163 protein-coding genes and 3 tRNA genes (1 of these 166 running past the window's edge) are annotated in these 178,036 nt (G+C 41.7%); 69 read left to right on the plus strand and 97 right to left on the minus strand.

Annotated features, from left to right (window positions below; all coding sequences use genetic code 11):
- The 4 genes from GUA46_RS06270 to GUA46_RS06285 form a co-directional block, all read left to right on the plus strand.
- Positions 1 to 2,240: the 3' portion of an efflux RND transporter permease subunit gene (locus tag GUA46_RS06270; protein ID WP_176619760.1), read on the plus strand. The gene continues 160 nt to the left of window position 1, outside the view; only the last 2,240 of its 2,400 coding nucleotides appear in the window; its start codon lies beyond the left edge, outside the window; the stop codon is at positions 2,238 to 2,240.
- A 90-nt stretch (positions 2,241 to 2,330) separates the two neighbouring features.
- Complete coding sequence (gene asnS, locus GUA46_RS06275) at positions 2,331 to 3,764, plus strand: asparagine--tRNA ligase (protein WP_176619761.1); 1,434 nt, start codon at positions 2,331 to 2,333, stop codon at positions 3,762 to 3,764.
- A 48-nt stretch (positions 3,765 to 3,812) separates the two neighbouring features.
- Entirely contained in the window at positions 3,813 to 5,270 is a 1,458-nt protein-coding gene (rpoN, locus tag GUA46_RS06280) for an RNA polymerase factor sigma-54 (protein WP_176619762.1), read from the plus strand.
- Complete coding sequence (locus tag GUA46_RS06285; protein WP_108246350.1) at positions 5,270 to 5,872, plus strand: hypothetical protein; 603 nt, start codon at positions 5,270 to 5,272, stop codon at positions 5,870 to 5,872. Before rpoN ends, GUA46_RS06285 begins: the two co-directional genes overlap by 1 nt.
- Here GUA46_RS06285 and GUA46_RS06290 read toward each other — a convergent pair.
- The 9 genes from GUA46_RS06290 to GUA46_RS06330 form a co-directional block, all read right to left on the minus strand.
- A complete protein-coding gene (locus GUA46_RS06290) occupies positions 5,867 to 6,574 on the minus strand; it encodes a porin family protein (RefSeq protein ID WP_176619763.1) in 708 nt (235 codons plus the stop codon). The genes GUA46_RS06285 and GUA46_RS06290 overlap by 6 nt on opposite strands.
- A gap of 70 nt (positions 6,575 to 6,644) precedes the next feature.
- Positions 6,645 to 7,127, minus strand: coding sequence for an ExbD/TolR family protein (locus tag GUA46_RS06295; protein ID WP_108246352.1), 483 nt, complete (start codon positions 7,125 to 7,127; stop codon positions 6,645 to 6,647).
- 14 nt (positions 7,128 to 7,141) lie between these two features.
- Positions 7,142 to 7,747: an ExbD/TolR family protein gene (locus tag GUA46_RS06300; protein ID WP_108246353.1), complete on the minus strand. Its 606-nt coding sequence runs from the start codon at positions 7,745 to 7,747 to the stop codon at positions 7,142 to 7,144.
- 10 nt (positions 7,748 to 7,757) lie between these two features.
- Positions 7,758 to 8,195 (minus strand): hypothetical protein, encoded by a 438-nt coding sequence (locus GUA46_RS06305; protein ID WP_176619764.1) that lies wholly within the window; start codon positions 8,193 to 8,195, stop codon positions 7,758 to 7,760.
- A gap of 26 nt (positions 8,196 to 8,221) precedes the next feature.
- Positions 8,222 to 8,950 (minus strand): MotA/TolQ/ExbB proton channel family protein, encoded by a 729-nt coding sequence (locus tag GUA46_RS06310; protein WP_108246355.1) that lies wholly within the window; start codon positions 8,948 to 8,950, stop codon positions 8,222 to 8,224.
- Between the two features lie 77 nt (positions 8,951 to 9,027).
- Positions 9,028 to 9,115: transfer RNA gene (locus tag GUA46_RS06315), tRNA-Ser, on the minus strand.
- A 66-nt stretch (positions 9,116 to 9,181) separates the two neighbouring features.
- Positions 9,182 to 10,213, minus strand: coding sequence for an asparaginase (locus GUA46_RS06320; protein ID WP_176619765.1), 1,032 nt, complete (start codon positions 10,211 to 10,213; stop codon positions 9,182 to 9,184).
- Between the two features lie 3 nt (positions 10,214 to 10,216).
- Positions 10,217 to 10,984: a TatD family hydrolase gene (locus tag GUA46_RS06325; RefSeq protein ID WP_176619766.1), complete on the minus strand. Its 768-nt coding sequence runs from the start codon at positions 10,982 to 10,984 to the stop codon at positions 10,217 to 10,219.
- The gene (locus GUA46_RS06330) at positions 10,981 to 11,472 is read right to left on the minus strand and encodes a hypothetical protein (protein WP_176619767.1); all 492 of its coding nucleotides are present in this window, start codon (positions 11,470 to 11,472) and stop codon (positions 10,981 to 10,983) included. The genes GUA46_RS06325 and GUA46_RS06330 overlap by 4 nt, the downstream gene beginning before the upstream one ends.
- 212 nt (positions 11,473 to 11,684) lie before the next feature.
- Here GUA46_RS06330 and GUA46_RS06335 point away from each other — a divergent pair, with 212 nt between their 5' ends.
- The gene (locus GUA46_RS06335; RefSeq protein ID WP_176619768.1) at positions 11,685 to 12,125 is read left to right on the plus strand and encodes a retropepsin-like aspartic protease; all 441 of its coding nucleotides are present in this window, start codon (positions 11,685 to 11,687) and stop codon (positions 12,123 to 12,125) included.
- A gap of 70 nt (positions 12,126 to 12,195) precedes the next feature.
- Here the strand turns inward: GUA46_RS06335 and odhB are convergent, their stop codons facing one another.
- A complete protein-coding gene (odhB, locus tag GUA46_RS06340; RefSeq protein WP_176619769.1) occupies positions 12,196 to 13,416 on the minus strand; it encodes a 2-oxoglutarate dehydrogenase complex dihydrolipoyllysine-residue succinyltransferase in 1,221 nt (406 codons plus the stop codon).
- Between the two features lie 22 nt (positions 13,417 to 13,438).
- The gene (locus GUA46_RS06345) at positions 13,439 to 16,243 is read right to left on the minus strand and encodes a 2-oxoglutarate dehydrogenase E1 component (RefSeq protein ID WP_176619770.1); all 2,805 of its coding nucleotides are present in this window, start codon (positions 16,241 to 16,243) and stop codon (positions 13,439 to 13,441) included.
- Between the two features lie 209 nt (positions 16,244 to 16,452).
- On the opposite strand from GUA46_RS06345, the gene GUA46_RS06350 reads away from it, so the two are divergent.
- A complete protein-coding gene (locus GUA46_RS06350; RefSeq protein ID WP_176619771.1) occupies positions 16,453 to 17,553 on the plus strand; it encodes an acyltransferase family protein in 1,101 nt (366 codons plus the stop codon).
- An 8-nt stretch (positions 17,554 to 17,561) separates the two neighbouring features.
- Here the strand turns inward: GUA46_RS06350 and GUA46_RS06355 are convergent, their stop codons facing one another.
- From GUA46_RS06355 to GUA46_RS06365, 3 genes are read right to left on the minus strand one after another with little or no spacing between them, the layout of a single operon-like run.
- Complete coding sequence (locus GUA46_RS06355; RefSeq protein WP_108246363.1) at positions 17,562 to 17,918, minus strand: hypothetical protein; 357 nt, start codon at positions 17,916 to 17,918, stop codon at positions 17,562 to 17,564.
- A 41-nt stretch (positions 17,919 to 17,959) separates the two neighbouring features.
- Positions 17,960 to 18,976 (minus strand): UDP-glucose 4-epimerase GalE, encoded by a 1,017-nt coding sequence (galE, locus tag GUA46_RS06360; protein ID WP_176619772.1) that lies wholly within the window; start codon positions 18,974 to 18,976, stop codon positions 17,960 to 17,962.
- A gap of 2 nt (positions 18,977 to 18,978) precedes the next feature.
- On the minus strand, positions 18,979 to 20,133 hold the full coding sequence (locus GUA46_RS06365; protein WP_176619773.1) for a DegT/DnrJ/EryC1/StrS family aminotransferase: 1,155 nt from the start codon (positions 20,131 to 20,133) through the stop codon (positions 18,979 to 18,981).
- Positions 20,134 to 20,221: 88 nt separating this feature from the next.
- Here GUA46_RS06365 and GUA46_RS06370 point away from each other — a divergent pair, with 88 nt between their 5' ends.
- From GUA46_RS06370 to GUA46_RS06380, 3 genes are all read left to right on the plus strand, one after another.
- Complete coding sequence (locus tag GUA46_RS06370; protein ID WP_176619774.1) at positions 20,222 to 21,457, plus strand: 3-deoxy-D-manno-octulosonic acid transferase; 1,236 nt, start codon at positions 20,222 to 20,224, stop codon at positions 21,455 to 21,457.
- A 32-nt stretch (positions 21,458 to 21,489) separates the two neighbouring features.
- Positions 21,490 to 22,881 (plus strand): sugar porter family MFS transporter, encoded by a 1,392-nt coding sequence (locus GUA46_RS06375; RefSeq protein ID WP_176619775.1) that lies wholly within the window; start codon positions 21,490 to 21,492, stop codon positions 22,879 to 22,881.
- Between the two features lie 106 nt (positions 22,882 to 22,987).
- Positions 22,988 to 23,137 carry a hypothetical protein gene (locus GUA46_RS06380; protein ID WP_159075823.1) on the plus strand — a complete coding sequence of 50 codons (150 nt, stop codon included), beginning with the start codon at positions 22,988 to 22,990 and terminating at the stop codon, positions 23,135 to 23,137.
- Here GUA46_RS06380 and GUA46_RS06385 read toward each other — a convergent pair.
- The 5 genes from GUA46_RS06385 to GUA46_RS06405 form a co-directional block, all read right to left on the minus strand.
- Positions 23,130 to 23,765 carry a hypothetical protein gene (locus GUA46_RS06385; protein WP_176619776.1) on the minus strand — a complete coding sequence of 212 codons (636 nt, stop codon included), beginning with the start codon at positions 23,763 to 23,765 and terminating at the stop codon, positions 23,130 to 23,132. The two genes, GUA46_RS06380 and GUA46_RS06385, sit on opposite strands and share 8 nt — an antisense overlap.
- Before the next feature lie 43 nt (positions 23,766 to 23,808).
- A complete protein-coding gene (locus GUA46_RS06390; protein ID WP_108246369.1) occupies positions 23,809 to 24,108 on the minus strand; it encodes an HPF/RaiA family ribosome-associated protein in 300 nt (99 codons plus the stop codon).
- A gap of 79 nt (positions 24,109 to 24,187) precedes the next feature.
- Positions 24,188 to 25,507 (minus strand): ATP-dependent 6-phosphofructokinase, encoded by a 1,320-nt coding sequence (locus GUA46_RS06395; RefSeq protein ID WP_176619777.1) that lies wholly within the window; start codon positions 25,505 to 25,507, stop codon positions 24,188 to 24,190.
- An 11-nt stretch (positions 25,508 to 25,518) separates the two neighbouring features.
- A complete protein-coding gene (locus GUA46_RS06400; protein ID WP_229418454.1) occupies positions 25,519 to 25,680 on the minus strand; it encodes a hypothetical protein in 162 nt (53 codons plus the stop codon).
- 264 nt (positions 25,681 to 25,944) lie between these two features.
- Entirely contained in the window at positions 25,945 to 26,736 is a 792-nt protein-coding gene (locus GUA46_RS06405) for a universal stress protein (RefSeq protein WP_108246371.1), read from the minus strand.
- Positions 26,737 to 26,933: 197 nt separating this feature from the next.
- On the opposite strand from GUA46_RS06405, the gene GUA46_RS06410 reads away from it, so the two are divergent.
- The 4 genes from GUA46_RS06410 to GUA46_RS06425 all read left to right on the plus strand — a co-directional run bounded on the left by GUA46_RS06410 (position 26,934) and on the right by GUA46_RS06425 (position 31,195).
- Positions 26,934 to 27,902 (plus strand): ROK family protein, encoded by a 969-nt coding sequence (locus tag GUA46_RS06410; protein ID WP_108246372.1) that lies wholly within the window; start codon positions 26,934 to 26,936, stop codon positions 27,900 to 27,902.
- 186 nt (positions 27,903 to 28,088) lie between these two features.
- Positions 28,089 to 28,817, plus strand: a complete 729-nt coding sequence (locus GUA46_RS06415; RefSeq protein WP_176619778.1) for an energy transducer TonB — start codon at positions 28,089 to 28,091, stop codon at positions 28,815 to 28,817.
- A gap of 177 nt (positions 28,818 to 28,994) precedes the next feature.
- Complete coding sequence (gene hemN / locus GUA46_RS06420) at positions 28,995 to 30,353, plus strand: oxygen-independent coproporphyrinogen III oxidase (RefSeq protein WP_176619779.1); 1,359 nt, start codon at positions 28,995 to 28,997, stop codon at positions 30,351 to 30,353.
- A 17-nt stretch (positions 30,354 to 30,370) separates the two neighbouring features.
- Positions 30,371 to 31,195 carry a universal stress protein gene (locus tag GUA46_RS06425; protein ID WP_176619780.1) on the plus strand — a complete coding sequence of 275 codons (825 nt, stop codon included), beginning with the start codon at positions 30,371 to 30,373 and terminating at the stop codon, positions 31,193 to 31,195.
- A gap of 90 nt (positions 31,196 to 31,285) precedes the next feature.
- On the opposite strand, the gene GUA46_RS06430 is transcribed toward GUA46_RS06425, so the two are convergent.
- From GUA46_RS06430 to GUA46_RS06470, 9 genes are read right to left on the minus strand one after another with little or no spacing between them, the layout of a single operon-like run.
- Positions 31,286 to 32,554, minus strand: coding sequence for an acetyl-CoA hydrolase/transferase family protein (locus GUA46_RS06430; protein ID WP_176619781.1), 1,269 nt, complete (start codon positions 32,552 to 32,554; stop codon positions 31,286 to 31,288).
- A 14-nt stretch (positions 32,555 to 32,568) separates the two neighbouring features.
- On the minus strand, positions 32,569 to 33,279 hold the full coding sequence (locus GUA46_RS06435) for a sulfite exporter TauE/SafE family protein (protein WP_176619782.1): 711 nt from the start codon (positions 33,277 to 33,279) through the stop codon (positions 32,569 to 32,571).
- A 2-nt stretch (positions 33,280 to 33,281) separates the two neighbouring features.
- Positions 33,282 to 33,728 carry a FixH family protein gene (locus tag GUA46_RS06440; protein WP_176619783.1) on the minus strand — a complete coding sequence of 149 codons (447 nt, stop codon included), beginning with the start codon at positions 33,726 to 33,728 and terminating at the stop codon, positions 33,282 to 33,284.
- A gap of 11 nt (positions 33,729 to 33,739) precedes the next feature.
- Positions 33,740 to 35,149 (minus strand): cytochrome c oxidase accessory protein CcoG, encoded by a 1,410-nt coding sequence (gene ccoG, locus GUA46_RS06445; RefSeq protein WP_176619784.1) that lies wholly within the window; start codon positions 35,147 to 35,149, stop codon positions 33,740 to 33,742.
- A gap of 50 nt (positions 35,150 to 35,199) precedes the next feature.
- Positions 35,200 to 36,174 (minus strand): cbb3-type cytochrome c oxidase N-terminal domain-containing protein, encoded by a 975-nt coding sequence (locus tag GUA46_RS06450; RefSeq protein WP_176619785.1) that lies wholly within the window; start codon positions 36,172 to 36,174, stop codon positions 35,200 to 35,202.
- Between the two features lie 4 nt (positions 36,175 to 36,178).
- Positions 36,179 to 36,367, minus strand: a complete 189-nt coding sequence (locus GUA46_RS06455; protein WP_067037876.1) for a cytochrome C oxidase subunit IV — start codon at positions 36,365 to 36,367, stop codon at positions 36,179 to 36,181.
- A 2-nt stretch (positions 36,368 to 36,369) separates the two neighbouring features.
- Positions 36,370 to 38,571 carry a cytochrome-c oxidase, cbb3-type subunit I gene (gene ccoN, locus GUA46_RS06460; protein WP_176619786.1) on the minus strand — a complete coding sequence of 734 codons (2,202 nt, stop codon included), beginning with the start codon at positions 38,569 to 38,571 and terminating at the stop codon, positions 36,370 to 36,372.
- A gap of 2 nt (positions 38,572 to 38,573) precedes the next feature.
- Positions 38,574 to 38,783, minus strand: a complete 210-nt coding sequence (gene ccoS, locus GUA46_RS06465) for a cbb3-type cytochrome oxidase assembly protein CcoS (RefSeq protein ID WP_176619787.1) — start codon at positions 38,781 to 38,783, stop codon at positions 38,574 to 38,576.
- Between the two features lie 59 nt (positions 38,784 to 38,842).
- A complete protein-coding gene (locus GUA46_RS06470) occupies positions 38,843 to 41,227 on the minus strand; it encodes a heavy metal translocating P-type ATPase (RefSeq protein ID WP_176619788.1) in 2,385 nt (794 codons plus the stop codon).
- A gap of 173 nt (positions 41,228 to 41,400) precedes the next feature.
- Between GUA46_RS06470 and GUA46_RS06475 the strand changes: the two genes are divergently transcribed.
- The 3 genes from GUA46_RS06475 to GUA46_RS06485 all read left to right on the plus strand — a co-directional run bounded on the left by GUA46_RS06475 (position 41,401) and on the right by GUA46_RS06485 (position 44,010).
- Positions 41,401 to 42,036, plus strand: coding sequence for a Crp/Fnr family transcriptional regulator (locus GUA46_RS06475; protein ID WP_229418455.1), 636 nt, complete (start codon positions 41,401 to 41,403; stop codon positions 42,034 to 42,036).
- A gap of 81 nt (positions 42,037 to 42,117) precedes the next feature.
- Positions 42,118 to 43,023 (plus strand): universal stress protein, encoded by a 906-nt coding sequence (locus GUA46_RS06480; protein WP_176619790.1) that lies wholly within the window; start codon positions 42,118 to 42,120, stop codon positions 43,021 to 43,023.
- A 48-nt stretch (positions 43,024 to 43,071) separates the two neighbouring features.
- Positions 43,072 to 44,010 carry a pyridoxal-phosphate dependent enzyme gene (locus GUA46_RS06485; protein ID WP_176619791.1) on the plus strand — a complete coding sequence of 313 codons (939 nt, stop codon included), beginning with the start codon at positions 43,072 to 43,074 and terminating at the stop codon, positions 44,008 to 44,010.
- Here the strand turns inward: GUA46_RS06485 and GUA46_RS06490 are convergent.
- A complete protein-coding gene (locus GUA46_RS06490; RefSeq protein ID WP_176619792.1) occupies positions 44,003 to 45,466 on the minus strand; it encodes a sensor histidine kinase in 1,464 nt (487 codons plus the stop codon). The two genes, GUA46_RS06485 and GUA46_RS06490, sit on opposite strands and share 8 nt — an antisense overlap.
- Positions 45,467 to 45,547: 81 nt before the next feature.
- Positions 45,548 to 45,937, minus strand: coding sequence for a response regulator (locus GUA46_RS06495; RefSeq protein WP_108246386.1), 390 nt, complete (start codon positions 45,935 to 45,937; stop codon positions 45,548 to 45,550).
- Between the two features lie 664 nt (positions 45,938 to 46,601).
- Here GUA46_RS06495 and GUA46_RS06500 point away from each other — a divergent pair.
- The 8 genes from GUA46_RS06500 (at position 46,602) to GUA46_RS06535 (ending at position 56,749) form a co-directional block, all read left to right on the plus strand.
- The gene (locus GUA46_RS06500) at positions 46,602 to 47,267 is read left to right on the plus strand and encodes a hypothetical protein (protein ID WP_176619793.1); all 666 of its coding nucleotides are present in this window, start codon (positions 46,602 to 46,604) and stop codon (positions 47,265 to 47,267) included.
- On the plus strand, positions 47,264 to 50,035 hold the full coding sequence (locus tag GUA46_RS06505) for a carboxypeptidase-like regulatory domain-containing protein (protein ID WP_176619794.1): 2,772 nt from the start codon (positions 47,264 to 47,266) through the stop codon (positions 50,033 to 50,035). The genes GUA46_RS06500 and GUA46_RS06505 overlap by 4 nt, the downstream gene beginning before the upstream one ends.
- A gap of 6 nt (positions 50,036 to 50,041) precedes the next feature.
- Entirely contained in the window at positions 50,042 to 51,265 is a 1,224-nt protein-coding gene (locus GUA46_RS06510; protein WP_176619795.1) for a DUF4249 domain-containing protein, read from the plus strand.
- Positions 51,266 to 51,275: 10 nt separating this feature from the next.
- The gene (locus GUA46_RS06515) at positions 51,276 to 53,024 is read left to right on the plus strand and encodes a hypothetical protein (protein WP_176619796.1); all 1,749 of its coding nucleotides are present in this window, start codon (positions 51,276 to 51,278) and stop codon (positions 53,022 to 53,024) included.
- A gap of 197 nt (positions 53,025 to 53,221) precedes the next feature.
- On the plus strand, positions 53,222 to 53,917 hold the full coding sequence (locus GUA46_RS06520) for a hypothetical protein (RefSeq protein WP_176619797.1): 696 nt from the start codon (positions 53,222 to 53,224) through the stop codon (positions 53,915 to 53,917).
- Positions 53,918 to 53,951: 34 nt separating this feature from the next.
- Positions 53,952 to 54,653 (plus strand): hypothetical protein, encoded by a 702-nt coding sequence (locus tag GUA46_RS06525; protein WP_176619798.1) that lies wholly within the window; start codon positions 53,952 to 53,954, stop codon positions 54,651 to 54,653.
- A 21-nt stretch (positions 54,654 to 54,674) separates the two neighbouring features.
- Positions 54,675 to 55,616 carry a hypothetical protein gene (locus tag GUA46_RS06530; RefSeq protein ID WP_159075828.1) on the plus strand — a complete coding sequence of 314 codons (942 nt, stop codon included), beginning with the start codon at positions 54,675 to 54,677 and terminating at the stop codon, positions 55,614 to 55,616.
- A 2-nt stretch (positions 55,617 to 55,618) separates the two neighbouring features.
- Positions 55,619 to 56,749: a gliding motility-associated C-terminal domain-containing protein gene (locus GUA46_RS06535; RefSeq protein WP_108246394.1), complete on the plus strand. Its 1,131-nt coding sequence runs from the start codon at positions 55,619 to 55,621 to the stop codon at positions 56,747 to 56,749.
- A gap of 38 nt (positions 56,750 to 56,787) precedes the next feature.
- On the opposite strand, the gene GUA46_RS06540 is transcribed toward GUA46_RS06535, so the two are convergent.
- Positions 56,788 to 56,869: transfer RNA gene (locus GUA46_RS06540), tRNA-Leu, on the minus strand.
- Between the two features lie 97 nt (positions 56,870 to 56,966).
- On the opposite strand from GUA46_RS06540, the gene GUA46_RS06545 reads away from it, so the two are divergent.
- Positions 56,967 to 58,355 (plus strand): dipeptidase, encoded by a 1,389-nt coding sequence (locus tag GUA46_RS06545; protein ID WP_176619799.1) that lies wholly within the window; start codon positions 56,967 to 56,969, stop codon positions 58,353 to 58,355.
- Here GUA46_RS06545 and GUA46_RS06550 read toward each other — a convergent pair.
- Entirely contained in the window at positions 58,352 to 58,930 is a 579-nt protein-coding gene (locus GUA46_RS06550) for a PhnA domain-containing protein (protein ID WP_176619800.1), read from the minus strand. The genes GUA46_RS06545 and GUA46_RS06550 overlap by 4 nt on opposite strands.
- A 135-nt stretch (positions 58,931 to 59,065) precedes the next feature.
- Between GUA46_RS06550 and GUA46_RS06555 the strand changes: the two genes are divergently transcribed.
- The 5 genes from GUA46_RS06555 to tamL all read left to right on the plus strand — a co-directional run bounded on the left by GUA46_RS06555 (position 59,066) and on the right by tamL (position 70,466).
- Positions 59,066 to 59,431: a BlaI/MecI/CopY family transcriptional regulator gene (locus GUA46_RS06555; protein WP_176619801.1), complete on the plus strand. Its 366-nt coding sequence runs from the start codon at positions 59,066 to 59,068 to the stop codon at positions 59,429 to 59,431.
- 2 nt (positions 59,432 to 59,433) lie between these two features.
- A complete protein-coding gene (locus GUA46_RS06560) occupies positions 59,434 to 61,785 on the plus strand; it encodes a M56 family metallopeptidase (RefSeq protein WP_176619802.1) in 2,352 nt (783 codons plus the stop codon).
- 106 nt (positions 61,786 to 61,891) lie between these two features.
- Positions 61,892 to 62,992 (plus strand): DUF4407 domain-containing protein, encoded by a 1,101-nt coding sequence (locus tag GUA46_RS06565; RefSeq protein ID WP_176619803.1) that lies wholly within the window; start codon positions 61,892 to 61,894, stop codon positions 62,990 to 62,992.
- A gap of 142 nt (positions 62,993 to 63,134) precedes the next feature.
- Positions 63,135 to 68,126, plus strand: coding sequence for a translocation/assembly module TamB domain-containing protein (locus GUA46_RS06570; RefSeq protein WP_176619804.1), 4,992 nt, complete (start codon positions 63,135 to 63,137; stop codon positions 68,124 to 68,126).
- 15 nt (positions 68,127 to 68,141) lie between these two features.
- The gene (tamL, locus tag GUA46_RS06575) at positions 68,142 to 70,466 is read left to right on the plus strand and encodes a translocation and assembly module lipoprotein TamL (RefSeq protein ID WP_313790860.1); all 2,325 of its coding nucleotides are present in this window, start codon (positions 68,142 to 68,144) and stop codon (positions 70,464 to 70,466) included.
- Here the strand turns inward: tamL and GUA46_RS06580 are convergent.
- The 12 genes from GUA46_RS06580 to GUA46_RS06640 all read right to left on the minus strand — a co-directional run bounded on the left by GUA46_RS06580 (position 70,463) and on the right by GUA46_RS06640 (position 80,374).
- Positions 70,463 to 72,235, minus strand: coding sequence for a MutS-related protein (locus GUA46_RS06580; RefSeq protein ID WP_176619805.1), 1,773 nt, complete (start codon positions 72,233 to 72,235; stop codon positions 70,463 to 70,465). The two genes, tamL and GUA46_RS06580, sit on opposite strands and share 4 nt — an antisense overlap.
- 6 nt (positions 72,236 to 72,241) lie before the next feature.
- Positions 72,242 to 72,601 carry an MmcQ/YjbR family DNA-binding protein gene (locus GUA46_RS06585; RefSeq protein ID WP_176619806.1) on the minus strand — a complete coding sequence of 120 codons (360 nt, stop codon included), beginning with the start codon at positions 72,599 to 72,601 and terminating at the stop codon, positions 72,242 to 72,244.
- Positions 72,598 to 73,002: a Dabb family protein gene (locus GUA46_RS06590; RefSeq protein WP_176619807.1), complete on the minus strand. Its 405-nt coding sequence runs from the start codon at positions 73,000 to 73,002 to the stop codon at positions 72,598 to 72,600. The genes GUA46_RS06585 and GUA46_RS06590 overlap by 4 nt, the downstream gene beginning before the upstream one ends.
- A gap of 1 nt (position 73,003) precedes the next feature.
- Positions 73,004 to 73,627 (minus strand): DUF4230 domain-containing protein, encoded by a 624-nt coding sequence (locus GUA46_RS06595; protein WP_176619808.1) that lies wholly within the window; start codon positions 73,625 to 73,627, stop codon positions 73,004 to 73,006.
- 1 nt (position 73,628) lies between these two features.
- Entirely contained in the window at positions 73,629 to 73,979 is a 351-nt protein-coding gene (locus GUA46_RS06600) for a DUF4260 domain-containing protein (RefSeq protein ID WP_176619809.1), read from the minus strand.
- A complete protein-coding gene (locus tag GUA46_RS06605) occupies positions 73,980 to 74,732 on the minus strand; it encodes a cyclase family protein (protein ID WP_176619810.1) in 753 nt (250 codons plus the stop codon).
- Positions 74,733 to 74,817: 85 nt separating this feature from the next.
- Positions 74,818 to 75,966 (minus strand): radical SAM family heme chaperone HemW, encoded by a 1,149-nt coding sequence (gene hemW, locus GUA46_RS06610; protein WP_176619811.1) that lies wholly within the window; start codon positions 75,964 to 75,966, stop codon positions 74,818 to 74,820.
- 7 nt (positions 75,967 to 75,973) lie between these two features.
- The gene (gene ruvC, locus GUA46_RS06615) at positions 75,974 to 76,525 is read right to left on the minus strand and encodes a crossover junction endodeoxyribonuclease RuvC (RefSeq protein WP_108246410.1); all 552 of its coding nucleotides are present in this window, start codon (positions 76,523 to 76,525) and stop codon (positions 75,974 to 75,976) included.
- A gap of 1 nt (position 76,526) precedes the next feature.
- Positions 76,527 to 77,006: a hypothetical protein gene (locus GUA46_RS06620; RefSeq protein WP_176619812.1), complete on the minus strand. Its 480-nt coding sequence runs from the start codon at positions 77,004 to 77,006 to the stop codon at positions 76,527 to 76,529.
- Positions 77,007 to 77,050: 44 nt separating this feature from the next.
- The gene (locus GUA46_RS06625; RefSeq protein WP_176619813.1) at positions 77,051 to 78,187 is read right to left on the minus strand and encodes a tetratricopeptide repeat protein; all 1,137 of its coding nucleotides are present in this window, start codon (positions 78,185 to 78,187) and stop codon (positions 77,051 to 77,053) included.
- Positions 78,188 to 78,197: 10 nt separating this feature from the next.
- Complete coding sequence (locus GUA46_RS16820) at positions 78,198 to 80,015, minus strand: M56 family metallopeptidase (protein WP_229418456.1); 1,818 nt, start codon at positions 80,013 to 80,015, stop codon at positions 78,198 to 78,200.
- Positions 80,012 to 80,374: a BlaI/MecI/CopY family transcriptional regulator gene (locus GUA46_RS06640; RefSeq protein ID WP_176619814.1), complete on the minus strand. Its 363-nt coding sequence runs from the start codon at positions 80,372 to 80,374 to the stop codon at positions 80,012 to 80,014. Before GUA46_RS06640 ends, GUA46_RS16820 begins: the two co-directional genes overlap by 4 nt.
- Before the next feature lie 133 nt (positions 80,375 to 80,507).
- Here GUA46_RS06640 and GUA46_RS06645 point away from each other — a divergent pair, with 133 nt between their 5' ends.
- Positions 80,508 to 81,020, plus strand: a complete 513-nt coding sequence (locus GUA46_RS06645; protein WP_176619815.1) for a DUF456 domain-containing protein — start codon at positions 80,508 to 80,510, stop codon at positions 81,018 to 81,020.
- Here the strand turns inward: GUA46_RS06645 and GUA46_RS06650 are convergent.
- Positions 81,017 to 81,571 carry a nitroreductase family protein gene (locus tag GUA46_RS06650; protein WP_176619816.1) on the minus strand — a complete coding sequence of 185 codons (555 nt, stop codon included), beginning with the start codon at positions 81,569 to 81,571 and terminating at the stop codon, positions 81,017 to 81,019. The two genes, GUA46_RS06645 and GUA46_RS06650, sit on opposite strands and share 4 nt — an antisense overlap.
- 47 nt (positions 81,572 to 81,618) lie before the next feature.
- Positions 81,619 to 82,506: a LysR family transcriptional regulator gene (locus GUA46_RS06655; protein WP_176619817.1), complete on the minus strand. Its 888-nt coding sequence runs from the start codon at positions 82,504 to 82,506 to the stop codon at positions 81,619 to 81,621.
- Between the two features lie 218 nt (positions 82,507 to 82,724).
- On the opposite strand from GUA46_RS06655, the gene hutH reads away from it, so the two are divergent.
- The 4 genes from hutH to hutG are packed head-to-tail and all read left to right on the plus strand — an operon-like array spanning position 82,725 to position 88,521.
- Positions 82,725 to 84,302 (plus strand): histidine ammonia-lyase, encoded by a 1,578-nt coding sequence (gene hutH / locus GUA46_RS06660; protein WP_176619818.1) that lies wholly within the window; start codon positions 82,725 to 82,727, stop codon positions 84,300 to 84,302.
- Between the two features lies 1 nt (position 84,303).
- Positions 84,304 to 85,530: an imidazolonepropionase gene (gene hutI / locus GUA46_RS06665; RefSeq protein WP_176619819.1), complete on the plus strand. Its 1,227-nt coding sequence runs from the start codon at positions 84,304 to 84,306 to the stop codon at positions 85,528 to 85,530.
- A gap of 11 nt (positions 85,531 to 85,541) precedes the next feature.
- Complete coding sequence (locus tag GUA46_RS06670) at positions 85,542 to 87,545, plus strand: urocanate hydratase (RefSeq protein ID WP_176619820.1); 2,004 nt, start codon at positions 85,542 to 85,544, stop codon at positions 87,543 to 87,545.
- A gap of 4 nt (positions 87,546 to 87,549) precedes the next feature.
- The gene (gene hutG, locus GUA46_RS06675) at positions 87,550 to 88,521 is read left to right on the plus strand and encodes a formimidoylglutamase (RefSeq protein WP_176619821.1); all 972 of its coding nucleotides are present in this window, start codon (positions 87,550 to 87,552) and stop codon (positions 88,519 to 88,521) included.
- Between the two features lie 439 nt (positions 88,522 to 88,960).
- Here the strand turns inward: hutG and GUA46_RS06680 are convergent, their stop codons facing one another.
- Together GUA46_RS06680 and GUA46_RS06685 are read right to left on the minus strand one after the other, a co-directional pair.
- Positions 88,961 to 89,410 (minus strand): LexA family protein, encoded by a 450-nt coding sequence (locus GUA46_RS06680; RefSeq protein ID WP_108246422.1) that lies wholly within the window; start codon positions 89,408 to 89,410, stop codon positions 88,961 to 88,963.
- A complete protein-coding gene (locus tag GUA46_RS06685) occupies positions 89,407 to 90,666 on the minus strand; it encodes a Y-family DNA polymerase (protein ID WP_176619822.1) in 1,260 nt (419 codons plus the stop codon). Before GUA46_RS06685 ends, GUA46_RS06680 begins: the two co-directional genes overlap by 4 nt.
- A gap of 146 nt (positions 90,667 to 90,812) precedes the next feature.
- Here GUA46_RS06685 and GUA46_RS06690 point away from each other — a divergent pair, with 146 nt between their 5' ends.
- Positions 90,813 to 93,113 (plus strand): FdhF/YdeP family oxidoreductase, encoded by a 2,301-nt coding sequence (locus tag GUA46_RS06690; RefSeq protein ID WP_176619823.1) that lies wholly within the window; start codon positions 90,813 to 90,815, stop codon positions 93,111 to 93,113.
- 4 nt (positions 93,114 to 93,117) lie between these two features.
- On the opposite strand, the gene GUA46_RS06695 is transcribed toward GUA46_RS06690, so the two are convergent.
- Both GUA46_RS06695 and GUA46_RS06700 read right to left on the minus strand, forming a co-directional pair.
- Positions 93,118 to 94,296 carry an acyl-CoA dehydrogenase family protein gene (locus GUA46_RS06695; RefSeq protein WP_176619824.1) on the minus strand — a complete coding sequence of 393 codons (1,179 nt, stop codon included), beginning with the start codon at positions 94,294 to 94,296 and terminating at the stop codon, positions 93,118 to 93,120.
- 43 nt (positions 94,297 to 94,339) lie between these two features.
- On the minus strand, positions 94,340 to 95,050 hold the full coding sequence (locus tag GUA46_RS06700) for a tRNA1(Val) (adenine(37)-N6)-methyltransferase (RefSeq protein WP_229418457.1): 711 nt from the start codon (positions 95,048 to 95,050) through the stop codon (positions 94,340 to 94,342).
- A gap of 191 nt (positions 95,051 to 95,241) precedes the next feature.
- Between GUA46_RS06700 and GUA46_RS06705 the strand changes: the two genes are divergently transcribed.
- Positions 95,242 to 95,817, plus strand: a complete 576-nt coding sequence (locus tag GUA46_RS06705; protein ID WP_108246427.1) for an outer membrane beta-barrel protein — start codon at positions 95,242 to 95,244, stop codon at positions 95,815 to 95,817.
- 54 nt (positions 95,818 to 95,871) lie between these two features.
- On the opposite strand, the gene rimM is transcribed toward GUA46_RS06705, so the two are convergent.
- Entirely contained in the window at positions 95,872 to 96,399 is a 528-nt protein-coding gene (gene rimM / locus GUA46_RS06710) for a ribosome maturation factor RimM (protein WP_108246428.1), read from the minus strand.
- A gap of 12 nt (positions 96,400 to 96,411) precedes the next feature.
- Positions 96,412 to 96,984, minus strand: coding sequence for a 30S ribosomal protein S16 (locus GUA46_RS06715; protein ID WP_108246429.1), 573 nt, complete (start codon positions 96,982 to 96,984; stop codon positions 96,412 to 96,414).
- 264 nt (positions 96,985 to 97,248) lie between these two features.
- Here GUA46_RS06715 and GUA46_RS06720 point away from each other — a divergent pair, with 264 nt between their 5' ends.
- The 5 genes from GUA46_RS06720 to GUA46_RS06740 all read left to right on the plus strand — a co-directional run bounded on the left by GUA46_RS06720 (position 97,249) and on the right by GUA46_RS06740 (position 103,872).
- Complete coding sequence (locus GUA46_RS06720; RefSeq protein ID WP_176619826.1) at positions 97,249 to 97,704, plus strand: ferritin-like domain-containing protein; 456 nt, start codon at positions 97,249 to 97,251, stop codon at positions 97,702 to 97,704.
- A 149-nt stretch (positions 97,705 to 97,853) separates the two neighbouring features.
- Positions 97,854 to 102,239, plus strand: a complete 4,386-nt coding sequence (gene dnaE, locus GUA46_RS06725; protein ID WP_176619827.1) for a DNA polymerase III subunit alpha — start codon at positions 97,854 to 97,856, stop codon at positions 102,237 to 102,239.
- 102 nt (positions 102,240 to 102,341) lie between these two features.
- Positions 102,342 to 102,659 carry a thioredoxin gene (gene trxA, locus GUA46_RS06730; RefSeq protein ID WP_108246432.1) on the plus strand — a complete coding sequence of 106 codons (318 nt, stop codon included), beginning with the start codon at positions 102,342 to 102,344 and terminating at the stop codon, positions 102,657 to 102,659.
- Between the two features lie 84 nt (positions 102,660 to 102,743).
- On the plus strand, positions 102,744 to 103,673 hold the full coding sequence (locus tag GUA46_RS06735) for a DUF58 domain-containing protein (RefSeq protein ID WP_176619828.1): 930 nt from the start codon (positions 102,744 to 102,746) through the stop codon (positions 103,671 to 103,673).
- 125 nt (positions 103,674 to 103,798) lie between these two features.
- A tRNA-Asp gene (locus GUA46_RS06740) sits at positions 103,799 to 103,872 on the plus strand.
- A 292-nt stretch (positions 103,873 to 104,164) separates the two neighbouring features.
- Here the strand turns inward: GUA46_RS06740 and GUA46_RS06745 are convergent.
- From GUA46_RS06745 to GUA46_RS06790, 10 genes are all read right to left on the minus strand, one after another.
- Entirely contained in the window at positions 104,165 to 105,271 is a 1,107-nt protein-coding gene (locus GUA46_RS06745) for a hypothetical protein (RefSeq protein WP_176619689.1), read from the minus strand.
- The gene (locus GUA46_RS06750) at positions 105,261 to 106,232 is read right to left on the minus strand and encodes a DUF4407 domain-containing protein (RefSeq protein ID WP_176619829.1); all 972 of its coding nucleotides are present in this window, start codon (positions 106,230 to 106,232) and stop codon (positions 105,261 to 105,263) included. The genes GUA46_RS06745 and GUA46_RS06750 overlap by 11 nt, the downstream gene beginning before the upstream one ends.
- The gene (locus GUA46_RS06755) at positions 106,229 to 107,452 is read right to left on the minus strand and encodes a DUF4407 domain-containing protein (protein ID WP_229418458.1); all 1,224 of its coding nucleotides are present in this window, start codon (positions 107,450 to 107,452) and stop codon (positions 106,229 to 106,231) included. The genes GUA46_RS06750 and GUA46_RS06755 overlap by 4 nt, the downstream gene beginning before the upstream one ends.
- Before the next feature lie 616 nt (positions 107,453 to 108,068).
- Complete coding sequence (locus GUA46_RS06760) at positions 108,069 to 109,121, minus strand: type I restriction endonuclease (protein ID WP_176619830.1); 1,053 nt, start codon at positions 109,119 to 109,121, stop codon at positions 108,069 to 108,071.
- A gap of 5 nt (positions 109,122 to 109,126) precedes the next feature.
- The gene (gene yidD, locus GUA46_RS06765; protein ID WP_176619831.1) at positions 109,127 to 109,414 is read right to left on the minus strand and encodes a membrane protein insertion efficiency factor YidD; all 288 of its coding nucleotides are present in this window, start codon (positions 109,412 to 109,414) and stop codon (positions 109,127 to 109,129) included.
- Positions 109,415 to 109,648 carry a hypothetical protein gene (locus GUA46_RS06770; protein ID WP_176619832.1) on the minus strand — a complete coding sequence of 78 codons (234 nt, stop codon included), beginning with the start codon at positions 109,646 to 109,648 and terminating at the stop codon, positions 109,415 to 109,417. It abuts the gene before it with no gap.
- A 3-nt stretch (positions 109,649 to 109,651) separates the two neighbouring features.
- On the minus strand, positions 109,652 to 109,804 hold the full coding sequence (locus GUA46_RS16955) for a YegP family protein (RefSeq protein ID WP_176619833.1): 153 nt from the start codon (positions 109,802 to 109,804) through the stop codon (positions 109,652 to 109,654).
- 209 nt (positions 109,805 to 110,013) lie between these two features.
- Entirely contained in the window at positions 110,014 to 110,682 is a 669-nt protein-coding gene (locus GUA46_RS06780; protein ID WP_176619834.1) for a response regulator transcription factor, read from the minus strand.
- A gap of 9 nt (positions 110,683 to 110,691) precedes the next feature.
- Positions 110,692 to 112,101 carry a tetratricopeptide repeat-containing sensor histidine kinase gene (locus GUA46_RS06785; RefSeq protein WP_176619835.1) on the minus strand — a complete coding sequence of 470 codons (1,410 nt, stop codon included), beginning with the start codon at positions 112,099 to 112,101 and terminating at the stop codon, positions 110,692 to 110,694.
- A 287-nt stretch (positions 112,102 to 112,388) separates the two neighbouring features.
- The gene (locus GUA46_RS06790) at positions 112,389 to 112,544 is read right to left on the minus strand and encodes a hypothetical protein (RefSeq protein WP_176619690.1); all 156 of its coding nucleotides are present in this window, start codon (positions 112,542 to 112,544) and stop codon (positions 112,389 to 112,391) included.
- A gap of 349 nt (positions 112,545 to 112,893) precedes the next feature.
- Here GUA46_RS06790 and GUA46_RS06795 point away from each other — a divergent pair, with 349 nt between their 5' ends.
- From GUA46_RS06795 to GUA46_RS06815, 5 genes are all read left to right on the plus strand, one after another.
- A complete protein-coding gene (locus GUA46_RS06795; RefSeq protein WP_176619836.1) occupies positions 112,894 to 113,634 on the plus strand; it encodes a hypothetical protein in 741 nt (246 codons plus the stop codon).
- A 564-nt stretch (positions 113,635 to 114,198) separates the two neighbouring features.
- Positions 114,199 to 115,191 carry a CBASS cGAMP-activated phospholipase gene (locus GUA46_RS06800; RefSeq protein WP_176619837.1) on the plus strand — a complete coding sequence of 331 codons (993 nt, stop codon included), beginning with the start codon at positions 114,199 to 114,201 and terminating at the stop codon, positions 115,189 to 115,191.
- Positions 115,192 to 115,197: 6 nt separating this feature from the next.
- Positions 115,198 to 116,193, plus strand: a complete 996-nt coding sequence (locus GUA46_RS06805) for a CBASS cGAMP synthase (RefSeq protein WP_176619838.1) — start codon at positions 115,198 to 115,200, stop codon at positions 116,191 to 116,193.
- 2 nt (positions 116,194 to 116,195) lie between these two features.
- Positions 116,196 to 117,938 (plus strand): ThiF family adenylyltransferase, encoded by a 1,743-nt coding sequence (locus tag GUA46_RS06810; RefSeq protein WP_176619839.1) that lies wholly within the window; start codon positions 116,196 to 116,198, stop codon positions 117,936 to 117,938.
- Entirely contained in the window at positions 117,935 to 118,423 is a 489-nt protein-coding gene (locus tag GUA46_RS06815; protein WP_176619840.1) for a Mov34/MPN/PAD-1 family protein, read from the plus strand. Before GUA46_RS06810 ends, GUA46_RS06815 begins: the two co-directional genes overlap by 4 nt.
- A 168-nt stretch (positions 118,424 to 118,591) precedes the next feature.
- Here the strand turns inward: GUA46_RS06815 and GUA46_RS06820 are convergent, their stop codons facing one another.
- The 4 genes from GUA46_RS06820 to GUA46_RS06835 all read right to left on the minus strand — a co-directional run bounded on the left by GUA46_RS06820 (position 118,592) and on the right by GUA46_RS06835 (position 120,588).
- Positions 118,592 to 118,870: a tyrosine-type recombinase/integrase gene (locus GUA46_RS06820; RefSeq protein WP_229418459.1), complete on the minus strand. Its 279-nt coding sequence runs from the start codon at positions 118,868 to 118,870 to the stop codon at positions 118,592 to 118,594.
- Positions 118,871 to 119,146: 276 nt separating this feature from the next.
- On the minus strand, positions 119,147 to 119,749 hold the full coding sequence (locus tag GUA46_RS06825; RefSeq protein ID WP_176619841.1) for a DUF6088 family protein: 603 nt from the start codon (positions 119,747 to 119,749) through the stop codon (positions 119,147 to 119,149).
- A gap of 121 nt (positions 119,750 to 119,870) precedes the next feature.
- Positions 119,871 to 120,050, minus strand: a complete 180-nt coding sequence (locus GUA46_RS06830; protein WP_176619842.1) for a hypothetical protein — start codon at positions 120,048 to 120,050, stop codon at positions 119,871 to 119,873.
- A 298-nt stretch (positions 120,051 to 120,348) separates the two neighbouring features.
- Positions 120,349 to 120,588: a hypothetical protein gene (locus tag GUA46_RS06835; protein ID WP_176619843.1), complete on the minus strand. Its 240-nt coding sequence runs from the start codon at positions 120,586 to 120,588 to the stop codon at positions 120,349 to 120,351.
- Between the two features lie 53 nt (positions 120,589 to 120,641).
- Between GUA46_RS06835 and GUA46_RS06840 the strand changes: the two genes are divergently transcribed.
- Positions 120,642 to 120,971 (plus strand): hypothetical protein, encoded by a 330-nt coding sequence (locus tag GUA46_RS06840; protein ID WP_176619844.1) that lies wholly within the window; start codon positions 120,642 to 120,644, stop codon positions 120,969 to 120,971.
- 91 nt (positions 120,972 to 121,062) lie between these two features.
- Here the strand turns inward: GUA46_RS06840 and GUA46_RS06845 are convergent, their stop codons facing one another.
- The 3 genes from GUA46_RS06845 to GUA46_RS06855 are packed head-to-tail and all read right to left on the minus strand — an operon-like array spanning position 121,063 to position 126,632.
- Positions 121,063 to 122,805 (minus strand): OmpA family protein, encoded by a 1,743-nt coding sequence (locus tag GUA46_RS06845; RefSeq protein ID WP_176619845.1) that lies wholly within the window; start codon positions 122,803 to 122,805, stop codon positions 121,063 to 121,065.
- A gap of 4 nt (positions 122,806 to 122,809) precedes the next feature.
- Positions 122,810 to 123,745: a PorP/SprF family type IX secretion system membrane protein gene (locus tag GUA46_RS06850; RefSeq protein WP_176619846.1), complete on the minus strand. Its 936-nt coding sequence runs from the start codon at positions 123,743 to 123,745 to the stop codon at positions 122,810 to 122,812.
- Between the two features lie 4 nt (positions 123,746 to 123,749).
- The gene (locus tag GUA46_RS06855) at positions 123,750 to 126,632 is read right to left on the minus strand and encodes a gliding motility-associated C-terminal domain-containing protein (protein WP_176619847.1); all 2,883 of its coding nucleotides are present in this window, start codon (positions 126,630 to 126,632) and stop codon (positions 123,750 to 123,752) included.
- A gap of 664 nt (positions 126,633 to 127,296) precedes the next feature.
- Between GUA46_RS06855 and GUA46_RS06860 the strand changes: the two genes are divergently transcribed.
- Positions 127,297 to 127,758, plus strand: coding sequence for a hypothetical protein (locus GUA46_RS06860; protein WP_176619848.1), 462 nt, complete (start codon positions 127,297 to 127,299; stop codon positions 127,756 to 127,758).
- A gap of 62 nt (positions 127,759 to 127,820) precedes the next feature.
- Here the strand turns inward: GUA46_RS06860 and GUA46_RS06865 are convergent, their stop codons facing one another.
- From GUA46_RS06865 to GUA46_RS06890, 6 genes are read right to left on the minus strand one after another with little or no spacing between them, the layout of a single operon-like run.
- Positions 127,821 to 128,099 carry an RHS repeat-associated core domain-containing protein gene (locus GUA46_RS06865; RefSeq protein ID WP_176619849.1) on the minus strand — a complete coding sequence of 93 codons (279 nt, stop codon included), beginning with the start codon at positions 128,097 to 128,099 and terminating at the stop codon, positions 127,821 to 127,823.
- A complete protein-coding gene (locus GUA46_RS16960; protein ID WP_176619850.1) occupies positions 128,096 to 128,488 on the minus strand; it encodes an RDD family protein in 393 nt (130 codons plus the stop codon). The genes GUA46_RS06865 and GUA46_RS16960 overlap by 4 nt, the downstream gene beginning before the upstream one ends.
- A gap of 32 nt (positions 128,489 to 128,520) precedes the next feature.
- Positions 128,521 to 129,408, minus strand: a complete 888-nt coding sequence (locus tag GUA46_RS06875; RefSeq protein ID WP_176619851.1) for an RHS repeat-associated core domain-containing protein — start codon at positions 129,406 to 129,408, stop codon at positions 128,521 to 128,523.
- Positions 129,409 to 129,415: 7 nt separating this feature from the next.
- Complete coding sequence (locus GUA46_RS06880; RefSeq protein WP_176619852.1) at positions 129,416 to 129,655, minus strand: hypothetical protein; 240 nt, start codon at positions 129,653 to 129,655, stop codon at positions 129,416 to 129,418.
- Positions 129,655 to 130,599, minus strand: a complete 945-nt coding sequence (locus tag GUA46_RS06885) for an RHS repeat-associated core domain-containing protein (protein ID WP_176619853.1) — start codon at positions 130,597 to 130,599, stop codon at positions 129,655 to 129,657. Before GUA46_RS06885 ends, GUA46_RS06880 begins: the two co-directional genes overlap by 1 nt.
- Positions 130,565 to 130,903, minus strand: coding sequence for a hypothetical protein (locus GUA46_RS06890; RefSeq protein WP_176619854.1), 339 nt, complete (start codon positions 130,901 to 130,903; stop codon positions 130,565 to 130,567). The genes GUA46_RS06885 and GUA46_RS06890 overlap by 35 nt, the downstream gene beginning before the upstream one ends.
- Positions 130,904 to 131,019: 116 nt before the next feature.
- Here GUA46_RS06890 and GUA46_RS06895 point away from each other — a divergent pair, with 116 nt between their 5' ends.
- Positions 131,020 to 131,202 (plus strand): hypothetical protein, encoded by a 183-nt coding sequence (locus GUA46_RS06895; RefSeq protein WP_176619855.1) that lies wholly within the window; start codon positions 131,020 to 131,022, stop codon positions 131,200 to 131,202.
- A gap of 88 nt (positions 131,203 to 131,290) precedes the next feature.
- Here the strand turns inward: GUA46_RS06895 and GUA46_RS06900 are convergent, their stop codons facing one another.
- From GUA46_RS06900 to GUA46_RS06935, 8 genes are all read right to left on the minus strand, one after another.
- Positions 131,291 to 132,160 carry a toxin-antitoxin system YwqK family antitoxin gene (locus GUA46_RS06900; RefSeq protein WP_176619856.1) on the minus strand — a complete coding sequence of 290 codons (870 nt, stop codon included), beginning with the start codon at positions 132,158 to 132,160 and terminating at the stop codon, positions 131,291 to 131,293.
- Positions 132,161 to 133,180, minus strand: a complete 1,020-nt coding sequence (locus GUA46_RS06905; protein ID WP_176619857.1) for an RHS repeat-associated core domain-containing protein — start codon at positions 133,178 to 133,180, stop codon at positions 132,161 to 132,163.
- A 256-nt stretch (positions 133,181 to 133,436) separates the two neighbouring features.
- Complete coding sequence (locus GUA46_RS06910; protein ID WP_176619858.1) at positions 133,437 to 133,880, minus strand: hypothetical protein; 444 nt, start codon at positions 133,878 to 133,880, stop codon at positions 133,437 to 133,439.
- Positions 133,881 to 133,886: 6 nt separating this feature from the next.
- Positions 133,887 to 138,287: an RHS repeat-associated core domain-containing protein gene (locus tag GUA46_RS06915; RefSeq protein ID WP_176619859.1), complete on the minus strand. Its 4,401-nt coding sequence runs from the start codon at positions 138,285 to 138,287 to the stop codon at positions 133,887 to 133,889.
- Positions 138,288 to 138,332: 45 nt separating this feature from the next.
- A complete protein-coding gene (locus tag GUA46_RS06920) occupies positions 138,333 to 143,732 on the minus strand; it encodes an RHS repeat domain-containing protein (RefSeq protein ID WP_176619860.1) in 5,400 nt (1,799 codons plus the stop codon).
- A gap of 22 nt (positions 143,733 to 143,754) precedes the next feature.
- Positions 143,755 to 144,357, minus strand: a complete 603-nt coding sequence (locus GUA46_RS06925; protein ID WP_176619861.1) for a hypothetical protein — start codon at positions 144,355 to 144,357, stop codon at positions 143,755 to 143,757.
- Between the two features lie 2 nt (positions 144,358 to 144,359).
- The gene (locus GUA46_RS06930; protein WP_176619862.1) at positions 144,360 to 144,974 is read right to left on the minus strand and encodes a hypothetical protein; all 615 of its coding nucleotides are present in this window, start codon (positions 144,972 to 144,974) and stop codon (positions 144,360 to 144,362) included.
- A complete protein-coding gene (locus GUA46_RS06935; RefSeq protein WP_176619863.1) occupies positions 144,964 to 145,539 on the minus strand; it encodes an OmpH/Skp family outer membrane protein in 576 nt (191 codons plus the stop codon). Before GUA46_RS06935 ends, GUA46_RS06930 begins: the two co-directional genes overlap by 11 nt.
- Positions 145,540 to 146,101: 562 nt before the next feature.
- Between GUA46_RS06935 and GUA46_RS06940 the strand changes: the two genes are divergently transcribed.
- The 6 genes from GUA46_RS06940 to GUA46_RS06965 are packed head-to-tail and all read left to right on the plus strand — an operon-like array spanning position 146,102 to position 152,286.
- The gene (locus GUA46_RS06940; protein WP_176619864.1) at positions 146,102 to 146,509 is read left to right on the plus strand and encodes a general secretion pathway protein GspG; all 408 of its coding nucleotides are present in this window, start codon (positions 146,102 to 146,104) and stop codon (positions 146,507 to 146,509) included.
- Complete coding sequence (locus tag GUA46_RS06945; protein WP_176619865.1) at positions 146,509 to 146,991, plus strand: hypothetical protein; 483 nt, start codon at positions 146,509 to 146,511, stop codon at positions 146,989 to 146,991. The genes GUA46_RS06940 and GUA46_RS06945 overlap by 1 nt, the downstream gene beginning before the upstream one ends.
- Positions 146,992 to 148,404, plus strand: a complete 1,413-nt coding sequence (locus tag GUA46_RS06950) for a GspE/PulE family protein (protein ID WP_176619866.1) — start codon at positions 146,992 to 146,994, stop codon at positions 148,402 to 148,404.
- Positions 148,405 to 148,407: 3 nt separating this feature from the next.
- A complete protein-coding gene (locus GUA46_RS06955; protein WP_176619867.1) occupies positions 148,408 to 150,585 on the plus strand; it encodes a type II secretion system protein GspD in 2,178 nt (725 codons plus the stop codon).
- Between the two features lie 2 nt (positions 150,586 to 150,587).
- Positions 150,588 to 151,796: a hypothetical protein gene (locus GUA46_RS06960; protein ID WP_176619868.1), complete on the plus strand. Its 1,209-nt coding sequence runs from the start codon at positions 150,588 to 150,590 to the stop codon at positions 151,794 to 151,796.
- Positions 151,774 to 152,286: a hypothetical protein gene (locus GUA46_RS06965; RefSeq protein WP_176619869.1), complete on the plus strand. Its 513-nt coding sequence runs from the start codon at positions 151,774 to 151,776 to the stop codon at positions 152,284 to 152,286. Before GUA46_RS06960 ends, GUA46_RS06965 begins: the two co-directional genes overlap by 23 nt.
- Positions 152,287 to 152,520: 234 nt before the next feature.
- Here GUA46_RS06965 and GUA46_RS06970 read toward each other — a convergent pair whose 3' ends face one another.
- From GUA46_RS06970 to GUA46_RS07000, 7 genes are read right to left on the minus strand one after another with little or no spacing between them, the layout of a single operon-like run.
- Positions 152,521 to 153,660 (minus strand): type II secretion system F family protein, encoded by a 1,140-nt coding sequence (locus GUA46_RS06970; RefSeq protein ID WP_176619870.1) that lies wholly within the window; start codon positions 153,658 to 153,660, stop codon positions 152,521 to 152,523.
- A 3-nt stretch (positions 153,661 to 153,663) separates the two neighbouring features.
- Positions 153,664 to 154,131 (minus strand): PulJ/GspJ family protein, encoded by a 468-nt coding sequence (locus tag GUA46_RS06975; protein WP_176619871.1) that lies wholly within the window; start codon positions 154,129 to 154,131, stop codon positions 153,664 to 153,666.
- Positions 154,124 to 154,420 carry a hypothetical protein gene (locus GUA46_RS06980; protein WP_176619872.1) on the minus strand — a complete coding sequence of 99 codons (297 nt, stop codon included), beginning with the start codon at positions 154,418 to 154,420 and terminating at the stop codon, positions 154,124 to 154,126. The genes GUA46_RS06975 and GUA46_RS06980 overlap by 8 nt, the downstream gene beginning before the upstream one ends.
- A gap of 23 nt (positions 154,421 to 154,443) precedes the next feature.
- Entirely contained in the window at positions 154,444 to 155,715 is a 1,272-nt protein-coding gene (locus tag GUA46_RS06985) for a hypothetical protein (RefSeq protein ID WP_176619873.1), read from the minus strand.
- A complete protein-coding gene (locus tag GUA46_RS06990; RefSeq protein ID WP_176619874.1) occupies positions 155,712 to 156,167 on the minus strand; it encodes a hypothetical protein in 456 nt (151 codons plus the stop codon). Before GUA46_RS06990 ends, GUA46_RS06985 begins: the two co-directional genes overlap by 4 nt.
- A complete protein-coding gene (locus GUA46_RS06995; RefSeq protein WP_176619875.1) occupies positions 156,164 to 156,862 on the minus strand; it encodes a hypothetical protein in 699 nt (232 codons plus the stop codon). Before GUA46_RS06995 ends, GUA46_RS06990 begins: the two co-directional genes overlap by 4 nt.
- Complete coding sequence (locus tag GUA46_RS07000) at positions 156,859 to 157,581, minus strand: hypothetical protein (protein WP_176619876.1); 723 nt, start codon at positions 157,579 to 157,581, stop codon at positions 156,859 to 156,861. Before GUA46_RS07000 ends, GUA46_RS06995 begins: the two co-directional genes overlap by 4 nt.
- A 322-nt stretch (positions 157,582 to 157,903) precedes the next feature.
- On the opposite strand from GUA46_RS07000, the gene GUA46_RS16905 reads away from it, so the two are divergent.
- Positions 157,904 to 158,032 carry a hypothetical protein gene (locus tag GUA46_RS16905; protein ID WP_262889418.1) on the plus strand — a complete coding sequence of 43 codons (129 nt, stop codon included), beginning with the start codon at positions 157,904 to 157,906 and terminating at the stop codon, positions 158,030 to 158,032.
- A 230-nt stretch (positions 158,033 to 158,262) separates the two neighbouring features.
- Here the strand turns inward: GUA46_RS16905 and GUA46_RS07005 are convergent, their stop codons facing one another.
- Positions 158,263 to 158,541: a hypothetical protein gene (locus GUA46_RS07005; protein WP_176619877.1), complete on the minus strand. Its 279-nt coding sequence runs from the start codon at positions 158,539 to 158,541 to the stop codon at positions 158,263 to 158,265.
- A 109-nt stretch (positions 158,542 to 158,650) separates the two neighbouring features.
- Between GUA46_RS07005 and GUA46_RS07010 the strand changes: the two genes are divergently transcribed.
- On the plus strand, positions 158,651 to 158,881 hold the full coding sequence (locus GUA46_RS07010; protein WP_036382112.1) for a helix-turn-helix domain-containing protein: 231 nt from the start codon (positions 158,651 to 158,653) through the stop codon (positions 158,879 to 158,881).
- A gap of 42 nt (positions 158,882 to 158,923) precedes the next feature.
- A complete protein-coding gene (locus GUA46_RS07015; protein ID WP_176619878.1) occupies positions 158,924 to 159,223 on the plus strand; it encodes a nucleotidyltransferase family protein in 300 nt (99 codons plus the stop codon).
- A 193-nt stretch (positions 159,224 to 159,416) separates the two neighbouring features.
- Here the strand turns inward: GUA46_RS07015 and GUA46_RS07020 are convergent, their stop codons facing one another.
- The 3 genes from GUA46_RS07020 to GUA46_RS07030 all read right to left on the minus strand — a co-directional run bounded on the left by GUA46_RS07020 (position 159,417) and on the right by GUA46_RS07030 (position 161,229).
- Positions 159,417 to 160,463 (minus strand): relaxase/mobilization nuclease domain-containing protein, encoded by a 1,047-nt coding sequence (locus GUA46_RS07020; RefSeq protein ID WP_176619879.1) that lies wholly within the window; start codon positions 160,461 to 160,463, stop codon positions 159,417 to 159,419.
- Positions 160,444 to 160,800: a plasmid mobilization protein gene (locus GUA46_RS07025; protein WP_036382084.1), complete on the minus strand. Its 357-nt coding sequence runs from the start codon at positions 160,798 to 160,800 to the stop codon at positions 160,444 to 160,446. Before GUA46_RS07025 ends, GUA46_RS07020 begins: the two co-directional genes overlap by 20 nt.
- Positions 160,801 to 160,938: 138 nt before the next feature.
- Entirely contained in the window at positions 160,939 to 161,229 is a 291-nt protein-coding gene (locus GUA46_RS07030; protein WP_176619880.1) for a helix-turn-helix domain-containing protein, read from the minus strand.
- A 573-nt stretch (positions 161,230 to 161,802) separates the two neighbouring features.
- On the opposite strand from GUA46_RS07030, the gene GUA46_RS07035 reads away from it, so the two are divergent.
- The gene (locus GUA46_RS07035) at positions 161,803 to 162,930 is read left to right on the plus strand and encodes a Fic family protein (RefSeq protein WP_176619881.1); all 1,128 of its coding nucleotides are present in this window, start codon (positions 161,803 to 161,805) and stop codon (positions 162,928 to 162,930) included.
- 30 nt (positions 162,931 to 162,960) lie between these two features.
- Here the strand turns inward: GUA46_RS07035 and GUA46_RS07040 are convergent, their stop codons facing one another.
- From GUA46_RS07040 to GUA46_RS07050, 3 genes are all read right to left on the minus strand, one after another.
- Positions 162,961 to 164,223: a site-specific integrase gene (locus GUA46_RS07040; RefSeq protein WP_176619882.1), complete on the minus strand. Its 1,263-nt coding sequence runs from the start codon at positions 164,221 to 164,223 to the stop codon at positions 162,961 to 162,963.
- A gap of 240 nt (positions 164,224 to 164,463) precedes the next feature.
- Positions 164,464 to 165,294, minus strand: coding sequence for a ferritin-like domain-containing protein (locus GUA46_RS07045; RefSeq protein ID WP_108246433.1), 831 nt, complete (start codon positions 165,292 to 165,294; stop codon positions 164,464 to 164,466).
- Positions 165,295 to 165,315: 21 nt separating this feature from the next.
- Positions 165,316 to 166,059 carry a ferritin-like domain-containing protein gene (locus GUA46_RS07050; protein ID WP_176619883.1) on the minus strand — a complete coding sequence of 248 codons (744 nt, stop codon included), beginning with the start codon at positions 166,057 to 166,059 and terminating at the stop codon, positions 165,316 to 165,318.
- A 640-nt stretch (positions 166,060 to 166,699) separates the two neighbouring features.
- Here GUA46_RS07050 and GUA46_RS07055 point away from each other — a divergent pair.
- From GUA46_RS07055 to GUA46_RS07095, 9 genes are all read left to right on the plus strand, one after another.
- Positions 166,700 to 167,143 (plus strand): GNAT family N-acetyltransferase, encoded by a 444-nt coding sequence (locus GUA46_RS07055; RefSeq protein WP_108246436.1) that lies wholly within the window; start codon positions 166,700 to 166,702, stop codon positions 167,141 to 167,143.
- A gap of 8 nt (positions 167,144 to 167,151) precedes the next feature.
- Positions 167,152 to 167,349, plus strand: coding sequence for a 30S ribosomal protein S21 (gene rpsU, locus GUA46_RS07060; protein WP_014033016.1), 198 nt, complete (start codon positions 167,152 to 167,154; stop codon positions 167,347 to 167,349).
- A 31-nt stretch (positions 167,350 to 167,380) separates the two neighbouring features.
- Positions 167,381 to 167,572: a hypothetical protein gene (locus tag GUA46_RS07065; RefSeq protein ID WP_108246437.1), complete on the plus strand. Its 192-nt coding sequence runs from the start codon at positions 167,381 to 167,383 to the stop codon at positions 167,570 to 167,572.
- A 42-nt stretch (positions 167,573 to 167,614) separates the two neighbouring features.
- Positions 167,615 to 168,421, plus strand: coding sequence for a pyrroline-5-carboxylate reductase (gene proC, locus GUA46_RS07070; RefSeq protein ID WP_176619884.1), 807 nt, complete (start codon positions 167,615 to 167,617; stop codon positions 168,419 to 168,421).
- 3 nt (positions 168,422 to 168,424) lie between these two features.
- Positions 168,425 to 169,195: a glutamate 5-kinase gene (gene proB, locus GUA46_RS07075; RefSeq protein ID WP_176619885.1), complete on the plus strand. Its 771-nt coding sequence runs from the start codon at positions 168,425 to 168,427 to the stop codon at positions 169,193 to 169,195.
- Between the two features lie 5 nt (positions 169,196 to 169,200).
- Positions 169,201 to 170,400, plus strand: a complete 1,200-nt coding sequence (locus GUA46_RS07080) for a glutamate-5-semialdehyde dehydrogenase (protein WP_176619886.1) — start codon at positions 169,201 to 169,203, stop codon at positions 170,398 to 170,400.
- A gap of 160 nt (positions 170,401 to 170,560) precedes the next feature.
- Entirely contained in the window at positions 170,561 to 170,890 is a 330-nt protein-coding gene (locus GUA46_RS07085; protein ID WP_108246441.1) for a YegP family protein, read from the plus strand.
- Between the two features lie 579 nt (positions 170,891 to 171,469).
- Complete coding sequence (locus tag GUA46_RS07090) at positions 171,470 to 173,617, plus strand: DUF5723 family protein (protein ID WP_176619887.1); 2,148 nt, start codon at positions 171,470 to 171,472, stop codon at positions 173,615 to 173,617.
- A 319-nt stretch (positions 173,618 to 173,936) separates the two neighbouring features.
- A partial coding sequence (locus tag GUA46_RS07095) for a DUF8202 domain-containing protein (protein ID WP_176619888.1) occupies positions 173,937 to 178,036 on the plus strand: 4,100 nt, incomplete at its 3' end.

Consider the following 178,036-nt stretch of genomic DNA (forward strand, 5'->3'; position numbering starts at 1 on the left):
ACGACCATCCAGCTAGTATTCAATACAATGCATTTACCAAAATATTCGGTGAAGAAGGCAATGCCATTGTTCTCGCCATAAGGGATTCAGCCCTATTTACACCAAAAAACTTTAACCGTTGGAACACATTGAGCAAACAGCTCGATGCATTTCCCGAGGTTGATTATGTGATTTCCTTAGAGAACTTAAAGGAGCTCATGAAAGACAATGAGACCCAAACCTTCTCCATGGAACCTTTGATTTCAAAGCCTCCGAAGACAAAGCAGGAAATCGACTCCCTTACCAACCACCTGTTCAAAGAACTCCCATTTTACGATAACTTGGTGTACAATCCAGAGAGCGGAACTATACAGACGGTAGTTTATCTGGACAAGGACATTATGAACACCGCAGTAAGAAACGAGTTTATCCTGAACGATCTTGCTGAACTCGTAGAAGACTTTGAACAAGAGACCCAGATGGATGTTCGCATTTCCGGGATGCCTTATATCCGTACTTGGAACACCAAATCGATTGTTGATGAAATCGGACTGTTTATCGTAGGTGCACTCTTGGTCACATCCATTATATTTTTCTTTTTCTTTAGGAGTTTCAGGGCAACCTTTATCTCCATGTGCGTGGTTATTATCGGTGTGATGTGGGCCTTTGGAATTCTTGGACTCTTAAGATATGAGATTACCATCCTAACAGCACTTATTCCACCTTTGATCATTGTAATCGGTATCCCAAACTGTATTTTCTTGATCAACAAGTACCAGCAAGAGGTCAAAAAACATGGCAATCAAGCTCTTTCCCTTCAGCGGGTGATTTCCAAAATCGGTAATGCCACATTAATGACGAACATTACCACAGCATCGGGTTTTGCCACCTTCATTATTTTGGATAGTGATCTGCTTAAAGAGTTTGGTATCGTTGCCTCCATCAATATTATCGGGATTTTTATTCTTTCCCTATTGATCATCCCTATCATTTATAGCTTTATGCCGCTTCCCAAAACCAAGCACCTAAAGCACCTGAACAAAAAGTGGATGGACTTTTTTGTGAATTGGATGGAAAACATTGTTAGAAATCATAGGATTGCCGTTTACATTACCACGGTTGCCGTACTGGTGCTGAGCATCATTGGTATCTATCAGATGCGAATTACCGGTAGCCGGATCGAGGATTTGCCCAAAAACAGCCATTTTTATAAAGACATCCAATTTTTCGAAGCCGAGTTTGATGGCATCATGCCCATGGAAATTGTGGTGGATACCAAACGTAAAAATGGAGTTGTAAAACCTGCAACCCTTAAGCGAATGGACCGCTTGGGAGCCGTTATTGATGAAATCCCGGAACTGTCAAGACCAATTTCCATCGTTGATTTGGTGAAATATTCCAAACAGGCCTATTACAACGGTATTCCAAAATACTATCAACTGCCCACCAGTCAAGAGAACACCTTCATCATGAACGCGGTTCAAAAGTCATCCACCGGCGGGGCCGACCTCTTACAAAGTTTTGTGGACAGTACAGGGCAAACTGCCCGTTTGACCACCTACATGCGCGATGTAAAAATCGACCGTATGGAGGAAATCGAAAAAGATGTTCAAGAGGCCATCACCAAGGAATTTCCTTCAGATCGGTACAATGTTTTTATGACGGGAAAGGCCTTATTATTTCTGAAAGGCACCAAATACCTCGTAAAAAACCTCTTATTGTCCCTCGCCTTGGCCATTGGACTAATTTCACTTTTTATGGCCTACCTGTTCCGATCCTTTAGAATGGTCATCATATCGTTGGTGCCCAATCTATTGCCGCTGGTGATAACAGCGGGCGTCATGGGATATTTGGGAGTGCCCATAAAACCATCCACCATTTTGGTATTTAGCATTGCCTTTGGGATTTCCGTGGACGACACGATACATTTCCTGGCCAAATACCGGCAGGAACTCACAGCAAATCGTTGGCATATTAAACGGTCGGTGTATGCGGCCTTGCGTGAGACGGGAGTGAGCATGTTCTACACCTCAATTGTATTGTTCTTTGGGTTTTCGGTATTTATCATCTCCAGTTTTGGGGGCACCAAAGCGTTGGGAGGGCTTGTATCGGCAACATTGCTCTTTGCCATGTTATCCAATTTGATTCTGTTACCTTCCTTATTATTGTCTTTGGAACGAAGCATTGCCAACAAACAGGTACTCAAAAAACCACAAATCGACATTTTACCACAGGAAGAGGACAACCTCAAGGACAAATAGTACTCACCTCTGGCATAAATAAGGCCAATCCATTGCCATCATTTTTTATCAAAAAGCTATCTTTACCAACTAAATCACGATAGTTTTAGAATGATGTCTTATTCCATAAAAGAATTGCTAGAAAAGCAACCCGTAGGAGATTCCGTTGAAGTAAATGGATGGGTAAAAACCTTTAGAAGTAACCGATTTATTGCCCTGAACGATGGTTCTACCATACATAATATTCAGTGCGTCGTGGATTTTGAAAATTTGGACGAGGCATTGCTCAAAAAGATTTCGACCGGGGCCGCCCTAAAAATTACAGGAACTTTAGAGGAAAGCCAAGGTCGAGGACAAAGTGTGGAAATCCAGGCCACAGATATATTCGTGCACGGAACCGCTGACCCGGAGACCTACCCCATTCAACCTAAAAAACACTCATTGGAATTTTTAAGGGAAAAAGCGCATCTTAGGGTTCGTACCAACACTTTTTCTGCCGTAATGCGAGTAAGGTCGGTACTTTCGTTTGCCGTTCACAGCTATTTTCAGCAGAATGGATTTTATTATATGCACGCCCCAATCATTACAGGTTCAGATGCAGAAGGTGCCGGTGAAATGTTCCGAGTGTCAACTTTGGATGCCAAAAAACCTCCATTAAATGATTCCGGCGAAGTGGATTACTCCGAGGACTTTTTTGGAAAGGAGACCAACCTCACCGTATCAGGACAGTTGGAGGCTGAAACCTATGCCATGGGATTGGGCAAAGTATATACCTTTGGACCTACGTTTAGAGCTGAAAACTCAAATACTTCACGCCATTTGGCAGAATTCTGGATGATAGAGCCCGAGATGGCCTTTTATGATCTGGATGCCAATATGGACTTAGCTGAAGACTTCATTAAATATATAATTCAATACGTTCTGGACCATTGCCAGGATGATCTTGAATTCTTGGAAAAACGTCTTTTGGACGAAGAAAAAGGCAAGCCCCAGAACGAACGTTCAGAAATGTCGTTAATAGAAAAATTAAAGTTCGTGGTAGAGAACAACTTTAAAAGGGTATCCTACACCGAAGCAATCGACATCCTTAAGAACAGCAAACCCAATAAAAAGAAAAAATTCCAATTCCCTATTGATGAATGGGGTGCGGATCTGCAAAGTGAGCACGAGCGTTTCTTGGTAGAAAAGCACTTTAAATGCCCCGTAATTCTTTTTGATTACCCTGCGAACATCAAAGCGTTTTATATGCGCTTGAACGAGGATGGCAAAACCGTTCGTGCCATGGATGTACTTTTTCCTGGTATTGGCGAGATTGTAGGTGGATCACAAAGAGAAGAGCGTCTCGAGGTATTGGAACAAAAAATTAAGGAATTGGATATTGATGCCAAAGAGCTTTGGTGGTACCTTGACCTTAGAAAATTCGGTACCGCCGTCCATAGTGGTTTTGGACTAGGTTTTGAGCGCATGGTGCAATTTACCACCGGAATGGGCAACATTAGGGACGTAATCCCCTACCCTAGAACGCCGCAGAACGCCGAGTTTTAATTTGATTTTATTATTTTAAGAAGGTAAGATTGTAAATCATCAATCCGTATGCTGAAACAACATCTACAGTTTAAACTTTCCCAAAAACTGTCTCCACAGCAGATTCAGCTCATGAAGCTTATTCAATTGCCGACCCAGGCCTTTGAACAAAGGCTGAAGCAAGAGCTGGAAGAAAATCCTGCATTGGAGAGCGGTAAAGAGGAAACAGACGTGCTGGATGACATGTATGAGGATACTTATGATGAATCGGACGATAACGAAAGTATAGACACGGAGGAAATCAATATTGACGATTATCTGAGTGATGATGAAATACCCGATTACCGGACCCAGGCCAATAATTACAGTGCAGATGACGAGGAGAAAAGCGTGCCGTATGCCGCTGGCATCTCTTTTACACAGTATTTGCTGAATCAGCTCAACACCGTTTATCTAGACGATGAAGAATGGGCCATTGCCGAATTTTTGGTAGGCAGTGTGGACGAAAGTGGTTACATACGCAGACCTCTTGCGGACATTATGGATGATCTTGCCTTCACCCAAAATATTTATGCCGAAGAGGATAAGATCAAACATGTTTTAAAAATTGTTCAGGACCTAGACCCCCCAGGGGTGGGTGCCCGCTCGCTGGACGAGTGCCTCATCATACAATTAAAGCGCAAGGAACAAAAGCCTTCCATAGAACTCGCCATCAATATACTGGAACGTTCTTTTGAACATTTTACCAAAAAACATTACTCCAAACTCATACAAAAACATCATGTTTCAGAACAGGAGCTCAAAGATGCCATTTCTGAAATAGAGAAATTAAATCCGAAGCCAGGAGGATCGTATTCTGGAAGTACTCGGATGATAGAGCATATCGTCCCTGACTTTTCCATTAAAATCGTGGACGGTGAACTGGAACTGAGCCTCAACGGAAGAAACGCTCCTGAGCTGCATGTTTCCAAAGAGTACAGCAATATGCTGGAAGGCTATAAAAATGCCAAGGAAAAGTCCAAGTCCCAGAAGGACACCGTCATGTTCATCAAACAGAAATTGGATGCCGCCAAATGGTTCATAGATGCCATCAGGCAGCGCCAACAGACGTTGTTCATTACCATGAGTACGATCATGGAATATCAAAAAGAATATTTTATGACCGGGGACGAACGCAAGTTGCGCCCTATGATCCTAAAAGATATTGCCGATAAGATAGATATGGACGTGTCCACCGTATCAAGGGTCGCGAACAGCAAATATGTGGACACTCCCTATGGCACCAAGCTGATTAAGGATTTCTTTTCCGAAGCCATGAAGAACGAACAGGGTGAGGATGTGTCCACAAGGGAGATCAAAAAGATTTTGGAAACGGTTATCCGTGATGAGGAGAAGAAAAAACCCCTTACGGATGCAAAATTGGCCAAAATTCTTAAAGAAAAAGGGTATCCGATTGCCCGACGAACCGTGGCCAAATACCGGGAACAATTAGATATCCCAGTGGCAAGGCTACGAAAAGAAATTTGATGCGCCACGTATACAACATTATATCTTACCTGTTCCATCCTTTGTTCATACCGATTGGAGGGACTATAGTGTATTTTTTGGTGGCTCCTTACAGCACTTTAGAGACCCAAAGTGGGAACATACTCCCCATTTTTATACTAACGGTGATTATTCCGATTATTTTTTTCCTGATCTTGAAAAATCTCGGTGTAATCAATTCCATATTTTTACCGACCATTCAAGAACGCAAATATCCGCTCTATATTAGCTGTATTATCTTTTTGATGATATTGTATAAGGTAATACCCAATAATTACGTACACGAGCTCTTTTATTACTTTACCGGGCTCTTAACGGCTACCACGGCTACCATTGTCCTGTTGTTTTTTCGATTCAAGACCAGTATGCACCTTTTGGGGATGGGAAGTATTCTGACCTTCATGGTTGCGTTGAGTATTCATTTTGAGATCAACATCACCATCGCCATTAGTTTGTTTACCCTATTTACCGGAATGGTAGCTACATCCAGATTATACCTAAAAGCCCATACAAAAAATGAGCTATTGATTGGTTTTATGCTAGGATGCTGCTCCCAGCTCATAATTCTCAAATACTGGCTATAGAATATAAAAAGTGAGCCCGACCCTTAGAACTCTCAAATCGATGGATTCACCTGCAATTGAAGCCCGTTCTTTCAACAAAGGATTTAAACTATAATATGCGTGGATGTTCCATGTATTGTATCCAAAATTCAGCATAAGACCGTACTGCAGAGCATCAATGTCATCATTTGAAAAAGAAACATTACCTTCATCGGTAACCAATTTAGATCTTCCAGAAAACACGTACCCCAATTTGGCTCCTGCATATATTCTCCAAAACCTATATTCTGTCGCTGTAGATGTACGCCACCTAACCTCTAAAGGGAATTCTATTGCATGTGTTTCCAATTTACTGCGGTTGAAGTTCTCATCATCTAAAATCTGGTAAGCCCTTACATCACCATCTTCCGTGACACCCATATTGGAATAATACGAATTAGCGGCATAGCCCAAACCAACACCAAGTCCAAAGTTCCTTCTTTTGTTGAGCGGAATATCTTTAATAAAACCAAGTTGAAGATTATAGGAAAGGTTGCGTTGATCTAGTGCATCCGGACTATTCAACAACACGTTATATCCCACACCTACATAAAACTGGTCTTCCAGGTAATAACTATCCACAGGTTGTGCTTGTATGCTATCTGTACCTGATTGGCCCAAAACAAAACAAGAGCACAGCATACTTAATGAAAAAATCGAAATCTTATAAAACAACTGAATCATGTGACAATTTAAAACAAAAAACGCCCCAAATTAAAATTTGGAGCGTTTCCCACTAAATCTAAGCTATTGCCTACTGTAGATTGTTAAAAGCATCTCCCTCGTAAGTGGTATAATTCACTTTAAGGGCATTAACTTCTCTCAATTGTTGCTTAATGTCGGTAATAAGACCCATATTGGCCTCTTTATCGACCTTCAAAGCAGTAGTCAATACATTTTGAAGTTCTTGCGGTTTCTTTGCACGTTCTGCCAAAATAAATGAACCTACTTCGTCCACATTGGCAAATTTATCATTCAATTGGATCTTTGGCTCTGTTCCAAAAACCTTTTGATATTCTTGAGTAGGTGTCCCTACATAAATGTAAATAACGCGATCCTTCTTTTCCAACTTCTTAATTTCCGAAGCGTTTGGAAGGGTGTTGGCAACCATTAAAGAACTATCCTTCATCGTGGTCACTGTCATAAAGAAGAAAAGCAGCATGAAAACGATGTCTGGCAACGAAGCTGTTGACACCGCTGGTAAATCTCCTTCCTTCTTTTTGGTAAACTTAGCCATATTAAATATAGTTTTTAATCGGTTGTTGTTTCTGCTTCTGAAAGCTTTTGCGGAAACATATCTTGGATACGCTTTACTTTATCTTTCAGTTCATCTCTTACGTTTGATGGTGTCTCTGGGTCCAAATATTTGGATTCCATCGTTGTAAAGTCTGAACCATACAAACGCTGAGCTTCACGGTTACGCAAGTCATTATATGCACCTACTAACTCGTTCTGAACAGTAATATAAGTGCTATACTTGGTTTCCCTATCGTTCTTCAACGAAATGATCGCTTTTGTTGGGTTATCTGATGAAGAGGGATCCTTCTTACCTTTACAATAAGTGCAAGATCCATCGGCGCCGTTTTCCAAAAAGGCGGTGGCCGCTTCTCTCAAATCCTTAATTTCCATCAAATTATCCTCAACCAAAAGTTGTCCATTTCTGTTGATGTTCACAGTAAAAATGTTTTTCTGCTTAATCACAACATCTTGCTCTGGCGGCTCTATTGGCGGTAGCATACGGTCCAAACCTGCATCTGTTTCAATGGTGGTGGTCACCAAGAAAAAGATCAGCAGAAGGAATGCAATATCCGCCATGGAACCGGCATTTACTTCCGGTGCTCCTTTTCTTCTAGGCATAATTAACTTTTTACTTTACAAACATTCTTTTCAAACCTGGTACTATCATTAGAATTACCGCAATAAGGGTAAGGATGAAGAATACGTTCAATCCCATTCCAATGTTTTTCACAGTTCCTTCCGTGGTCTCAATACCCCTATCGGACATTGTTTCTACCACAGCCATATTATCTGAAGAAATACCGTAAGATATCGCTACGATAATAGCCAATCCACCTATGGCGAACAGGGCTTTCTTAATACTTCCTTTGGTGGTGAACAATTTTGCCAACCCGAATACTACTGAAGTGATAACAGCAATAGCCAAAAGGATATACATTATAATGAACATGAAGTTCATCGCACCACTATTAATGGCATCTGGATCATCGGCAGACGGAAGAGAGAACCAAAGTACGGCTGCTACCAATCCGATGACGATGAGCAATATTTTTACTATTTTATTCATGATTCTCGATAGATTTTAATTCGTAATTATTTCTTGTGGGCAGCCAACATATCAATCAAAGCGATTGAGCTGTCTTCCATATCGTTTACGATACTATCGATTTTTGCAATAATATAGTTGTAGAAAATCTGAAGGATAATCGCTGTGATCAAACCGAATACGGTTGTCAATAACGCTACCTGGATATCTCCTGCAATCAAAGATGCACTCAAGTTACCTACTGCTGCAATTTTCTGGAAGGCCGCAATCATACCGATTACCGTACCCATGAACCCAAGCATAGGAGCAATAGCGATAAACAAAGACAACCAAGAAACGTTTTTCTCCAATTGTCCCATTTGTACACCACCGTAAGCCACTACAGCTTTCTCAGCAGACTCAAGTCCTTCATCAACTCTATCCAAACCTTGGTAATAGATAGAAGCAACAGGTCCTTTTGTGTTTCTACAAACTTCTTTGGCTGCTTCAACACCACCAGAAGCCAAAGCGTCCTCAACTTGTTGCTTCAATTTGGTAGAGTTGGTAGTTGCCAAATTCAAATAAATAATTCTTTCGATGGCAACGGCCAATCCCAAGATCAAACAAAGCAATACAATTCCCATGAAGGCAGGACCTCCTTGGATAAATTGCTCTTTCAATACTTGGGTGAAGCTAGCGCTGGCTTCAGCTTCTTCTTGTAACATTGCTGCAGATGCAGTTGTTGTTCCCATCACAAACATTCCAGCAGCAGCCAGAGTAAAGGATATTTTTTTCATTTTACTTAAACTTAAATTTAGTTAGTTAATAATATAAAGATATAAAAATTTTACAATTGAAAAATTAAAATACCTAGCAGAGAGGAAGGGATTCGAACCCTCGATACACTTTTGGTGTATACACACTTTCCAGGCGTGCGCCTTCGACCACTCGGCCACCTCTCTATTGTTCCATTTAGGCCGACCAATAAACGAAAAATTTATTAGTTATAGAAATTTGATGCGTTAATTTTACACCATCTCACCACGAAGGGGCGTCTCAAAAATTGTCTTGAACAATTTGTCGGGAACCCCCGTCCCCAATAGGTACATCGCTTTTGTTATGGCGGCCTCGGTTGTAATATCCTTTCCGTTAACCAGTTGCATCTCCCTGAGTTTTTCACTCGTTTCATAATGCCCCATAAAAACACTTCCTCCCGAGCATTGGGTAACGTTAATTATGTGCAATCCATTTTCTACGGCTTTTTTTATCGCATTTAAAAACCATTCGTCCATTGGAGCGTTTCCAGCCCCATAGGTTTCCAAGATAAGCGCCTTTAAATCGGGAATATTCAGCACCGATCGCAGCACATTTTGATTGATTCCCGGGAAAAGTTTCAAAATCGCGACCCCATCATCCATCTTTTTATGGACTTGAAGCGACTTGTGCTTGGTCACTTTTTTAATCAAAAAGTTATCGTGGACCTTTAAATGGACACCAGATTCCACCAAAGGCGGGTAGTTTAACGAATTGAAAGCCTCAAAGTGTTCCGCATTTATCTTAGTGGTCCTATTACCACGATAGAGTTTATATTCAAAATACAGCCCTACTTCCTGTAATACAGGCTTTCCTTTTTTACGAAGGGCTGCAATCTCTATAGAGGTAATCAAGTTCTCTTTGGCGTCGGTTCGCAAATCTCCAATGGGCAACTGCGATCCTGTAAAAATCACGGGCTTCGTCAAATTTTCCAGCATAAAGCTCAATGCGGATGCGGAATAACTCATAGTATCACTACCGTGCAGTACCACAAAACCATCATTTTCCTCATAATGCTCTTCAATTATCGAAGCAATTTGCTCCCAATACTCAGGATTCATATTGGAGGAATCGATGGGATCTTCGAAGGACACACCACTGAGATTACAATCCAATTGCTTCAGCTCCGGTATATTTTTTACCAGTTCATCAAAATTGAAGGCTTTGAGCGCTCCGGTTTTATAATCCTTTACCATACCTATGGTACCCCCGGTATAAATCAGTAATATGTTGCTTTTCTTTTTCATAAATCAAACTCCAAAGATGTTTTTTGAGTTTTCCGTGGTAATCTTGGCAATTTCCTCCTCGGGCATACTATATATGGAAGACAGTTTTTCCAACACTTTTATTATATAGGAGCTCTCGTTCCGTTTTCCACGATATGGTGTCGGCGCCAAATACGGAGCATCGGTTTCCAACACAATATGTTTGAGGTCGATTTCATTCAAGAATTGGTCTATTTTACCGTTTTTGAAGGTAGCTACCCCACCAATACCTAACTTCATGTTGTAGGATATGGCTTGATGCGCCTGTTCCAGAGTTCCAGTAAAACAGTGAAAAATCCCAAAAAGGTCATCCCCTTTCTCCTGTTCCAAAACCTCAAACACCTCATCAAAGGCATCTCGACAATGAATCACTATGGGCAACTGATGTTTTTTTGCCAATTGAATCTGATAGGCAAAAGCTTCCTGCTGCTCCTTTAAAAAGGTTTTGTCCCAATACAGGTCCACCCCTATTTCCCCGACAGCGTAGAATTTCTTCTTGGCCAACCACTCTTCCAAGTGAGCCAATTCGTCCTTATAGTTTTCCTTGACGTGTGTGGGATGTAAACCCATCATCAAAAACACATTATCCGGATAATCGGATTCCAAATCCAACATGGATTGGGTATAAGTTGAATCAATGGCAGGGATAAAAAAGCGCTCCACCCCAGCATCTAGGGCACGCTGCATCATTTCATTCCTATCCTCATCAAAGGCCTCACTATATAAATGCGTATGCGTATCGGTTATAATCATTGATTTGAATTGTTTTCTTTAACGGAAACCGAATCCTTTCTGTTCTTAAAAAGATCTATGGCTTTTTTGTATTTCATAGCCCCCTCTTTGGTTTGATCATAAATAAATCCATCCAATTCAGGATGATGTTCTGCAATCCAAGACACCAAATTTTCCCGTTTGGCAGTCCACAAAGAATCCTTGAAATCGACATATTCCACAACATCGATTTGGTGGATGGCATCTTCCTCTATTTTAAAAACTTCGTTCGTAAAAAACGGCCCTTCATGCAGAAAGTTGATTCGCTCACATTCCTTAGAAACCAACAAATGTAACTCGTCTCCTTTTTCTTCTAGCTCCAAAATCTCATATTTGGGATGAAACACAGAATCCCATGCAAACAACTGATGATATTCCGACTTGGAAAAAGTTCGTTTATAACTCATTTCATTAAATCGGATGCTATCCTGAAAAAAACCAATCACCTTGGCGTAATCGGAATCGTTCATCGCTTGATAATATTCGTGGACCAGAGCCTTTTTATCAACTCTTTTTGAAGTAGGGCCGCAACCCCATAGGATGCCAAAAAAAAGGAGAGTGATAATTATATTCGTTAATCGGGAAGTTATCATACCACAAAAATAGGCTTATCTTAGATGCCCCAAAAACTTTGTTTCTGATATTACATTCCTAAAGTCCTCTCCAGAGGACATTCCATATTATGGCATCACTTAAAAGATTTCTTAAATCCAAAGACTACATCAAAATACCTTTGGTACTTACTGAAACCAATCATTTTGAACTTGCAGCCTCCATCAATGGAATAACGGGCAAGTTTATTCTGGATACGGGAGCCTCCAACACCTGCGTAGGAATGGATAAAATCAAATTTTTCGAAATGGCTTCGGAAGCTACGGACATTAAAGCCGCTGGGGCAGGTGCCACGGAAATGGAAACTTTGATCTCCATCAAAAACAAAATCCAAATCGGTGATTGGAAAAAGAAAAAGCAGAAAGTCGTACTCTTTGACCTTACCCATGTGAACCAAGCGTTAACCTCGCACAATGCATTGCCCGTTGATGGCATTATTGGTGCCGATGTACTTAAAAAGGGAAAGGCCGTAATCGACTACAATAAAAAATGCCTCTACTTAAAAAAGTAAAGGCATTTGTTTATAGATTTCGCGATATCGCTTCGACTTCGCTCAGCGACCATTCTAATTAATATTCAGATTATAATTCCAACGCTTTTTTCACGTTGCCGTCCATCAACAATTCTTCTGGACTTTCCAATGCTTCTTTTACAGCGACCAAGAAACCAACGGATTCTTTACCATCAATAATACGGTGGTCGTAAGAAAGTGCTACGTACATTACAGGCGCAATGGCAATGGCACCATCTCTAACAATGGCACGCTCTACAATGTTGTGCATCCCCAAAATACCACTTTGCGGTGGGTTGATAATTGGAGTGGACAGCATGGAACCAAATACACCTCCGTTGGTAATGGTGAAGGTACCTCCCGTCATTTCATCCACAGTGATCTCACCTTCCCTAGCACGGATAGCCAAACGTTTTACCTCGGATTCGATTCCTCTGAACGTCAAGTTTTCTGCATTTCTGATTACAGGAACCATCAAACCTTTAGGTCCTGAAACTGCAATACTGATATCGCAAAATTCGTAGGTGATCATTTCCTTGCCATCGATCATGGAATTGACCGCCGGATACATTTCCAACGCCCGGATTACTGCTTTGGTAAAGAAGGACATAAATCCTAGACTTACGCCATGCTTATTTTTGAACTCTTCCTTGTATTGATTTCTCAACTCGAAAATAGCGGACATATCCACTTCGTTGAAGGTGGTCAACATCGCGGTCTCGTTCTTGGCAGAGACCAGTCTTTCGGCCACTTTTCTTCTTAACATGGACAATTTAGAACGGCTTTCACCTCGGTTACCTCCTGTTGGGGTCCCCATGGATGGAACAGCTTTTACAGCATCGTCCTTGGTGATACGTCCATCTTTGCCACTACCGGATACGGAAGAAGAATCGATTCCTTTTTCGTCCAATATCTTCTTGGCTGCCGGAGATGGTGTACCCGAAGCATAGGTTTCCTTTTTAGGCTCCTCTTTCTTTGGCGCTTCTTTTTTAGGCTCTTCCTTTTTGGGCTCCTCTTTATTATCGGATGCACCGGATGAACCTTCAGGTTTTTCCGCACTGGTATCGATGAGGCAAACTACCTCGCCAACGGCTACGGCATCTCCCACTTCGGCCTTAAGAGTAATAATTCCGCTCTCCTCTGCAGGAAGCTCCAATGTTGCCTTGTCCGAATCTACTTCGGCTATGGCCTGGTCCTTCTCCACATAGTCTCCATCTTCTACCAACCACTCGGCGATTTCTACCTCTGTAATGGATTCCCCTGGTGAGGGAACTTTCATTTCTAAAACCATTCTATTATAGTTTATACTTGAATTATCTTATTTGCATGTTATCCTTACTCTTGTCAAAAACGTAGTCCAATACTTGGGCATGACGTCTTTTTGAGCGCACCGCACTACCCGCAGCAGGGGCTCCGTAGAACCTACGGGAAGCCACCCTGAACTGCTTGGCCTCGTCCAAATGCATCAACATGTGGCTCCATGCCCCCATGTTGCGCGGTTCTTCTTGGGCCCAAACAATATCGTCGGCGTTTTTGTATTTTTTGATAATGCTTCGCATTTCTTCTGCAGGCAAAGGGAACAATTGTTCCACACGTACCAATGCTACATCATCTCTTTCCAACTCTTCACGCTTGTCCAAAAGATCGTAATAGAATTTACCGGTACAGAAAACCAATGTTTTTACCTTGGATGCTTTTGCATCGGCATCATCTATAACCATTTGGAAACTACCGTTGGCCATTTCCTCTTTAGTGGACACCACTTTAGGGTGTCTCAACAAACTTTTTGGGGTAAATACCACCAAAGGCTTACGGAATTTGGCCTTAGTCTGTCTACGGAAGAGATGAAACAGGTTTGCCGGCGTAGTCACATCCGCAACGAACATATTGTCCTTGGCACACAATTGTAGGTATCTTTCCATACGCGCTGATGAGTGCTCCGCCCCCTGACCTTCATAACCGTGCGGCAACAACAGCACCAATCCGTTCTGAAGCTTCCATTTGTCCTCTGCCGATGACAAATATTGATCTATAATGATCTGGGCACCGTTACTGAAATCACCGAACTGGGCTTCCCATATGGTCAATGTTTTCGGACTTGCCATGGCATAACCATAATCAAATCCCATAACGGCATATTCCGAAAGTAATGAGTTATAGATATGGAATTTCCCGTTTTGGTTATCTCCCATATCGTTCAACAGCACCACTTCTTCTTCATGCATCTCTGTTTTGATGACCGCGTGCCTGTGCGAGAAAGTTCCTCGCTCCACATCTTGACCAGTCATCCTAACATCGTAGCCTTCCTCTATCAACGAACCATAGGCCAACAATTCGCCCATCGCCCAATCGAGTTTGTTATCCTCAAAATACATGGAATGGCGACCATCCACCAACTTGACCAATTTTCTCAAGAACTTTTTGTCCTCTGGCAATTTAGTAATGCTCTTGGCAATCTCATCCAATTTCTTGAGGTCGTAAGTGGTATCCATAGGTTTTAACATCACCTCTTCGGTAACTTGCTCAAAACCTTCCCATTCATCTTGCATGAAAGGGGTTATTCTGGTCTTCTCGATTTTTCTGGAATCCAACAGATTCTCTTCGAGATCGTTCTTGTATTTTTCTTCCAGCTCTTTTACGTAGTTCTCATCGATTATCCCTTCGGCTATCAATTTGGCTGCATAAATATCCCTTGGGTTATCATGCTTGGAAATTGATTTGTACAAAAGTGGCTGGGTAAACTTGGGCTCATCGCCCTCGTTATGCCCATACTTTCTGTACCCCAATAAATCCAAGAAAATATCACGCTTGTAACGCATTCTATATTCCAAGGCAAAGGTAGTGGCATGCACCACGGCCTCAGCATCATCCGCATTTACGTGAAGTACCGGTGAAAGGGTCACTTTCCCAACATCTGTACAATAGGTCGATGACCTTGCATCCAAATAGTTGGTAGTAAACCCGATTTGGTTATTTATAACAATATGAATGGTTCCTCCTGTGGAATATCCATCCAAACGTGCCATCTGGATTGTTTCATAAACAATTCCCTGAGCTGCAAAGGCAGCATCACCATGAATCAAAATTGGTAATACTTCCGAGACATTATCGCTATGGTCGCGATCTTGTTTGGCTCTTGAAATCCCCTCCACAATAGAATTTACGGTTTCCAAGTGCGATGGGTTCGGGGCAATGTTCATATTGACCATTTTCCCTGAATCGGTTTCACGCTTTGAGGTCCATCCCAAGTGATATTTTACGTCACCATCAAAAATGGTCTCTTCGTAATCCTTGCCGTCAAACTCACTGAAGATATCCTTTGGCGACTTCCCAAATATATTGGTAAGCACGTTCAATCGTCCACGGTGGGCCATACCCACTACAAATTGCTTAACCCCTTTGTCTGCAGCTTTTTCTATAATCACATCCAAAGCGGGAATCAAAGATTCTCCTCCTTCGAGCGAGAAACGCTTTTGACCTACGTACTTGGTATGTAGAAAGCTTTCAAAAGAAACGGCCTCGTTCAACTTCCTGAGGATGTTCTTCTTCTCTTCTGCAGTGTAATTCGGATGATTATCGTTTTTATTCAGCCAATCCTGTATCCATTGGATACGTTCCGGGGTACGGATATACATGTATTCCACGCCAATCGCATCGCAATAAATACTTTCAAGGTGGCGAACAATCTCCTTTAATGATGCCGGGCCAATACCCAGTATTTTTCCTGCATCAAAAGTGGCATCCAGATCTTCTTGGCTCAGACCAAAGTTCTCTATGTCCAAGGTAGGGACATACTTTCTTCTTTCCCTTACCGGATTGGTTTTGGTAAACAGGTGTCCACGGGAACGGTAACCATCAATCAAGCGGATTACCTGAAACTCTTTCTGCAAGGCTTCGGGCATCTCTACTTTCCTACCATTGGAAAGCACGACCATGCCGCCATCACCCTTATCAGATTCGATTCCCAAATCTTCGAGGGAACCTTCCAAACCAAAATCAAATCCTTGAAAAAAAGCCCTCCAACTGGGCTCAATAGTATCGGGATTCGTTAGATATTTTTCGTATTGCTCCGCAAAAAATGAAGTGTGCGCAGCATTTAAAAATGAATATTTGTCCATTCTTTCTGTTTCTCCAAAACTTTATGGAAAATTTTGTCAAAAATACGGGTTTTAGCATTTATATACTTGTATTCCCGTGAATTTCTTACTCAAATTTACAACTATATCACAGAATAAACAGTAAAGCAATAAAAATGAAATTTTTAACTGAAATTAACAGTGGAAACTAAAAATAATTTAACTTGACCGACCAGCTAAACCAACCTAATATGTCCAAACTTAAAAACAGATACCTTTCCCTCGATGTTTTCAGAGGACTGGACGTTGCCTTAATGATCATAGTCAACTCCCCAGGGAATGGTTCTACCACCTTTTCTCCTTTATTACATGCCGAATGGAACGGTTTTACATTGACCGACCTTGTTTTTCCAACTTTTTTGTTCGTGGTGGGAAATGCTATGAGCTTTAGCATGAAAAAGTATGAAAATATGGGTACACCTGCGTTTTTCAAAAAAGTTTTGAAACGGACGGCGATTATTTTTCTACTGGGCTTTTTAATGTATTGGTATCCCTTTTTTGATGATGGACAATTAAAACCATTTTCGGAGACGCGTATCTTTGGGGTTTTGCAACGTATTGCGCTATGTTATATGTTCGCCTCCATCATCCTTTATTTTGTAAAGACAAAAACGGCCATTTGGCTGAGCTTGGCATTTTTGCTTGGCTACCATCTCATCCTAATCGGTTTTGGAGACCTTACATTGACAGGAAATGCCGTACTTAAATTGGACAAATGGCTTATTGGACCAAACCACATGTACCACGGGGAAGGCATCGCTTTTGACCCGGAAGGATTGCTGAGCACACTCCCAGCTATTGTAAATGTGATCATTGGTTATTTGGCGGGTAGATTTATCCAGAACAACGGACAGAATTATGAAACAGTAGCCAAATTGATGATGTTTGGGTTTGCACTGATCTTTGCTGGTTTGGCGTGGGACCTAGTTTTACCCATCAACAAAAAACTCTGGACAAGCTCTTTTGTATTGCTTACCTGTGGAATCGATTTGATGGCTATTGCTATTCTTATCTACGTTTTGGACATGAAAAAAGCCAAAAGTTGGAGCTACTTTTTTGAAGTTTTCGGCAAAAACACCTTATTTATTTATTTACTATCGGAAATATTTATCATCACACTTTTTGCCATAGACATGAATGGGGAATCTCTCTACAGATGGATTGCCGACAACATATTTATCTCTTGGTCCGGTGGCTATATGGGTTCGCTCTTATTTGCCCTTTGGGTAATGCTCACTTGCTGGGCAGTTGGCTATTTTATGGACAAGAGGGGAATTTATGTGAAGGTGTGACCAAAAGTTCAGTGGCTATATTTGGCCTTGTACCACACTTTTTGCCATTCCCTTTTTAATAATAAAAAGGATACCTCCGCCGAAATGTCAACAACATCGGATGGAGCTATCTTTTTAATTTCTTTTTCCGAGATATCCACTACATATAATAGGTTGAGATATTCCGGGAACTTTTCCACTATTAAAAAGTAGATTTTTTCGTGAATGATACTTTTCAGTTCCTCGGGAGCTATATCCAAAGGAAGGTTAATAGGCACATTGGCCAATTCAAAATCCTTTTTGAGCTGCAGCAAAAGTTTTTGGTAGAGCTGCTCTTGCTGGACACTTTCCAGCAACTCCAAACTGTTATTGTAGTTGGGAAGCATACTCTATGTACGTACAAATCAAGATTTGGGATTACAACAACCTAACTTCTTACTATTTTTTCCCACTCCCAAGCGGACTTCATGGCATCATCCAGACTGGATTTTGCTTTCCACCCAAGTACTTCATTGGCTCTTTTGGTATCGGCATAAGCTTGGATTATATCTCCTGACCTTCTATCCACAATTTTGTAATTGAGTTTTTCCCCAGAAACACGTTCAAAGCTTTGTATCACCTCCAATACAGAACTTCCTGTTCCTGTGCCCAAATTGAAGACCTCGTAATTAGTTTCATTTTTATCCTTCAAAAGACGTTGCAATGCCGCTACGTGGGCTTTGGCCAAATCAACCACATGGATGTAATCCCTGATACAGGTGCCATCTTCAGTTGGGTAATCATCGCCAAAAACAGAAAGCTGCTCGCGAAGTCCAATACCTGTTTGGGTAATAAAAGGGACCAAGTTTTGAGGAACACCAATTGGCAATTCTCCAATTTTTCCTGATGGGTGCGCTCCGATCGGATTGAAATATCGCAATGCAATGGCTTTAAGGTCTGGATTCACCTTGCAGGTATCCCTAATAATTTCCTCTCCCACTTGCTTGGTATTACCGTATGGGGATTCAGCAGGTTTAACCGGGGCCGACTCAGTTATCGGCATTTCGTCAGCTTGACCATAAACTGTACAGGAACTACTAAAGATGAAACTCGCACCGCCCTTTTTCTTCAACTCCTGAAGAATATAGACTAGTACACCAAGGTTGTTCTCGTAGTACAGAAGTGGTTCTTCCACGCTTTCTCCCACAGCCTTTGATGCCGCAAAGTGAATTACTCCGGCAACATCACTGTGTTTTTGGAAGAAATCTTGGACCTTGGGTTTATCACGAAGATCAAATTCTTCGAACAGGGGTTTCTTCCCTGTAATGGCCTCAATACCATCCAAAACATTAATGGATGAGTTGGAAAGGTTATCCACGATGACCACTTCAAAACCTTCATTCTGTAGTTCAACAACGGTATGGGAGCCTATAAACCCCAAACCACCTGTTACGAGTATCTTCATTTTTATTTGTTTACGTAGTCGATTACCAGACCGGTTATATATTCAATCTGTTCATCATCCAGTTCGGTATGCATTGGAAGGGAAATCACTTCGTTCACCAATTGATTGGTCACCGGAAAATCATCTTCATTATATCGGTCATCAGCATAAGCCTTCTGTTTGTGCAACGGAACTGGATAATACACACCACAAGGAACGTCTTTATCATTTAAATGTTGCACAAGTTCATCCCTTTTACCATTTGTAATCCTAAGGGTGTATTGATGGAACACATGGCAATCACAAACACTTTTTTCCGTATCGCAGCCACAAGATATTTTTGGAACCACAATATGTTCCTGTCCTTTAAAGGCCTGAGAATATTTCGATGCAGCTTCCCAACGCTTTTGGTTATAATAGTCCAGTTTAGGCAACTTCGCCCTTAAAACTGCCGCCTGAATGGAATCTAAACGCGAGTTGACGCCCACAACATCGTGATAATACCTTTTGTACATTCCATGGTTTACGATACCACGGATTATATGTGCCAAATCATCATCGTTGGTAAAAATAGCGCCGCCATCACCATAACAACCCAAATTCTTGGATGGGAAAAACGATGTGGCCCCAACATGACCAATGGTTCCAGCCTTTTGTTTGGAACCATCTTTTGAATAATAGGCCCCACCAATGGCTTGGGCATTATCCTCTACAACATACAAATCGTGTTTTTTGGCCAACTCCATGATCTCGTCCATATTGGAACATTGACCAAATAGATGAACGGGGACTATTGCCTTTGTTTTGGGTGTAATCGCCTTTTCGATGGCTTTCACATCTATATTAAAGGTATCGGGCTCTACATCTACCAAAACAGGCGTTAACTGCAAAAGACCGATTACTTCCACGGTTGCCGCAAAGGTAAAGTCAGCCGTAATTACCTCATCACCTGGTTTCAACCCAAGGCCCATCATACATATTTGGAGCGCATCCGTCCCATTGGCACATGGAATCACATGTTTAACGCCCAAATACTCCTGTAGCTCATTTTGAAAAGCTTGTACATGGGGACCGTTTATAAATGCAGAAGAATCCAAGATTTCCGCAATAGCTTCGTTGACCTCGGTCTTTATACCTTCATATTGACCTTTTAGGTCAACCATTTGAATTTTTTTCATCCGAATAAATTAATACGTCAAAATTAAGAAATTAAGATGCCATAATAGTCTCTGACCGAAAGAATGTATTTTAGCGAAAAAGATATTCTTGCGTTTTCTGTACAACATACTTATCAATATTGCTTGGCTAGTTCTTAAGGTGATTGCTCTTTTCAATGCCAAGATCAAATTATTCGTTCAAGGAAGGAAGAGAACTTTTCCATTATTGGAAGAAAAACTGAACCCAGGGGACAAAACCATTTGGATGCACGTGGCCTCTTTGGGCGAGTTTGAACAAGGACTTCCTATTCTGGAACGGTTACGCTCCAAGTATCCCGAACATAAGTTGGTTCTCAGCTTTTTTTCGCCCTCGGGCTACGAGGTCAAAAAGAATACCTCCGTTGCCGACGTGGTGGTCTACCTGCCCATGGACAGCCATCATAAAGTGAAGCGATTTTTAAATATAGTAAATCCCCAATTGGCCATTTTTGTCAAGTACGAGGTCTGGCCCAATTATCTATATCAACTCAAAAAAAGAAATATTCCTACCATTTTGGTATCGGCCATTTTCACAGAAAGACAGATATATTTTAAATCCTATGGTGGTTTTATGCGACAGAGCCTAGGAAAGTTTGACCATTATTTTGTGCAGAATGAGAAATCGAAAAATCTGTTGGAATCCATCAGGATAAAGAATTCCAGTATTGGCGGCGATACTCGGTTGGACCGAGTTTCGGAAATCCTGAAACGGAACAACCAATTGGACTTTATGGACCGTTTTAAGAACAATCAGCTGTGTTTGGTGGCAGGCAGCACATGGCCCGAAGATGAAAAAATATTGGTCAATTACATCAACAAAACCACCGAAAAAGTAAAGTTTGTCATCGCGCCTCATGAAATCAAGCCTTCACATATTGACAAAATAACTTCTTCACTTGAAAAAACCGTATTCCGTTACTCGGAATTGGGCAGCCAAAACCTCAAAGAGGTCGATGTCCTCATTATTGACACCATCGGTTTGCTGACCAAAATTTATAGTTACGCCAATATGGCCTATGTTGGCGGTGGCTTTGCCACGGGGCTCCACAATACTATGGAGCCCGCTGTTTTCGGCATCCCAATTATCATCGGACCACAATTTGGAGGTTTCAAAGAAGCTGAAGACTTAGTCAACGAAGGAGGAATCATTCCCATTTCCAGCCAGAATAGCTTTGATAATTTAATGGGAGACCTGTTGAACAATCCTATTTCCATCAAAAATATTGGAGATATCAATGCCAATTATATCAACACCAATAAAGGTGCTTCGGAATTGATAATGAAATACATTTCCAAGATTTTATAAATTTTGGTTAGCTTTAGCAAAATTCATCCTCCATGGACAAACGTATTTTTAGAATTTCCTTGACGGCGGCCCTAGCGGGCTTTTTGTTTGGGTTCGACACTGTAGTAATCTCCGGGGCCAACCAACCCATAAAAGAGATTTGGGACACCAACTGGTTTTTGGGCGATTCCATTTTTACGTTCCACGGTATCTTTATCATGTCCATAGCGCTTTGGGGAACGGTTTTAGGCTCACTTTTCGGAGGCATTCCCACGGACCGTTTGGGAAGAAAGAAAACCTTGTTCTGGATAGGCATTCTGTATTTCGCATCGGCACTTGGCTCGGCCTTTGCCCCGGAAGCTTACAGTTTTTCGTTTTTTAGGTTTATAGGCGGTGTTGGGGTAGGAGCATCATCGGTAGCCGCTCCTGTTTACATTTCAGAGATATCTACTGCACAGACCCGAGGAAGGCTCACGGCCATGTACCAGTTCAATATCGTTTTTGGGATTCTATTGGCTTTTATCTCCAACTATCTCATCGGAATACTATTTGAAGAAAGCATAGCTTGGCGCTGGATGTTGGGCATTGAGGGCCTCCCCGCTCTGATCTATACCCTTATGGTGTTCAAAATTCCAAACAGCCCCAGATGGCTTTTAATGAAGGATAAGGCCGATGCCGTGGTCATCGAGTCCATTACGCTCTTGGGAATTGCAAAGGACAAGGCCTCACTTCATCTGGAACAAATCAAAATTGCCATAGTGGAGACCAAGGAAAAAACCAGTGAAGGTTTGTTTTCCGGGAAGTACAATAAACCTTTGGTGTTAGCTTTTTTAATTGCCTTTTTCAATCAACTATCTGGGATAAATTTTGTGCTGTACTACGCACCGGAAATTTTGGAGCGGGCAGGTCTTGCTTCAGGTGAATCGCTCTTTAGCTCCATATCCATTGGGGTAATTAATTTGATTTTCACCTTTGTGGGCATATCCCTTATCGATAAACTGGGTAGAAAACAGCTCATGTACATGGGGTCCATCGGATACATTGTGAGTTTGGCCATGGTGGGATGGTGTTTCTATTCAGGGGCCAGCTCGATATTATTGCTGACTTTCATCTTGATTTTTATTGCTTCACATGCAGTAGGGCAGGGCGCGGTTATTTGGGTGTTTATTTCTGAAATATTTCCTAACAAGGTTCGCTCCTACGGGCAATCATGGGGTACTGGGACACATTGGGTCTTTGCTGCATTGATTACCTTGCTCACCCCTACCTTTTTGGATGCGGAGATAGGCATCTTCAAGGAGAATCCATGGCCTATTTTTATCTTTTTTGCAGTTATGATGGTGCTTCAATTACTTTGGGTGATTTTTATGATGCCGGAAACCAAAGGAATTACCTTGGAGGAACTTGGAAAACTGCTCAGTAAAAAAAGAGGTGATACCGAATAACGTTTCCAACAACACATACCTATAAATTATCCGTTAATCGAATAGTGGAAACAACACTTAAGGAAATGTGCAAATATTTTCTTAAATTGTTATAAATTACACTATTATGGCAGATGAAATTAGCATAGGAAACAAACTCATGGTCGGATTTTTACGGATCATGGTTTTTATATTGATTGTTATCCTAGTAGCAATCCCAGTGTTGATTGCATTGGATTTTCTAGGTGTTTTGGAGGCTATCGGCCTTTCTAATTAAAGATTACATCTTGCTCACCCATTGATCTTGTAATCAATTTAATATAAGAATCAATAGTCTTGTTAACATTTTCGGGCTCGGTAACATCCACATCACCCCTCCAGATAAGCTCTATTTCCTTACCTACACATATACAGTAGAGAGATGTTTCTGCATGGTACACATTAAAGCTGTCATAATATTCGGAATTGTAGTAGATATCCTGATGCTCTAAATAATCGTTACTGAACCTGAGCATCATTTTATCAATATTATTGATGCGTTCCCGAAAAGTCCTTCTATTTTCTGCACCCACCACCTTGGTAAACAGAATGGCATCAAAGCCCTTGTCCAGTAGTTGTTCTTCTACCTCTTTCAATTCTTGCTCAGACCTTTCAGCTAAAGTAAATTCCACATCGAACAGGTCAATGCTGCGCATGGCCTCTACCCCTTGCTCTTTCAAGGCATGGACAAATCTATCCTCAAATTCCATTCTGGCCGCATCATCTTTTACCATACCCACGACCAGGACTTGATAGGCATCAAAAACCACATTGTCAGGGTTCTTCCAAGTACTCACCAACTTGGTTGAAGAACAGCTTGCAAGTAGAAGTAGTAGTAGACCTATGCCTATTAATTTGAGTTTCATCACTATTGTTTTAAAGAGTCATGCGCAGCAAATGCCTAATTTATTAATGCGAGGCAAAAGTTGCCTGCCGCTTTTCAAGTTGTCTTCTTAAATCCTCAACAGTTTTGGACATGGATTTCTCAAAATCGTCGGTATTGGACTTTGCAAAAATTCTTGGTCCGGGAGCGCTCAATTCAATTTCACAGATCTTGCCTTCTCCCGTTTTATCGTTCTCTGTTTTGAATAACACATTGGCCTTGATCAACCAGTTATATTTTGTTTCCAAACCTTCCAGTTTTTTCATTAATAATTGGGTCAATGATTCACTGGTCATCATCTTTTGATATTGAACATGTACTTCCATGATTATTGTTTTGATTATATTCAAATCTAAGCCTAGTAAAGATACTATTTAATGACAATTGTCAGCTTAAATCCTAATTTTAACCCAAGAAAAAAGGCTGCCCTGTACTCTGTAATACGGAGAACCAAAATTCGCCCTCCAAATCAATTTTCTTGCGCTTTTTGGTTACTTCACTAATGGGAATATACACATACCTGTTGTTCACACGACTGGCCACAAATTTGGTTTTTCCAGCCATGGCCCCGTGCACCGCATGATAGGCCAATCCACTACAGTATACGCTATCGCTGGAGTTGGCAGGTGCACAACGTACTATGTAACTGGGGTCGATATATTTGATGGTCACAGGGCTCTTTCCTTTGAAGTATTCCGATATTTTTTCCTTTAGGAAAACCCCGATATCTTCATGCTGAACATTTCCTGATGCATCGGTCACAATTTGTCTATCCTTGAAAAGTTGCTGCCCTGCTCCCTCGGCCACTACAATTACCGCATGCTTTTTCTGAAGCAGCCTTTGTTCCAGAGCGGCAAAAAATCCATTTTCCCCCTCCAATGAAAAATCCATTTCCGGAACCAACACAAAGTTGACCACAGGCATGGCCAAAGCGGCCGATGCTGCTATAAAACCGCTATCCCTCCCCATTAATTTAATGATAGAAATACCATTGTAGGCTCCAGTAGCTTCGTTATGGGCATCCCTAAGAATGGGACTGGCCACATCAAAAGCAGTTTGGAAACCGAAGGATTCATCGATTAGGTCAATATCATTGTCAATGGTCTTTGGAATCCCTACAACGCTGATTTTTGCATCTCTTTTGGTGATTTCGTTCCCTATGGCATTCACACCTTTCAAAGTTCCATCCCCTCCGATGGCAAAGAGCATGTCTATTTTGTTATTTTCAAGGGTATCTACCATTACCGATACATCTTGACCGCCACGGGACGAACCTAAAAATGTACCTCCAAATTGATGAATATCCTTGACCTTATCGGGCGTCAACTCTATCAACTCATGTCCTTTTTCAGGGTTGAGCCCTTCATAGCCGTAAGGAATACCAACAATTTTTTTTACTCCGTAGAAGTAATGCAAGGCCATCACTAAACCCCGGATTACATTGTTGATGCCGGGACAGAGCCCTCCGCATGTTACGATTGCTGCGGTAGTGTTTTTTGCATCAAAAAATATGTTCTGCCTTGGCCCTGCTTTTTCCATGCAAATGGGTGACTCTCCATCATTCAAGCATTGATTATAGTAGTCCATGGAAATGTCGAAGACCAGTCTATCGGACTCGCTTACAAAATTGAAAATACGGTCTCCCTTTACGGTACTAAGCTGAAGGGGCGACCTATATTTAGGTGGCCCTAAGTTTTCTATATTAAAGATGCTCTTATCACTCACTGTATTGCTTCTTAAAAATGTTCTGTCAAGCTGTGGTGCGAATCGATGAGCGGTCCACCATTCATGGTCCCACCTGAGGCTTGAATGGCAAATTTATCAAAATTGATATGGAAAGAGTGTGCCAATTGAATGGCTTTACTCACATACGCTCCTTTTTGTAACCACGTTTTCATTATGTCCAGATATTTTCCAATCCACACTTACTTTGGTTTTTTGGCTGTACTCATGCCTATGTTTAAATAAATCGAAGCTCCACATCTACTGAACCGATAACAATGGTGCCATAAGGATTATGAATCGCCTCTCTTTTACTTAATCGCTGAATTCATAAACCTCGCTCATATTACCATGAAGAAGGTTATCACAGCATTGATTGTGGTATGACCTAAAAACAAGAAAATTTGTGAAAAAATGGGCGCATGCTATCAATATATGATTTAGTCCAAAGCCAAAACCGGTATCTCGGAGTGCAAGGTCAACAGTTTAGTTAGCCTGCCCTCCGATGGAGTACTTTTTTCGGTATGGTTTCTTGGCAATATAGTTAACAGGTCAATGCTTTTCTCTACGATATAATCCAAAATGCCTTGCTCTATGTCTTCATTTTTAGTGAATGTATGATCCGCATAAAAATGCTCCAAGTAGTATTCCAATAAATTCTCGTTGGATTCCTTTACAGCCTCTTCATCGTATATCGAATCTTTATAAATGGTAAGCACGTGGATCCTGGCGTCAAAAATTCTAGCTACATCCAAGAGGGTGCTCAAAACTTCTTTATCATCAATGCGTTCCCCGCCCATTACCAAAGCAATGTTCTTAGGGTCCTTGATTTCGGTTCCATAGGGGATGGAAATCACAGGACAGTTGGCTTCCAACACTAATTTTGAGGTATTGGTTATGGCTTCATCAGTGATTTTATCGCCCATGGTACCCATCATAATCAAATCGGCGTTATTCTCTTCTTGTGCCAACAGGATAGTTCCAATCACTTCTCCTGTATCTGTAATGAACTCAGGGGCAACTTTTAATCGTACCCCGAAAGAGTCCAACACTTTGAAAAAATCCTTTCCCAGTTTTTCATTGTCAGATGCACTTATGGGCATCGCACCCACATACAGACCAAGGATACCAATGGGTTTTTCGGTGCCTACAAAATTGACCACATATTCCAAAGCGTTGACTGATGCTTCGGAAAAATCAAAAGGAATTAATATTTTATTCAAACTGCTCATACCTATTATATTTATTGATTTCAATTCTCATTTCAAAAGTAGAATCGACCTGTGACCTAAAACATGACAGATATCAGTAACTTCTATTTTTATCCCTGATTTTCCCAAAAAAAAGAGTCACTATAAAATTCTAACGAGCTATTTTATTGCTACCATATTGGTTATATTTAGGGACCAAACCACAACGTAATATTAAAATGGATTTAGTAATAGGAATTGATATAGGGGGAACCAAAACCAAGATAGGTTTGGTAAATGAACATGGCGAGTGCTACGAAAAAACATTTTTTAGGACCAAAGAATATCCCAACTTGGATAATTACTTGGATAAGATAAAATCTACCGTTGATGAGCTTTTAGATAATTTCGGAAAAGATGCCAACATAATCGGCTGCGGTATTGGGGCACCAAATGCATCAAGCAAAAATGGCACCATTGAAAGTGCCAGTAATCTGGCATGGAAAGGAAGCGTTCCCTTGGTAAAACTACTCAAACAGCGATTGGATATGCCCATCCGTATAATGAACGATGCCAGTGCGGCCGCTTTGGGGGAAATGCTGTTTGGAGGTGCCAAGAATATGACAGATTTTATAGTAATTACTCTGGGCACCGGTTTTGGAGCAGGAATTGTTGCCAACGGTCAACTTATTGACGGTTTTGATGGTTTCGCTGGAGAATTGGGTCATGTAGACATGACCATAGGCGATGGTAGACTTACCGGACTCGGTGTAAAAGGCGGACTGGAAGCCTATGTTTCAGCCACTGGGTTAAAACGCACTGTAATGTATATGCAGAGCAAATATCTAGTGGATAGCAGGTTCAGGGATATTGCCTATAACGACCTTCACGGCGAGGACATTACCCAAGCCGCCGAAGAAGGCGACGAAATTGCCCTCAAGGCATTCGACTACACTGCCCGAATTATGGCACAGGCCTTGGCCAACTTTACGGCCTTCACCCAACCCGAAGCATTCATTTTAATGGGTGGCCTTACCAATAGTGGCAAATGGATCATGACACCTTTGGAAAAATACTTTAACGGTTTCTTGTTGGACGTTTATAAAGGGAAGGTAAAACTCCTCCATTCTGCCATGGAAGGAAAAACCGCCGCCATTTGTGGAGCTGCCGCCCTAATTTGGGAAAACGAAAAGAAAAAACAGGTTTAAATATTATTTATATAAGAGATACATTTGGGACTGCTGCCATATTTTAGTGGAAGCCATTGTATTCCAATAATCAAGAACCGCGGAATATAGAGTTTACAGAGTATTGTTCAGTACCGAAGCATGACGTTTATCATATTTTCTGATTTGGAAGAAAACTACCTTTAACTTAGTTAAATAGTAGAAGTCATGAAACCAAAAAAGAACCCAAACGTAGAAATCGGACGCAACAGCAGTCTATATTTTATGATAGGACTTACTTCGGTATTGTTCATGACATGGCAATCTTTTGAAGTAAAGTTCTATGAAGAGGAATCCAAAGTTTCTGAAGTTGTACAACTAACCGACGAGCTTAAGGAAGATGTACCTATTACCGAAATGATACGTACCGCTCCGCCGCCACCGCCACCTTCTGCTCCAGCTGTTATTGAGATAGTGGATGATGTGGAAGATGTAAAAGAGACCATAATAGAAAGTACCGAGAGTAGCCAAGAAACTTATATTGAGGATGCTGTAGTCCGAATTGAGGATGTTGATGTGGAAGAAGTTGAGGAGGAAGTCATAGTGCCTTTCGCCGTTATTGAACACGTACCTGTTTTTCCAGGATGTGAGGACTTACAGACCCAAGCGGAACGCAAAGCCTGTTTTAACGAAAAGGTTCAGGAACACATTAAGGCAAATTTCAGCTACCCTTCATCCGCTTTAGAGATGGGAATTACAGGTAGAGTTTACGTACAGTTCGTGATTGATACCAACGGAAGGGTCGTAGGTATAGAAAAAAGAGGGCCGGACAAATTATTGGAACAAGAGGCCGGACGAATTATCGCTGCATTGCCCAAAGTGAAACCAGGTGAGCAAAGAGGTAAGCCCGTAAGTGTTAAATACAGCATACCCATTAACTTTATAATGCAAAATTAAATCACCAAACATAACCCAGAAAAGGGTCCAGATTAACTTGTCTGGGCCTTTTTTATGACGGATGTTCTACAATCATTTATGCAGTAGTGATACCTGGGATGGCAATACTGACAATTATCATGTTTTTTGCAAACCATCAAAAGTACTTTTGACCTATAATGTAAAGGTATGCAGATTATGTGCGAATTAGTTCAAAAATATAATGTTCCCGGCCCTCGATATACGAGTTATCCTACTGTTCCCTATTGGGACATGGAGAGTTTTTCAGGAAAAAAATGGAGATCAAGCGTGATACAAGCTTTCGAGGAAAATCCCGATGAGGGAATCAGCATTTATATACACCTACCCTTTTGCGAAAGCATGTGCACCTTTTGTGGTTGCCACAAGCGCATCACTAAAAGGCACGACGTGGAAAGTCCATATATATCAGCAGTTTTAAAGGAATGGGAATTGTACGTGGAACTGATGGGGTTTAGGCCTGTAATCAAAGAGCTTCACCTTGGCGGAGGAACACCCACCTTCTTTTCACCTGAAAATTTAAGGATGCTAATCAATGGAATTGTTCGTCTGGGCAAAAAGGCAGACGACATGGAGTTCAGTTTTGAAGGTCACCCCAACAATACCACCAAAGAGCATTTACAAGCACTTTACGATGTCGGTTTTAGAAGGGTATGTTTTGGCGTACAGGATTACAACCTCACCGTACAACGTGCCATAAACAGGATCCAACCGTTTGAAAACGTAAAAAATGTTACTGAATGGGCCCGTGAGATAGGGTACACTTCTGTAGGTCACGATATAATATATGGACTTCCTTTTCAAAATTGTTCCGATGTGGAACAAACGATAATGAAGACCAATGCCATAAAACCGGATCGCATAGCCTTCTACAGCTATGCCCATGTGCCATGGCTCAAGGGCAATGGTCAGCGCGGGTACAAAGAAGAGGACCTCCCATCTTCCATAGAAAAAAAGGCTCAGTACGAGATGGGCAAGAGAATGCTTTCGGGCTTCGGTTATAAGGATGTTGGCATGGACCATTTCGCCCTTCCCACAGACAGCCTCAAACAAGCCATGGAAAATGGAACCTTGCACCGAAATTTTATGGGCTACACCGCTTCTAAAACTAATCTAATGATAGGTCTGGGTGCCTCCAGCATCAGTGATAGTTGGTACGGATTTGCCCAAAATGTGAAAAATGTGGAAGAATATCAGAATTTGGTTTCACATGGAGTTATCCCTATTTTTAGAGGACACATATTAAATGAGGAAGACCAGATACTAAGAAAACACATCCTCAATATTATGTGTCGATTTGAGACAAATTGGAAACCTGAAGAAAGAGAAGTCGTTGATTTTGAAAACATACTGGCCAACCTATCCGAACTGGAGGCAGATGGCCTTGTTGAAATAGAAGACAAAACCATAAAGGTGACAGCCAAAGGCAGGCCTTTTGTCAGAAACGTCAGTATGGCCTTTGACCTAAAGATGCATCGAGAAAAACCAAATACCCGAATATTTTCCATGACCGTTTAACCTAAAAAAGCAATAAAATGAAAAGTATAATCGTACCCGTTGATTTTTCAAATCAATCAGAAAAGGCACTGAAAGTGGCTGCCTCGTTGGCCAAGGAACAAAATGCCGAACTATTTGTTCTCCATATGTTGGAGCTTTCTCCAGCCATTATGGGAGAATCTGGATATATTTCCCAAGAACAGGTGGTACACCTTATTAAACTTGGCGAGAAACGTTTTTCCGATTTTTTGGACAAGCCTTATCTAAAGGATATCACGGTTACCCCTGTGATCAAACACTACAAAGTATTCAGCGAAGTAGCAGAGGTAGCCGAAAAGCATAAGGCAGACCTGATTGTTATGGGCTCCAACGGAGCAGATGGCTTGCAAGAAATCTTTATTGGCTCCAACACCGAAAGGGTGGTGAGAACCTCTGATGTTCCCGTATTGGTCATCAAAGGGAACGAAGCGGACAATTTTAATCCAAAAAACTTTGTCTTCGCGAGCGATTTCGAACATGAAAGTGTACCCGCTCTGAAAAAAGCAATAGAAATGGCCAAGCTTTTGGAATCTAAATTACATTTGGTATACATCAACACACCGGGAGACGAATTTATGAGTACCAACGACGCCTATTCTAAAATCTCCAAGTTTTTGAACGAGGCCAATGTAGGCATGGAAGTTGAAATCTTTAACGACTACACCGTTGAAAAAGGTGTGATAAACTACAGCAAAAAAATCGGCGCCGACCTTATTGGCATCCCAACCCATGGAAGAAGAGGATTATCCCATTTCTTTATGGGAAGTATCGGGGAGGATATCGCCAACCATTCTGAGGCACCGGTAATCACCTTTAAAATTTGATGGATTACATTTTAATTGGTTTCATGTAATTCAATAAAAGAGGGGGCAATCCTAGGATTGCCCCCTCTTTTGGTTAGGTTTAATTGCTTATTAACCATGAAATCTTTCATAGGCTGCCTTTTCCAATGCCTCTCTATGGTCTGGGTGTGCAATGGAAATCAATGCTTCGGCACGTTGGTGCAGATTCTTTCCGAATAAATTTACCACTCCATACTCGGTGGCCACATAATGCATGTGCGCACGTGTGGTGGTCACCCCTGCACCTTGTTTTAAAAACGGAGTTATTTTGGAAACCCCTTTTTTGGTGGTGGAGGACATGGCTATAATGGGCTTACCCCCTTTTGACAGGGATGCACCTCTCATAAAATCCATCTGGCCACCTACACCGGAAAACTGATAACCTCCAATGGTATCTGCACAGACCTGCCCTGTAAGATCAATCTCAATGGCACTATTGATCGCTGTCGCTTTTGGGTTTCTTCGGATTCTCGCCGTATCGTTGGTATAACCGGAATCCCTAAAGTCGCATATCGGGTTATCGTCTATAAAGTCGTACAGTTTTTGGGAGCCTACGGCAAAGCAGCTCACTATTTTACCTCTTTTCACCGCCTTTTCTTTACCGTTGATGACACCACTTTGCAATAATGGAAGAACTCCATCCGAGAACATCTCTGTATGGATTCCAAGGTTTTTGTGGTTGCCCAAGTTGGAAAGCACGGCATTTGGTATGTTTCCTATTCCCATTTGCAAGGTAGCCCCGTCATCAATCAAAGATGCTACATGCCTGCCAATCTCCTGTTCCACTTCCGATGGCTGTGTCGGGTCATGCTGATGGATGGGACGGTCAACCTCTATCGCGAACTCTATTTCGTCAATATGGACAATCCCTGTACCATGGGTACGTGGCACCTTAGGATTTATCTGGGCCACTATCTTTTTTGCGGTCCTTACTGCTGGCAAAGCAACATCTACTGAGACTCCCAACGAGCAATACCCATGCTTGTCTGGCGGTGACACCTGCACGAAGGCCACATCCAAAGGCAAATATTCGTCGGCAAACAACCAAGGAATCTCACTTAAAAAAACAGGGATATAGTCTCCCATATAAGTGTTTACAAATGGCCTTACATTGCCGCCTACAAAACAGGCATTTAGGGTAAACGCTTCGCAATAAGGTGCCCTGGTATATTTTGCATCGCCTTCAGTGTGGATGGAAATTATCTCAACTTCCTTTAACTCCTTGTGACGTTCGCACAGTGCATCTATCAATTCATTTGGGGTCATTGCCGCGCCCTGGAAAAAGACCCGGTCACCTGATTTTACAATTCCTACCGCTTCTTCCGCTGATGTTATTTTCATTCTGGATTCGATTTTTAGGGTTGATGGCATTCTATGGTCGCCGAAACGGTGTCGGCCGGAGCTGCTTTTGGGGAAACATAGGGTATTCCCAATCCAAGCCCACGCACAATAAACAAAACACCAATGATGACCACAAATACCGGTATCAATTTCTGTATTCTAGACTTTATGGCTGTACTGAACATTCCTTTGGAATAGACCACCAGGGACATTAAAGGTACGGTGCCCAAACCAAAAACCATCATGTAGAGCCCACCTTCCAAAGGGTTTCCCATGGCCATGGCTCCCAAAAGCGCCATATACACCAATCCGCAGGGAAGGAAGCCATTCAAAAACCCTATGGTCAAAAAAGTATCCGGTGTTCTTTTTTTGAGCTCTGTCCCAAGTTTGTATTTCACCTTGGCGATTATGGAGTAAATGGGCGATAATAATTTATGTCCGTTCAGATGTTTTGCTGGAATAAGTACAAGGACGATCATGAGTACTCCAATGCCAATGGAAAGCTTCTGTTGTATTCCGAACAGGGACAATCCCTTGCCCAAAAGTCCGAAAAGCACTCCGATGATTCCGTATGCCAACAGTCTTCCAAAATGATAAATGGACAACTGAGCTGTCTTTTTAACCTGATTGGCATGGTCCAAAGGTAGCATAAAGGCTATCGGCCCACACATGCCCAAGCAGTGCAAGCTTCCCAAAAGTCCCAGAACCAAAGCAGAGGTCAACATGATCAGTACACTAATTTTTCTTTATGCAAAAAGGAATTACTTTCGTATTCCCAGCTTATGGAAATGTCCCAGCGACCGTCCACCAAGCGATTGTCAGGTATGAGCAAATGTGTATTGGACAAACTTATAGGAAAGTCTGTGTCCAAGTGCTTGTTAGACGGTCTGTATAGGGACACTGTTCCACTTATTTTTTTGGGGTCGAAACGTTCCGGAAACGCAATCACCAGCCCCTCTGCCGTTTTTTCAACCTTGAGGTTGGCATTCATTTCCTTCGCGGTTTTTGAGGCATCAATATCCTGTTGATAGGACAATTCCTTTTTATAATATTCCTCTGTCACCAAATCGTGGTTGGCGCTATCATCGGTACTCATCCGTATCACAAAGTATAGGATAAACCCAATGAAGCCGATAAAAGCCAATACGATTCCTGTTCCCCAATTAATTTTCATCTCTATATTTTTTAATTATAACTCCTTGGTGCCAAAAACTGTGTCACCGTGGTTTCTATGAGTTTATCCCCACTATAAACCCCAATCTTCAGTTTATCCTTGTCACCGTTCAATGCTGAGGCATTTATTTCGATGAACAAAGTTCCTTCCGAAAGTTGCTCCGCAGGAATGGTAAACTTATCCTGTGATACCATTTTGATTTCTCCGTTATGTGACATCAATTCAAACGATACATTTTCGATATCCTTTGCAGTCTTGTTCACCAATTTATAGGTGTACACGTTACTGATGATATTGTTCTCCTTGCGCTCGTACAATTGTCCCGGCAATCTCAAAACATTGGCTTCCACTTCGTTCCGCATAAATAACATTCCGACCAACACACCTATCAAAACGAAAAGTACTGCGGTATACCCCTTCATACGAGGGGTTAACTTGAACTTGTTCTTATTGGTTATCTCGTCTTCGCTAGCATACCTGATTAACCCTTTAGGTTTATTGATGCTGTCCATAATGTGGTCACACTCGTCAATACAAGCCGTACAGTTTACGCACTCCAACTGCGTTCCATTCCGAATATCTATTCCGGTAGGACAGACATTTACGCATTGAAGACAGTCAATACAATCACCATGTCCCAGTGCCTCCCTATCCTCATTTTTCCTGAACTTTTTGCGGCCGTTTTCACCTTCGCCACGTTTATGGTCGTAAGCCACCACAATGGATTTATCATCCAAAAGCACCCCTTGCAATCTACCATATGGACAGGCAATAATGCATACTTGCTCCCTGAACCACGCGAAGATGAAATAGAACACCCCGGTGAAAATCAATAACGGAACCATAGTATCCAAATGAGCCATAGGTCCATCGGTGATGTAGGCCAAAAGTTGGTCGCTACCGATTAAATAAGCCAAAAAAACATTGGCGATAAAAAAGGAGATAATGAAGAAAACGGTCCACTTCAATACTCTTTTTCGAATCTTTTTTCCTGTCCATGGTGCCTTGGCCAAACGCATTTGCGCACCTCTGTCTCCATCTATCCAATATTCGATACGACGGAACACCATTTCCAAAAAAATGGTTTGGGGACACATCCATCCGCAAAAAATACGACCATAAGCGACCGTAAACAGTGCGATGAAAATTACTCCAATAATCATGGATATCACCACAAGATGAAAATCCTGGGGCCAAAATGGAACTCCAAATATGTTGAAGCGCCTATCCAGCACATTGAACATTAAGAACTGGTGCCCTCCTATTTTAATGAAGGGAGCTGCTATCAAAAAAATCAGCAGAAAATAACTTACATACTTTCGGTAATCGTAATACCTTCCGCTAGGTTTCTTTGGAAAAATCCAGTTCCTTTTACCTTCTTGTGTGATTGTGCCTATGGAATCCCTAAAATTTTCTTCCATCGCATTTGTGGTTTATGGCTAAAATATTACTGCCAGATGGTCCAAATGGACTAATTCATGGCAACTTCTGTTGAATCGGTGGCCTGCTCCATTTCTTCCGGTGCGATTTCCTCCGTTTCAGATTCTGTTCCGTTGGCTTCTTCAGGAGCATTGGGATCTATCCAGATTTCTCCTTCAGGTTCCTTTGGATTGGCAGGAGTGGTTCCCCCCAATGAAATGACATAACTGGCCACCTGAGCTATTTCCGCAGGTTTTAAGCTTTGCTTCCACGCAATCATCCCTTTACCGTCACGACCTCCTTCTGAAATTGTGGTGAACACATTTTTGATACCTCCGCCCAAAATCCAATATTTATCGGTTAGGTTAGGTCCAATGGACCCGCCTCCATCTTGTGTATGACATGCAACACAGTTGGTCTGGAAAATTTTCTCACCAGCGGCCAAATCGGATTCATCCGAAAGGAACTCCACGGTACTGGCGTCCACCAAATCCTTTGCGGTTCTTTTATATTCTTCTATGGCCTGCTGTGCAGCAGCAACCTCTTGTTCGTATTCCTGCGCTTGGTCATATTCTCCAATAACATGGAATCGCACCAAATACACCACTGCGAATACAATGGTGGCATAGAACATATATACCCACCAAGGCGGCAAAACATTGTCCAACTCACGTATACCATCGTAATTGTGGTCCAGCACAATTTCACCTTCACGCTCAATGGAGCGGCTCTTGGTCAACTTTTTCATTAAGTTCTTGGCCCATGACCAGTCGTACTTTTTGCTTTTGGCCGCCAAGTAACGCTCCTTACCTTCTTCGGAAAGGGTTTGGAACATTATGTTCTCAATAGAACCTAAAATCAATTCTATGGCAATAAGAATCATCAATACCAACAGCATAAAAAACTGCGTGATGGGATATTCAATTATTGCAGGTTTATCACCGGAGTCTATAAAGAATTCCATCAATCCGAAGATCAAAAAGAATAAAACCGGGACTCGTATCCACCAAGGTGTTTTTGTGCTCATAATGTTATAGTTTGTTTTGTTGATCATCGTTATCCAAAGGCAGTTCGGACATCTCCCTTATGTGTTCCTTGGTGGCGGTGAAAACCCACCAAAACAATAACACAAAAAACACAAAGAAGATAAGCAAGGAAACCATGGGATAGTTTGCTATCCCGTCGATGGTTTCCATATGTTCTTTTACAAATTTCAACATGGTTATTTGTTTTGAAATATAGTTTCTTCTGTTCCTTCAATTTTGATATCGGTACCCAGTCGCTGTAAGTAAGCGATCAAGGCTACGATTTCACGATCTTGCATTTCCACAAAATCCAATCCATTTTCCTGTGCGTACTTTTTGTCCGCTTCGTAGGTTCTCTCAAATTCCGGGTCTGCGTAAAGACTCTTTTCAATTGCCGCAGCCTGCTCTGCCATGGACTGTGGAGCGTTTGCAATATCCTCCTCGGTATAGGGCACTCCCAATTTTACCATTGTCTCCATCTTGGCCTGAACATCGCTACGATCGTGCTCATCGGTCACCAACCATTCGTAAGATGGCATGATGGAACCTGCCGATGTACTTTGTGGATCGTACATGTGGTTCAAGTGCCAGCTATCGGAATATTTTCCACCAACTCGAAGCAAGTCTGGACCTGTACGTTTACTACCCCACAAGAACGGGTGGTCGTACACAAATTCCCCTGCTTTGGCATATTCGCCATAACGCTCGACCTCACTACGGAAGGGACGTATCATTTGGGAGTGACAGCTTACACATCCTTCTCTGATATAAAGGTCCCGGCCTTCCAATTCCAATGGTGTATAGGGTTTAACACTGGTAATGGTAGGTATGTTGGATTTCACCAAGATGGTCGGTACAATCTGGATGACACCACCAATCAATATGGCAATGGTGGCCAAAATGGTCAACTGAACAGGTTTTCTTTCCAACCAGTTGTGAAAGGTCTCCCCAGCCACTCTTCTTTTGGCTACGCGTTCCAATGCAGGAGCTTCTGCCGTCTCATCCTCTACCTTGCTACCGGAACGAACCGTCATCACAACATTATAGAGCAATACGAACATTCCCAAGATATAGAGTGACCCTCCGATGGCCCTCATCCAGTACATGGGAATAATCTGGGTAACTGTTTCCAAGAAGTTACCGTACACCAAAGTACCATCCGGGTTAAATTCCTTCCACATTAAAGCTTGGGTAAACCCGGCTACGTACATCGGCAGGGCATACAATACAATACCCAAAGTTCCTATCCAGAAGTGGAAATTGGCTAATCCTTTGGAGTGCAATTCCGTTTTGAACATTCGTGGCACCAACCAGTAGATCATACCAAAGGTCATAAATCCGTTCCAGGCCAAAGCTCCTACGTGCACGTGAGCAATGATCCAGTCGCTAAAGTGTGCAATCGCATTAACGTTTTTCAAGGAAAGCATTGGTCCTTCGAACGTAGCCATACCATAACCTGTGATGGCTACCACCATAAATTTCAAAGTAGCATCGGTACGAACCTTATCCCACACTCCACGAAGTGTCAACAGACCGTTGATCATACCACCCCACGATGGAGCAATCAGCATGATGGAAAATACAACCCCAAGGTTCTGTGCCCAATCCGGCAACGCAGAATACAATAAGTGGTGGGGACCAGCCCAGATATAAATGAATATCAACGACCAAAAGTGGACAATGGACAGCCTGTAGGAATAAATTGGACGGTTAGCCGCTTTTGGGACAAAGTAGTACATTAATCCTAAGAAAGGAGTGGTCAAAAAGAATGCCACCGCATTGTGACCGTACCACCATTGCACCAAGGCATCTTGCACACCAGCGTAAACGGAGTAGCTCTTCAATGCCGTTACTGGCAACTCCAAGCTATTAAATATGTGCAGCACAGCTACGGTTACAAATGTGGCCAGATAGAACCAAATCGCTACATATAGGTGTCTTTGTCTTCTTTTTAAAATGGTACCGATCATGTTCCAACCAAAAATTACCCAAACCACCGCAATGGCCAAATCTATCGGCCACTCCAATTCGGCGTATTCCTTGGATGTGGTGTATCCCAAGGGCAAAGTCAAGGCTGCAGCAACAATGATTAATTGCCAGCCCCAAAAGTTGATGTTGCTCAGGACATCACTGAACATCCTTGCCTTCAGCAAGCGTTGCAGCGAGTAATACACCCCTGCAAAAATGGCGTTCCCCACAAATGCGAAGATCACGGCATTGGTGTGCAATGGACGCAAACGCCCAAAACTCAACCATGAGATTCCTTCGGTAACATTGGGGAACAAAAACATAAAGGCCAACAAAAGACCTACTGCCATACCCACCACGCCCCATAAAATGGTAGCGTATAAGAACTTTTGTACGATTTTGTTATCGTAACGGAACTGTTGTATTTCCATATTTATTGGTTTGTACTTTTAGTTTGTTTGATTTCCTTTTTATTTGAGTTTGATTTATCCTTATCCTTGATCACCTCATCCTCGAACAACATTCTTACCGATGGGGTATAGGTATCGTCGTATTGTCCGCTTTTTACCGAAAAAACAAATGCTATAAAAAAGACAACGGCCACCGTTATGCTTATGGCCAACAACACATAAATAACACTCATACCTACCTGAATTTAGGTGTAAAACTACTTTGATGGTATTCCGTAAAAAATGACATATATCAGCTTTCTAAATTTTTTAATTCTTTACCCAAATAATTTGTTGCCAGGGTGGTGAACACCACTATACTAATGGAACTCAACGGCATCAAAATGGCCGCAATTACAGGCTGTAACTGTCCGGTTACCGCAAAATATAGACCCACAACATTGTAGCAGAGCGATAACAAAAAGCTCATCTTTATAATGCGCATCGAACGTCTGGACAGTTTTATGAATTTTGGCAGCATTTTTAACTTGGTTGCATCCAAGATTCCATCACAAGCAGGCGAAAACACATTAATGTTCTCCGAAACTGCCAATCCCACATCGCTTTGGGCCAAGGCTCCTGCATCGTTCAATCCATCGCCCACCATTAAAACCTTATGTTTGTCCTGTAGCTGTTTGATGTAGCCCAACTTATCCTCAGGCTTCTGGTCAAATAGCATCTTTGTCTTCTTTGGAAGTACTTTTTGCAATTGCTGCTTTTCCCCATCGTTATCGCCCGAAAGAATGCCGAGTTCCAAATCATTTGATAATTCATTGAAAATTTGGCTCATTCCGTCCCGGTAGGTGTTCTTGAACACAAACCGTCCTTTTACATCTTCATCGGCACTTATATAGACCGCCGTATTGGTACTTGTACCAGACTTGTTCTCGCCAACGTAGGAGGCCGAGCCTACTTTTATGGAATGTTGGTTATATTTTCCCTCGATGCCTTTTCCTGTATGCTCCTGGAATTCTTCTAGGGTCATTATGGAGTTGGATTTTAAAATATCGTAAAGCGACCGGCTCAAAGGGTGGTTGGAAGCCCGCAAAGTTGTTTTTAAAAGTGCGGTTTCCTCTGCTGTGAGCTCCATTCCTTCATAATGGATAGTGTCTTTTTGATTGGTGGTAAGCGTTCCGGTTTTATCAAATATCGCAGTGTCTATTTTTGATAGACGTTCGATTACGCTGGTGTTTTTGAGATAAAATTTATACTTCCCGAAAATGCGGAGCATATTGCCCAATGTAAATGGGGCGGCCAATGCTATGGCGCATGGACAGGCAATGATCAATACCGAGGTGAACACATTCATTGCCAAGCTTGCATCAAAAACAAGCCAAAAAATTGTAGCTAGTGTAGCAATGCTCAAAACAGCAATGGTAAATCGTTTGCCGATGCTATCGGTTATGGTCTGGAACTGGCTCGCCTTATCCTTTGAAAATACGGAGTTCCCCCAGAGTTGGGTCAGGTAACTTTGGGATACGGACTTTAAGACCTCAACCTCCAACACCCCTGATAATTGTTTGCCGCCTGCGAACAATTTTTCTCCAGATTTCTTTACAACAGGGTCGGACTCACCGGTTACAAAACTATAATCGATTTCAGCGTTTCCTTTGATGAGGATACAATCCACAGGTATAATCTCGTGACTACGGATGAGCACCCTGTCCCCAACTTCAATATTGTAAATCTGGATGTTCTCCTCTTCCCCGGTTTTTTTCAAACGGGTAACGGCTATGGGAAAGTAGGATTTATAATCACGCTCAAACGATAGGTAGGCGTAGGTTTTTTGCTGAAAGAATTTGCCCAGCAAAAGAAAGAAGACCAAGCCGGTAAGGCTATCAAAAAAGCCAGAGCCCAAATCAAATATGATATCGACACTGCTTCTTAAAAATAGGACCAAAATCCCCAAAGCTATGGGCACATCAATATTCAACAGTTTAGAGCGGATGCCCTTATAGGCCGATATAAAATAATCTTGTGCCGCATAGCATACCACGGGTAGGGAAAAGGCGAACATCAACCACCGAAAAACGTGTTTGTATTGGTCTAACCAAAATTCCTCAACCTCAAAATATTCCGGAAATGAAAACAGCATCACATTGCCAAAGGCAAAACCTGCAACGCCCAATTTGTATATCAAGGAACGGTCTACCTTTTTCCCTTTTTTGTTGTATTCTTCCAAAGAGATATAGGGCTCGTAACCGATGCTTCCCAACAAAAGCACCAAGGCTTTAAGCGAGAAATCTTCGGTTTTGTAGGTGACCCGTATGGTTTTTTTAGGAAAATCCACCTGTGAAACGCTAACGGCCGAATGCAACTTGTTCAGGTTTTCCAAGACCCAGATACAGGAACTGCAATGAATGGTAGGAATACTCAAACTGACCACTTGCACGCCATCTTCATTGAATTCCAAGAGTTGCTGTGCGATTTCTTGGTTGTCCAAAAAATCGTATTTCTGACGAATTTCGTTCGGCGTGGTCCCGGCCTTGCCCTCTATCTCATAATAAGTGGACAGGCCGTTCGATGTAAAAATCTCGTACACGGTCTTGCAACCATTGCAACAAAAATCCTTATCATCAAATTGAATGCTGCGGTTACCACATTCGTCTCCACAATGATAACAGGTTGAATCTGCCATTTCACATTTGCTTTACCTAGTGCAAATTTGTAATACTCTTCTTGCTAAAAACATGATATTTATCAGTTAACACTAATTCCTTGTATCTTAAATTTGTCATCTCAGGTAAACTAATCATTATGGAAAGCAGGTGTGAAAATTGTATTATCAGGCAGTTTAACTCCCTTCGTGCAATGAGCAAGGAAGAATTAAAACAAGTCTCCGACTCCAAAACCACACGCACCGTTAAAAAAGGTGAGCCCATTTTTGAAGAAGGGGATAAACTCAACGGTGTCTACTGTGTACGAAACGGAGTATCCAAGCTTTCCAAGCTTAGTGCCAATGGCAAAGACCAAATCGTGAAATTGGCAAGTAAGGGCGAAGTTTTAGGACAACGTTCTGTAATATCCCAAGAAAGCACTAACCTTTCCGCCATTGCGGTGAACGATATGGAGGTGTGCTTTATTCCAAAGGAAAGCATCAACAATACACTTCAAAAAAATCCAAATTTTACTTTGGAGGTGTTGCGGCATATGGCCCATGATTTAAAGGAAGCCGATGATGTAATCGTCAATATTTCCCAAAAGACCGTAAAGCAAAGAATGGCAGAGGCCTTCTTGTACCTTCAAAACAATTTCGGAGAGGATGCCGAAGGCTACTTGGCTCTTACACTCTCCAGAGAAGATATTTCGAATGTGGTGGGAACTGCTACGGAATCCGCCATTCGAATTATTTCCGAATTTAAAAAGAAGGGATTGATCCGTACTTCGGGCAAGCGAATAGGCATAAAGGACGAGCGCAAACTCCTTGAAATGGTGGAAGGCTTTTAGTCTATTTTCCAAAACCTGACATTTGTCATAGTATCCCCTACCCCTTGGTTCTAATTTTATCGCATCGTAAATCTTAGTCCGATGCAAAAGATATTAATACCTACGGATTTTTCGGAAAACGCATGGAATGCCATTGATTATGCCATGCAATTGTTCCGCAACAGGCGTTGCACATTTTACTTGCTCAACACCTATACCCCGGTTATCCCGAGCAGCCGATTTATGGCCAAAATGATTGATGGAGTCCGCATTGTGGATGCGGTAAGAGAGAATTCTGAACAGGGACTGAACAAGACCGTCAAGCGTATCCAGTCCAAATACGGCAATCCCAATCACAGCTTTGAAACCATTTCTTCCTTTAATCTTTTGGTGGAGGAGGTCAAGGATATTGTTGAAACTTTCGGCATCAACCTTGTGGTAACGGGCACTAAAGGGGCTTCTGGCGTGGATGAGGTATTTATGGGAAGTAATACCGTACGCATTATCAAAAGTGTGAGAAAATGTCCTGTTTTGGCCATTCCTTATCATTTTGAATATATTACACCCACTGAAATTGCCTTTGCCACCGATTTCAACCGCTTTTATACCACTTCAGAATTGGAACCTCTCTTGGATATGGCCAAAATGTTCAAGGCAACCATTCGGATTGTCCATGTGCAATATGGCATCAAAGCATTGACCGAGCTTCAGCAATTCAATTTGAACATGTTGCGCCGTTACTTGAACGATGTAGAGCATTATGTCCATACCGTTTCCGAGCTCAATTCAGTTTCCCATACTTTGGAAACTTTCTCCAAAGAACTAGGCATCCACTTATTGGCCATGCTGAACTATCAGCACAGCTACATGGAAAAAATGACCCGCGAACCGATAATAAAGCGAACCGCTTTCCACACCCAAATACCTTTATTGGTGATTCCAGAATTGGGGATGGAGGGAGTTTCCATAAAATCCAAAGAAGAACAAAAGGTAGAGGCTGAAGGTTGATAATCCCGTATTATCTTTATACCATATATAAAATTGGTACAAAGATTCATGGACAAGCAAAGCCTTATCGATTGCCACAATCGGATAAAACCCTTTATCCACAACACCCCTGTTCTTACTTCCCGCCTTATAGACGAGGTGGTGGGTGCTCAGTTATATTTTAAATGTGAAAACTTTCAGCGAATGGGCGCCTTTAAAATGCGTGGAGCTGCCAATGCCATTATGCAACTTACTGATGAGCAAAAACAGAATGGTGTGGTTACGCATTCATCCGGAAACTTTGCTCAAGCGCTGTCTCTTTCTGCCAAAAGTTTGAGTGTCAAAGCCTATATTGTAATGCCCAGCACGGCTCCTGAGGTCAAAAAAGATGCCGTTAAGGGATATGGAGGAATTTTGGTTGAATGTGAACCCAATCTAGCCGCCAGGGAATCTGCATCGCAAGAAATTGTTGAAAAGTACAGCGCTACTTTTATACATCCATCAAATGATGACCACGTGATTTTAGGACAGGGCACAGCTTGCAAGGAACTGTTGGAGGAACAACCAAACCTTGAATACGTCTTTACTCCTGTTGGCGGCGGTGGTTTAATTGCCGGCACGGCTCTCTCTACCCATTATTTTGGATCTAATTGTAGGACCATCGGAGGCGAACCTTTTGAAGTCGATGATGCTTATAGGTCTCTGAAAAGTGGAAAATTAGAGACCAATACTACTACAAACACCATTGCCGATGGATTAAAAACCCAATTAGGTGACAGGAACTTTCCCATCATTCAAAAACATGTGGAAGAAATTGTAAGGGTGACCGAAGCGGATATCGTTGCGGCCATGCGCCTTATTTGGGAGCGTCTTAAAATTGTTTGCGAACCATCCAGTGCTGTGGCTTTGGCAGCCGTATTTAAGAAAAAGAACGATTTGAACGAAAAAAAAATAGGGGTCATAGTTTCTGGAGGAAACGTTGATTTTGGTAACCTACCCTTTAAGTGATATGGTTTTTGGGAAAAATCAGAGTAAAGGTGGTTCCTACATCCTTTTCACTTTGTACTTCTATTTTTCCATCCATGGCCTCCACTTGGGTTTTCACCAAATAAAGCCCAAATCCCTTGCCCTCCGTGGCACCACTCAATCTACCGTACATATCAAAGATCTTACGTTCTTTTTCGGGTGTCAGCTCCATACCTATTCCATTATCTGTGAACCTTATTAGAATTGAATCGACCAGTTCCTCTGTGTTTATGGAAATGATAGCAGGTATACCTTCTTTGGCATAATTGATTGCATTTAAAATAAGGTTGTAAAAGATGTTGACCACATAGCTCTTGGCACCAAAAACCAAATCCATCTTGGTGAAATCTGTACGAATCGTAGCCTTATATTTTGTGATTTCTTCGGATAAAAGTCCATCAACATCCTTCATGACATCCTTTAGGTGAACTTCTCTGAATTTCTCCCTGTCCGCGGATTTTAACGATAAGGAAAGGTGTAAATCCTTTATTGTTTGATCTAAGGCCTCGGTTGTGTGCTCTATTTTCTTTACAATATCGTCGTTCATGGGGTCCTTCCCCCATTCATATATTTTGGACAACATTAAAACATTGGAAATAGGTCCGCGTAGATTATGCGATATGATCCGAACAAAGTTCTGGAGCTCATGGTTCTGTTCTACGATTTGTTGATTGGCCAGTACATCTTTGGTAACATCTTGGGTGGTACCTGCCATCCGGTACGGTTTTCCGTTCTCGTCATAAAACGGCCTCCCTTTTTGATGAACATACCGTATGTTTCCGTTGTCCAGAACAATCCTATGAATCACATCGTGCATCCTGTTTTTCTTGATGCTATCCTGAACGTCCTCAACGAATCCATCCCTATCTTCAGGGTGAATAATCTTCATCAAGGCATCAAAGGTTGCGTCAAATTTTCCGGGCTCTTGCTCAAAAATTCTGAACAATTGGTTGCTCCAACTAATTTTATCCTCTCGGATGTCCCAGTTCCAATGCCCAAAGACGGTTATTTCCTGAGCTTCTCTATACCTTCGTTCGCTTTCTTGCAGCCTATGTGTATTTTTTACAACTTGGGAAATATCTTTTTGCCAAATACAGCACCCTATAACTTCACCGAAGTTGTTCATAAAAGGTTGAAAAGAGAACTCGTGCACCGTCAATTCCCCATTTTCCTCAAAGGTATGTTTGGATGTTGTTGGATAACGATCAAGTGCCTGCGCACAACCCTTACTACAGGGATTAAAGAAGTACGCGGACTGATAAACGGGATGTAAATCCATACCTCGTTCAGGCTTTCCCCAACCGGCTTTGCTTAGACGGTCCCCAAAAGATGTATTAAAAGCAGTCAACTTATAATCTACATCCATGGCCCATACCGCATCATACCTATCCTCAACGATTTCAACCTTGTTATCAATTAAGATATGTTTATGCTTCACGGTTAAAATTTAATTTAAGAATAAAACAATGTCACCTATAGGGGGAACAATCAAAGGTTTTACTACTAAATATACGAACTATTATTTATTAGCTCCTTGCAAATAATCCTCCAAGTGCTCGATACGCAATGGTTTAGTGATAAACTTCTTTACAAATTTACCGTACTTCTCAGCCTCGGCTTTATCCGCCTCTGCCTCAGAAGAGGTTACCAAGAGGACTTCATTGGTTTCTGGAAAGTCTTCAAGCATCATGAATTCCAAAAATTCAAATCCGCTCATTTCCGGCATATTTATATCCAATAAAATAAGTGTTTTTATCCCGGGGTTATCTCTATACCTCAAATCGTCTAGGGCCAATTCGGGATTAGTAAAACTCTTCACCCTATCTTCCATTCCCATTCTTCTAAAGTGAATAGCATTTACAGTATTCACCAGGTCTTCGTCATCGACCAAGTATATTTCCTTGTACATAGCTTCTGGCCTATTTAGTTGGTTTCAGTTTGGTTTTATTGTGAAAAAAATTGACAAATATCAATAATTTCCATCTAATAAAACTCCAATAATAATGTTTTATTACAAATAAAAGTAACCCTTTGTGTATTGAATCAAGAAATTAAAAGATTCTTATAAATCCCATTAGACCCAATACCTTTCCAAACACCTGATTGTCTTAAATTTACAATTATTCTTGTATTTTAACAAAAACTCACCTAGAATTTTAAGTCCCTTTATTTATTCAAACCTTTATATTCTTATCTCCTATATTGTTTAGAAGATATCAACCAATGTTTAAGTCCGGTATGGCTCACTTAATAGATGAATTACAAAGTAGTTTTATGTAATTTCAAAATAGCAGTGAATAGAATACGTGCCCTTAATGTCCATACATTTTTATTTGCAAGCACCTATCCTATTTATAAAATGCCAACATTAGAGTTGAGAATTAACTTGATGCATAATTCTACACATAGAATTCTATTCAATCCACAAATTTTTCCTTCTTATGGTATAAATAATTTCATTTTCAACTCTTTTTTCTATTTTTAGTGGGAATACCAACCTCATGAAAACCAAAACAATAGTTCTTTCCTTATGGGCAACTATTATTTGTTCTGGCTCTTTAATTAGTCAAAACATGCCCAGCGAACCCGCCTATTATAATTGGTTCGACAGTAAAGTCCAGCGCTACAACACAGGACTTTTCAATGGCATCCGATATACAGAACAGTATAGGACCATTAACGAAAAGCATAAGTTTTTTGAGAAAAGTGAATTTCAGTTGGGATCAGTCGTATACAATGGCCAATTTTACGACCAAACTCCCCTAAAATATGATCTGGACACCGACCAATTACTTCTAAACATTGGATACAATTATAAATTCCCAACATTGATTCTTCTTAAATCCAAGGTAGAAGGTTTTAGAATTGGAGATAGCCATTTTGTTCATATTGAAAATAAATCAGATGAAACCGATATGGAAGGTTTTTATCAAGTGTTGGTAGCCAATGATTCTATAAGACTTCTTAAGAAGAATAGTAAAAAGAGGTTCAAGAGGATTAAGGGAAGTACCATTTACTACGAATTTTTACCGGAAAACAATTATGTAATCGACTATGGTGATTCCTATTATAACATCGCCAAAAAAAAGGATGTCATTAGAATATGGCCCAACAAAAGGGATTTCATTAATGAGAATTATAACCCGGCGTTAAGGAAAATCAATGAGGATGATTTTTGGACAAGCTTCTTTTCTAAGTTATCCGATTCTTTTAATACACAAAACATCGGGAAAGAATGATCAAAAAACCTCTAATCTTATTGGTTCTGCTCTTCGGAACCATGCTAATCGCCCAAGAAAAAAATCCAAAATTTAGTTTTGATTTTGATAATGTAAGTTTGACCGAAGCTCTGAACACCATTGAATCCGATGCCAATGTTCTTTTCTATTATGATGAGAATTGGCTTTTAGGAGCAACCATTTCGGTCTCGTTCGTCAACAAACCTTTGTCGGAGATCCTCACCTCTATTTTGGAAGAAACCAACATCAACTTTTTTAGGTTAAGCGATGATAAAATCATTTTGACCCAAAACAGTATTGTATATGATAGTTTGCCCGAAGGTTTTTTCGGAAAAGAACAAACGGATTCGATAGAAGAAAGAACCGATATTAAAGTGTACAGCAATCCTGTTTTTTCAAATATCGAGGCAACAAAGGCAAATACAGTAACACGAACTGTAAGAATAGGCAAGGAAAACGTATCGGACAATAGAACCACTTTCAAAATAAGTGGTTATGCGACCACGGTAGAGCAAAACCAGCCCATTCCCGACCTTTCCATTGTGCTCAATGGCAAGAGTACAGGTACCGCAACAAATACTGAAGGATACTATGAACTGGAAGTGCCGGCAGGCACCAGCATTATCAAAACCAGTTCTTTGGGCATAGAGCCCAGCACCACTAGAGTAATCGTATTCAATGATGGCGAACTCAACTTTCAACTTAATGAAAGTGTAGAATTTCTGGATGAAGTCATTGTAGAGGCAGATGCATCCAAAAATGTCGAGGAAGCTATATCTGGAAGTACAGAGCTTGTAGTGGAAGAGACCAAAAACATTCCTCTGGTACTCGGTGAAAGAGATGTCCTGAAAGTTGCCGCTACGCTACCCGGAATATCCACCGCTGGTGAAGGAGCCGCAGGTTTTAACGTAAGGGGAGGTAGTACCGACCAAAACCTGATGTTGTTGGACAATGCGGTAATCTATAATCCCTCCCACTTTTTTGGAATTTTTCAGGCACTGAACCCTTTTACCACGAAAGATGTAAAGATTCTTAAAGGGGGGATTCCTGCAGAATATGGAGGACGTCTATCTTCCGTATTCGATATAACCTCAAAAGATGCCAATACCGAAAAAATAGCAGGTGAGGCTGCCATTGGCCCAGTTACCAGTAATGTTGCCTTAGAAATTCCTGTAATAAAAGGAAAATCCGGACTACTTGTTGGTGGCAGGGGTACGTATTCCGGTTGGATTCTTCGGTCGTTGGAGGAAGAATCATTGCAAAACAGTGAAGCTTCTTTTTATGATGCCATAGCCAAATACACCCATAAGTTCAACGAAAAAAATACCGTAAAGGTTATGGGCTATTACAGCAACGACGCCTTTAGTATTACCTCAGATTCTATTTATGGATACAACAACAGGCTGTTTTCGTTGCAATGGGACCATCAATTCAATGAAAAAAATACCGGTAGCCTTGTACTTGCGAACAGCAATTACAAATTCAACATCGCATATGAAGGCAACTCGGACAACAATTTTGACCTTGGCTTTGTGGTGGATGAAACTGAAGCCAAATTCAAGTTCACCTACCTTTATAGCAAAGCACACAAATTTGATTATGGGCTATCCGCAAAATTGTACAACGTTCAACCCGGAAATTTTGAGCCCAAAGGGAGCAACTCTATAGTTACCCCCATAAATATACCAAAGGAAAAGGCACTCGAGGGTGCGGTTTATCTATCCGATAATTTTACGGTAAACGACAAACTTTTAATCGATGCCGGTATTAGATACTCTGTATTTGCCGCCTTGGGCAGTACCGAAGCCAGAATTTACGAGGAAAATATGCCAAAGAACGAGGAAACCTTGGTAGAGACCGTTTCCTATGATAACAACGAAATTGTGGAAACCTATGGCGGGCCCGAAATTCGCTTGTCAGCAAGGTACTTTCTTGGGCCTGACTTTTCGGTAAAAGCGAGTTTTAACACCACCTATCAATACATTCATAGATTGTCCAACACCACCACAATTAGTCCTATTGATACTTGGAAACTTTCGGATAATAACATAAAACCTCAAATGGGAAGACAGGTAGGATTGGGCTTCTACAAAAATTTAGAGGGCAACCTTTACGAGCTTAGCTTGGAAGGATATTACAAGGAATCCGATAATCTATTGGATTTTAAAGTGGGGTCCGACCTTTTGCTCAACGAGACCATTGAAACCGAAACCTTACAAGGTGATGGCCAAGCCTATGGTCTCGAGTTTTTGATACGCAAAAACTATGGAAAACTCAATGGATGGCTAGGTTACACCTATTCAAGGTCCTTTTTAAAACTGGATAGCGAATTTGCCGAGGAACGCGTGAACAATGGCGATTTTTTTCCCACCAATTACGACAAACCGCACGATTTCAGCGCCGTTTTAAACTACAAATTGACCAAAAGATTCAGTTTATCGGCAAACTTGGTCTATCAAACAGGAAGGCCCGTGACCTATCCGGTGGCCCGTTACAATTTTAACAACTCAGAATATGTAGTCTACAGTAACCGAAATGAGTTCAGGATTCCGGATTATTATCGATTGGACTTGGGCTTTAATATAGAAGGTAATCACAAACTGAAAAAATTCGCCCATAGCTTTTGGAACATTTCCATCTATAATGTTTTAGGAAGAAACAACCCTTACTCTGTATTCTTTGCGACCGAAAATGGAGAGCTGAAAGCTTATCAAAGTTCAATTTTTTCGATACCCGTGCCTACCATAACGTATAATTTTAAATTCTAACCCAAGATGCAGATTAAAACCATAGCTAGATACTTTTTCTATTGCAGTTGTTTGCTATTGGCCATTAACTGCGTGGACCCATTCGAAATACAAACGGATGAATTCGAGAGGTCCGTAGTAATCGAAGGCACCATTACCAATCAAAATAAAACCCAGAAAATATTGATTTCGCAAACCTTTCCATTAGATACGGTCTTGATGTCGGGTCTGAGCAACGCTCAAGTATCTGTATCCGACAGTAACGGTTCCGTATACTCCTTTACAGAAGCAAATGTGGGCGAATACACTTCAACTTCACCGTTTGCAGCAGAAGCCGGATTGACATACACCCTACGTGTCGAAACCTCGGATGGAAGGACCTATATTTCGGAGGACACTCCTGTTCCCTCAACATCCTCGATAGAAAATATCTATGCCGAAAGGGATTTTAAGGACGATGCAGAGGAAGGCATGTTCATCTACGTGGATAGTTACGACCCCTCCGGGGAATCCAAGTACTATCGTTTTGAATATGAAGAAACCTATAAGATCATAGCTCCATTTTGGAATGCCGGTGATGTAAATGTAATTGCTGGATATCCCAATCCTCAATTTTCCATTGTACCGCGTTCCCAGGAAGAGCAGATTTGTTACAATACCATAAAATCCAACACTATTATTCAGGAAAACACTACCAACTTTAACGAAGACCGTATCAGTAAGTTTCCGGTTAGGTTTATAAACAGGGACAATTATATTCTAACTCACCGGTACAGTATTTTGATCAAACAGTACGTGCAGAGTCGGGCAGCGTTTGCCTATTACGAAACGTTGGGAAAATTATCAGGCTCGGAAAGTCTGTTTTCACAATTGCAGACCGGATTCGTGGAAGGGAATATCTATTCCGAAGCAAACAGCGATGAAAAGGTCATCGGTTTTTTTCAAGTAAGTACGGTATCAGAAGAAAGGATTTTCTTTAATTATGACGATTTTTTCCCAGGGGAAAGATTGCCGGATTTTGTAAGTGACTGTCCCCTACTTTCGCCTCCGGTTATGACAGAAGGCGGGATTTCACCTTTGTTGGATGCAGTGGAACAAGACCTTATAACCTATTACGAAGATTATTCCCCACCCGATAATGGACTTATTCAAACAGAACCACACGGTCCATACTATATGGTATACAGGGTATGTGGCGACTGTACAGCACTGGGAGATAACACAGTACCAGATTTTTGGGTAGAAGACTAAAAAATATGGCATGAAAACTATAGCACTATACCTCTTCCTCTTCATTCATGTAGGGATTTTTACAATGAACGCACAGAACAGCGCTGAAGACTTAACAATGAACAATATACGCGTTCCGCATCAGGAACAAGTATATCTGCATACAAATGCGACCATGATGTTTGTGGGAGAATATATGTACTACACGCTGTATTGTTTAAAAGAAAACACGGGGCAATTGAGCAATGTAAGCAAAATAGCCTATGTAAAATTGGTCAACCAGGATAAAGAAGTGGTCCTCAACTTTAAAATCAAACTCGAAAACGGCATAGGCGACAGTAATTTTTTTATTCCTTCAAGCATACCTTCGGGGAACTATAAATTGTTGGCATACACGCAATGGATGTTGAACAACGGAAGAAACTACTTTTACTCCAAAGATATAACCATACTTAATCCTTATACCAGTAATCAAGCTGTTTTTCGCTCACAGACAACAGACACGGCCCCCGAAATAGTACGGCAAGATCTCAATGAACCCACCGTCCGACCATCTTTGTCCATATCCTTAAACCGTCGCCAATTTGGAACTCGCGAGCAGGTTTCTTTGAACATTACGCCTTATCCTGGACAAGAAAGTTCAGGAAACTATTCCATCTCCATTAATAAAGTAGATGAGTTGGAAGTAAAGGTGAATAAAACTGCTTTGGATTTTCGTAAATCCTATCCAAAAAAGCAATCCCTTAAACAGCAGATATTGCCAGAACTTAGGGGTGAATTGTTAAAAGGAAAACTCTCGGTACCCGATAGCGTTGAATTGGGCAACGGTCCAACGATTATAGGAGCTTCTTTTCCGGGAGAAAACTACCTTTTTAAAACTGCAACTCCAGATAACAATGGTGTTTTCTACATCAATGTGGATGAAGATTATAGTTCGGATGATTTATTTCTTCAGGTCATTTCGAAAAATAATGCAGATTATGACATTGTCATAGAGAGCGAGGAAGATATTGATTTGAACCCATTACAATTCAAAAGTTTTGAACTCGACAAGGAGATGGAAGCCATCATAAAAGAACGAAGTATCTACAATCAAATCGAAAACGCTTATTACAGCAGTAAACCGGACACCATCCTCATTGAAAATAGAAATGCCCGCTTTTATGGTCCGGCCACGATGACTTATCCTTTGGATGACTATACTAGGTTTTCCACCATTAAAGAAACTTTCGTGGAAGTAGTGGAACATGTCTGGATACAAAAAAACTCGAATGATGAGCAAGAGTTCCATGTGAGACCTTTACCTCCAAACTTGGATTCCGGAGAACTGCCATTGATTTTTATTGATGGAATATTGGTGCAGGATGCTCAAAGACTGTTGGACCTACCAGCAGCAAGGGTGGAATCCATCTCCATTTCCCGGAACCAACATTTTTATGGCAACAAAACCTTCCAAGGTGTGGTGGATGTGTCCACCTTTAAATCAGACTATTACACTTACTATTATTCGCCATACATAAAAACACATAAGCTTTTTAAACCCAACGGAGGTAAACAATATTACCAACAATCATACGAAGGCGATTTAAAAGAAAAATATCAGCGACTCCCTGATTTTAGATATCAACTACTTTGGTTGCCAAAATTTGAATTCAAGGGTATAGAGGAAAACGTATCCTTTTACAGCTCCGACATTAGTGGAACTTTCGAGATATCCCTGGAAGGATTTACAAAAAATGGTGTTCCAGTATCGCTAAAGAAACAATTTACGGTAGAATAATACTTTTTTTGCCAAAACAGCTGGAAGTACATCCATCTCCCAAACTTGTTAAAAAAAAGCCTTACCGAAACAGGTAAATGCTTATTATTTAGGTGTTTACCAACTGTTTTAACTCAATACACAACAAAAAAAACCTTTGTGCCTAAACTTTTTTTATTTTCATACATGTAATATTTTACTTACATATTTTGTAGATAATGAAGTTCATTTATACCATTACATTGACTGCTTTTCTTTTGATAGCCCTAAAGGGCAATGCCCAGGTCAAGATTGGGGATAACCTACAATTGATCGACGCATCATCCCTTTTAGAACTGGAAAGCAGCTCTCGTGTATTTGTACTCACAAGAGTCACGGAAAGTCAAATGAACGCCATAACCCCATTAAATGGCGCATTGGTCTATAATACGGATGCACAATGCATATTTATGTATTCAGGTGACTCATGGAGAAATCTATGTACTAACAATAGCGACATAAACGCACTGGGAAATAATGGGCTTTCGGTAGTCAATGGAAATACCGTACAATTGGGCGGGTCCCTCATACGGCCTACCACTGTACAGACCGATGCCATCAACACCTTGACCATTACCGGTCTTGAAGAAAACAATGATCTTTCAAACGCAACAATGGTCCTCTTGGACGACACAGGAGCGCTTACCAAAACTTCTTTGGATGCTTTGGTCCAAAAGCAAGAGAGTGTAATAGCTGCATCGGAAGGGCAAAACCAGTTCACTACCCCACAAACCATTACGGACACCGACAAGATAGATGTTTACAGGAACGGTATAAAAATCAGTTTTTCTGCTGTCGGACCTAACTTGATAGAGCTTCAATCGGATATTATCTGCTTTGACAACGATGAAATCCGAATCGTACAAATTCAATGATCAACATAAATCGCATTAACTAAACACTTTTTACATGAAAACTTCAATCCTTTTTAAAACTATGAACTTTGCTTTCCTTGTAATAGGAATGCTGTCCTTTGGGACAATGAATGCCCAACAAACTACTGGCGATATCACCAAAGCATCTGATATTGTTCCTGGAACTACAACTACGGGCGGGGCCATCCGGGTAATCGACAACAGAGGTACCATTAAGTATATCCAAACACAGAATGGTATTACCATGCTATCCAATACTACAGACGATGTGACAACCACAACCCTTCAACTAGGAGGAACCTTGACCAACGATACTTTTATTGATGTAGACGGAAACGTGTTCGGCTTGGATGGAATTGAATTGATCTCAACCGAAACAGCCTCCACCGATGCCACCACAGCGTCCGATCATGGAACTGGTACCGGATACACCATTCTTGTACGGGATGAAGCAACAGGTGCCGTAAAAAAACTCTTGACATCCGACCTTAGCTTAATTCAAAGTGGACAGGAAAGTTTTACAGCTTCAGCGGGACAAACAGCCTATCCTCTGACTGGAAGCCCAGAGTTACCCGCCTATAGCCAAGTTTGGGTTTATAGAAATGGAGTCAAGCTAATTGCCAATGTGGATTATACCATTGCATCATCAACAGTAACCTTGGTGCCGAGTGCCGTAGCTCCAAATGATTGGGCCGTATATGCCGGTGATGTAATCGAAGTACAGTATGTGAGGTAGATTAACTTCTAAACACCGTAAATGCTTCCGTACCGCTTAAAATCCATTATTTTATCGATACTCCTCATGGGGTTGGGGCAATTTATCTCATCACAGGAAGTAAGAGTAGTGGATAACAAGGGTACCACTACGATTGTACGGAATACGTCGGTTACTGCGGGAACCGTGGCGCCTTCCTCACCCATATTGAACGATATTTGGTTCGACACCTCAAATAGCGAGCAACAAATCGTTAACATTTGGAACGGTTCCACTTGGCAGGAGATTACATTTACCGGTGCTCCAGGCTCTATCTTTTTTGCTGGTTCCGATGGCACTCCAGAACAAGAAAACGACCGATTGTTCTGGGATGAGGTCAACAATAGGCTCGGAATCGGGACTGCATTGCCCACACAATCCATTGATGTAAATGGGAGCGTTAGAGTGCGGACCATGACCCAAGCAGCCAACTCCGATGCTATTCTAAAAGCCGACACAGGTGGAGTTTTACACCTTTCCAAAGTGAATTATGGAGGACGGTGGACAAACACGGATACCTCAACCAACCTAAACGTCAACGATACACAAGTACCAATTTTTGGAACAGCCGATTATGTTGATGATGGCACCAGTTTATATGAAGTAAGTGGAAATACTTTAATCGTAAAAGAAGCCGGCCGATATGATATCAGGGCCAATATTGCCTTAGTTGGTTACGATGGTGGTGCATTGTACACCACAAAATTTGATACGAACGTCAATATTAGAATCGCAGTTAATGGCACCCCTGTTGGTGCCTATGGGGCCAGTGGATATATCAGCTTCGAATTAGGTCATAATCATTCCAGTGTACATACCAGCGAAATTTTAGAACTGGATACCAATGATGTGATTTCCATACTATCCTACAGAGATGCAAATTCAGGTTCTGTTCTGATGGATGGTAGTGGCAACTCCAGTTTTATCATCAATAAATTAAGATAGCCATGAAAGCAATTTATGGTATTCTTCTTTTTGTATCACTAAACCTAACTGCCCAGGAAGGCACCCGGAATTTGGGAATGATCAAAGTTCATGACCAAGGAAATTTGGGCTTCCACGGAAATTTGGTGAACGATGGGATTTTTAACGATAACCAAGGGCTTGTGGGCTTTTATAGCGAACAGTCCATTATAGTTTCAGGTCTATTCCCGACCATATTCAATGATAGTGAATTCATTACCGAACAAGGAATACAATTAGCGATTTCCATGGAAGTGCAAAACAATGCTAATTTTGTTCAAGGTGATATAAGAACCCCGAAAACCGATTCATTCACCTCACTTCAATTTTTATCTGAATCCTTTTACACCGGAACGACCGATATAGCGAAAGTGGATGGCTACGCGAGTATCCAAAACAAACAACAGTTCACATTTCCGGTAGGGGATATACAACAATTGCGACCGCTGGTCCTACTTTCGGAATCAGAGAACCCAGTAGCCCATTGCGCGTATTTTTTCTCAAATCCGGATGAGTTTCCATCATTGAACAGCTTAAACAGAGAAAACACCCTCCAACAAATAAGTAGACACGAATTTTGGAGATTGGAAGGCAGCGTACCTTCTACGATTCAAATTTCGTGGAACCAACGTAGTCAAATGCCGAACATGGCCGACACGATTGATGAAATAACAGTGGTTGGATGGAACAAGATCAATCATCAATGGGAAAATTTGGGGGCTGGGGCTGTGGGAACTTTATCCGATGGAGTTGCTGTTTCGACTTTATTTGTTCCCGATGCTTATGAAGCAATTACTTTTGGCACGTTGGATATGCTCGAAACTATACCGGATTTGGCTAATTATTTGCTCACCCCGAATGGCGATGGCATCAACGATTTTTTACATATTGATGAACTGGCACTTTCAAACGACAATTGGGTGAGAATTTTTGACCGAAACGGGATGCTGGTCTTTGAAAAATACAATTATACCAACCAGTTTAGAGGTTATGCCAACAAGGGAGATGTGGTACTTAACCGAAACAACGGTCTGCCACAAGGGGTTTATTTTTACATGGTTGTTATGGAAGACCTTGGTTTGGAGTACCAAGGCTATTTGTACTTGGCCAGATAAAATAAAAAAAGCTCCTCAGTTTTTGAGAAGCTTTTTTGTGCGGGTGAAGGGAGTCGAACCCCCACGCCTTGCGGCACTAGATCCTAAGTCTAGCGTGTCTACCAATTCCACCACACCCGCGAATTGGAGTGCAAATATAAATCAATTTTCCGATTTGCAAATGCCCACCCTTTAAAAACTTGTTTTTTGTACTTTTAGGGTCCTTTTTAAATCATTTATGAAAGACATCAATAATTACATTAATTCCAACAAAGACAGATTTATCAACGAGTTGATCGACCTCCTTAAAATCCCCTCCATTAGTGCGGACAAAGCGTACGCCAAGGATGTACTTGAAGCGGCAAAAGCTGTAAAGAAATCTTTGGACGATGCTGGTTGCGATAACACAGAGATTTGTGAGACCAAAGGTTATCCGGTAGTGTACGGCGATAAGATCATCGACCCTAATTTACCAACGGTCTTGGTATACGGTCATTACGATGTGCAACCACCGGACCCGATGAACCTGTGGACCTCCCCTCCATTTGAGCCGGTCATCAAAAAAACGGAACTCCATCCCGATGGGGCCATTTTTGCCCGTGGTGCGTGTGATGACAAAGGCCAGTTCTTTATGCACGTAAAAGCTGTGGAATACATGATCCAGAACGATGAACTGCCCTGCAACGTCAAGTTTATGATCGAGGGCGAGGAAGAAGTGGGAAGCGATAGTTTGGAGGATTTTCTAAAGGAAAACAGCGAAAAACTCAAAAACGATATTATCCTCATTTCCGACACGGGAATGATTGCCAATGATACGCCATCCATTACCACAGGATTGCGTGGATTGAGCTATGTGGAGGTGGAAGTAACTGGAGCAAACCGTGATCTTCACTCTGGGATATATGGTGGTGCTGCACCAAACCCAATCAACGTGTTGGCAAAAATGATTGCACAACTGCATGATGAAGATAACCATATCACCATTCCAGGGTTTTACGATAAAGTCCAAGTTATCCCGGACGATGAGCGCGCTGAAATGGCCAAGGCCCCTTTTAATCTGGAAGCCTATAAAAAATCATTGGACATTGGCGACGTGCACGGAGAAAAAGGCTATTCTACTCCTGAACGATTTGGTATCCGTCCGACCTTGGATGTGAACGGAATTTGGGGCGGCTATACCGGTGAAGGTGCAAAAACAGTAATTGCTAGCAAGGCATACGCCAAAATTTCAATGCGATTGGTGCCGAACCAAGATTGGCACGAGATTACAGACCTGTTCACCAAACATTTTGAATCGCTGGCACCAAAAAGCGTTAAGGTGAAGGTTTCTCCGCACCATGGCGGACAGGCTTACGTTACCCCCATTGATAGCGACGGGTACCAAGCCGCTTCAAAAGCCATGGAAACCACCTTTGGAAAAAACCCGGTTCCACAAAGGACTGGGGGCAGTATTCCCATCGTAGCACTTTTTGAAAATGTATTCGATAGCAAAACCATTCTGTTAGGTTTTGGATTGGATAGCGATGCCATCCACTCCCCCAACGAACACTTTGGTGTTTGGAACTTTTTAAAGGGCATTGAAACGATACCCTATTTTTATAAATATTATACAGAGATGAAGGCCTAAGTCTTTTTAACGTATTTGGTCACGATAACAATTTGTTGGCCATCTACCTTGCCTTCAATATACTCGGCATTTTCGTGATCCAGGGAAATCCGTCTAACGGCGGTTCCCTGTTTTGCGACCATGCTGGAACCTTTCACCTTCAAATCCTTTATCAAAACAACATTATCTCCATTTTCGAGGATGTTGCCATTTACATCCCGATGGATAATTTTTTCGCTCTCATCCTTTCCTTCACCGGTAGCTTTGGCCCATTCCAAGGCTCCGTCTTCCAAGTACATCATACCGAGCAGGTCTTGTGGCCACCCTTCAGACTTTAAACGATTGAGCATTCGCCATGCCACCACCTTTACCGCATCATACTCGCTCCACATACTATCGTTCAAGCATCTCCAATGGTTGCTGTCCATCTCTTCCTGTTTCTCAATTTGATCAATACAGGTTTTGCAGGCAAGAATGCTTCCATCCAGACCGCCAGTGGACACGGGAGGCACCTCATAAACCTGTAAATTTTCGGTTGACCCACAGAGTTCGCAGACACCTCCGCTCCTTTCCAGCAAATCTTCGAGTAATCCCATTGGCTATCAATTGAACGGCAAACTTAACATTTTACCGCATTAAACTGATAGCTTTCAAATTTATTATAACTCTACAGTTGTAGAATTAAAATATTTATTCTATGTTTGTATAGCAACAGTTAAAATCATTAAAAGATGCAATTGTCAAAATCCGAAGAAGAGCTAATGAACATTGTTTGGAAATTAAAGAAGGCCTTTATGAAAGACCTATTGGAAGCCTATCCCGAACCCAAACCGGCCACCACCACCGTGGCCACGCTTTTAAAACGGATTGCAGATAAGGGCTTTATTGGATACAACAATATAGGAAGAAGTAGGGAATACTATCCCTTGGTAATGAAGAAGGATTATTTTTCGAAGCAGGTGAACGGCCTTATCAAAAACTTTTTTAATGACAGCGCTACCCAATTCGCTTCGTTCTTTGCACAAGAGACCAATTTGAGCAAGGAAGAATTGGAGGATTTGAAAAAATTGATTGACAACGAAATCAAAAAGAAGTAATTATGCTGATCTATCTTTTAAAATCCACGGCGTGCCTTGCCATTTTTTGGGCCTTCTACAAACTGATGCTGGAAAAGGAAAGCATACACCATTTTAAGCGCTACTTTCTTTTGGGGGCCCTTATCGCCTCCTTCATAATTCCCAACTTGGTGTTTATTGAATATATCGATGTGGTTGAGCCCACCACCACTTCAATTGCTCCGATAACAACACCTATTTCCAATACCGTAATTGAACAACCTATTCCAGAAACTTCGGTTTTTGATTGGCAACTTTTGTTGTGGATGGTTTATGGATTGGGTGTTATTGGATTCGGACTGCGTTTTATGGCAAATCTTTTACGAATATGTTTAAGAATTAAGAAGAATCCCAAGTTCAAGGAAAATTTTATGACCAAGGTGCTTTTACCACAGGCATTGCTCCCACACACCTTTTTGAACTACATCTTTCTAAATCAAAAACAGTACAGGGAAAATAGTATTCCCCAAGAAGTGCTCTTGCACGAAGAGACCCACGCAAAACAAAGACACAGTCTGGATATTCTATTTATAGAACTTGCCCAAGTCGTTTTTTGGTTCAACCCTTTGATTTACCTTTTTAAATCGTCCATTAAACTGAACCATGAGTTTTTGGCGGACAAAGCGGTGATCAAAAAGAGCCATGATCATTCACAATATCAAAATACACTCTTGTCGTACTTATCAAACGGCATTGAAAATCATCAGTCGGTCGGCATCGCAAATGCCATTAATTATTCATCAATCAAAAAACGTTTTACAGTCATGAAAACAAACACATCAAAAAAATCATTTGTACTCAGGAGCTTTTTGCTTCTGCCCCTTACTGCCCTTCTATTATTTGGGTTTAGTGAGACGAAAACAATAACTCGTACCACACCTGTCGAGTTTACCGAAACATCGTTGTATCCAGAAAGCAAAAGTTTTGAGACCACAGATGGGATTTCCTCAAGATCTATACAATTAGCAGGTCTTATATTAGATTCAGAAACCTTAATGCCTCTGGAAAAGGCTATTATTACGGATTCCGAAGGAAGTACGCTTGCCAAAACCGACGTCAACGGATATTACAATATTGAATTTCAAATTTCTAATTCCGGTGAAATATTTTTTGATTTCAATGTGGCAAAAGAGGGGTATGTTTCCACAACTCAAATACAGCATTGGGGAAATTTACAAGGTAAAATCAGCTCTGCTATTTACATTGGTTTACGACAAGACGAATCAGGTTCAAGGCAGCTATCGTCCCTAGTTCCAAATCTAAAAAATCTTGATTATGAAACTATACGAACCAATTATCCCGAGGTTAAAAAAGACTTTGTTTTGGCCAAAAAAATAGAAGCATCTAAAAAGGGCAATCAAAATGTTTTCATGCAAATAGATAAAGACTTCTACCTATTGAGCGACAGTTGGATAAAACTAAATTCCAAGAATGATTTGGTCCTCGTTGACGATGAAACCATTGTGCCTGCCAACACATTAAACAACCTTATCAAGAGAAACCAAATAATTGGTATGACCCCGTTGGGTCCTGGGAATAAAGCCAATTATGCGGTTTATACTTCAAAACAGAATCAAAATAACACCAACAAAACCATTAACCCGGTTGAAATCCACATCAATAAAAATGGCAAGCTGTTGTTTCAAAATAAGTTGGTCCCGTTGGAGGACTTGAAGAATGAGCTTTCAAAAATCAATGACCATCTCTCTTTTGATGAACGAGAAAAAACTATTCGTTCAATCATTAATGTGGAAGCGACTACCCCAAAAGACATCATCCAAAAAGTGGATATGATCTTTGAAGAATATGGTACCGCGACCATCAATATTGTGGGACCAAAAATGCAACAGCAAGGAAGCGCCACTCGCGCAGAAATGAAAGAGTACAACACCTTGGCCAAAAAGTACAATGAAATGGACCGTAACCACATGATGATTAAAAAGAGTGAGGTGATACGCTTAAAAGAAATCTATGGTAAAATGTCCGAGAAACAACGTAAAGATGCCGAACCGTTTCCGGATTTTCCACCAGCCCCACCTGTACCAAGCTCGCCGGAACCACCCATGTCTCCTATGAGCGAAGCGGGGGCGAAAGCCACTAAAGCCCACAGTCCAGTTCAACCTCCGGCACCTCCTGCACCGCCAAAACCAATCGAGCACATTAAAAAAATGGTCGCTCAAGGAGCAACCTTTACCTTGAACGGCAAAGAAATTTCTGGGGAAAAAGCCATTGAGGTGGTCCAAAAGAACAAACGCATAAATATTGACTCGAGGGAATCCAATGGTGCCAACCCTGTCGTTAAACTATCAACCGACCCCATCGTCATAGAAAATTAAGTTTTTGATACTTAAAAATTGTTAAAAGCCCCGATTATGGGGCTTTTTATGTAACAAATCACCCAAAATCACGTTCTAATATCCTATCAATCAAAGAGAACACACTATGTTACAACGCTTTTTTATTTTCTGCTCGGGAGCGGACACCCAAATTTTAGAGACTTGTTCCAACGGGGAACGCAACAAATACGCTGGTATCGGTGCCACGGTATTTTTTACGGCCGTTATGGCATTTATAGCTTCGGGCTATGCGCTTTACACTGTTTTTGACAACGTTTATATAGCCACATTCTTTGGTTTGATATGGGGCCTTCTCATCTTCAATTTGGATAGATATATTGTTTCCACCATCAAAAAACGGGACAATTTCAAGGGCGAATTATTACAAGCGGCCCCTCGAATTGTTTTGGCGCTGATCATTGCCGTTGTGATTTCCAAACCGTTGGAGATGAAGATTTTTGAAAAAGAAATCAATCAAGTACTATTGGAAGAAAAAAATGCCATGACCTTGGACAACAAGGAACAATTGGCGCTCCAATACACCCCAAAAATTGAAAACCTCAACCAAGATATTGCCAACCTGAAGAGTGAAGTTGCCACAAAAGAAGCAGAGACCAACGCGCTTTATGACACCTACATTTCCGAAGCCGAAGGCAGAGCGGGAACCGGTCTTTTGGGCAAAGGTCCTGTATACAAAGAAAAACGCGAAAAGCACGATGCGGCTCTGGCGGAACTGAATACCTTGAAAGAAACCAATACAGGAAAAATTGCTGCCATTGAAACAGAAATAGCAGCTCTACAAACCGACTATGATACGGCAGTGGCCAACTCCCAACCCATAATCGATGGTTTTGACGGGTTGATGGCTCGAATCGACGCGTTGGGCAAATTGCCTTGGTTTCCTTCTTTCTTTATCTTTTTGCTGTTCTTGGCCATCGAAACCGCGCCCATCATCGCAAAATTAATGTCTCCGAAAGGAGAATACGACTTCAAATTCGAAGAGCAAGAAAGTGTAGTGGCTACTTGGATTACCCAAAAAGTGGAGCAACGCAAACTTTTGTTGGCCACCGATGGGGAGCTCAACCAGCAAATCTACGCGGACATTAAAAACGAGGAGGAGCTCTATCGCTACAAAAAGGAAAAAGCAGAAGAATTGTTACGTTTGCAGGCGGACAGCTTCCACAAGCTTCAGGTTAAAAATCTTTAAATTTTTAAATACACCGTTGATTCAATCGAGATATTCTTTATCCCGTTTCAGCATCCTTCTTACATAGCACTGCCCTATCTTTACACTGTGTTTTTAAGCGATTTGAAAATAATAGTGACTAAAGCGCTTCGATTTAACGTGTATGAAGGATAATAAATGGAACCGGAAACGAATCCTGAGATTAATCGGGAAAAGCATTCTTGTTTTGTTGACATTGTTCATCATTTTGGTGGTGATCATCCGAACTCCTTGGGCACAAAATATTATTGTTTCAAAACTTACGGATTATGTATCCGGTAAAACAAATACCAAGGTCGAGGTAGAAAGAGTCTTCATCACCTTTTCCGGGAACATCATGGCAGAGGGAATATACCTTGAAGATAAACAGGGGGATACCCTTCTCTACTCCCAAGAAATTCAAATGGACCTCCCCATTTATCCTTTGCTCGTTAAAAATGAACTTTCCATTGACGATGTAGACTCCAAAAACTTAGTGGCCAATATACGACGGGGCACGGACGCTGAAAGTTTCAATTTTGCCTTTTTGATAGATGCCTTTGCCACTTCGGATACCACTTCGGTTTCCGAGCCCATGTCCATTTCGCTGGGTGACTTTCAATTTACCGATTGGAAAGTGCGGTATGATGACACCTATCTGGGAACCAAAATCAATTTGAACCTCGGTGAAATGCAAATTGAGGTAACCGAATTCGACCTTGACGAAATGAATTTCGGAATAGATGATTTTGTTTTAAAGGACAGTCAACTTTCCTATGAGCAAACCCGTACCCCTCCAACTTCTGATGATACTTCAACCTCGACCCCACCCAAAATCTCAATCGATGGCATTCAGTTGGAAAAGGTAGAGCTTGTATACAATTCAGACCCTGATGACATTCAGACCAGGTTGCAATTATCCGAATTTGATTTGACCGAGCTTGCCATTGATGTAGCCAACAACAGTTACAAAACGGATGAAATAGCGCTAAAGAACTCCAATATTGTATTGAATCTAAATCAAGCCAAGGACACCATTAAAAGTCAACAGGAAAGCAGTCCTTTCCAGTGGCCGGAAATGGAATTACAGGCCAATCAACTGGATTTGGAATCAAACACCTTACGTTTTTCAAAAAATGGTGCAAAGCAAAACGATTCTATTTTTAACCCTGATGCCTTTACCATCAATGAACTTACTTTCAAAGCGGATGATTTGAACTACGCTCCTTCGGACTTGGCTATTGAACTTGAAGCGTTCAGTTTTCGTGAAAGTTCTGGTATAGCCCTACAACAATTAGGCTTCGGAGCATCCATCACGGATACCAAAGCGGTTATTTCCAATTTGGCCTTACGGCTAAACGAGAGTTCTCTCAATGCCAATGCCGACATACGCTACGAATCCTTGGATTCGGCAATGAACAATCCGGAAAATAGCAGTCTTCAGTTGATATTGTCCCAATTGAGCCTGAATCCTTCGGATTTTCTGCGCTTTTCTCCCGAATTACAAAAAAACACCTACCTGAATACATTGTCCACTAATCCCATAACAGGATACGTTCGGGCTATCGGAAGTCTGCAAAAAGTAGATGATTTTGAGTCTGAGCTGCAATGGGGACCATCCACATCTTTGAAATTGGAAGGAAGCCTTTCCAACGTTACACAAATGGAAACCCTTTCCTACGATTTGGACAACTTGAACGTTTGGTCATCGAAAGAAAGCCTTCAACCATTTTTACCTTCGGATAGTTTGTCCATCAATATTCCTGAAACCATTGCATTGACCGGTACGCTAAAAGGTGACCTTGAATCATTCCGAACCAATACCATTTTAAAAACTCCTGAGGGACAAATAGCATTGGATGCTTCTGCACAACTTGGAGAAACCAAAAAATTTAATGGAACCATTTCCACAGATAGTCTTCAATTGGGAGCAATACTTCAAAATAATCAACTTGGGACCATTTCCCTACAACTCAAGGGTTCCGGTTCGGGAACGGAACTGTCCAATATGGATGCCCAATTGGAAGGAGTCATTGGTCAATTTAAATTCCAGGAATACAATTACAAGGATATAACCATTAGGGGGAAACTCTCCAACGGGAGTGGTGATATTTCACTTGCGTTAAAGGATGAAAACCTCAATTTGTCAGCCAACACCCTCATCGATTTCACCTCAGAAAGCAACAATATAACCTTTACGTCCAACATCATCGGTGCCTACCTCCAAAAATTGGGCTTCACAAGAGATAATATTAAGATAGCAGGGGATATCGAAGGGTCATATAGAGGACTTTCCAGTAACTACGCCATTGAAGCTTCCATAAAAAATGGAATCGCAGTGACCGATGATAGGCAATATCAAATTGAGCCTATACTACTGAATGCACGCGTAGAAGATTCCATTACCGACGCCACCGTAAAGAGTGGTTTTCTAAATGGCGGTCTGTATTCGAATGCATCCTTGAACAGAATAAACACTGCTTTAAAACGGCAACTGGAAAATTATTTTTCCCCGGATAGCCTTTCACACAATCTGGATGATGTAGAGGCAAGATTGGATTTGGCCCTAAAACCAACGCCCATCATCTCCAAAGTATTCTTGGACGGTTTCGAAGACTTGGATTCACTGAACATTGATGTCAAGTTTAATGCATTGACCAAAAAACTGGACGGGAAAGTATCCGTTCCAAAGTTTTCGTACGCCGGAAGTATTGTAGATAGTCTTGAAGTGGATTTGCAAGGCGATTCGACCAATCTGAATTTCTATGCAGGTCTCAAAAATTTTGAATACGACCCCATCAACCTTAAAAGAACCTTCATCGAAGGGAATTTAAAGAACAAAGAACTGGAACTGGACTTTAATTCCATTAGTGACACCACAGAGATTATGCATATTTCTTCAGAGTTGGTCTTTAAAAAGGATACCCTGAGCTTACATATTTCCCCCGAGAACCTATTGTTGAACAAAAAAGCGTGGGAAATTCCGGATGACAATAAAATCACGATGACCGAGGCTTACACCCAATTTCAAAACGTAGTGTTGTCAAGGAACAATCAAAAACTGGAAGTTTCCACCACAGTGCCCAAAATGGACAAAGAGCATATTGGCATCATTTTCGAAAACTTCCAAATACAGACCTTTTTAAGCCTTTTAAACCCTGATGAAGCATTGGCAAAAGGAACAGTGCAGGGTAATTTTGTGGTGTTAAACCCATATGGTGCTTCAGGGCTGGTGTCCAAATTGGACATCAACGATTTCAGCGTGATGCAAAATCCGTTGGGCACCCTTAGTTTAAATGCCTCATCAAAATCGCTCTCCGATTATGATTTTGATTTGGCGTTGCAAAACGGAGGCGCGGATTTAAATCTGACAGGTGATTATGTGGCAAACGAAAACGGTGCACAATTAAATTTAGATCTGGATATTCAAAAATTTGAAACAAAGATTGTTCAAGCGTTTTTAAATGAAGAACTATCCAATCCGTCCGGGTACCTTTCTGGGAACATGGAAGTGAACGGAACACTAAGTGACCCAAATTATTCAGGAAGATTAAACTTTAACGATGTTGGCATTACCTTATCCGCCTTCAAAACCAACTTGGGCATAGATAATCAAACATTAAACCTGAATGAGGAAGAAATCACATTCGACAGTTTTAGCATTACCGATGCCGATAAGGGCACATTGGTTTTGGATGGTTCTATAATAACCGGAGACCTTCTGAACCCAGATTTTGAATTATCGATTACTGCTGACAACTTTAAGGCGCTTGACTCCAAAAAGGGCGATAACGAACTGGTTTATGGTACAGCGGTAATTGATGCAGATGTAGAGGTGACCGGCAATTTAGAGATTCCTATAATCAACGGAAGTTTCACGATTGGTGACGCCACCAACCTCACCTATGTGGTTCCACAAGCCCAGTATGAAATTCAAGGAAGGGAAGGCGTGGTGATATTTGTCAACAGAGAAAATCCTGATGCCATATTGACAAGGGATTCCAATGAAGCTCCCGATTCTGTTTTTGCCGGAATGGATATCAGTACAAATCTAGAAATTTCGGACGAAGCGGTCTTTAAGGTGATATTGGATGAAAAAACAGGGGATATGCTACAGGCTTCCGGTAATGCCAATTTAAAATTGGATATCAATCCAAATCAGGATATTGGACTGTCGGGCAGATTGGAGCTTAGTTCGGGATTTTATAAAACGAGTCTTTACAATTTGGTGAGCCGAGAGTTTACGATAAATAAAGGCAGCAGTGTTACTTGGTCCGGAGACCCGTACAACGCGAAATTGGATGTAACCGCCACCTACGAAATCGAAACTTCTGCAGCTCCGCTGATGTCTTCCATTAGCTATGGTCAAGATAGCGGAGTTTCCAATCAGTACCAACGGTCTTCCACCTTTTTGGTGTATTTGAATATCGGGGGTGAAATTACAGGGCCGGAAATTTCATTTGCCCTTGATATGCCAGAAAATGCCCAAGGAAGTTATGGTGGCGGTGTGTATGGGCGCATCCAACAGTTGAACCAACAGGAATCCGAACTCAACAAACAAGTGTTTTCACTGTTGGCTTTGAACCGTTTTTATCCTACCTCAGGAAGTGATGGAAGTGCCGGAGGCGCCGTTGCCCTCGCACGTAATAACGTGAACAAAGTACTATCCGGCGAACTTAATACCATCTCCAACAGATTATTGGGCAATACTGGACTAGAACTGGATTTTGACTTGGACAGCTTCCAAGAAACGCAAGGAGATGGGCTACAAAATAGAACACAGTTGAACATCAGCGCACAAAAGAAATTATTTAATGACCGTGTCATCGTTTCGGCCGGTAGCGCCGTTGATGTAGAAGGTACACCATCCAGTTCCGAGACCGCCACACCCGTGATCGGTAATGTAACATTGGAGTATCTTTTGAACGAACAAGGCAATTATCGGTTGAAGGGCTTTAGGCGACAGGAATACCAAAATATTATTGATGGCCAATTGATCGTAACCGGACTGGCCTTTATTTTTGACAGGGAATTCAACAAGTTCAGTCAATTGTTCAGTCCCATCAAACCAAAGGCCAAAGAAGAAGAGGATGAGCAGGACGAAGAAACCAAGAACAAGCAAGAAAATAACCCATAACCCAAACATTAGTTTTTGAAAAATCAACTTATAAAATATCTGTTCTTTGGTTTGATGGCAATCACCTTGCTGCACTCCTGTAGTATCCAAAAATTTATTCCAGAGGGTGAGCGACTGTACACCGGTGCCGAGTTAAATTTGGAAAAAGAGGGGGATGTTGGTCAAGTAAAAGATGTAAAAGTCGAATTGACCAGTTTGATTGAACCCAATCCAAACACCACATTTCTTGGAATGAAACCCGGTTTGTTCTTTCATTATAAAGCACAGCGAGAAAAGCCCGGTTTTATATATCGATTTCTGAACAAATCCTTTGGAGAGGAACCTGTGTATTTTTCCGAAGTAAATCCTGAGCGAGTAGAGGAACTTATTCTGAACCGTTTGGACAACAATGGATTTTTCTACAGCAAGGCCAGCTCGGAGACCATTCTTAAGAAAAAGCGTGCTTCCGTAAATTACACAGCAACAGTTGAAGTACCCTACACGCTGGAAAATTATCAAGTTGATAAAGATTCCCTCCCTATATACGAGGAGCTGACCGACATTGCCAAGGAGTCCCCATTATCCAAAGACGACCGATTTGACCTCGACCTGCTAAAAGCGGAACGAGAAAGACTTGATTTTAACCTGAAACAACGAGGCTACTACAACAGTAATGCAAACCTTTTCATTTTTGAAGCGGACACCAATCAATATAAAAACCGAAAATTTGATCTATTCCTTCGATTAAAAAAGAAAGCACCCAAAAAAACAGCGATACCCTACACCATCGATTCCATAACGGTATATCCTAATTATTCCATCGAGGGGGACACCCTGCCACTTTCCAAACAGAATATAACTACCATAAATGGCACGGATTTTATTCAGAACGAATACTATTTTAAACCTGAGTTACTGGAGACCTATATGCTCTTTAAAGAAGGTGACCTTTACAACGCCAACACCTCCAAAATCACAAGTAACCGGTTGTCCTCATTAGGCAGTTATAAGTATGTAAATATTCAATATCGGGAACTGGACACCACTATGGCCAATGGCAAGGGAGGCTCACTAGCAGCTGATATCTATCTGGCACCTTTAACGAAACGCTCTCTACGGGCAGAAATTCAGGCTGTGACCAAATCAAACGGGTTCACCGGGCCTGGTCTACTGTTGACTTACAGTAACAGAAACCTCTTTCACGGCGGAGAAACCTTAAGCCTGTCCACACATTTCTCCTATGAGTCACAATTAAGTTCTGGCGATAATTCAAACTTGAGCAGCATTGCTTGGGGTGTAAAAGGTGATTTGATTTTTCCCAGATCCATTCCGTTTTCACCAAGAAATTTTAGATATTCAGTACCTAAGACCAAGATTTCAGCAGGTGTCGATTATCTAAGACGAAGCCAATTGTTCACCTTAAGCTCCATAAACGGCTCTTTTGGATACACCTGGAAGGAAAATAGGTATGTCTATCACCAATTGGACCCGATAAGCTTAAATTACTCCAGACTGTCCAATGTAACGGATGAATTTCAACAAATATTGGACGACAATCCTTTTCTACAAAGAAGTTTTGAGCAACGTTTTATTGCCGGACTTTTGTATGGATTCACTTATGATGAAGTCTCGGATATAGATAAGGAATATCCTATTTTCTTCTCCACCAACATTGATTTGGCAGGCAACCTTTTCAGTTTGATTGACGGCGGTTCTGGCACAATTCTAGGCTCCGAATATGCCCAATATGCAAAAATGGATGTTGATTTTCGTTTCTATTTAAGATGGGACAGAGAGCAAACATTGGTTTCAAGAGTCTACGCCGGGTGGGGTGTACCCTACGGAAACAGTGAAACCTTACCCTTTGTAAAGCAATTCTTCTCCGGGGGTCCCTACAGTGTTAGGGCATTTGATATCCGTTCTTTGGGACCGGGCAACTTCAATGCGGTTGCAGACGATTCCTCCACCGACTATTTTGATCGCTCTGGTAACCTAAAACTGGAAGCTAACCTTGAGTATCGCTTTCCCATATTTTCTTATTTAAAAGGTGCCTTTTTTGTGGATGCGGGGAACGTTTGGCTTACCGGAAACTATGACGAATTGGAAAATGACCAACAAAACAGTACCTCTTCCAACTCCCTTTTTACCGATGGTAAATTTGAATCGGATTGGTTAAACGAAGTTGCAGCGGGATTTGGTTTTGGTCTTCGAGTGGATATTCAAAATTTTGTGATTCGGTTTGACCTGGCCTCTCCGTTCAGGGTGCCGTCCCGACCTGAAAATGACCGATGGAATGTGCCCTTCTTTGGTAATAAGGGAAACAATGCCACTCTAAACTTTGCTATTGGTTACCCTTTTTAATCTTTAATGATATCCATCTTTCGCAACAGAAAGGAGGCATTCATATTTTGGCAGACACCCTCTTTAAACTTATAATCAAAAAAGAGCTCACCATCCACAATTTGTGCATCAAAATAGCGGTTTTCCACTTCTGGAAGTTCATCGGCTAAGGTACACAGGCTCAAATCGTGCGTAGCGACCATCCCCGTGGACCCGTTTTTTACCAATCGCTCTACAAACTTTTTGGAGCCTTCGGCCTTATCCACGCTGTTGGTGCCTTTTAATATTTCATCCAGGATTACAAAGCAGTCGTCCTTTTCCAACTCATCCACGATATATTTTAAGCGTTTGAGCTCGGCATAAAAATAAGAGGTTTCGTCCGTCAAGGAATCCGAAGAACGCATACTGGTCAACAAACGTACAGGATTATAATGTACCTCTTTCCCCTTTACTGGCAGGCCCATGTTCGCCATAACTATCTGCAGGCCAATGGCACGTAAAAATGTACTTTTCCCGGCCATATTGGCCCCGGTAACAATACAGAAGCGGCCTTTTCCTATTTCAAAATCGTTCAGAATATTTTTTTGAGGATCCACAAGAGGATGCCCCACTTCCTTGCCACTTAGTACAGCATCATTCTGCACCAATGTTGGATAGGTATGATCGGGATGATTAAAGGCATATGTACCCAAGCTGATGTATGCATCAAACTGGGCAATGGCCGAAAACCAACCTTCCACCTCTTCTCCGTAGGTTGAAATCCACTTTTCAACACTAAAAGCATAATAGACACTATAGAGTCCCAGACCTTGGGCAAACATTGAAATCAAAAGGTTGTATTGCTGTTCCAGCATCGTGGTGCTTTGGGAAAACCGCTTCAATATTTTTGAGGTCTTCTCTCCTTTTACCTCTAATTTCTTCTGAAGTTCTTGTAATACTTCTGAAGAAAATGTCCGCTCTTCAAGTTCCGAGATCAGCCGTTGATGTTGTTGAATGGTTTCTTGTGCCTCGGAGACTTTTCCCGTAAATGAAAGAATTTTTTTAGCGAAACGGCCAACCATTCCAGCACCGAGTACATACCAGAACAAAATCAAACTCTCTGGAACATACCCTAAGAATGCCAATGCAATCAAGACCAAGGATAAAAATGTAAAAATGAGTGGTAGGGTTCCCGCCCACTTGGGCATAAACGGTTTGTGGTTTTTCATCCAATCGGAAACCACATCAGGAGCGATTTTAGGTTTTGTCTCTCCAGCCAATGCTGAAAAATGTTGACGCCATTCGGGCAACTGGGCCAATTCTTGAATTGCAGCCTGCTTTAGGGCAATATCCTTTGGATATCCATCCAACAACAGGTTTGAAAATACTTCCCTGCCCTGCACCAAAGTGGTACGGTTCGCGTACTGATAAAAGGAGCCACGTCCAAAAATGTCCAAATCCTGTGCATAAGGATGGTCCGGTTCCAGAAACTCCTTGCCTTCCGGTAGATAGTGAAATCGGCGGGCCAAAATATCCAGTTCAGTGTCATTGATCTCAATAAGCCTTTGCAGATATTCCTTATATCTTTTTACGTTGCTGAACCGAGTGACCAAATACAAAAACAGGATGAAGCCAACAGGCAACAACACAAATAACAACGAGTTGCCCCAAAGAAAATAGACACCTAATGCCATAGCCACAAAAACAGATAGTCGCAATGTAGCCAATAGGCCCAATCGTTTTTTGACTTGTTGAAGTTCTTGCTGATGTTTTTCTCGTTGGGAGGTATAAAAGCCCTTTAAATCTTCCATGTACTATCAACCTAAATTGTTGAGCTCTTGTTGAAGCTTTTTGGTTAATCCGGATACGACCAAATCATAGGAATGGTCAACTAAATCATTAATCAATTCAGGTGGGAGTTGTTCCATAAACAATGTGTTCCAATGCTTTTTACTCATGTGGTAACCCGGTATAATGGCACCATCGTGTTCCTCTCGGAGCTCCTCGCTTCTTTCGGGGTCGCACTTTAAATTACATTGGGACGGGAGCCGTTCCAAAGGGACCAGGGCAAACATTTTCCCCATTACCTTAAATACCAAAGTATGGGCATCAAAAGGCAATTCCTCTGCCACTCCCTTTTTGCTCAGGCAAAGTTCCCTAAGCTCCTCTACATTCATTGTTGTATTCCCTCGGAGTCGTAAACAATGACCTTTTCCCACAGGTCTTCACACTCTTCTATAAACACCATGTGTGGTGGTTCCTCTTGATATGCTGCTTGGTCTTCGGCGGATTCAAACGATAGGATCAAGGAGTAGGTAAACGAATCATCGACCACATCGCGGGTCGCCCTTGGTGGTTTGCCTATGAATTTGGTCTTGGCATACTCGGAATTGTTCAAAAACTTGGTCAACGAGGCTTCAAAGGTATCCCTGGCCTCTTGGCTATCGGGATTCTTGAACCAAAAGAACACGGTATGTGTAAAAGTGTGGTCAAAATTAGTCTTCATTTCGCTTTTGGTTTGTTCACAACTGGAGGCCAAAACGCCTACCAAGAGCAAGGTTATTATTTTTGTTTTCATACTATTCTTCTAAAGATTGTTTTTCCCTGTTCGATATTTCAAGGGCGGAATAATCCAATGTCCACCCAATGGTCTCTACTATTTTCTCCACCACCAAAACGGCTTGCAAGGCTTCCATTCTTGCTGTTTCCATAAGTCCGCTCTCAGGTATCTTTTGTTTGATGTGCTCCTTGGCCTCTTGGTTGAGATTGGTCAGATCTGTGGGCGAAAAGCTGTTGAAGATACCATTTTTAATGTCATAAAACTGAAGGTCGGGCTCAATGGACAATACTTCCGGTTCCGGAAAATGGCTCAGCACTATCTTCTTGTTCTGGTTTTCGGCCTTCATGTTGAGCTTGTTCAGATCATAGCCGATGTGTGCTTTGGCCTTGATGACTATCAATGCTTTCTTCTTACTACGGAACAGGCTCATAAAGCTGTCCTTGGTATTCTCATAGTGATATATCTCTGCAAAATCACCTTCCACTGATACCAATTTGCAAACGCTTCGGATTTTATTGAGAATTACGGTGGACTGCTCCTCCGTAATTTCCCTGTCCTTCTTTTTTCTAAATAGGGAATAGACCCAATACATCAATATTGCACCCAGAATCAACCCTAAAACTATATCTACAATGTCTCCCATGTTACTTGCCTATTTCACCCAAATGGGTAAACCTGAATCCCTTGTCAAATTTTAATCCGTAGCCAAAAATTCGGTCCAACGCAGAGTGCGAAAACAGAATTATCCCTATCAATTGGCATAAAGGTATGGAAAAGTAGATGCCCGTTAAATAGAATATAATGGCAACCCCCTTATGATGGAACAGGTTATAACAAAAGGCGCCGGCCTTATCTCCGAAAAGGTAGCCTACCATACCGATATCGGGGGTCAAAATCAACACTATAAACCACCACCAAGCATAGTCCAATAGACTGAACAGATAAATGCCAAAAGCAAACATCATGGCTTCTTCCAGTTTTAGGGTCGTCTTCATTTAGTTGTCTTCAATTTTAAAAAGTACCGGCCTGCAAGGACTTGCATCGTTCTCAAAAGGCGCTACTTGCAAGTTTAAGAAATAGGTGCCGTCCTCCACAGGGTTAGGAACATAAATAAATTCCGTAATGGTCGCTTTCGTCCTTGGCTTGCCAGCCATGTTCCAAAAAGCTTTGTGCGACAACAATTCCCCTCCATCCCTTTCCTTATCCACCGATGGAAGGTCGACCAGTAAGTGTTCCACTCCTTTTTTCACCAGATACTTGGCTGCATTCTCCATGAGGTAAGGTGGATTTGAATCTGAGTATCTTTTGGACTTTTTGTCCCCTAAATTCGGCAGGGTGCGTATCACTACGGCTTGTCGTTTTTTGTTTCCCAAGGCATATTTCAATTGCTTTTCGGAGATAATAAAATCACCGTTCAATTGTTCGGGTGCCACTGTGATCACTTCCGCCAAAAAGAAGAATTTCTTTAACCTTTTATTGATGGAATTGAACTCTTCTGATATATGTCCCAAACATTCGGTATGTGTTACATGCGAATGAGGGTTGAACCAAATATCGTTGAAATTGGTGGATGCTCCCTCGGTTACCTTGCCCACAAATCCATCCTCTTCGTGCGGTGTGATTTTTGGCGGGTCCAAATACCACGCATTTACGTTTTTGTCGCCACCTTTGAGAGGAATGGAGATATCAAGCGGTTTGGCCAGGTCTATTTTATAGTTTCGGGAATTGTGTTTTATGGTGGCAATCAAATTAGGTTTCTTTTAAACTTTCCTTATGTTCCGGGAATTAATTCTACTTTATTTCTTCCTGCTCGTATGCAGGACCGACAATTTACTACTTTATGTTAAGCATAAAAAGGTCCGATGCAATTCCATCCGCCAAAAACTTACCTTTTTTGGTGGTGAGCAATTTTCCATCTCTGATTAGCAGTAGTTGCTGTTCCAGAAATTTGGATGATTGTTGGTTGATGTACCTCAGATAATTTTCTCCAAATTCACTTTCTATTCTAGCCAAATCCACGCCCCAAATGGTCCGTAGGCCCGTCATTACATATTCGTTGTACCTATCTGTCATGGAAAGTGTCTCAATTTCCATGGGCAATTTGTCCTCTTCGATTTTTTTGATGTAGGTCGGGTTGTTCCGTATGTTACAGCTGCGATGTGTTCCATCAAAAGAATGAGCCGATGGCCCAACGCCCAAATAAGTTTTGCCCAACCAATAGGCAGTGTTGTTTCTGGAGAAATAATCAGGCTTGCCAAAGTTGGAAATTTCATAATTGACAAATCCTTCAGCTTCCAACATATCCACCAGAATATGAAACTGTTCTTGAGCCTGCTCATCGTCCACATCGGGAACGACACCTTTTTCTATAAATGTTTTTAGGGCGGTTCGGGGTTCGACCGTTAGTGCATAGCTGGAAATATGGGGCAGGCCAAAATCCAACGCTTTTTGGATGTTGGCCTTCCAACGGTCATTATCCATCCCTGGGATTCCATAAATCAAATCGATGGTAATGTTGTCGAAATATTGTGTTGCCTTTTTGATGCATTGCTCCGCTTCACCGGCATTGTGGGCACGGTTCATCAATTTTAAGTCTTCATCAAAAAAAGATTGGACACCGATACTTAAGCGGTTAATTCCTGCCTTTTTATATTCCGAAAAGCAATCTCTCGACTGCGCTCGAGATGACACCAAATCATCCGGGTTAGCTTCCAAAGTGATTTCTGGACTGTCAATTACTTTATAATTGTCGTAGACTGCCTGAATCAAAAATTCAATTTCATCATTGGATAAAACCGACGGCGTTCCACCACCAAAATAAATGGTCTCGACCTCATCAATGACCTCCGATTTCCGTAAAACCAGTTCTTTGGCAATGGCATTGACCATGACTTCCTTTTTACCCAACTGTGTGGAAAAATGAAAATCACAATAGTGGCACGCTTGTTTGCAAAAAGGGATGTGAATGTAAATACCGCTCATTCAATCGTCACTTAATCTTATCAGGATTTTGTTTGATAAAAGCCTCCCAACCTGTATAACTTTTACCGACCTCTACCCTGCCCTCATTGTAGAAATGACAAACGGCGGCGGCCAGACCATCGGTACTGTCGAGATTTTTAGGCAAACTTTTCAGTTTTAAGACACTTTGGAGCATCCGGGCCACTTGTTCTTTACTGGCATTTCCATTGCCCGTGATGGCCATTTTAATCTTTTTGGGCATATACTCTGTGATTGGTATCTCTCTGGATAATCCTGCCGCCATTGCCACACCTTGGGCACGTCCCAATTTGAGCATGGACTGTACATTTTTTCCATAAAACGGGGCTTCGATGGCGATTTCATCGGGGTGATAGGTGTCGATGAGTTCCAACGTGCGTTCAAAAATAAGTTTGAGCTTGGTATAGGGGTCATCATACTTTTTCAGCATCAACTCGTTCATCTGCACAAAGTGTATTTGTTTGTTGATGACCTTAATGATACCGAAACCCATAATCGTGGTTCCCGGGTCTATACCCAATATGATTTTTTCTGTTGCCAAATTAGTTGGTGTTTAATACCAGCGGAAGCCTAAACCGCAAACCTACGGGGTTTCCTCTTTTCAATGCAGGGGCTACGGTAGTCAAATCGTTCAAACGTTCAGAGATTTTGGTGTTGAAATCCGATATTTCATTGAGTACCGATGTTTTTTCTTCCACGTTCAACACCGAAATAAAACCGTGCTCATCAATCAGAAAATCAATATAAACGGTATCGTTCATATCGTTTCGAGCTTGAAACTTGAGTCCGGCCAAAGCTTCGGAAAAATATTCGGTGATCACATTTTGGAAACACTCCTGTTGAGCATCTTTGGGAGCGGTTTCGTCACAATCATCGAAAAGTGGATATTGATCCACATCGTTCCAATCGATGGCCATAAGTTCCTCGTTCACCAATTTTTGGGTCTTGTCCTCCTTAGACTCGAACAGCTCGCAGGACACGAGCAACCCCATAAAAATGATTAACAAAACAAACTTCTGCATGACAGCCCCTAGAATTTGGCTGAAATTACGACATTTTGAAGAAATCAGTTGCCGGCAAAATGGATTTCCTCCTTTATTTCGGAAATACGGTTTTGTGCCCGTTCCTTGAGCCAAGGAACTATATCTGGATACATATCCAATAACTTTTCGTAATAGTTTAAACTAGTTTTAGGGTCTTTGTAGTATTCATCTGCCAAAATACAGATTTGGTAATAGTTGTAATAATTGTCCTTGTTCTCTTTCCAAGCTTTTACATAGTAATCCATGGATTTTTTGGTATGTCCTTTTAATCGGGCTATGCGGCCAAGGTCGGCATATTCCTGTGGAAATGTAGCCATTCGCTCCTCAATGGATCTTTCGATATAGTATTGGGCACTGTCCAGTTGTTTTTCTTCAAAAAATACATCCCCCAAACCAATGTACGCTGCTGCAACTTTACCTGGAAAGCCGCTTAATTTGTGATAGGCCTCCAATGCCTTTTCGGGTTCCCAGTTTCGGAAATAACTAAAGGCCAATTTTTCATAAACAAAAGGCTTTTGCTCCCCCAATTCCAATAATCGTTCGAAATGGGGAATGGCTAATTGAAACTGTCCGTTATTAAAAAAAGCCAATGCCTTTAAATTGATCATGGCCACATCGCTCTCGTAAAAGCGAAGTCCCTTATCAATATAGACCAAGGCTGAATCCTTTATTTCTTGACCTACATAATACTTGCCCAACGCATAAAGACTCCGTAAATGGGCACTGTCCATTTCCACGGCAGCCTTGAATGCCCTATTAGCTCTATCAGCTTTATCCAAGGATTCGTAGGTTCTTCCCAAGTAATAGAAATACTCAGGATTCTGTTGTTCCGATGATGTCAAAACCTGAAACATTTCCATGGCGGACAAATAGTTTTTGGTTTTCAACAACAGTTTGCCCAATTCAAAGCGTGCCAATTCCAATGAAGGGTTATTGTCCAAAATAGCTGTATACTGCGCAATGGACTTATCATAATTCCCTATGGCATTGTAGGCCCTAGCAATCTGAAAGTTTGCCTTTTCACCCCCTTCCTTTGCATATGCATTGATGGCCGATGTATAGTTGCCCAAAGCAAACAAACTATCCGCTACCGACAAAGCCGATGTTTGTGCACCGGCTTTAAAAAGTATAAACAGAAAGAGAACAAATGTCTTTTTCAAATTGAGTTCCTTATTTTAATTTAAATGTGATGGGAATGGAGAAAATAACATCGGCAGGTTTTCCATCCTGTCTGGCAGGTACCATTTTTGGCAATCTGGAAATGATTCTATGTGATTCTTGTTCTAAAATAGGACTTGGCCCCTTGGATTTGATATCCACGATATCTCCATCCGCATTTATACCGAACATAATGGCCACTCTCCCCTGTATTCCTTGTTCTTGAGCCTCTTTCGGATAATTAAAGTGCTTACGGATATGGTTTTGGACATTCTCCAAGAAGCAGGCCCTTTTGTCCGCAGCACTTTCACAGCCAGGAAAAATGGGTGCCTCATCGATGGCAGTGAATGGTACCCAACCATCTACGCGCTCACCAAATTTTTGAATCTCTTTGTTCAATTCATCGTCATTATTACCTTGTAGCCTGAATGTTATTGGAATCGAAAAAGGAACCTTGACCGTCTTACCTTCGTGTTTGCCCGGTTGCATTTGTGGCAACTTGGATAAGATACGTTCGGTTTCTTTCTCTAGAAGTTCATGAGGTCCCCTCATATTGATATCGACCACATTCCCCTGCTCATCCATTATGAAAATAGTACTTACCCTGCCTTGAATACCTAAAGCTTGTGCTTCATCAGGATAATTAAAATGTTTACGGATGTGTGCTTGAATTTTTTCTTGGAAACAATCCCTTTTATCTACGGCATTTTCACAGCCTGGAAAAACAGGCACTTCATCAATAACCGCAAAGGGAACTCCCACACCTCCAGAAGTTTGGACACCAGCTTTCACGGTCCATCCATCAACTTCTTTAGCAGACCTGTTCATACGATCAAGCATAGTTTGGGCCATTTTAGCAATTTGATTTCGTTCCTTCTCGCTAAGGGAATCCTTTTCCTCGATTTCATTATTCAACTCCACCAAACGCTCCTCTAGAGAAAGTTCAACATTGGAATCGGCTTCTGAACTCGAATCTTTTTCGCAAGAAGAATAAACCAGCATTCCTAAAACAAGAGGCAAGAGCAATACATATTTTAACTGCCATACGGCCTTGGATTTGTTTTTTTGTAACATGACTATTCGTTTTTTGATTAGTGATTTATTAAAAAATTGATTGACAAAACTGATATTCTGTGTTTGGAATGCTTCGGACAATAGCATCTCGAAATGTGCGGCCTTGTTTTGTTTTACGGCCTTTTCATCTGCAATAAATTCATGAAGCTCGGCAAGTCTACTTTGGTAGATATACACTAACGGATTGAACCAGAAGACGATTCGGGCCAGCTCAAAAAAGAGCAAATCCAAGGTGTGCCATTGTTTTACATGCACCAACTCGTGAGCCAAGATGTTGACTTCCTTGTCCTTTTTGATTTCCTCGCCCATAAAAATGTTTCGGAAAAAAGAAAAAGCAGAAGTACTCTTGGGAACGGTGACCTTGGTAAACTCTTTAAAATTCTCCACAACACTTTTATTTCTAAGCCTTACAAGTTGAATTAACTTGTACGCAAACCAAATGGCAGCCAAAATGCTTCCAGCCCCCAAAACCAAATACGGCCATGGAATACGTTCCAGAAAATTTGTTTGTTCAGCACCGGGACCCAACACCACACCGTTCAATTGGGATAGAAATACTGTTGTGGTTTCTAATTCCTCTGGCATAATGGTCTGTAGGGCCTGAATCTTTACCCAAGGCAATATTAGGGACAGCGCAAACGTACCCAAGAGGTATACACGGTTCCATTGAAAAAAGGTCTCTTTCTTTAGAAAAAGGTCGTAAGTCAATAAAAAGACCAGCTGAAACGCCAAGGATTCCAAGATATAGGTAATCATTTCTCGTTGTCTTTAATGTTCTTCATAATGTCTTCGAGTTCCTTCAAGCTGATATCGTTCTTCTTCATAAAAAAGGATACCATACTCGTAAATGACCCTTGGAAATACCCATCCATCAGGGTATTCAAACGTTGATTGCTGTACTCTTCCTTTTTCATCAAAGGAAAGTACACATGTCCCTTCCCTACCTTCTCATGGGACACGAATCCTTTGTCCTCTAAAATTCTAATAATGGTTGACACGGTATTATATGCCGGTTTGGGTTCTGGGAGTTCGTCCAAAATTGCGGCTACATTTCCTTTTTCAATTTTCCAAAGGAGCTGCATTACCTCTTCTTCTGCCTTGGTGAGTTGTTTCATTTTCAACTAATTTTTTAGTTCAATACAAAACAAATATAACTAAATATTTAGTTTAAACTAATTTTTTAGTTCAAAAAATAGATTTTGTTTGTAACAATAGTCCGCTACATTTGTCTAACAGTAAAACACTTCCATGGATATTGCATTGCTCATTTTGGGGTTTCTTCTGATGCTGGTCGGTATACTGGGCAGTTTTTTGCCCGTTTTACCCGGGCCGCCCATTAGTTGGGTCGGACTACTTTTGCTCTACTTGACCAAGGCGGTACCAGATAATTGGTGGATTGTTGGAATCACGTTTGTACTCGCAATTACCATAACCATTCTGGATTATATAATACCAGCCATGGGCACCAAACAGTTCGGTGGCACCAAAGGAGGCATGTGGGGTACTATGATAGGGCTTTTAGTGGCCATCTTTGTACCTATTTTTGGTCCGTTCGGCATCATCATATGGCCATTTATTGGTGCATTGGTGGGAGAATTATTGAACAAGGCCAATAAAAAAACCGCCCTTAAGGCGGCTTTTGGTTCGTTTTTAGGTTTTTTGACGGGCACTTTTATGAAGTTTGTGCTTACGGTTGCTTATGCCGTTTTTTACGTTTACATAGCCATCAAATACGCGGGAGAACTTTTCACGTTTAGTTAGTCAAACCACTCCACTTTATCGGCAATCGGGGTTCTTGCGGATGGTATTACATCACCCTCGAAATATCCTATGTAGAAGAAGCCCAAACATTTTTCTCCCTCATTCAAATCAAAGAATTCGTCCATAAACTTGATGAGACCGGGTGAAGACCAGTAACTTCCTATGCCAAGTTCGGTGCAGCACAACCACATATTTTGTACCGCCATGGCCGTAGATGCGATTTCCTCCCACTCGGGCAAACTCTCTTTTGGGTCTCGTTGCATACAAATGGCAATTACAGCTCCCGAGCTGGACGGATTGAACTGTAATTTTTTAATGGTCATCTGTTTTGGGTTCGGGTCCACTTCTTCATATTTGTTCGAGAGGAAAATACCCAATTCCTGTTTCTTCTCGCCAGTGAGGACTTTAAAGCGCCAAGGTTCTGTTTTCTTGTGCGTAGGAGCCCAATTGGCTGCTTCCAAAATCTTTTCCAAGGTTTCCTTGGCGATGGGCTTGTCTATATACTGCTGAGGAAAAATACTTCTTCGCTCCTTGATCAAATCAAATATCATACTACTTATTTATGTTGAATCCAAAGTTACACTCCAAAAGGTTCACATCATAATTTCATGAGCAAGTCCATACATTTTTGAAGCGCGGGGTTTCTATTATCCGTCTTCCATACCATGCTTAGCACCGCCCGTTGTTTAATACTTTTCATTTCGATGAACTTGACCTTCATCTGGAACCCATATTGAAGCGTCGTTGGTACAATGGCAATGCCCAATCTGTTCTCCACCAATTTGAAAATGGTCTGTGCATGCACCGATTTGTGCGACACATTGGGAACAAATCCACTGTCCTCACAAATACTGAGCACCGTATCGTAGTACATCGGGCTGTAATCCTGGGAAAAGAGGATAAAATCTTCATTCGCCACTTGATCGATGTTCTTAAAATCGGCTTCATCCAAAGGATGTCCTACTGGCAGTACCAAAGAAAAAGTGTCCTCAAAAACCGGTTTCACATCCAATCCTTTCGGTACCCGTGACAGTCGCACAAAGCCCAAGTCCAAACGGTCCGCCAATATCGCACTGATTTGGGCACGGTTGGAAAGTTCCTCCAAAGTGGTATGGACTGTTGGGTATTTTTCCTTCAATCCCAGCAATAAATTGGGCACCACATTTTGCATGGCCGAACCCAAAAAACCGATTCGCACCTCCCCCAATTGCCCTTCTCCTATAAGTTTTATCTGTTTTTTGGTCTGCTCCAGATGATTTAAGATAAACTCGACCTCCTTTTTTAAAAACTCCCCCGCAGGAGTCAGGCTAACCTTTTTCTTGTCCCGAACAAACAATTGAGTATCCAAAATCTCCTCCATTTGTTTGATTTGGGTACTCAAGCCGGGTTGGGAAATAAACAATTTTTCAGCCGCCTTTCTATAATGGAGTTCTTCGGCCACGGCCAAAAAATAGATGAAATGTCGAAGTTCTATTTGATAATTCATACTTATTGATTGTTACAAAAATAAGTATTGGTAATTATTAAACCTAATTGATACTTTTGAATAACCGTGATTAATCATCTAAACAAAAAGCTGTCAGGTCGAGCGCAGTCGAGACCTTATTTTTAAACTTTGAGTCGCTTAACTTCTCGACTGCGCTCGAAGTGACAGCCAAACACCATTGATTTCAATTAATCCTTGGGTAATTTAATTTCAACAACATGGCGATAGACCGAACATTTCAATTTGGTGAAGACCATTTAACCGCAAGCATAGCTTTGGGTATGGCCCATGGTTCCATAAAAGGTATTCTTACCGATGAATGCCTGCAACATGTAAATGCCAGTCATCAACGTGTACAGCGTATCGTTGAAAAAGGCGATACCGTGTACGGCATTAATACAGGTTTTGGCCCGTTGTGCAGCACTAGAATATCCAAGGAAGACACCAAAATCCTTCAATCCAATATATTAAAAAGTCATAGTGTGGGAGTGGGCGACCCTATTTCCACGGAATTGGCAAAAATCATGTTGATTCTAAAAATCCATGCCTTAGCAAAAGGGTTTTCGGGGATTGCCGAAACCACCTTGCAACGCATGCTTTGGCATTTGGAAAACGATGCCATTCCCGTGGTTCCCTCTCAAGGTTCGGTAGGGGCTTCTGGCGATTTGGCCCCACTTTCACATCTGTTTTTACCATTGATAGGTTTGGGAAAAGTAGCATACAACGGAAAGATCATCCCAACCGAGGAATTATTCCAAAAAACGGGATTACAACCTTTGGAACTGGGACCAAAAGAAGGACTTGCCTTAATCAATGGCACCCAATTTATCGCTGCACATGGAGTGATGGTGGTTCATAAACTGCAATATTGTTTACGGCATGCGGACATTATCGGCGCTATGATGTTGGAAGGACTTCAAGGTTCCATGAAACCCTTTTTTGAGGAGCTCCATCAACTCCGTCCTTTTAAAGGAAACCAACACGTAGCGGGCAGAATCCGTACCCTGCTTCAAGGTTCTGAAATTCTAGAAGACCATATCGATTGTGAACGGGTGCAGGACCCCTACTCCCTGCGTTGTATGCCTCAGGTACATGGAGCTTCTCGCAATGCTTGGTTACACTTGAAAGAATTATTGGAAATCGAGCTCAACTCGGTGACAGACAATCCTGTCATCATAAATGATGAATTGACCATCAGCGGTGGAAATTTCCACGGACAGCCCTTGGCCATGGCATTGGATTATGCTGCTTTAGCCGCTTCGGAAATTGGAAACATCTCCGACCGACGCATCTATCTGGCGCTGGAAGGCAACAGCCCCGGTGTCCCCAAATTATTGATGAACGACACGGGCATCAATTCGGGTTATATGATCTTGCAATATACCTCTGCGGCATTGGCCAGCGAAAACAAGAGCCTTTGTTTTCCCGCTAGTGCGGACAGCATTCCCACCTCGTTGGGACAGGAAGACCATGTGAGCATGGGGTCCATCAGCGGTAGAAAAGCGCTCAACATTATTGAAAATGTAGAGAAAATCCTCGCTATTGAACTATTGACCTCAGCCCAGGCATTCGAATACAGGAAACCTTTAAAATCGGGTGTTCTATTGGATGAAATCCATACATTCTTGAGAACCAAGGTTGCCTTTGCCGAGAACGACCGTGTTTTTGCGGACGATATTGAAAAAGGAATCGAAATCATTCAAAACAGGGAAATCATTGATTTGGTAGACCGTGTGATGGACGAAAAACAACTGAAGTGGAACGCACCACATCTTGATGAATTTGAAACATACTAAAATGAACAGACCACTTTTAATAGGACCTTTTACCCAATTGATACCCATGACGAACCTCCCCTTAAAAGGAGCACTGAAAGATGAACAATTGACCATCATCGAAAACGGGGGCATTTTGGTTTCCGAAGGAAAAATTCTCAAAGTCGGTGTTTTTGATGATTTAAAATCCGAAGATGTCGATGTGCACAATATCGAAGGCCAACATGTTTGCCTGCCCGGATTTATAGACTCGCACACCCATATATGTTTTGGCGGAACGCGTGCCCGTGACTACGCTTATCGAAATGCCGGAAAAACCTATTTGGAGATTGCAAAAGCAGGTGGCGGTATTTGGGATACCGTGACCCAGACCCGAAAGGCATCACAACAAGAATTGGTTGAAGGTATTGTTTCCAGAAGCCAAAAACATCTCAAAAATGGGGTCACTACTATCGAAGTGAAAAGCGGTTATGGCCTTTCTGTGGATGAAGAACTTAAAATGCTTCGCGCCATCAAACAGGCCAACGAAACCTCAAACGCAACCTTGGTCCCGACCTGTTTGGCAGCCCACATGAAGCCGAAAGATTGGGATCAGGACAAGAATTATTTGGACGTCATCATAAATGAATTGTTCCCGATCATCAAAACCGAAAACTTGGCCAAGCGCGTGGATGCTTTTGTGGAAGAAAGTGCTTTTTCACCGGAGGAAATCAAACCGTATTTTCAAAAAGCAAAGGAAATGGGATTCGATATTACCGTACATGCCGACCAATTTACCACGGGAGGCAGCCAAGTAGCCGTAGATTTTGACGCGGTGAGTGCCGACCATTTGGAAGCCAGTACCGAAAAAGAAATCCAACTGTTGGCCAAAAGCAACACCATTGCAACGGCGTTGCCCGGGGCATCCATCGGTTTGGGTTGTGCCTACACCCCTGCCCGTAAAATTTTGGATGCAGGCGGTGCTTTGTCCATTGCCAGCGACCACAATCCAGGGTCTGCGCCCATGGGCGACCTGTTGACCCAGGCCAGTATTTTGGGAACTTTTGAAAAACTCTCCAACACCGAAGTACTTTCAGGAATTACGTTTAGAGCCGCTGCCGCTTTGCGTTTGGCAGACCGGGGAAAACTGGAATCAGGGTCACAGGCAGATTTTGTGGTTTTTCCAACAGATAATTATCAGGAGATTACCTATCACCAAGGGCAATTAAAGCCAAGCCAAGTTTGGAAAAAAGGAACGCCCATCCACTAATACATTGCATCATGACCGAATTTCAGCAACAAATAGTACAAGGCATACCCGATCAGCTTCCCACAAAAAAAGCCTATCCCAAAAATGGGAATCCAGCTCCAAAGCGTAAAGACATTCTTTCCAAAGAGGAGAAAAAACTGGCCGTACAAAATGCGCTTCGTTATTTTCCCGAAGCTTGGCACAAAGAACTTGCTCCTGAATTTACGAAGGAACTCAAAACCTATGGCCGCATTTATATGCATCGGTTTAAGCCCGATTATGAAATGTATGCCCGACCTATTTCGGAATATCCTGCTAAAACGCATCAGGCAGCAGCCATCATGCTGATGATTCAGAACAATTTGGATCCTGCCGTGGCACAACACCCCGAAGAATTGATTACCTACGGAGGCAATGGGGCGGTTTTCCAAAACTGGGCACAGTACCTGCTCACGATGGAATATTTGGCAGAAATGACAGAGGAACAGACCTTGAACATGCATTCTGGGCATCCAATGGGTCTTTTCCCATCATCCAAAGAAGCACCAAGAGTAGTGATTACCAACGGGATGATGATTCCCAACTACTCCAAACCCGACGATTGGGAACGTTTCAATGCCCTTGGCGTTACCCAATACGGACAAATGACCGCAGGTTCCTACATGTACATTGGACCACAGGGCATTGTGCACGGAACCGCCATTACGGTCATGAATGCGTTCCGAAAAGTGTTGGAGAAAAACGAATCCCCCGAAGGCAAGATTTTCTTGACAGCTGGACTCGGCGGCATGAGCGGTGCCCAACCCAAGGCTGGGAATATTGCAGGAGGCATTACTATTTGTGCGGAAGTCAACCCCGAAGCTGCCAAAAAACGCCACGACCAAGGTTGGGTGGATGAACTTTTGGTGGATTTGGACCTGTTGGTCGTTCGTACGAAAGAAGCCATTGAAAACAAAGAAGTGGTTTCCTTGGCGTACATCGGCAATGTGGTGGATGTTTGGGAACGTTTTTACGAAGAGGATATTTTTATCCATTTAGGTTCCGACCAAACCTCGTTACACAATCCTTGGGCGGGCGGTTATTATCCCGTTGGACTTTCTTTTGAAGAATCCAACGCTTTGATGGTGGAAAATCCAGATACATTCAAGGAAAAAGTACAGGAATCATTGCGAAGACAAATCAATGCCATCAACAAACACACCGCAAAGGGTACCTATTTTTTTGATTATGGCAATGCCTTTTTATTAGAAGTTTCTCGAGCGGGCGGCGATGTGATGGCTGAAAATAATATCGATTTCAGGTACCCCTCCTACGTACAGGATATTTTGGGACCCATGTGCTTTGACTACGGATTTGGACCCTTCCGATGGGTCTGTACATCTGGTGACCCAAAGGACCTTCAAAAAACGGATGCCATAGCCCTTGAAGTCATGAAAAAGATAAAATCCGAAGCTCCCGAAGAAATCCAACAGCAGATGCAGGACAACATCAAATGGATTTCGGAAGCGGAACAGAACAAATTGGTGGTGGGCTCACAAGCTCGAATCCTTTATGCCGATGCCGAGGGACGCAGTAAAATTGCGGATGCCTTCAACACAGCTATTGCCAAGGGGGAAATCAGTGCTCCCGTGGTGTTGGGACGCGACCATCACGACGTAAGCGGAACGGATTCGCCTTTTAGAGAAACCAGCAATATTTACGATGGTAGCAAGTTCACCGCCGATATGGCCATTCAAAATGTGATTGGCGATAGTTTTAGAGGTGCGACTTGGGTCTCCATCCACAACGGTGGCGGCGTTGGCTGGGGCGAAGTTATCAATGGTGGGTTTGGTATGGTGCTCGACGGTTCCGAAGAAGCTTCTAACCGTTTGAAGAAAATGTTGTTTTTTGATGTGAACAATGGTATTTCCCGCAGAAGCTGGGCGAGGAATAAAGAAGCGCGCTTTGCCATTGAACGAGAAATGGAACGCTCCCCTGATTTAAAGGTAACTTTGCCGTATCTTGTAGATTCCGATATTTTGGACCATCTTTTTTAATGTGATGAAACACTACGAACCCCCGAAAAAAGACCTTTGGACCGGCAGAGTCTCCAATAAATGGCTGTATTTGCACGAAAAAGTGCATTGTACGCCTTTGGACGAACTTCCCGAAGCACAGAAAAAATCCATTGCCCTTTTGGGATATGCCTGTGATGCTGGAGTGCACCGTAACCAAGGACGTGTAGGTGCCGTGGAAGGTCCAGATGTCATCAAAAGTAGTTTTGGAAAGATGCCCAACCATTTGGGAAGCAATGTTTTGTTGCACGATGTGGGTTCCATTACCTGCACCAATAGCGATATGGAAGCTGCCCAAGGACAACTTGCGGAATCGGTGACGACCCTTTTGAAGAAAAAACAGTTCCCAATTGTTTTGGGTGGCGGGCATGATATGGCTTACGGCCACTATAACGGCATCAAATCCTATTTGGATGCCAAGAAAGAAGGACAGACCATCGGTATCATCAATTTTGATGCACATTTTGATTTGCGGAAAAATACGGAGCAGAGCAATTCGGGCACTCCGTTTTATCAGATAGCGAAAGACTGCGAAAAAAAGGGCATCGATTTTAACTATCTCTGTCTCGGCATCCGTAAAGATGCCAACGACCGAAATCTATTTCAAACGGCAAGGGACCTTGATGTCATCTATGTGATGAACGATACGTTCCAAATTCCTCTACTGGAAGAAATCACAACCTGGATCAATGCCTTCGCCAAAAATGTGGACCACATTTATGTGACCATCGACTTGGATGGGTTCTCTTCGGCCTACGCGCCTGGGGTCAGTGCTGCTTCGCCCATGGGTTTTAGCCCATATATGGTTTTGGAATGTTTAAAAACGATTATCGGCTCTGGAAAACTCATCAGTATGGATATTGCCGAAATGAATCCGAAGTACGACATTGACGGACAAACGGCAAAATTGGCCGCTTCGCTAGTGCATCATGTAGCGCATAGTGTTTCTGGAAGTTGATAGTGCTTTGATTTGTCATTCTGAGCACTGCGAAGAATCTTTTGCATATATATAAGAGCTGTTTGACTCGTATTGCTCGAATTTTCACTAATGTAATATCATCTGTCACCTCTCGACTGCGCTCGAGGTGACATCCGCACTCATTCTTTCACTCCCACTACAAACAAAAAAAGCCTTCCAAAAGGAAAGCCTTTCATTGGCGAGCATCGGTTTGATGCTTCAACCTGATTCCAATCATCGCGACTGGAATCCAACACAACGGAACAAAGATAACAAAGGATTTTGAACTTGCCGTCTTTTCAATAAAAATCAGGTTAAAATCATCCCCAGAAAACAAATTTCTTATTCTACTCGGAACATAGCCAATGGTTTGAAACGCCTGCCTGTCCGCCCTACAGGCTGGCGCTCGGAGATGAGACTGTTCGTTTTTGACAAATCATCAAACTGCTTTGATCACATAGGTAACCACTCCCCAAATAATCAAGTCGCTTTCGCTAAGCACCTTTATGGGTTTAAAACTCTCATTTGCGGGCATTAGGGTAATAGTATTCTTTTCTATGTGCAACCGTTTTACGGTAAACTCACCATCCAAATAACAAACGGCAATCTTGCCATGTTCCGGGTCCAAACTGCGGTCTATGACCAAAAGATCTCCATCATCCAGTCCTGCGCCTATCATGGATTCTCCACTCACTCTCGCATAAAAAGTCGCTTCTTTGTTTTTGATCAAGGTTTTGTCCAAACTGATGCGTTTTTCCTTAAAATCGTCTGCAGGTGAAGGAAACCCTGCGGATACGGTATTTTTGGACAAAGGCGCACCCTCACTTTGTTCTTCGCTTGGCACATAAAAAGTAAGTGATTCTGTTTCTGGCAATTTTTTGGAAGTCATTTTACTTTGATGATGTCATTAATGTTTGTGGTGTATTTAGGCGAAAGATGTTTTTGACGCATCTTCCATGTTCTTTCCAAATCTTGATTCGCTATTTTTATTTTGTGAGTGCCGTATTTATCATTGATACCGTCCATAACTTGCATGAGCTTATGGTGTTTTGGGTTTTCGGACAGGAACAGATCCAATTGTCTCTCATTGGTGGGCACCAGTCCCGACACTATCACCCCTGCCTTTTTATACTTGATTCCTGGTTTGAAGAGTGCCACAGCTGCCCTAACCGCATAATTGCTGATAGTGAGGCTTGAATCCGTAGCATAAGGCATCGTAATGACAAGACTGCTCCTATCTTGTGGCTCATCCTTTTTGTGCCTGTCACTTCTTAAAAGCACAACCAAATAGTTACAACTGCTTCCTTGGCTCCTCAATTTTTCGGCACAACTGGTCGCAAAAGTGGATATCCTCTCTTTGATATTTTCAATATCGGAATAGGTACTTTCAAAACTTCTGGTAGTGGCTATGGCCTTTTTGTCACGGGTGTCATCGTCCAAATCCAATGTCGGGATGCCCTCCAAATCTTTCTTCAGCCTAAGACCAATGATGGCCATTTGTTTTTTTACCCATTCATCCGACAGTTGGGTAAAATCATAGGCTGTTTTTATATTTTTGGTCTGGAGCCGCTTCTGGTTTCCCCGCCCTATCCCCCAAACGCTTTCAATCTTGGTCCATTTTAAGGCCTTGATTCTTCTTTCATCAGAATCGATAACGTACACGCCACCTGTTCTGGACTTTAGTTTTTTGGCAATCTTATTGGCTACTTTGGCCAATCCTTTTGTGGGCGCTATACCAATACTGATAGGGATTCCTGTACATTTTTGGACCATTCGTTGGATTTCCCTTCCGTAAACATCAAAGTCATAACTTTTGAAACCATCAAACTTTAAAAAAGCTTCATCCACACTGTACACTTCCATATTGGGGGTGAATGTCCCTAGAATATTCATTACTCTACTGCTCATATCGCCATAGAGGGGGTAATTGGATGAAAACACTTTGATGCCATTTTCCTTACAAAATTGTCTGTACTTAAACTCCGGGGCGCCCATGGGCAATCCGAGTTCCTTTGCTTCATCGCTTCGCGAGATAAAACAGCCATCGTTGTTGGACAGGATACCCACAGGAACATTATTGAACTGGGGCTGAAACGCCCGTTCACATGAGGCATAAAAGTTATTGCAATCTACAAGGGCGAACATGCTTTTTAAAATACTCGATTTTTGCTAAATTACATAGTAAATATATTGCGATACAAATTCAATTTAAAGGTAATTCCATTCAGTGGACAAGGTTATCCAAAGTTGCAAGAAATAGCTATCCAACCTCAAAAACCCTATATTAAGGCATGCAAGAACAATTTACCAGAAACGTTTCCCTTACCGGCAACATCAAATTCACAGGCCTACAAATTAAAGAACCCATGCAAACCGCAGCAGGTTTTTTAGGAGTTAAAGAAGCATTGAGACATAGCTTTAAAGAAATGGGGATTGTCAATTCCATGCGGAGCCTGTTGGAAATGAACCAAGAGGATGGATTCCGTTGCCCAAGCTGTGCCTGGCCCGTACCAGAACATCCGTCTAAAATTGCAGAATATTGTGAAAATGGTGCAAAAGCCTTGGCCGACGAAGCAACTAGAAATCATATTGGAGCAGATTTTTTTTCAGAACACTCGGTGGAGGAACTGTCCAGATTAAGTGATTTTGAACTGAATAAACTAGGACGCATTGTAGAACCGATGGTTCTAAGGTCAAACAGTATTCACTATGAACCCATCACTTGGCAAGATGCGTTTGAGTTGATCTCGGATGAACTGCACCAATTACAAGACCCTAACGAAGCTATTTTTTACACTTCGGGGCGATCGAGCAACGAAGCCGCTTACCTCTATGGTATGTTTGCCCGTGCCTTTGGCACCAACAATATGCCGGATTGCTCCAATATGTGCCATGAATCATCAGGAGTAGCGCTTTCTGAAACCTTGGGAATCGGGAAAGGTTCCGTAAAACTGGATGATTTATATGGTGCAGAAGTCATTCTTGTAGTGGGGCAAAATCCGGGTACAAATCACCCAAGAATGCTATCTGCCTTGGAAAAGTGTAAAAAGAACGGCGGTAAAATCATCAGTATAAATCCATTGGCAGAAACAGGATTGGTCAATTTTAAAAATCCACAAAGTTTAACTGCTATGTTTGGCAACGCTGAACCGCTAGCAGATATTCATCTACCCGTAAAAATCAATGAAGATGTTGCCTTGGCCAAACTAATTCTGAAAAAATTAGTGGCACTTGACGCCAAAAACTCCAATGTCATCGACCATGAATTTATTGTTGAATATGTTGATGGATATGATGCCTTATTGAAAGATTTGGGCCGATATGACACGGAAAGCCTTCAGCAAAGAACCGGGGTCTATATGCGAAAAATAGACAAGGTGGTCGAATTATTGGCCAAAAATTCCAAGATTGTGGTGTGCTGGGCCATGGGAATCACCCAACACAAAAATGCAGTGGATTGCATCAAGGAATACGTGAATATTTTGTTGCTAAAAGGCGCAGTCGGCAAACCATTTGCCGGCACCTGTCCTGTTCGGGGACACAGTAACGTACAAGGTGACCGCTCTGTTGGCATTATGCATTATGTCAACAAAACCCTTAATTCCAAAATACAGGAACATCTCAATTTTGACCCTCCTACCAAAAAAGGTTACGATACGGTAGAGGCCATAAAAGCGATGTATGAGAAAAAGGCCAAGGTCTTTGTCTGCTTGGGAGGAAATTTTGTAATGGCAGCCTCGGATACGCAATACACGGCCGAAGCCATTCAAAATTGTGACCTGACTGTACAAATCAGCACCAAACTGAACCGTAGCCATTTGGTGACCGGCAAAACTGCCTTATTGTTGCCCACATTTGGTCGCTCCGAAAAAGATGAAAAGAACGGAGAGCTCCAATTTTTGACCATGGAGAGCAGTACTGGAAAGGTAAGACAGAGCAAAGGATTATTAAGACCTGCTTCTGAGCACATCAAAAGTGAGCCAGAGATTATTTCTTTATTGGCCCACACTTATTTTCGGGGAAACCATTCCATGAACTGGTACGAGCTTGGACAAGATTACAACTTGATTCGGGAATTGATAGACAAAACCGTAAAGGGATTTGAAAACACAAGTGAACAATCGAAAGGTTTTGGATATTACTTACCCAACAATGTTCGCAATCGTGATTTTAGAATGTTGCCGAATGGAATGGCACAATTGTCCATTACCCCATTGCCCGACCATCAATTGAAGCCAGATGAACTATTGTTGATGACCATTAGATCCCACGATCAGTTCAATACTACCATCTACGGATTGGATGATCGTTACCGTGGCATCCATAACGAACGCCGTGTGGTTTTTATGAACGAAGAGGACATGAAGGAAAGGGGGTTAGAGCAAGCTGATATTGTGCATCTTCATAGCAATTATGATGGTATACAGCGTACGGCCGAAAAATTCCTCGTAATCAAATATCAAATTCCAAAGGGGAACATGGCCGCCTATTTTCCTGAAACCAATATGCTGGTGCCCTATAATCATTTTGCCGACAAGAGCCAAACGCCCATCAGCAAATCAATTAAAGTTACCGTAGAAAAGGCTTCGTAATGTTTTATTTGAAGGCCTGAATACCTGTAATATCGGCCCCAGTAATCAATAGGTGAATATCGTGCGTACCTTCATAGGTGATTACACTTTCGAGGTTCATCATGTGACGCATTATGCTGTACTCTCCGGTGATTCCCATACCTCCAAGCATCTGCCTTGCTTCTCTGGCGATTTTTATAGCCATTTCCACATTGTTGCGTTTGGCCATGGAAATTTGAGCCGTTGTGGCTTTACCATCATTCTTTAATTGCCCCAAACGAAAAGCCAATAGCTGTGCCTTGGTAATTTCTGTAATCATTTCGGCCAATTTCTTTTGCTGAAGTTGATAGGCCGCAATGGGCTTCCCGAATTGCACCCGCTCTTTTGCGTAACGGAGCGCGGTATCATAGCAATCCATGGCAGCTCCGATAGCCCCCCATGCAATCCCATACCGAGCTGAATCCAAACAGCCCAAGGGTGCACCCAATCCATTTTTGCCGGGTAAAAGATTTTCTTTGGGCACTTTTACGTTATCAAAAATAAGTTCTCCGGTGGCGGAGGCTCTTAACGACCATTTATTGTGGGTCTCTGGCGTGGAAAAACCTTCCATGCCCCGTTCCACGATAAGCCCGTGTATTCTTCCTTCCTCGTTTTTGGCCCATACCACCGCAACATCGGCAAATGGCGAGTTGGATATCCAGAGTTTGGCTCCGTTCAGTAGGTAGTGGTCACCTGCATCCTTGAACTTAGTTTCCATCCCTCCCGGGTTGGAACCGTGATTGGGCTCGGTGAGTCCAAAACAGCCCATCCACTCTCCTGTGGCCAACTTTGGAAGATATTTTTTACGCTGTTCTTCGTTACCGTATGCAAAAATCGGATACATAACCAAGGAAGACTGAACGGACGCAGTTGAACGAACCCCACTATCGCCACGCTCTATTTCTTGCATGATCAAACCATAACTGATTTGGTCCAGCCCGGCACCGCCATACTCTTCGGGAATGTAGGGCCCAAAAGCACCAATTTCGGCAAGGCCCCCGATAATCTGTTTGGGAAACTCTGCTTTCTGGGCAAATTCTTCTATTATGGGCGATACATCGCGCTTTACCCATTGACGGGCCGCATCTCGAACCAGTTTATGCTCCTCGGAAAGCAAATCATCCAAGTTATAGTAATCTGGGGCTTCAAATAAGTCGGGTTTCATGTTAGATAAATTTTAGTAAATATAACATTTCATTCAGGTATTGTTACATTTTTAAATAAAATGCTTGCGTTAATTTGATGTATTCCTCGGTGTATTGATGTCTTGCTGTCTCAATAACCAAATCATCAATGACGGGCTCCTTTTTATTGAAGTTGAACTCCATCAAACTCCGTTTAAAATCCGAATCAGGATTACCTTTTACCCTTGTGATTCTCATCGGAAACAATCCTACCTTATTGGCCAAGGCGATAAATGAATCCTCTTCCTTAAAAGGAATGATAACCGAAAAAATGCCATTCTCAGTCAAAAACCGGGATACTCCTTGAACCAACTCCTCAAAGGGAAGTGAACTATTTTGCCTAGCACTGTCCCGTGATTGGCTGCCACTGGCAACTTCTTCGGTATAAAATGGTGGATTAGAAACAATCAAGTCATATTTATCATCCATTTCATCCACAAATTCATCAAAACCAGCGTGATAACAGAATAGCCTATCCCCCCATGGCGATGCTTCAAAATTGGACACACATTGTTCGTAAGCATCGTCATCGAGCTCAATGGCGTCTATAGTTTCAGCTATTGAGCGTTGGGCCAATTGCAAAGCAATGAGCCCAGTTCCAGCACCAATATCCAAAATGGATTCAGGATAATTGTGCAAAGATGCCCAAGCGCCCAACAATACCCCATCGGTACCGACCTTCATGGCACATTGGTCTTGATGGATAGTAAATTCTTTGAATTTGAATGGTTTCATTGCATCAAAGATAAAGCAATACATGTACCTGATTTACAAATATCAATTGAAACAGGGCATTCGTTAGTTCAAACAGGGCATTCGTTAATTCTACCGTTTGCAAATCAAATGAATATGGTTAATTAGCCTACAACTAAAGGGGATAGTCCCCGATAAAATCATTACCAAATTATTTAAACTTTTTTATGATTATGAAGAAAATCTTATTTTCACTACTACTTATGTTTGCCGTAGCACAAGTTTCACAGGCACAAGAAGAAGGTAAATTCCGTGTTGGGTTAGACTTGGGTTACACAATGCCAGATGGTGGAGGCGGAGTATTGATAGCTATTGAACCAAAGTACAATATCGCCGACAACATGAACATTGGTCTTCGATTTGAATCTGCTGCCATGGCCAAAAATGTAACTTCTGATGGAGTATCTTTAGAGGCTAGTTTGGCCGCAAGCGGAACCTATTCAGGTACTTTTGACTATTATTTTACCTCTGGAAGCTCTTCCTTTGCCCCATTTATGGGTGCTGGAATTGGATATAGCTCCATAGCCAATATAGATTTTGATGAATCAGGCCCTGACAGTGAAGAAATTGAGTTGGATGGAAAGTTTGGAGGGCTTATCCGTGCAGGTTTTGAGCTTGGTAAACTACGTTTAGCTGCAAGTTATAACCTTATCGGCAAGTCTGATCTAGGAGAAGGCATTGAAGTAAAAAACTCCTACTTGGGCATATCTCTAGGATTCTACCTAGGTGGTGGCAAGTGGAAAAAATAAAATTTCGTCGAGTTTTGTTAAGTGAAGAGGGGGCTATTTTGCCTCCTTTTTATTTTATCCCAAATATAAATCTACCAAACCTTCGGGAGTTTTAACATGGATGGTTTTATTTTCCCTATCCACTTTGATAATAATGTCATCACTAACGGGAATCAATAACTCCTTATCCCCTTTCTTGATTTCAAATAAATCTTGAGAAGCACTATCGTTCACGGATTCTATGATACCAATATCACCGTGGACCTCATCCATAACGGTAAAACCGATTACTTCATGGAAATAAAACTTGTTTCCCTTTAGCGGCGGCAGCATGGTAAGTGGTAGATAAAGTTCCGAACCGACAATATTATCGGCACTGGATTCGTCCTTAACCTCTTCAAAATCGATGCGGAGCAAATTGGATTTGTGCAATCGGCATCTATCAATAAAAAATGGAATCAGGTTGTTTCCAAAAGAAACAAGCACTGATTCCATATTTTCGTAGATATCGGGCTCATCGGTGTCCAATTTAACCAACACCTCGCCCTTAAAACTATATTTTGAAACGACTTTGCCCAGGTAGAAACAGTCTTCCTTGCGCATCGCCTAACGTTTCTATTCTTCTTTTTTGTCAGCTTCTTCAGCGGCAGGAGCTTCCTCAGCAGGTGCTTCTGCAGTAGTTTCCTCGGTTGAAGCTTCAGCAGCTGTTTCTTCAGCAGCCTCCTCTGCTACTTCCTCTTCAGGTAGTGCAGCGGCAGCTCTCTTCTCGTTAACCTCTTTTTCAGCTTCCAAGGCTTTTGCTCTAGCCTCTGCATCGGCCTTGCTCAATCCATCTTTCTTATCTTGGATTTTTTGCTCTTTCTCTTCCAACCAAGCGTTGAATTTTTCTTCAGCTTGCTCTTCGGTCAATGCTCCTTTGCGAACACCGCCCAACAAGTGATGCTTCAACAAAACACCTTTATAAGAAAGGATTGCTCTTGCAGTATCTGTAGGTTGCGCACCGTTTTGCAACCATTTTACGGAACCATCAACATCTAGATTGATTGTAGCTGGATTGGTATTTGGGTTGTATGTACCCAATTTTTCCAAAAACTTACCGTCTCTTTTTGCTCTAACATCGGCAGCAACTACCCAATAGAATGGTTTACCTTTTTTACCGTGTCTCTGAAGTCTAATTTTTACTGGCATATCACATTAATTTGTAGGGTGCCCGACCCTGATTATTAATTCTTTTTTATTCGCTTATCCGTTAAGCGGGTGCAAATATACACTTATTTGTTTATAGCACAGTAATTAAACCAAAAAAAGTTAAATGGCTTTAACAACTGACGGTCCTTCCGTTAAACCTATTTTAAACCCTCCTCTATTTTTGGTTTTGAGCATGTTAACCCTTAGTTTAAATATAGAAGTCATCGAAAAACGATGACCATTAACCTAAAATGAAGAGAGATTATGAAGTATACAGTAGAAATGTCGAACAAATTAAATGAACTTTTGGAAAGAACCTATGATGCTGAAAAAGGATTTAAACAAGCAGCTGATAAGGTAGATAATAAAACTATCAAGCAATTTTTCTTGGATAGCCACAATCAACGTGAAAATTTTGGAAAAGAGCTCAAAGCTGAGATTATGTCGTTTGGAGAACAACCAGAAGATAGTGGAAGCACTAAAGGCAGTATCCACAGATCATGGATCAATTTTAAATCCGTTTTCTCTTCCAACAATGAAGAAGCAATGTTAGAAGAAGTACATCGCGGAGAAAAAGAAGCGATAGAAACTTACAACGATATTCTTCAGGATAAAGATTTTGTGTTGCCACCAACCACGGAAAGTTTGTTGATGAAGCATAGAAATGCCATCAGAAACACCTTGGAAACGGCAAACATTTTTGAAACAGCAGTATCATAATTCCAAAAGTTAATAGATACAATCAGCGGAAAAAAGTCGGGATATATTCCCGGCTTTTTTTAGTTGATAACTCCTAAAAACTCTATTTCTCCAAATCTATCTTCTTCCGTAATTTTATCTATTCTTTTTTTGACAGATACAGATAGCCTATGTACTTGATTTTTGACACGGAAACCACTGGTTTGCCCAAACGCTGGGACGCCCCGATTACCGATACTGACAACTGGCCCAGATGCGTTCAGATAGCTTGGCAGTTGCACGACGAACTTGGTAATTTGATAGAGCACCAAGACTTCTTGGTAAAACCGGAAGGATTCAACATTCCCTATGAAGCGGAACAGATACATGGCATATCCACCGCATTGGCTGAAGAAAAAGGGGTGCCTTTAAGCGAAGTATTGGAAGCCTTCAACAAAGCCTTGCAACAAACCAAATTTGTGGTCGGTCAAAATGTGGGATTTGATATCAACATTATGGGGTGCGAGTTCCACCGGGAAAGTGTGGAAAGTCCGTTGACCGAACTCCCAGTACTCGATACCTGTACGGAACATACCGCCGAACTTTGCAAAATTCCAGGAGGACGTGGCGGTAAATTCAAGTTGCCTACCCTTACCGAACTGCATGAATTTTTGTTCGGCGAGCCCTTTGCCGAAGCACACAATGCCACGGCGGATGTGGAAGCCACCACACGCTGTTTTTTGGAACTAGTCCGCAAAAAACAATATTCCTATCAAGAACTGGATGTTCAACCCGATTATTTTGAGCGTTTCTCGGAAGCCAATCCACAAGAGATAGAGCTCATTGGGCTAAAACACATCAACCTAAAGGCAGCATCAAAAAAAATTGCCGATGCCCTTTGGGCCGAAGACACCGGTGGGGTTTCCGACGAGGAAATCAAAGAGAATGTGGAAACTTTGGAGGACGAACCCTTTGTTCACCTGCACAATCACTCTCAGTTTTCCGTACTTCAGTCCACCATCAACATAAAAGATTTGGTAAAGGCCACTGCCAATCATGGCATGCCTGCCGTTGCCCTTACCGACCACGCAAACATGATGGGCGCTTTTCACTTTGTAAAAGAAGTGATGGGACACAACAAAGCGGCAAAGGCCAAAAATGAAGAACTTATAGCCAATGGCGAAGAACCTACCGAGAAAGAAATTACCCCCATCGTTGGTTGTGAATTCTTCGTTTGCGAAGACCACACCAATAAAAACGTAAAGGACTACGGACATCAAATTGTGCTATTGGCCAAAAACAAAAAAGGCTACCACAACTTGGCCAAAATGTCCTCCATTGCGTATACGAATGGTTTCTACTACGTGCCCAGAATCGATAAAAAGGTGATCGAGCAATACAAGGAAGATGTAATTGCCCTGACCGGAAACCTATATGGTGAAGTGCCCAACAAAATCCTGAACGTTGGAGAAAACCAAGCTGAGGAAGCACTTCTGTGGTGGAAAGAACAGTTCGGTGACGATTTCTACATTGAGATCATGCGCCACGGTCAAGAGGATGAAGATCGGGTCAACCAAGTTTTGGTACGAATGGCGAAAGACCATAACGTAAAACTTGTTGCCACCAACAACACCTATTATTGCGATAAAAAAGATGCCGAAGCACACGATATTCTACTGTGTGTAAAAGATGGCGAAAAACAATCCACACCCATTGGTCGCGGACGAGGTTATCGTTACGGACTGCCTAACCAAGAGTACTATTTTAAGTCTTCGGACGAAATGAAGGAACTCTTCAAAGATTTGCCCGAAGCCATATTGAACATCAAGGAAATCGTGGACAAAATCGAGCCGTACGACCTTGCCAGTGATATTTTGCTGCCCAAATTCAGTATTCCCGAGGAATTCAAGGACCCACAAGACGATGTAGATGGAGGCAACCGTGGTGAGAACGCCTACTTAAGGCACATTACCTATAAAGGTGCCGAAAAACGGTATGGAGAACTGACCGATGAAATTCGGGAGCGGATAGACTTTGAGCTGGAAATCATTAAAAACTCCGGATATCCAGGTTACTTTTTGATTGTGGAAGACTTTATCCGTGAAGCAAGGAACATGGATGTTTCCGTAGGTCCGGGAAGGGGTTCTGCCGCTGGGTCTGTAGTTGCATATTGCTTGACGATTACCAATATCGACCCCATGAAGTATGACCTACTTTTTGAGCGGTTCCTAAATCCGGACAGGGTATCCATGCCCGATATCGATATTGATTTTGATGATGAGGGCCGTAGCCGAGTAATGGACTACGTGATCAATAAATATGGTGCAAACCAAGTGGCGCAAATCATTACTTACGGTACCATGGCCGCCAAATCATCCATTCGAGATACGGCCCGTGTCCTAGATTTGCCCTTGGGTGATGCCGACCGTATTGCCAAGTTGATTCCCAACATGTCCAAGCTCAACAAGATATTTGGCGTTGAGGAGAACGAACTTAAAAAGAAGTTCCGTTCCGAGGAACTCGAAAAAGTATACGAGCTTCTCAATATAGCCGAAACCGATGATCTAGAAGGACAAACCTTAAAAATGGCTCGTGTTCTCGAGGGTTCGCTGCGAAATACAGGAATCCATGCCTGCGGGGTCATCATCACCCCGGACGATATTACCAACTTCGTACCCGTTTCTGTCGCCAAGGATTCCGACCTGTACGTTACCCAGTTCGACAACTCTGTAGTGGAGAGTGCCGGACTACTAAAGATGGATTTCTTGGGATTGAAAACCTTGACACTGATCAAGGACACCGTCAAAATTGTAAAGGCTAGAACGGGAACAGAGTTGGTGCCCGATGATTTTCCGTTAGATGATGAAAAAACATACGAGCTTTTCCAACGAGGCGAAACCGTAGGGGTGTTCCAATACGAATCTCCAGGGATGCAGAAGCACATGAAAAACCTGAAGCCTACGGTTTTTGATGACCTTATCGCCATGAACGCCCTGTACCGCCCAGGTCCCATGGAATACATTCCCAGTTTTATTGCACGTAAACATGGTGATGAAGAAATAACCTATGACCTTCCGGACATGGAAGAGTACCTACAAGAAACCTACGGGATCACGGTATACCAAGAGCAGGTGATGTTGCTATCACAAAAATTGGCCGGTTTCTCCAAAGGTGATGCGGATGTACTCAGAAAAGCCATGGGTAAAAAGATTTTTGCCCTGCTGGAAAAGCTAAAACCACAGTTCTTGGATGGTGGAGAGAAAAACGGACACCCAAGGGATGTTTTGGAGAAAATATGGAAGGACTGGGAAGCATTTGCATCCTACGCCTTCAACAAAAGTCACTCCACGTGTTATGCCTACATCGCATACCAAACAGCTTACTTAAAGGCGCACTACCCTGCCGAATATATGGCCGCCGTGCTGTCCAACAATATGAACGACATCAAACAGGTAACCTTTTTTATGGAGGAATGTAAACGGATGGGGCTTGAAGTATTGGGGCCGGACGTCAACGAATCCTACTATAAATTTGCTGTAAACAAGGACAATGCGGTACGTTTTGGTATGGGGGCCATAAAAGGCGTGGGACGCTCTGCTGTGGAAACCATAGTTGAAAACCGCAAAGACGGGGGAGCATATAGATCCATCTTTGACATGGCAAAAAGGGTCGACCTGCGTGCGGCCAATAAAAAAGCATTCGAGAACTTGGCGCTGGCTGGAGGTTTTGACTCTTTTGGAGATACGCATCGCGCACAATACTTTCATGATGAAGGAGACGGCATTACTTTTTTAGAAAAAGCGGTAAAATACGGTTCCAAGTTCCAAGAGAACCAAAATTCGTCACAAGTAAGCCTTTTTGGCGAAGCGAGCGATGTACAGATTCCAGAGCCCATTGTTCCTCCTTGTGAGGAATGGGGCACCATGGAAAAGCTCCGTCGCGAAAAGGAAGTGGTCGGTATTTATATTTCAGGCCACCCATTGGACGATTTCAAAAAAGAAATCAAGGCTTTCTGTAAAAATACCGTTAGCGATTTCGCCCGATTGGAAGAGCATGTAAATCGTGAACTCACAGTCGCCGGGGTCATTACCGATGTTCAGCACCGCGTTTCCAAGAACGGTAAAGGCTGGGGCCTCTTTACATTGGAAGATTATAATGAATCCTACGAATTACGGATTTTTGGAGAGGAGTATTTAAAGTTCCGTCACTTTTTAATGATCAATTCTTTCGTACATGTGCGAGCGTTCGTTCGTGAAGGCTGGGTAAACCGGGATACGGGCAAAAAAGGTGACCCAAGGCTTCAGTTCAACGATTTTAAACAGCTTCAGGATGTAATGGATGCCTTCGCCAAAAAACTCACCATCAAACTGAATATAGATCGCCTGCAAGAGCAACGCATCAAAACACTTAAGGACACTTTAACATTGCATAAGGGGGACCATCCGATAAGTTTTGTAATTTATGAGATGCAAGAGGAAATCAAACTCAAACTATCGAGCCGAAAACAAAAGGTAAAGATAAACAGCGAGTTACTTTCCGAACTGGAAGCACATGAGATTCATTACAAGTTGAATTAGACCATAATTATTGTCAATAGCGCAATAATTAAAACGAATACGCCCTATGTAAGTTAGATGGGCATTATTTGACTAACTTTGCATAATATTAAAACAAATAAGATGGCACTAGAAATAACAGATGCAACTTTTGATGAAGTTGTTTTAAAAAGTGACAAGCCTGTCCTAGTCGATTTTTGGGCAGCATGGTGCGGACCTTGTAGAATGGTAGGCCCGATCATTGAAGAAGTAGGACAAGAATACGATGGCAAAGCTGTTGTTGGTAAAGTTGATGTTGACGCAAACCAACAGTTTGCTGCTAAATACGGTGTACGTAATATCCCTACTGTTTTGGTTTTTAAAGATGGTGAAGTTGTAAACCGTCAAGTAGGTGTATCTCCTAAAAAAACCTATACAGATGCTATTGATGCAGCACTGTAAAACAAAACTTGGAATTAGATTTTAAAAAAGGTTTGGCAAATGCCAAGCCTTTTTTATTTTATCTTGTCTTTCAGAAATCAGTTTATGGACGTACGATCGGAACTTAGTAACGCAACGCTTTTCCAAAACTTGGAGCTTTTGGCCCATCAAATTGTGGAAGGGTTTATCAGTGGCATCCATAAAAGTCCGTTCCATGGATTCTCGGCAGAGTTCGCGGAACACAAAATTTACAACGCAGGGCAAAGCACCAAACATATCGATTGGAAACTTTTTGCTCGCACGGACCGCTTGTATACCAAACGCTTTGAGGATGAAACGAACTTGCGTTGCCATATGATCTTGGATAACTCAACCTCGATGTACTACCCTGAGGTAAAGGAATATGCTTTGGACAACCTAAACAAAATTGGTTTTGGCGTACTTTCCATTGCCGCTTTGATGCAGGTTTTGAAAAAACAACGGGATGCCGTGGGACTCAGTATTTATGCTGACACGTATGATTTTCATGCTTCGGAAAAAAACAGTGAACGCCATTTTCAGATGCTGTATTCCAAACTAAATGAGGTAGCAGCGCATAAAACAAATACCAAAGAGACCAAAACCTATACGTTTTTGCATCAAATTGCCGAAAAAATCCATCGAAGGAGCTTAATTTTTCTTTTTACCGATATGTTTCAGACAGAAACCGAGGAGGAAAAACTTTTTGAGGCCTTGCGCCATCTCAAATACAACAAACATTCAGTCGTTCTCTTTCATCTATTGGATAATGCACATGAGCTCCATTTTGATTTTGACAATACGCCCAAACGTTTTGTAGATGTGGAAACAGGCGAACAGATAGATCTGTATGCCGATTCCATTAAAAAAGCATATTCAGAAAAAGTAGCACAGTACCAAAAGGACCTCAAATTGAAATGCGCACAATATCAAATAAAGTATGTGGGCATTGATGTTCGGTCCGGCTTCTCCCAAGTACTGAACTCGTTTATGATAGAGCGGCAAAAATTTGCTTAGCCATTTTTTTAAAAAAATGTTTTGTCATATCCGAAATGAGAATGTATATTTGCACTCGCTTTAAAAAAGCAAATGAACAAGATTTGAATCCGACTGTTGTCGGAGTCTAAAAAGATAAAATCATTGGTCTGGTAGTTCAGTTGGTTAGAATACCTGCCTGTCACGCAGGGGGTCGCGGGTTCGAGTCCCGTCCAGACCGCAAAAAGCTCCGAGAAATCGGAGCTTTTTTGATTTTATACATTTGATTTTCAGTTATTTATACTTGAGCCTGAAAATCAAATTTCTTCCAGCGTGCCGCATTCGTGCCGCATTTTTGAACTTATTTTACTCCTTCGTAGCATTTTACAATATTTTTCATTCCGAAAAATTACTCCTTATAAAGTAGGGTAAAATAATCTTGCCATTAAAATGTATTTTGCAACAAACTACAATTTTGTATTGATTTGGGATTATTTTTTACCACTGTGAGCCAATTAGAGGTATTATTCGCCTCAATCCTCCCAACCACACAAGGTTCTTCCCATATTTCTCGCTTCATCTACTGATACACTTGAAACGGATGCCTTGCAGTTTGAAAGACCTCTACAATAAGGTGTTAAATGATACCGTTTTGAATATCTGCCATTACAGATATACACAGATTGTGTTTTTAAAGTAGGTTTTGGCGTTGCGGGAATAGGATTAGCCTTACTTTCTCTTAGTTTTTTCTTTTCATTTTTTCCATCGAGTGGAACAGTCGTCTGTCTTGGATAAGATAAGGGGGGCGAGGGACTTGATTCGATTTTATTTAAACTTCTGTTTCTAGTCGAACCAGAACAATCATCAATGATTGCGAAAAAAACAGCAAGTAAAAATATCCCTAGACCAACATATGCCAACCATGAAAATATTTTAGAAAGAATATTTGAATTGCCAATCAGGTATAAAAGGCCTATGAGTAACAAGAAAAACAAACCGGGAAGCCCAAAAGCCAGTAAAATAATAAGAGCAGCAAGTATTCCAAATACAGTTAAGCAACCGGATGTGGAATCATAAGGTTGTCTGTAGGGCAGCCTAGGAAAAAAAGTTTTTTTTCGGGGCAGTTTGGTAACATCAAAGGGTTTAGGACAAATACACTTTTCTATTCGGTTTTTACAGCTATCACATATTTCAATCTCAATTTCTTCTACTTCTGTTTTATAATCCAAAAGATAGCCGCTGACCTTGCAAAAAAGGGTGCCAAAGGTTTGATTTCCTTCCTTGACCACATCCTTTATTTTCACATCTTCTAGTTTCGGAGCGTTGATGCTTAATTTATAACCATTAAAACTAGATGAACTCTTATTGGGAAAGCAAGCTACTTCTTCAAAGCTTTTTTGCTCAATCTGTATATCCGACTGGATACCATTATAAATTGATTCATTGATTCTGTTCGAATCTTCTATTTCATTTTCTACATTGAAAATCTTCCCTTCATAAATTGATATGTCATAGACTTTGGAAATTGAAAATGGGTCTTGCTCTTTGCTTAAGCGTCCAAAATATTTACCTATAAAATCTCCTCGGATATAGGTTTTTCTGGGAACCTTTTTCTCAACTTTTATGGTCTTAAAGCCCATGGATTTGGTTTAAGAAATCACTCTCCTTGCCCAACTGTATGTTATTGGGCTTTCTCTGTGTATTAAAGGGAGAGTCTTCATAATTTTCTTCCCATACAACTTGGGATTTACTGAAGTTTCCAAAAACCTCGGGATACAATAATTTGAACTTACCATACTCCTCAAGAATCATTTGTTTCTGCAGAGCTATTCTATCCTGAACATATTTACCTCTGGGCGAAACGGAAAATTTTAAAAATAGAGGTAAGAGAAAAATCACCAAAAAGCTTAAAGTGAAAAACCAAATCCACGGATTCTCTTTATTGAAGACCAGAAGCCCAATAAAAAACAAATTGGAGGGGTTGAAAAGGTTATGAGTCTCGGATAATGTTCTACCCTTTTCCTCCAACAACATTTGTTTTTTTTCATTTAGAAAGTTGAATTTTTCATTTCCTATTGAAATTCGCCCTTCATTGGTCTGCCGACTTAATTGAGATAGTTCTTCGTTCACGCTGGCTATCTCAACGTCAAAATACATATTGGATTTTCTGCTGTTATTTTCAATCTTTTTAGTTATTACTTCTGAAAGTCCTTTTGACAATGAATTGTTGAAGATGAATGCTTCCAGTGGTTTGATCAATGTAATACCAATCAAAACCATAAAAACAATTCTGATGAACAATGAGATTACATATCCAGCACTGTACTTTGGTTTATTGGCAGAAAGTGTGGAAAGGTTCAGCTTATAAATATTGAAAATGATAATAGTCCATATCAATGCCAAAAGCCATGAAATGGTCGGGATTTTAAAAATTCCATTGAAAACATAGCGGTAGGACAAAATTCCCATCAAGGATAACAATAAAAATAGTAAACCACTGATTGCAAAAACTGCCTGGGTTCTCTTTCCGCAGTTGTACAATATCTGTTCATCTTCGCCAACCACTTTCCACAAAAATCGATATGTGCTGTTCGGTCTCATTTTGATTCTGAGATATAGGCATCTACATTTTCATTGATGTTCTTTTTCTCTCTTTCCTTCCACTTTTCGATTATGTAATCACTCAGTTCGGTCTGTGCAGCCATTAAAGCGATTTTCTCATCTATTCTGCGTTTGACTTGATGATTGATTACCAAATTTCGTTCCTGACCCTTTTTATCGTTATAGTACTCATATTTAATCTGAATCCCCTCCTCTGCTCTTATAAGCTCCTTTATATTATCACTCATAAAATCATAAGGACTTTTGATAAGCATCATTTTGAAAAAAATGGGGGTCAACTCTATGACCACAAAAAGAAGTGTAATAAAAAAAGTAATCCAAGCTCCTGCAATCTCATGAGCCAATTTTATCCGTTCCAACAGACCATCCAGACCACCGGCCACTTCTTGGTTCTTTGCAAGCTCCCTATCAAGTTCTTGAGTTAGTTTAAGTCTTTCGGATGTCAATCTATCTAATTCGTTTTTTTTATCTCCGTCATAGTTTCCTAATTCAATTTCCAGTTTATCCATTTGTTGTTTAAGAGCTTTAGACAATGGGCCGTTTCCTGCACCAGCACCTGCCCTTCCTTGTAACTGGTCATAATATTCTTTTTCGGCTTTCTTTATTCTTTGGATCAATGCCTCGCGTCCTTCTTCAATTTTTGCTACTTGGACATCAATCGCATCAAACCTAGTTTCGTAATTCGCCTTAGTCGCGATTTCATATGCCTTACGTTTTTCCAATTGTTCTTGGTGCAACTCAGCATCAATCTCCGATTTAAACATCCTTATTTCCATCGGCTTGGAAATGGTAATGGCAATGACCAACCCCATAACAATCCGAGGTAGAGAGTTGGTGAACTCTTGCCAAGTAATGGCCTCCGTCCCATCACCTTTACCGGTCGCCGCTACTATGAACCTATCAATATTAAAAATGATCAGCCCCCATATTACCCCAAAAATGCAAGACATAATAGCTGTGGAAGTATGCACACCACCGTCTAAAGCTGAGCCTTTGGGCTCAAATATGGTATAAATAGCGTAGCCTCCTGCCATGGCGGCCATAAAACCAGTGGCCACTACAATCCCACCCAAGCAAGCATATTTCACTTGATCGGAATAGGTACTCTTTTTAAGTATATAACCATCTGAACCTGCAGCTTTCCAGAGCCACTGCATAATTTTCCCTGGCTTGGGACTTTCATAATACTCTCGTTTCATTTTTTATGATTGATTGGTTATTGTTTTTCCCAGTTCTATAATCTTTTGTTCGGAATTCATTTTGTACAATTGGCCAAGTTGTTGGTTCAACTCTGTATGTTCCATACTTTTCAATTCTCGATTTCTTATGTTAAACTGAACTTTTGTGAGTATGGGCTTGAAAGGATTATATCTTACCTTGATTCTACACGGAACAAGATCTATCTCATTGTATTCCTTGATTTGATTTTGCTTTCTTAAGCTTACTTCGTTAAAGTCATTTACCTTCATTCGCACTACCCTTATTGAGGTAGTTGCCCTAATTTTATTACCCACTCCATAACAAGTGATATTAAATTTTGTTCTTTCGTGGTCTACCTTAAATATGTGTTCGTTGGACCCAAAGAATAGCTTTGACGAGTTTTCAAGAATTATGAAAGTTGCATTTTCTACTTTCCACGTTAGTTGGTTTAATGTACCATGTACACAATAGCGGGTATCGGCTTTGAAGAAATGGAGCTTAAGGCGTTTTCTTATTATGAGAAGTACTATAAATCGTAAAAGAATTTTAGGTGAAAACAATAGGATTTTCAAGGATAGTAAAACCTTAATGTAAAGTGAATCAAGATAACTACCATTATTCTTCATAAAAGCCAACAGTTGCCAATAGCTCCCTTTCGTATTGGTAAATATCCTCTAATGCTTGTAGCGATTTTCGCGATTCCTTTTTCATGGCATCAAAGAGTCCGATATACTTGATTGACCCATTAAAGTGCAAACGACATAAAGGCTTTCGGTTGTTATCGTCCAGTAAAACCCCGAAGTAGGATTGCGTATCCCGATGTACAATCCGCGAAACTGGAAGTACTCTTCTTAAAATAGCAACTATGATTCGATAACCTTCCAATTCCTCCTCGGTCGTTTCTATTTTGCTTTTTTCTTCAATGACATCGGATGCTTCTTCTTGTTGCTTTTCTGCTTCCTTATTTAATGCTGCGTTTAACCGATCATTTACCCTCTCACTAATAGTTTGATTTAGGGCTTTATGAACCAAATCATTGAATTCGGTCATTACTTTTTCCGTTAACCTACCGGAATAAACTTTATTGGCGAATAACTTCACAAAACTAAAGGAAGGTTCCTGGAGCTCTTCATGAATCAGTTTTTTTATTTCTTTGGTGTATTTCAAAGAACTTGCATTGTCCACAATCTTGTCTATGTCAAAATTAGACTTGTGGAACTTTGCGATTTCCTGGACGGCGCTCTCTTTAAGTTGATCAATTTGAAATTCCAAAAATGGTTTTTCATCCATTTTGTTGGGCTCTTCCAAATCGGTATAAAATCGGTACTCTATACCATTGGTCAATAGCGCAAAACGGGTTTTTGTAGTATGAAAATAACGGAACAATTGGGAATTGTGGCAGTTTAGACTTTCTTTCCAATTCTTACATTCAATAATCAAAATTGGCTGCCCATTTTGGAAAATAGCATAGTCTACTTTTTCGCCTTTCTTTAAACCAATATCCGCAGTAAATTCTGGAACTACTTCCAATGGGTTATAGGTGTCATATCCTAACAGCGAAATAAAGGGCAACACGAAAGCATGTTTGGTCGACTCTTCGGTCTCTATTTGTTCTTTAAATTGTGGCACTTTTTCCGAAAGGGCCTTGAGTTGGTTTTGGAGTTCCATGAATTCTATATTGGTTTTAATAATCTCTTTGCAATTTGATTTTCACTTAGCACTTCTCCATTTGGTAAAATCAATTGGGTTTCTTGAGTTATTGGGTTGGTAAAGATCCCGCAGCCACCTCTACAATTACTATAGCGAAAACGGAACGCTTTTAACCCATGGACAAAACCATTTTTCGAAGTGATTCTGTAAACGTATTGGGAACAGGATTCTCGAAAGATGCAGCATCTGCGTTTGGATTTTGGAATAAAATACCAATACAGCCTAATCCCTATTAAAAGAACAAGGCGCATTTAATCTTTCTTAAATACTACCATTTGTCTGGTCGTAGTGTGTCCTGGAGCTGCACCAATTCCAAAACATCCATTGTTTGGTTGTACAAAAGTGGAAACACTTTCCAAGCGCACATAATTCCAGCCTAAATCGGAGTGATGTTTTATGATTCCCTCAAGTTGTTCGGCAACATGATTGGAATTACCTTTTTTTGAATCAATTGAGGCTACAAATGGGACTATTTTGTATTTCATAACCTAAAATTTACAACCATTTCTTTCTGCGTTCGCCACGCAATCAGCTTTGTATTTATAACTTTCTGTAGAAGCACCGACGATTTTACCATTTGGCGCTTTCTTCCTCCACCTCCATTCCTTTTTTGAATCTTGATAAACTTCACATTTGTCCATAATTCTTGTGTTTTTTTGTTAATACGGCAATAAAATTAGTTTCATCAAAACACAATCCCTTGCACTTTTCCGCAATGGCACCATTTTAAATACCATCAATTGAGTGACGCCAAGCCTCCCCTTGGTCAAGACATCACTGCATGAAGGGTCATGACCAAACATAGGGGTATCGTAAAAATTTTGCTTGCGGATTTATGCAGAAGACAGAGTTAAATAAATCCTCGCTCCATCGCTTGGGCTACCAAATGTACGGGTGTTTTTGCTCCAAAAATTGTTTTAAGCTTACCAAGACGGTCTTGAATGCTACGGAGACTGCTTGCATGGTAATTTCTTTCTTGAAAATATTGGGCTATTTCTTCTTGCTTTAGCCCCTTCGCCAATAATTGGAGTAAAAGAATATCGTACTCATCCAGTTCCAAATGGTTTTCGGAACTTCTTAGCGCGTGTTTCAAAGATTCGGAAAAATAGATTTTACCTTCAAGGACTTGTTGAATCGCTTTAGTTATTTCATTAATATCCCTCCGTTCTTTCCCGACAAAGGCATCTATCTCCAAGGTATCATATAAAGTTTTAATCTTTCCAACCCTATTTTCAACAGAATAGACCACTGTTTTAATATCAGGTTGTATTTTTTTCACCTCGGCTATCAGTTCCTCCCCCGAAACCAAATTTCGGTTCTTATAATCAGCTTTAAAAGATAAATCAGTGATTAAAATTTCAAAAGGCTTATCATGCTGTAAAGCGGCTTTTATCTTTAGAAGGGCATCATCACAATAATGTACAACTATGATTTCCGGAATCGATAAGGCTGCTAAACTTTCTCTCAAGCCGGAACCAGTTAGGCCATGGTCTTCTGCAATAAGTACTTTTTGAAACATGGAATACAATTAAAAAAGAAGGCTTGCTTTAAAACCTTTGCCCTCATCCGATTCAAAACTAAAACTTCCTTCTATCTCTGTCATGCGTGTTTCCACATTATTCAGGCCTCCCAATACTATATTGTCGACATCAAATCCAATACCGTTATCTGAATAAACAATCTCATTTTTCTTTCCTTTTCCATTAAAAGCAATACTGATCAATGTTGCTTTTGAATGTTTTTTAGAATTTACCAATAATTCTTGGAGACATTTATACAACTGTATTTTCTTATGTTCGGGAACATCATCCCAATTGATATTTGAATATCGAGAAGTAATAACATTAACTCCTTTGGGATGATATTGAGCCACTAAGCTCTTCAGTGCAGCAGGAAAGTCACTTACATCCACACCAGCATTCGCTACAGAAATATCTCGCGCCCTTAAATAGATATCATTCAAAAAATTCAGAAGGTTTTCCTTGATATTGGTGGATTCGTTCAATTTGTTCTCTACAAAAGTCATTACACCTGATACATCATTGGCTAAATCGTCATGGACTCTTTTTGAAATTCGTGCTTCTGTCTTTTGAGTTGTTTGAACCAGTTCCTTTTTACGTTGCTGGTTTTTTCGGTATACAATGAATACAGCACCCATGACAGCTAACAAAAAGGCCGATAGAAATATTATCTTATACCCTTTCTCTCTTTCATTTTGCAATTGTGCCATCTGAGTTTTTTGTCGCTCTTTTTCGACATTGTATTTGATGACTGCATATTTATTCTCCTGAATCTGCTTTGCGGATGATATACTATCGGTCAATTTTCTATACGAAATCACTTTTGGATCATCACTTAAATCGAGTAATAAGGATAAGGCATTTTCCAAGTACGATGCACTGTTCAATTGTTTAGCCAAATCATAAGCTTGTTCTGCATGTTCGATTGCTTTTGGTCGATTACCTTGGTTCAAGAAATACTCGGAAAAATGATGATGACTGGTATACATGCCTGATAAATCATGTTTTCGTTGCCTAATATTCAAAGCTTTTCCCATATTGGTCAATGCTTCGGTTATTTTCAATTTTGATTGAACAAAACCTACATTATCAAGAGCTCTGGCAATTCCCAATGAATCATTTTGCTTTAAACGTTTTTCAAGCACCAGCATAGAGATTTTCAAAGCCAATTCATTTTTGTTCTGATCAAGGTATAAATAGGACATATTGTTTAGAGTGGGGATACTATCCGAGGAATCCAATGCCAAACCCAGAGCTGCTTCGTAATAGTAAATCGCTTTATCATAAGACTTAATTTGCTTATAAACTATTCCCAAATGATTTAAAATACCGCTCCTAGCTTCTTGGATAATAGCATTACTATTTTGGCCTTCCAATAATTTTAGCGCTTTTACAGCAGTAGCTTCACTTTCATACAAAAATCCCAGTTCATATTGGCCAATGGCAATCCTTCTCAAATTCTGAATCGCAGGTACTGTGTCCCCTTTTTCCAACTGTCTCTGTATTTCTCTCTCAAAAAAACGGAATGCAGAATTAAGCTCTGTACTATTTTCTGGTTTAACAATAACATTGTGGTAGTGTCTCAGACTATCAGAAGAATCTTGGGAGTGGGCAAAATGGAACCTTGTCCCCATTAGACCAAAAACAAAAAAGAGGAATAAAAAGCCTAGCTTGTTCATTCCTCTAAATTAAAATTTAATTCCTGTTAATTATCACCAGGTGGAGGTGGTGGAGGTGGATTATGTTCTTCTTCCCCACAACAGGCTTGAGTTTCAATCAAATCTTCTGCAAGATCTGGCTTTGCACACGAAACAACTTCTGCACAGAGCAACAATAAAAGTGCTATATAAACTTTATTCATGATTTTTAAATTTTTAATTACACAAAAGGGTCCCTGTCAGGCTTTCACCTGAATTCACCACGGGGTTCAGAGACCCGTTCATTTTTTTTGCGTACGCTATGGTTTAGGAAGTGGAAGAGAATCCAGTAACTTTAGGCAACTTCCCCAAGCCTTTTGCCCTGAACTGCGTCTTCCTGCAAGAACCATCACTTGCATTTTGCTATTTTAGCTGCATGTAGCATGAACTGTTCGATGCAAATGAAAAGTAGATTTCGAAGTTTTGATCAGACATCGGTTCGACATCTTTTCCCCATTTGTTCATCACCAATTTGACATTCATATAAACATCTAAATATCAACCACCTAAGTAATGTCTTTAGAAAAAGGAAAGGGTTTTAAAAAAGAAGAACCGATTCAAGAATTAATGGAGCTAGTATTTGAAAAAGCCCAAAAGGAATCAAAGAAGAAGTCAATCCATGGACTTGCCAAATACCTCTCCGATAGGTTTGAAGAAAGCTTTCAGTTCAATATCGATATCAACACATTTACGAGATACTATAAAGGTTACATTTCGAAGGAAAAGGAAAAACAATCTCCAACTGATGATGTCCTAAATGCTCTTTGTCAATATCTGGGTCATAAAGATTTCAAGGATTTTGAAATCAAAAGTGAGTGTGAGATAGTAAAAAGAAAATTGCGAAAAGAAATAACTCGGCAAGAAGAAAAATACAAGAAAATGATCTCCATGAGTTTGGTGGTTGGAGTCTTGTTATTGGGTACACTATCATTTTTTATTTCCAAGTACTACAAAAAAAATTGTATGATTTGGGTTGAGGATCACTATGAAAAAATAAGATGTTCTGGATTGGAAAATGAAAGAAAGTTAAATGAAGTGGAGTTACAAAAGATGCGGAAAATAATCCCAGAAAGATGTGAGCACGAACTATGGTACAATAAAACGGATAACAAGGTTACTTTTTTTACATATTATGGCAAACACCCCACTAACGGCAAGACCCTCAAACGTGTTACTGAGCATATTTGTGAAATATATATTTTGAAACCAAGAGATTCTTCTGAGGCAAATTCTTCCTTGGATTCTATTGAGTAACATAAGGAAGGGAAATTGAATTAATTTGAGCGATGTGGTTTTACGCAAGGTTATTGAAAATGATGATTTGAACTTGCAAATTCCAAGGAGTCATAACTCTATTTCCAATATTGAACTAATAAAAAACACTAACAATTACTATAAATGAATACAGTTATAAAAACCAAAGCAATCAAACCTGGTCCAAAACCAAAAAAGCCAGATGGAACCCCAGATAAAAGAAGAAGGGTTACTGCTCCGAATAAACCAAAACACCCAGGACTAAAACCGCATAGACATAAACCTGGGGATTAAATTATGGACAATTACAAAGATGATGTACCTAAGTGTAGGTATCTCAATCTTTCTGCCCTAATTTTTGGGATATCTACAATAGAAAACAACAAGTAATTATACTAGTAAATTTTATATGTTTTTAGTTCCAGAGTTGATTAACAAAAATTATGACAGACCTAAAATCTCAATCAGACAAAATGACATTTCTGGTTAAACTCATCGCTTTAAAATTAAAATGAAAAGCATAAGGCATGAAGTTTGATATATATAATTGATAACCAGATTATTATGGAAAAACCATTTAAAATACTCTCCATAGATGGAGGTGGTATTAAGGGATTGTACAGCTCAAAGATTCTAGAGCATTTTGAAGAGGAATTTCAGTGCAATCTTGTAGACTACTTTGACATGATTTGCGGGACCTCTACAGGGGGAATACTGGGCCTTGCTCTTTCATTAAAACTTAAAGCAGCAGAAATCTCCAAGCTATATGAAGAAAAAGGAGATCTGATTTTTCCTCCACAGTCAAAAATTAGGGGAATTTTCAAGCAGACTTTCAGAGGGGGCAAATATGGTGACGAGGCCTTGAAGGAGGCTCTTGAAGCCACTTTTGGAGAGCACAAGATTGGTGATAGCAATTGTCTACTGTGTATTCCCAGTTACTCATTAACCGATGCTAGGCCTTTTGTCTTCAAATATGATCACAAGGAAGGCAATCTAAGCCGCGACAACATGGCGAGATATGTAGATGTGGCACTCGCCACGTCCGCAGCCCCCACCTATTTTCCATTGGCTGAAATCAAGGACTATGACAACAAACAGTTTGTTGATGGAGGTCTTTATGCTAACAATCCTAGTATCGTTGGTTTCATAGAGGCACTGACTTATTTCGTTGGTGAGGACAAGGAGTATGACGAGGTCCAGATTCTTTCCATCAGCAGCTTGACAAATACGGTTGGAAAAAACACAGGATTGGCAAGAGACCGCGCATTTATTGATTGGAGAGACGAACTCTTTGACACCATGCTTACGGGACAAGCAAAATTTATTGAGTACTTCATGTCCAAAGTCCATGAAATCAATGCGATTCCTGTAAAGCACATACGTGTACCGAGCGAAATCCTATCCCCGGAGCAGCAAAGCATGGTTAAGTTGGACAAAGCCACTAAGCAATCCATTGACCTGTTAAAGGGAAAGGGCAACGACATGGGCATCATCTGGCGGAAAAAGGATGAAATAAAACAGTTTTTCGAAACCGAGAAAACATACAAAACAAACTAATGTGATATGGCAAACTTACATGACACTTTTATGGAATTCAATGATATTATCTATCTGAGTCCGCAGAAAAAATCGGAGCTGAGAACATCCAGAAACTCTATCAGGGATGACATTACCAAATACTTCAATGAAAAAAGGGACAAGCATACCGTAAAATATAAAGGTCAAGGGTCATTTTCGACTAATACTTGTATCTTACCGATAAGTGGAGAGTATGATGTGGATGATGGAGTCTATATTTTTGGGAAGGAGGAAGACCGGCCTACACCACAAACCGCGCACAATTGGATTTATGAGGCGGTAAAGGACAGGACCAACCAAGATACAATCGACAAGAACACGTGTGTCCGGGTGCAGTATGCCAGAAACTATCATGTTGATCTACCCATCTATTATAAGACCACCGACACCAAGGACGAATATTTTTTTGATTCCGAGGATATACCTGAATTGGCCCACAAAGACAAGGGATGGATTGAAAGTGACCCCTACGCATTTAGGAAATGGTTTATCAATGAGGCCAGAGGCAAGGACCAACTGAAACGAATAATCCGGTACCTGAAAGCCTGGACGGACAACAAATCCTACTTAAATTTACCTAGTGGCATGGTGTTTACAATTCTTGCCGTAGAACATTTCACATCTATGGATAGGGATGACGAAGCACTTTTGAAGACCCTAGAAAACATTCAGGAAGCTATTGATGATGTCAAGTTTTGGTCCGCTTCTTACAGCTGTTACAGGCCGACTGTGAATACAACCGAAAACCTGATGGACAAATATGCTTCGGAAACTAGAAAGAAGAACTTTTTGGAAGCACTGGACAATTTTATCATTTCTGGGAAACAGGCCCTTGAATTGAAAAGCAGAAAAGATGCCTGTGCTAAATGGCAACGGCATTTAGGAAGTCGATTCCCCTGTGCCAACATTGTGGAAGATGATGAGCAATTGGCCAAATCGTTCGTCGTACCGGACGTAATCAGGGATAATAAATCGGCCTAACCTTGGAATTGGAAGACCTTTTTGAACATCTAAGCAAAACAGAGAAATGCCGAATCGTTGATGCTGGGGAATACGAAGGTTTAGAGTATCCATTTACCAAAGAGGGACAGGTATGGGAAATCACTTCAGAGATTACCTTTAAAGGCAATTTTTTAGAATTGGTGCTCTATTTGGATTTTCCGCCGGAGTTTCCATACAAACTTCCAAAGCTATACATTGAAAGGAACATTTACGAGTCCCTGAAATTTATTCCCCATGTTAATGAGGACTGTTCCATTTGCATTTTTGATGACGGGCTGAATACTGTGATTCCGAAGGATAGCCTTCCGGACTTCGTTGAGTTCATTTTGCATCGGGGCAAGAAAATTATCAAGGATGGAGATGACAAAAGTTATAAGGAAACCGAATTCAAAAAAGAGTTCAAGGCCTATTGGGATTTGAAATACTCTGATAAAGATGAGATTTTTTCAATCGGCATACATTCCATATCAGATCATACTAAGGAAATAAAGGCGGTTGCCTTTCAAGGCAAATCACTGGCACAGTACCACTACTATCTCTATACGGATGAAGAAGACCTAAAGAAGATTGAGGCGTATGCCCAAGCAAAAAAATGCAACACTATCGAGATGGCAGTACTTGAAATTGAGTTTACCAAAGCAGTACCTCCATTTCAGATGACTTACGAGGAATCTTTGGACCACATAAGAAACAATCAAGAAAAATATCGGACATTCAAGCAGTTGTGCAAAACCAAATCGCTAGGTGAAATATTAGTGGTTTTTCGAAATCGTGGAGTGGACAGCGTTGAGTTATATGGATGGAATTACGAACAATTGCCGATCTTACCGAGAAAAATAAGTGGCATGCGGAGAAGGCCCTCCAATTTTGAAATCCTATCGGCACCAGGTTTGGGAAAATCAAAACTTGTTCGACGTTTAACGTTTGATAACCTAAGCATGGAACGTCTATACATAAGGACCTCCGGCATTGTTGAAGAAGAATCGAGCGTTCTCTGTACAGGTATGGGAAGCGTAGGTTCCAATCTCATCTATTTTCTAAAAAATCTACCAATCAATAAATTTGGCCTCATAGATCCACAAAAATTGGGTGCTGAAAACATTAAAAGAAACCTATTAGGATTCAGCGGAGTGAATGAATTCAAGGTAGACGTACTGGCCAGTTTCCTATTGGATCATAACCCAATGAACGAAGTTCAAAAACGTCGGGAACATGTGGCCTCTGTGATTCAGATTCAACCTGATTTCATCAACTCCTTTGATATCCATATTGTAGCTGTGGGAAAAACCATGGTTGAGGAATATATATTGACAGCATTGGAATCTGGTATATTGACCAAGCCAACAGTTCTGCTTTGGGTAGAACCTTATTTGGCCTCCGGCCAAGTATTGTTGATAAATCCCGCAGATGCCAAAACCACAAAGGATTTGGTCCGTGATTTTAAATATGCCGTGGTTTCGAGTGAGGATACTTCTATGAATTCAGTTTATTTGGTCGAAGGAAGCTGCCAGTCTGGGTACTTTCCCTATTCATCCACTTACCTAACCCAATTTTTGGCAGCAGTGTTTCCATTTATAAAAGAAGCGGTTCTTAAAGGCATTGATAAATCGGAGGTGTATACATGGGTAGGAGACAAGGATTTTCTGTTAAGTAGGGGCTTGGTGCTCTCCGATTTTGGTAAGGCGCAATCGTCCTTTTCATTAATCAAAAACGATATACTATGACCATATGTCTTGGAAATACCAACCTTAAAATTTTCCCGAAATCTTTCCATAAGATGCAAGCTTACATTCAGGACAACGATTCCAAGGAGGAAGCAGGGGGTATTATGTTGGGATATTGCATGGATGAGAACAATTTTAGTATTATTGAGGTTACCATGCCCGATAAAGAAGATAAGCAGAGTAGGTATGGTTTTTGGCGCGCCAGTGTGCTGCACCAACGCTTTTTGAATAGGCTCTTTAAAAAGAGTAAAGGAAAAAGCATCTATTTAGGGGAATGGCATACTCATCCAGAGGATATTCCAACCCCATCCTGTTTGGACCGGAAATCTATTGTTGATCAAATACGAAAGAGTAAGTTGAATTCAGATAGGATATTTTCCCTTATCATGGGACGCAAGGGGCTGCATTTGAGTTTGGTCAAAAAGGAGGGTGTTGTTTTTGAAAGACAAATAAAATTTGAAGAGCTATCTAGCCCTTTGGACTAAATTAACCTGAATGTTACACCAAATGCCCATGCGGCTCAATCCATCATAATTAAGATCAGTTAAGAAAATAAGAATAATGAGGAACTCTTGGAAAGAAATTTTAGGCTAAGAAAGGAGCTATTATTTTTAAGGAATTGACCACTATTTATGATTAATCATTGATAGTATTCATGAATTTTGAGTTTTTTCTATTTTCACTCTATTCAGAATTATCTTCAAAACAGCCATATCCTCACTCACTTTTCTATCAATGATCTTGGCATAATGTTGAGTGATCCGAAGATTTTCGTGTCCCAGCATTTGTCCCACAATTTCAATGGGAATACCATTGGAAAGCGCTACAATAGTGGGAAAAGTGTGCCTGGCCAAATGAGTAATCAGATACTTTTTGATGCCACAAAGGTGAGCGATTTCTTCAAGATAGACATTGGACTTCTGATTGCTCAATACAGGCAACACACTATCACCATTGACACTTTCTGGGTGGTTAGGATTGTTTTCAAGGACATTACAGGTAATTTTCTACAGATTGAGTTAAAATTCCCCTTTTTATTTCCTTCAAATTACTTTAAAATAGGGAGATTACCCTAAAAATTTGAACTACTTTGTTTTTGAAATCATACTCAATCCCGTCGGGCAACAACATCTATTTTATGGATTTTTTCGTTTCCAATTCCTTTTGTTTGGTTTTTCTACTCTTAGGAGATATGGTAAAATGTCGCTTTATTCATTATCTAAGCTCCTTTCCATAATCTTTTGTATCCATACCGGTGCCAGTTCTATATCGTGGAGCAGGTTCTTTTGGTCTTCTTTTTTCAAAAGGGCCATGATTTTTGATTCCTCCTCTTCCGTTAATCTATCCTTTCCAATCTCACGGAGTGCCTGTATCACCAATCTGCTTATCCCACCCTTGGCCATCAGGTTCTTGGGAGTGGTCTTCTTCAGTTTTATGCTTCGTTTGCCCAGTTTTATTTCCCTAGGGGCTCCATCGGTCAGAAAGACAAGTTTCATGGGCACTTGTGTACTGAGCCCCAACGCACTTAGGGCATATGCCCCGGTGGGCACCAACCTTATCTTGTCCCTTTTGGCTATGGCCATTGCAATTTCCTCTGCCGTTGGCAATACCTCCCCTGCATATTTGCTTATTTTGGGACGTGCATAGATCCCCTGGGTCACCCTTTGCACATAACCTTCCTTTTCCAATCTATGGAGGGCCAAACGTACCGCTTCTGATGAACCCAGCCCCCGAAAGTCGTTAGGGAACAATAACTCTCCCCTTTTTTTCCTGGAAATTCTTTTCTTTATTTTGGACTCGATACTCTCCACGAACTTATTTTATAACAAATTTAGAAAATATTTGTTACAATAATTTTTCCAATGAAAGCTTTTTTACCATTTGGTATTGTACCCAAGGGTATAAAATTGCAACCCTGGCCTTGGCAACGGTTCATAAAGATCGGCCCGTTCCTACATCCGAGGACTCCGTATGGGAGATTACCGGCCTTTCCGGTTCTTTTTCCTTATCCGCAATATCCACATTGAACTTTTTATCCCGTTTCTCGTTGATCTGTTCCATTCTTGTCTCCATCTTCTTGAGCTCGTCCAATTTATCAAAATCAAGATCCAATATTTTTTTTGGTTAGAGGGGACATGAAGTTCATGGTCAAGCGCCAGTTCCTTTTGGTCCTTGATCGATTGGGGAATCATGGAAAGGGCATTGTACATATAATCGGCAACACTTTTGGTGTTGGTAACAATCCGTCTGGCCCAATGTCCATAGGTCGAATTGTCCGTCTGGACAAATAAAGGAATGGGTTTCACATCCTCTATCCTAATGCACAGGCTTGTACCATCTATATTTAGTACCTGGCGTGCCGAGACCTCCCCTTGTGCTTTTCAATATTCTTCATCACCCTTTCCTTCTCTCAAGAATGAAACCGGATATTGTTCTCCGCTTCAAGCCTGTTCCGCTTGGAGATTGATTGTTCCAGTTGCAGTTCTTCCAGCCTTTTATCCAATTGTTCCTTTTTTAGGAAAAGCAGATCGTTCTTTGCCACAGCAAACAAGGTCTTGCAATCGATGAAACCATTGTCGCCCACTGGGCATATGTCCAGTTTGTTGAACTGGCAAGGCACTATTTTGAAGACAAAAAAATAGAATACCATCTAACAAAAAACATATTGTCTTAATTTTGATATAATAAGATAAAATGATTTTAATGACTGTAAACGAATTTATTGCAAATCATGACAAACAAGATTTTATCTTGGCGGTAAAAATATTGGGTGAAGAGAATATTCTTTTTGAGAACCAATTTTCCTTTTTAAATGATGCCAGCATGCGCAGGAGTCGAAGGCTTATAAGAGCCTTTAAACATTTTGGTTTGGAAAAGGATGTTCATTGTGTCTCATGGAACATTGACAAAGAAGGTTTTATGCATTGCGCATTCTTTGTGGGTGATAGATTTTCAACCCTACAGGATGTTAAAAGGGCACATTTAAATTATTTTTGCAATGTTCCAAAAAATAAAATCTGTCCTAAAAAATAGCATCCCAACAACTCTCTTTGATATGATTTGGTTAGTTTGGTCGCCCCCCGCGGATGGCAAAAAGCTGACATCAAAGCTCAAGGGTACGCAGTTATTTCCACTCAAGAATGATAAACTCACACCGTCTATTTTGTTCGTGATCTTGTTCGGTACAATCGTTTTCGGCTGGGCACTGCACAAGTGGTTTGGATTCGCCATAACCCACAGCAATGACCCTATCTTCTGAAATGCCATTTTCGACCAAGAATTCTTTTACGGAGTCGGCCCGTTTTTGTGAGAGTTCCAAATTGTACCTGTCGTTGCCTCTATTATCGGTATGGGTTCCAACTTCAACCTTCATGATCGGGTATTTGTTCATTGTGCGGATAACTATGTCCAATCTGTTTCGAACATCTTTTCTTAGGTACCATAGGTTGTAATCAAAATGAATTTGTTCTGTCTTGATGAAGGTTTTGTCGTCTTTTCGGACAATTGCTTCATCTTCTTTTTCGTTTGATGGAGCCGTGCCTTCATCGGTCTTATCGGGAATATTGGATGCCAGTTGCGTGGTTTCCTCCTCTGTTTTAATAACCAGAGGTTTGGTTTCCCTAAAAGAATAGATATCATCACTACCTTTTCCCGTGGGACGGTTGGATGAAAAATAACCTTCTTTTGACGAGTGGAAGGAAATCGCAAAATCATCATAGCCACTATTTACCGGTAGCCCTAAGTTGTCCGGTTTTTTGTAGTCGCCAAATTCAAGCTTTGAAATAAAAATATCCAAAAGTCCAAATCCAGGATGACCGTTGGAGGCAAAGTAAAGATTGTTCTGCTCGTCCAAGAACGGAAATTGCTCTTTCCTTGGCGTATTGATGGATGCCCCAAGATTGACTGGTGAACTATAAGTGTCTTTGGAAAGTATGTTTACGCTGTATAGATCAAAAGAGCCGAACCCACCTGGGCGATCAGAAGCAAAATAAAGCTTGGTTTCATCCTCGGTCAATGCAGGATGCTCGGTGGAATATTTGTCGCTATTGAAGGGAAGTTCGGTGATGTTGTCCCACCTATTGTCAATCCATTCTGCTTTGTAGATTTTAAGATTGGAGACTTTTTTTTCATCTGTTTTTTTCCTGCCCCTTAAGTAATTGTTCCGAGTAAAGTAAATGGTTTTTCTGTCTTTGGTAATGGCATAGGTGCCCTCGTGCATTTTGGTATTTATTTTGCCCGGTAAACTTTTGCTAAAAGCATCATGCTGGTTGATTTTAACAATCGGATGGGCATAAATGTCCAAATAGTTTTGATTGTTCCAGCGGTATCTCTTTTTTAATGAAGTATTCCTTTTGCTGGCTGCGGTATAAATTAGATTGGAGTCAATTTGTATCGCTGCAAATTCCGAACCCGGGGTGTTCAATGGAAGATTTTGAATGATAAATCTATCACCAATGGCATTAACGGCATTAAGATATTGGTTGTCTTTTCTGGCTTTGTCAATCGATACCGAATCACCCAAATTTTGATAATACTTTTGCAATGCATTTTCTGCCTCTTCATATTTGCCGGTTGCTTTTAGCGATTGATTGAGTTTAAAAAAGTATTCGGGATCAACGGTTTTTCCCGTTCTTGAGGTAAGGGTCTTGTACCACCGTGCCGCTGAATGCATATCGTAGGTTCGGTAATAGGCATCTGCTAGGTTTTGTAGAACGTGCTGACTCTTGTTGGTCGATAAAACTTGTTCGTACAAGGGAATGGCATCGCTGTAAAATGCACGTTCAAAATAGGTGTTGGCACGTTCCAATTCTTGTTGTGCGAACACGGGTTGTGAACCGATCAGTATGATAAAAAGTAATTTTTTCATTGCTCTAATAGAATCTAGGAGATTTATCATATCCTTTTTTAAGGCCCAGCAAATCAAGATCAAAAAGCGCAAAGATCTCATGGGACCCCGAACTGAAGCTTCCCAAGTTGGACAAGGTGTAATCGTATGCATAGCCTATTCTAACCGAAGGCATTACATAAACATTGAACATCGCACTTACGGCATCGCCCCATCGATAGGAAAGCCCTGTTTCAAATTTATTGTTGAACAACATATTGATGGAGGTGTCCAGAGCTATTGGCGACCCCTCCACCATTTTGGTCATTAGGGAAGGCTTTAGTTTTAGGTCGGGATTTATGTTGTATACGTATCCTGTTGTAAAAAAAAGATGTATTTCCTCGGAACCTATTCTTTTTATCCCATCCTGATTGTCGATATGTTTGGAGGTGAGTAAGTTCGGAGCGGAGACTCCTGCATAAAAATTGGCCCTGTTATAGAAGACACCGACCCCTACGCTGGGAAATACACTGTTTATATTCTCGTTGAATGCGTCATCATCTTGGTACTCTGGAAGCGTAAGGTCATTGAAATTGGTTTTAAACGTGGTGATGCCTCCCTTTAGACCCAAAGCCAGATTACTTTGTGCATCCAATTGTAACTTGTAGGCAAAATCGGCGTTGATATTGTTTTCCGAAAGTACGCCGTCTCCAATCTCATCCTTTATTATGGATAATCCCGTTTCTACTTTGTTGCTCAAGGTGGCGTGCGCAAAAAATGTCAATGTTTCTGGAGCTCCCTCTACATTTTGCCATTGGGAGCGATATAATGACCCAAAATTCACAAGCCCCCTTTCATTGGTGGTGTACGCTGGGTTGATGATACTCAGGTTGTACATATATTGGGTATATTGAGGGTCTTGTTGTGATTTTGCCGTTAAGGAGCATAGCAAAACCAAAATGCTTACCAGTATTCTTTTCATTTACTTATTGGTTTAGGTACAATCTTCCCTGTTTTGGGGCGTGACCTTCTTTGTTGAAATTGATGATGTAGAAATAGACGCCATTGGGCACAGTTTTCCCGCCTGGACCAGAGCCGTCCCAAGCTGGGTTGGAAACATCTCCCTTGAACAAAGAGTTTCCATATCGATTAAGGATTTCCAAAGTGAAATGGGGGAAGATTATTTCAATATTTGGAATATAGTAAGTGTCGTTCCTTCCATCGTTGTTGGGTGAAAATGCATCAGGAATAAAGAAGCCATATTTTTCGGGATCACAGTTGTTGAGGTCGACCGCCACGGGAACCCTGTTTGTATTGATGCATCCGGTGTCCCCGTCATAACTTTGGGCATAGTAAATGGTGTCGTCCTCCAAAAGCTCATAGCTTGGCAAGGCCGTACCTCCTTCGGCCACATTGAACCATTCCACTTCTGCCTCAATGAAGTTTTCAAGATTTTCCAGTTCTGCAACGGTAGGATTGTCCAAGGCGCAGACCAAGAGTTCATCAGATATTAAATCGGGCAAGGGTGGTTGAACCACTGTTGGCTTTATTGTCAATCGGGTATCGCTCTCACAGAATCCGGCCAGTTGTTCGGCTGCAAAGTAGGATTGTCCATCCACAACCGGGTCGGTCGGGTCCAACATGGTTCCTCCTTCGTCGGCATCATACCAAACAATAGTTCCTCCATTAGGGGTTGCTATGTCCAAATCTGCAAGGGTTATTTCATCAGAAGCACAATAAACCGGGGTGGAATTGATGGTCGTTGGTACCTCGGCCATAAAAAAGGAAACTTGAACCCTTGTACGTTCTTCACTAACACAGTTGTTGTTTTGGTCCGTACTGGATACATAATAATCCTCGCCATCTTCCAGTAGTGTAGCCATGGGCAATGCTTCCTGACTTTCGGCAGTGGGGTAAAAGGCAATGGCACCACTTGTACTTACGGTAATATCCTCCAAGGTCGGTGTGCCTTCGTTAAGGCAAAAGGATTGCTGTTCTTCCGCCTCCACTACAATGGGTTCCCCTCCAATGGAAAATCCTTCTTGAAGCTCAAATTCAAACTGCAATCTACAGGGAGTGGAATCGTTTTGGGTGCTTTTCAGTAGCACGATATAATCCCCATCAGGCAAATTGGCGATGTCGATGCCATACACGGCCACTCCTCCCATAAAGTTGATGGTGTTGTCCGTTAAGGTGGATTGGGTGTTTTGTTCAATAACCTCATAGTCGATCGTATAGCTTCCATCAGGCAAGGTCGGGGCATCCACAAGAACATCAATGGAAGTGGCATCACAGTTGTTGTCCACCGCTATCTCCAAATCAATTTCTTCAGGAATGGGCAGAACCTGGATTCCAGTGTTTATGGTACAACCGATTTCATAGCTGTCCTCGACAGTTATCTCCAAAGTGTATGATCCAGAAAGCTGAAATTGTTCTGCTTCAATATTGAATGAGGCAGAACCATCAGTAAAAACAACATCTGGTTTGGAGAGGTTTACCACGGAGTTGTCGGGAAGCGTTAAGGTAAAGTTTACATTGTGTGATTCGTTGGTAGGGTTCGCCATAAGGTCCAAAATGTTCTGCAAATTGATATCAACAGGATTGTTGGGACATATATTTTCTGTAGAAGCAATTGGGGTGGAAACCAGGAATTCGGTGGGTGGTACATTAATGTCATTACAAACGATTCTTTCAGGAACAATTCCAATAATTCCCAGAATATTAATTTGAACCAATTCGTTAATGGGAACAAGGGATTCGGGTACAATAAAATTACCTGTCCCGTTGGTCAACGTTATCTCAGTTAGCGAATCTTGCTCTCCTTGGGTGCTTGTCACACTAAATCCTAGTTCGTATTGGCCCGAGGGCAATAAGGAAGCATCATATTCCAAGATAATCTCATATTCTGTCCCGGAACAATAGTTTTCGGCTTCCATGGACCCATTTAATGTGGGAAGTATAATGATAAAAACTTCTGATGATTTAACTGGGCAAACAGGATGTGGTGGTTCAACCGAATAGGCAAAACTGTAATTTCCATATCCATGATTGGCATTAATTGCCTCCACATTTACAAAGTGATCCTGGAGATTGTCAAGTTGATTCGTCCCAACTTCTGACCATACCCCATTAGGGTCTTCATTAGTCAACAAATCATTAAGATCCAAATTGGTCAGGCCGGACAGATCATCCGTTGTGCACACAATAAGATTTGATGGGATTCCTGGGTTGGGCGCCTTGTGCACTTCCAAATTTACTGTTGATTGCATGCCCGGACAGCTATCAAAGTCTGGAACAGTATACGTAAATATATACTCGCCAGGTCCTGCAGATTCGGCATTGAAGAGATTACCGTTCAAAAAACCCGTTACCGTATTGGGGTCTTCTTCCCAAACACCGTTAAAGTCCGGGATTACCTCATCTACATTACTGCCCAGAAAAGAGAACAGGTTCACGGCAGGATGATCACTGCATGCATTGGCACTACCATCAATGTTATCCTCTCCGGCATATCCGCCCAAAAAAAGTGTAATTGTGGCCGATTGGTTGCAGTTATCATTAGTATATGTAAACTCATGTTCGCCGAAACGATTGATTCTCCATAGGTTGACAATTCCGGTGTTTATATCCAAGGCATTTAAATCAGCGGCATTTGGCGTGGACCAAGTTCCCCCAGGGGTTGGCATCCCGTTCAGGTTTGCAAACAAATCAAAAGTTTTGTTGGAAATGTCACCGTACTTGTCGCAAACTGTAATGGTATTGTCTGCTCCGGCACATTGGGAATATACCGAATGGGCAAAAGTCAAGAATAGCAAAATGGCCGCCCCAAAAGCACGATGCCCCGAATGGGCAAGCTTGTTTTTTCTCATTTTAAGTAGGTCAAAAGAGTGTTTGTCAATCTGGGGGGACAGGATTGAAAACAACATTATCAAAAACAATTAAAAATCGGTTGTGGGGTTACAACACGATATGCTGCTGAGGTTAGAAGCCGCTAAACTAATAAAAAAGTTTTCAACATCAACAGTATTTACTAAAAACCAAATTATTAAGGAATTCATCTGATAGGATGTTCCAGCATTTGCTTAGTACAAGATTAGATCAAGAGAAAAAACAACGGTCAAATATTTGTACTTCCTTATCAAATTTTGTTCCCTTGCATGGGTCGTGCATTCTGAACTTATAGTTGACACTCAATCCTTCGCCCTTGAGTTTGTTGTCCTTCTCCTGTCCACTTCGGCTCCACTCAGTGCAGGCCTAGAAGCCGTACCTATACTCCTCTGAGTCAAAATTACGCCCCGGTTGCGGCATCCCGAAGGGGTAGTAATTATTGTAGGCAATTACATGAGCGTTTAATTCATCTGTATCCGTATTTAGGTTTTTCCTGTCTCCCACAAATAATCTTACGTTTTATTTGCCTATTTTTCATTAACATGGCACGAGCAACATGCTAGCGCCAGCGGGAAAAGAAGAAGTTGAAAGAGACGCTTTCGACCGTTCTAAATGATATAAAGTAACCCTAAAAACCTTGGATTAATGCCCAAAATGGAGGTTCCGTTCAATGAAGAGTTCAGAGAACTTGTTCTGGATATGGATTTCGAGTATTTTCTCAATGAAGACCTAACGGCCAATAAGGTTTCTGATTCGGACAGGACAACTGCTGAACAAGCGTATCTTAAAACTACACTGGAGGTTCAAGAACGCTACAGGAAGAACAAAAAGCAGTGCCGTCTATGGTTGGAAGGTATTGTTCGTTTGCAGTGGTTTGGCGGTATGTTGCCTTCTCAGTTGAGACTCGATGGCAGCACTCGTGATCTGACCTATTTCGATTATGAGGAAGTTGGCAGGAACTGGGCTTGGTTTGCTTATTGGCAGAAACTGGAGCGGAAACGAAGATTCTGGAAAGTGTCCTGGGACAGGGTCACTAAGGTCGGTGCTGTTCTCGCTATTGTGCTCACAGTTCTAAAACTACTTGAAACTTTCTTTCCTAAACAATAAAAAAACCACAGTTCGCACCGTGGTCTTTCTCGTTCCTTAAATTTCTTGCTCGTATCGCCCACTCATAACGGCACAAGCGGGACGCTTGCGCCAGCGAGGGAATCCCATGGATATTGATAGCCTATCGGATCCACGGCAAAGAACCTCCCCACCCGCGGGTCGTGCATCCTGTACTTATAATTAATGGAGAGACCCTCACTTTTTATCTCGCTGTCCTTTTCCTGCCCTTGGAAGGCGTAGCGGTAGCCATCGGCACTGAGCAGTGAGCGGTTCGGCATGGGCATCCCGAAGGGGTAGTAATCCGTGTAGCCCTCCAAACTGGCCTCGTTGCCCTCTTTCATGGTTTACTTCTCTTGACAGTATAAACATTTGACCATTTCTCGTGCCAAAATATTTTTTCATCATTGAACAAAAAAGAAATTTGGTTTATAGGAACAATTCTAGATAAAGATCTTACCAACACTTGTAACAAATTGATTTTATCATTTTTACCTTGAACCTTAAATTTAAAAAGGCTCTTGCCAATGGTGCTTTTAAAAAAAAACTCACAAACTGTGAAGTATACTATATAAGATACTATTTGAGCCAAAAGAACCTTGGAATCATCAAATCGTGATTGCAGATTGTTCGCTGTTTTAAAAAAAATAGTAGAATAAATCAAATATGCTGGTATCGAAAAAATTAGTGCATCCACATAAAAAGCTATAGCACGGCGAAATATATCGTTCATTATGGTAGAATTTAAATATTAAAAATACTTTTTTATTTAGGGACACCTTGAGATATCCAACCAAATTCTATGTTAGCCCGAACACCGTATATTGCATTAAATTCTCCACCAAAAGACCATCCATATCTATCCTGTTTCACTTTGCCTAAGTTATGTATGGATTCGTTATGAAAAATCTTTGTATGTTCTATGATTCCATAATTGGTAGTTGTTGATTCTCGGCTGAATCGAGTATCGTAGTTTTCGCTATAACCAAAAATTCCATTGACTCCCCATCCTGTTTCAGTTCCACCTCTATTTTCGTTATATGGATTCTGTATAAAAGAAAGATTAGTGAAATCTCCTTCCCAAAAATCTGCCTCGCCTCCAATTGAATATATAGACTTCTTCCCTACATTACTTTGTAAAGTAACATTTCCACCTGCTGCTTTCACATCAAAACCAAATCCACCATAGTTAAAATCAGCTTGTGCTTTAACATAAATTGGCAACCTATCAGGGGTTTCAACGGAATTTGCGACATTGAAAAGAGAAAAACCAGAGCCTGGAACAGCAGCAAAATCTCTTCGATGTTCAGGAGTGAAGCTACCATTGGTAATAAATGTATCCCAACCATCCGCTCCTTGTTGGGCCACGCTCCAATTGCCTTTTTCGCCAACAATCTCTCCACCGCCATTAAAGGTTTTGTACAACCAAGCACCAAACTTGGTCTTCCAACCGCCGTCCGGGTCTATTCCATTTATAGGGTCGTTGCCCATTCCAACATACGGGGAGTTATATTGTCCGTAAGGGTCCGTGGTCAACCACCGTCCAATCCTGCTGTCCCATAACCGCAGTTCAAAGGCCTCTTTCCCGGTCTCGGGGTCCTTTTCCTGCCCTTGGAAGGCGTAGCGGTAGCCTTGGGGTTCTATGGGGACCATAGTCTTTCTATTGTCCAAAATGATAAATCAATACTAACAGAATGACAAAAACAAAAAGAGCTGCAATTCTATTTCCAGATTCTGTTTCTAGCTTTTTGTATTCACTACCATCTGGAGTCCAAAACTTGGAAAATGATTTTAATTCTTTTTCTCTAATTATGTTGCTAATATTGATTAAAGAATATCTAATAGATGCTCCAATAAGTTCAACAAAAAATCTACCGAAAATTATTTGAAAAATATCCATCAATTATTGTTGTTTAAATTTTCAGCCTGTGATTTTGCAACATTCATTAATCTTTTTCCATGAATTTGATCAGTTGCTTTATTTGAATAAATAATTATATCACCTCTTGTTCTTGGACTTAGTTTGGTCAAGAAAGTCCCTTTAAAAGTTTTTCCAAATGTAGATACGTTTAATTTAGGACCAGCAACTCTAAAACTTTTTAATGGACTAGGTGTAAAAGTCAAAAAAGTATTCATACCTGCATTGAACTCCTCTTTTGGGGTAGCAACAAAACCAGTTAAATGTCTACCTCCATTTTTTGTAAAATTTCTTGTTCCGTAAACATATGCGTCATTGGCAATATTATAAATTGCATCAAAAGCCATTTTACCTCCAGGGGCTTGGTTTATTGCAGGGTTGTATTCTGCAAAAGTTTGTAGGTTTTCTGCCCAATTAGGCTGATGTGCGGAAATTGCAGCGGGAATATCGTTCTTCCAAGCACTTGTATAGTTAAAAGTCGCTATAGCATCCGCATCAGTTGTAAACCCACTGGTTACAGAGGAAGTGTTGAAACCCCATTCCCCATTACTTTTGTATAGCTCACCGGGGTCAAGACCTGCCTTTATGGCCCTGTTTCTTGCCCATTTTGCAAATAGTTTCCACTTCCAACCCCCATCAGGGTCAATTCCATTTATTGGGTCATTTCCCATCCCTAGATATGGCGAAGCATATTGTCCGTAAGGGTCGGTGGTCAACCAACGCCCAATACGTCCATCCCACAACCTTAACTGGAACGCCTCTTTCCCTGTCTCCGGATCCTTTTCCTGCCCCTGGAAGGCATAGCGGTAACCGTAGGCGTTCATCAGGCCACGGTTCGGCATGGGCATCCCGAAAGGATAGTAATCCGTGTAGCCTTCTAAGAAAACATCATCAATCGAAAAAAGTCGTATGTCTGTATACGTCATATAATTTAAAAGCACCTGAACTGTCCTTTTTGAAATGATAAAGTTCTGGCTCTCCTTTTCTTTTAAATAGTGAGTCTCCTGTAATAACACTGTCATCCGATTTAACCGAATATAAATCTAACAAGTACTCTTTTCCCGAATTCAATCTTACCTTGACATCTCCTTTTCCTCCATAAATCGATTCACTTATAATAACACCATTAATATCTTGTTTTAAAGCTATATTATTACTTCTAGTCGTCATGAATAATATAATTGCCAAAAACAGTATTAAAAATCCTGCTTTCAAATAATTCTTATTCATAGGACACGGATGAATTTGGTGAAACAACAAGATTTTTGCTCGGTTCAATAGGATTATTTATGTAAAGATTACCATTACTATGAAGCAATATTGTATTGTGCCTTACCCCACCTTTTATGTTTACTGCTGTTAAAGGGCTGGCCTCTGCACCACCTGAGATTCCAGCATATATGCTTATCCAGGTTGGTTTACCTGATGGACTAATGGATGCATCAGCACCAACAAATCCACCAATTCCTGGTGTAATACCTATTTCGCCAAAAGCAGAATACCCTCCTAGGTCCCTGGCATTGATTTGATCTACAGAACCGTTGTAAATCTTTTTAGAAAGAAATGCAGAAACAGTAATCTCCCCACCGTCACCTACAGTAGCTGCGAAGAGAGATTTTATTGTGATATTGAATCCGCACTTATATAGACAGGCAGGTCAAAGTATATTTTTCTGGTAACAAAATCAAAAGTGTCTTTTTGAGTTTTTTCTTTTTCAAGAAGAAAGCCACGTATGTTTTTTTGTCCTACCTCAAAATTTTGCATATCAAAGACAACATCATGGTTATTATCTCTAAATCTTTCATGTTCCTTAAATCTTATTGACAAACTAGGTATGGTATCCCATTCAATATTTTGTTCATTTGAAAAATCAGGGTTAATGGTATAGTCTTGTTTTGGAAGGCAGACAAACAAATCACTATCATAGGATATAACTGGTTGTTCTAAAAAGAAATGTATGCGATAAGGTTTTTCAACAATGGCTGTATCAGGCGATACTGCACGATAAAAATTACCTCCCGGTATAGTATCGCCCTGAGCGTTTAAAATCCATCTTTGATTCATATATGATTCACCTGATAGATTAACATACTCTCTGTATTCGCTCAATATACCTTGCTGATTATAAAGTTTCCATTTACCAACTTGTTCTTCGTTAGAGCCAAGGGGGCCTTCAAATCTGGTTTTACCATCAGGAAATAACCGTTTTTGATAATAGGCCTCGCCAACATTGTTCCAAAAAACTATACTTTCTAAATTACTATTAGCATCATAAAACAAGGATGAATCTCTAGCTATGCCATCACTATAAATAGAGATTTCCCTTAGATTTCCTTGTTCATCATATCTCTCTAAAACTCCATGTTTTTTGTTGTCGTTATTTACTGTATATTTCATTTTAAGCTGTCCTGAAGGATATTGTTCTCGAACCTCCTTTTTTTTGCAACTGACAAGCATTAAAATTAGCAATATTATCAATATTCTCATCTAGCGGTACATTTTAATTAATTGTATGGAATCAAGCCCTATTGTATCATTTTTCATCTCATTATTTGCTGCTTGTTGTGACCTTAGAAGACCTGCTTTTATTCCAGCACCACTACCTCCATGTGGAGTTCCGCTTTTCCAATATTGTAATATGTAGGAAGTTGTATCCATAGGTTGTGGTGCGATTATAGGAACTGTTATGGCAATGTTGTTGCCCTGGTTTACAGCCCCTACACCATCCCGTGCAGCCCTCAACATATGGTTTACCGTATTGGCCTTGTGCGACCAAAATCTCAGGTTGCCGCCATTGGAACCAGGTATCAGCCAGTCATTATAGTCTTGGGAGCCATATACGGCGCCATTCCTTCCCTTGGTGTTGCCATATTCCTCGCTGCCGTTACCGTAAAATTTGTCCCCGCTCAACCGGCTCTCGAACCAGTCCCATCGTTTTCCGGCAAAAGGGTTGTTGCCCTTCATATTATCTACTCCTATCGTAGCTCCGGGCAACGGAGTGTAATTTAAATTCATATATTGGTTCGCCTTGCCCGCAAAATCTCCATTCGTTACAAATGTATCCCAACCATCCGCTCCTTGTTGGGCCACGCTCCAATTGCCTTTTTCGCCAACAATCTCTCCACCGCCATTAAAGGTTTTGTACAACCAAGCACCAAATTTGGACTTCCAGCCTCCATCAGGGTCAATTCCATTTATCGGGTCATTTCCCATTCCCAGATATGGCGAAGCATATTGCCCATACGGATCGGTGGTCAACCATCGTCCAATCCTTCCATCCCACAATCGCAGTTCAAAAGCTTCCTTGCCTGTTTCGGGATCCTTTTCCTGCCCTTGGAAGGCGTAGCGGTAGCCATCGGCGCTGAGCAGTGTGCGGTTTGGCATGGGCATCCCAAAGGGGTAATAGTCCGTATAGCCCTCCAAACTGGCCTCGTTGCCCTCTTTCATGAACACCGCAGGTTTGTTGCCCGAATAAATTACATTATTTTGCCCTGTGGTAGTTTCCAAAAATTACTGAATCAATTTTAAATCCTTTGCAAAAACCGCAGCTCTCGCCGTGGCTCTTTCTCTTGTTTTATGTCCCAATGCACAAGCATGATGCTTGCGCCAGAGAGGGGATTTTAGGTAATCCAACCTAGATTCTTTAGTATGGCCAAAGCAAACAAAATAATAATGAATAATAAAAAAGCCCACTTTCTATATGGATTTGAATAAATCCATTCTCTAAATCCTTTAGCAAAACGATTGCCTAACATTTTTAATTTTATTTCTCCACTCCCTTTACATTAGGCGAAATTTCCTTTCTTAAACTATCATATTTATGAATGTAGTTTGAATATCCTTTAACATTCTCAAACTTAAGTATTATCAAGGTATCCTTATCATTCCTTTTTATTCGTAAATATAAAGTGTTCTTCTTTTTTTCTATACTGTCATTTAGTCTAATAAAATCATACAACTCCGATTTTTCATAAACCAAATCAACTTCCTCAGCTCCATGGTCTAATACAATTTTCTTTCTGCCTCTATTGTTTTTATCAATATATTTCTTTGTAACCAGTCCATGAAAATTTTCCTTGTAGACTTGTTTTACAGCTTGGTCAAAAAATTTTTCTTGGCTGACAACTTCTCGATTAAATAAGTTAATCGTTACTACTACCCAAATTATTAATAAAGCCGTAATAGAAATTAATATCCATTTTTTCATGTCCAACTATTTTCCTGAAATAAAGGTGTAAGTATCCCATTGCGTATATCCAATATCTATGCCTGGACCAACACTAAGACCATATGACTGATATGTAGGTTTTTGATGAATACGATGACCATTCAATTGTTGGAGATAAATTCCATCCGTAGCTACACTAGCACCTAGAAGAAGGACTGAACCACTAACCTCAGACCCATAACCCCCAAGTCTAGTTGGAGTTAAAGGTTCATTAATTTGATTGTTAAAACCAAAAAAATCTACTGAAATTCCGAAAGCTAAACCAGATTCATTTGCTACTTTTCTGGTGTAGTAACTTTGATATCCCTCGGAAGAAGGGGTTAAGCCAAAACTAAATCCATCACCATAGTTTCCAGTAATTGGACTTCTTATGGGCAATGCTGATTCAATGGTTACCCCAACACCAATATCTGCTCCTTTCATATCCTCTGCTCCAATCGTAGCTCCGGGCAACGGAGTGTAATTTAAATTCATATATTGGTTCGCTTTGCCCGCAAAATCTCCATTCGTTACAAATGTATCCCAACCATCCGCTCCTTGTTGGGCCACGCTCCAATTGCCTTTTTCACCTACAATTTCGCCACCGCCGTTAAAGGTTTTCCAGAGCCAGGCCCCTACACGACTTTTCCAACCACCATCAGGGTCAATTCCATTTATTGGGTCATTTCCCATTCCCAAATATGGCGAAGCATATTGCCCATAAGGATCAGTAGTGAGCCATCTTCCAATTCGGCCATCCCACAGCCTTAACTGGAACGCCTCCTTCCCGGTCTCGGGATCCTTTTCCTGCCCTTGGAAGGCGTAGCGGTAGCCATCTGCACTCAAAAGTGTGCGGTTCGGCATGGGCATCCCAAAGGGGTAGTAATCCGTGTAGCCCTCCAAACTGGCTTCGTTGCCCTCTTTCATAAACACGGCACGTACGTTGCCCAAATGGTCCGTTAACTGGTACACGTACATCTTGGCATTGTTGTTCCCGTTATAGGCCACTCCCACACGGCCCGCTCCGTACACGGGCTGCTCCGCAAGGGCGGGGTCGCCCCCCACATTGTTGTATACCGCCATCACCTGCCCCGCCACATCGCGCACATAGTAGGTGGTGTAGATCAGGATGCCGTTTCCATAGGTCTCTTTCTTGGCCCGTTGGTTACGGTCGTTGTACAAGAACTTTACCATGGGCTTGCCGTTTCGGGCGACCTCGGCCACCAGCCCGCTGGTATTGTAAATATAGTCAATATTCTGGGAGTTGTCGCGGGTCAGCTGCCCTATGTTGTTGTACTCGTAATTGCCCGGGTCCTGGCTCCCCATATCGTCCGCATCGGCAATTGCGCCCACCCCGTCTTCCACGTAGAGCAGCCTGTTGGGGGTTCCGGGGTCGTAATTATAGTCGAGTTTGTCCATGGCGGTGCTGTTCTGCCCGTTGGGGTCCTTGTTGCGCACCAAGGTCTGTATGTTGCCGTTGGCATCGTAGGTTATGGGGCCCACATCGTAAGCGGTACTGTTGTTGCCGGGGTCAAAATCGGCCCCGGTGAGCCAGTTGTTGCGGTCGTAGCTGTACACGTAGTGCCCTGCTTGCAGTTGGTCCACGTTGGTTTTCCACCGTATGCCCTTTATATTGCCGTTAAACTGGTCGCTGCCCTGTGGGGTCGTGGTTATATTGCCGTTCTCGGTGCGCTGGTAATCGCCCAAATGGTAGTCCAACTGCATGCCAAAAAGGTCGTTGGCATCGTTGCCGGGGTCGTTCACCGAGGCCAGGGAGGGGTGGTTTATGCTTTTTAGCTGCCCGGCCAGGTTGTACACATAGTCCAAGCCTTGGGCGCCACCGGCCAGTTCGGTGCGCACCAGCGTGCCGGCTTCGTTATAAAAATACCGTGCATTCAGCTCAAAGTTCTCCCCATCGCCGGAGGTTTCCACCAGTTGTAATTGGTTACGGTTGTTATAGGTATATTTATGGGTGAACTGGTCGTCTTCCCCTTTTTGGTAGATTACCTGTGCCACCTGCCCGGTAAGGGGGGCATAGACATAATCGATGGTCTTGGCGCCAAGCCCTGCCATGTCCTGTACCAACCATTTTACCCTTCCGTAGCCATCATAGCTATAATAGGTGGTGGATTGGTCGTTGCTGGTCCGGGCCACATTGCCCGCCAAAAAGGAAGGGCGCTGGTAATCGGATGGCAGGTCGGCCAAAAAATCGTAGTCCGCGGTTCCCAAAAAATCGTAAACTGTCCGCATTACCTCTTTTTTTGAGGCATTGGGCAGAAGTGCATCCGGATCCAGCGGGGAAAAGTCGGTTTTGGTGAGCACGCCACTCTCCACGGGCCGGCCAAAGGGGTCGTAATCGGTATAGGACACTTGTTGGTCCAAGGCCTGCTTGCTGTTCTGCGAATAGCGTATCTGGCCGTCCTTACGGTACTTGAACCCGGCCGTGCCCTCGTCGGGACTGGTGGTGGATACCAATTGCCCCAGGGTATTGTACTGGTATGTGGTGACAAGCTTGTTCCCCTCCTTGTCGGTTATGGGCTGGTAAGCGGCCACCAGCCTTCCGGCCTCATCATACTCGTTTAGGCTGTAATCGTAGTAGTTTACGCGGTAGCCCACCGATATGGAATTGGGCTCGTAATTTTCCAGATCGTTGACGGCCACACGGTAAAAACCGGGGGGCAAACTGTTGGCAGGCACGGGCTCCTCGGCATCGGTGATCAAATTGTACAGGGTCACTGCGCCTATATTGCTCACGGAGATGCCTGTATCGCCTTTGGGTATGTGGACATCCACGTAGCCCTGGGCCCCGATCGCAAGTTGCATTTGCGGGGAAAGCCCGCCATTTTCGCCGGACCGTGCCGCTGCCAACAGTTTTCCGTCGGTATCGGAGAACACTACGCTTTCGTTGCCGTGCACATCGCGGGCAACGGTCTTTAAGGTGCGGATGTCCTTGTATTTTTCTTCGCCAAAGGCGGCCTGTAAAGACAGTTCGTCGGTGGCGGGCATGGTAAAGCTATAGGCCTGCGGCCATTCGTCCGTGGGGGTTATCTCATCATCACCATTGGTATCCACTTTATTGCCGCCCACTGCTGCCAATGCGGCACCGGGGTTGAGCTCACTAAAAATGGTGCGTAAAAATGGGTAATTGGTGACGTCCTGGTACTGGTCGGAGGTGATACCCGTGTAGTATTCCCCCAAAGGGCCGTCGGCAAAAACAGTGTCGGGGTCATAGGGGTTTACATCAAAATCGGGCGCTCCGTAAACGGTTCCGCCCTCGTTGGTGATAAAGGCTTCGTGGTACTGGAACACGTTCTGCTCCGTTAAGGGTGCCGATAGGCTGGAGAGGGCCGGCCTTCCCTGAAAATCGTACAGGGTGGCCTGTCCCCAAATGGCCTTGGTGACCGCGTCCCAGCTTTGGGTCTGTACATGCTTGCCCAGATCATCGTAATAACGCCTACTGTTTCCCTTTAGGTTATTGTCCAGGTCATATTCCCAAACGGTGATCATGTTCCAATCTTCATCGGGGTGCTCGCCGGACACAATGGCCTCTATGGTAAGCTCTATGTTGTGGCGGGCGAGCACTAGGCCGTCCACAATATCACTGGTCATTTCGCAATGGTAGGTACCGGCATCTTCTAGAGCGGCGTTTACAATAGTGAAATTGGGGGAATCGGGTGCGCCGTTTATGGGCTGCCCATCCTTGAACCACTGGTAGTGGTTTTGGGTGCCCGCTATTGCGGTGGACATGTCAACATCTCCTCCTTCGATAATTTGATGGGCCTCTGGCTGGTCGGTCTTTTGTTGGGGGGCGTAGGTAAAGGTATTGCCTTCAAAGTTTTGGTAGGTATATTCCAGATCGCCAAAGTGGAATCGATTGTTTCCTATTTGAAGGTTTTTTAAAGAGGTTTGATCTATAATTTCCGAGGGGATTGCCCCACTGAAATCATTACCGGTAAGGTTTAGCGATATTAGGCCTGTACTATTTGCCAAACTTGACGGGATTTCTCCAATAAGACCGTTATTGGAAAGATTCAGTGTTTCCAGAGAGGTCAAATTTCCGATCTCGTTGGGTATGTTGCCCGTAAGTTCGTTTTTGAATACATTGAGGAGGGTCAGGTGTACCAAATCACCGATACTGGCGGGGATGTTTCCCTCCAGCTCATTGGACTCCAGATTCAGTTCCGTTACGTGGCCGTTTGCTACGGTTACGCCATGCCAATCGCTTGTTACGTTGCCGGCAAAGTTCCAATCGTCCCCTAGAAAAACATCTGTCTCCGATATCCAAGTAGGTCCGTTTGTGGCGTTGTACAGGTCTTGGAGGGCTTGTTTTTCTTCGGGGGTCACTTGGGCATTGGCCCATACAAGGCCTCCCAATAGCAGTATGGTTAAAATTGATTTTAGTTTCATGGTGTCTTTTATAGGTTAAGTGTTTTTGCTCTATGCCTTAATGGTCTATGGGATTTGTTCTTCGAGTGGATTATCCGGGTTATCGCCATTACAATTGCCCCGCTTATGGTTGCCGGCGTCTTCCGCAATGGTCTGGGTTATCATATCCCTGACCCTGCACCAGTATACGGCCCGCGTACCATTACAATCGGTGGTGATGGGCAACGTATTTTGTGGCGTCCAGTTCCCAAAAGTTGGCTGTAGGTTCCCTGGGCACACCGTTGGATCTTGCGGATCGGGGTCTTGGCAGTATTTTACGGACCATTGGTATTCAAACTGTCCGCTTCCACCGCTTACATTGGCAACCACATTGGTGTTGTTGGCATTAAAATCTTGAACACCCAAGTTCAAGGACATTTGATTATAAGCGTCATTTGACGGTTTATAGTTATAGGCATACTCCTTCACTTTTTTAAAGCCGCCGGACAATTGCCCGTCCACATCCAGAACTTCGCTATAAATGCGTACCAATCTTCCGGCCTCGTCGTACTCATATTTGGTGGCCAAGTTGTTTGGTCCCAATATATCGGTGAGCTCGTCCCATTCGTTGTATACGTAAGAGGTCATGGAGGAAGCCACAGGGTGAAGTCTAAAATCATCCACTACAACATTGCCATTGACGGATGTTACAGAGACTGGGGTGCCCGATGGCATCTTTGCGTAAAAGTTGAGCTGTACCCACTGCTCTGCAGTTATTATTTCATCTGGATTAAAATCTATGTTCTCACCCTCTACATTGACCCGCACATTATGGTAATGTGCTTTTTTGCTCCATAACGATATTTTATACGTTTTTGCCGGCTCACTATGGTTTACCGTGACCTCAAAGCCACTGCCTCCATTGGAAATCAATAGGGAATTACTTCCGGTATGGGTATCTGTTGCTTTCGACGCATTGCCTTTACCGACACCACCGCCAAAATTACCTTGACCGTCATCGTCCTCAGCTCCTGAATAAAAGGTCTCATTATACCCGGCATTGGAAACGGCAATGGTCTTACTATCGCCATATCCCATTTTGGTGGCGGCCAGATTGCCATTGATGTCCATGACTTCCAACGGGGATGAAAAATCGTTGTATTGGGTGATCTCGGAAATTTGCTCCCAGTCGCTATTGGTTTGGTCGTCACCACCCAAAGTGGTCTGCCAATTAAAGTTGTCATCGTTTTCTTGATCAAAATCAAGGTAAAAACCGTCGGCGCTCATCTCCCCGTTCCAACGATAGGTCTTGTGCTTGCGCCAGATATTCTCGCCCCAATCGCGCCAAGTATTTATACTCGCATTTAAAACTTCCCAATTGTCATTATCATTTAGTAAGTGATAGGTCGCAGCTTCCTGAGCCAACATATTCTTGTTGCTGGGGTTGTCCACTTTACTGCCCATTGCTGGATACCTGTGATATGCTGGGTAAATGGTAGATTTTACTTGCTTGCCGTTGCTCAAAACAGCGCTAGTCTCAATCACTTGGCCTGTATAAAAATCATATTTTAAAAACTGTTGTTGGGAAGTATATCCATTCCTAGTTATGGATGTTGCCAATAGTACATTAGGGATTTTTTCCTTGCTGGAGGAGGTCATTATGTAACTATCTTTGAACGGGTTGTCCCAGATCTGTTTATATGAATTAAAGGATTCCTTTATAATTCCTTGATTAAAGAAAGATGATTGAGGCATATAGGAATTTTCAACTTTGTAGACTTGTTGGTTTTCTGAATTATACTCGGTGGATTGTACCAACCTCCCAATACTAGACGAAAAATCCTTTACCTCAAATTTGGAAAAGTTCATATCCACATCTTCCTCGTTCAAAGAAACATCAATTATGTTTTCATCTTGTAGCCTTTTAATCTCAAAAGCATTTTCTACCAAAACCCCGTTCTGGGTATACTGCAATGGTTTCGGGACATTAAATTGATAAGAATTTTTATAGACCAAATTATCATTGGCATCCAGCTTTTCTGTAGTAACATGTTCATAAATGACCATGGGGTTGGGCATTTCTGAGATATATGGGACCGAACGATTTCTTTTGGATGGCGCATAAGAAGTTACTCCTGACCCTATATTATCCGGGTTTGTGTAGGAGTACACAGTTTTTGCACTGTAGGCATCGGAAGCCATTTCTATTTTTTTGACCCTTATACCTCCGCCTTCTGCTATATTTAAAGGCTCTTTTTGGGCAAAAATGGTATAACGTGCCCTGTAGTCCCCTTCTGCCGGTCTTTCACATGAGTTTTCATCTTTACTCGGCAGCCATTCCGATGTTTGGTTAACAACATCACCAAATTCATTATCATAAAAAGCCCATTCTTTTTGTTGACAATTTTCGAATTCCCTTCCCCACACTTTGTTTTTAACTGGAAGCGAAAAAACCACCAAATCTTCACCTACTTCTTGAACTAGACAATTTTTGTCAGCAAAATCCCCTATCCAATTACTTTCTGTATGGGTATAATGCCAATAGGTTACATCTATTTCCGTAGACTCTCCAGCCTCAAAAAAATCTTTGAAATTTACATGATACTTTTCATCAATCTCAGGGTCATTTCTAAAGCTCAAAGTTTTTGGGCCATTGGCCGTTCCTCCAAACCTAAATTCAAGACCGTGGCTAAAATATGTGGTTGGACTTGCATATTCGTTTACATAACTATCATTCTCATAGGTGATGTCTATGGAACCTCCCAATGGAGTAGTAATACGATTTAGGCTATACATCATGGCTTGATTTTTATAGTAGCCCCAATCGTCGATGTCATCTTTATCAAAAACGGTGTTTTTAGCATAGTAGTCAAACTTATAGGGTGGTATCAGCTGCACACCCCCTTTTCCTAAAGTGGATACGGAATTTAGGGTCAGTTTTCCAGGTAATTCTATGTTTCCATCCGTTTCACGTCCCAAGGGATATGTTTCATCGTAATTAAACTCAATTGTTTTTAAAGATTTGGGCGTTACCGTTTCCCAATCGATATCATTTGTATTTAAAGTTTTATTGTAAAATTCTCCATGCCAAGAATTGATAGGTATCAACTGTTCTTCATTATAACCTAGATCCTCTCCCCATAAATAATATAGTGAAACTCTTGCCTCCGCCGAAATAATTCCTGCAAGGGTAGCATCTGGATCAATGATATTAGACTTTTTTATATTTTCTGCCTCACTATTTTTTAATAATATAATTTTTTCAAGTCGCAGGGATTTTTGTTCTTCCAATTCAGCCTTAAACCAAAAATGAGATTTACAATAGTAGAGATTTGGGTTTAGGTCTCCAATTTCAATATTCAAATGGGCACCTTGCAAATGCATATTATCATCCACGTCCGCAATATAGGTTCTGTCAGAAGGGAGGTAATAGTATTTGGGTTCGTCGCCATCCGAAATTTGCGCGGCATAACTTTTATTGTCTTCACGTTCGCCTTTTATAAAAAGTGCTGTGTGGGTCCTTGTCTTTACCTTATCTAAATAATAGACTTCCTTGATGCCCCAAGAATAGGATTTTGTATTACCGTCCGTATGAACCCCAAAACTAGGCGTCCTCCAAGCCAACCCATCGCTCCATTTACCATATTCAAAATCTACCCAATATCCATAATCCTCTTCATCAACCTTGTTATTGCCATTCTTATCAATATAGTCTGGTCCAGTAACCGCTGTTAACAACCAATGGGTAGCATACGGTTCAAATTGTTGTTCCTCATAAAATTTATCGTCCATATTGTCGTCTACATTGGCCACCCGACTAAATTCAACCCTACTGTAAACGGGGAGCGAGTAATGATAGGTCTTCCCATCCAGTGCCGTAACCTTAAACGCTCCAATTCCTTCACTAGGCAATATCACAGGATTTCTATCAAAACCATCAGCAGAAGGAGTGATAATCAAAGATTCATTTTGTATTATTTGTTCGTTTGTAAAAGTCTCTACATATCTTCCTTTTCGTATTCGTTCATTTTCTTCATTATAGGAATCATACAGTTGGCCATCAATTAAACTACTATCATCAAAAGATTTGGCAACTGTGGAATACTCAGTTGGGTGGATATCATCCATATTTAAAAGTGGTATGTTCCAAATTCCAGATCCAACCTGTAACGCTGAGGTATATTCATTCTCAAAATAAAAATGAACATTGCCTTGGTCGATACTTTTGGAAAAGTTTTTGGCACCATCTTCGGGTTTGTAATACCAAGTACTGCTTTCTGGAACCTGTTTTCCACCCGTTGTCTTTGTTCTAAGTGTGGTTTTCGGCATAATCAATGTACCTTCCTCCAAAATTTTTGGAGCCATGGTGCCCCCGATACCTTGGCCGGTAATCCCATAGCTGTCATAATTGATGAAAGAAAAATTTGAATTTCTTAACTGCTCTTTGGTATCGGCTTCATATAAAGACTCATAAGCGTCAATACCCAATTGTCTATAGGCAACCGTATTTTGATACGTATCTTCTATTTTACCGGCATATAAGGCTCCATTATAAGTTGCGTAGCTTGCGTCAAAAATCCAATACTTTGTTTTTTTGTAAGAAAAGTTTAGGGAAAAAGGTAAAAATTGAGGGGTTTTGAATTTAAAACTAGATAAATCCTTGCTATGAACCGAACCATCAAGATTGCTTGCTTCGCTTGATAAAAGATTCATGCCACCTATAGATAGAGATGATGAAAGCGAACCATTCGAGCTTAGTGTCATTCCCGTTCCAAAAAAACCTTTTGAAGCTCCCAAACTTACATTTCCGCTCAGCCCTTCTCCTTTAAAGCTTTGAAACAGGAAAGCTCCTGCATTTAGGTCAAAAGCATCATTTTTCCCAATGCCAAATGAACCGTACGCACCAATACCTATACCATCCGTACCAATATAAGTACTTACTCCCCCAACCCCAGGGAGCCCTATAGATGAGGTATTACTAAAATTGCGGGTCGTCTCCCCTCCAGTTGCCTTAAAGGAACTATAATTATATTGTGTTGCCACACTCAACCCCATTATAATACCGGTACCACCAAATGATATACTTTTGTGCACCCCAATATCATTGTACAGCATGGTGTACTTTTTGGTTTCCAACCAATCATCAGGGACCCCGGCAACGCTCCGGTTAATGGCCCCAGGGTTAATGTTCCAGCCCAAGCCTACCCAAGAGGCTTCTTGGTCCAAACCTATGCCTGCATGATACGAAAGGGCCAAAGGATAGCCTCCTTCGGGAGAGGGCACATTCAACAACGGCATTACATAACTCAGATCGCCCGTGGCCAAATTCACCATATCGGTGGCATCCACGGGTTCAAAGCTGGCCGCTTCTGGAGAGCCGGGTCCACCGCCAGATGCATATATCAAATTAATGGGAACCAGTGTGGTCAAAAAATTCAAGGTCAAGAATACGGCCAAGATTCTGTGGGACGGTTTTGTTTTTCTCATTTTCATTTAGGTAAGATTTGGTTTATTTACATTGGGTGTTATAGTAGTCGATAATTTCTTCAAGATCTCCTCGTTGGAGTTCCCGGTCCTGTATTTTCGAGGCTAGTGGTGGACAGTCGGCAAAAAACTCTGAAGCGTTTTTTCTAAAGTTTAAAGTGATCCAGTATGAAGAAGCTAGATGGGTGGCCTCTTCTTCCCCCGCTTTTCTTAGATAGGAGTAGGTTATAGTGCCCCAAAAACCTGTGGTCATCATCCCTCCGTTGGGCATCGGGGTCATCATCATGTTACCTCTAGGGTTAACAACATCCCGGTAACAGCTTATATTTTTTCCGTGGTTGACCAATTCCAATACTTTGGGGTTATCCTTGTCCTTGATTTTTACTTTTACATAAATAGAAGGCTCTTCTTCTTTAAAAAGTTTTAAGGTATCTACCTCATTAAAGGTGAAATGCTCTCTTTTCGCTCCTTTTTCCTTTCTGAACCTGATGTTGTCCCAAGGTTTCAAATTTGCGAGACCTTCCAATTGGGTCCCGTTTTTAAAAATTAGAACTGCTTTGGTATTCTGGGCCTTTGTGTTGGCAGTACACAGGATAATTGTAATGATCAATATAGCTAACGACTTCATATTTAAAAGTTTAACCTTGGTTGTTGTTTTATTTTTTTGGTGTCTATCTTAAATGTGACCTCTCCTGTGCCATACCCCAGATCTTGAATGGTGAACAGCAGATAATCTTGTTGCAGGGTCTTCTCTTGACTTTCATACACCAAAAGCATCTCCGTTCCCGCTGCCATACCGTACATTCGTGGGTATACATAGTCCAACAATTCCAACGTATCCCGTTTTTGATCGGTGAGTAGTACTTTATCTGCCATACCAAAGGAAAACTGGTTGACCTTGGCCCCATACTCGGCCCGACTGCCCATATTTTGACTCAATAACTCCTTGCCATTTGCACTCATGCTCAAATTGAAATAGTGATACCTTGAATATTCCTTTCTGAGCTTTTTGATATCGTCCGTGCTGTTTTCATTATTGATGAATTGGGACACCATAAGATCTGTCGGCCTGTAAATCAGGGAATATTTAATACCGTTAATGGATTTTTGAAAATGGTACCCGTTTTCAACATCTCGAACATAGGCCAACAATTCATCTTTGCTATCAAATGATTTGGAATCGCAGGCTATTATGATCAATACAATGGTCAGAAATACCAAGATTTTTGGAGTCCTATTTCCCATGATACTGTTCGTTCAGTCCTTCTAGGATTATGTCGGTCAAATCTGTTTCTTTGTCAGCATACATAATATTACCGCTGCCATGTGCCCCAAAAATGATACGGTGGCCATGTTTTTTTCCATACTCCTTTACATAATCATTGATATCGTTGATTACGGTTTGGGTCATTTTTTGATCCTCTTCCTGAACTTGTTTTTGAATGGCCTGCTGATAGTTGTTGATCTGTTGTTGTTTATTCTGAAGTAATTCCTGCTTTAGGGCCAATTCCTTCTTGGTCATGGAAGCACGTTCCTTTTCATAGGCTTTCAGCTCATCTTGCCAATCTATCATTAAACTGTCCACATTGGCCTTCATTACAGCTGCTTTTTTATTGAAGGCTTCACGGTCCACTTTGGTTCTGTCATATCCTTCCAAAAGTCTATTAACATCTACGTATACTTGTTCGGATTCTGATTTTGGGAGAAAAAATGTTACCGTGCTTACCAATAATGCCAATACCGATAATGGAATGGCCAATTTGTTCAGGGCATTGGATTTACCCTTTTCTACTGTAGATTTATTTTTCATTTACCAATTACGATTTGGGTATTCTTAATTAAAGTATGTCCTTCTTTGGAAAGGATCGGTTTACTCAGTTTTTGGGCATATCAACCAACTGCTGAACGTAATGGCCAATGGGGTTTTTTATGGTAGAAACCTACTTATTTGCGGGGGAAGAAAAAATTGTCGGACACTTTTCAGAGGTTGAAAAGTTTATTCGGAATTAGTTTTATTTCCATTTTGGAAAATGTGCCGGTATTTTGGCCAAACTTCAAAGTCAATCAATCATGATTGGTCAATCGTTGTTAAACAATTGATTTCATGAATTGCGTGAAATTTTAAAAAATAATGGTGGTACATAGCCTTTCGGTTAAGTTTATTAGTGTTTAAATACTTATTAGGGGCTATGCGAATTCGAATCCCGATTGAGATATTGGGTCAAATATATCATTTTTTTTTAATCATGAAATTATTCTCATTTTTTTTAATCTGAGGGAAATAATTTTCTTATTCAAAAAAAAACTCAATATTTGTCATAGACTTTTACAGTTTATCAACCCATAAATCTTACAGTAAATGACCTACAATTATGCATTTATGGAAAAAAAGGGTTTTATCTCTTAACCTTCAAGAAACCTTAATCGTTCTTGCCATCATCGGCATTCTACTATTACTTGCCCTGCCGAATCTGATGCCATTGATCTCCAAGGCAAAGAGTATTGAGGCGCAGACCCAGCTCAAGGCATTGTACAATGCCCAGACCACTTATCGATACATGTACAGCAAGTATACCTTGGAGATGAACGAACTTGACTTTGTCCCACCACAGACCGTACAGGAAAATGGTACGGCCAATTACCGCTACGAAATCATTTCAGCCGACAATGCGGCCTTCAAGGCCAAGGCCGAGGCCATCACCGATTTTGATGGCGATGGGGTGCTCAACGTCTGGGAAATCGATGAGAACGGCAATCCCAAACAAATCATCAAGGATTGATGTTCATGTTACAGCTGTTTTCTTTGTTAAGCTATGGCATCATAGCCTATCAGGACGTAAGGGACCGTGAGGTGACCTGGATCTGGTTTCCTTTATTGGGAATCTGTCTGGGACTGGTACATGGGCTCCAAGTAGGCTTTCTTGTTTTTGTCTATGCCGTGATCACCAATCTGATGTTGACCAGTGGTATCCTATTGATGCTCTGGGCAGTCGTTAGGTATGTTTTAAAAAAACCTTTTTTGAACGTTAGTTTTGGTCTAGGGGATCTATTGTTCCTGTATGCCATGGCACTGGGCTTTCCCACGATGACCTATGTATATCTATTGGTGGCATCGCTGTTATTTTCGTTGGTCGCCTTTATACCCATGAAGCTATTTCTTAAAGTAAATACCGTACCTATGGCCGGTCTCATGGGCCTATTTCTTATGGCTATCACCTTACTCTCCCTATTACCGGGAGCGCCATCATTATATGCTTATTGAATGTCGGAAAAATCCTTTAAAATACCGTCCCATTTGCAACAGTGCATATCTGCCGATCAGGCGTTCCATTATCGGGTCGTGCCGGTATCCAAAGATGATAAGGGCATCGTTTTGAAAACTGACAGTACAGTACTGGAAACATTATTTTCCGAGCTGAACATCGTGTTGGACACTCCAGTCATCCTTCAATCCTGTGAACGGGAAGAACTCCAGCAGTACCTGACGACCAATTACCGGCAGCGCAATGGAAACAATGTATCCCAAATGGGCTACTCCACCGATTTTTTGGAAAAGATATTACTGGAGGCCAAGGCCATAGGCAGTAGTGATATCCACTTTGAACCTTATGAAAACAATAGCCGGGTAAGACTTAGATTGGATGGAAAGCTCTTGGAGTACTACAGTGTGCCCATCGCAGATTACCCGACCATGGTCAATAAGATCAAGATCAGGGCCAATCTCGACATTTCGGAGAAACGATTGCCACAGGACGGTCGGATCACGGTCAGTTCCCAGGGAGAAGAATTCGATATCCGGGTCTCTTCCCTTCCCACACTCCATGGAGAAAAACTGGTGCTAAGAATCCTGAGCCGGGACACGGGCAGTATCGACCTGACTTTCTTGGGAATGAACAACAAGGAACTGGTTCGCTACCAAGAAGGCATCAAAAAACCCAATGGAATCGTATTGATTTCAGGGCCTACGGGGTCGGGAAAGACCACAACACTCTATGCCACCCTGAAACAATTGAACGATGGGGCGACCAATATCCTGACCATAGAAGACCCCATCGAGTACACGCTGGAAGGTGTCAATCAAGTGCAATTAAAAGAAAACATCGGACTGGATTTTTCCAGTGCCCTGCGGACTTTTTTACGTCAGGATCCAGACATTATCATGGTCGGTGAGATCAGGGATGTCAAAACGGCCAATATGGCCATTCGCGCCGCATTGACGGGTCATTTGGTGCTTTCCACGATTCATACGAATTCCGCTTGGGGCACTATTTCCAGGTTAATTGATATGGGAGTGCCTCCCTTTCTGATCGCCAGCACCTTGAACATGAGCGTGGCCCAGCGTTTGGTACGTAAACTATGTGACAATTGTAAGGAAAAAAGACCGATTGACACAGGGTCCTTTCCATCCGGTTTCAAAATCCCCAAGTACTTGGACCACCATTGGACGGCCATGGGGTGCAATGCCTGTCACCATACCGGATATCATGGCCGTAAGGCCCTCTATGAGATACTGCCCATCCGAAAAGACCTGGAGACGGCGATCAAGGAGAATGTCCTTGAAATCGACGATTACATGAACGAACAAGGAATATCGAGTTTACGGGGCAATGCCCTGGAACTGATTCGTCAAGGGATAACCTCCGTTGAGGAAGTGTATGCCCTGTTAAGCCATTGACCTATGAACAAAAACCTGATCATACCAATATTGATGTTTGTCTTTCAGATTGCCTATCCACAATATGATAGCGATCGGATACAACGTATCGAAAATCAATTGGAGCTATTGACGGTAGACCACCCCGCCTACAACGAAACCTTAAAACTGGAGGTAAACGTCACCAATGTGACCTTGCCCAATTTCTTGATTGCGGTCTCGAAAGTACACAATCTCAATCTCAGTGTTTCCAACGATATTGCCAATATCACCATTGTCAACAATTTCTCGAATGTATCCATAGCGGAGCTTTTGGTATTTCTCTGTAAGGAATATAACCTGACCATTGATTTTACCGGAAGCATCCTTTCCATAAAAAAATATGTCCCTCCCCAGCCCGAAGCCGTGGAAAAGACCTTTTTTGTGGAGATAGACCCGGATTCAAAACTCATGACCTTGGATGTCTCGGATATTGCCCTGGAACGTGTTTTTCGGAGGATCATGGAACTATCGGGCCATAACCTGCTCTTCGCCAATAATCTAAAAAGCCGTCCCTTGAACATCTATTTAAAACAGGTACCCTTCGATGCTGCCATGGAAAAATTGGCCGCTCTCAATGGACTTTCCCATTCCAAATCCCGCGATGGGTTCTACCTGTTCAGTGCCAAGGACGCACAGAGCGATCGAACCGGGCCCAACCTTGGCCGAGGTATACGCTATGAGGTGATCGATACAGTCAACCAGATCCTCAACGTGGATTTCAATGCCACTCCCATAGCCGATATTGTAACAGCCCTGGGACATGACCTTCATTTGGACATCTACACGGCAACACCACTGGAGGAGGCCGGCAGTGTCACCTTCAATGCCAAACATATTTCTTTCGATGATCTTTTGACCCATATTTTTGAGGGACAGAGCACAGGAAGCGGCCCGGTATCCGAAGAACCAGCTCCCAATGGACGTACACGGAATCTTGTCCAAAACAATATGGCAAATCAAGGCATGGACAATCCTTTGACCCGTTTCACCTTTAAAAAGGAGAACAATATTTACTTTTTTGGAACGGCCGATCAACTCAGCGTTCGAGAAGTGGAAATCATTCAGATGATGCATCGATCAGTGGAGTTATTGAGCGATCCCACATCCTATTCCGGGGGGTATCGTTCGGCGGGGCGTACCAATACGGGAAGTGTGAACTATTTTGGCAATGGCCAGAATTCCGGTATGGGTGGGGGGCAGAATAATTTTAACAATACAAGGAACATCAATACCAACAGTAGCACCGGCTTTGGCAACTATCAAGATACTGCTGAGGCACTGGTGAATATTGTTCCCGATGAAATCAAATCCGAATTGGACATCAAGGTGGATTTTGAACTGAACAGTTTTTTGGTCAGCGGGCCCTCTGCGAACATTGAGCGGTTCAAAAGTTTTATTAAGGAAATTGACAAGCCTGTTCCCGTGGTACTTATAGAGGTGATGATCATAGAAGTTCGTAAGTCCTCGATGGTCGAAACGGGCATCAGTTGGGGCATTGGAGATGAAGCAGTCGAAACACGAGGTAGTCTGTTTCCAAGTACCGACCTGACATTGGGTGCCAAAACGGTCAATAAGGTCATCGGTGGCTTTGACGGATTTGGTTCCTTCAACATCGGAAAGGTAGTGCCCGAATTCTTTGCCACTATCAAAGCTTTGGAGGAGAACGGGAACATCAAAATACGTTCTACACCAAAACTATCTACCCTTAATGGTCATCGGGCCCATCTATCCATTGGCGAGACCACTTATTATGTGATCACCAATCAAAATTTCTTTGGTTCCCAGGTACCCACAACATCCGAGATCCGAAACTATGCCCCAATTGATGCCGAACTGGGCGTAAGCATTAAGCCCTTGGTGTCCGGCGATGGGCAAGTCACCTTGAACATCAATGTCATCCAATCCGATTTCAGTGGCGATCGTATTGAAGAGGATGCTCCCCCAGGGTTGACCTCAAGGGAGTTCAGCTCCATTATCCGTATGCAAAACCAGGACCTGGCGATACTGGGAGGATTGGAAGAGAAGATCAAGGATGATTCGGGGAGCGGGGTTCCCTTCTTGGCAAGGGTTCCTGTGATCAAGTGGCTATTCAGTCAACGCCGACGCGAGGACACCAAGCAAAAATTGACCATACTGATCAAACCAACGGTAATCTATTGATAATGTTCCAAAGGGTATTACAATTATTTAAGGGCACCGTTTTTCAAGGATTGGAAATCTTTGAGGTGGATGGTACCCTACACTATACCCTCCTTACGTTAAAGCGCGAAAAGGGGGAGTTGACCCTATTGGATGCATCACAGTTTAGCTCGTTGGATTCCTTGGCACGGAAAGTAAACAAAAAGAACGTATTGGTGATTACTTTCAATACGGCCAAAGTACTGAACAAACCGGTACCCGAAACAAGTGCAAAAATTCCCGAACAATGGGTCGAACAGGCCTTTCCCAATTTAGATCTGGAACAGTTTTATTTTCAGGTCATGGATAAGCCAAAGCTCCGCGTGGTCTCCATTGCCAAGCGATCGGTGATCGAGGAAGTTTTAGCGCAATTGCGTAATGCACGGATTACTCCGGCAGGGGTCTCCCTTGGCATCAGTGGGCTCTCCCCCGCCCTCCCCTTTTTGGAGGTTCCGGTTTCAGGGTCCAATTTCAGTATATGCCAAGGAGATCATAGTGACTGGAAAGTTTCCTTAGGGGCATCTCCGACATCGGAACATATCGATATCCAGGGATTGCGCATCCCTTCAGGTCACCTCCTATCCTTCTCACAGCTATTGGGACATGTTCAGAACCTATTGCCCCCATCCAATCTCACCCATATCAATTCTGGGCTTAAGGACCAATTTTTGAACCGGAAGTTCTATCAACAGGGATTGCAATGGGGTTTGGGCCTTCTTCTGACCTTGTTGTTGGTGAATTTTTTGGTGTTTTCCCATTACCGTTCCAAAACAATGGCAAGCGAAGGACCGATAGATCCCGAACAACAGGAAGCGCTTTTGGTGCGCATGCAGGAACGTGTAGGTACCAAGGAAAAAAAGCTGCGTGCCCTATTAGGCTCCTCCAATACCCGGACGACGCAATATGTGGACCAGATCGGGGCGGGACTGCCCGAAAGTATCCTATTGGAACACTTGACCTATCAGCCCCTTACCCGGCCCATCCAGGCGGACAAACCCATTAGCACGGGGTCCGACCAATTGATCATATCGGGCCAGACCAATGACAAGGAAGCTTTTGCCCAATGGACCGCCCAGTTGGAATCCATGGAATGGGTCAGGGACTTGGAAATCGAACATTACGAGTACACCTCAAAGACCGTGGACAACTTTAGTCTAAAATTATATTGTGATGGGATTGGACAAGCGAAATAAACTATTGATCGGAGGCTTTTTACTTGCCCTCTTCGTATGCTATCAACTGGCCATTAAAAAGACCTTTGCGCTCCGGTCGCAGTATCTCAATGAGACCGAACAACGTGAACAGGCCAAGGACATCCCTGCAAAACTTGCCGACCTTCGAAAGAAAGAGCTACAATTGGACCTTCAATTCAAAGCGCTGAACCTTGGGTCGACCAATGTGCAGAACGAACTTTTGCGTTTCCTCAATGAACAGGGCACCCTTCACTCGGTTAAGATCATGGACTTTAATGCGCCCCATATGGTCCGTGATGAAAACACCGTGATAAGGACGTATCGGTTTGTGCTGGAGGGCGGGTTCACCAACATCCTAAAAGTTGCATATGGATTGGAGACCCAAGCAAATTTTGGGGGGATTACGCACATGGCCTTTGAAAAACAACGCGACCCACGCCAAAGAAAAAGCTATTTGCAGGCCACCCTACATGTGCAGCAAATGGAATGACAATCATTTGGAATAGTAACACGAATTATATATAGTTGATACCGACAGTAACACCTCTGACCTGATTTTAAATAATTTCAAATGAATTCAACCAAAATGCTGAAAAATACAGAACACTTAAAATCAATACATCAACAAATCATGATTGTATTATAAAATCAAGAAAAAGTTTTTAAATAAAATTCGCTTTCGTTTCTTCATGAAATACCAAAAAAAGGTTCAACAGCAATGAAACTATGCTCCTAGAACACTGCTGAGCTTAAACATTGGAAGGTACATCGACACCAAGATCACCCCTACAAATACACCGATAACAACGATGATAAGAGGCTCCATAATGGTAGATAGCATCTTGGATTTGCGCTGCACTTCCATTACATATTGTTGGTTCAATTTTTTGAAGATATATTCGGTCTGATTGGTTTCCTCCGCTACCTTGACCAATGATACCATCTTATGGTCAAAAACCTTGTTTCCCTTTAAACTTTCATGAAGGCTCGTACCTTTTAAGATTCTTTTCTCCATGGTATCCAAAGCGTCTTGTAAGGGATAAAACCCCATCATCTTTTTTGCCATTTGGACACTGTTCAACATGGGCACTTTGGAAGTGGTCAACAAGGCCACCGCTTGGGTGAACTGCGCCATATAGACCAACCGCAAAAAGTTGCCAAAATATGGGGCCCTTAACATAAGGTAATCCCGCTTTCTTCGTATGGGTTCCTTTCGCATCAAGGGTTTTCTCAACAGAATCAAAACAAACACCGCTAAAAGTACGGCAAGGCCATATTGTTCTATGAGGTTCGATATACCAATGATATATTGGGTAATCGTCGGCAGTTCCACATTGTTCTGCCTAAAGATATCCTCGAACATGGGAACTACCATCCGAAGCATAAAAACAACTACAAGTATAGCGGTACACAATATGATCAAGGGATAGGTAAGGGCACTTATAAGGTTCCTGCGCTGCTCGTTCTTTTGTGCAAAGAAGGTTGCCAGTTCCTGTAGTATGGTTCCCAGATTGCCGCTTTCCTCCCCTATTTCAACGGAATAGTATTCGTATTCCGTAAACTCCCGACGTCTTTTCAGCACTTCGGAAAAACTTGATCCACTGTCCAATTCCTTGACCATGTCACCATAAAACAACTGTAGGTTATCCTTTTTTTGGTTCCCTGACAATAGTTCAAGGGCTTCTCTCAATTGAAGTCCTGCCTTTAAAAGTATCGCCAGTTCACTATAAAAACCCTCCTTTTTCTTGGAGTTGAAAAAGGAACCGAAAAGGGTGATCTCCTTTTTTAACCACTTATCCAATCCCTCCTTTTGAGTGGGAACCGTATTCGCTTTTTCCAAGGTCTGGTCCAATTTGAATCCCATAGTTTATCGATTGATATAGCTTGTTGCCGCGTTACGTTTGTAGATGAATATCCGAGTCCTGTCCTTCTCTCCAATGAACAGGTCCATAGCATCTATTTCTCCTTCATCGACACTACCTGCACCGAAGTAAGGGTTTAATTCATTTATTTTTATATGAAAGGTGTCAAGTTCCCTGACCACCATATCCTCTTGAAACCGGTAATTGATCTCGCTGATTCCATTCACCAGCAACAGATTTCTGTCCTGATTTTTGTACCATATCCTATCATGGGCATTAAAATCCATCCATAGACGCTGACGCAATAAGCGCATTTCGGTATTCCTTTCATAATTGGATGAAATCCCGTTCATCTGAACCTGTACCAAACGTAAAACACTAAAGGCCATTCCAACGACCAAAGCGGTGATCAACAAGACCACCAACATTTCGTGTAGGGTAAATGCCTGTACTTTTTTCAGTGCTCTACTCATGGTTCAATGAATATGTAATCTCCTTGTCATTTCTTGTATTTATTGCTGAAAAAATCACCTGCTTCCTATCGTACCATGTTTGCTGCTCCACCTTGATTTCCCAGTATTCTTGTTCATCATAATGCGGCAGGGATAACTTTCCATGGGCATATCGATATTGCAAAAACAAGAGCTCTTGCCTGATCGGACCGTCATTTTGTTCAATGGAGGTCACGAACAAGGTATTCAAGGTCATACTGGCCATCATAAAGACCACCACTATTAATACGGTGGCCACGAGGGTTTCCATGAGTGTTGATCCCTTTATTTTTTTTAATACAGCCATTTTGCTATTCCATTGGTAGTCTCACAGTCATACACTAGGCCACAATATTCATCTGGCAACAATTCCGAATTGATGGTTCCATTGAACAAATGGTTCAAATAGGTATTCCCATTTTCAAAAGAAATAAAGGATCCTGTGGTCACGCTTCCATATATGTTCCCTTTAAGCTCGAGCGCTTGATCGCAATACACTTCACCGATTATTGTCGCCTCTCTGTCTATCCCAATGTATTTGGGCATTCCCTTTGACTTCCCTTTGTTACTATAGATAATGGCACCAGCGATGCTTGACCCACTCTCTATTGCTATCACGGAATCTCTTAGGGTATTGACAGTTTGATCCGAACCATTTTTTTCGTGCACGGCCAATAGGGTGGGGTATTCCAGATTGCTTCCTTTGCCCACCACTATCCGCTCGCTGGCAATAGCTTGAAAAGCCCCCCTTGTCCCCTGCTCTATTTCAATCTGGGGCGCCACCAGAATCACGTCTCTTAATTGGCTGGTTGCCCTCACGTGGATCTTGTCCATGGCCCAAACCACAACATTTCCAATTAGAGTTACCCTGTCCAAATCCAGGTAATCACTTCCTTGGACCACAATAGTCTCTTCCTTAAAACTGTTTTTGACCATTAGGCCCTGTTTTAAAGTGACGCTGTTGCCTTTCGGCCTGTACATGGAACCTGTCATCAATTTCAACTGTTGGTCCACATTGCTGCAAAGCTCCGTTAACTGTGCTTCGCTTTGATGTATATTTCCATAGACCAATTGGGGCCTTGCATATCCATGGCCCTGGATATTGCCTATTTTGATGCCCCTTTCGGGCAAATAGGCATCGCCGGATATTTTAGCATCGCCCACGATGACCATCGGTCGGTTGTCATCCCTTAAATATAGTGCAGGCAGGTCAGGGTTTTTATATCCTACGAAAGCTGATTTCTCAAACTGGAGTTTCCCTTTTTTTGAAACTGAGTTCCTTTTCTCCAAAAGCCCCCAATATTCCTTATTAACATTAGATCGTATTCCCAAACCTTGGTTCCCTGCCAAATCCACGCCGTTTCCTTCCTGAACGGTCATTGAAAATGATTCGATCAATGCATTGTCCGAAGCTCGGACAAGGTCCACCATGATGTCCGTTTGTTTTTCGAAAAGCGAATGGCTCTGGTTGATCAGGATAAAGGCGAAGAGCAACAGGACAATGATGGTCCCTATAAAAAGTACGAACTGGAGCGCACCGGCCTTTATTTTTGAAAAAATGATCATTGTAATACGATGGTTTCCGACCTACCATCATAGCGAACCGTGATATGCTGGCCATTTCCTTTTAAAAGCCTCACTCCATTGATTTCCTCATTTTTGGACATGATGTGTTGCTGTCCATCGATAGACACAAAGTACATGGTGTTTCCGGATCCCGTCTGTGATACCAGACCTGAGTACACAATGTTCCTTTTGGAAATGGGTTTCTTTTGAACCGCTCTTTTGACGGTTTTCTTCTTTGATAGGGGTAACGTTCCCAAAAAAGGGTCACGGTAATCGGCCATCAACTCAAAGGTATCTCTCTTTTCCGTGCTTTTTGGGATCAGGGTGGGTTGCGTTGCTACCATGGGCATTTCAGGATCTTTGGATATGGCATGGATCACCTTAAAGCCAATGATGCCCCAGATCAAGAGTACCAAGGCCAACAGCAGATATGTCCTTAGGTTCTTGCTCAATCGTTGATGGTAAAATTAAAAGTGCTGCTATACCCGCTTTCATTGCCGGCGGTATCAAAGGCCCTTACCAACCAATAGTAAGTGCCCGCACACAAGGTTGTCGTATAGCTCTTATTGGCCCCAACGGCTTTGGTGGTCAATTCCTGTAAGTTCTCATCGGAATATATAAAGATGCTGTCTCGCTCAACTGTACCCGGAACATCCTCCCGGCTCCATGCGAACCCGATTTCCGTATCGGAAGTATCACTTCCGTTGGCAGGGGATATCAATTGTGGTGTATTGGGAGGGGTCAGATCAAAATCTTTATCTCCATTGACCTGAAAACCATTACTGGAATATATGGTTTCAAAACCACTGTTAAAGGCTTTGACCCGCCATTCATAATTCCCGTTGAAAAGGTGTTGCCTAATTTGGTTCGGCAGGTATCCCAAGGTATCCATTTCAATGACACTGTCCAATAGGATCTGGGCGGCATTTTCAAAATTGGGAGATGCCACTTGAACACTATAGCCCGTAGCCTCTTCCACTCCCTCCCAGTTTAGGTTGACTGAATTATCGTCCAGGACAGACCCATCGGAGGGCGCCAATAAATTTACCGATTGCCCAGAAATATCGGGCACCTCCAAAATATCCTCACAGGCCACAAGGCTGAACGAAAAAATCCAGGCCACCGCAATAAAGCTTCTTGTTCTCATAATTTCAAATAATCCGGGGTTCTGTTCAACTTCTCCGGGTTCGCTTTGGTACTTCCCGGGCAGGTGATGCCATCCATTAAGATCTGGGCAATGTTTATATGCCCTCTTTTATCCTTGTCCCAACAAAATCTTGCTGTTCTGAAATCAAATATTTCCAGATTTGATATTTTTATGGGTTCTGTCCCGTATCTATTCCCCACATAAAGAATCAATACTCCATCGTAACTGGTTTTAAGATAAATAAGATCTGCATTTTCCATTTGTTGGGCCGACTTTATATCGGTCATAAATACGATGTGGGACATTATTTCCAAATCCATATTCTCTTGGAGGTATTTTTTCAACCCATTATTTTCATCCCCATTCATTTCTCCAACGAGACGAACTATATTGCTTATTTTAAGTTGATAATATCGCGGTATATCGATTGATGTAGTATCCGTGAAAATAGTGGCTGGTTCTTTCCCCTGGTTCTTGCGGTAATTGGAGTATCTTGACTCAGCGCTTTTATCAAAAGCAACCGACTCAAAAGTGACGGCTACAGGATTATCGATAAAGGGCTCCCCTACCTTTTGAAATTTTCTTTTGAATAAACTGGATTGATGTTTGCCTATGGAACCGAGCATTGGCAGTTGGTACTTTACTTTTTGAGTACCACGTATTAATCCACAGGCATTGAACAAAAATACCATCATTAGGATGGTTAGAGTAGGTCGCATAAGTAAAATTTGGGCACTGGTTAACTGCAAACGATATACGTTTGAAAAATATCTTTATTTTTAAAAACTGAGGTTTTGAGGAAAAGGTAGGGGCAATTCTTTTACTATACCCATAATTACGATATTTTTAAATAATGGACAAATATCTACTTGGAAAATGCCTGTATCCATCAATTCGATAAACGCTAAAATGGACTTAATATACTTGACCAAACATTTGATAGGGCGTTGGCACTGTTTGAATTAACCTTGCAAACATATTAAACCAAAATGAGATGCCTGAACTGGGTTCAAGCAAAATGACGTCGAACAGAGCTATGTAGTGGCCAACACTGTAGAGGTATCCAAGGAACCCGGACTTAACTCTTCGGTATTGGGGATTTGGGACGGGGAGACCAAAAAATATGGGCGAACTTTTCACTGTAAAAAGGAATTGCTGGGTGCAATGTAGCGGCAGAATAGTTCTTAAAAAGCCCGAACAGAAATTATGTATCTTCTCAAAGTTAAAGGCTAATTCAAACTATCGAAATTTAGGTAGATGGAAAATTGGCAAAATAGAAAGAGACACATTCGAATTGCACAATAAGCCCATAGAAGGATTTGAAATGAGTTTTTGATAATAATTTCAATGTCTTTTTGCAAAAATTTTGAACTCTGTTCTCTTTAGGTCCTGTGAATTGTCTAAGTTCTGTCCTTAAAATTATTCCTTACAATCCTACCCATTTTTTGGCAAAGGTTTAAATGTAGTTTCTTAAAGGTTGTCTCATCTATTTCTATAATCTCAGTCCATTCATTGTAACCGGAAAGGTTTTTGACTTTACCATCTACTACTTTGAAGACCATGAAATCTAAGTTTTCGGACTCCATCAATGTTTCCATCGAAACTTGGAAAAGGTCTTTAGCTTCCATATTGGAACAAAACACATACTTTATAAAATCCTCCGATGGCTGAAATGGCATAGCTCTATTTATATGTCATTATAAGGCTAAAAACTAACAGCAAATATAATAAAATTTCACGCTATATATGACGTAATATGTGTCCGCCGTTTTCTGCAACTTTCCGCCCATGCAGAAAGCCAATTATATAGAGGAGAGGAAAGCTATCGCTGACCGTATCAAAGAACTTAGAATCAAAAGTGGATATACCAGTTATGAAGCTTTTGCGGTTGAGAATGGTCTTCCTCGTAAAAACTATTGGCGTATGGAGACAGGTGAGAACTTTACCATCAATACCCTGATTAGGATTCTCAAAATTCATGACATTAGCCTCGAAGATTTTTTTAAGGGTATCAAATAAGGGGATTTTTATTTTTCAATTCTTTATATCCTCATATCCTGTATGAAATCCCTAAATGAGATAAAATCAATATTGGAAAAGAATAAGAGTAGGCTATTCCATTCTTATCCCATCAAATCTTTAGCGATTTTCGGTTCATTTGCCAGAAATGAAGGAAAGAAAAATAGTGATTTAGATGTCTTGGTGGAATTTAACGATAAGATAGGTATTCGATTTATCGATTTGGCCAATGAACTGGAAAAACTGATTGGACTAAAAATTGACCTTGTTTCCCGAAAAGGGGTCAAAGAAAGATACTTTAAATCCATTGAAGAAGATTTGATTTACATCTTTAAGAGATAATGACCATTGATCAATCTATATGCCTGACAGAGTTGAAAAAATCCTACTTTAAGATTTCACATCCAAAAATTGAGTGAAAAAAATAATAGTATTTAGGAATTATAGAAGAACATTAGTAATAATTGCTATTATTCTTTCTTTTTCACTAAACAGTATGGCTTTGACTTTTTTAAATCATCCATACTATTGACCATTACAGTCTCCGTCCTTTTCCTTTTCGTCTTTTCTTCCTAAATCGAATCTTATCGTCAAGTTCCAGTTTAAAAGAATTCCATTGATTGTCATCGGTTTGATGTGATTTCAATCCAATTGCTTCAACGTTTCCCATATCACTTTTTGGTTGTTCAATAGTTTTGATAGTCTGTCCTGTAACGCTAAATGTCTTTCCTGCAATTGGTGTTGATGCCCTTCTAAATTCTTTAAAAACGCTATCACTTCTTCGTTCTGTGCTATTATTTTCGAGAATAACAGCACGGTCTCTGTCTTGTTCATAATCGATTCGTTTGATGATATTGTTCCATGAAAATTGTCGCCCAAGGGTGCTTCCTTTGTATATAATGCCATTATACCTAATAGAGATTCCTGTTACTCGTCCAGTACTTTTGCTTATGTTGAACTTGGGAGTTATTTTCATTTTAACCAACTCATTAATGAATTCCGTTGTATTATTGGATTTTAAGATGGCATTTTCAAGATGCTGTTGAAGCGTAAGTTTTAATGGTGGCTCTCCTGTTCTAAAAGTCTTTTGAATCTCTTTATGAGTAAGCCTTGCCTTTTTGGCCAATTTCAAATCGGTTAGCTGGGACAGCCCATATTTTAGTTCAAGGCTCCGAACCAGACGCTCGCTTCGTTCGTAATCTTTACTGTCGCTGACCACTTCCCCGGAAAACTTTACACGATTGGCCACAATATGGATGTGTTCGTGTTCTTGGTCGCAATGTCGATACATGATATACTGATTGTCATCGAAACCCATGCCTTTCAGATAATCCATTCCCAAAGATGTGAATTGCCCATCACTTAACCTATCATCATAGGGCAGGTTCAATGAAACATGATACACCGCTTTGCCAAGTCGAGGTCGAAGCTGTCTGACCAAATTGAACTCTTGGGTCATATCCATAATCCTTCCATAGGTAAGATTGGTGTCCAACAGATGGCCTTTCCCCTGTTCTATCTTCTTTTCATTGTAGGCCAACACCCCATAGAAATCCTTTCCTTTAATCTGCTTGGCAATCACTCTTTACAATATTTGATTTTAGCATGTCTAAAATGTTTTTCAATTCTGCTAGTTGATTAATTAACATTGGAGGATGTTTCATTCCTAGGTGTACCTTTTTAGTGAGCTGGTTAATGTTATTCCCGATACGGCCCAACTCAATAAAAAGTTGTCTGTCCTCGAGCAATATTCTTTTTCTTGGCAGTGCTTTTCCCGTTACCCTTTTCCTTATATAATCGGGAATCGTAATTCCCAGCGTACTTGCATTTTGGGATAGTATGAGGTATTCGTCCACCGTCATTCTCACGTTTACCCGAATAGCCTTTAATTCTCGTATTTTCTTTTTTGGTCTTGCCATATTTTAGGGGTTTGGGGAGAATCCCCAACAAGCCATGCGAACAGAGTGAGCAGTTTTTGCTTGCAAAAACATGGCTTGCTTCATGATCTCCGATATGAAGTCCATTTTCTATTTTGTCATTGGGTCATCAATTTGTTTCTAAGAAGAGATTCCTCTTAACCGATCGATAAGTTCATTGATGTCATTGGGATGGAACAGTACACGTCCGCCAATAGGTATCTTTTTGAGCAACCCTTTTTCCATCCAGGAATAGATGGTCGGTCTGGTCACTTTGAATTTCTTGACCAAATCGGCAATGGTCAACATTTCATTCTGTGTTTGATTTTGATTATCCCTATCCTCCAGTTTTGGATCTAAATTGCTTTTGAGAGATTCCACAGGAACGTACTCCTTTAACCCATCGTCGTCCATGATAAATATGCGCTTCATAGTACTGGTATTTGTTGATTTACTTTATTGAACAAACCTATCAACATTGAACAGCATTTAATCTATTTGCCGTACAGCGGTTTATGTACGACAAATCAAGAAACATTCAAAATAAATCTGCAAAGGAATTGAGGTTAAATCCAAAATAGTGATGGTAAGCCTCCTGAGGCTTACCATCACTGTTCGATACTTTTGAGGGTGTTGCCAAAAAAGATGTTTTTGGCAACTACCGTAGGGTTATGGGTAGGGAGAAAAAATCAGTTTACGCCAACCCTCGGAAAAACCCTGATTTTGGTCTTCTTTCTCCCTTTCCACAAATATTTATACAGATGTATGATTATACATTTGTATAAAGCAATAGTTAATGTTTCATACAAATGGTTATATAATGCTATGAAGAAATGAACAGCTAAAAAACAAATCTTCTATATCAAAACTTATGATAGTTCAAACAATCCGTTTTTAGTAGTTCTCAGTGTCCGTTTCTTCCATTTACATCGTTTGGGCTATAAAAAATTAATTTATAGCTCATAATTTTACTATTTTTGAGCTATAAAATTAATTATTTGGCTCATGACAGCTTTTAAATGGAACTGGCAACAAAAGGACTGGCCCAATTTCAGATATGATGAGGCAGCTTTGGAGGACCTGGAATATCAGTTTGTCCAAACTAGTGGAGTAGCTCTAGGTTCCATTAAACATATTGATGAGGAAGACAAAAATGAGCTTTTAATTGAAGTTTTGTCGGATGAGGCTCTAACTACTTCGGCCATTGAAGGGGAATATCTTGACCGTGGGAGTATTCAGGAATCCATCAAAAAAAACTTAGGACTTGAAACGGAAAGAAAGAAACTCCCCCAAGCTGAATATGGAATATCTGAAATGATGGTCAATCTATATCGAACATATGCAGTACCATTGACCCATGAACAACTTTTTGAGTGGCATCAGATGCTCACCAATGGCAGAAGGGATTTAGTGGATATTGGAAAATATCGTACCCATGAAGATCCTATGCAAGTTGTTTCAGGACGCCTCGACAAACCGACGGTACATTATGAGGCACCTCCCTCATCACAAATGACAAATGAAATGGAAGCTTATGTTCGTTGGTTCAACGAAACCCACACGACAAACAAATCCAAAATGCTTCCATTGGCCAAGTCAGGATTGGCACATTATTACTTTTTGGCCATCCACCCCTTTGAAGACGGAAATGGACGTATTGCTAGAGGGATTTCAGAAAAATCGATTTCCATGGATTTGGGCAGACCAGCACTTATATCCCTATCACAGATTATCGAGTCAAACAAAAAAGAATACTATTCTTCCATCGAAGCCCATAATTTCAAACTAGACCTTACTGAATTCCTACTATACTTTGGGGAAACTATACTTGCAGCACAACAACACACCATCAAAACCATTGACTTTTTGATTCAAAAAGCAAGGTTCTTTGATCAGAACTCTTCTTTAATGAACGAACGCCAGCTAAAAGTAGTCCAACGTATGTTCAAAGCAGGATATATGGGATTTAAAGGAGGGCTTAGTGCAGATAATTATATCCGTATAGCCCAAACATCTGCATCAACGGCCACACGTGATTTAAAAGATTTGGTCCACAAATCCATATTAGTCAAATCTGGGGAACTCAAAAGCACCCGGTACTCACTAAACCTAAAGTTCAAAAACGAAGTTTGATTTTATTTGACAATCATACACGTTTTCGTTTTATGAAATTCCCCAGGCCTCTTTCAATTTTTGGGCGGCTTCATAATTTGAAATCTTGAGATAACGACGGAAAGCCTTTTCTGATTTATGGCCTGAAATCTTCATGATGAGTTGCACATCAATACCATTTAGGTAAGCATTGGTGCAAAAAGAACGCCTACAGGTATGGGAACTTATCAATTTATATTTCTCCAAAAGTTGTGCTTCTTTAATTGTTCCCCGTTTATGTTCAATTTCTACTTTTTGGTGAAGCTTGGCCGAATCCCCAAGTTCCTTTATGCGCCTATTGAAAGTGAATGAATCAATATCTGGGGCATATCCATCATATTTTTCCAAAATGCTCTTGACTTGGGAACGAAGTGGCACTACAATTCGGCCAGATGTCTTCTTCTGTCGAATATTCAAAAACCCATTATCGTCCAAATACTCAGGTCGAATCCTCGAAATATCGGAAAACCGAAGCCCTGTCAAACACCCAATTACAAAGAAGTCTTTTACTTTCCCCAATTCTTCATCGGCTTTACAGTCTACGGCCGCAATAGCCTGAATTTCATCATCGGACAGATAGATATGGTCCACTTCTTCTTGAACTACCTTAAATGCTGAAAGATCAATGGGCTTGATACGGTTTCTACGCATACGGTCATTTAAAAAAGCCTTTAAGTTCTTCACCAACTTGCCTATGGTATTGTTCTTCATTCCGACACCTCCATTTTTTAATGGCGCATGGTACGCTAGGTAATCCGTCCATTCTTGGTAGAAATGATAATCAAAAGCATTGAAATCGATGATGATTCCCGAAAATTCCTGGAAACCCTCCAAATGCTTTCTAAGTGAATTGTAATCCTTGATAACATCTTTGACCACCTTACTCTTTTTGCTTTCCAGATAATGGTCAAATTCAGTAAAAAAGTCTTGGACAGGTTTTGAATTGATAGACGGTTCACCTTCTTCAAATTGCTTTTTGAACATCTTTTTTGAAAGTGGCCTGCCCTGATTTCGATAGCTGGAAATAATTTGATTGGCCAAGCTGTCCATTTGAGTAAGTTGGACAAATTCGGAGGCGACTTCTTTCGATTTTTTCAAGAATGATTTCTCTTGGCTCCAATATTTCGGTTGGATTTCTATTCCTGTATCGATTTGGATTCTCGAATTGCGATTTTCATAATATCTTAATTTGATACTATGAGTTCCATTTTGATTGGATTTATCCGGTATGTAGAATTTATAATTGTACATCAGCGTGCCGCATTCGTGCCGCATTTTTCACGAAAAGTAGTGTTTTATGATGTAAAATAAAAATCTATATACAGTTAATTAATTGATTTTCAATAAAATAATGTATGTTAATGATATGTTAAAAATGTAAGGCAGCATCCCGTCCAGACCGCAAAAAGCTCCGAGAAATCGGAGCTTTTTTGGTTTTACACCTTTGCTTTATTTCAATAAAAAAGTCCCCATTACTAAGGCAACAGGGACTTACTTTCTATCAGTACAACTTTATTATTCAGAAACAATAAAGAGACTGGCGATGGCAACTGCATCATCTCCTGATAATGCTTCGTCATATGCTTCTGTGGATGCTTCCATGCTAAATGAAGGGCCGCTTCCCAATGTGGTTACGTCCACACCTCCCTGAACTACATTTTCCTCACCATTGTATACAGCCTGTGTAGCTTCTGGCATACCGGCGCCACGCTCATTGTTGGTAATCCAGCCTTTAAGACCTCTCAATCTTCTTACTTCAGAGGCGTGCATGGCTTCTACGGCATGTATCTGCAAAGCAGGAGTCAAGAAGTCAGACCCCAACAAATTACCAGCCTGCCCTTTGTAGGCCCTTACCCCTGTATCTTCAAACGCTTGGGCGAGTGCCAATAATTGAGCATAAGCGGTTTCTTGACCTACGCCGTTCTCATTGAACGGGTCAAAAGCACCTCCAGCGGTAAAATCGAAAGTAGGTTTTTCTACCGGGGTAACTCCTGCACCTTCCAATCCTGCAATCAGGAAATCAACATGTGCTTGTTCGTGCTTTGAAATTTGCATGTAAACTGTTTCTGGCCTACCACTTGGCAATACTCCGGATTGAAGGGCCAAATCATAAAACTCGTCCTCCAAATACTCCAAGGTCAATGCCAATTGCAATGCACTTACCGGGTCGCTTCCTGAATCTTGTGCAAAGGTTTTATTTGGCATTGTGGCCAATCCAAAGGGAATTGCACTTAACATTGCCTTTTTACCAAGCGAACCTAAGGTACCGAACATGTCCCGGCGCGATGGCTTGCCCTCCAATAGGGTTTCATTAGTAAATCCGTCCAAAAATTTTATAATATCCATATTGTATATCTTTTTTAAAGTTTAAGGTAAATTGTTTGCTGTGAAAGGAGTCTGTATGAATCCCGTATCTCCTACTGCGGAAAGAACCACCGATGGGTCCAAAGCCGCCGCAAGTCCGGTGTCCGTAGTTACATAATCATCTCCAGCGAAATCTGCGGAACCTGGGTTAAGCAGCGTCCGAATTGCGGAAGCATGCCTCGCCTCCACAGATACAATCTTCCCTGCCAATAGCAGATATCCAGGGTTGCTGATCAGACGGCCTGCACCATTGTATGCTGCCACTCCAGTATCTTCCAATACACTTGCAGTGGTAAGCACTTGCTCCCTGTTATTGAAATCCAAATCACCATAATCAAATTCCAGTGTAGGAAGTACCAACTCAGTATTACCCTCTACGGCTGCAGTAATAGCTGTCTTAAAAAAGTCCCTATGGTTTACTTCATGATAATAAAGGTCTGTCAACACTTGCATTTCCTCATCGGATATGTTCGCATAAAAGGAATTTACGACCTTGGTGTAAAAATCAGCTTCCAACTGTTCCAGTGCATATGCATAATTAAGGACACCCAAATCTCCTTGACCAAGATCAAAAATATCTGGATTTGGATTTGGGTCTGGGTCCGGCATCATTCCCATTCCATTGTCATCGTTGCTACAGGCCACCAAAAGACCAGCTCCAACAACTCCCATACCTCCCAATTTTAGAAACTGGCGGCGGTTTGTTGCCTTTTCTACCGGTTTTACTTTGACTATACTTTTTCTCATAAGGCGAATTGTTTTAAAAGGTTAATACAGTCCTACTTACGAGGTATATGAGAAGTGGTTTGGTCTTAAATGTTAAAAAAATGTGAAAGCTTTGAAATCTTCTTGTTTTTTAACTCAAAAAACGCAGGAAAAATTAAAAAGAAGTATAAAAATCTACATTACCTGAATTTTAAACATACTTCTGTAAGTATTTGATTTATACATATATTACAATCCAATAGACATATCTTTTAATTAAATTGAATGTCTTCAGCCCTGATGTATGGAAATCTCGGTATATGGTAAAAAAATATACATCTTTCATTATATAAAACCCGACACCTATAACGTTATAGCTAACATAAACCTCTTGTATTATTGGGATTTAAGGCCTGATTTTCTTACCTTTGTATCGATGAACGTCAAGCTCCACGAGAGAAAAAACTGTAGAATTCTAAGTTTTAATTATCTGGTATTCAGAAACCAGCCAGATAAGTTCATTCCGCCTACCTTTTAATTACCTTCCCTTCACCCGGGAAGTAGACCCTATTACTATGGGAACTTAAGGACCTTTCGTCCATCCTTTTCCATTTAGCCCTAATCGAAGCTTTAACTAAACTAAAAACTTAAAAATTAATCCGTTATCGTTCAAAACAAAAGCATGGTAATTAAGACCTACGATGCCTATACAAGGCTTTCTACCATGGAAGCCGACCGGTTCGCCAATTTTCTCTTTGACCACCAAGAAGGCAAGAGAGCTACAAAAAAAGCCATTAGAAAGGCTATACAATATTCTACCAAAGATATTCCCGGCCTTGGCGGATATGTGTTCGCCATGGAGGATAAAAATGAAATTTTAGGTTTGGCAGTGGTGAACAAAACAGGTATGGGAGATTATATCCCCGAAAATTTTTTGGTCTTCTTTGTGATTCACAGAGACCATAGGAACAATGATATAGAGCAAAAATTGTTGGATTATACCCTCCAATATTGCAAAGGGGATGTTGCCGTTCACATTACAGGTGAAAACCAATATCCGAACAAAAAATTTTTTGAAGAAAAAGGGTTCCGTGCAACCCATTTAGAAATGAGATTGAACAGATAAAACAAAATATGCTAAAAATTGAAGTTAAGCCAGGCGAAAGTATTGAAAGGGCTCTAAAACGCTATAAAAGAAAGTACAGAAATACAAAGCGTTTGGACCAAATACGTAGCCGTCAAGAATACACAAAAAAATCAGTAGAACGCCGAAAAACACTTAAAAAGGCACAATACAAAGAGCAATTCCTGAACGAACAGGAAGACCAATAACATCTAAAATTAAAGTATCAATAACAAAAAAATGAGACTTTCTAGAATTAAAAGGGAAACCAGATATGAAAAACGCTATAGCGTTAAAATGGGAGAGCTTACCACCCGTGTCACCTACATAAAAAGGTACATTATGGGGCTTCCCGTCCGCACTTTGCACAAGTACCGTTCAACCTATTACGGTAAGGTCAAAGACTGCAAAGAATGCAATGTATTATCATAATAAGATCATCATAATTTATTATATAACCCTTTAATATAAACAATGAAAGTATTGGTTATTGGCGCAGGTAACATGGGGCTTACCTATGCCACAGGTATGTCTAAATCCAAACTGTTGAAAAAACGCAACATCATGGTGCTGGACAAGTCAAAGGAAAAATTGGAAGAAGTTGGTAAAATCGCTTATTTCGATGCCATAGACAAAATCGAAGATTGTGTTCCTCAAGCGGATATCATCTTTTTGGCCGTAAAACCCTATCATGCCGAAGAGCTTTTTGGGCGCATGAAAAAATTGGTAAATCCAGAACAATTGTTCATTTCCATAATGGCAGGGGTCACCATCAACTATATACAGGAAGCACTTGGTATCAAAAAAGTCGTAAGGGCCATGCCCAATCTGCCAGCTCAGGTTGGTAAAGGTTTGACCAGCTACGTGTCCGCCGAGGAGGTTTCCCGATTGGAACTTTTTATGGTCGAAGGGCTGTTGGATACAACGGGTAAATCGCTTAGAGTGAAAAGTGAGAAATATATTGATGCATCCACCGGAATTTCCGGAAGTGGACCAGCATATGTTTTCTACTTCATGCAAAGTATGATGGAAGCCGCCCTCCAAATGGGTTTCTCCGAAAATGTTTCCAAGGTTCTGGTCAGCCAAACATTCACCGGTGCCGTGGAGTTGTTCAATCAGAACAATCTAAACCCCGATACCTGGATGGAGATGGTAGCCTCCAAAGGAGGAACCACCAGGGCCGCCTTGGACTCCATGGAAGACAATAATGTAAACGAATTAATCAAAGAAGCCGCCTTTGCAGCATTCGGTAGAGCTGTGGAACTGGGCGAAGAATACTAAAACATGTATAAAGAACTAGTGGTCATCAAAGTAGGTACAAATGTGATGACCAACAAAGACAACAGAATTGTAAGACCAGTGCTCAACAATTTGGTACAACAAATTGCAGAGCTTTACGAACGGGACATCATGACCATTTTGGTCTCCTCTGGATCGGTAATCGCCGGTAAAGAGGTTCTGGGAAAAGCCAAAATAAAGGATAAGACCCAACGTAGGCAAGTATATTCCGCCATTGGGCAACCCAGAATGATGAGGCATTATTATAACATATTCAACGATTACGGAATGAAGTGTGCCCAGGTACTCCCTACAAAAAGGGATTTTAACCCTGGTGTGCACCGTGACAACATGATCAATTGCTTGGAAGGGCTCCTTTCCGAAGGAGTGATTCCTATTGCCAATGAGGATGATGCCGTTTCCGTATCCATGTCCATGTTTTCGGACAATGATGAATTGGCCACCTTGCTGGCACAACTAATGAAGGCCGACAAATTGATCCTAATGACAGATATTGATGGACTTTATGATGGACATCCAGAAAAAGCCGATTCCAAGGTAATCGACAAGGTCGAACCAAAAGAAGACTTGGATAAATATATAGAAGAAGGAAACAAACAAGAAGGCGAAGGCCGCGGTGGCATGGGATCAAAATTAAACTATGCCCAAAAAGCAGCAGCAGCCGATATTCCATCCTACATTGTAAACGGTAAACGAGATAACGTAATCTTGGATGTTGTAGAAGGAAAGAACGTAGGAACAGAAGTTTCAAAATAACAACAATGAAATTATTAAAAACAGATTTAAAAAATAAAGTATTACAAGATATGGAGCGAATCCTTGATGAAAATCGGGACGAATTGCTCCAAGCAAACAAAAAAGATCTAGATGCATTCAACCGGGATGATCAGGCGTTGTACGATCGTTTGGTGGTGGACCAAAAGAAAGTGGACCAAATGATCCAGGCCGTAAAAGAAGTTCGCTTGCAAGATGACCCCGTAAATAAGGAAATTTCTACTAGGGAATTGGACAACGGGCTCAAAATCATCAACAGAACAGCTCCCTTCGGCACTATAATGATCATTTACGAGTCCCGCCCCGATGTAACCATTGAGGCAGCCGTGCTTGCATTTAAGGCCAATAATAAAATATTGCTAAAGGGAGGTAAGGAAGCTTACCATAGCAACAAGGCCTTGGTTAAGTTCTGGCATCAAGCCTTGACCGAAAATGGTCTATCCAAAGATTATATCCAGTTTATGGAGATGGACAGGACCCAAACGCAGGAGTTCCTAAGGAACCCTGACCAAGATTTGGACCTTATCGTGCCCCGTGGAGGTGAGCGTTTAATCGCTTTCGTAAAAGAACATGCCAAATGCGCAGTGTTGATCAGTGGTAGGGGAAACAATTTCCTATATGTGCACAAAGAGGCCGATTGGGAAAAAAGTTTAAAAGTGATTTTAAATGCAAAAACCCACAAGATTTCGGCCTGTAATGCCTTGGACAAAATTTTAGTGGACACTCAAATTGATGGTTATGAGGACAAGCTGAAGGAATTACAGCAAGTACTTACGGCCAACAATGTATCCATAATTGTGGACGATGAAGTCAAAAAAACATTGACGAATGAGGATACCATTACAGATGAATCCATTTGGCAAGAAGAGTTTTTGGCCATGAAGTGTGTAATTGGTGCCATCGACAATATCGAAGAGGCTATGGATAAAATCAACAAGAACTCTGGAGGGCACTCAGCATCCATAATGACGGAGAACAATAGCGTAGCCAAAACGTTCATGGAAAATGTGGACTGTGCTGCGGTATACCAAAACGCCTCCACTCGTTTCACCGATGGTGGACAAATGGGCGTGGGTGCCGAGCTGGCAATCAGTACGGACAAATTGCACCATCGAGGCCCATTGGGACTGAAGCAATTAGTTACCAACAAATACTATGTATTTGGTGATGGACAAATTAGAGTTTAACCCATACATATTATATAAACTAAAAGGAGGCCAGTGGCCTCCTTTTTTTATAAGGCACATCCAGCAAAGTCTGAAACTTTATTTTATTATCAAATTCCAAGGTATTTATTGGTAGTTTTTTAAGAAAATCTCTAGATTTATTACTTAAAATATATAAAATATGGGAAAATTTGAGATTAACACGGATAAAGCCGGAAAGTTCAGGTTTAATTTAAAAGCCGGAAATGGCCAAGTTATTTTAAGCAGCCAAGGGTACACCACCAAATCTGCTTGTGAAAATGGTATCGAATCTGTAAAAAAGCATTCACAGGACGATGATAATTTTGAAAGAAACACAGCGAAAGACGGTAGTCCGTACTTTAACCTAAAAGCATCCAACGGACAAGTTATCGGAAATAGCGAAATGTATTCCAGCGATTCTGCTATGGAAAATGGCATTGCATCCGTCAAAAAAAATGCTCCAGACGCATCAGTGGAAGAAATTTCCTAAAAAACTGGTATCATTTTACAACGATTAAGACAGCCTGAAAGGGCTGTTTTTTTTATGCCAAACTTTCATCCACCAATTCAAATGGGCCATTCATTGGTTCAAACAGGCCATTCGTTAATTGGCCACCACAAATCTCATTTATTGATTCTATGTTTGTCATGCAATAGCGTTAGTGCATATTGATAAGCAAGATCAATTTAACGCATGCACAGATAGCAATTCACTTTTGACGACTGTTGGTCATAAAAGTGTTTAGTTTAGTTGAGGTTTCCGTTACGCCAAGGAACTACAAAAGTTCCTTGGTTGTAATGGTTTTTTTATTTAGAACCTACCCCCTCTCCATAATTTATTAATCCAGAGAATTATTTGTTTGTTCAGATAACCATGAAGACCTCATATTTCGGCAAAAAAAGGGGCTTCAAAAAAACCTAGATAAACTCAACTGGCCCATCCGTCAATTCAAAACCCTCATCCATGCATTGGTCCCTTCAAAATCCATTCATATGTATTCTCTTTGGAATCGATTCAAAATAAAAATTAATAACCCTTGCCCTTTTCAGGTCTTAAAAATTTAAAAACATGATTTCAAAGAATACTTTCCTGAGTTTGGTCCTACTCTTATTCACGTACGTGCTATCTGCACAATCATACGTAGGCTTTTTGGAGGACAACTACAATGGTGTACATGGAATAATTTCCAACCCGGCCAACATTGCCGACTCCAACCTTAAAATGGATGTGAACATTTTTGGCTTTAGCGCACTTTATGCGAACGATTACATAGGCTTTAACCTAGGTGATGCCTTTGGTAATGCAAGTGAAGCTTTTGATAACGCCGAAACATTCCCGACAAACAATAACTTTTTAGCCTTTAACGTGGATGTAATGGGTCCATCGGTAATGCTAAGTATGAGCAAAAAACACTCGTTGGCCATTTTCACAAGAGGAAGGGGTATCTTCTCCGTAAACGATATCAACGGGAACCTTTTGGAAAAAGAAGGTGGTTACGACGAAGGTGAGGATTTTTCCCTTGTTGAAGATGATATGTCAAGTTCATTTAGTGCATGGGGCGAAATTGGAGCAACGTATGCTCGTGTTCTTCTAGATGACAAGGAGCATTTCCTTAAAGGAGGTGTATCGGTCAAGTACATTCAAGGTCTAGCCAATGCCTATATAAACGGCACGGACATTTCTGTAGATTATAATTCCTCCAACGAAGAAGTTACTACCACCGGAGAGCTACGTTACGGCAGTACGGGAGAAGTGGGTGAAGAGGGAAATTTGGGAAATGTATTCGAATCTGGTGCCGGTAATGGCCTTGGAGCAGACCTAGGGTTTGTATATGAATGGCGTCCCAACCACGCCGAATTTACTAAATTAAAGAGTGATGGTACAACCGTGGTCAATCGTGGGGTGAACAAATACAAAGTAAAACTTGGCATTTCAGTTACCGATATAGGAACAATTGGTAATGTAGATGGCATTGACAGGATATATAACTTGAACAAAACCCAAGATGCCAATAATTTTGATGGCGATGTGCTAGAAGAAGCCCTCATCGACAATTTTGAAATAATCGGAGAAAGAACGTCCGTAAGTTATACCCTTCCAACTGCATTGCACACCAATGTGGATTGGAACGTAGCTTCCAAACTATATATGAACTTTAACGGGGATATGTCCTTGACTCCTAAAAACGGTGTCAATATTGGCCGAATCATTAATCAATATAGACTCACACCTAGATTCGAAACCACTTGGTTGGCTGTTTATTCACCTTTGAGCATTATTGAAGGGGGTACGTTTCAGTGGGGAGCCGGATTAAGATTGGGGCCCATTTATTTAGGTTCTGGGTCCATCCTATCTTCTCTGGTGGGCGAAAACACCAAAGCTCTGGACCTTTATGCAGGACTTAAAGTTCCTCTTTATCATAATAAATTGAAGGATAAGGACAATGATGGCATCATCAACCAAGAGGACAGATGTCCCGAAATTGCTGGGCCAGTGGAAAACCAAGGTTGCCCATGGGAAGATACCGATGAAGACGGGGTTTTGGATAAAGATGATGATTGTCCAGAAGTTGCCGGGCCTGAAGAAAACAACGGATGCCCATGGAAAGATACCGATGAAGATGGAATTTTGGACAAGGATGATGAATGCCCAGAAGTGGCTGGACAAAAAGAATTTAACGGATGTCCCGACACCGACTCAGATCGTATCGAAGACCGAAACGACCGTTGCCCCCAAACACCTGGAACAATCGAATACAACGGATGCCCCGATACCGATGGCGACACCATTCCCGATGTGGACGACCTATGTCCAAAAGTTGCAGGCACCGTAGCCAACAATGGTTGCCCAGAAGTAACCGCCGAAGTTCAAAAACAGTTGAACGATTACGCAAGAACCATTCTTTTCGATACCGGAAAAGCTACCATCAAGCCGGAATCCGTTTCCGTGATGGTCGATATCCTCCAAATATTGAACGAATATCCAAATGCCAAGTTTACCGTGGAAGGACATACCGATAGTGTGGGCAGTAACACCACAAACCAAAACCTATCAGAAGCTAGGGCAAACTCCGTACGCGATTTCTTGATCAACGAAGGAATATCCGGCAGCAGATTATCTGCTATTGGTTACGGAGAAGATAAACCAATTGCATCGAATTCAACAAAACTTGGAAGACAACAAAACAGACGAGTAGAAATCAATTTGATTAAATAAAACCATCCTACCCATATTTTCAATTTGATTCATAGAGCAAAGGTTTGGTGTAACTCAGTTGTTCTTAAATAATCGGGATGGCAGATCCGCCAAGATACACTTGGCGGATCTTTTATTTAAACAAGTAAAATCTTACAAAAATCAGGTTTTTAGCAATAAGTGCTTTTTTCACTCATTGATCCAAATGGGGCATCCGTCAATTGGAACCCACCATAGGTGAATTCATGCCTAATTCTTATCTAATTAGTCCTTTAATTTATACTACCAAATCTATTTCTTGATCGGCCCCACCAAGAAATCTTAGTAAAACTTAACTCTTATGACTAAACTTCTACTTAGTTCCATTTTCCATGCATTGAAATTATTTCAAGTGCAAAACAAGCCCTATAAAAAATCCAAGAGTCAAAAAATCTTGGTCACGATCTCCTTATTAATTGTCCTGCTTACAGGAAACACTGTTTTTGGACAGATTGAGGTGGACACCTGGTACAGTGCAGACCGTGCAGTAAACAGCGCACCAACACCAAACGGATCTTGGCATTTGTTTACACCGCTTGCTCCTGGTGACGGGACTACGGTTACCACTTGGTACGATTTGGTGGATTGGGTTGACGCTGACAAGCAAGATGCGATAGGACACCCCTCCATAAACCTAAATCAAGCATTTCCAGACGGTTTTGATTACCCATTTCCGAATAGCGGCCCATATAACTTATTTTTAGCTCCTACGGGGTCAACCCCAGGTCTTCCAACTTTACGGAGGAACGATATGAATTTTAATCCATCCATTGAATTTGATGGAAGCAATGAAGGTGATGCGCTCGTTATGCGTTCTGTCTCAAGAGATGATATAACCGTTTTTATCGTTTTTCGTGCAGAAGGAGCAGGAAACACAGCAGAGACCCAACGCCTATTGTTTGGCGGCGATGTAGATGCACATCACAGTTCGGTCAATGTTGAACAGCGTACAACAAATTTATCCTTGGGCGTATCCGATGGCAATCGTTTCTCGATTGGAAGAACTTGGCTCAACGACGGTGGAGGAGTTTTTCAATCAGGAACAATAGATTTAGAAGGTAAACCGACTATAGGGGTATTCACCAGAGACGCACTCCCTTTATCGTTTCAAGAAAACCTCGACACTTTCGTAAATGGCATACACGATATTTCCGTAACAAGAGGACCTGGCTTTTATGAAGCAAATAGCCTGTTCTTTTTTAACAGTATCGGTAAGCACTTCAATAGTAACGACCCCAACCGCAACCTTACGGGAAATATTGCAGAAATACTATTGGCCGATGGTGCGTTGGATCCTACCTCCATAACACAGGCCCAATCCTATCTGGCCATTAAATATGGTATTACCTTGAACAATTCAGGCGCTTTGGGAAGTGTGGTAGGAAACCAAGGTTTCACATACTTGGCAGCAGATGGTACAACCATATGGGATCCCACTATCAATCCCAATTATCGTTTTGACATTGCAGGATTGGCAAGAGATAGATATCAAGATGACGGGCCAGATTTAAGATATAACCTGCACCAACGTATTGCAAAAAGTGAAAACGATGAGGCCATTGTCACCATGTCCACCGATTCAAACTTTACAACAGACAATCTTGATCAGACCAGACCAGAAATTGATAATTATCCTTGGGCTGGAACATCACCTACCTCATACCGTCATAATTATTTGATATGGGGCAATGATCATGCAGGTTTGGACACCACAAATGTAGAGCTGCCTGTATCAGGCGATATTGTAACTAGAATCCCTCGAGAATGGCAAGTCCAAAAAACATTTTCAGCAGGGGTAGATCCTATTTATGGGGTCAGTCTCCGGTTTGACCTTTCCGGTTCCAATATCCTTCCCAATGATGCATGCCGCATCCATCTGATGATTGATCGTGATGGAAATGGGGATTTTTCTAATGGAACTGTTGACCTTATTATGGCGACAAGTGCTGATAGTCAATATGTCTTCTTTGATGATGTTGATTTTGAACATTTGGATGTATTTTCAATTGGTTTGAAAGCTCCACTTAGCATCACTGTGGTAGACAGTACTCCCCCTTCTACATGCGGAGGAAGCGACGGGGAGATTCAGTTCGCATTTACCAACGTGCCCGACGGGAACTATACCATCACCTATGACGAGGGTACGTTTCCCAACGTCACCGTATCTGGAGGGACCGCCACAGTCACAGGACTGTCCGAAGGCAAATACTCCAACTTAAAGATTACCGCCAACGGTTGTACCTCACAACAGGATCCCGACGTCGTGCTATCCTCACCCGATGCGCCCACCATCGCAGCCGTGGCCGTACAACCGTCCACCTGTGGGGCCAGCGACGGGCAGATACAGTTCACCTTCGAGAACGTGCCAAACGACACCTATGATATAATCTATGATGATGGAATATTCTCCGATGTCGACGTAAACTCAAACGCGGCGATCGTAACAGGACTGCCCGAGGGCAACTACTCCAACCTGACAATCACCGTGGGAAGCTGTGCATCACAGCAAAACCCCGACATCGTCCTCTCGTCACCCGACGCACCCACCATCGCAGCAGTGGCCGTACAGCCCACCACCTGCGGGGCAAACGACGGGGAGATTCAGTTCACCTTTGAGAACGTGCCGAACGGGGACTATACCATATCCTATGACGGGGGAAGTTTCCCCAACGTGACAGTGTCCGGGGGAATAGCCACAGTAGAGAACCTGCCAGCCGGCAACTACACCAACCTGAACATCACCGTCAATAGCTGTACCTCGCAACAGGACCCCGACATCGTGCTCTCATCACCGGACGCGCCCACCATCGTAGCAGTGGCCGTACAGCCATCCACCTGCGGGGCCAGCGACGGGGAGATAGAGTTCACCTTTGCCAATGTACCGGACGGGGACTATACCATTACCTATGATGGGGGAAGTTTCCCCAACGTGACAGTTGCATCAAACGCCGCCACCGTAACGGGATTGGCAGCGGGCAACTACAGCAACCTGACCATTGCCGTGGGAAGCTGTTCATCGCAACAGGATCCCGATGTCGTCCTCTCATCACCGGACGCACCCACCATCGAGGCAGTGGCCGTACAACCGTCCACCTGTGGGGCCAGCGATGGGGAGATACAGTTCACCTTTGCCAATGTACCGGACGGGGACTATACCATAGCCTATGACGGGGGAAGTTTCCCCAACGTGACAGTGTCCGGGGGAACAGCTACCGTGGAAGACCTGCCAGCGGGCAACTACAGCAACCTGACCATTTCCGTCAATAGCTGTACCTCACAGCAAGATCCCGACGTCGTGCTCTCGTCACCGGACGCGCCCACCATCGCCGTAGTGGCCGTACAGCCATCCACCTGCGGGGCCAGCGACGGACAGATTCAGTTCACCTTTACCAATGTACCCGACGGGAACTATACCATTACCTATGACGGGGGAAGTTTCCCCAACGTGGCAGTTGCATCCAACGCTGCCACTGTATCGGGATTGGCAGCGGGCAACTACAGCAACCTGACCATTGCCGTGGCGAGTTGTACCTCGCAACAGGACCCCGACGTCGTGCTCTCGTCACCGGACGCACCGACCATCGAAGCAGTGGCCGTACAACCGTCCAACTGTGGGGCAAACGACGGGGAGATTCAGTTCACCTTTACCAATGTACCCGATGGGGACTATGACATCACACATGACAACGGGACGTTCACCGACGTCACCATATCAGGGGGAACAGCTACCGTGGAAGACTTGCCAGCCGGCAACTACAACAACCTGACCATTGCCGTGGGAAGCTGTTCATCGCAACAGGACCCCGACATCGTGCTCTCGTCACCGGACGCGCCCACCATCGCCGCAGTGGCCGTACAGCCATCCACCTGCGGGGCCAGCGACGGGGAGATAGAGTTCACCTTTGAGAACGTACCCGACGGCGACTATACCATAGCCTATGACGGGGGAAGTTTCCCCAACGTGACAGTGTCCGGGGGAACAGCTACCGTGGAAGACCTGCCAGCGGGCAACTACAGCAACCTGAGCATCTCCGTGGGAAGCTGTGCATCGCAACAGGATCCCGACATCGTGCTATCATCACCGGACGCACCGACCATCGAGGCCGTGGCCGTACAGCCCTCAACATGCGGGGCCAGCGACGGACAGATACAGTTCACCTTTACCAACGTGCCCGACGGGAACCATACCATATCCTATGACGGAGGGTCGTTTGCCAATGTTGCCGTGAGCGGAGGGACAGCCACTGTCTCCAACTTGGCTGCCGGTAACTACAACAACCTGACCATTGCCGTGGGAAGCTGTGCATCACAACAGGACCCCGATGTCGTCCTCTCATCACCGGACGCACCCACCATCGAGGCAGTGGCCGTACAACCGTCCACCTGTGGGGCCAGCGACGG

It is taken from the genome of Flagellimonas chongwuensis, assembly GCF_013376415.1.
Taxonomy (GTDB): Bacteria; Bacteroidota; Bacteroidia; order Flavobacteriales; family Flavobacteriaceae; genus Flagellimonas; species Flagellimonas chongwuensis.

Bases quoted from the DNA above. Each gene is read 5' to 3' on its own strand.
- GUA46_RS06530 (WP_159075828.1), top strand. From the start codon at position 54,675: ATGCTTCCGTACCGCTTAAAATCCATTATTTTATCGATACTCCTCATG.
- GUA46_RS06415 (WP_176619778.1), top strand. From the start codon at position 28,089: ATGAAACCAAAAAAGAACCCAAACGTAGAAATCGGACGCAACAGCAGT.
- GUA46_RS06790 (WP_176619690.1), bottom strand. From the start codon at position 112,544: ATGAATAAAGTTTATATAGCACTTTTATTGTTGCTCTGTGCAGAAGTT.
- GUA46_RS06585 (WP_176619806.1), bottom strand. From the start codon at position 72,601: ATGAATGTAGAGGAGCTTAGGGAACTTTGCCTGAGCAAAAAGGGAGTG.
- GUA46_RS06350 (WP_176619771.1), top strand. From the start codon at position 16,453: ATGTCCAAACTTAAAAACAGATACCTTTCCCTCGATGTTTTCAGAGGA.
- GUA46_RS06885 (WP_176619853.1), bottom strand. From the start codon at position 130,599: ATGACGTATACAGACATACGACTTTTTTCGATTGATGATGTTTTCTTA.
- asnS (WP_176619761.1), top strand. From the start codon at position 2,331: ATGATGTCTTATTCCATAAAAGAATTGCTAGAAAAGCAACCCGTAGGA.
- GUA46_RS06475 (WP_229418455.1), top strand. From the start codon at position 41,401: ATGAGCAAGGAAGAATTAAAACAAGTCTCCGACTCCAAAACCACACGC.
- ccoG (WP_176619784.1), bottom strand. From the start codon at position 35,149: ATGGAAGAAAATTTTAGGGATTCCATAGGCACAATCACACAAGAAGGT.
- GUA46_RS06955 (WP_176619867.1), top strand. From the start codon at position 148,408: ATGAACAAAAACCTGATCATACCAATATTGATGTTTGTCTTTCAGATT.
- GUA46_RS07065 (WP_108246437.1), top strand. From the start codon at position 167,381: ATGAGACTTTCTAGAATTAAAAGGGAAACCAGATATGAAAAACGCTAT.
- GUA46_RS06515 (WP_176619796.1), top strand. From the start codon at position 51,276: ATGAAAACTATAGCACTATACCTCTTCCTCTTCATTCATGTAGGGATT.
- GUA46_RS06310 (WP_108246355.1), bottom strand. From the start codon at position 8,950: ATGAAAAAAATATCCTTTACTCTGGCTGCTGCTGGAATGTTTGTGATG.
- GUA46_RS06965 (WP_176619869.1), top strand. From the start codon at position 151,774: ATGGGATTGGACAAGCGAAATAAACTATTGATCGGAGGCTTTTTACTT.
- GUA46_RS06855 (WP_176619847.1), bottom strand. From the start codon at position 126,632: ATGAGAAAAAACAAGCTTGCCCATTCGGGGCATCGTGCTTTTGGGGCG.
- GUA46_RS06555 (WP_176619801.1), top strand. From the start codon at position 59,066: ATGCAATTGTCAAAATCCGAAGAAGAGCTAATGAACATTGTTTGGAAA.
- GUA46_RS06435 (WP_176619782.1), bottom strand. From the start codon at position 33,279: ATGTTGACCTCTGCTTTGGTTCTGGGACTTTTGGGAAGCTTGCACTGC.
- GUA46_RS16960 (WP_176619850.1), bottom strand. From the start codon at position 128,488: ATGAACGATATATTTCGCCGTGCTATAGCTTTTTATGTGGATGCACTA.
- GUA46_RS06795 (WP_176619836.1), top strand. From the start codon at position 112,894: ATGTCTTTAGAAAAAGGAAAGGGTTTTAAAAAAGAAGAACCGATTCAA.
- GUA46_RS06320 (WP_176619765.1), bottom strand. From the start codon at position 10,213: ATGAAAAAGAAAAGCAACATATTACTGATTTATACCGGGGGTACCATA.
- GUA46_RS06535 (WP_108246394.1), top strand. From the start codon at position 55,619: ATGAAAGCAATTTATGGTATTCTTCTTTTTGTATCACTAAACCTAACT.
- GUA46_RS06550 (WP_176619800.1), bottom strand. From the start codon at position 58,930: ATGGGATTACTCGAAGATTTGCTGGAAAGGAGCGGAGGTGTCTGCGAA.
- GUA46_RS06695 (WP_176619824.1), bottom strand. From the start codon at position 94,296: ATGAAACCCGACTTATTTGAAGCCCCAGATTACTATAACTTGGATGAT.
- GUA46_RS06800 (WP_176619837.1), top strand. From the start codon at position 114,199: ATGGAAAAACCATTTAAAATACTCTCCATAGATGGAGGTGGTATTAAG.
- GUA46_RS06735 (WP_176619828.1), top strand. From the start codon at position 102,744: ATGGACGTACGATCGGAACTTAGTAACGCAACGCTTTTCCAAAACTTG.
- GUA46_RS06355 (WP_108246363.1), bottom strand. From the start codon at position 17,918: ATGCTTCCCAACTACAATAACAGTTTGGAGTTGCTGGAAAGTGTCCAG.
- GUA46_RS07040 (WP_176619882.1), bottom strand. From the start codon at position 164,223: ATGCGGCACGAATGCGGCACGCTGATGTACAATTATAAATTCTACATA.
- GUA46_RS06495 (WP_108246386.1), bottom strand. From the start codon at position 45,937: ATGTACAAGGAAATATACTTGGTCGATGACGAAGACCTGGTGAATACT.
- GUA46_RS06510 (WP_176619795.1), top strand. From the start codon at position 50,042: ATGCAGATTAAAACCATAGCTAGATACTTTTTCTATTGCAGTTGTTTG.
- GUA46_RS06980 (WP_176619872.1), bottom strand. From the start codon at position 154,420: ATGGAAACCCTCGTGGCCACCGTATTAATAGTGGTGGTCTTTATGATG.
- GUA46_RS06685 (WP_176619822.1), bottom strand. From the start codon at position 90,666: ATGTTCGCCCTTGTAGATTGCAATAACTTTTATGCCTCATGTGAACGG.
- GUA46_RS06975 (WP_176619871.1), bottom strand. From the start codon at position 154,131: ATGAGTAGAGCACTGAAAAAAGTACAGGCATTTACCCTACACGAAATG.
- GUA46_RS06470 (WP_176619788.1), bottom strand. From the start codon at position 41,227: ATGGCAGATTCAACCTGTTATCATTGTGGAGACGAATGTGGTAACCGC.
- odhB (WP_176619769.1), bottom strand. From the start codon at position 13,416: ATGGTTTTAGAAATGAAAGTTCCCTCACCAGGGGAATCCATTACAGAG.
- GUA46_RS06620 (WP_176619812.1), bottom strand. From the start codon at position 77,006: ATGCAGAAGTTTGTTTTGTTAATCATTTTTATGGGGTTGCTCGTGTCC.
- GUA46_RS06335 (WP_176619768.1), top strand. From the start codon at position 11,685: ATGGCATCACTTAAAAGATTTCTTAAATCCAAAGACTACATCAAAATA.
- GUA46_RS06715 (WP_108246429.1), bottom strand. From the start codon at position 96,984: ATGCCAGTAAAAATTAGACTTCAGAGACACGGTAAAAAAGGTAAACCA.
- GUA46_RS06385 (WP_176619776.1), bottom strand. From the start codon at position 23,765: ATGAAACTCAAATTAATAGGCATAGGTCTACTACTACTTCTACTTGCA.
- GUA46_RS06925 (WP_176619861.1), bottom strand. From the start codon at position 144,357: ATGAAGTCGTTAGCTATATTGATCATTACAATTATCCTGTGTACTGCC.
- GUA46_RS06545 (WP_176619799.1), top strand. From the start codon at position 56,967: ATGAAAGACATCAATAATTACATTAATTCCAACAAAGACAGATTTATC.
- hutH (WP_176619818.1), top strand. From the start codon at position 82,725: ATGGCGATAGACCGAACATTTCAATTTGGTGAAGACCATTTAACCGCA.
- dnaE (WP_176619827.1), top strand. From the start codon at position 97,854: ATGTACTTGATTTTTGACACGGAAACCACTGGTTTGCCCAAACGCTGG.
- GUA46_RS06645 (WP_176619815.1), top strand. From the start codon at position 80,508: ATGGATATTGCATTGCTCATTTTGGGGTTTCTTCTGATGCTGGTCGGT.
- GUA46_RS06290 (WP_176619763.1), bottom strand. From the start codon at position 6,574: ATGATTCAGTTGTTTTATAAGATTTCGATTTTTTCATTAAGTATGCTG.
- GUA46_RS06595 (WP_176619808.1), bottom strand. From the start codon at position 73,627: ATGGGAGACATTGTAGATATAGTTTTAGGGTTGATTCTGGGTGCAATA.
- GUA46_RS06400 (WP_229418454.1), bottom strand. From the start codon at position 25,680: ATGAAAACGTGGTTACAAAAAGGAGCGTATGTGAGTAAAGCCATTCAA.
- rpoN (WP_176619762.1), top strand. From the start codon at position 3,813: ATGCTGAAACAACATCTACAGTTTAAACTTTCCCAAAAACTGTCTCCA.
- GUA46_RS07050 (WP_176619883.1), bottom strand. From the start codon at position 166,059: ATGAGAAAAAGTATAGTCAAAGTAAAACCGGTAGAAAAGGCAACAAAC.
- GUA46_RS06880 (WP_176619852.1), bottom strand. From the start codon at position 129,655: ATGGATATTTTTCAAATAATTTTCGGTAGATTTTTTGTTGAACTTATT.
- GUA46_RS06815 (WP_176619840.1), top strand. From the start codon at position 117,935: ATGACCATATGTCTTGGAAATACCAACCTTAAAATTTTCCCGAAATCT.
- GUA46_RS06755 (WP_229418458.1), bottom strand. From the start codon at position 107,452: ATGAAACGAGAGTATTATGAAAGTCCCAAGCCAGGGAAAATTATGCAG.
- yidD (WP_176619831.1), bottom strand. From the start codon at position 109,414: ATGCGCCTTGTTCTTTTAATAGGGATTAGGCTGTATTGGTATTTTATT.
- GUA46_RS07005 (WP_176619877.1), bottom strand. From the start codon at position 158,541: ATGCCATTTCAGCCATCGGAGGATTTTATAAAGTATGTGTTTTGTTCC.
- GUA46_RS06520 (WP_176619797.1), top strand. From the start codon at position 53,222: ATGAAGTTCATTTATACCATTACATTGACTGCTTTTCTTTTGATAGCC.
- ccoN (WP_176619786.1), bottom strand. From the start codon at position 38,571: ATGGAAATACAACAGTTCCGTTACGATAACAAAATCGTACAAAAGTTC.
- GUA46_RS06910 (WP_176619858.1), bottom strand. From the start codon at position 133,880: ATGAAAAAATGGATATTAATTTCTATTACGGCTTTATTAATAATTTGG.
- GUA46_RS06525 (WP_176619798.1), top strand. From the start codon at position 53,952: ATGAAAACTTCAATCCTTTTTAAAACTATGAACTTTGCTTTCCTTGTA.
- GUA46_RS06770 (WP_176619832.1), bottom strand. From the start codon at position 109,648: ATGAAATACAAAATAGTCCCATTTGTAGCCTCAATTGATTCAAAAAAA.
- GUA46_RS06640 (WP_176619814.1), bottom strand. From the start codon at position 80,374: ATGAAACAACTCACCAAGGCAGAAGAAGAGGTAATGCAGCTCCTTTGG.
- GUA46_RS06995 (WP_176619875.1), bottom strand. From the start codon at position 156,862: ATGAGAACAAGAAGCTTTATTGCGGTGGCCTGGATTTTTTCGTTCAGC.
- GUA46_RS06590 (WP_176619807.1), bottom strand. From the start codon at position 73,002: ATGAAAACAAAAATAATAACCTTGCTCTTGGTAGGCGTTTTGGCCTCC.
- proC (WP_176619884.1), top strand. From the start codon at position 167,615: ATGAAAGTATTGGTTATTGGCGCAGGTAACATGGGGCTTACCTATGCC.
- GUA46_RS06425 (WP_176619780.1), top strand. From the start codon at position 30,371: ATGAAAAGTATAATCGTACCCGTTGATTTTTCAAATCAATCAGAAAAG.
- GUA46_RS07080 (WP_176619886.1), top strand. From the start codon at position 169,201: ATGAAATTATTAAAAACAGATTTAAAAAATAAAGTATTACAAGATATG.
- GUA46_RS07055 (WP_108246436.1), top strand. From the start codon at position 166,700: ATGGTAATTAAGACCTACGATGCCTATACAAGGCTTTCTACCATGGAA.
- GUA46_RS06865 (WP_176619849.1), bottom strand. From the start codon at position 128,099: ATGAAAGAGGGCAACGAGGCCAGTTTGGAGGGCTACACGGATTACTAC.
- GUA46_RS06410 (WP_108246372.1), top strand. From the start codon at position 26,934: ATGGATTTAGTAATAGGAATTGATATAGGGGGAACCAAAACCAAGATA.
- GUA46_RS06915 (WP_176619859.1), bottom strand. From the start codon at position 138,287: ATGAAACTAAAATCAATTTTAACCATACTGCTATTGGGAGGCCTTGTA.
- rimM (WP_108246428.1), bottom strand. From the start codon at position 96,399: ATGCGCAAGGAAGACTGTTTCTACCTGGGCAAAGTCGTTTCAAAATAT.
- GUA46_RS06450 (WP_176619785.1), bottom strand. From the start codon at position 36,174: ATGAGCACAAAAACACCTTGGTGGATACGAGTCCCGGTTTTATTCTTT.
- GUA46_RS07010 (WP_036382112.1), top strand. From the start codon at position 158,651: ATGCAGAAAGCCAATTATATAGAGGAGAGGAAAGCTATCGCTGACCGT.
- GUA46_RS06485 (WP_176619791.1), top strand. From the start codon at position 43,072: ATGGACAAGCAAAGCCTTATCGATTGCCACAATCGGATAAAACCCTTT.
- GUA46_RS06945 (WP_176619865.1), top strand. From the start codon at position 146,509: ATGTTCATGTTACAGCTGTTTTCTTTGTTAAGCTATGGCATCATAGCC.
- GUA46_RS06970 (WP_176619870.1), bottom strand. From the start codon at position 153,660: ATGGGATTCAAATTGGACCAGACCTTGGAAAAAGCGAATACGGTTCCC.
- GUA46_RS07035 (WP_176619881.1), top strand. From the start codon at position 161,803: ATGACAGCTTTTAAATGGAACTGGCAACAAAAGGACTGGCCCAATTTC.
- GUA46_RS06930 (WP_176619862.1), bottom strand. From the start codon at position 144,974: ATGGGAAATAGGACTCCAAAAATCTTGGTATTTCTGACCATTGTATTG.
- GUA46_RS16955 (WP_176619833.1), bottom strand. From the start codon at position 109,804: ATGGACAAATGTGAAGTTTATCAAGATTCAAAAAAGGAATGGAGGTGG.
- GUA46_RS06840 (WP_176619844.1), top strand. From the start codon at position 120,642: ATGACTGTAAACGAATTTATTGCAAATCATGACAAACAAGATTTTATC.
- GUA46_RS06300 (WP_108246353.1), bottom strand. From the start codon at position 7,747: ATGCCTAGAAGAAAAGGAGCACCGGAAGTAAATGCCGGTTCCATGGCG.
- rpsU (WP_014033016.1), top strand. From the start codon at position 167,152: ATGCTAAAAATTGAAGTTAAGCCAGGCGAAAGTATTGAAAGGGCTCTA.
- GUA46_RS06565 (WP_176619803.1), top strand. From the start codon at position 61,892: ATGTTACAACGCTTTTTTATTTTCTGCTCGGGAGCGGACACCCAAATT.
- GUA46_RS06700 (WP_229418457.1), bottom strand. From the start codon at position 95,050: ATGAAACCATTCAAATTCAAAGAATTTACTATCCATCAAGACCAATGT.
- GUA46_RS06330 (WP_176619767.1), bottom strand. From the start codon at position 11,472: ATGAACGATTCCGATTACGCCAAGGTGATTGGTTTTTTTCAGGATAGC.
- trxA (WP_108246432.1), top strand. From the start codon at position 102,342: ATGGCACTAGAAATAACAGATGCAACTTTTGATGAAGTTGTTTTAAAA.
- GUA46_RS06670 (WP_176619820.1), top strand. From the start codon at position 85,542: ATGACCGAATTTCAGCAACAAATAGTACAAGGCATACCCGATCAGCTT.
- GUA46_RS06505 (WP_176619794.1), top strand. From the start codon at position 47,264: ATGATCAAAAAACCTCTAATCTTATTGGTTCTGCTCTTCGGAACCATG.
- GUA46_RS06875 (WP_176619851.1), bottom strand. From the start codon at position 129,408: ATGGTCCCCATAGAACCCCAAGGCTACCGCTACGCCTTCCAAGGGCAG.
- GUA46_RS06480 (WP_176619790.1), top strand. From the start codon at position 42,118: ATGCAAAAGATATTAATACCTACGGATTTTTCGGAAAACGCATGGAAT.
- GUA46_RS06720 (WP_176619826.1), top strand. From the start codon at position 97,249: ATGAAGTATACAGTAGAAATGTCGAACAAATTAAATGAACTTTTGGAA.
- GUA46_RS06805 (WP_176619838.1), top strand. From the start codon at position 115,198: ATGGCAAACTTACATGACACTTTTATGGAATTCAATGATATTATCTAT.
- GUA46_RS06405 (WP_108246371.1), bottom strand. From the start codon at position 26,736: ATGAGCAGTTTGAATAAAATATTAATTCCTTTTGATTTTTCCGAAGCA.
- GUA46_RS06920 (WP_176619860.1), bottom strand. From the start codon at position 143,732: ATGAGAAAAACAAAACCGTCCCACAGAATCTTGGCCGTATTCTTGACC.
- GUA46_RS07045 (WP_108246433.1), bottom strand. From the start codon at position 165,294: ATGGATATTATAAAATTTTTGGACGGATTTACTAATGAAACCCTATTG.
- GUA46_RS06345 (WP_176619770.1), bottom strand. From the start codon at position 16,243: ATGGACAAATATTCATTTTTAAATGCTGCGCACACTTCATTTTTTGCG.
- GUA46_RS06985 (WP_176619873.1), bottom strand. From the start codon at position 155,715: ATGATCATTTTTTCAAAAATAAAGGCCGGTGCGCTCCAGTTCGTACTT.
- hutI (WP_176619819.1), top strand. From the start codon at position 84,304: ATGAACAGACCACTTTTAATAGGACCTTTTACCCAATTGATACCCATG.
- GUA46_RS06850 (WP_176619846.1), bottom strand. From the start codon at position 123,745: ATGAAAAGAATACTGGTAAGCATTTTGGTTTTGCTATGCTCCTTAACG.
- GUA46_RS06430 (WP_176619781.1), bottom strand. From the start codon at position 32,554: ATGAAAATAACATCAGCGGAAGAAGCGGTAGGAATTGTAAAATCAGGT.
- hemN (WP_176619779.1), top strand. From the start codon at position 28,995: ATGTGCGAATTAGTTCAAAAATATAATGTTCCCGGCCCTCGATATACG.
- GUA46_RS06295 (WP_108246352.1), bottom strand. From the start codon at position 7,127: ATGGCTAAGTTTACCAAAAAGAAGGAAGGAGATTTACCAGCGGTGTCA.
- GUA46_RS06600 (WP_176619809.1), bottom strand. From the start codon at position 73,979: ATGAAGACGACCCTAAAACTGGAAGAAGCCATGATGTTTGCTTTTGGC.
- GUA46_RS06690 (WP_176619823.1), top strand. From the start codon at position 90,813: ATGCAAGAACAATTTACCAGAAACGTTTCCCTTACCGGCAACATCAAA.
- GUA46_RS06570 (WP_176619804.1), top strand. From the start codon at position 63,135: ATGAAGGATAATAAATGGAACCGGAAACGAATCCTGAGATTAATCGGG.
- GUA46_RS06285 (WP_108246350.1), top strand. From the start codon at position 5,270: ATGCGCCACGTATACAACATTATATCTTACCTGTTCCATCCTTTGTTC.
- GUA46_RS06780 (WP_176619834.1), bottom strand. From the start codon at position 110,682: ATGTTTCAAAAAGTACTTATTGCAGAAGACCATGGCCTAACTGGTTCC.
- hemW (WP_176619811.1), bottom strand. From the start codon at position 75,966: ATGAGCGGTATTTACATTCACATCCCTTTTTGCAAACAAGCGTGCCAC.
- GUA46_RS06960 (WP_176619868.1), top strand. From the start codon at position 150,588: ATGTTCCAAAGGGTATTACAATTATTTAAGGGCACCGTTTTTCAAGGA.
- GUA46_RS06650 (WP_176619816.1), bottom strand. From the start codon at position 81,571: ATGATATTTGATTTGATCAAGGAGCGAAGAAGTATTTTTCCTCAGCAG.
- GUA46_RS06305 (WP_176619764.1), bottom strand. From the start codon at position 8,195: ATGAATAAAATAGTAAAAATATTGCTCATCGTCATCGGATTGGTAGCA.
- GUA46_RS06890 (WP_176619854.1), bottom strand. From the start codon at position 130,903: ATGAATAAGAATTATTTGAAAGCAGGATTTTTAATACTGTTTTTGGCA.
- proB (WP_176619885.1), top strand. From the start codon at position 168,425: ATGTATAAAGAACTAGTGGTCATCAAAGTAGGTACAAATGTGATGACC.
- GUA46_RS07085 (WP_108246441.1), top strand. From the start codon at position 170,561: ATGGGAAAATTTGAGATTAACACGGATAAAGCCGGAAAGTTCAGGTTT.
- GUA46_RS07030 (WP_176619880.1), bottom strand. From the start codon at position 161,229: ATGAAGCGCATATTTATCATGGACGACGATGGGTTAAAGGAGTACGTT.
- GUA46_RS06760 (WP_176619830.1), bottom strand. From the start codon at position 109,121: ATGGAACTCCAAAACCAACTCAAGGCCCTTTCGGAAAAAGTGCCACAA.
- GUA46_RS06390 (WP_108246369.1), bottom strand. From the start codon at position 24,108: ATGGAAGTACATGTTCAATATCAAAAGATGATGACCAGTGAATCATTG.
- GUA46_RS06860 (WP_176619848.1), top strand. From the start codon at position 127,297: ATGCCCAAAATGGAGGTTCCGTTCAATGAAGAGTTCAGAGAACTTGTT.
- GUA46_RS06895 (WP_176619855.1), top strand. From the start codon at position 131,020: ATGTTTACTGCTGTTAAAGGGCTGGCCTCTGCACCACCTGAGATTCCA.
- GUA46_RS06750 (WP_176619829.1), bottom strand. From the start codon at position 106,232: ATGAGACCGAACAGCACATATCGATTTTTGTGGAAAGTGGTTGGCGAA.
- GUA46_RS06745 (WP_176619689.1), bottom strand. From the start codon at position 105,271: ATGGGCTTTAAGACCATAAAAGTTGAGAAAAAGGTTCCCAGAAAAACC.
- GUA46_RS06325 (WP_176619766.1), bottom strand. From the start codon at position 10,984: ATGATTATAACCGATACGCATACGCATTTATATAGTGAGGCCTTTGAT.
- galE (WP_176619772.1), bottom strand. From the start codon at position 18,976: ATGAAGATACTCGTAACAGGTGGTTTGGGGTTTATAGGCTCCCATACC.
- GUA46_RS06655 (WP_176619817.1), bottom strand. From the start codon at position 82,506: ATGAATTATCAAATAGAACTTCGACATTTCATCTATTTTTTGGCCGTG.
- GUA46_RS16820 (WP_229418456.1), bottom strand. From the start codon at position 80,015: ATGATTACCTATATCTTGGAATCCTTGGCGTTTCAGCTGGTCTTTTTA.
- GUA46_RS06845 (WP_176619845.1), bottom strand. From the start codon at position 122,805: ATGAAAAAATTACTTTTTATCATACTGATCGGTTCACAACCCGTGTTC.
- GUA46_RS06375 (WP_176619775.1), top strand. From the start codon at position 21,490: ATGGACAAACGTATTTTTAGAATTTCCTTGACGGCGGCCCTAGCGGGC.
- GUA46_RS06560 (WP_176619802.1), top strand. From the start codon at position 59,434: ATGCTGATCTATCTTTTAAAATCCACGGCGTGCCTTGCCATTTTTTGG.
- GUA46_RS06500 (WP_176619793.1), top strand. From the start codon at position 46,602: ATGCCCAGCGAACCCGCCTATTATAATTGGTTCGACAGTAAAGTCCAG.
- GUA46_RS06950 (WP_176619866.1), top strand. From the start codon at position 146,992: ATGTCGGAAAAATCCTTTAAAATACCGTCCCATTTGCAACAGTGCATA.
- GUA46_RS06365 (WP_176619773.1), bottom strand. From the start codon at position 20,133: ATGAAAAAAATTCAAATGGTTGACCTAAAAGGTCAATATGAAGGTATA.
- GUA46_RS06900 (WP_176619856.1), bottom strand. From the start codon at position 132,160: ATGAGAATATTGATAATATTGCTAATTTTAATGCTTGTCAGTTGCAAA.
- GUA46_RS06940 (WP_176619864.1), top strand. From the start codon at position 146,102: ATGCATTTATGGAAAAAAAGGGTTTTATCTCTTAACCTTCAAGAAACC.
- GUA46_RS06380 (WP_159075823.1), top strand. From the start codon at position 22,988: ATGGCAGATGAAATTAGCATAGGAAACAAACTCATGGTCGGATTTTTA.
- GUA46_RS06580 (WP_176619805.1), bottom strand. From the start codon at position 72,235: ATGGAAGATTTAAAGGGCTTTTATACCTCCCAACGAGAAAAACATCAG.
- GUA46_RS06455 (WP_067037876.1), bottom strand. From the start codon at position 36,367: ATGTTGAAATTTGTAAAAGAACATATGGAAACCATCGACGGGATAGCA.
- GUA46_RS07090 (WP_176619887.1), top strand. From the start codon at position 171,470: ATGATTTCAAAGAATACTTTCCTGAGTTTGGTCCTACTCTTATTCACG.
- GUA46_RS07000 (WP_176619876.1), bottom strand. From the start codon at position 157,581: ATGCGACCTACTCTAACCATCCTAATGATGGTATTTTTGTTCAATGCC.
- GUA46_RS07025 (WP_036382084.1), bottom strand. From the start codon at position 160,800: ATGGCAAGACCAAAAAAGAAAATACGAGAATTAAAGGCTATTCGGGTA.
- ccoS (WP_176619787.1), bottom strand. From the start codon at position 38,783: ATGAGTGTTATTTATGTGTTGTTGGCCATAAGCATAACGGTGGCCGTT.
- GUA46_RS06680 (WP_108246422.1), bottom strand. From the start codon at position 89,410: ATGACTTCCAAAAAATTGCCAGAAACAGAATCACTTACTTTTTATGTG.
- GUA46_RS06935 (WP_176619863.1), bottom strand. From the start codon at position 145,539: ATGAAAAATAAATCTACAGTAGAAAAGGGTAAATCCAATGCCCTGAAC.
- GUA46_RS06705 (WP_108246427.1), top strand. From the start codon at position 95,242: ATGAAGAAAATCTTATTTTCACTACTACTTATGTTTGCCGTAGCACAA.
- hutG (WP_176619821.1), top strand. From the start codon at position 87,550: ATGAAACACTACGAACCCCCGAAAAAAGACCTTTGGACCGGCAGAGTC.
- GUA46_RS06835 (WP_176619843.1), bottom strand. From the start codon at position 120,588: ATGGTATTCTATTTTTTTGTCTTCAAAATAGTGCCTTGCCAGTTCAAC.
- GUA46_RS07015 (WP_176619878.1), top strand. From the start codon at position 158,924: ATGAAATCCCTAAATGAGATAAAATCAATATTGGAAAAGAATAAGAGT.
- GUA46_RS06440 (WP_176619783.1), bottom strand. From the start codon at position 33,728: ATGAAAATTAATTGGGGAACAGGAATCGTATTGGCTTTTATCGGCTTC.